General features: G+C 51.8%; 216 protein-coding genes, 16 tRNA genes, 1 rRNA gene, 2 pseudogenes, 4 riboswitches and 1 other annotated feature (1 of these 240 cut by a window edge). Of the genes and pseudogenes, 169 read left to right on the top strand and 66 right to left on the bottom strand.

Going from position 1 to position 230,686, the window contains the following annotated elements; genetic code table 11:
• The 17 genes from PUT07_RS29025 to PUT07_RS29105 form a co-directional block, all read left to right on the top strand.
• A 23S ribosomal RNA gene (locus PUT07_RS29025) occupies nucleotides 1-125 on the top strand; the annotation flags it as partial.
• A gap of 82 nt (nucleotides 126-207) precedes the next feature.
• Nucleotides 208-283: transfer RNA gene (locus tag PUT07_RS29030), tRNA-Asn, on the top strand.
• Nucleotides 284-286: 3 nt separating this feature from the next.
• Nucleotides 287-378, top strand: a tRNA-Ser gene (locus tag PUT07_RS29035).
• A 14-nt stretch (nucleotides 379-392) separates the two neighbouring features.
• Nucleotides 393-467: transfer RNA gene (locus PUT07_RS29040), tRNA-Glu, on the top strand.
• 14 nt (nucleotides 468-481) lie between these two features.
• Nucleotides 482-557, top strand: a tRNA-Val gene (locus PUT07_RS29045).
• A 53-nt stretch (nucleotides 558-610) separates the two neighbouring features.
• Nucleotides 611-687: transfer RNA gene (locus PUT07_RS29050), tRNA-Met, on the top strand.
• 11 nt (nucleotides 688-698) lie between these two features.
• Nucleotides 699-775: transfer RNA gene (locus PUT07_RS29055), tRNA-Asp, on the top strand.
• Nucleotides 776-795: 20 nt separating this feature from the next.
• A tRNA-Phe gene (locus PUT07_RS29060) sits at nucleotides 796-871 on the top strand.
• Between the two features lie 22 nt (nucleotides 872-893).
• A tRNA-Thr gene (locus PUT07_RS29065) sits at nucleotides 894-969 on the top strand.
• Between the two features lie 9 nt (nucleotides 970-978).
• A tRNA-Tyr gene (locus PUT07_RS29070) sits at nucleotides 979-1,060 on the top strand.
• A gap of 12 nt (nucleotides 1,061-1,072) precedes the next feature.
• Nucleotides 1,073-1,146, top strand: a tRNA-Trp gene (locus PUT07_RS29075).
• A 13-nt stretch (nucleotides 1,147-1,159) separates the two neighbouring features.
• Nucleotides 1,160-1,235 (top strand) — tRNA-His (locus PUT07_RS29080).
• A gap of 12 nt (nucleotides 1,236-1,247) precedes the next feature.
• Nucleotides 1,248-1,319, top strand: a tRNA-Gln gene (locus PUT07_RS29085).
• Between the two features lie 14 nt (nucleotides 1,320-1,333).
• Nucleotides 1,334-1,408 (top strand) — tRNA-Gly (locus PUT07_RS29090).
• Nucleotides 1,409-1,418: 10 nt separating this feature from the next.
• Nucleotides 1,419-1,492: transfer RNA gene (locus PUT07_RS29095), tRNA-Cys, on the top strand.
• Nucleotides 1,493-1,502: 10 nt separating this feature from the next.
• Nucleotides 1,503-1,591: transfer RNA gene (locus PUT07_RS29100), tRNA-Leu, on the top strand.
• Nucleotides 1,592-1,611: 20 nt separating this feature from the next.
• A tRNA-Leu gene (locus PUT07_RS29105) sits at nucleotides 1,612-1,690 on the top strand.
• Nucleotides 1,691-1,902: 212 nt separating this feature from the next.
• Here PUT07_RS29105 and PUT07_RS35675 read toward each other — a convergent pair.
• Nucleotides 1,903-2,073 (bottom strand): YjcZ family sporulation protein, encoded by a 171-nt coding sequence (locus PUT07_RS35675; RefSeq protein ID WP_379240892.1) that lies wholly within the window; start codon nucleotides 2,071-2,073, stop codon nucleotides 1,903-1,905.
• 187 nt (nucleotides 2,074-2,260) lie between these two features.
• Between PUT07_RS35675 and PUT07_RS29115 the strand changes: the two genes are divergently transcribed.
• Together PUT07_RS29115 and PUT07_RS29120 are read left to right on the top strand one after the other, a co-directional pair.
• Nucleotides 2,261-2,968, top strand: coding sequence for a class I SAM-dependent methyltransferase (locus PUT07_RS29115; RefSeq protein ID WP_274472289.1), 708 nt, complete (start codon nucleotides 2,261-2,263; stop codon nucleotides 2,966-2,968).
• Nucleotides 2,969-3,033: 65 nt separating this feature from the next.
• Nucleotides 3,034-4,257, top strand: a complete 1,224-nt coding sequence (locus PUT07_RS29120) for an ROK family protein (RefSeq protein ID WP_274472290.1) — start codon at nucleotides 3,034-3,036, stop codon at nucleotides 4,255-4,257.
• Here the strand turns inward: PUT07_RS29120 and PUT07_RS29125 are convergent.
• Nucleotides 4,247-5,041 carry an alpha/beta fold hydrolase gene (locus PUT07_RS29125; protein ID WP_274472291.1) on the bottom strand — a complete coding sequence of 265 codons (795 nt, stop codon included), beginning with the start codon at nucleotides 5,039-5,041 and terminating at the stop codon, nucleotides 4,247-4,249. The genes PUT07_RS29120 and PUT07_RS29125 overlap by 11 nt on opposite strands.
• Before the next feature lie 233 nt (nucleotides 5,042-5,274).
• Between PUT07_RS29125 and PUT07_RS29130 the strand changes: the two genes are divergently transcribed.
• The 12 genes from PUT07_RS29130 (at nucleotide 5,275) to PUT07_RS29190 (ending at nucleotide 17,797) form a co-directional block, all read left to right on the top strand.
• Complete coding sequence (locus tag PUT07_RS29130; protein ID WP_274472292.1) at nucleotides 5,275-5,658, top strand: hypothetical protein; 384 nt, start codon at nucleotides 5,275-5,277, stop codon at nucleotides 5,656-5,658.
• Nucleotides 5,659-5,791: 133 nt separating this feature from the next.
• The gene (locus PUT07_RS29135; RefSeq protein ID WP_274472293.1) at nucleotides 5,792-7,027 is read left to right on the top strand and encodes an MDR family MFS transporter; all 1,236 of its coding nucleotides are present in this window, start codon (nucleotides 5,792-5,794) and stop codon (nucleotides 7,025-7,027) included.
• A gap of 112 nt (nucleotides 7,028-7,139) precedes the next feature.
• Nucleotides 7,140-7,601 carry a DUF2269 family protein gene (locus PUT07_RS29140; RefSeq protein WP_338000784.1) on the top strand — a complete coding sequence of 154 codons (462 nt, stop codon included), beginning with the start codon at nucleotides 7,140-7,142 and terminating at the stop codon, nucleotides 7,599-7,601.
• A gap of 93 nt (nucleotides 7,602-7,694) precedes the next feature.
• Nucleotides 7,695-8,411, top strand: coding sequence for a response regulator transcription factor (locus tag PUT07_RS29145; RefSeq protein WP_274472295.1), 717 nt, complete (start codon nucleotides 7,695-7,697; stop codon nucleotides 8,409-8,411).
• A 14-nt stretch (nucleotides 8,412-8,425) separates the two neighbouring features.
• Nucleotides 8,426-9,454 carry a sensor histidine kinase gene (locus PUT07_RS29150; protein WP_274472296.1) on the top strand — a complete coding sequence of 343 codons (1,029 nt, stop codon included), beginning with the start codon at nucleotides 8,426-8,428 and terminating at the stop codon, nucleotides 9,452-9,454.
• A gap of 150 nt (nucleotides 9,455-9,604) precedes the next feature.
• Nucleotides 9,605-10,090 carry a copper amine oxidase N-terminal domain-containing protein gene (locus PUT07_RS29155; protein ID WP_274472297.1) on the top strand — a complete coding sequence of 162 codons (486 nt, stop codon included), beginning with the start codon at nucleotides 9,605-9,607 and terminating at the stop codon, nucleotides 10,088-10,090.
• Between the two features lie 1,143 nt (nucleotides 10,091-11,233).
• Complete coding sequence (locus tag PUT07_RS29160) at nucleotides 11,234-12,589, top strand: molybdopterin-dependent oxidoreductase (protein ID WP_274472298.1); 1,356 nt, start codon at nucleotides 11,234-11,236, stop codon at nucleotides 12,587-12,589.
• A 74-nt stretch (nucleotides 12,590-12,663) separates the two neighbouring features.
• On the top strand, nucleotides 12,664-13,308 hold the full coding sequence (locus PUT07_RS29165; protein ID WP_274472299.1) for an MOSC domain-containing protein: 645 nt from the start codon (nucleotides 12,664-12,666) through the stop codon (nucleotides 13,306-13,308).
• Nucleotides 13,305-13,919 carry a molybdenum cofactor guanylyltransferase gene (gene mobA / locus PUT07_RS29170; protein ID WP_274472300.1) on the top strand — a complete coding sequence of 205 codons (615 nt, stop codon included), beginning with the start codon at nucleotides 13,305-13,307 and terminating at the stop codon, nucleotides 13,917-13,919. The genes PUT07_RS29165 and mobA overlap by 4 nt, the downstream gene beginning before the upstream one ends.
• A gap of 88 nt (nucleotides 13,920-14,007) precedes the next feature.
• Nucleotides 14,008-15,012, top strand: coding sequence for a GTP 3',8-cyclase MoaA (gene moaA / locus PUT07_RS29175; RefSeq protein ID WP_274472301.1), 1,005 nt, complete (start codon nucleotides 14,008-14,010; stop codon nucleotides 15,010-15,012).
• Nucleotides 15,013-15,033: 21 nt separating this feature from the next.
• Nucleotides 15,034-16,302, top strand: a complete 1,269-nt coding sequence (locus tag PUT07_RS29180) for a molybdopterin molybdotransferase MoeA (RefSeq protein WP_274472302.1) — start codon at nucleotides 15,034-15,036, stop codon at nucleotides 16,300-16,302.
• A gap of 307 nt (nucleotides 16,303-16,609) precedes the next feature.
• The gene (locus PUT07_RS29190) at nucleotides 16,610-17,797 is read left to right on the top strand and encodes a GNAT family N-acetyltransferase (RefSeq protein WP_274472303.1); all 1,188 of its coding nucleotides are present in this window, start codon (nucleotides 16,610-16,612) and stop codon (nucleotides 17,795-17,797) included.
• Between the two features lie 78 nt (nucleotides 17,798-17,875).
• Here PUT07_RS29190 and PUT07_RS29195 read toward each other — a convergent pair whose 3' ends face one another.
• Complete coding sequence (locus PUT07_RS29195; protein WP_274472524.1) at nucleotides 17,876-18,673, bottom strand: stalk domain-containing protein; 798 nt, start codon at nucleotides 18,671-18,673, stop codon at nucleotides 17,876-17,878.
• Between the two features lie 13 nt (nucleotides 18,674-18,686).
• A riboswitch (cyclic di-AMP (ydaO/yuaA leader) is annotated at nucleotides 18,687-18,839 on the bottom strand.
• A 169-nt stretch (nucleotides 18,840-19,008) separates the two neighbouring features.
• On the opposite strand from PUT07_RS29195, the gene PUT07_RS29200 reads away from it, so the two are divergent.
• From PUT07_RS29200 to lepB, 6 genes are all read left to right on the top strand, one after another.
• On the top strand, nucleotides 19,009-19,314 hold the full coding sequence (locus PUT07_RS29200) for a LiaF transmembrane domain-containing protein (protein ID WP_274472304.1): 306 nt from the start codon (nucleotides 19,009-19,011) through the stop codon (nucleotides 19,312-19,314).
• 21 nt (nucleotides 19,315-19,335) lie between these two features.
• Entirely contained in the window at nucleotides 19,336-19,938 is a 603-nt protein-coding gene (locus PUT07_RS29205) for a PspA/IM30 family protein (RefSeq protein WP_274472305.1), read from the top strand.
• Nucleotides 19,939-20,127: 189 nt separating this feature from the next.
• Complete coding sequence (gene liaF / locus PUT07_RS29210) at nucleotides 20,128-20,790, top strand: cell wall-active antibiotics response protein LiaF (protein WP_274472306.1); 663 nt, start codon at nucleotides 20,128-20,130, stop codon at nucleotides 20,788-20,790.
• 30 nt (nucleotides 20,791-20,820) lie between these two features.
• Nucleotides 20,821-21,876, top strand: coding sequence for a sensor histidine kinase (locus tag PUT07_RS29215; RefSeq protein ID WP_274472307.1), 1,056 nt, complete (start codon nucleotides 20,821-20,823; stop codon nucleotides 21,874-21,876).
• 26 nt (nucleotides 21,877-21,902) lie between these two features.
• Complete coding sequence (locus PUT07_RS29220) at nucleotides 21,903-22,550, top strand: response regulator (RefSeq protein WP_274472308.1); 648 nt, start codon at nucleotides 21,903-21,905, stop codon at nucleotides 22,548-22,550.
• Nucleotides 22,551-22,577: 27 nt separating this feature from the next.
• Entirely contained in the window at nucleotides 22,578-23,126 is a 549-nt protein-coding gene (gene lepB, locus PUT07_RS29225; RefSeq protein WP_274472309.1) for a signal peptidase I, read from the top strand.
• An 83-nt stretch (nucleotides 23,127-23,209) separates the two neighbouring features.
• Here the strand turns inward: lepB and PUT07_RS29230 are convergent, their stop codons facing one another.
• Complete coding sequence (locus tag PUT07_RS29230) at nucleotides 23,210-23,902, bottom strand: hypothetical protein (RefSeq protein ID WP_274472310.1); 693 nt, start codon at nucleotides 23,900-23,902, stop codon at nucleotides 23,210-23,212.
• A 164-nt stretch (nucleotides 23,903-24,066) separates the two neighbouring features.
• On the opposite strand from PUT07_RS29230, the gene PUT07_RS29235 reads away from it, so the two are divergent.
• On the top strand, nucleotides 24,067-24,510 hold the full coding sequence (locus PUT07_RS29235) for a GNAT family N-acetyltransferase (protein WP_274472311.1): 444 nt from the start codon (nucleotides 24,067-24,069) through the stop codon (nucleotides 24,508-24,510).
• A gap of 42 nt (nucleotides 24,511-24,552) precedes the next feature.
• Here PUT07_RS29235 and PUT07_RS29240 read toward each other — a convergent pair whose 3' ends face one another.
• Nucleotides 24,553-24,936 (bottom strand): hypothetical protein, encoded by a 384-nt coding sequence (locus tag PUT07_RS29240; RefSeq protein ID WP_274472312.1) that lies wholly within the window; start codon nucleotides 24,934-24,936, stop codon nucleotides 24,553-24,555.
• A 181-nt stretch (nucleotides 24,937-25,117) separates the two neighbouring features.
• Here PUT07_RS29240 and zwf point away from each other — a divergent pair, with 181 nt between their 5' ends.
• The 5 genes from zwf to PUT07_RS29265 all read left to right on the top strand — a co-directional run bounded on the left by zwf (nucleotide 25,118) and on the right by PUT07_RS29265 (nucleotide 31,533).
• Nucleotides 25,118-26,653, top strand: coding sequence for a glucose-6-phosphate dehydrogenase (gene zwf / locus PUT07_RS29245; protein WP_274472313.1), 1,536 nt, complete (start codon nucleotides 25,118-25,120; stop codon nucleotides 26,651-26,653).
• Between the two features lie 104 nt (nucleotides 26,654-26,757).
• Complete coding sequence (locus tag PUT07_RS29250; protein WP_274472314.1) at nucleotides 26,758-27,828, top strand: metallophosphoesterase family protein; 1,071 nt, start codon at nucleotides 26,758-26,760, stop codon at nucleotides 27,826-27,828.
• Nucleotides 27,829-27,876: 48 nt separating this feature from the next.
• Entirely contained in the window at nucleotides 27,877-29,460 is a 1,584-nt protein-coding gene (locus tag PUT07_RS29255) for a peptide chain release factor 3 (RefSeq protein WP_274472315.1), read from the top strand.
• Nucleotides 29,461-29,618: 158 nt separating this feature from the next.
• A complete protein-coding gene (locus PUT07_RS29260) occupies nucleotides 29,619-30,752 on the top strand; it encodes a glycosyltransferase family 4 protein (RefSeq protein ID WP_274472316.1) in 1,134 nt (377 codons plus the stop codon).
• Complete coding sequence (locus PUT07_RS29265) at nucleotides 30,745-31,533, top strand: YheC/YheD family protein (protein ID WP_274472317.1); 789 nt, start codon at nucleotides 30,745-30,747, stop codon at nucleotides 31,531-31,533. The genes PUT07_RS29260 and PUT07_RS29265 overlap by 8 nt, the downstream gene beginning before the upstream one ends.
• Here PUT07_RS29265 and PUT07_RS29270 read toward each other — a convergent pair.
• Both PUT07_RS29270 and PUT07_RS35680 read right to left on the bottom strand, forming a co-directional pair.
• Nucleotides 31,528-32,412, bottom strand: coding sequence for a putative bifunctional diguanylate cyclase/phosphodiesterase (locus PUT07_RS29270; protein ID WP_274472318.1), 885 nt, complete (start codon nucleotides 32,410-32,412; stop codon nucleotides 31,528-31,530). The two genes, PUT07_RS29265 and PUT07_RS29270, sit on opposite strands and share 6 nt — an antisense overlap.
• Nucleotides 32,413-32,895, bottom strand: a pseudogene (locus PUT07_RS35680) (GGDEF domain-containing protein); the annotation flags it as partial. It lies immediately after the preceding gene.
• 264 nt (nucleotides 32,896-33,159) lie between these two features.
• Between PUT07_RS35680 and PUT07_RS29280 the strand changes: the two are divergent.
• The 5 genes from PUT07_RS29280 (at nucleotide 33,160) to PUT07_RS29300 (ending at nucleotide 38,001) form a co-directional block, all read left to right on the top strand.
• A complete protein-coding gene (locus PUT07_RS29280; protein ID WP_274472320.1) occupies nucleotides 33,160-34,191 on the top strand; it encodes a LacI family DNA-binding transcriptional regulator in 1,032 nt (343 codons plus the stop codon).
• A 68-nt stretch (nucleotides 34,192-34,259) separates the two neighbouring features.
• Nucleotides 34,260-35,429: a Gfo/Idh/MocA family protein gene (locus tag PUT07_RS29285; RefSeq protein ID WP_379240907.1), complete on the top strand. Its 1,170-nt coding sequence runs from the start codon at nucleotides 34,260-34,262 to the stop codon at nucleotides 35,427-35,429.
• A gap of 37 nt (nucleotides 35,430-35,466) precedes the next feature.
• Nucleotides 35,467-36,096 carry a ThuA domain-containing protein gene (locus tag PUT07_RS29290; protein ID WP_274472321.1) on the top strand — a complete coding sequence of 210 codons (630 nt, stop codon included), beginning with the start codon at nucleotides 35,467-35,469 and terminating at the stop codon, nucleotides 36,094-36,096.
• 20 nt (nucleotides 36,097-36,116) lie between these two features.
• Nucleotides 36,117-37,211 (top strand): Gfo/Idh/MocA family protein, encoded by a 1,095-nt coding sequence (locus PUT07_RS29295; protein WP_274472322.1) that lies wholly within the window; start codon nucleotides 36,117-36,119, stop codon nucleotides 37,209-37,211.
• Nucleotides 37,212-37,278: 67 nt separating this feature from the next.
• Entirely contained in the window at nucleotides 37,279-38,001 is a 723-nt protein-coding gene (locus PUT07_RS29300) for an MtnX-like HAD-IB family phosphatase (protein WP_274472323.1), read from the top strand.
• Nucleotides 38,002-38,094: 93 nt separating this feature from the next.
• Here PUT07_RS29300 and sspI read toward each other — a convergent pair whose 3' ends face one another.
• On the bottom strand, nucleotides 38,095-38,298 hold the full coding sequence (sspI, locus tag PUT07_RS29305) for a small acid-soluble spore protein SspI (protein WP_274472324.1): 204 nt from the start codon (nucleotides 38,296-38,298) through the stop codon (nucleotides 38,095-38,097).
• A gap of 165 nt (nucleotides 38,299-38,463) precedes the next feature.
• Here sspI and PUT07_RS29310 point away from each other — a divergent pair, with 165 nt between their 5' ends.
• The 14 genes from PUT07_RS29310 (at nucleotide 38,464) to PUT07_RS29375 (ending at nucleotide 63,320) form a co-directional block, all read left to right on the top strand.
• Nucleotides 38,464-39,123 (top strand): potassium channel family protein, encoded by a 660-nt coding sequence (locus PUT07_RS29310; RefSeq protein WP_274472325.1) that lies wholly within the window; start codon nucleotides 38,464-38,466, stop codon nucleotides 39,121-39,123.
• A gap of 21 nt (nucleotides 39,124-39,144) precedes the next feature.
• Entirely contained in the window at nucleotides 39,145-39,936 is a 792-nt protein-coding gene (locus PUT07_RS29315) for a TrmH family RNA methyltransferase (protein ID WP_274472526.1), read from the top strand.
• 262 nt (nucleotides 39,937-40,198) lie between these two features.
• On the top strand, nucleotides 40,199-41,929 hold the full coding sequence (locus tag PUT07_RS29320) for a sensor histidine kinase (protein WP_274472326.1): 1,731 nt from the start codon (nucleotides 40,199-40,201) through the stop codon (nucleotides 41,927-41,929).
• Nucleotides 41,930-41,946: 17 nt separating this feature from the next.
• The gene (locus tag PUT07_RS29325; protein WP_274472327.1) at nucleotides 41,947-43,581 is read left to right on the top strand and encodes a response regulator transcription factor; all 1,635 of its coding nucleotides are present in this window, start codon (nucleotides 41,947-41,949) and stop codon (nucleotides 43,579-43,581) included.
• A gap of 113 nt (nucleotides 43,582-43,694) precedes the next feature.
• Nucleotides 43,695-45,203 (top strand): ABC transporter substrate-binding protein, encoded by a 1,509-nt coding sequence (locus PUT07_RS29330; RefSeq protein WP_274472328.1) that lies wholly within the window; start codon nucleotides 43,695-43,697, stop codon nucleotides 45,201-45,203.
• Between the two features lie 88 nt (nucleotides 45,204-45,291).
• Nucleotides 45,292-47,580, top strand: coding sequence for a glycoside hydrolase family 2 protein (locus PUT07_RS29335; protein WP_274472329.1), 2,289 nt, complete (start codon nucleotides 45,292-45,294; stop codon nucleotides 47,578-47,580).
• Between the two features lie 182 nt (nucleotides 47,581-47,762).
• The gene (locus PUT07_RS29340; protein WP_274472330.1) at nucleotides 47,763-48,695 is read left to right on the top strand and encodes an ABC transporter permease; all 933 of its coding nucleotides are present in this window, start codon (nucleotides 47,763-47,765) and stop codon (nucleotides 48,693-48,695) included.
• Nucleotides 48,696-48,706: 11 nt separating this feature from the next.
• Entirely contained in the window at nucleotides 48,707-49,597 is an 891-nt protein-coding gene (locus PUT07_RS29345) for a carbohydrate ABC transporter permease (RefSeq protein WP_274472331.1), read from the top strand.
• Between the two features lie 34 nt (nucleotides 49,598-49,631).
• On the top strand, nucleotides 49,632-51,902 hold the full coding sequence (locus PUT07_RS29350; RefSeq protein WP_274472332.1) for a beta-glucosidase family protein: 2,271 nt from the start codon (nucleotides 49,632-49,634) through the stop codon (nucleotides 51,900-51,902).
• Nucleotides 51,903-52,030: 128 nt separating this feature from the next.
• Nucleotides 52,031-52,233, top strand: a riboswitch (cobalamin riboswitch).
• 178 nt (nucleotides 52,234-52,411) lie between these two features.
• The gene (locus PUT07_RS29355; RefSeq protein WP_274472333.1) at nucleotides 52,412-57,289 is read left to right on the top strand and encodes a DUF4430 domain-containing protein; all 4,878 of its coding nucleotides are present in this window, start codon (nucleotides 52,412-52,414) and stop codon (nucleotides 57,287-57,289) included.
• 92 nt (nucleotides 57,290-57,381) lie between these two features.
• Complete coding sequence (locus PUT07_RS29360) at nucleotides 57,382-59,025, top strand: S-layer homology domain-containing protein (RefSeq protein WP_274472334.1); 1,644 nt, start codon at nucleotides 57,382-57,384, stop codon at nucleotides 59,023-59,025.
• A gap of 13 nt (nucleotides 59,026-59,038) precedes the next feature.
• Nucleotides 59,039-59,974: a DUF4430 domain-containing protein gene (locus PUT07_RS29365; RefSeq protein ID WP_274472335.1), complete on the top strand. Its 936-nt coding sequence runs from the start codon at nucleotides 59,039-59,041 to the stop codon at nucleotides 59,972-59,974.
• Complete coding sequence (locus PUT07_RS29370; protein WP_274472336.1) at nucleotides 59,971-60,864, top strand: energy-coupling factor transporter transmembrane component T; 894 nt, start codon at nucleotides 59,971-59,973, stop codon at nucleotides 60,862-60,864. The genes PUT07_RS29365 and PUT07_RS29370 overlap by 4 nt, the downstream gene beginning before the upstream one ends.
• Nucleotides 60,834-63,320: an energy-coupling factor transporter ATPase gene (locus PUT07_RS29375; protein ID WP_274472337.1), complete on the top strand. Its 2,487-nt coding sequence runs from the start codon at nucleotides 60,834-60,836 to the stop codon at nucleotides 63,318-63,320. The genes PUT07_RS29370 and PUT07_RS29375 overlap by 31 nt, the downstream gene beginning before the upstream one ends.
• Before the next feature lie 33 nt (nucleotides 63,321-63,353).
• Here PUT07_RS29375 and PUT07_RS29380 read toward each other — a convergent pair whose 3' ends face one another.
• Entirely contained in the window at nucleotides 63,354-64,100 is a 747-nt protein-coding gene (locus PUT07_RS29380) for a YheC/YheD family protein (protein WP_274472338.1), read from the bottom strand.
• A 657-nt stretch (nucleotides 64,101-64,757) separates the two neighbouring features.
• Between PUT07_RS29380 and PUT07_RS29385 the strand changes: the two genes are divergently transcribed.
• The 6 genes from PUT07_RS29385 to PUT07_RS29410 all read left to right on the top strand — a co-directional run bounded on the left by PUT07_RS29385 (nucleotide 64,758) and on the right by PUT07_RS29410 (nucleotide 72,938).
• Nucleotides 64,758-65,681, top strand: a complete 924-nt coding sequence (locus PUT07_RS29385) for an ABC transporter permease (RefSeq protein WP_379240991.1) — start codon at nucleotides 64,758-64,760, stop codon at nucleotides 65,679-65,681.
• A gap of 12 nt (nucleotides 65,682-65,693) precedes the next feature.
• Nucleotides 65,694-66,557 (top strand): carbohydrate ABC transporter permease, encoded by an 864-nt coding sequence (locus tag PUT07_RS29390; RefSeq protein ID WP_274472340.1) that lies wholly within the window; start codon nucleotides 65,694-65,696, stop codon nucleotides 66,555-66,557.
• 127 nt (nucleotides 66,558-66,684) lie between these two features.
• A complete protein-coding gene (locus tag PUT07_RS29395; RefSeq protein ID WP_274472341.1) occupies nucleotides 66,685-68,274 on the top strand; it encodes an extracellular solute-binding protein in 1,590 nt (529 codons plus the stop codon).
• A gap of 141 nt (nucleotides 68,275-68,415) precedes the next feature.
• Nucleotides 68,416-70,140, top strand: coding sequence for a cache domain-containing sensor histidine kinase (locus tag PUT07_RS29400; protein ID WP_274472342.1), 1,725 nt, complete (start codon nucleotides 68,416-68,418; stop codon nucleotides 70,138-70,140).
• Nucleotides 70,137-71,723: a response regulator transcription factor gene (locus tag PUT07_RS29405; RefSeq protein WP_274472343.1), complete on the top strand. Its 1,587-nt coding sequence runs from the start codon at nucleotides 70,137-70,139 to the stop codon at nucleotides 71,721-71,723. The genes PUT07_RS29400 and PUT07_RS29405 overlap by 4 nt, the downstream gene beginning before the upstream one ends.
• Before the next feature lie 198 nt (nucleotides 71,724-71,921).
• Nucleotides 71,922-72,938: a glycoside hydrolase family protein gene (locus PUT07_RS29410; RefSeq protein ID WP_274472344.1), complete on the top strand. Its 1,017-nt coding sequence runs from the start codon at nucleotides 71,922-71,924 to the stop codon at nucleotides 72,936-72,938.
• A gap of 214 nt (nucleotides 72,939-73,152) precedes the next feature.
• On the opposite strand, the gene PUT07_RS29415 is transcribed toward PUT07_RS29410, so the two are convergent.
• Entirely contained in the window at nucleotides 73,153-75,342 is a 2,190-nt protein-coding gene (locus PUT07_RS29415; RefSeq protein ID WP_274472345.1) for an alpha-galactosidase, read from the bottom strand.
• 185 nt (nucleotides 75,343-75,527) lie between these two features.
• On the opposite strand from PUT07_RS29415, the gene PUT07_RS29420 reads away from it, so the two are divergent.
• From PUT07_RS29420 to PUT07_RS29445, 6 genes are all read left to right on the top strand, one after another.
• The gene (locus PUT07_RS29420; RefSeq protein ID WP_274472346.1) at nucleotides 75,528-77,777 is read left to right on the top strand and encodes a helix-turn-helix domain-containing protein; all 2,250 of its coding nucleotides are present in this window, start codon (nucleotides 75,528-75,530) and stop codon (nucleotides 77,775-77,777) included.
• Nucleotides 77,778-78,088: 311 nt separating this feature from the next.
• Nucleotides 78,089-78,946: an ABC transporter permease gene (locus PUT07_RS29425; protein ID WP_379240993.1), complete on the top strand. Its 858-nt coding sequence runs from the start codon at nucleotides 78,089-78,091 to the stop codon at nucleotides 78,944-78,946.
• A gap of 18 nt (nucleotides 78,947-78,964) precedes the next feature.
• On the top strand, nucleotides 78,965-79,843 hold the full coding sequence (locus PUT07_RS29430) for a carbohydrate ABC transporter permease (protein ID WP_274472347.1): 879 nt from the start codon (nucleotides 78,965-78,967) through the stop codon (nucleotides 79,841-79,843).
• Between the two features lie 78 nt (nucleotides 79,844-79,921).
• Complete coding sequence (locus PUT07_RS29435) at nucleotides 79,922-81,454, top strand: extracellular solute-binding protein (RefSeq protein WP_274472348.1); 1,533 nt, start codon at nucleotides 79,922-79,924, stop codon at nucleotides 81,452-81,454.
• Between the two features lie 131 nt (nucleotides 81,455-81,585).
• A complete protein-coding gene (locus PUT07_RS29440; protein WP_274472349.1) occupies nucleotides 81,586-81,897 on the top strand; it encodes a hypothetical protein in 312 nt (103 codons plus the stop codon).
• A gap of 71 nt (nucleotides 81,898-81,968) precedes the next feature.
• Complete coding sequence (locus PUT07_RS29445) at nucleotides 81,969-82,817, top strand: ATP-dependent DNA ligase (protein ID WP_274472350.1); 849 nt, start codon at nucleotides 81,969-81,971, stop codon at nucleotides 82,815-82,817.
• A 64-nt stretch (nucleotides 82,818-82,881) separates the two neighbouring features.
• Here PUT07_RS29445 and PUT07_RS29450 read toward each other — a convergent pair whose 3' ends face one another.
• The gene (locus PUT07_RS29450) at nucleotides 82,882-83,106 is read right to left on the bottom strand and encodes an alpha/beta-type small acid-soluble spore protein (RefSeq protein ID WP_274472351.1); all 225 of its coding nucleotides are present in this window, start codon (nucleotides 83,104-83,106) and stop codon (nucleotides 82,882-82,884) included.
• Between the two features lie 197 nt (nucleotides 83,107-83,303).
• Nucleotides 83,304-83,438: riboswitch (cyclic di-AMP (ydaO/yuaA leader) on the top strand.
• Nucleotides 83,439-83,445: 7 nt separating this feature from the next.
• On the opposite strand from PUT07_RS29450, the gene PUT07_RS29455 reads away from it, so the two are divergent.
• Nucleotides 83,446-84,099 (top strand): CAP domain-containing protein, encoded by a 654-nt coding sequence (locus tag PUT07_RS29455; protein WP_274472352.1) that lies wholly within the window; start codon nucleotides 83,446-83,448, stop codon nucleotides 84,097-84,099.
• A 47-nt stretch (nucleotides 84,100-84,146) separates the two neighbouring features.
• Here PUT07_RS29455 and PUT07_RS29460 read toward each other — a convergent pair whose 3' ends face one another.
• The 4 genes from PUT07_RS29460 to PUT07_RS29475 all read right to left on the bottom strand — a co-directional run bounded on the left by PUT07_RS29460 (nucleotide 84,147) and on the right by PUT07_RS29475 (nucleotide 89,266).
• Nucleotides 84,147-85,232 (bottom strand): GerAB/ArcD/ProY family transporter, encoded by a 1,086-nt coding sequence (locus PUT07_RS29460; RefSeq protein ID WP_274472353.1) that lies wholly within the window; start codon nucleotides 85,230-85,232, stop codon nucleotides 84,147-84,149.
• A gap of 242 nt (nucleotides 85,233-85,474) precedes the next feature.
• Nucleotides 85,475-86,668, bottom strand: a complete 1,194-nt coding sequence (locus tag PUT07_RS29465; RefSeq protein WP_274472354.1) for a Ger(x)C family spore germination protein — start codon at nucleotides 86,666-86,668, stop codon at nucleotides 85,475-85,477.
• Nucleotides 86,665-87,753 carry a GerAB/ArcD/ProY family transporter gene (locus PUT07_RS29470; protein ID WP_274472355.1) on the bottom strand — a complete coding sequence of 363 codons (1,089 nt, stop codon included), beginning with the start codon at nucleotides 87,751-87,753 and terminating at the stop codon, nucleotides 86,665-86,667. The genes PUT07_RS29465 and PUT07_RS29470 overlap by 4 nt, the downstream gene beginning before the upstream one ends.
• On the bottom strand, nucleotides 87,743-89,266 hold the full coding sequence (locus PUT07_RS29475) for a spore germination protein (protein WP_274472356.1): 1,524 nt from the start codon (nucleotides 89,264-89,266) through the stop codon (nucleotides 87,743-87,745). The genes PUT07_RS29470 and PUT07_RS29475 overlap by 11 nt, the downstream gene beginning before the upstream one ends.
• A gap of 228 nt (nucleotides 89,267-89,494) precedes the next feature.
• Here PUT07_RS29475 and PUT07_RS29480 point away from each other — a divergent pair, with 228 nt between their 5' ends.
• The 16 genes from PUT07_RS29480 to PUT07_RS29555 all read left to right on the top strand — a co-directional run bounded on the left by PUT07_RS29480 (nucleotide 89,495) and on the right by PUT07_RS29555 (nucleotide 103,485).
• The gene (locus PUT07_RS29480; protein WP_274472357.1) at nucleotides 89,495-89,941 is read left to right on the top strand and encodes a tellurite resistance TerB family protein; all 447 of its coding nucleotides are present in this window, start codon (nucleotides 89,495-89,497) and stop codon (nucleotides 89,939-89,941) included.
• 108 nt (nucleotides 89,942-90,049) lie between these two features.
• Complete coding sequence (locus PUT07_RS29485) at nucleotides 90,050-90,649, top strand: TerD family protein (protein ID WP_274472358.1); 600 nt, start codon at nucleotides 90,050-90,052, stop codon at nucleotides 90,647-90,649.
• Nucleotides 90,650-90,687: 38 nt separating this feature from the next.
• A complete protein-coding gene (locus tag PUT07_RS29490) occupies nucleotides 90,688-91,269 on the top strand; it encodes a TerD family protein (protein ID WP_274472359.1) in 582 nt (193 codons plus the stop codon).
• Nucleotides 91,270-91,302: 33 nt separating this feature from the next.
• Entirely contained in the window at nucleotides 91,303-91,890 is a 588-nt protein-coding gene (locus tag PUT07_RS29495) for a TerD family protein (RefSeq protein WP_274472360.1), read from the top strand.
• A 78-nt stretch (nucleotides 91,891-91,968) separates the two neighbouring features.
• Complete coding sequence (locus PUT07_RS29500; protein ID WP_274472361.1) at nucleotides 91,969-93,207, top strand: TerD family protein; 1,239 nt, start codon at nucleotides 91,969-91,971, stop codon at nucleotides 93,205-93,207.
• Nucleotides 93,208-93,234: 27 nt separating this feature from the next.
• Nucleotides 93,235-93,978, top strand: coding sequence for a TerC family protein (locus tag PUT07_RS29505; RefSeq protein WP_274472362.1), 744 nt, complete (start codon nucleotides 93,235-93,237; stop codon nucleotides 93,976-93,978).
• Nucleotides 93,979-94,052: 74 nt separating this feature from the next.
• Nucleotides 94,053-95,153 carry an HpcH/HpaI aldolase/citrate lyase family protein gene (locus PUT07_RS29510; protein ID WP_274472363.1) on the top strand — a complete coding sequence of 367 codons (1,101 nt, stop codon included), beginning with the start codon at nucleotides 94,053-94,055 and terminating at the stop codon, nucleotides 95,151-95,153.
• Nucleotides 95,101-96,513, top strand: a complete 1,413-nt coding sequence (locus tag PUT07_RS29515) for a phosphoribosyltransferase family protein (RefSeq protein ID WP_274472364.1) — start codon at nucleotides 95,101-95,103, stop codon at nucleotides 96,511-96,513. The genes PUT07_RS29510 and PUT07_RS29515 overlap by 53 nt, the downstream gene beginning before the upstream one ends.
• The gene (locus tag PUT07_RS29520; RefSeq protein ID WP_274472365.1) at nucleotides 96,486-97,619 is read left to right on the top strand and encodes a cysteine protease StiP family protein; all 1,134 of its coding nucleotides are present in this window, start codon (nucleotides 96,486-96,488) and stop codon (nucleotides 97,617-97,619) included. The genes PUT07_RS29515 and PUT07_RS29520 overlap by 28 nt, the downstream gene beginning before the upstream one ends.
• Nucleotide 97,620: 1 nt before the next feature.
• Nucleotides 97,621-98,457, top strand: a complete 837-nt coding sequence (locus tag PUT07_RS29525; protein ID WP_274472366.1) for an HAD family hydrolase — start codon at nucleotides 97,621-97,623, stop codon at nucleotides 98,455-98,457.
• The gene (locus tag PUT07_RS29530; protein ID WP_274472367.1) at nucleotides 98,454-99,476 is read left to right on the top strand and encodes an ATP-grasp domain-containing protein; all 1,023 of its coding nucleotides are present in this window, start codon (nucleotides 98,454-98,456) and stop codon (nucleotides 99,474-99,476) included. The genes PUT07_RS29525 and PUT07_RS29530 overlap by 4 nt, the downstream gene beginning before the upstream one ends.
• Nucleotides 99,477-99,738: 262 nt before the next feature.
• Complete coding sequence (locus PUT07_RS29535) at nucleotides 99,739-100,320, top strand: hypothetical protein (RefSeq protein WP_274472368.1); 582 nt, start codon at nucleotides 99,739-99,741, stop codon at nucleotides 100,318-100,320.
• A gap of 21 nt (nucleotides 100,321-100,341) precedes the next feature.
• Nucleotides 100,342-100,950 (top strand): sigma-70 family RNA polymerase sigma factor, encoded by a 609-nt coding sequence (locus PUT07_RS29540; RefSeq protein ID WP_274472369.1) that lies wholly within the window; start codon nucleotides 100,342-100,344, stop codon nucleotides 100,948-100,950.
• A gap of 39 nt (nucleotides 100,951-100,989) precedes the next feature.
• Complete coding sequence (locus tag PUT07_RS29545; RefSeq protein ID WP_274472370.1) at nucleotides 100,990-101,634, top strand: pentapeptide repeat-containing protein; 645 nt, start codon at nucleotides 100,990-100,992, stop codon at nucleotides 101,632-101,634.
• 28 nt (nucleotides 101,635-101,662) lie between these two features.
• On the top strand, nucleotides 101,663-102,226 hold the full coding sequence (locus PUT07_RS29550; RefSeq protein WP_274472371.1) for a 5' nucleotidase, NT5C type: 564 nt from the start codon (nucleotides 101,663-101,665) through the stop codon (nucleotides 102,224-102,226).
• 395 nt (nucleotides 102,227-102,621) lie between these two features.
• Nucleotides 102,622-103,485, top strand: a complete 864-nt coding sequence (locus PUT07_RS29555) for a hypothetical protein (protein WP_274472372.1) — start codon at nucleotides 102,622-102,624, stop codon at nucleotides 103,483-103,485.
• On the opposite strand, the gene PUT07_RS29560 is transcribed toward PUT07_RS29555, so the two are convergent.
• Entirely contained in the window at nucleotides 103,466-104,431 is a 966-nt protein-coding gene (locus tag PUT07_RS29560; protein WP_274472373.1) for an IS1595 family transposase, read from the bottom strand. The genes PUT07_RS29555 and PUT07_RS29560 overlap by 20 nt on opposite strands.
• A gap of 520 nt (nucleotides 104,432-104,951) precedes the next feature.
• Here PUT07_RS29560 and yunB point away from each other — a divergent pair.
• Complete coding sequence (gene yunB, locus PUT07_RS29565) at nucleotides 104,952-105,743, top strand: sporulation protein YunB (RefSeq protein WP_274472374.1); 792 nt, start codon at nucleotides 104,952-104,954, stop codon at nucleotides 105,741-105,743.
• 8 nt (nucleotides 105,744-105,751) lie between these two features.
• Here yunB and PUT07_RS29570 read toward each other — a convergent pair whose 3' ends face one another.
• The gene (locus PUT07_RS29570) at nucleotides 105,752-106,801 is read right to left on the bottom strand and encodes a M23 family metallopeptidase (RefSeq protein ID WP_274472375.1); all 1,050 of its coding nucleotides are present in this window, start codon (nucleotides 106,799-106,801) and stop codon (nucleotides 105,752-105,754) included.
• 111 nt (nucleotides 106,802-106,912) lie between these two features.
• Here PUT07_RS29570 and larC (PUT07_RS29575) point away from each other — a divergent pair, with 111 nt between their 5' ends.
• Complete coding sequence (gene larC / locus PUT07_RS29575; protein ID WP_338000785.1) at nucleotides 106,913-107,416, top strand: nickel insertion protein; 504 nt, start codon at nucleotides 106,913-106,915, stop codon at nucleotides 107,414-107,416.
• A 26-nt stretch (nucleotides 107,417-107,442) separates the two neighbouring features.
• Here larC (PUT07_RS29575) and larC (PUT07_RS29580) read toward each other — a convergent pair whose 3' ends face one another.
• The 3 genes from larC (PUT07_RS29580) to larE are packed head-to-tail and all read right to left on the bottom strand — an operon-like array spanning nucleotide 107,443 to nucleotide 110,055.
• Complete coding sequence (gene larC, locus PUT07_RS29580) at nucleotides 107,443-108,423, bottom strand: nickel pincer cofactor biosynthesis protein LarC (protein WP_274472376.1); 981 nt, start codon at nucleotides 108,421-108,423, stop codon at nucleotides 107,443-107,445.
• A gap of 10 nt (nucleotides 108,424-108,433) precedes the next feature.
• Nucleotides 108,434-109,210, bottom strand: a complete 777-nt coding sequence (gene larB, locus PUT07_RS29585; protein WP_274472377.1) for a nickel pincer cofactor biosynthesis protein LarB — start codon at nucleotides 109,208-109,210, stop codon at nucleotides 108,434-108,436.
• A complete protein-coding gene (gene larE, locus PUT07_RS29590; RefSeq protein ID WP_274472378.1) occupies nucleotides 109,207-110,055 on the bottom strand; it encodes an ATP-dependent sacrificial sulfur transferase LarE in 849 nt (282 codons plus the stop codon). Before larE ends, larB begins: the two co-directional genes overlap by 4 nt.
• Nucleotides 110,056-110,210: 155 nt before the next feature.
• On the opposite strand from larE, the gene lipA reads away from it, so the two are divergent.
• On the top strand, nucleotides 110,211-111,086 hold the full coding sequence (lipA, locus tag PUT07_RS29595) for a lipoyl synthase (RefSeq protein ID WP_274472379.1): 876 nt from the start codon (nucleotides 110,211-110,213) through the stop codon (nucleotides 111,084-111,086).
• Nucleotides 111,087-111,122: 36 nt separating this feature from the next.
• Nucleotides 111,123-111,470, top strand: a complete 348-nt coding sequence (locus PUT07_RS29600) for a YutD family protein (RefSeq protein WP_274472380.1) — start codon at nucleotides 111,123-111,125, stop codon at nucleotides 111,468-111,470.
• Between the two features lie 71 nt (nucleotides 111,471-111,541).
• On the opposite strand, the gene PUT07_RS29605 is transcribed toward PUT07_RS29600, so the two are convergent.
• From PUT07_RS29605 to ylbJ, 4 genes are all read right to left on the bottom strand, one after another.
• Nucleotides 111,542-112,354, bottom strand: coding sequence for an NAD kinase (locus PUT07_RS29605; protein ID WP_274472381.1), 813 nt, complete (start codon nucleotides 112,352-112,354; stop codon nucleotides 111,542-111,544).
• Between the two features lie 11 nt (nucleotides 112,355-112,365).
• Entirely contained in the window at nucleotides 112,366-113,037 is a 672-nt protein-coding gene (locus tag PUT07_RS29610; protein WP_274472382.1) for a PilZ domain-containing protein, read from the bottom strand.
• 128 nt (nucleotides 113,038-113,165) lie between these two features.
• Complete coding sequence (gene glgP, locus PUT07_RS29615) at nucleotides 113,166-115,721, bottom strand: alpha-glucan family phosphorylase (RefSeq protein ID WP_274472383.1); 2,556 nt, start codon at nucleotides 115,719-115,721, stop codon at nucleotides 113,166-113,168.
• A 43-nt stretch (nucleotides 115,722-115,764) separates the two neighbouring features.
• Nucleotides 115,765-117,003: a sporulation integral membrane protein YlbJ gene (gene ylbJ, locus PUT07_RS29620; protein WP_274472384.1), complete on the bottom strand. Its 1,239-nt coding sequence runs from the start codon at nucleotides 117,001-117,003 to the stop codon at nucleotides 115,765-115,767.
• 275 nt (nucleotides 117,004-117,278) lie between these two features.
• Between ylbJ and PUT07_RS29625 the strand changes: the two genes are divergently transcribed.
• A complete protein-coding gene (locus PUT07_RS29625) occupies nucleotides 117,279-117,671 on the top strand; it encodes a globin domain-containing protein (protein ID WP_274472385.1) in 393 nt (130 codons plus the stop codon).
• Nucleotides 117,672-117,715: 44 nt separating this feature from the next.
• Complete coding sequence (locus PUT07_RS29630) at nucleotides 117,716-118,417, top strand: DUF2225 domain-containing protein (RefSeq protein WP_274472386.1); 702 nt, start codon at nucleotides 117,716-117,718, stop codon at nucleotides 118,415-118,417.
• Nucleotides 118,418-118,484: 67 nt separating this feature from the next.
• On the opposite strand, the gene PUT07_RS29635 is transcribed toward PUT07_RS29630, so the two are convergent.
• Genes PUT07_RS29635 through PUT07_RS29645 form a run of 3 tightly spaced genes read right to left on the bottom strand, consistent with a single transcriptional unit; the run spans nucleotide 118,485 to nucleotide 120,036 of the window.
• A complete protein-coding gene (locus PUT07_RS29635; protein WP_274472387.1) occupies nucleotides 118,485-119,591 on the bottom strand; it encodes a GGDEF domain-containing protein in 1,107 nt (368 codons plus the stop codon).
• 41 nt (nucleotides 119,592-119,632) lie between these two features.
• Complete coding sequence (locus PUT07_RS29640) at nucleotides 119,633-119,866, bottom strand: hypothetical protein (RefSeq protein WP_274472529.1); 234 nt, start codon at nucleotides 119,864-119,866, stop codon at nucleotides 119,633-119,635.
• A gap of 5 nt (nucleotides 119,867-119,871) precedes the next feature.
• Nucleotides 119,872-120,036: a YycC family protein gene (locus PUT07_RS29645; RefSeq protein WP_274472388.1), complete on the bottom strand. Its 165-nt coding sequence runs from the start codon at nucleotides 120,034-120,036 to the stop codon at nucleotides 119,872-119,874.
• A gap of 153 nt (nucleotides 120,037-120,189) precedes the next feature.
• On the opposite strand from PUT07_RS29645, the gene PUT07_RS29650 reads away from it, so the two are divergent.
• On the top strand, nucleotides 120,190-121,998 hold the full coding sequence (locus tag PUT07_RS29650; protein ID WP_274472389.1) for a M3 family oligoendopeptidase: 1,809 nt from the start codon (nucleotides 120,190-120,192) through the stop codon (nucleotides 121,996-121,998).
• A gap of 69 nt (nucleotides 121,999-122,067) precedes the next feature.
• Here PUT07_RS29650 and PUT07_RS29655 read toward each other — a convergent pair whose 3' ends face one another.
• Complete coding sequence (locus tag PUT07_RS29655; RefSeq protein WP_274472390.1) at nucleotides 122,068-123,327, bottom strand: methyl-accepting chemotaxis protein; 1,260 nt, start codon at nucleotides 123,325-123,327, stop codon at nucleotides 122,068-122,070.
• 277 nt (nucleotides 123,328-123,604) lie between these two features.
• On the opposite strand from PUT07_RS29655, the gene PUT07_RS29660 reads away from it, so the two are divergent.
• The gene (locus PUT07_RS29660) at nucleotides 123,605-123,973 is read left to right on the top strand and encodes an O-methyltransferase (protein ID WP_310189253.1); all 369 of its coding nucleotides are present in this window, start codon (nucleotides 123,605-123,607) and stop codon (nucleotides 123,971-123,973) included.
• A 56-nt stretch (nucleotides 123,974-124,029) separates the two neighbouring features.
• Here the strand turns inward: PUT07_RS29660 and PUT07_RS29665 are convergent, their stop codons facing one another.
• Nucleotides 124,030-125,079 (bottom strand): FecCD family ABC transporter permease, encoded by a 1,050-nt coding sequence (locus PUT07_RS29665; RefSeq protein WP_274472392.1) that lies wholly within the window; start codon nucleotides 125,077-125,079, stop codon nucleotides 124,030-124,032.
• Nucleotides 125,076-126,098, bottom strand: coding sequence for a FecCD family ABC transporter permease (locus PUT07_RS29670; protein WP_274472393.1), 1,023 nt, complete (start codon nucleotides 126,096-126,098; stop codon nucleotides 125,076-125,078). The genes PUT07_RS29665 and PUT07_RS29670 overlap by 4 nt, the downstream gene beginning before the upstream one ends.
• Before the next feature lie 184 nt (nucleotides 126,099-126,282).
• Here PUT07_RS29670 and PUT07_RS29675 point away from each other — a divergent pair, with 184 nt between their 5' ends.
• Nucleotides 126,283-127,275 carry an ABC transporter substrate-binding protein gene (locus tag PUT07_RS29675; RefSeq protein ID WP_274472394.1) on the top strand — a complete coding sequence of 331 codons (993 nt, stop codon included), beginning with the start codon at nucleotides 126,283-126,285 and terminating at the stop codon, nucleotides 127,273-127,275.
• Between the two features lie 108 nt (nucleotides 127,276-127,383).
• On the opposite strand, the gene PUT07_RS29680 is transcribed toward PUT07_RS29675, so the two are convergent.
• A complete protein-coding gene (locus PUT07_RS29680) occupies nucleotides 127,384-127,617 on the bottom strand; it encodes an alpha/beta-type small acid-soluble spore protein (RefSeq protein ID WP_274472395.1) in 234 nt (77 codons plus the stop codon).
• A 156-nt stretch (nucleotides 127,618-127,773) separates the two neighbouring features.
• Between PUT07_RS29680 and PUT07_RS29685 the strand changes: the two genes are divergently transcribed.
• From PUT07_RS29685 to ilvD, 3 genes are all read left to right on the top strand, one after another.
• Nucleotides 127,774-128,259 (top strand): hypothetical protein, encoded by a 486-nt coding sequence (locus PUT07_RS29685; RefSeq protein WP_274472396.1) that lies wholly within the window; start codon nucleotides 127,774-127,776, stop codon nucleotides 128,257-128,259.
• Between the two features lie 13 nt (nucleotides 128,260-128,272).
• Complete coding sequence (gene rnhA / locus PUT07_RS29690; RefSeq protein WP_274472397.1) at nucleotides 128,273-128,917, top strand: ribonuclease H; 645 nt, start codon at nucleotides 128,273-128,275, stop codon at nucleotides 128,915-128,917.
• Nucleotides 128,918-129,036: 119 nt separating this feature from the next.
• On the top strand, nucleotides 129,037-130,722 hold the full coding sequence (gene ilvD / locus PUT07_RS29695) for a dihydroxy-acid dehydratase (protein ID WP_274472398.1): 1,686 nt from the start codon (nucleotides 129,037-129,039) through the stop codon (nucleotides 130,720-130,722).
• A 50-nt stretch (nucleotides 130,723-130,772) separates the two neighbouring features.
• On the opposite strand, the gene PUT07_RS29700 is transcribed toward ilvD, so the two are convergent.
• On the bottom strand, nucleotides 130,773-131,909 hold the full coding sequence (locus PUT07_RS29700) for a permease (protein WP_274472399.1): 1,137 nt from the start codon (nucleotides 131,907-131,909) through the stop codon (nucleotides 130,773-130,775).
• Between the two features lie 112 nt (nucleotides 131,910-132,021).
• Nucleotides 132,022-132,289 (top strand) — a binding site (T-box leader).
• Between the two features lie 66 nt (nucleotides 132,290-132,355).
• Here PUT07_RS29700 and trpS point away from each other — a divergent pair.
• Nucleotides 132,356-133,339: a tryptophan--tRNA ligase gene (gene trpS / locus PUT07_RS29705; protein ID WP_274472400.1), complete on the top strand. Its 984-nt coding sequence runs from the start codon at nucleotides 132,356-132,358 to the stop codon at nucleotides 133,337-133,339.
• Nucleotides 133,340-133,444: 105 nt separating this feature from the next.
• Here trpS and PUT07_RS29710 read toward each other — a convergent pair whose 3' ends face one another.
• A complete protein-coding gene (locus PUT07_RS29710) occupies nucleotides 133,445-133,627 on the bottom strand; it encodes a DUF5325 family protein (RefSeq protein ID WP_274472401.1) in 183 nt (60 codons plus the stop codon).
• A gap of 175 nt (nucleotides 133,628-133,802) precedes the next feature.
• Here PUT07_RS29710 and PUT07_RS29715 point away from each other — a divergent pair, with 175 nt between their 5' ends.
• Nucleotides 133,803-134,030, top strand: a complete 228-nt coding sequence (locus PUT07_RS29715) for a small, acid-soluble spore protein, alpha/beta type (protein WP_379240940.1) — start codon at nucleotides 133,803-133,805, stop codon at nucleotides 134,028-134,030.
• Nucleotides 134,031-134,152: 122 nt separating this feature from the next.
• Here PUT07_RS29715 and PUT07_RS29720 read toward each other — a convergent pair whose 3' ends face one another.
• Nucleotides 134,153-135,136, bottom strand: a complete 984-nt coding sequence (locus tag PUT07_RS29720; RefSeq protein WP_274472402.1) for a metal-dependent hydrolase — start codon at nucleotides 135,134-135,136, stop codon at nucleotides 134,153-134,155.
• A 166-nt stretch (nucleotides 135,137-135,302) separates the two neighbouring features.
• Here PUT07_RS29720 and PUT07_RS29725 point away from each other — a divergent pair, with 166 nt between their 5' ends.
• Nucleotides 135,303-135,593, top strand: a complete 291-nt coding sequence (locus tag PUT07_RS29725; protein ID WP_274472403.1) for a hypothetical protein — start codon at nucleotides 135,303-135,305, stop codon at nucleotides 135,591-135,593.
• Between the two features lie 51 nt (nucleotides 135,594-135,644).
• Here PUT07_RS29725 and gerQ read toward each other — a convergent pair whose 3' ends face one another.
• From gerQ to urtA, 7 genes are all read right to left on the bottom strand, one after another.
• On the bottom strand, nucleotides 135,645-136,085 hold the full coding sequence (gene gerQ, locus PUT07_RS29730) for a spore coat protein GerQ (RefSeq protein ID WP_274472404.1): 441 nt from the start codon (nucleotides 136,083-136,085) through the stop codon (nucleotides 135,645-135,647).
• Nucleotides 136,086-136,227: 142 nt separating this feature from the next.
• Nucleotides 136,228-136,920, bottom strand: a complete 693-nt coding sequence (locus PUT07_RS29735; RefSeq protein ID WP_274472405.1) for a response regulator transcription factor — start codon at nucleotides 136,918-136,920, stop codon at nucleotides 136,228-136,230.
• A 228-nt stretch (nucleotides 136,921-137,148) separates the two neighbouring features.
• Nucleotides 137,149-137,892 carry an urea ABC transporter ATP-binding subunit UrtE gene (urtE, locus tag PUT07_RS29740; RefSeq protein ID WP_274472406.1) on the bottom strand — a complete coding sequence of 248 codons (744 nt, stop codon included), beginning with the start codon at nucleotides 137,890-137,892 and terminating at the stop codon, nucleotides 137,149-137,151.
• Nucleotides 137,837-138,628 (bottom strand): urea ABC transporter ATP-binding protein UrtD, encoded by a 792-nt coding sequence (gene urtD, locus PUT07_RS29745; protein ID WP_274472407.1) that lies wholly within the window; start codon nucleotides 138,626-138,628, stop codon nucleotides 137,837-137,839. Before urtD ends, urtE begins: the two co-directional genes overlap by 56 nt.
• A 38-nt stretch (nucleotides 138,629-138,666) precedes the next feature.
• Entirely contained in the window at nucleotides 138,667-139,743 is a 1,077-nt protein-coding gene (urtC, locus tag PUT07_RS29750) for an urea ABC transporter permease subunit UrtC (protein ID WP_274472408.1), read from the bottom strand.
• Nucleotides 139,744-139,764: 21 nt separating this feature from the next.
• Nucleotides 139,765-140,670: an urea ABC transporter permease subunit UrtB gene (gene urtB / locus PUT07_RS29755; protein WP_274472409.1), complete on the bottom strand. Its 906-nt coding sequence runs from the start codon at nucleotides 140,668-140,670 to the stop codon at nucleotides 139,765-139,767.
• 90 nt (nucleotides 140,671-140,760) lie between these two features.
• Nucleotides 140,761-142,038, bottom strand: coding sequence for an urea ABC transporter substrate-binding protein (urtA, locus tag PUT07_RS29760; RefSeq protein ID WP_274472410.1), 1,278 nt, complete (start codon nucleotides 142,036-142,038; stop codon nucleotides 140,761-140,763).
• 279 nt (nucleotides 142,039-142,317) lie between these two features.
• On the opposite strand from urtA, the gene PUT07_RS29765 reads away from it, so the two are divergent.
• From PUT07_RS29765 to PUT07_RS29800, 8 genes are all read left to right on the top strand, one after another.
• Nucleotides 142,318-142,620 (top strand): urease subunit gamma, encoded by a 303-nt coding sequence (locus PUT07_RS29765; RefSeq protein ID WP_274472411.1) that lies wholly within the window; start codon nucleotides 142,318-142,320, stop codon nucleotides 142,618-142,620.
• Between the two features lie 32 nt (nucleotides 142,621-142,652).
• Entirely contained in the window at nucleotides 142,653-143,021 is a 369-nt protein-coding gene (locus tag PUT07_RS29770) for an urease subunit beta (protein WP_274472412.1), read from the top strand.
• The gene (ureC, locus tag PUT07_RS29775; RefSeq protein ID WP_274472413.1) at nucleotides 143,018-144,733 is read left to right on the top strand and encodes an urease subunit alpha; all 1,716 of its coding nucleotides are present in this window, start codon (nucleotides 143,018-143,020) and stop codon (nucleotides 144,731-144,733) included. Before PUT07_RS29770 ends, ureC begins: the two co-directional genes overlap by 4 nt.
• A gap of 19 nt (nucleotides 144,734-144,752) precedes the next feature.
• Nucleotides 144,753-145,433 carry an urease accessory protein UreF gene (locus PUT07_RS29780; protein WP_274472414.1) on the top strand — a complete coding sequence of 227 codons (681 nt, stop codon included), beginning with the start codon at nucleotides 144,753-144,755 and terminating at the stop codon, nucleotides 145,431-145,433.
• 78 nt (nucleotides 145,434-145,511) lie between these two features.
• Complete coding sequence (gene ureG / locus PUT07_RS29785) at nucleotides 145,512-146,171, top strand: urease accessory protein UreG (protein WP_274472415.1); 660 nt, start codon at nucleotides 145,512-145,514, stop codon at nucleotides 146,169-146,171.
• Nucleotides 146,164-147,018 carry an urease accessory protein UreD gene (locus PUT07_RS29790; protein ID WP_274472416.1) on the top strand — a complete coding sequence of 285 codons (855 nt, stop codon included), beginning with the start codon at nucleotides 146,164-146,166 and terminating at the stop codon, nucleotides 147,016-147,018. The genes ureG and PUT07_RS29790 overlap by 8 nt, the downstream gene beginning before the upstream one ends.
• Nucleotides 147,019-147,215: 197 nt before the next feature.
• Nucleotides 147,216-148,184, top strand: a complete 969-nt coding sequence (gene cyoE, locus PUT07_RS29795) for a heme o synthase (RefSeq protein WP_274472417.1) — start codon at nucleotides 147,216-147,218, stop codon at nucleotides 148,182-148,184.
• A gap of 21 nt (nucleotides 148,185-148,205) precedes the next feature.
• Nucleotides 148,206-148,838, top strand: a complete 633-nt coding sequence (locus PUT07_RS29800; protein WP_274472418.1) for an SCO family protein — start codon at nucleotides 148,206-148,208, stop codon at nucleotides 148,836-148,838.
• A 3-nt stretch (nucleotides 148,839-148,841) separates the two neighbouring features.
• Here PUT07_RS29800 and PUT07_RS29805 read toward each other — a convergent pair whose 3' ends face one another.
• Both PUT07_RS29805 and PUT07_RS29810 read right to left on the bottom strand, forming a co-directional pair.
• A complete protein-coding gene (locus PUT07_RS29805) occupies nucleotides 148,842-149,195 on the bottom strand; it encodes a toprim domain-containing protein (RefSeq protein ID WP_274472419.1) in 354 nt (117 codons plus the stop codon).
• A 168-nt stretch (nucleotides 149,196-149,363) separates the two neighbouring features.
• Entirely contained in the window at nucleotides 149,364-150,530 is a 1,167-nt protein-coding gene (locus PUT07_RS29810; RefSeq protein ID WP_274472420.1) for an MFS transporter, read from the bottom strand.
• 322 nt (nucleotides 150,531-150,852) lie between these two features.
• Between PUT07_RS29810 and PUT07_RS29815 the strand changes: the two genes are divergently transcribed.
• The 5 genes from PUT07_RS29815 (at nucleotide 150,853) to PUT07_RS29835 (ending at nucleotide 157,614) form a co-directional block, all read left to right on the top strand.
• Nucleotides 150,853-151,284 carry a hypothetical protein gene (locus PUT07_RS29815; RefSeq protein ID WP_274472421.1) on the top strand — a complete coding sequence of 144 codons (432 nt, stop codon included), beginning with the start codon at nucleotides 150,853-150,855 and terminating at the stop codon, nucleotides 151,282-151,284.
• Nucleotides 151,285-151,305: 21 nt separating this feature from the next.
• Nucleotides 151,306-152,454, top strand: a complete 1,149-nt coding sequence (locus PUT07_RS29820) for a transglutaminase domain-containing protein (RefSeq protein ID WP_379240950.1) — start codon at nucleotides 151,306-151,308, stop codon at nucleotides 152,452-152,454.
• A gap of 158 nt (nucleotides 152,455-152,612) precedes the next feature.
• Nucleotides 152,613-153,341: an HAD-IA family hydrolase gene (locus tag PUT07_RS29825; protein ID WP_274472422.1), complete on the top strand. Its 729-nt coding sequence runs from the start codon at nucleotides 152,613-152,615 to the stop codon at nucleotides 153,339-153,341.
• A 14-nt stretch (nucleotides 153,342-153,355) separates the two neighbouring features.
• Complete coding sequence (locus tag PUT07_RS29830) at nucleotides 153,356-155,422, top strand: peptidoglycan D,D-transpeptidase FtsI family protein (RefSeq protein ID WP_379240953.1); 2,067 nt, start codon at nucleotides 153,356-153,358, stop codon at nucleotides 155,420-155,422.
• 125 nt (nucleotides 155,423-155,547) lie between these two features.
• Nucleotides 155,548-157,614, top strand: a complete 2,067-nt coding sequence (locus tag PUT07_RS29835) for a peptidoglycan D,D-transpeptidase FtsI family protein (protein ID WP_274472424.1) — start codon at nucleotides 155,548-155,550, stop codon at nucleotides 157,612-157,614.
• A 61-nt stretch (nucleotides 157,615-157,675) separates the two neighbouring features.
• Here the strand turns inward: PUT07_RS29835 and PUT07_RS29840 are convergent, their stop codons facing one another.
• Nucleotides 157,676-159,658, bottom strand: a complete 1,983-nt coding sequence (locus PUT07_RS29840; RefSeq protein WP_274472425.1) for a glycoside hydrolase family 127 protein — start codon at nucleotides 159,656-159,658, stop codon at nucleotides 157,676-157,678.
• Between the two features lie 128 nt (nucleotides 159,659-159,786).
• On the opposite strand from PUT07_RS29840, the gene PUT07_RS29845 reads away from it, so the two are divergent.
• From PUT07_RS29845 to PUT07_RS29865, 5 genes are all read left to right on the top strand, one after another.
• Complete coding sequence (locus tag PUT07_RS29845) at nucleotides 159,787-160,653, top strand: helix-turn-helix transcriptional regulator (RefSeq protein ID WP_274472426.1); 867 nt, start codon at nucleotides 159,787-159,789, stop codon at nucleotides 160,651-160,653.
• 269 nt (nucleotides 160,654-160,922) lie between these two features.
• Nucleotides 160,923-162,797, top strand: a complete 1,875-nt coding sequence (gene asnB, locus PUT07_RS29850) for an asparagine synthase (glutamine-hydrolyzing) (RefSeq protein WP_274472427.1) — start codon at nucleotides 160,923-160,925, stop codon at nucleotides 162,795-162,797.
• Nucleotides 162,798-162,837: 40 nt separating this feature from the next.
• The gene (locus PUT07_RS29855; RefSeq protein ID WP_274472428.1) at nucleotides 162,838-163,578 is read left to right on the top strand and encodes a Cof-type HAD-IIB family hydrolase; all 741 of its coding nucleotides are present in this window, start codon (nucleotides 162,838-162,840) and stop codon (nucleotides 163,576-163,578) included.
• A 44-nt stretch (nucleotides 163,579-163,622) separates the two neighbouring features.
• The gene (locus PUT07_RS29860; protein WP_274472429.1) at nucleotides 163,623-164,105 is read left to right on the top strand and encodes a DUF456 domain-containing protein; all 483 of its coding nucleotides are present in this window, start codon (nucleotides 163,623-163,625) and stop codon (nucleotides 164,103-164,105) included.
• 28 nt (nucleotides 164,106-164,133) lie between these two features.
• Nucleotides 164,134-165,822, top strand: coding sequence for a putative polysaccharide biosynthesis protein (locus PUT07_RS29865; RefSeq protein WP_274472430.1), 1,689 nt, complete (start codon nucleotides 164,134-164,136; stop codon nucleotides 165,820-165,822).
• On the opposite strand, the gene PUT07_RS29870 is transcribed toward PUT07_RS29865, so the two are convergent.
• A complete protein-coding gene (locus tag PUT07_RS29870) occupies nucleotides 165,806-166,978 on the bottom strand; it encodes a DUF2515 family protein (RefSeq protein WP_274472431.1) in 1,173 nt (390 codons plus the stop codon). The genes PUT07_RS29865 and PUT07_RS29870 overlap by 17 nt on opposite strands.
• Nucleotides 166,979-167,106: 128 nt before the next feature.
• Here PUT07_RS29870 and PUT07_RS35685 point away from each other — a divergent pair.
• Nucleotides 167,107-167,187, top strand: a pseudogene (locus tag PUT07_RS35685) (hypothetical protein); the annotation flags it as partial.
• On the top strand, nucleotides 167,159-167,521 hold the full coding sequence (locus PUT07_RS29875) for a DUF4183 domain-containing protein (protein WP_274472532.1): 363 nt from the start codon (nucleotides 167,159-167,161) through the stop codon (nucleotides 167,519-167,521). The pseudogene PUT07_RS35685 and the gene PUT07_RS29875, both read left to right, overlap by 29 nt.
• A gap of 28 nt (nucleotides 167,522-167,549) precedes the next feature.
• On the opposite strand, the gene PUT07_RS29880 is transcribed toward PUT07_RS29875, so the two are convergent.
• Both PUT07_RS29880 and PUT07_RS29885 read right to left on the bottom strand, forming a co-directional pair.
• Nucleotides 167,550-167,744, bottom strand: coding sequence for an Arc family DNA-binding protein (locus PUT07_RS29880; RefSeq protein WP_274472432.1), 195 nt, complete (start codon nucleotides 167,742-167,744; stop codon nucleotides 167,550-167,552).
• A gap of 12 nt (nucleotides 167,745-167,756) precedes the next feature.
• Nucleotides 167,757-168,596 carry an SPFH domain-containing protein gene (locus tag PUT07_RS29885; RefSeq protein WP_274472433.1) on the bottom strand — a complete coding sequence of 280 codons (840 nt, stop codon included), beginning with the start codon at nucleotides 168,594-168,596 and terminating at the stop codon, nucleotides 167,757-167,759.
• A 190-nt stretch (nucleotides 168,597-168,786) separates the two neighbouring features.
• Here PUT07_RS29885 and PUT07_RS29890 point away from each other — a divergent pair, with 190 nt between their 5' ends.
• The 5 genes from PUT07_RS29890 (at nucleotide 168,787) to PUT07_RS29910 (ending at nucleotide 172,803) form a co-directional block, all read left to right on the top strand.
• The gene (locus tag PUT07_RS29890) at nucleotides 168,787-169,131 is read left to right on the top strand and encodes a thioredoxin family protein (RefSeq protein ID WP_274472434.1); all 345 of its coding nucleotides are present in this window, start codon (nucleotides 168,787-168,789) and stop codon (nucleotides 169,129-169,131) included.
• A gap of 203 nt (nucleotides 169,132-169,334) precedes the next feature.
• Nucleotides 169,335-170,234: a COX15/CtaA family protein gene (locus tag PUT07_RS29895; RefSeq protein ID WP_274472435.1), complete on the top strand. Its 900-nt coding sequence runs from the start codon at nucleotides 169,335-169,337 to the stop codon at nucleotides 170,232-170,234.
• A 78-nt stretch (nucleotides 170,235-170,312) separates the two neighbouring features.
• Complete coding sequence (locus PUT07_RS29900) at nucleotides 170,313-171,278, top strand: DMT family transporter (RefSeq protein ID WP_274472436.1); 966 nt, start codon at nucleotides 170,313-170,315, stop codon at nucleotides 171,276-171,278.
• Nucleotides 171,279-171,293: 15 nt separating this feature from the next.
• Nucleotides 171,294-172,004 (top strand): Cthe_2314 family HEPN domain-containing protein, encoded by a 711-nt coding sequence (locus PUT07_RS29905; protein ID WP_274472437.1) that lies wholly within the window; start codon nucleotides 171,294-171,296, stop codon nucleotides 172,002-172,004.
• Nucleotides 172,005-172,011: 7 nt separating this feature from the next.
• Entirely contained in the window at nucleotides 172,012-172,803 is a 792-nt protein-coding gene (locus PUT07_RS29910; RefSeq protein WP_274472438.1) for an SDR family oxidoreductase, read from the top strand.
• 50 nt (nucleotides 172,804-172,853) lie between these two features.
• Here the strand turns inward: PUT07_RS29910 and PUT07_RS29915 are convergent, their stop codons facing one another.
• Nucleotides 172,854-173,099, bottom strand: coding sequence for a NifU family protein (locus PUT07_RS29915; RefSeq protein ID WP_127452920.1), 246 nt, complete (start codon nucleotides 173,097-173,099; stop codon nucleotides 172,854-172,856).
• A gap of 97 nt (nucleotides 173,100-173,196) precedes the next feature.
• Here PUT07_RS29915 and PUT07_RS29920 point away from each other — a divergent pair, with 97 nt between their 5' ends.
• Complete coding sequence (locus PUT07_RS29920; RefSeq protein WP_274472439.1) at nucleotides 173,197-173,451, top strand: YuzB family protein; 255 nt, start codon at nucleotides 173,197-173,199, stop codon at nucleotides 173,449-173,451.
• A 15-nt stretch (nucleotides 173,452-173,466) separates the two neighbouring features.
• On the opposite strand, the gene PUT07_RS29925 is transcribed toward PUT07_RS29920, so the two are convergent.
• Together PUT07_RS29925 and mqnE are read right to left on the bottom strand one after the other, a co-directional pair.
• On the bottom strand, nucleotides 173,467-174,531 hold the full coding sequence (locus PUT07_RS29925) for an NAD(P)/FAD-dependent oxidoreductase (RefSeq protein ID WP_274472440.1): 1,065 nt from the start codon (nucleotides 174,529-174,531) through the stop codon (nucleotides 173,467-173,469).
• A 45-nt stretch (nucleotides 174,532-174,576) separates the two neighbouring features.
• Nucleotides 174,577-175,677 carry an aminofutalosine synthase MqnE gene (gene mqnE, locus PUT07_RS29930; RefSeq protein ID WP_274472441.1) on the bottom strand — a complete coding sequence of 367 codons (1,101 nt, stop codon included), beginning with the start codon at nucleotides 175,675-175,677 and terminating at the stop codon, nucleotides 174,577-174,579.
• A 368-nt stretch (nucleotides 175,678-176,045) separates the two neighbouring features.
• Here mqnE and PUT07_RS29935 point away from each other — a divergent pair, with 368 nt between their 5' ends.
• Both PUT07_RS29935 and PUT07_RS29940 read left to right on the top strand, forming a co-directional pair.
• On the top strand, nucleotides 176,046-176,225 hold the full coding sequence (locus PUT07_RS29935; protein ID WP_274472442.1) for an aspartyl-phosphate phosphatase Spo0E family protein: 180 nt from the start codon (nucleotides 176,046-176,048) through the stop codon (nucleotides 176,223-176,225).
• 147 nt (nucleotides 176,226-176,372) lie between these two features.
• Entirely contained in the window at nucleotides 176,373-176,735 is a 363-nt protein-coding gene (locus PUT07_RS29940) for a HesB/IscA family protein (RefSeq protein WP_274472443.1), read from the top strand.
• Nucleotides 176,736-176,883: 148 nt separating this feature from the next.
• Here the strand turns inward: PUT07_RS29940 and PUT07_RS29945 are convergent, their stop codons facing one another.
• Nucleotides 176,884-177,570, bottom strand: coding sequence for a class I SAM-dependent methyltransferase (locus PUT07_RS29945; RefSeq protein WP_274472444.1), 687 nt, complete (start codon nucleotides 177,568-177,570; stop codon nucleotides 176,884-176,886).
• A gap of 79 nt (nucleotides 177,571-177,649) precedes the next feature.
• Complete coding sequence (locus PUT07_RS29950) at nucleotides 177,650-178,696, bottom strand: methyltransferase domain-containing protein (protein WP_274472445.1); 1,047 nt, start codon at nucleotides 178,694-178,696, stop codon at nucleotides 177,650-177,652.
• A 159-nt stretch (nucleotides 178,697-178,855) separates the two neighbouring features.
• Here PUT07_RS29950 and PUT07_RS29955 point away from each other — a divergent pair, with 159 nt between their 5' ends.
• Nucleotides 178,856-179,536: a glycoside hydrolase family 73 protein gene (locus PUT07_RS29955; RefSeq protein WP_274472446.1), complete on the top strand. Its 681-nt coding sequence runs from the start codon at nucleotides 178,856-178,858 to the stop codon at nucleotides 179,534-179,536.
• Nucleotides 179,537-179,575: 39 nt separating this feature from the next.
• Here the strand turns inward: PUT07_RS29955 and PUT07_RS29960 are convergent, their stop codons facing one another.
• Nucleotides 179,576-179,737 carry a mechanosensitive ion channel protein MscL gene (locus PUT07_RS29960; RefSeq protein ID WP_274472447.1) on the bottom strand — a complete coding sequence of 54 codons (162 nt, stop codon included), beginning with the start codon at nucleotides 179,735-179,737 and terminating at the stop codon, nucleotides 179,576-179,578.
• A 339-nt stretch (nucleotides 179,738-180,076) separates the two neighbouring features.
• Between PUT07_RS29960 and PUT07_RS29965 the strand changes: the two genes are divergently transcribed.
• Nucleotides 180,077-180,232 carry a sporulation histidine kinase inhibitor Sda gene (locus PUT07_RS29965; protein WP_274472448.1) on the top strand — a complete coding sequence of 52 codons (156 nt, stop codon included), beginning with the start codon at nucleotides 180,077-180,079 and terminating at the stop codon, nucleotides 180,230-180,232.
• A gap of 332 nt (nucleotides 180,233-180,564) precedes the next feature.
• Here PUT07_RS29965 and PUT07_RS29970 read toward each other — a convergent pair whose 3' ends face one another.
• Nucleotides 180,565-181,566, bottom strand: a complete 1,002-nt coding sequence (locus PUT07_RS29970) for an NAD(P)/FAD-dependent oxidoreductase (protein ID WP_274472449.1) — start codon at nucleotides 181,564-181,566, stop codon at nucleotides 180,565-180,567.
• 429 nt (nucleotides 181,567-181,995) lie between these two features.
• Between PUT07_RS29970 and PUT07_RS29975 the strand changes: the two genes are divergently transcribed.
• Both PUT07_RS29975 and PUT07_RS29980 read left to right on the top strand, forming a co-directional pair.
• Nucleotides 181,996-183,186, top strand: a complete 1,191-nt coding sequence (locus PUT07_RS29975) for an NAD(P)/FAD-dependent oxidoreductase (RefSeq protein WP_274472450.1) — start codon at nucleotides 181,996-181,998, stop codon at nucleotides 183,184-183,186.
• Between the two features lie 28 nt (nucleotides 183,187-183,214).
• Nucleotides 183,215-183,502, top strand: a complete 288-nt coding sequence (locus tag PUT07_RS29980) for a hypothetical protein (RefSeq protein ID WP_274472451.1) — start codon at nucleotides 183,215-183,217, stop codon at nucleotides 183,500-183,502.
• A 48-nt stretch (nucleotides 183,503-183,550) separates the two neighbouring features.
• Here the strand turns inward: PUT07_RS29980 and hemQ are convergent, their stop codons facing one another.
• Nucleotides 183,551-184,297, bottom strand: a complete 747-nt coding sequence (hemQ, locus tag PUT07_RS29985) for a hydrogen peroxide-dependent heme synthase (protein WP_274472452.1) — start codon at nucleotides 184,295-184,297, stop codon at nucleotides 183,551-183,553.
• Nucleotides 184,298-184,476: 179 nt separating this feature from the next.
• Here hemQ and PUT07_RS29990 point away from each other — a divergent pair, with 179 nt between their 5' ends.
• Nucleotides 184,477-184,761 (top strand): YuiB family protein, encoded by a 285-nt coding sequence (locus PUT07_RS29990; protein ID WP_274472453.1) that lies wholly within the window; start codon nucleotides 184,477-184,479, stop codon nucleotides 184,759-184,761.
• Nucleotides 184,762-184,833: 72 nt separating this feature from the next.
• A complete protein-coding gene (locus PUT07_RS29995; protein ID WP_274472454.1) occupies nucleotides 184,834-185,715 on the top strand; it encodes an alpha/beta fold hydrolase in 882 nt (293 codons plus the stop codon).
• A gap of 88 nt (nucleotides 185,716-185,803) precedes the next feature.
• Here PUT07_RS29995 and PUT07_RS30000 read toward each other — a convergent pair whose 3' ends face one another.
• Nucleotides 185,804-186,841: a zinc-binding alcohol dehydrogenase family protein gene (locus PUT07_RS30000; RefSeq protein WP_274472455.1), complete on the bottom strand. Its 1,038-nt coding sequence runs from the start codon at nucleotides 186,839-186,841 to the stop codon at nucleotides 185,804-185,806.
• Nucleotides 186,842-186,963: 122 nt separating this feature from the next.
• Here PUT07_RS30000 and PUT07_RS30005 point away from each other — a divergent pair, with 122 nt between their 5' ends.
• From PUT07_RS30005 to dnaI, 3 genes are all read left to right on the top strand, one after another.
• Nucleotides 186,964-187,335, top strand: a complete 372-nt coding sequence (locus PUT07_RS30005; protein ID WP_274472456.1) for a winged helix-turn-helix transcriptional regulator — start codon at nucleotides 186,964-186,966, stop codon at nucleotides 187,333-187,335.
• Between the two features lie 174 nt (nucleotides 187,336-187,509).
• Entirely contained in the window at nucleotides 187,510-189,015 is a 1,506-nt protein-coding gene (locus PUT07_RS30010; RefSeq protein ID WP_274472457.1) for a helicase DnaB, read from the top strand.
• Nucleotides 189,016-189,057: 42 nt separating this feature from the next.
• A complete protein-coding gene (dnaI, locus tag PUT07_RS30015; protein WP_274472458.1) occupies nucleotides 189,058-190,011 on the top strand; it encodes a primosomal protein DnaI in 954 nt (317 codons plus the stop codon).
• A 570-nt stretch (nucleotides 190,012-190,581) separates the two neighbouring features.
• On the opposite strand, the gene PUT07_RS30020 is transcribed toward dnaI, so the two are convergent.
• Both PUT07_RS30020 and PUT07_RS30025 read right to left on the bottom strand, forming a co-directional pair.
• A complete protein-coding gene (locus PUT07_RS30020; protein ID WP_274472459.1) occupies nucleotides 190,582-191,586 on the bottom strand; it encodes a globin-coupled sensor protein in 1,005 nt (334 codons plus the stop codon).
• A gap of 84 nt (nucleotides 191,587-191,670) precedes the next feature.
• Nucleotides 191,671-191,814, bottom strand: coding sequence for a YqzM family protein (locus PUT07_RS30025; protein ID WP_274472460.1), 144 nt, complete (start codon nucleotides 191,812-191,814; stop codon nucleotides 191,671-191,673).
• Between the two features lie 209 nt (nucleotides 191,815-192,023).
• Here PUT07_RS30025 and PUT07_RS30030 point away from each other — a divergent pair, with 209 nt between their 5' ends.
• The 3 genes from PUT07_RS30030 to uvrC all read left to right on the top strand — a co-directional run bounded on the left by PUT07_RS30030 (nucleotide 192,024) and on the right by uvrC (nucleotide 194,945).
• Complete coding sequence (locus PUT07_RS30030; RefSeq protein WP_274472533.1) at nucleotides 192,024-192,407, top strand: MerR family transcriptional regulator; 384 nt, start codon at nucleotides 192,024-192,026, stop codon at nucleotides 192,405-192,407.
• 139 nt (nucleotides 192,408-192,546) lie between these two features.
• On the top strand, nucleotides 192,547-192,861 hold the full coding sequence (gene trxA / locus PUT07_RS30035; RefSeq protein WP_274472461.1) for a thioredoxin: 315 nt from the start codon (nucleotides 192,547-192,549) through the stop codon (nucleotides 192,859-192,861).
• Between the two features lie 170 nt (nucleotides 192,862-193,031).
• A complete protein-coding gene (gene uvrC, locus PUT07_RS30040) occupies nucleotides 193,032-194,945 on the top strand; it encodes an excinuclease ABC subunit UvrC (protein ID WP_274472534.1) in 1,914 nt (637 codons plus the stop codon).
• Here uvrC and PUT07_RS30045 read toward each other — a convergent pair.
• On the bottom strand, nucleotides 194,905-196,542 hold the full coding sequence (locus PUT07_RS30045) for a CPBP family intramembrane glutamic endopeptidase (RefSeq protein WP_274472462.1): 1,638 nt from the start codon (nucleotides 196,540-196,542) through the stop codon (nucleotides 194,905-194,907). The genes uvrC and PUT07_RS30045 overlap by 41 nt on opposite strands.
• Before the next feature lie 218 nt (nucleotides 196,543-196,760).
• On the opposite strand from PUT07_RS30045, the gene PUT07_RS30050 reads away from it, so the two are divergent.
• From PUT07_RS30050 to PUT07_RS30065, 4 genes are all read left to right on the top strand, one after another.
• Nucleotides 196,761-198,113: a TrkH family potassium uptake protein gene (locus PUT07_RS30050; RefSeq protein ID WP_274472463.1), complete on the top strand. Its 1,353-nt coding sequence runs from the start codon at nucleotides 196,761-196,763 to the stop codon at nucleotides 198,111-198,113.
• 15 nt (nucleotides 198,114-198,128) lie between these two features.
• Nucleotides 198,129-198,791, top strand: coding sequence for a potassium channel family protein (locus tag PUT07_RS30055; RefSeq protein ID WP_274472464.1), 663 nt, complete (start codon nucleotides 198,129-198,131; stop codon nucleotides 198,789-198,791).
• On the top strand, nucleotides 198,791-200,053 hold the full coding sequence (locus PUT07_RS30060; protein WP_274472465.1) for a cation:proton antiporter: 1,263 nt from the start codon (nucleotides 198,791-198,793) through the stop codon (nucleotides 200,051-200,053). The genes PUT07_RS30055 and PUT07_RS30060 overlap by 1 nt, the downstream gene beginning before the upstream one ends.
• A gap of 79 nt (nucleotides 200,054-200,132) precedes the next feature.
• Nucleotides 200,133-200,867 carry a response regulator transcription factor gene (locus tag PUT07_RS30065; RefSeq protein WP_274472466.1) on the top strand — a complete coding sequence of 245 codons (735 nt, stop codon included), beginning with the start codon at nucleotides 200,133-200,135 and terminating at the stop codon, nucleotides 200,865-200,867.
• A gap of 54 nt (nucleotides 200,868-200,921) precedes the next feature.
• Here PUT07_RS30065 and PUT07_RS30070 read toward each other — a convergent pair whose 3' ends face one another.
• Nucleotides 200,922-201,818: a LysR family transcriptional regulator gene (locus PUT07_RS30070; RefSeq protein ID WP_274472467.1), complete on the bottom strand. Its 897-nt coding sequence runs from the start codon at nucleotides 201,816-201,818 to the stop codon at nucleotides 200,922-200,924.
• Between the two features lie 291 nt (nucleotides 201,819-202,109).
• On the opposite strand from PUT07_RS30070, the gene PUT07_RS30075 reads away from it, so the two are divergent.
• From PUT07_RS30075 to PUT07_RS30105, 7 genes are all read left to right on the top strand, one after another.
• Entirely contained in the window at nucleotides 202,110-202,763 is a 654-nt protein-coding gene (locus PUT07_RS30075) for a succinate dehydrogenase cytochrome b558 subunit (protein WP_274472468.1), read from the top strand.
• A 16-nt stretch (nucleotides 202,764-202,779) separates the two neighbouring features.
• Entirely contained in the window at nucleotides 202,780-204,543 is a 1,764-nt protein-coding gene (sdhA, locus tag PUT07_RS30080; RefSeq protein ID WP_274472469.1) for a succinate dehydrogenase flavoprotein subunit, read from the top strand.
• A gap of 2 nt (nucleotides 204,544-204,545) precedes the next feature.
• The gene (gene sdhB / locus PUT07_RS30085) at nucleotides 204,546-205,310 is read left to right on the top strand and encodes a succinate dehydrogenase iron-sulfur subunit (RefSeq protein WP_274472470.1); all 765 of its coding nucleotides are present in this window, start codon (nucleotides 204,546-204,548) and stop codon (nucleotides 205,308-205,310) included.
• A gap of 593 nt (nucleotides 205,311-205,903) precedes the next feature.
• A riboswitch (guanidine-I (ykkC/yxkD leader) is annotated at nucleotides 205,904-206,014 on the top strand.
• 65 nt (nucleotides 206,015-206,079) lie between these two features.
• Nucleotides 206,080-207,105 (top strand): ABC transporter substrate-binding protein, encoded by a 1,026-nt coding sequence (locus PUT07_RS30090; protein WP_274472471.1) that lies wholly within the window; start codon nucleotides 206,080-206,082, stop codon nucleotides 207,103-207,105.
• Between the two features lie 31 nt (nucleotides 207,106-207,136).
• Complete coding sequence (locus PUT07_RS30095) at nucleotides 207,137-207,943, top strand: ABC transporter permease (RefSeq protein ID WP_274472472.1); 807 nt, start codon at nucleotides 207,137-207,139, stop codon at nucleotides 207,941-207,943.
• Nucleotide 207,944: 1 nt separating this feature from the next.
• The gene (locus PUT07_RS30100; RefSeq protein ID WP_274472473.1) at nucleotides 207,945-208,754 is read left to right on the top strand and encodes an ABC transporter ATP-binding protein; all 810 of its coding nucleotides are present in this window, start codon (nucleotides 207,945-207,947) and stop codon (nucleotides 208,752-208,754) included.
• 101 nt (nucleotides 208,755-208,855) lie between these two features.
• Nucleotides 208,856-209,914: a LacI family DNA-binding transcriptional regulator gene (locus tag PUT07_RS30105; protein WP_274472474.1), complete on the top strand. Its 1,059-nt coding sequence runs from the start codon at nucleotides 208,856-208,858 to the stop codon at nucleotides 209,912-209,914.
• Between the two features lie 46 nt (nucleotides 209,915-209,960).
• Here PUT07_RS30105 and PUT07_RS30110 read toward each other — a convergent pair whose 3' ends face one another.
• Nucleotides 209,961-210,935 (bottom strand): cation diffusion facilitator family transporter, encoded by a 975-nt coding sequence (locus PUT07_RS30110; RefSeq protein WP_274472475.1) that lies wholly within the window; start codon nucleotides 210,933-210,935, stop codon nucleotides 209,961-209,963.
• Nucleotides 210,936-211,434: 499 nt separating this feature from the next.
• Between PUT07_RS30110 and PUT07_RS30115 the strand changes: the two genes are divergently transcribed.
• A complete protein-coding gene (locus PUT07_RS30115) occupies nucleotides 211,435-212,487 on the top strand; it encodes a glycoside hydrolase family 88/105 protein (RefSeq protein ID WP_274472476.1) in 1,053 nt (350 codons plus the stop codon).
• Nucleotides 212,480-214,177 carry a hypothetical protein gene (locus PUT07_RS30120; protein ID WP_274472477.1) on the top strand — a complete coding sequence of 566 codons (1,698 nt, stop codon included), beginning with the start codon at nucleotides 212,480-212,482 and terminating at the stop codon, nucleotides 214,175-214,177. Before PUT07_RS30115 ends, PUT07_RS30120 begins: the two co-directional genes overlap by 8 nt.
• Before the next feature lie 54 nt (nucleotides 214,178-214,231).
• Here the strand turns inward: PUT07_RS30120 and PUT07_RS30125 are convergent, their stop codons facing one another.
• Nucleotides 214,232-215,173, bottom strand: a complete 942-nt coding sequence (locus PUT07_RS30125) for an AraC family transcriptional regulator (protein ID WP_274472478.1) — start codon at nucleotides 215,171-215,173, stop codon at nucleotides 214,232-214,234.
• 183 nt (nucleotides 215,174-215,356) lie between these two features.
• Here PUT07_RS30125 and PUT07_RS30130 point away from each other — a divergent pair, with 183 nt between their 5' ends.
• Nucleotides 215,357-215,605: a hypothetical protein gene (locus tag PUT07_RS30130; protein WP_274472479.1), complete on the top strand. Its 249-nt coding sequence runs from the start codon at nucleotides 215,357-215,359 to the stop codon at nucleotides 215,603-215,605.
• Here PUT07_RS30130 and PUT07_RS30135 read toward each other — a convergent pair.
• A complete protein-coding gene (locus PUT07_RS30135; RefSeq protein ID WP_274472480.1) occupies nucleotides 215,602-215,844 on the bottom strand; it encodes a zinc ribbon domain-containing protein in 243 nt (80 codons plus the stop codon). The genes PUT07_RS30130 and PUT07_RS30135 overlap by 4 nt on opposite strands.
• Before the next feature lie 665 nt (nucleotides 215,845-216,509).
• The gene (locus PUT07_RS30140) at nucleotides 216,510-217,559 is read right to left on the bottom strand and encodes a LacI family DNA-binding transcriptional regulator (protein WP_274472481.1); all 1,050 of its coding nucleotides are present in this window, start codon (nucleotides 217,557-217,559) and stop codon (nucleotides 216,510-216,512) included.
• A 131-nt stretch (nucleotides 217,560-217,690) separates the two neighbouring features.
• Here PUT07_RS30140 and PUT07_RS30145 point away from each other — a divergent pair, with 131 nt between their 5' ends.
• From PUT07_RS30145 to PUT07_RS30180, 8 genes are all read left to right on the top strand, one after another.
• A complete protein-coding gene (locus PUT07_RS30145; protein ID WP_274472482.1) occupies nucleotides 217,691-219,097 on the top strand; it encodes an FAD-dependent oxidoreductase in 1,407 nt (468 codons plus the stop codon).
• Nucleotides 219,098-219,202: 105 nt separating this feature from the next.
• Nucleotides 219,203-220,819, top strand: a complete 1,617-nt coding sequence (locus PUT07_RS30150) for a response regulator transcription factor (RefSeq protein WP_274472483.1) — start codon at nucleotides 219,203-219,205, stop codon at nucleotides 220,817-220,819.
• Nucleotides 220,820-220,837: 18 nt separating this feature from the next.
• Entirely contained in the window at nucleotides 220,838-222,658 is a 1,821-nt protein-coding gene (locus PUT07_RS30155) for a sensor histidine kinase (protein ID WP_274472484.1), read from the top strand.
• A 153-nt stretch (nucleotides 222,659-222,811) separates the two neighbouring features.
• On the top strand, nucleotides 222,812-223,777 hold the full coding sequence (locus PUT07_RS30160) for an ABC transporter permease (protein WP_274472485.1): 966 nt from the start codon (nucleotides 222,812-222,814) through the stop codon (nucleotides 223,775-223,777).
• Between the two features lie 11 nt (nucleotides 223,778-223,788).
• Nucleotides 223,789-224,664, top strand: coding sequence for a carbohydrate ABC transporter permease (locus tag PUT07_RS30165; RefSeq protein ID WP_274472486.1), 876 nt, complete (start codon nucleotides 223,789-223,791; stop codon nucleotides 224,662-224,664).
• Between the two features lie 80 nt (nucleotides 224,665-224,744).
• Nucleotides 224,745-226,295 (top strand): extracellular solute-binding protein, encoded by a 1,551-nt coding sequence (locus tag PUT07_RS30170; protein WP_274472487.1) that lies wholly within the window; start codon nucleotides 224,745-224,747, stop codon nucleotides 226,293-226,295.
• Between the two features lie 83 nt (nucleotides 226,296-226,378).
• A complete protein-coding gene (locus tag PUT07_RS30175) occupies nucleotides 226,379-227,374 on the top strand; it encodes a glycoside hydrolase family 130 protein (RefSeq protein ID WP_274472488.1) in 996 nt (331 codons plus the stop codon).
• A 43-nt stretch (nucleotides 227,375-227,417) separates the two neighbouring features.
• Nucleotides 227,418-228,041 carry an SGNH/GDSL hydrolase family protein gene (locus PUT07_RS30180; RefSeq protein ID WP_274472489.1) on the top strand — a complete coding sequence of 208 codons (624 nt, stop codon included), beginning with the start codon at nucleotides 227,418-227,420 and terminating at the stop codon, nucleotides 228,039-228,041.
• A gap of 568 nt (nucleotides 228,042-228,609) precedes the next feature.
• Here the strand turns inward: PUT07_RS30180 and PUT07_RS30185 are convergent.
• Complete coding sequence (locus tag PUT07_RS30185) at nucleotides 228,610-228,753, bottom strand: hypothetical protein (protein ID WP_274472490.1); 144 nt, start codon at nucleotides 228,751-228,753, stop codon at nucleotides 228,610-228,612.
• A 79-nt stretch (nucleotides 228,754-228,832) separates the two neighbouring features.
• The gene (gene corA / locus PUT07_RS30190; RefSeq protein WP_274472491.1) at nucleotides 228,833-229,783 is read right to left on the bottom strand and encodes a magnesium/cobalt transporter CorA; all 951 of its coding nucleotides are present in this window, start codon (nucleotides 229,781-229,783) and stop codon (nucleotides 228,833-228,835) included.
• 203 nt (nucleotides 229,784-229,986) lie between these two features.
• On the opposite strand from corA, the gene PUT07_RS30195 reads away from it, so the two are divergent.
• On the top strand, nucleotides 229,987-230,686 hold the 5' portion of the coding sequence (locus PUT07_RS30195) for a methyl-accepting chemotaxis protein (RefSeq protein WP_274472492.1). 584 nt of this gene lie beyond the right edge of the window; only the first 700 of its 1,284 coding nucleotides appear in the window; it begins with the start codon at nucleotides 229,987-229,989; its stop codon lies off the right edge, out of view.

Below are 230,686 nucleotides of genomic sequence, written 5' to 3' on the forward strand. Positions count from 1 at the left end.
CCCCCCTCAAGATGAGATTTCCCAACTAGTAAGACCCCTTGTAGACGACGAGGTTGATAGGTTCGAGGTGGAAGTGCAGCAATGCATGCAGCTGACGAATACTAATCGGTCGAGGGCTTATCCTAATGATCCTAAGGTTCGACTTTACGTAAGTTTCGTATCTAGTTTTCAAGGAATAAATCCTTGAAAAGAACATGTTTGTCCTATTCCCTGATAGCTCAGTTGGTAGAGCACTCGACTGTTAATCGAGTTGTCACAGGTTCGAGTCCTGTTCGGGGAGCCATATGGAGAGGTGTCCGAGCTGGCCGAAGGAGCACGATTGGAAATCGTGTAGGCGTCACAAGCGTCTCGAGGGTTCGAATCCCTCTCTCTCCGCCATCATAATTTTGCAAGGCCCGTTGGTCAAGGGGTTAAGACACCTCCCTTTCACGGAGGTAACAGGGGTTCGAATCCCCTACGGGTCACCATTTTTAGTTCCCATGGAGGCTTAGCTCAGCTGGGAGAGCATCTGCCTTACAAGCAGAGGGTCGGCGGTTCGATCCCGTCAGCCTCCACCATGAATTCTTAGGTAAGACTTGATTTAATAAGATTCATAACTTATACTTAATGACGCGGGGTGGAGCAGCCCGGTAGCTCGTCGGGCTCATAACCCGAAGGCCGCAGGTTCAAATCCTGCCCCCGCAACCAATAATGATCGTGGAGCCGTGGTGTAGAGGCCTAACATGCCTGCCTGTCACGCAGGAGACCGCGGGTTCGAATCCCGTCGGCTCCGCCATTATTACCAACATCACGTAAGGCTCGGTAGCTCAGTCGGTAGAGCAGAGGACTGAAAATCCTCGTGTCGGCGGTTCGATTCCGTCCCGAGCCACCATCTTACGAATCAAATTGAATATGCCGTTGTAGCTCAACTGGTAGAGCAACTGACTTGTAATCAGTAGGTTGGGGGTTCAAGTCCTCTCGACGGCACCATTGCTTTATGGAGGCTTAGTGAAGTGGCTAAACACGGCAGACTGTAAATCTGCTCTCTCCGAGTTCGGTGGTTCGAATCCATCAGCCTCCATTTCAATTTCATAGGGGCATAGTTTAAAGGTAGAACAAAGGTCTCCAAAACCTTTGGTGTGGGTTCGATTCCTGCTGCCCCTGCCATTAAATAACTGCGGCGGTCGTGGCGAAGGGGTTAACGCACTGGTCTGTGGCTCCAGCATTCGTGGGTTCAAGTCCCATCGATCGCCCCACTTCAGTTATAGTGGGGATTAGCCAAGCGGTAAGGCAACGGACTTTGACTCCGTCATTCCAAGGTTCGAATCCTTGATCCCCAGTTTTTAATTACCGTGCGGAAGTGGCTCAGCGGTAGAGCATCGCCTTGCCAAGGCGAGGGTCGCGGGTTCGATCCCCGTCTTCCGCTCCATTATTACTAAGGCGCCATAGCCAAGTGGTAAGGCAGAGCTCTGCAAAAGCTTTACCCCCAGTTCGAGTCTGGGTGGCGCCTCCACTATGTTCAAGCCGGAGTGGCGGAATCGGCAGACGCACAGGACTTAAAATCCTGCGGTAGGTGACTACCGTACCAGTTCAAGTCTGGTCTTCGGCACCAACGTAATATTAATTTAATAAGCCGGCATGGCGGAATGGCAGACGCGCTCGACTCAAAATCGAGTCCGAAAGGGTGGAGGTTCGAGTCCTCTTGCCGGTATAACGAACATGAAGCACATGAAATCATTAGATTTCATGTGTTTTTTTGTTTGCTTCGTTCTGCTAACCATATTAGAGATGACCCTATGTAAATGTACTGTGCAAAATAGCTGGACGCTTTCTTATCGGGCTTCGGAGCAATTAAGAAGAGAAGGAACCGGGTGCCATCAGACCACGGCTCCTTCTAAGATTGTAACGGTTATCCAACGTGAATTACCAAGCGTAAGTCATTGTTACGATTACGAGCAAAATGAACAATACGAGAATAGCAGCAGCGGAAGTTCCGTAACCAACACCAACACCAGTACCAGCAGCAACACCCATGGATGTCACCCCCAATCGTAAGTAATGCTCTCGGCAGCCTTCTCTTGAGAGACAATACATCCTATGGTGCGATGCCTTCGTTTGACTGGGGAATCAGCCCAAATAGGGCTGAAAAAGCGCGCTTTAGGCGATAGCCTTTTTTATAAAAAAGAGTCCGTAAGCTGAACAAGAGACAACTGCCCTCCATATGGTAGAAAAGAGATTAAAATGCTTCTGTGGAGGTGTCTGTGCTATCGAATACCTAGATATGTTAGCAAAGCTTGGGGTTGGCAATGCGCACCCCGGAGGTTTCGGTGAAACGATTGAACAGCTTAAGCAATACCCGATAGAGAAAGGCAAACGGGTTTTGGAGGTCGGATGCGGTACAGGGAGAACGGCATGCTACCTTGCCGAGCAGGGACTTGAGGTAACGGCGATTGATATCCGCCCGGAGATGGTTGCGAAAGCAAAGATAAGAGCCGAGAAGCTGGGGGTGCAAGTGGAGTTTAGAGAAGGGGATGTTTGCCAGCTCCCATTTGAAGGTGCATCTTTCGATGTCGTCATGGTGGAATCCGTGACGAATTTCGCGGACGCCGAGAAGGCGGTAGCAGAGTATTATCGTGTGTTGAGGCCCGGAGGAAAGCTGTATGACCGGGAAGTGATCCGCGTCAAACCGATGACAGCAGCCGTTCACAGAGCGTTATGCAGCTTCTACGGTGTAAGCAAAATTTATAGTATGGAAGAGTGGCGGGAGCTGCTGCAGGGAAGCGGATTCGCCGTAGATTTCTCCGGCAGCCATCCTTTCCCGTTAACGATGTTCGAAGATCAGGTGCAGCATCCGGATCCTGTGCATTTGTCCGACCGGCAATCGTTCATGGATCCACGAATTTGGCAGATTACGGCCAGATACGATGAGCTTGTAGGCAAATATCATAGCTATATGGGCTATACGTTAATGATAGGATCGAAGGAATAGACAAATACTAGGCAGGAAATGGGCACCCTCATGGCGAATGTAATGAGAAAGATTATCATTGGGGGATGTTTCTTTTGAATGCTGATGTAATTACGGAACGCATTCCGAACCGGAAAGCGAAGGAAATTTATGAACGCATATGCCGCCAGACGACGATCTCCAAGACAGAGCTCTTAGAGCAAAGCGGGATGACCGTCTCTACGCTGACGCGGCTCTTGGAGGAGCTGACGAGTCAAGGGCTCATCCTTGAATCCGGCTTCGGCGCATCGACAGGCGGACGCAGGCCGATTCTCTACGAGAAGAATTCGGCCTATGCGTATGTGTTCGGTCTGGAAATCTCACGAACGCTGTCCAGGCTGGTGCTGGTCGATTTGGGCATGAACAAATTGGACACAAGAAGCTGGACCATGACGTCCGAGATGACGCCTGATGTGCTGATCCGCCTCATCGTACAAGAGGCGCAGTCTATGCTGAAGCGGCACGGGATCGAGACATCGAGGCTGCTGGGTATCGGCATCGGTGCCGTCGGTCCCGTGGACCGGCTGTCCGGCACCATCTTGGAGCCATCCTATTTCCCGGCCAAAGGATGGACGAATGTTGCGATATGCCGTGAGCTGTCGGAGCGGCTGGGGATACCGGCCATGCTGGATAACGGGGCGAACACGGCCATTCTGGCAGAATCCTGGCATCAGCGGACGCAGAGCTTCAAGCATCTGCTCTATATTCATGCCGGGGTGGGTTTACGATCTTCCATGGTCTCCGAAGGGAAGGTCATTTATGGCGCCGTCGACATGGAAGGCTCCGTCGGGCAAATGATCATTCAGACGGACGGTGTGGCGCCCCGCAACGCCTCCGGCAACTACGGCGCCTTGGAGTCGTATGCTTCCTTGTATGCCATCGAGAAGGCGGCGCGCACGGCTTTGAAGCAGGGGCGCTCCACGATGCTGGCCCATTTCTCTCCAGACCCTGAACAAGTGACCTACGCGCATGTGATGGAAGCCGTCAAAAAAAATGATCCCCTGGCTGTGGAGATCATTTCGGAAGCTGCGACTTATTTTGGCATCGGACTCGCCAATTTGTTAAATATTTTGCACCCGGAGAAGGTTATTCTCGGGGGGCCGCTCATTGTCGGCGGGGAGCTATTCTTCCAAACCGCTACACAGGTAGCGATTCGGAAGACGTATTACTATCCCGCCTACCAAGTTGTCTTCAGCAAGGGACAGCTGGGTGAAGAAGCACTTGCCATTGGAGCAGCCGTGATGGTCATGGACCAGCTCGTCAGGCTGTGACGCCTTTCAGGAAGTCAAGCAGCAAAGCGTTGAACGCCTCGGGCTGCTCCATCGGAGCCAAATGCGAAGCGCCTGGTATGGCATGGAAGCTGGCGCCTGGGATGGCGTCAGCCATTTTGCGCATCACATCCGGAGGCGCAATTGGGTCTTTCTCGCCGGCGATGACCAGTGTCGGTACGGAGATCAGGCTCAGCAGCTCTACGGAGTCAGGGCGGAACGCCATCGCCAAGCTCGCATGAACGAGCCCTTCGGCGGGCATGGAGCCCATAACCTCGCTTAAGCTCTCCACAAGCGCTGGCTGCTCCTTCGCAGTCTGCTCGGTAAGCAGCTTGGGCAGCATGGCGTCTCTGGCCGCAGCCGCTCCTTTGTCATAGAGGGAGACGGCCATATTCATGCGATTTTTACGCGCTTCCGGGCCGTCCGCTTCCGGACGGGTATTCGCGAGCAGGAGAGCAGAGAAACGTTCAGGAGCTTTCCTTAGCAAAGCAAAAGCCACATAGCCACCCATTGAAAAGCCGCCGAGTGCGGCTTTTTGTATGTCCATTTTATCCATCATCAATAGAATGTCATCCGCGTATTGCTCCATCGAAATGTTCGTCGTTGGCACATCGGATTGTCCCATTCCCCGCAAGTCAGGCGTGATGACTCGGTAATTCGCGGCTAAAGCATCGATCTGCGATTGCCACATGCGATGGTCCAACGGGAATCCATGCAGTAAGATAACAGCTTTTCCTTGCCCTTTGTCCTCAATGTACAGCTCTTTCCCAATAATATGACGGCTCACTTCAATCATCCTCCAAAATTTGATTTTTCCACTCTAAAAGTCCTAAAAATGTTCACAATTTTAGTTCAATAGTCGCGGAAATAAGGAAAATATCGACAAAGTTATGACTTCATACTTTCATTATGGTTAACTCATACTTCTCTAACAATTCGTTGTTATTCTCTCAGTATACCCGTTGTTACCCAAATAAAGCGACAAAAGAATCATTCATTCTACAAAGTGAGGTTAGTGCTATGACTAAGAAACCTTGGTCCACTCAAGAACTGGACAAATTAATCCGACTTTCCGCTGAATGCCCACCGGTCGTCATTGCCAGAGAACTATCCCGTCCCGTCACATCCGTACGCAAGAAAATGCGTGAAATCGGCGTCAGCTACGTAACCGGCGAGCAGTGGAAAAAAAGTCAGATTCAATACCTGATCTCAGACGAAGGTTCATCTTACAATAACAAGCATAAATTGACCCAAGCTCCGAAAGAAAATGATTTCGAATCTCCCGTACTCGACGAATTCTGGACAACCCTTGTGAAAATGGCCAGAGTTGCGAAGAAGAGGGGGAAACGCGTAGATGTCCTTTCGTTCATCGATACCTACCGGAAGATTCGAATCGGAGGGTAATCAACCTATCATCCAATCCACAATTAAATCAGGCCTCCCCTAAAAGGTGAAATCCGGTATAACGAGATTTTACCTTTTTCTTTTGCTCTTCTGCCCCTAAACTGAGAAGACCAAGACATCCAGGGAGGGCTATATGCATAGAATTCCACTATTTTCACTGATTAGCAAGTACGATACGGCAATATGGGTGCGAGTCATCGGAACGATTTTAACATCATTGGCCGGATTCATGATGCGACCTTATTTGGTCTATTATTTGTACGATAAGCTTGACGGCTCCGTCTTTCTCTCGATGCTGATCGTAGGCTTACAACCGTTATGCGGCATATTCGTGAACCTGTACGCAGGCAGCCTGAGCGATAAGTACGGGCGCAAGCCAATGATGCTGGCCGCGCTTATCATTCAAGCAGTTGCGATTGGCGGGTACATATTTGCCAGCCATGTTTGGGAATTTGCCCTTATTTCCATTATTAACGGGATTGGACATGCCATGTTCGGCCCCGCGGCCAACGCCCAAATCTCGGATGTTGTTCCACAGGAGAAGCGTGCCGAAGTGTTCGCGCTGCTGCACACAGCCTTGAACATGGGCTCCGCATTCGGCCCGCTGCTTGGCTTGCTGTTGTTTACCATGAACCCGACGATCATTTTCCTGGCTTGTTCGATCGCGCTGTTCGCTTATGCGGCACTTGTCGTATGGAAAGTTCCGGAGACGATGCCGATGAAATCCAACGAAGATCAAGCAGCCGGCTCCAATAAAACCAAAATCAAATGGTCGGAGCATAAACCGCTGCTTTGGATTACCTTGCTAGCGATGCCGGTCTCCCTTCTGTACGCACAGGTGGAGTCGACATTCCCGCTGCATTTGCAGCAGCATTTTGAAAATTATAAGTCCGTATTTGCGACGATCATCACTTTTAACGGGTGTGTAGTCATAGCCCTGCAGCTCTGGATTGCCAAACGCACAGAACGCGCTCCTGCATTTGCAGTCGTTGCCGTATCGTATATGTTGTTCGCTCTAGTATCCGTCGGTTATGGATTTGTTCCTTATCTCGCAATTCTGCTTTTTGTCGAGTTTTTATTTACCATTGGTGAAATGTTGAACGGTCCTCATATTCAGAAAGTGATCTCCGTCATTGCCCCGGAAGAGCATAGAGGCCTGTACTTCTCCGTGTTCGGCATGAACTGGCAGCTGTCTCGGGCTATCGGGCCGATCTTGGGCGGATTGCTGTTCAGCCATTTTGGCGGGAAAGTGATGTTTGCCATTCTCGGCGTCATCCTTGTGATTGCCGGCATTGCCCAGTCGCGATACATCCGCAGCTTGAACCGGAAGGAAGAGGAGCCGGCTCTAGAGGCTGCTTTGCAAGCTTAACTTAAGGGAATGACTTAGGTCACTGCGGGTCATGACCATGCTCACCTTACAGAAAATGGCGGAAAGTCTACAATAAGAACAAAAGAAGATTCATCCAAAGGAGTGATTGGATATGCTTTTGTTCTTGCATGTACTGGGCGCTGTATTATTTCTAGGTAACATTGTGACGGGGGCTTTCTGGAAAGTGAGAGCTCATTACGGGAAGCAGGATCTGACGGCCATTCACCTTACCGTCAAAAATATTATGCTGGCGGATTATGTATTCACGGTGCCGGGTATCCTCTTGCTGTTGATTCCCGGCCATCTCATGGCTGCGCGGTTAGGATACTCGCTCGTAGAATGGAGTTGGGTCACGGCTTCGCTGCTGCTTTTCTCTTTGTCCGGACTGCTCTGGTTGTTCGTACTGCTGCCCTTGCAAAGAAAAATGATTCGCTACAGCGCAGATTCGCTAAAAGCGGGGAAACAAACAGACACTTACAAACAAGTCTCAAGGAAGTGGGACATTTATGGGACCATCGGCACGATTCTTCCGCTGATTTCATTAATACTGATGGTATGGAAGCCTGGCATATAAATATGTCGGGCTTTTATTGTTTTGTAATACTTCCGTAAGATACAGCTTCATTAATTGCGCTATAATTGTACTAGTTTTATGGAGGTGAAAAGCGTGGGGGCAATCGTTCTTGTCGTAGATGACGAACCGAATATTATAGATGTATGTACCGTCTATTTGCAGCGGGAAGGCTTTCAAGTTCTTTCGGCGGATAACGGCGAAGAGGCGATCCGCCTATGGCGGCAGCATCGTCCGCAGCTCATTGTACTGGATCTGATGATGCCAGGCAAAAACGGCTGGCAGGTATGCGAAGAAATCCGCAGCGAAGAGGACGTTCCGATCATTATGTTGACGGCGCTCGGCGATGAAATGGACCGGTTGATGGGACTTACCATGGGGGCGGATGACTATCTGACGAAGCCGTTCTCCCCGCGGGAGCTGGTCCTGCGGATGAAAGGCATATTGCGCAGGCTGCAGCGTTCACAAACGCCGGGAAATAAGGAGGGAGCAGCGTCCGCGCACATCCTGAAATTCCCGGGGTTCGAGATCAACGCGCTGCACCGCAGCGTCCGCGTAGGCAATAGAGATATTGAGCTGACGGTGAAGGAATTTGAACTCCTTCATTTGTTCGCAAGTCATCCGGAGCAAGTCTTCTCGCGAAACCAATTGCTAAGCAAAATATGGGATATCGATTATTATGGCGATACAACGACAGTAACCGTGCATATCCGCCGGTTAAGAGAAAAGATCGAGCCAAACCCTTCCCAGCCCCGCTATATCAAAACCGTATGGGGTATCGGCTATAAATTCGAAGGGAGGAAGCCGACCTGAAGCTTCGTATTTATTTGCTTGTTGCCAGCGGCGTGAGCACGGGGATTATTTTGCTTTCCCTATTCATTTGTTATCACTATATGCTGCTTAGATGGAAGGACGTCATACTGCTCTCAACAGTAACGGTAGGCGCTGCTGTCGTGTCCATGGGCCTTCATTATATAATGACTCGTCCTTTGGAGAAAGCGATTCAAGCGATCACGCAAGAAACGACTCGCATTTCTGAAGGGCAGTTTGAAGGGGTGGTTCCCCAACTAGGACCGTCGGAATTTAGAAAGTTGGCGTTACAATTCAATCGGATGACAGGCAAGCTCAAAGAAAGCTTCGACAAATTACGATCGGCTGAAGCCTCCCGCAAAGAGCTTGTAGCCAATGTCTCGCATGATCTTCGGACGCCAATGGCTTCCATACAAGCCTTCGTCGAGGCGCTCCAAGATGACGTCATTCAGGATAAAGCCACATTCGAGCACTACTTGCGAACGATTCGTTTGGAAACGGGAAGACTGGATGCGCTTATACAGGAACTTTTCAAACTTTCCCAACTGGATGCAGGCGGAGCGGAATTCGCGCCGGAGCCCTATCACGCCGATCAATTGATTGTAGACGGCCTCCAAAGCTTGGCTTTTCAACTGGAAGAGAAGTCGTTGCATGTCCATGTGATCTTGCCTGAACGCTTGTCGCCAGTGTACATCATGCCTCAGGAGATGAAGCGGGTGGTAGCTAACATTTTAGGCAATGCCATTCGACATTCCCCTGTTGGGGGCTGTATCACAATAGAAGGTGAAGAATTTCGGGAACGCTACCTTAAACTCTCCATCCGGGATCAAGGTCCGGGTATTTTGGAGAAGGATGCGGACAAAATATTCGAACGCTTTTATCGGTCAGACCCCTCTAGAACGCGGGTAAGCGGAGGCGCCGGTCTTGGACTCGCGATCGCCAAATCAATCGTCCAATTACACGGAGGCTCGATCAGCGTTCATTGCCATAAAGACCAAGGAGCGGAACAAGGCAGCACGTTCTGGTTTACGATACCTTTTATATAGAACCGATTGCAGCAGCTGCGGGCTTATTGTCCCGGGCTGTTTTTTTGTTAGTATTTCTTTAGATTTTTGTAATGTTTGCGTTAGTCTTTCTTAAGATCTACCCCTTAACTTAGAACTGAGAAAGAAATTAATATGAGGAGGAAGATCACAGTGAAAACATGGCTGAAAGCAGTTGCAGTAGCTATCACCGTAAGTGCAGTTGCGCTCCCGAGCTTGATTAACGCCGAAGAAATGATGATGCCCAAATTCGACTACAGCAGCGTAGCTACCATCCAGCAGGGGGGCAACGAGCTTGCGCCGCTTCGTACAGTAGCAGAATCACTGGGTTTTAAGGTCGAATGGAACGAGGCCAACCGCTCTGTGGCTTTAATGAAAACAATGCCCATGGAAGACAAGAGTACAATGGTGGAAGACAAGAGCATGGTAGAAGATAAGACGATGAAAGACCAGCCCATGATGGACAAAATGATGGATAAAAGCAGCATGATCACAATTTTTATCGACAGCAAAACGATCACCGTGGGTGATGTGAATGAGATGCTAATGGTCGCCCCAACAATTGTGAACGACATGACTTATGTTCCGAAAGAGTTCATTGATACATATCTATTGAAGGAAATGAAAATGATCAAGTAGTACATGAAGAAGCCCTTTCACGAACCCCCATCACTGCACATTGTGCCATGAAGGGGGTTCTTTGTGGGCCGGGCGAGTGAGCGCGGTGCATAGAGCCAAAGCAGTAGCTATGGGCACTATCCCCAAGGCTCAGGTGAGGGGGAGTGAGGGGCGGATGAGAAGGCACAGGGTGAGGATGAGCATGTGGATGGGCGGGTGAGCAACTGTGATGGTGCATCGAGGCGAAGTAGGAGCTATGGGCACTATCCCCGAGGCTCAGGTGGGCATGCGAGCGAGCGAGCACGATGGTGCATAGCACCGAAGCAGCAGCTCTAGCCACTATCCCCAAGGCTCAGGGTGATGGGGAGTGTAGGCTCGGGTGAGGAGGAGTGTGTGGGCTCAGGGTAGGGGAGGGGAGTGTGGGAAGTCCGAGCCCGATGAAAATGAGGGAGGTCTTAGATGCGGATGAGGAGCGAGGTCCTGAGCCAAAGGGATAGTGGCTAGAGTAGAGCCTCTGAATATATAACGTGCCGAGGTGGAGGAGCAGATACTAATAACTCTGGTGTAACTTGGGAGGCCGGATAGGACTGGACTGGTATGAATGGGATAAGGATATGGGTATGGAACTGGATGGATAGGGATCAGGAATATGGATCGGTTCTGTGGGAACATGTTCGTAATGGAACATGTGGGAACCGTGAAAGCTGGCTAAGAGCGGGAACCTGAGCCAACGGGATAGTGGTTAGAGTAGGGTTCCTGAACATATAACGTGCCAAGGTGGAGAGCAGATACTAATAATACTGGTAACTTAAGGAAGCCGGATAGGATTGGACTGGAATGAATGGGATATGGATATTGATATGGACATGGATATGAGTATGGTTATGGTTATGGTTATGGAACTGGATCTGGATAGGGTTCAAGTTATGGATTGGTTCTGTGAGAACATGTTCGAATGAAACATGGTGAGACCTTGGAAGCTGGCAGGAGCGGAGGCCTGAGCCAAAGGGATAGTGGCTGGAAGGTAGCTCCCAAGAACAACGTCAGTCAAAGTGACAGATGTAGGGAGATCAGGAATAAAGAATCTTATAGTTTTGTAAGCCTTTTTTAAGATTTGTGCGTTATGATTAGGGTACTAACTCTTGATTGATAGGATGTGGGCGTGTGGAGTCGAAAAGAGGATGGTTAAAGCAATCTTTTGGCAAACGTCTGAACAGGATACATAGCTGGAATGCATGGGTGCTTCTGGCCCTAACGGTGACGGGGATTATTTTAAGCGTAGGCGCCATACGCGGAGATTTGGGCGGCGTTCGCGTGACGATCAAGCAGCTGCATATTTATTTAGGCGCAGCTTCTATACTGCTGATCGCCCTCTATGCGCCAATGCTTCGCAAACATTGGCATCAGATTCGCAACAAGCGCAACCAGCGGGCGAATCTGGTGTTCGTGCTGGCGCTGCTGATCGGTTGGGCGGCGTCTGGGGTGATTTTGTGGCAGTTCCGCTACCTGCCGCCGCAGCTTAACAATACGGCACTCATCCTCCATGACCTGCTCACGTGGGTCGGCGTGCCGTATGCCCTGTACCACGCCATCTCGCGCAGCAGATGGCTGAAGCGGCAGCAGCGGCTGGAACAGGCGGCGAGCGCTAGCGCGAGCTCGATCCTGACTGCCGCACCGGCTGCCGCCGCTGCCCCGCCTGCCGCGCAGCCGGCGGCCGTGGAAGCTGATCCCGCGGCAACCAGCGCGGGCAGGTCCGCAGCGCAGGCGGTCATCGCCGCGCTGAAAGAGTCGCCGATCACTCGCGCCTCATTCCTGCGGATCGCCGCAGGCTTGTTGCTCGTGATCGCGGTAGGGCCCGCCTTTTATCGCTGGATAAAAGGCGTGTCAAGCGGCGGCGGGTCCGCGACCGCCGATTACATCGCGGCGGACGGCAACCGGATGGTGCCGCCGCCCGAGCCGTTGCCGGACTCCGCCGCCGTCGCGGGCGGAGGGGCGCAGGGGAATTTCCGCATCTACACAGTGACGGAAATTCCGGCTTTCTCCTCGGATACATGGCAGTTTGCCATATCCGGCTTGGTGGATCGTCCCGGCGTATGGAATTGGGAAGAGTTTCTCAAGCTGAAACGGACCGTGCAGGTGAGCGATTTCCATTGTGTGACGGGGTGGTCCGTTTATAGCTGCACCTGGGAGGGGATTCCTCTAAAGGCAATGTTGGCGGCAGCAGGCGTGCAGGCCAAAGCAAAGTATGTGAAGTTCTACTCGGGTGACAAAGTCTACACCGATGCGCTCTCGCTCGAGCAAGCCGGCGGCGACGATATTATGGTTGCTGTACTGCTGGACGGTAAGCCGATCCCGCAGCAGCTAGGCGGTCCGGTGCGGCTGATCGTTCCCCAAATGTATGCCTACAAATCCGTCAAATGGCTTCAAGGGATCGAGTTGATCGAGAAGGAGCATATAGGTTACTGGGAAGTTAGAGGTTACGATAATGACGCATGGGTAAACAGATCGAACCGTGCATAAGATGAACTGACTTTCTAATTGGTTTTTGGTATAGTTATTGCTAAGAACCTGCTTGGAAATGAGGGAATAGAGCAATGGAAATCATATCGGTCAACGTGGGCATGCCACGGACAATCGACTATCAAGGTAAAGAGCTGGTTACGGGCATTTATAAATCCCCGGTCAGCTCATCTTTATTTGTATCGAAAACACAGCTGGAAGGAGACGGGCAAGCGGATCTAACCGTTCATGGCGGTGTGGATAAAGCGCTGTGCGTCTATCCGGAGGAGCATTACGCTTACTGGGAGGAGCTGCTCGGCCGTAAGCTTTCGCCCGGTTCGTTCGGAGAGAATCTAACGGTTCACGGGCTGCTGGAAGGCGATGTTTGCATTGGCGACACCTATGCGATCGATGAAGTGATTGTGCAGGTCTCGCAGCCCCGCCAGCCTTGTTTCAAAGCGGGCAAGCGCTTGGAGTGGGTTCAAGCCCCGGCTAAAATGCAGGAAACCGGCTTTACCGGATTCTACTTCCGGGTACTGAAGGAAGGCTACATTTCCAAGGATTCCAAGTTGAAGCTTGTGGCCAAAGATGAAGCGGGCCTTACGCTTGCTTTTGCCAATACCATTAAATACCATGACAAAGCGAATAAGCAAGCTATTCGGCTTCTGATAGAGGCGGATGCTCTGTCGGCAAGCTGGAGGCAATCGTTCAGCAATCGATTGGCGGAAATGGAAGCATGATCACCGGCGTTATTTTGGCAGGCGGATTAAACCGCCGAATGGGAGGAAAGCCGAAGGCATTGCTGCCCGTACAGGGTCAGCCATTGCTCCACAAGCAGCTCACGGAAATGTCGCAAATTACGAAGCAGGTCGTTATCGTATCCAATGAACCTGAAGTTTTGAAGCCTCACATAACGCTAATTTCCCCGGAAATGGATGTACGATGGGTATCGGATGTCTATGTACAGAAAGGGCCTCTAAGCGGTATACATGCAGCGGCTCAGGCGGCAACGAACGATTGGCTGTGGATCGTCGGTTGTGATATGCCGTTCATTTCGTCGGCAGCCGCACAATTGATGGGCCAATTATGTCAAGAGAAGTATGTCGACGCCGTGATTCCTGTTCTGGACGGCAAGGTTCAGCCGCTGCATGGCGTCTACTCCAGGCTGATCGGTTCGGAAGCCGAAATTTTGTTAAAACAAGAGAAATACAGACTGATGGGTCTGTTGGATCATATTGACTGGCTCCCTGCGGAGCATGGATTATTTGCGCAGCATCAAGTGCCGACGGACTTCGCAGTAAATGTAAATACGCCAGAAAGCTATAAGGATATGTTAGGAAATCTATCATAAAAACTATTATTCTCATCATTTTAGCGCTGAAATCTAGGATTTTGTCATTAAATATGCCATAATGGACAAGGAGAGAAGGTGACCCCTCATGTCGAAGCTACTGATGGATCGTTTTGGACGAATGCACGATTATTTGCGTATTTCCGTAACGGATCGGTGCAATCTCCGCTGTGTTTATTGTATGCCCGAAGAAGGAATGGAGTTTGAACCGGATGAGAAGCTTCTCACGTTCGAGGAAATCACTGAGGTCGTCCGAGTTTTGGCGAGACTAGGTGTGCGCAAGCTTAGATTAACCGGGGGAGAGCCTCTGGTACGCAAAAATTTGGAGCAATTGATTGGCATGCTTTCGCAAATTCCCGGAATTGAAGATATCGCCCTGACTACGAATGGGATTTATTTGGCCTCGAGAGCCGAGAAGCTTCGCGCAGCAGGATTAACCCGCGTCAATATTAGTCTGGATTCCTTGAAAGCCGACCGGTTCTCCCTAATTACAAGAGGCGGAGATATCAACCGCGTATTGGCCAGCATCGAGGAAGCCTATCGTGTTGGCATATCCCCGATCAAGCTGAATGTCGTTCTGATGAAGGGGATCAATGACGATGAGATTGAAGACTTCCTGCAAATGACGATCGATCGGCCCATTCAAGTCCGATTCATTGAATATATGCCAATCGGTCATCAGGATGATACTTGGAAGAACAGGTATTTATCTCTGACAACCGTGTTGGACCGCTGCAGCGAGAAGGGGTGGAACGCCGTCCCTTCAGATGCGGTGTATGGCAACGGTCCCGCCCAAAATTACCGGATCGACGGAGCCTTGGGCTCTTTTGGACTCATTCACCCGATCAGCGACCATTTCTGTGAAACCTGCAACCGGCTGCGCATTACGGCTGACGGCAATGTGAAACCATGTTTATATTGGTCGGATGAGTTCAATGTTCGCAAATATATCGGCGATGACGCAGCGGTGGAAGACTTGTTCTTCCGCGCTTTGGATATCAAGCCGCAGAATCATGAGATGGCGCAGGCGCTGATGAACGAAGCGCAGTCGCATACGCCGACACTTCGCCGGATGTCACAAATCGGCGGTTAGCCCAGGGAGGAACGGACGCAAGTGAATAGCGATACGAAGCTTAAATTTGGCCGAAAGGTCATTTCGGTCGATGAAGCCAGGGGCTTGCTTGCCGAATATGTCAAACTTACGGAAGTCGAGTCTGTCCCGCTATCGGCAGCATACGGAAGACGGCTGGGTGAGGATATAACGGCGAATCATCCTGTCCCTCACTTTCGGCGGTCCGGCGTAGACGGGTATGCGGTTAAAGCTGAGGATATTGAGCCGGCTGCCCCGGACAATCCGATCGTCCTTCGTGTTATTGAGCTTATTCCGAGCGGCACTGTGCCTCAGCATACGGTTCACTCCGGCACGGCTGCACGCATCATGACAGGCGCTCCCGTTCCGGACGGTGCGGACAGTGTCGTTATGCTGGAGATGACGGACGCTCTGCCGCAGCATGATGCAGGGAAGAGTTCCTCTTGCGTAAGCATTAAGAAGCACATGCCCGCAGGAAGCAACATTACGCCTATTGCCGGTGAAATTCGCGAAGAGGAGCTGCTTCTGGCGCGCGGTACACGGATCGGTCCTGGCGAGGCGGCCATTCTGGCAACCTTCGGTTATGCCTATGTCGCCGTCTATCGCAAGCCTAAGGTAGCTATTTACTCTACAGGCTCGGAGCTGTTGAATGTCGATGACGAGCTGGAGCCGGGACGCATTCGCAACAGCAACTCCTACATGCTGGCCGCTCAAGTAGAAGCGGCTGGAGGCACCCCCATCATTATGCAGGCGCTCTCCGATCATGCGGATGAGGTGGAGGCGGCGCTGCAGAAGGGACTGGCCGGGGCCGATCTTGTGCTTACGTCCGGCGGCGTCTCTGTAGGAGACTACGACGTATTGGTTGATGTTTTCAGCCGTTTTGCAGGGAAGCTGCTGTTTAATAAAGTAGCCATGCGTCCAGGCACGCCGACGAGTGCAGCACTGTGGAACGATAAGCTGTTATTGGCGCTCTCCGGCAATCCCGGAGCCTCCTTCGTAGGCTTTGAATTGTTCGCCAAGCCGTTGATTCTGGCGATGGCCGGCTGTCCATCAGCGTATCCGGACGCGGTCACCGCCTATCTGGACGTTGATTACGACAAAGGCTCCGCATATCCGCGTTATGTAAGAGGCATGACGCATGTACAGGATGGCTCTCTGCGAGTGAAGCCTGCTGGCATCGATAAATCCAGCATCATGGTATCCATCAAGGATGCGGATTGTTTGATTTATCTGCCGGCCGGAGGCTCAGGATTCGCAAGGAACGAACGCGTACATATTTATCCTATCCAATAAAATGAGGCCTGCCGTCACTCTGCTTCGCGAAGGAAGCAGGTGACGGCAGGCCCATTTTCACATCATTAGATTGCGAAAGTAGCAAGGATGATGACAAGCAGAACATACAGAACAAGAACAACACCTACGGAACCGTATCCAGTTCCACAACCAGCTGCATATGACATAGTATCCCCTCCGGTTCAAAATTATTTGATTGGGATGTTTCACTATACAACATATGTCTTGTAGACATTTGTTGATTGGACTTATGCCCGCTTTTACTTCTGAAATAAGCCTAAGTATAATAAATAATGAGGTGATCCTAATGAGTGATATTCGTACATTGCAAGCGCAGGAGCTCCCGGAGAGTCTCGCCTTATCCCAGTTTGCTTTTCAATACGAGCTAAGCGCAGAAGAGCAGGCGGAGCGGATAAGCGAGACGGATCCCAAGCAAATATGGGGCTATTATGTGCAGGATAAGCTTGCGGCGAAGCTGCATCTTCTTGATTTCCATACGTGGCTGAACGGTCAGCGTTATGCCATGGGCGGCATTGCTGGCGTAGCTACGTGGCCGGAATACCGGCGCGGCGGGATGGTGAAGCAGCTGCTTATTCAAGCGCTTAAGGTGATGAGAGAAAGAGGGCAGACGATTTCCTTCCTGCACCCGTTCAAGTTTGAATTTTACCGCAAATTTGGCTGGGAAGCGTATGTGGATTACTTGAAGTATGAGATTCCGGCAGATAAGCTGCCAAGGTTCGAAGCCGCAGCAGGCAGCAAGGTCGTGCGGGTGGAGAAAGACGGTGAACTTCTAAACGGGATCTATGCGAAGTATGCCGTGCGGTATAACGGCATGCTGGACCGCGACGGCGTTTGGTGGAACAAATATTTGAAGGCGAAGCAAGGAACGGCAGCGGTCTACGTGAATCCGCAAGGCGAACAAACCGGCTACGTGATTTATCAGGTGAAGGCGTTCACAGCCACCGTTCATGAGATGGTCTTTCTTGATGAGGAGGCAAGGCGCGGATTGTGGAAATTCATCGCGGATCACGATTCAATGATTACGAAGGTGGAGATCAAAGCTCCGATCGATGACGAGCTGGCGTTCCTGGTGCCGGATCCCCGATTCAAACAGGAAAAAGTTACCTACTTCTCAGCACGGATCGTCGATGTCGAAGCCTTCCTGTCACAGTATGCATTCGAAGCGCGGAGTGAAGCGGAACCCGTCTACATAAGGATTTCGGACCCCTATGCCGAGTGGAATGAAGGCGTTTACCGTTTGACGTTTACGGGCAGCGGAAAGGCGGCACAGGTTGCCAAGCTTCCCGCAGGCGAGCTGCCGGCAGAGGATCATGTGCTGAGCTGCAGCATCCAAACGTTATCGGCCTTATTCATCGGTTATAAGAAAGCCGGATTCCTATCGCGGATCGGCCAGCTCCAGGGCTCCGATGAAAGGATCCGACGGTTGGAAGCGGCGATTCCTGAACGGACGACCTATTTGGCGGACTTCTTTTAAATATCGAAAAAATGCGGTTTCCGGCATGCGATTGCCGGGGCCGCTTTTTTGCGTAATAAAAAAATAACCCGTGAATGATCACGGGTTTAGCACGTACACTTTGACTGTTTGGAAACCGAAGCTGCGAAGAGATTGGTTGGAGCCTGGCACATAGATGTCGACTCGTTTGCCTTTAATGGATCCGCCTGTATCCGTGGCATAAGCGTACATGCCACCGGCCGGCAAGCCATTGAAGTTATATCCCTCTATATACAGCTTAGATCCGAGCGGAATCACCGTAGGATCTACAGCGACAGTTCCGATTCGTAGAGGATTGCCCATGTAATCCACTGCGCCATAGCCGCCATTCTCGGACGGGTCAGACGAGTAAGCGGTGGATTCGAAAAGCTCGTAATCCGGTGCATAGTTGTTGCCATCCTTGCTCAAGATGGCTAGTTTACTGCTTGCGTCCCATTTCACGGGAATATCAGAGGCATTGCTTAGGAACCGAAGGGGGACGTAGACGCGTCCGTTTTGAAATTCGGCATGTGTGTCCATCTCGACACGGTTGTTGTCAATTTCCGCTTCTTTCTGGCCTGAAACTAAAGTGATGGAGTGCTTATCATTGTTCAGTGTAACTTTAATTTGGTCGCCTTCCTTCTGCCATTGTACATCATAACCCAGTTTCTCTGTTACGAAACGGATCGGTACTTGTGTCGCATGGTTGTCATCCAAAAAAGGCTGAGCATCCGGAAATTGAACCAGTTTATCGTTGACCTGAACTTTCACGTCCATACTCGCGGCAGCAGCATGCGCATGTGCCGTAAATGGGGAAAGAAAGCCCCCTGCCCAAACTGTGGCGGACACAGCAAGGCAAGTTAACCCTTTAGTTATCATATGCAATTGGTAATCCTCCTTCTAGATGAGCCTCCGAGGTTAGTTGACGGGTTCGGGAAGAAGGTTCTCCCTAGTCTGCTCCGGGTACAGAGCAAATATTCACCCCAAGTAAATCGTCCCCCGTACCGGCACTTTGTCTGTGCGCCGGACTCGGCTTCAGATAGTTTATCACTGACGGACCAGCGGGAACAACCTCCAAAATATGGATAACGGTCGTAGCCGGTACTGGACTTAGGTCTAGGTTGAAAAACAGTCGCGAGTCCGTTTTGGCGAAAATCGATTTCGGCTACGATAGATACATGAAGATTAAGCGAAGGGCGGAGCGAAACATGAGCATGAATCGATCAAAAAGCTGGGCATTGATTTTAATTACGGTGGGCTTGCTAATCTGCATGCACCAACTCGGCATGCACGTTCATCTGATGGGATTGATTGTTCCTGCGGCAATGGTGGGGCTTGGTTATGTAGGGATTAGGAACGATAAAAAGATCGGTTGGGTGATTTTCGGCATTGGGGCTTTGATTCTGATGACGAAGCTTTCCGGACTGCTTGCAGTCGCTTTGGCCGTCGGTCTTATCTATTACGGCTGCCGGATGTGGAAGAAACCTGGTTATTCGTCGAATTATCACGATTATCGATAGGAACATGGGGGGTGTGGCATAATGAGCGTATTCAATCGAATTGGCAGAATGGCCGAATCGGCCTTACAAGAAGCGGCAAGCAAGCTGGATCTGCATGAGCGCGGAGGCAGCGGCTCTGCCGCCGGCGTGTCGCCGCTGGAGATCGAGGCGCTGGAACAGCGCTACGAGGAAGCCTTGCAGCGGACAATCGAGCTTCGCCGGCAGTGCGTGACCGCCGAGGAGATGGCCCAGCTGCGCGGCGAGCAAGCCGAGCTGGCGATGCGCGCAGGCGACGAGGAGCTGGCGCGCATGGCGCTGCAGGAGAAGCTGCGCGAGGAAGCAGCGGCCGAGCAGTACCGCGCGCAGTATGCCGGCAGCCAGGACGTATGCCTGTCGCTGGCGGATGAGTTGGCGGCGCTGCGTACAGGCCGCCGCACGGCGGGACAGCCGCGGAGCGGGCTGTCCAAGGAGGAAGCTCGCGAGACTTGGCGCGAGCTGGAGGCGACCGGCCGCGAGCTTGGCCGGGAAGCGATGGAGGGGCTGCGCATAGCAGGGCGCGTGTCACGCGATACCCTGAAGGAAGCGGGCGACAACCTCCATCAGGAGCTGCGCAAGCTCCAAAAGGAATGGCGCGACAAGAAATAATCCGCGCGGAACCCTGCTGCGCCCTATGCGCCTGCACGGCGCGGCAGGCCCCGGCCATCTGCCGGAGCCCTACCAGAGCCTTGCCAGAGCCTTGCCCCGCAAGGATTTGCATCTTGGAGGCTGTCCATTCTTGTGGTATGCTAGACATCTATATGAACGAAATAATCGGCAGCCAGAGGAGGTGCAGCGATGGGCGAAGAAACCAAAAACAACCGCAACCGGAATACAGCCCTTGTGCTGATTGGCGCCGGTCTTTTTTTGCTTCTGGATCATACGATCGGCTTTTTCCCCATTCTCGCAATTATTCTGGTCTTGCTGGGCATCCACCGGGTCCGTTCCCGCAAGGAGCGCAAAGGCTTCGTGCTGATAGCCGTGGGGGGCGTCATTCTATTCGGGGATCATGTGACGATTGTCATCTCCATCGTATTAATCTCGTTAGGTGTTTTTTTCATACGATCCAAGCAAATGCAGAAGGACGATACCTATATTCAGAAGCAGAAGCTGGTGGACAGTGTGCGTCTGGGGCGCGAGCCATGGATTATGCGCAACAGCTCGACATGGTATATCATCGGTGAAACGTATATCGATTTATCGCTCGCGATTTTGGAACAAAAGGAAACCACGGTCATTCTGCAAGGGGTTGTAGGGGACGTAGACATCAAAGTGCCGGACGACATCGGCGTATCGGTGGCGGCTTCGGTCACGTTCGGGCAGATTCAAGTGGGCGTCGAACGCGAGTCCGGTGTCATGAACAAGCTGCATTGGCAGTCCCCGAACTATGAGCGCTGCGACCACCGCGTCAAGCTGGTGCTATCCTATATCGTCGGAGATATTAAAATAAAAGTCTTGTAAACTGTAGGCCCAGAGGAGGTTCAGCACATATTGGACGGCTATAAAAGAAGATTAACGAATATGATATGGCGCAGTATGGCTGAATCGATTATTTTTAGTTTTCTGGTGTTTGGCGCTATTATCTATTTCATGAACTCGAGAAATCTCATTACGCCTTTCACAAGCTGGCAGGAGGGCGTCAAATTCACCTTCATGGCCATCGTCATCGTCGGCTGCGTCGGCGCCGGATACGGGTACTGGAACAGCTCCAGAATTACGCGGCGGCTGGAGCCCTTGATGGAAACGATGATATTGTTGGAAAAAGGGACGTTCACCCGCGACCGTTTCCAGAACGGCGAAGACGAAATCGGGCGGCTCGGCGAGCAGCTGGGCCGCATTATGAAGCGATGGGAAGAGCAGGTTACTTCTCTTCAGCGGTTATCGAACAATAACGCCGAACTGGCGGAGAAGGCGAAGCTGTCGGCGGTTATTGAAGAAAGGCAGCGGCTGGCCAGAGAGCTGCACGATGCCGTCAGCCAGCAGCTGTTCGCCATCTCGATGACGGCGACGGCAGTCGGCCGGACGTTGGATAAGGACTTCGAGAAGGCCAAGCGGCAGATTCATCTCATCGAGGAGATGGCTTCCGTCGCGCAGTCGGAGATGAGGGCGCTGCTGCTGCATTTGCGGCCGATCCACCTGGAGGGCAAACGATTGTCCGAAGGGCTCGTGGAGCTGCTGAAGGAGCTGGCGGCGAAGGTGCCGATGACGATCACGTGGGACATGGACGAAGACGTTCGATTAAATAAAGGGATTGAAGACCACTTGTTCCGCATCGTGCAGGAGGCGCTGTCCAATGCGCTGCGGCATTCCAAAGCGAACAAGCTGGAGGTGAAGCTGCTGCACCGCCCGGACGGCGTTCGACTGGCGATCCGGGACGACGGCGTCGGCTTCGAGCTCGATGCGAAGAAGCTGACCTCCTACGGCATTGTGTCGATGAAGGAGCGGGTTAACGAAATCGGCGGCTCCGTCGATATCATTACCGCCCCAGACAGGGGAACCCGGATAGAAATCCGCGTGCCTATTCTGGCCGGGGATGCGGTAGAATAGATGTTCTTGATAGAGAGGAGACGAACATGGACGATATATTGATTAAAGTACTGCTGGTCGACGATCATGAAATGGTCAGAATCGGTCTTGCCGCCGTTCTCGGGACCGAGGACGGCATTGAGGTTGTCGGCGAAGCCAGCAATGGCCAAGACGGCATCCGTCTAGCCCAGGAATACCGCCCGGACGTCGTGCTGATGGATCTGGTGATGGAAGGCATGGACGGCATCGAAACGACGCGAAAGCTGCTGCAGCTGTACCCGGAGTGCAAAGTCATCGTGCTCACAAGCTTCCTGGACGATGAGAAAATGTATCCGGTCATTGAAGCCGGCGCATTCAGCTATTTGCTCAAAACGTCCCGTGCCTCCGAGATCGCGCAGGCCATCCGAGCCGCGGCCAAAGGCCAGTCCATTCTGGAGTCGCAAGTCGCCTCGAAGATTATGAACCGCTTCCGGCAGCCGAAAGCAGCGGCGGAGCCGCATGAAGATTTGACTGAACGGGAAATGGAAGTCCTTCGTCTAATTGCTAAGGGCAAGTCAAACCAGGAGTTGGCCGATGAATTGTTTATCGGAGTGAAAACCGTGAAATTTCACGTCACCAATGTACTGGCCAAGCTAGGTGTGGAGGATCGGACCCAAGCGGCGATCTATGCCTTCAAGCACGGCCTGGCCGAATAGCTAACTAGTGGACAAGGAGCGATAAGGATGAATTTTCTCAAGCAGCTGTGGAGTTGGTTCGGCTCCATTGCCATTTCTTTTGTATTGGTTGTCTTCCTCGGTGTATTCGTGTTCCAATCGACCAAGGTGATGGGACATTCGATGGATCCGACGCTGCATGATACCCAGCGTGTGTATGTGTCGAAGCTATCGCATACATTCAACTATGAGCCTAACTACGGGGATATCGTCATCATTGATTCCAGGGTCGATTTGAAGCGCACGTTCAAGAACGATCTGCTCGACAGCCCGCTGCTGAGTTTGTTTACGAAGAACGACGATAAGCATGTGTGGATCAAGCGTGTGATCGGCAAACCCGGAGATCGGCTGGAAATCAAGAACGATAAGCTGTACCGCAACGGCGAGCTGCTCGAAGAGCCTTACTTGAACGAAGCGATGAAGGCGAATGGCAATAAACAGTGGACGGTACCGGAGGATCACGTCTTCGTGATGGGGGATAACCGCAACAACAGTATGGACAGCCGGGTGATCGGTTATATTCCGCTTGATCATGTATTAGGGAAGAAGCTGTTCTAATTCATAAAAAAACGACCCGCAGGGCGAACATGCGAGAAGCATGTCTACGTCTTGCGGGTCGTTCGCGTTTATGGAGGAGCACATCAGATCTGCGTGTCCAGCAGCAAACCGCTCATCGGTACGGGCAAATACGCTTGCAGCTTGGAGCGGTATTGGCCGTAAGGTTGAAGCCGCGAACCGTTCATCTGGAACAGCGCTTCAGACGGCAGCTGCTGCAGTTGTCCCAGCGCATTAGCTAAGGAGGCTGCGAAGCTGGTCAAGCTGCCCATGCTGCGGCGTAATGCGGCTGGCGGGTTGCTGATTTGATCTTGAAGCTCATCCTCGTGGAGCTCCAGACTTCCGTCATCCCGATGCTCGATTCCGATATCTTGCAGGGAGTAAGGCTTCGCGGCTTGCGCCAATCCGGCAAGCACCGAGCGGTTCAAATAGTCCGGCGAATCCTGCAAAGCGGCTTGGAGCTCATTATATGTATCTACGAAGTCCCGGATGGGGGCTAATTCTAGTGTTGTATGACGTCCGCTATCAGCAGGTTGGGCATCTGCAACGGATTGCGCCGAAGCTTTGGCGTCGTGGACTGTTTGAACGAAGCCGGCTACTTGCTTGGCGGCCGATTTGGCGAGCTGCTGGTAGCTGGAGCCTTCGTACGGCAGATTCAGCGTCCCGCGTACCGTGCTTGAGGTTCCGCCGGCAATGGCGCGTACTGCGCTGACGCGATAGTAGTCCTTGTGGGTTTGGTAGGAGTTCACAGCCGTTATCGGAGGATAGGCATAGATCATTACAATCACCCCTTTGTCGATTGATTATAGTATATCATTCGCAGCAATTGGGGTAAATTGGTACGTGCCCTAAGGCGTCATGCATAAATTCGTGCATGTCGCGGAGTCAATTTCAAATAAATTGACATAAGATAGCATTATTGCTTCTTGTGGAGGCGATGCGCGTGATTCGTAAACGGATGGCTGCAGGTGACGACAGGAAGATTTATCGTTTGGTCATCGAACAGTTGGTTCCTTTTTCCAGGCAATATCAGTCCGGCACTTCCATCACCTTCTCAGAAATACGCAAGCGGCTGAACCATAACAAGACATTCGTGGCAGCCCAAGGAAATAAAGAGCCCTACGGCTTCATCTCCATTCTCCGCAAATCGGATGTGCTGTTCGTCGATATGCTGGCCGTCGATCCCCGGGCGCAAGGACGAGGATGGGGGAAAGAGCTGATGAAGGCGGCGGAAGCGTATGGGCGAAGTGAGCGCTGCCGCACGGCGGAGCTTTTCGTCGATGACAGCAACCCGAAGGCGATAGGCTTCTACTTAAGCAAAGGGTACGACCTCCAGGAGTATCTGCCCGAGTTAAGCTGCTACCGGATGAGGAAGCAGATTCGGTAAAACAAGAGGCTGCTGATGTAAGAAACATCGGCAGCCTTTTCTTCATTCGCTGAACATGGCCGCAACCTGGTTGAGCGGAATATCGATCGGGCCTTCTTGCGCCGGAGCGGGGCCGCCGAAGAAAGGCAGTCCGCCGAAGAAGGATAGCCGCACGGGCTCAATACCCATGACGGGAAAGGCCGGCTCTTCTTGGACGGCATTCTCTTGAGTGGATTTGGCTTTCGCGGTTTTCTTACCTTTCTTGGACATCGTTTTGGTGCTAAGCTTTGGGCGCGCCTCGTCATTAAGAACGAGTTTGTTTTTGTCCAATCGGCTTAATACGCCGTATACTTGCGAGCCATCGTTCAATAATAGAAGCACAGACTTTCCGCACAGGCTTTTGCAAGATTTCTCGCTGATGGGATGAATGGGCTGCATGAGGATCATGGCACCTCCGTGTTGTTGTGTACTATAGCCTATTCTGTCTGCTGCACTTCGGTATAGACGAATGTCTAGTAGCGTATAAGAAATTGTTATTAGTAAAAATACTCAGAAAAGTTGAATAGCTTGACAATTTTAGGTATGCTAAGCATATTAACTAATCCTATAGAGAAAGAATGATGAATAGATGAGTGGAGCTGTTTTTTATATTTTCGGGGCAACGGGGGATTTAGCGAAAAGAAAGCTGTTCCCGGCCTTTTACAGCCTGTACCGTGAAGGGAAATTAGGAGATAATTTCGCGGTGGTCGGGTTGGCTCGCAGACCGCGTACGAACGAACAGTTCCGCGATGACGTGAAGCATTCGATTCAAGAATTCGCACGTTACCAAAGTACGGACGACGCCGAATGGGCTCGCTTCTCGGAGCGGTTCGAATATATGTCGCTGGACATCAACAACGTCGCCGGCTTCCATGAATTGAACGCCTTGTCCGCCCGCCTGGACGAGAAATACCAAACCGGCGGCAACCGGTTGTTCTATCTGGCTTTGGCGCCGGAGCTATTCGGCAATGTGTCTTACAACTTAAGCGAAGGCGGATTGCTCCAAACGAAGGGCTGGCACCGTCTCGTCATCGAGAAGCCGTTCGGCTACGATTTGCCGTCGGCAGAGCGCTTGAACAGCCAGCTTCGCCAAGTGTTCGAGGAGAAGGATATTTACCGCATCGACCACTACCTGGGCAAAGAAATGGTGCAAAACATCGAGTTCGTGCGCTTCGCGAACGCCTTCTTCGAGCCGCTATGGAACAACAAGTACATAGCTAACATTCAGATTACGCTTAGCGAAACCGTCGGCGTAGAGGAACGCGGCGGGTACTACGATCATTCCGGCGCGCTGCGCGACATGGGTCAGAACCACATGCTGCAGATGCTGATGATGATGGCCATGGAGCCGCCAAGCCGTCTGCATCCGGAAGATATCCGCGATGAGAAGGTGAAGGTGCTGCGTTCCCTGCGTCTGTTCGAGGACGGCGACGATGTGCGCCGCAACGTCGTGCGCGGCCAATATTCGGCAGGTTCGAACAAAGGCAAAGCGCTGGCCGCTTACCGCGAAGAGGATTCCGTGAATCCGCAATCGACGACGGAAACGTATTTCGCCGCACGCGTGCACGTCGATAACTTCCGCTGGGCGGGCGTCCCCTTCTACATTCGCACAGGCAAAAGACTGCCGGTCAAAACGACGGAAGTCGTAGTCGAGTTCAAAAACATTCCGAACAACGTCTATTTGGCCAAGAAGCACGTGATGGAGCCTAACCTGCTCGTCTTCCGCGTCAATCCGATGGAAGGCATTTACTTGAAGATGAACGCGAAGCAGCCGGGATCCGAAGGCGTCATCGTTCCGGTTGCGATGGATTTCTGCCAAAGCTGCCAAATCGGCATCAATACGCCGGAAGCTTACGAGCGTCTGCTGTATGATGCAGCGCGCGGGGATTCCACGTACTTCACCCGCTGGGATGAAGTGGCGCTGGCTTGGTCCTATGTGGACCGCATTGCAGCGGCATGGAATGAACGGACGGATGATCTGAAGTCGTATCCTGCCGGTTCCTGGGGGCCGGAAGAGGCGACGAAGCTGCTGACGGACGACGGCTTCAAATGGTGGCCAATCAACGGTCAGAACGAAGGGGAAGTCGATTGGGAAGCCGTTCAGAAAACGACGGTTTTAACTTAGGCATACACGTATAACATCCAATAGGCGTCTGACGCCTATTGGTTTTTTTGTGGTATAATAGAACTTACGGGGTAATTCCTTACTATTATACTTGGGGTGCGTACATGTCGCGTAGAGCTTTCATAAGATGGCTGCTTGCCATCGGGGCCGCTTTGGTTGGATTAAGCGCCTTATTCAGTCAGATCGTCAAGAAGAGGTTCATGGCGGACGAAGCGCCTGTCTTAGCATCTGCGAAGCCCGAGGCGCCGCAAGCGACCGCGCAGCCTTCGGAAGAACCTCCACCGGACGGGCCGCTGATGTCCTTCTTCATATTAAGCGATCTTCACATCACAGCCGGGGACCCGTTGACCGTTAAGAAATTGAGGCAGGCGCTTGATGATATTAAGCACTTCGACGGTCCTGTGGATGCGATCATGCTGACCGGCGATTTGACGGACACCGGCACGGAACGCGATTACAAGGAGCTGCGTACCATTGTAAGTGAGTATAAACTTCCGCCTGTTCACGCCAACATGGGGAATCACGATTATTATACGATCTGGATCAATAAAGCGAACAACTGGGATCAAGCGGCTGTGCCCAACGGCAAGAGCGATGAAGTCAGCCGGGAGCAGTTCAAGAAGTTTTTCGGCTACAAGACGCTTTACAACGATTTTACGACCAAAGGGCATTCCATCCTGCTGCTGTCGCAGGAAGCTTATGTGCAGGAGAAACCGGAGGTCGGTGAAGGAGCCTGGTATTCCGACGAGCAGCTGGCTTGGTTCAAGGAACGGCTTAAAGCGCTGTATCAACCGGGAAGGCCGCTGTTCGTCATGACGCATCAGCCGCTGCCGTCCAGCGGCACCGATGGAGGCTCGCACCAATTGATCCGCGCCATCCAATTCCGCGAAACGCTTAAACCTTATAGGAACGTTTTCGTGTTCTGCGGACACCGCCATCAGGATTTCCAGAATGGCACTCCGCACTACATGAAGGAGACGTTCCATTATTTCCACAATTCCTCGGTCGGCAGAACGCTTAATCGAGCTTACCAGCAGGAAGCCAAACATAAAGCGCAAGGTCTTTATGTGCAAGTATTCGCCGATAAGGTAACCGTGCGGGGCCGAGAGTTCAGCAACCGTACGTTCCTGACCGAAGCGGATTGGAGCATTGAGTTGCAGAAAGCCCATGCCTAATGCGAAAAGCAGTACCTATGTTCAAGAAGAAGGGAATTAAACAATCAGATGACAACGCAACTGACTAAACTTCTCGAAACGGAAGTCGCCAAACGGCGGACGTTCGCGATTATTTCTCACCCGGATGCCGGGAAAACGACACTTACCGAGAAACTGCTGCTATTCGGAGGCGCCATCCGCCTCGCCGGAACGGTCAAAGGGCGCAAAGCTTCCAAGCACGCCACGTCCGACTGGATGGAAATTGAGAAGCAGCGGGGAATCTCCGTAACTTCCTCCGTCATGCAGTTCGACTACGAAGGGCACCGCGTCAACATTCTGGACACTCCCGGCCACCAAGACTTCAGTGAGGATACTTACCGTACCTTGACTGCCGCAGACAGCGCCGTGATGTTGATCGACGTGGCCAAAGGGGTCGAGACCCAGACGAAGAAGCTGTTCCAAGTATGCCGGATGCGGGGTATCCCGATTTTCACGTTTATTAACAAGCTGGACCGCGAAGGGCGCGATCCTTTCGAGCTGTTGGAAGAGCTGGAAGAAGTGCTCGGCATTCGTTCGTATCCGATGAACTGGCCGATCGGTTCCGGCAAACAGTTCTGCGGCGTATACGACCGCGGCAAGTCTCAGCTGGAGCTGTACAATGGCGAGGATCACAAAGATATTGAAGTGCGCAAGGTGGAAGGGGCGGAAGATCCCCTCATCCGGCAAATTGCGGGAGAGTTCCTGCACCAGCAGCTCTGCAACGATATCGAATTGCTGGATGTAGCCGGCGATCCTTTCGATATGGAGAAGGTGCTGAAGGGCGAGCTGACGCCGGTTTTCTTCGGCAGTGCCGTGAATAATTTCGGTGTGCAGACGTTCCTGGAGAATTTCCTGCAGCTGGCGCCCAAGCCGGAGCCTCGCAACAGCACGGCCGGTGTGATCGAGCCGACGATGGAGAAATTCTCCGGTTACGTATTCAAAATTCAAGCGAACATGAACCCGGCTCACCGCGACCGAATTGCGTTCCTGCGGATCGTCTCGGGCAAGTTCGAGCGCGGCATGGCCGTGAAGCATGTGCGCGTAGGCAAAGAGATCAAGCTGGCGCAGCCGCAGCAGTTTCTTGCGCAGGACCGGGATATCGTAGAACAAGCGTTCCCAGGCGATATCATCGGTCTGTTCGACCCGGGCATCTTCCGAATCGGGGATTCGCTGAGCGAAGGGTCGGAGATTGTATTCGATGAACTGCCGACGTTCTCGCCGGAGCTGTTCAGCAAGGTGTCGATCAAGAATGCGCTCAAGCAGAAGCAATTCCTCAAAGGCATCGACCAGCTGACGGAAGAGGGAATGATTCAGGTGTTCACAACGATCGGCTTCGAGGACATGATCCTTGGCGTCGTCGGCCAGCTGCAGTTCGAGGTGCTGGAGCACCGGATGAGATCCGAGTATGGCGTGGACATTCTATTGCAGCGCCAGAACTACCAGTTCGCGCGCTGGATTATCGACGATAAAATCGATCCGGGCAAATTCCGCATCAATTCGCAACTGGTTAAGGATAAGAAGGGCAACTATGTCGGCTTGTTCGAGAGCGAATACGCATTAAGATCTTCCATGGAGAAGAATCCGAACGCGCAGTTTCTGACAAGCGCCCCTTAATAGAGAGACCGTACGCAGAGATTAATCTGACGTGCGGTCTTTTTGTTATTTTGGACGGCGAAGACGATGGTTCCTGGTTACCGCCGGACGTTGAACTTCATACAATAATCACGGGCTACAAGTACCCAATATGCGCTTTAAGGAAGTGAAACCGAGACGTGCATCTTCTCATTATTGCACCTGAGCAAATTCCAGTACCGCCGATCCGGGGCGGCTCCGTTGAAATATGCATCTATGCGATTGCCCGGCAGCTTGCGAAGAAGCATCAAGTGACCGTCATATCCAGACAGCATCGTTCTTATAGCCGTATGACGAAGCGGGGACAACTCCAAATAATCAGGGTGCGGGCGGACGGCAAAGCGGGGTATTTGCGAGAAGTGATCCGGGCCATGAAGGGGTTGACATTCGACTGGGTTCAAGTCGACAACCGGCCGAACTACGCGGCTGCCATCAAACGCCATTTTCCTCAGACGCCGGTTTCCCTGTTCCTGCACTCTTTGACGTTCGTGAAGCCTCCTTATACGACTGCCGCCAAATGCGCGGCCCAACTGCGATCCGTCGACTGGATTGTAGCCAACAGCGCTTCTCTGGAGCAGGAGTTGATCAAACGGTTTCCAAAGAGCCGCAATCAGATGCACAAGGTGTATCTCGGGACCGATATCAAGCGTTTCCGGCCAAGATCCCGAACCGAACAGCAACGGCTAAGAGCCAAGTACCGCATTACACGGGGGTTCCATGTGCTCTTCGCCGGGCGGCTCATTAGGCGCAAAGGTATCCGGCAGTTAATCGAGGCCGTCCATACGGCCAGGAGGGAGGTGCCGGACATGAAGCTGCTTATCGCCGGGGGAGAGCAGAGCAAAGGTTATAAGGCGAGCTTGCGCAGCAGGGCTCGAAGGCTTGCCGTGCCGGTGAAATTCCTGGGAAATGTTCCCCACCGCAACATTCACGAGGTGTACGGTCTCGCCGACTGTTTCGTCTGTCCTTCGCAGCGGCATGAGGCTTTCGGGTTGGTGAATGTCGAGGCGATGGCATCCGGACTTCCCGTTATCGCTTCGGCCATCGGAGGCGTGAAAGAAATAGTCAAGGACGGGCATAACGGCGTCTTGATCCGGGCTTACCGCAGCCCTAAGGCGATCGCAAGGGGAATCGTGGCTGTCGCCAAGCGCAGGGAGTGGGCTAGCGGCTTAGCCAAGCAAGCCCGCAGCGATGCCGTAAGCCAATTCAGCTGGCAGGCTACCGCGCAATCGCTAGCCGACTTCTATAGATTGAAGCTGGAGGCCAAATATGAGTAGGATGCTAAAGAAACGGGCAATTAAATACCCGCGCTATGTCACAAGCAAGATCGGCAAAACGAAAGCGGTGGAAGCCATCGCCACCCTCAAACAATATGTGCCGACGACCAAATGGATGACGGCGGAGTCGCTGAAGCAAATGCTGGTACAGCATAAAATGGTCTATATCAAGCCCAACGTAGGTATGTTCGGCAACGGCGTCATCCGCGTGGAATACGCGGAAGGCAGCGGGGCGTTATTGCCGTACTCGTATCAATTGGGCGTTCATTTGAAACGGTTCAAAACGTTCGAGGATATGTATGCATCCATCATCAAGAAAACGGGCAAAGAACGCTACCTGGTGCAGAAGGGGATTCATCTGCTGAAATACAAAGGGAATCGGTTCGATCTGCGGATTATGGTGCAGCAAACGCCGGAGCGCAAATGGGAGACGACCGGGGTGATCGGCAGGGTGGCACACCCGACCAAAATTGTGACCAATTTCCATAATGGGGGAACGCTGAAACCGGTAGATACGCTGCTGGAGGGCTACTTGAAGGAAAGCGAGAAGGAGCAATTTCTTAAGAAGCTGCATGTACTCGGGACGGGAGTAGCAAGAGCGATTCATACCAAATACAACGGTGTAAAAGAGATCGGGGTTGATGTCGCGCTGGACAGCGAGCTGCATCCGTGGATTCTAGAGGTGAATACGAGTCCGGATCCGTTCATTTTCCGGAGGCTGCGGGATAAGCGTATTTTCGCCAAAATAAGAAGATACGCCAGAGCATACGGCCGGTTATGATATCATAACCGGCCTGTTGTCATAGCGGTCGAAGCTTTGTTCAATCTCATAAACGGAAACGGGCGGACTTAAGAGATAACCCTGAATCGTCGTGCAGGTGGTTGCCCGCAATATTTCCAGTTGGCTTACCTCTTCAACGCCTTCGGCGACGACCTGCATGTTAAGGGCATGCCCCAAATGGATGATGGCGCTCGTGATCGCCCAATCGTCTTGGTTGCTATGAATGTTTTGTACGAAAGAACGGTCGATCTTCAAGCAGTGGATCGGGAAATGCTTCAAATAGTTCAAGGAGGAATAGCCGATTCCGAAATCGTCGATGGAGATGGAGATTCCTTTGCTGCACAGCTTATCCAGCACGGCAACCGTCTTCTCCATGTTCTGCATCATGGAGCTCTCGGTAATTTCGAATTCCAAATAGGCGGGATTCATGCCTGTCATCTCAATGATGCGAATCGCTTTGTCGGCGAAGCCCTCATCTTGGAACTGGCAGGGCGAGATATTGACGGCGATCTGATAGTCCAGCATGCCGGCTTCGAGCCATCTGATCTTCTGCAGGCAGGCTTCACGCAGCACCCATTCGCCAAGTGGGATTATCAAGCCTGACTCTTCAGCCAGCGGAATGAACTCGCCGGGCGGAATCATGCCGTGCTTCGGATGATTCCAACGGACAAGGGCTTCCAAACAAATGATTTTGCCTGTGGATAGTTCCAACCGCGGTTGATAGTACAGCAGCAGTTGATTGTCCTGTATCGCTTTGCGCAGCTCCGCTTCCATCGCCAGGGAGCCAGGAGAAGGCGGGCTCTGCAGAGAGCTGAAGCTCACAATCTTGTTTCTGCCGGTCAGCTTGGCATTCTGGAGCGCTTGATCGGCTTGGTTCAATGCTTGTTCGATCGTAGAAGGAGTCAGCTGGGTGGCGCTTAGGCCAATGCTGACGTTCAGATAACATTCACATTCTTGAATGAGGAAAGGTGTATGGAAAAGCTGCTGCACCTGCTGAGCGAAGAGGGCAAGCTGATCTGGGTGTGCAGCATGCAGGACAAGCAGAAACTCATCGTCACCGGAACGAACGGCGAGGCGGCAGCCGGGAACGGTCAGCAGGCGGTTAGCGACCTCCCTCAGCACGAGATCGCCGGCTGCATAACCGAAGGAAAGGTTGACTTGCCGGAAACGGTCAACATCCAGAACAAGGAGCGTTCGCAGCCCGGCAGCAGCGGGAGCGGATCTGCGGTCGCTTCGGACGGCTTGATGGATTAAAGATTGGAGCTTGGCTCGCTGATGAATGCGAGACACTTGTCTGATGCTTCTCCGAGCACCGAAATTTGTCGATGAGGCCAAGTGAAGAAGGCGCCGGGCTACTTTCATTGCTATCACTCATTCCGCATCAAAGTTGTCTACATACGATTAATTATAGAACGAAAAGCGAGCCCTAGACAATACGATAAATTAGGTCATTTTGCAGAAATTAGTCGTTTTTTTGCACGGTTATAGGCAGCGGATGACGAAAGCGAGCGGCGGATACGGCGGAAAATATTTGCCGCCTTCTTCGTATTGACAAAAGCGGGTGATGAATGAGAAAATGTACGCGTGTACATATTGAATTTTCAAGAGGTTGGGAGGCTGCAAGACATGGTGACTAGAAAAGAGGTCGCTGAATTGGCAGGGGTATCCGAGGCGACCGTTTCCCGTGTTTTTAACGGGCTAGGCCCTATGAAGCCTGCAACCAAAGAGCGAGTGCTTGAAGCAGCCAGGCAGCTGGACTACCATCCGAACGCCATCGCCCAAAGCTTCGCGCGCAGACGCAGCGGGAATCTGGGTGTCGTGCTCCCGTATATGCCCAAAGTCCATCTGTTCTCCACGTATTATTTCGCGGAAATATTAAGCGGCATCGGGGAACAGGTAAGGGAGCAGGGGTATGATCTGCTGCTGTCGCTGCTGAAGCCCGACGAGAGCTTGGACTACACAAGGCTCTACCGGTCGCAGAAGGTGGATGCCTGTATCATTCTGGGCGCCAGAGATACGCCGCAGCAGCGGCAATCGCTTCAGCAGCTGCAAGAGCAGGGGCTGCCCTTCTGCTTGGTGAACCAGCATTTCGAGGGTTCGACTTTCTATGAGGTCGATGCCGATCATGCGGAGGGCAGCTATCAGGCGGTGCGCCATCTGCAGGAGGAAGGCTACCGCAAGATTGCCTTCCTGAACGGTTCGCCCGAATATTCGAACTCGGCCGACAGGCTGCAGGGCTATCTGAGAGCCATGGCGGATGCAGGCTTGGAGGTGACTCCCGGGCTGCTCCTGCAAGGCAATTACAGCCGCAAAAGCGGCTACGAAGCAGCCGATCAACTATGGGAGCAGCGCGAGCAGGTCGAAGCGGTATTCGCTGCCAACGACCGGATGGCCATCGGGCTCATGCAAGGGCTTCGCGAGAAAGGCTGGATCGCGGGACGCGATTTTGCCGTAATCGGCTGCGACGACTCCGACAGCGCCAAGCTGAGCGATCCGCCTCTCAGCAGCATCAGCGTGCCCTTCTATGAGATGGGCAAGGAAGCAGCGCGCGGTGTATTAGCCGGCTTCCTGCACGGGGAAAGCGCCAAGCCTGTCAGCGTGAAGCTGCCGACCTCATTAGTAGTCCGCCAATCGTCTAAGGGCAGTCCCCGGAAGTAACAGCCAAGACAGGAGACATGGATCAGGAGATTAGAAACCTACATACATGTTAGAGGAGGCAATTATTCATGAAATCATTGAAATCATTCAATATCGGTATGGTCGGCTATAAATTTATGGGTAAGGCGCACAGCCACGCTTATAAAGATTTACATATGTTCTTCCCGCAGACGGCGGTGCCGAACATGAAGCTCATCTGCGGGCGAGATGAGAACGGTGTCAAAGCCGCAGCCGAGCAATTCGGCTGGGACGGGTACGTCACCGATTGGCGCGAGCTGGTCTCGCATCCCGATATCGACATCGTCGATATCAATGCGCCCAGCGATGCGCACAAGGAAATCGCGCTTGCTGCGGCGAAGGCCGGCAAGCATCTGTTCTGCGAGAAGCCGCTGGCGCTAACCCTTGCGGATGCAAGGGAAATGCTGGAAGCGGCTGAAGCGGCCGGGGTGAAGCACATGGTGGGCTTCAACTACCGGTTCGCTCCTGCGGTGCAGCTCGCGAAGAAGCTGGTCGAGTCCGGCCGGCTCGGCCAGATCTATCACTTCCGCGCCTGGTTCCTGCAGGACTGGATCGTCGATCCGACGTTCCCGCTCGTATGGCGCTTGCAGAAGGAGATCGCCGGCTCGGGATCGCACGGCGATTTGGGCGCGCATCTGATCGATCTCGCGCATTTCCTGATCGGCGATATGACCGAAGTCATCGGGATGAGCGAGACGTTCGTGAAGGAGCGTCCGCTGCCGAGCTCGATGACCGGGCTGAGCGCCAAAGGCAGCAAGGATGCGCCGCACGGGCCGGTGACCGTCGACGATGCGACGTTGTTCATGGCGCGCTTCGCGAACGGTGCGCTGGGCAGCTTCGAGGCGACTCGGTTCGCCGCAGGTCACCGGTGCACGAATTCATTTGAAATTAATGGCAGCAAGGGCAGCGTGAAGTTCGATTTCGAGCGCTTGAACGAGCTACAGGTGTATTTCACGAGCGATGATGAGGATGTTCAAGGCTTCCGCCGCGTACTGGCGACCGATGCGTCCCATGCTTATATGGATGCTTGGTGGCCTGCCGGCCATACGATCGGCTATGAGCACACGTTCGTTCATGAGGTCGTTGAGCTGATGAACGCGCTGGCGGAAGACCGTCAGCCGGTACCGAACTTCGTAGACGGCGTGAAGTGCCAAGAGGTGCTGGAAGCCGTAGATCAGTCTATTGAGCAGCGCCGTTGGGTGAAGATCAGCGAGGTTTAATCTGGGTATATCATAGGATGGAGAGGGGTTCGTTCGAATGAGCAAACAAGCATTGATTGTCTGGGGTGGCTGGGATGGCCATCAGCCGGAAGAAGTTGCCGGCATTTTCGCCGGGCTGCTGCGTGAAGAAGGCTATGGCGTCGAGGTATCCGATACACTGGACAGCTTCAAGGATGCGGAGCGTCTGGCGAGCGTCGATCTGATCGTTCCCGTGTGGACGATGGGGAAGATTGAAGGCGACCAATTGAAGCCGCTGCTTGCGGCGGTGAAAGAAGGCGGAACCGGGATTGCCGGCTGCCACGGCGGGATGGCGGATTCCTTCCGCAACGAAGTCGAGTACCAGTACATGGTCGGCGGCCAGTGGGTGGCGCATCCCGGCAATGACGGGGTAACGTATACGGTGCGGATCAAAGACGGACAGCATCCTCTCACTGCAGGCATTGAAGATTTCGTTGTCGTCTCGGAGAAATATTATATGCATGTGGATCCGGCGATTCAGGTGCATGCCGTGACGGATTTCGGCGATGTCGAGATGCCCGTGGTCTGGACGAAAACGTATGGCGCGGGCAAAGTGTACTATAACTCGCTGGGCCATCAAGCGAACATCGTGCGGATGCCGGAAACATTGGAACTTATGCGTCGCGGCCTGCTCTGGGCTACGCGATAACGAAGAGGGGGAAGCGGGACATGAGTAAGAAGAAAGTCGGTATTATCGGCTGTGGAAATATTAGTGCGGCCTATATGAAGAATATCCCTGGATTTGCGCACCTGGAGCTTGTTGCTTGCGCCGACATCGATCTGGATAGAGCGAAGGCGCGGGCGGAGGAGTTCCAAATTCCTCATGCCTACACGGTTCAAGAGCTTCTGAACGACCCAAGCATCGACATAGTCATAAATTTGACGATCCCCGCCGCACACGCCGAGGTCTGCATTCAGGTGCTCGAAGCGGGCAAGCACGTCTATGTGGAGAAGCCGCTTGCGGTTACGCGTGAGGAGGGGACCCGAATCCTGGAGATTGCCCGCAGCAAAGAGCTGCTCGTCGGCAGCGCACCCGATACGTTCCTCGGCGGCGGCATCCAGACCTGCGTGAAACTGATCCAAGACGGCTGGATCGGTACGCCGATCGCGGCAACGGCCTTCATGATGGGCAAAGGGCACGAGCATTGGCATCCGGATCCGGAGTTCTACTATGCCAAAGGCGGCGGCCCGATGTTCGATATGGGACCTTATTACTTAACGGCATTAGTCGCTCTGCTCGGGCCGATTCGCCGGGTTACAGGTTCAACGGGGGTCAGCTTCCCTGAACGGACGATCAAGAGCGAGAAGAAGCGCGGCCAGAAAATTACGGTCGAAACGCCGACGCATATCGCAGGCGTTCTGGATTTCCACAGCGGTGCGATTGCGACTTTGGTCACTTCCTTCGATATCATGGGCGGCACGCAGCTGCCGAACATTGAAATCTACGGCAGCCACGGCTCGCTGCGCGTTCCCGATCCGAACACCTTCGGCGGCCAAGTGATGATCCGCAAGAACGGATCCGATTGGGAGCCGATCCCGCTGTCCCACGGCTACAAGGATAACAGCCGCGGCTTGGGCGTTGCGGCCATGGCGCAAGCGCTGATCACCGGCGAGCGTGAAGCGCACCGCGCGAACGGCGACCTCGCCTACCACGTGCTTGAAGCGATGCACGGCTTCCATGATGCGTCCGATACCGGACAGCATTATGTGATGAAGAGCTCCTGCGAGAAGCCCCTGCCGCTTGCGCCGGATTCCGTGTTATAATAAATCATAATTTCATCCTCCTCTTGGCTTAAGAGGGGGATTTTTATTTATACGGGAGGGAATGCGAATGCAGAGAATAGCCGTTGTGACTGATTTTGACGGTACGTTGATGGAACAGGATGTCGGAGACGAAATTATGGATCGGCTGGCCATCACATCGCAACCTCAAGTGGTGGAAGCGTCGCGGCTTTTCCGCGAGAAGAAGGCTGGTTCCCTAGCCTGGATCGAGGCGGCTTATCCGCTTCTGGACGGCAGGCAGGAACAGGTGGACCGCATTCTGGAGAGCGTGCATTTGCGCGAGGGGGCGCGGGCTTTTGTAGATTTCTGCATAGCCAAGGGCTCGCCGGTTACCGTGCTTAGTGACGGGATGCAGTACTATATTGAGCAAATTTTGCGCCGCGAACAGCTCAGCGTCAGCACGGTCATCGCCAACCCGATTCGCTATGAATCGGACGGAAGCTTTCAGTTCGGGGTGCAGAATAAGAATGAAGCGTGCTCATGGTGCGGTTGCTGCAAAGCCAGTGTCGTGAAGCAATTGAAGGAAGATGGCTATCTGGTCATCTATATTGGAGACGGCAGCAGCGATTATTACGGTTCGGGCTTTGCCGATTGGATTTTTGCGCGGGGCAGTCTGGCCCGGTACTTGGCAGGGGAAAATACGGCGTATTATCCGTTCGAAACTTTTCACGATATTATGCAAATCATAGCACCGAATTGGGAATCCTATGTAGATGGAACAGCGGCCCGCCGTTTGCAGGGGAGGTTTCCTGCGGCTTGCGTCTTTCCTTGAATCCTGCTGATGTATGGCCAAGGGATGCAATCCTGGATGCAGTCCCTTAGCCGATTGGGTATGAAGGGTTCATTACGGGTCGTACGTTAAGGGTTAAGGGAGATGCTCTTTAAGCGTTTCGACGAGTTCATTCTGAATGCCGGCTTCGCTGTGCTGCCATATAATTTCGAAAAGCACGCCCAATCCGGGCAAAACGCGTTCCTCACCGCCGATGGAATCTTCAATAATTTCTTGAAGCTCGTCATTGGATTTATTCTGGACTCGCTGAACGATAGCCTGTCTTAACGTAATATTCATGCATGGACCTCGCTTCCGTATCGGTATCGATACTAATATGCGCAAGTTGCTCATCCTTCATCCTCTCTTGCGCGCAGGCCTTAATTTGCCACCGTGTAAGCTTATGTGGGGATAGTATGCTATAATTTATGTATAACATTGGGAATATGGAGGAAGCGTCAGCCGATGAGAAAACAATTTGCTATTATTGGAATGGGAAGATTCGGATCCAGCATTGCCAAAACCTTGTCGCAGCTTGGCTTTGAGGTCATGGCGATCGATTTCCGGGAAGAAACGGTGCAAGACATCTCCTCGATCGTTACGCACGCCGTGCAAGCGGACTCAACGGATGAGGAAGCGCTCCGTGCGCTGGGCATCCGCAATTTCGACGTTGTCGTTGTCGCCATCGGCGAGGACATCCAAGCCAGTATTTTGACAACATTAATTTTGAAAGAAATGGGCATACCTACGGTAGTTGTGAAAGCGGTCAACGATCTTCACGGCAAGGTGTTGAAGAAAATCGGCGCCGACAAGGTCGTGTATCCGGAACGGGATATGGGGCAGCGCGTCGCTCACCATCTGATCTCCTCCAATATCGTGGATTACATAGAGCTGTCCTCGGATTACAGTATCGTGGAGATTCAAGCCTCCCGCCAAATGATCGGGAAAAATTTAAAAGAACTCGATATTCGCGCCAAATACGGGTGCAACGTGATTGCAATTAAGCAAAACGATAAGCTGATCATTCCGCCAAGTGCGGATGAAACGCTCCGGGCCCAAGATATTCTGGTCATTGTGGGTAAAAATTCGAATCTTCAACATTTTGAAGTGACTTTTGCAGAGTAGGTTGTTGTGGAAATGAATCCAATAGAAATCATGTCGGTACAGAACGCCCGCGTCAAAGAATGGGCGCAGCTCCTGGAGCGCAAGGGCAGAGACAAGCAAGGGAAATATATTATTGAAGGCTACCATCTCGTTGAGGAGGCGCTGCATGCAGGGGCTTCCGTGGAAACGATTCTATACAGCGTGGACAAAGGGGCACCGGCCGGCCTAAGCGCCTTGGCGCCGGCTGCTGTGGAATGGGTCGGCGTCTCGCAGGCCGTCCTGGAGAAATGCTCGGACACGCAGACGCCGCAGGGCGTGCTGGGGATCGTCGCTCGGTCGCGGCTCGGCATGGATGAGCTGCTCGCGGGCGAGCACGATCTAGTTGTGGTCCTGGACGGCGTTCAGGACCCCGGCAATCTCGGCACCATCATCCGCAGCGCGGATGCGGTCGGTGCCCGTGCGGTTGTGCTCGGCCGGGGCACGGTCGATCTGTACAATCCCAAGACGATCCGGTCGACGATGGGATCGATGTATCATCTGCCGATCGTGGAGGCGGATCTGGCGGTGCTGCTGCCGCGCGCGCGTGAGCGCGGCGTGCGGCTCGTGACCACGAGCCTGCAGGCGCAGCGCTCGTGCTACGACACGGACCTGCGGCAGCCGGCTTGGCTGATTTTCGGCAACGAGGGCCGGGGCGTGTCGCCGGAGGTGGCTGCACAGTCGGATGTGCAGGTGATCATTCCGATGCAGGGCAAGGCCGAATCGCTGAATGTGGCGATGGCGGCGACGGTGCTGCTGTTTGAGGCTTCGCGGCAGCGGCTGGGCGGGCGTGTGTAGGGGTCGATGCTATGCTTGCTAAATTGTTTATATAAACCCAAGGGCCACAACTCAAATGTTGTGGCCCTAATTTATGTTGGATCCACGCACGCCTTCGCGGATGTCGTGAAATGCACAGTTGAATGTCGTCAAAACGGTAGTGTGGAAATGCGAAGTTTGGTATGATTCAGAAACCGCAAAGAAACCGACAATAGGAAGATGGATAAGACTGTCGAGCCCCGCTCGGCAGTCTTTTAACGAAGATCAATGGGAGGGAGTCAGATTGAAGTTCCCGCATATTTCCTGGAATTCGATTCGTTTCAAGCTGGTCGTGGGGCTGCTGCTTGTGACCGTCCCGCTCATTACATTACTTCTGTACAATAACTTTTATAGTATTCGAGTCGTACACAACCAAGTGGCGTTATCCAATAAAAATTTAATTTCTTTATACATGGGGCAAATTGACACGCAGTTAAGAGATGCGGAGCGCAATCTGATTGGGTTAATGACTTCCGATTATGACATTCAATCCATGAACATCCCCAATTCCGAGGACGAATATCAGTTGGCCAAGCATCATGTATCCATTAAACTTTCAAGCGATATTCTTCTTTATAAATCGATTGACGCGTTCTTCGTCTACTCCGACTCTCGAAGCGATTTGCTAGACGTGTTCAAATTGAACATCGAATTTGCCGAACGGGATCAGGTAGAGCAAGAGCTGCATCGAATTCTGGGCAGTCATCCCAGCCTGAAGGAGAACGGAAGCCGGTGGTTCGTTAGGAAAATCGGACAAGACTTTTATGCATTGCGTGTTCTTCGATCGGGGGATCTCTATATCGGAGCTTGGGTGAATGCGAAAACTTTGCTGGTTCCGCTCAACTTGATCGATTTAGGCAAGGAAGGGAGCGCTCTGCTCGTCAGCAAAGCGGGGGAGCTCATGATCAGCACCGATACACTGCCGGACGGGCAGATCGATTTGACGAAAGGATTCGAGCATTTCTATATGTCCGGCAGCAAGAACAGTTTGCTAATCGTCGGAGAGCCTTCACAGGAAGGGAATTTTAGCCTGGCTGCAGTCATACCGGACCGGCAAATTTTGCAGAACCTGCCGAATTTATCGCGCCTAACGCTGTTTATTTCGATCATCTCCATTGCCTTATTACCACTAAGCCTGTTCCTTCTTCGTCATGTCTTACTTGTCCCTTTAAAGCGTTTGATTACAGTGATGAAGAGGATTAATGACGGCAATGTAAATGTGCGGATCGAATCCTACAAGGCTTCGGATGAAATTCAGCTGGTGAATCGGACGTTCAATCATATGATGGCGCAAATTGAGGAACTGAAGATCCATGTCTATGAAGAACAGCTGAGTAAACAGAAAGCGGAACTTCAACATTTGCAGCTTCAGATCAACCCGCATTTTTTCATGAATTCGCTAAACATTCTGTTTAACCTGGCTCAAGTGAGAAACTACGAGTTGATTCAGGAGATGACGTTATGCTTGGTTCGCTACTTCCGTTTTATGTTTCAAAGCAATTTAACGTTCGTCTCCTTGCGGGAGGAGCTTCAGCACGTGCGGAATTACGTTCGCATTCAGGAGCTGCGTTTTCCGGATAGCCTCACTTGTTCGATTGACGTACCGGATTTTCTGGAGAACATACCGATCCCTCCGCTGGTGATTCAGTCGTTTCTGGAAAACTCGATTAAGCACAGTGTAACCCTGGAAGAACCGATTCATATCTCCGTTTCGATCGATCTGAAGGAAACAGGCTTGGAGCCTTACATCGAGATTATCGTTCGCGATACGGGAAAAGGATTCTCTGAACATGTATTAGCCATGATTCGCTCAGGGAACACGGTGATAGATGAACAAGGAGAACATATCGGCATATGGAATGTCCGTAAGCGGCTGGAGCTTTTATACGGGGGAAAAGCTTCGATTTCGTGTTATAACGGTTTTCCTCAAGGTGCAGTCGTGGAAATTAAGCTGCCCTATGAAACGAAACTTTAGGAAAGGGGTTAGAGATCATGCTTCAGCTCCTCATTGTGGATGATGAAATTCATGCCGTAGAAGGAATCCGGTCTGGCGTCAATTGGGAAAAGCTTGGGATATCGTCTGTATTCTCAGCCTTTACGGTGAAACAAGCCAAGGAAGTATTCGAGAGCGAACGGATTGATATTATGCTGTGCGATATCGAGATGCCGCAAGCGAACGGGCTCGAGCTGGCGGAGTGGGTTAGTGAGAAGTACCCGCTGACGTTGACCATTTTCCTAACCTGCCATGCGGATTTTAAATATGCCAAACAAGCTCTCCAGCTCGGGAGTATCGACTATATTCTTAAACCGATTCCATTTATTGAGCTGGAGAAGACGATCCAGAAAGCGATTGGCAAAATTCAAAAGGATTCGGAATTGGCTCAGTTCAGTCAATATGGCCAATTCTGGTTCCAGCACCAGCCGATGCTGATCGAGCGCTTCTGGATGGACCTTATCCATCAAGCGATTCCGCCTGCGGCGGAGGCGGTTCGGAATGCCGCCGCGGAACGGAACATTCCTTATGATGAAGCGATGACTTTTGTCCCCGTGCTCCTCAGTGTTCAAAGATGGCATAAGGGTCTGACTTTGCGTGAAGAGAAAATCATGGAGTATGCCCTTAAGAATGCCGCAGAAGAGTTGATTGTCGGGAACAAACAGAACGGACAAGTGATAGCGCTCGACGGCGGCAGGCTGCTTGCTATTCTACCGGCTGAAGGCAATGCCGATCCAGAATTGCTTCTGAAGCATAAGTGTGAAAGCTATATAGCGGCATGCGGGCAGTACTTTTATTGCGATCTCTCCTGTTATATCGGCTCACCCGTGCACGGACATGACATATACAGCATGGTCAATCGCCTTCGTGATGTTGAGAAAAACAATGTTGCATACAACAATAAGGTTTTCCTGGTCTCCAGTTATCCCTTACAATCCTCCCTGCATGCGCTGCCGGATATGGGATTATGGGCCGTTATGATGAAGGAAGGAGAGTTCGATAAAGTTCTTCAAGATGCCATCGCATACGTGGAACGAATGGTGCAACAAGATCGGTTGGATGCCAAGCTGCTTCAACAATTTTATCAAGATTTTCAGCAAATGATGTATGTTGCTCTGCAAACGAAAGGCATTCAGGCTCATCAATTGTTTGGTGATAACGTTTCATTGAATTTCTCCGAAAATGCGACCCGTTCCGTAACGAATTTAGTCTCATGGATGAATCATGCCGTTGGCAGGGCCATGGAATACGCTGACACCGTCGGGCAATCCGAAAGTGTGGTTAACCGGGTCATCAGTTACATTAAACGTCATATCGCAGAGGATTTGTCGCGTGAAGATATTGCCAATCACGTGTTTCTCAATCCTGATTATTTGACCCGCATATTTAAGAAGGAGACCGGGATGGCTATCTCCGACTATCTCTTTCAAGAGAGGCTTAAGCTTGCTCAAGAGCTGCTTGTGAAGACCGATATGCCCATAAGCGCAGTCGCTTCCCATATCGGGTATGCTAATTTCTCACATTTCTCCCGCATGTTTAAGAAACACACCGATATGAATCCTAACGAGTACCGTCAACTGCATCAACAATCAGAGCTAACAGGTGGTCGGCAAATGCATAATGAAAAGTCGTGAACGGGGCAGAGCCGGGTTCGGGGTAAAGATACAATATAAATATCTTCACTGCTGGATCCGCATGATCGGAACCGGTTTCAACAGATGAAAACATTTGCAAATGGGGGAGTACAATGAAGAAGAGATTAACAGCAACAAGCACGCTCGTAATAGGGGCCATGCTCTTCTTATCCGCTTGCGGCGGTAATAACACCGGCACGGCTTCGCATGAAGGGGATACCGCTGCGAAGGCGCCGGAGAAAACGGTTGAACTGAACGTTGCCTATCCGATTTTCGGTTCGGTGCCGAAGGACTTGCCGGTTGTGCAGGATGCCATTAATAAAATTGCTCAGCAGAAGATCAATGCTACGGTGAAATTGACACCGATCAGCTTCGGGAACTGGGAGCAGCAGGTTAACTTGATGCTTAGCAGTAACGAAAAGCTGGATCTCATGGTTGTGACAAGCAACCTGTATAGCGGCTTAGCGGCGAAGGGACAGATTGTCGCGTTGGATAAGCTGCTGGAATCCCACGGTCAAGGCATTCAAAAGTCCATGGATTCGGCCTATTTGAATGCAGCCCGAATCGGGGGTTCCACCTACGCGGTTCCTACAATTCGGGATTTTGCCGCTAGCCAAGGCTTGACGATGCGGAAGGACCTGGTTGACAAGTACCAAATTGATGTCAGCAAAATACGCTCATTGGATGACGTAGAAGCCATATTGAAATCGATGAAAGAGAAGGAACCGAATCTAACCCCGCTCGTCCCGGGAAATATCGGCCGAACGATGCTTGATTCGTATCGTTGGTTCGATACCCTTGGCGACTCGATTGGCGTTCTGCCGAATTACGACAATAACTTGAAAGTCGTGAATCTATACGAAAGCCAAGAATACGCAGATTTTCTCAAAAAAATGCGCAGCTGGTACTCATCCGGGCTGATTCTGAAAGACGCTGCGACGAATAAAACGTCCCAATTCGATTTGTTGAAGTCGAACCGCGGCTTCGCCTACTTCTCGAATATGAAGCCGGGCTTCGAGCAGCAGGAATCGAAGAGCAGCGGTGTACAGGTCGTGACAGCAAATTTAGTTCAACCGGTTTCTACAACAACGAACGTCACCAATATCATGTGGAGCGTTCCAATTAACTCCAAGACACCGGAGAAAGCTATGGACTTCCTTAATTTGATGTATACCGATAAAGAGATCGTCAATCTGTTCGATTGGGGCGTGGAGGGCAAGCATTACGTTGTTAAATCGGATCATGTGATCGATTATCCGCAAGGCGTAGATGCGAAAACCTCGGGCTACAGCTTGAATATGGGCTACCTGTTCGGTAATCAGTTCCTCTCTAACGTGTTTAACGGCGAGGACCCGAAGATCTGGGAGAAGATGGACCAGTTCAACAAATCGGCGATTAAATCAAAAGCTCTTGGCTTTACATTCGATGCAACAGCCGTGAAGGCCGAGTATGCGGCAGTGTCCAATGTGATTACGCAGTATAAGCTTCCGCTTGAAACAGGCAGCGTTGACCCGGAGAAGACGCTTCCGGAGTTCATCTCCAAGCTGAAATCCGCCGGAATCGATAAAATTATTGCGGAGAAGCAAAAACAGCTGGATGCCTGGGCCAAAAGCAGTAAATAAGGAACTGGCTGCACCGATGCCCGCCAACCCGCAGGTTGAGCGGGCATTGCTACGCGCAAACCTACTCTAAAGAAAAGAGGATATACCGATGCTGCATACGATTCCGTTAAATGATGGCTGGATGTTCACCAAAGCAAACGATCCGTCTTACGCGAGCGAGTACATGAAGGAATGGCAAGGGGTTACGCTGCCGCATACTTGGAACGATAGGGATGGTCAAGGCGGGAACGAGCCGTATGACCGAGGGGCTTACTGGTACCAAAGAAAGCTGGAGATTGCCGCGGAGGATATTGGCAAACGTCACTATTTGGAAATTGGGGCTGCCGGCAATATCGGCCATGTGTATGTCAACGGTCATCTCGCGGCGGAGAGCCGCTGCGGCTATGCGATGTTCCGCGTACCCTTGGATCCTTATTCGAGAGTGGGGGACAACCTGATTTCGATTCAGGTAGACAACAGTTACGACAATGAAGTGTACCCGCTCTTAGCGGATTTTACGTTCTTCGGCGGCCTTTATCGAGAAGTGAAGCTGCTGGTTATGGACGATATTCACTTTGACGTGATGGACAAAGGACGCGACGGCGTCTATCTGACTCAGAGCCCTCAGGGTGACGGGAGCTTTCAATTGGACGTCCAGGGTCGTGTTGTGAATGAATCCTCCAGTACTGCGCAGGGCTATGTGGAGGTCCGGCTTACTGATCAAGAGGGAAGCGCAATATGGGAGGACAACATGGAGCTAGCTCTGACGGGCGAAGCCGGGTTTGCGTTCAAAGGGCGGATCAGCAGTCCGGTACTCTGGGACGGCGTTGAGCAGCCTTATTTATACACAGCCATGATTACCGTAAGTGTGCAAGGACAAATCCTGGATTCGCGTCAAATTCCGATCGGATTTCGAACGGTTGAGCTTTCTTCCGATCGAGGTGTGATTTTGAACGGTAAGCCCATTCCCATCAACGGTGTGTGCCGGCATCAGGATTTCGGAGGCGTAGGCAATGCCATTACGAAGGAACATATGGACCTGGACATGGACATCATCAGGGAGGTAGGCGCCAACAGCATCCGGCTCGCGCACTATCAGCATGACGATTATTTCTACAGCCTCTGCGACCGGTACGGGCTCTTGGTATGGGCCGAAATCCCGTACATTAGCATTCCGTCCACGAAGGATCCGGAAAGCCGCAACGCCTTCGATCAACTCGAGCGCCTGATCAAACAAGCGTATAATCACAGCTCCATCTATTGCTGGGGCGTTCAAAACGAAATCACAATCGCCGTGGAGACGGAGAATACGTACCGAACGATCCAAAGGCTGGTCGATGCTGCAAGGCAGTTGGATCGCAGCCGATTCGTTGCTCAGGCGAATATTAACGGAGTGGCGGATGACAGTGTCATTAACGGCTTTACCGATCTAGTCGGCTATAATCTGTACTATGGCTGGTATTATGGCGAGATCAAAGATCTTGGAACGAGACTCGACGAGTTTCACCAGGCAAGACCGGATGTTCCTGTGCTGGTATCGGAATACGGAGTCGACACGAACACGAACTATCACTCATACACCCCGAAAGTCCAGGATTACACAGAAGAATATCAGTTGATGTTTCATCATAACGCGCTGGAAACGTTCCGGGAACGGCCTTTTGTGCTCGGCGGCTATGTGTGGAACATGTTTGATTTCGGAAGCGCGAACCGCAATGAAGGCGGGGAGAAAGGGAAGAATCTGAAAGGGCTTGTGACCATCGATCGAACCTTGCGAAAGGATTCCTTCTATCTGTGCAAGGCTTATTGGTCCAAGGAGCCTTTCGTACATCTGGCAGGACGCCGCTTCGTCCACAGACACCAGGAACGGAACGACATTGTTATTTTATCAAATATGGACCATATTCGCGTTTATCACAATGATGTGCTGCTTGCGGACATGAGCGGCAGTCAACGCGTGTTCCAAGTGAAAGACGTTGCGTTGGTACAAGGAATTAATCGTATGCGTGTCGAGGCTATGCAAGAAGATGGCATGGTTCATACGGATGAAATGCTTTTAACCTTTGTTGCGGAAGCGGATCAGAGCTATATCCATGTGAAAGAAGAGAAAACAAAGCATGTCGTCAATTGGTTTGAGAACTTCGACCTGTCCGGGGGCGGGCAGATCGAACTGAAGGATGGATACTACTCCATCTATGATACCATCGAAGACCTCTACAGCCATGCGGATGCGAAAGCGGTATTTCTCAAATATTTTGGGCATACGACAAAGAATCCGTTCTTTGAAGTGACCAAAGGGGTCATGTCCATTGAGAAAATGTCCCAGCTCGCTTTTTACGAAATCCCTGCGGAATTATTGCCGGTTATACAAAAGGAATTGAACATCATCCCGAAATAACGATGATATGGCCTCGCCCGGTCCACTTGACCGGCGGGGCTTTTTGACTGTCAATCATCCGATAGTCGGCAAAGTGCAATTCGGAAGTCGTGGGAACGGTAGTGAGGGGATCGGGCGATCGATTACTATGAGATTACGAAAAGAAACCTACATCTAGCCGAAACTGAAAGGGGAATTCAGGAATGAAAAAGAGCACGCAGAGCCTGGCGGCGAAGAGAATATGGAAATACAGCCCGCTCTATCTCATGATGCTGCCCGGCATTGCTTATTTGTTAATCAATAACTATTTGCCAATGTTCGGACTCGTCATTGCCTTCAAAGACATTAACTTCGCGAAGGGCATATGGGGGAGTGACTGGGTCGGATTTCAGAACTTTAAGTTCCTGTTCCAAACGTCGGATGCGTATGTGATTACGCGAAATACGATTTTATACAATGCGGCCTTTATCGTAATCGGTCTTGTCGTTGCCGTAGCTTTCGCGATTCTGCTGAACGAAATTAAAAGCAAGTTCGCATCGCGAATGTATCAAAGCCTTATTATTTTACCGTTTTTGATTTCCATGGTTTTGGTTAGTTATTTGGTATTTTCCATGCTTAGCATAGAGAGCGGATTTATGAACAAGACGGTCTTGCCGCTGTTTGGCATTGACCCGGTATCCTGGTACAACGAACCGAAATATTGGCCGGTCATTCTGACACTTGTCCATACCTGGAAAGGAGCCGGTTACGCCTGTATTATCTATCTCGCGGCAATCATCGGCATTGACCCGGAATATTACGAAGCCGCAACCCTGGACGGGGCATCCAAATGGCATCAGATACGTCTGATCACCATTCCGCTGATCACTCCCGTCATCATCATGCTGACGCTCCTGCAGATCGGCCGTATTTTCTACTCCGATTTCGGTCTCTTCTATCAAGTGCCGATGAACGCAGGCGCCTTATTCGATACGACGAACGTGATTGACACGTACGTATTCCGGGGCCTGCTGCAGCTGGGCAATATCGGGATGTCATCGGCGGCAGGCTTCTACCAGTCACTCGTCGGATTCGTGTTGGTGATTGTGTCCAACTATGTTGTACGAAAAATTAATAAAGAAAACGCTTTGTTCTAAGGGGGATCACCATGAATCAAGAAAATAAAGCTTGGCAGTGGGCAGCCCACACAGTGATGATCTTATTTTCGCTAACGTGCTTGCTTCCGTTTGTACTGCTCGTCATGTCCTCGATCACGGACGAGACAACGATCCTGCAAACCGGCTATTCCTTCTTTCCCAAGCAGTTCAGTTTATCTGCCTATGCATACTTGTGGGAGCAATCGTCGCTTATTTTTAACGCATATGGCATTACCATTCTCATCACGGTTGTCGGAACCGTTGCCAGCTTAGCCATCACGTCGATGCTTGCTTATCCGTTGTCGCGCCGGGATTTGCCGGGGGGGACGTTCTTCGCTTTCGTCTTGTTCTTCACCTTGTTATTTAATGGGGGTCTTGTTCCGACCTACTTGGTCTATACCCAGCTGCTGGATATGAAAAATACGCTCTGGGCGCTCATCGTTCCCGGACTGCTCATGAACGGCTTCAATGTCCTGTTGATGCGGACCTTCTTCATGACCACGATCCCCGTGCCGGTTCTCGAATCGGCTAGTATCGACGGGGCAACGGAATTCAAGATGTATTATAAAATCGTACTGCCCTTGTCGCTGCCGATTCTGGCTACGGTCGGTTTATTTCAAGGGCTGGCATATTGGAACGATTGGAATAACGGATTGATCTATGTAACGGATCCGAAGCTGTTCAGCCTGCAAAATGTGCTCAATCGCATTATGAGCGATATTCAGTTCCTAGCCAGCAATGGCGATCTAAGTGCGAGCGCAGGGGCAAAGGTCGCCCAATTGCCAAGTGAAACGTTCCGTATGGCGATCGCGGTCATTGCCGTAATCCCGATCCTCATGGCTTACCCGTTTTTCCAAAAGTATTTCGTGAAGGGCATGACGATCGGAGCTGTGAAAGGCTAACAAGATGAAGTGGATTACAGAGAGGAGAATGACGATGAAACGCGATTTGAAACGTATCATCTCGGAAATGACATTAGAAGAGAAGGCCGGACTTTGCTCCGGTCTGGACTTCTGGAACACCAAAGGAATGGAGAGACTGGGCATTCCCTCGGTCATGATGACGGATGGGCCGCACGGGCTGCGCAAGCAGCGCGCCTCGGCCGACCATCTGGGTCTCTTCGACAGTGTGCCGGCCACTTGCTTCCCATCTGCAGCGGGGCTGGCGACTTCCTGGGACAGAGAATTATTGCGCAAAGTAGGCGTTGCGCTCGGAGAGGAATGTCAGGCAGAGGAAGTCGCCGTACTGCTCGGTCCCGGCGCCAACATCAAAAGATCGCCGCTATGCGGGCGAAACTTTGAATATTTCTCGGAGGATCCGTACTTGTCCTCCGAGATGGCGGCGGCGCACATCCAAGGCGTTCAAAGCCAAGGCGTGGGGACGTCCTTGAAGCATTTTGCCGCGAATAATCAAGAACACCGCCGAATGTCAACCAACGCGGTTGTCGATGAACGAACGCTCCGGGAGATCTATTTGGCAAGCTTCGAGGGAGCCGTCAAACAAGGACAGCCTTGGACTGTGATGTGCGCCTATAACAAGCTTAACGGGGAGTTCTGCGCGGAGAACGAACGGCTGCTGACCGATATTCTGAAGGAGGAGTGGGGCCACGAGGGCTTCGTCGTATCCGACTGGGGCGCGGTGAACGAGAGGGCTGACGGCCTTGGGGCCGGACTTGAGCTGGAGATGCCCTCCTCCGCGGGTGCGGGCGACCGGAAGATTGTGGAGGCAGTCAGGAGCGGGCGGCTTTCCGAAGATAAGCTGAACGCTGCGGTAGAGCGATTATTAAGCGTGATCTTTAAAGCGGTTGATCATAAGAAACCGGATGCGGCCTATGATGCCGAAGAGCATCACCGTCTGGCCCGGGAGGTGGCCCGGGAGAGTATGGTCTTGCTGAAGAACGAGCACAACGTTCTCCCGCTAAGCCAGGAGGGCCGCATCGCCGTTGTTGGAGCTTTGGCCGGTCAACCGCGATACCAAGGCGGTGGCAGCTCGCACATCAAGCCGACGAGGCTGGATGATATTGTTGAAGAGATATCGAAGTCGGCGGGGAGCCGGGCAACGATCACTTATGCCAAGGGATACGATCTGGACAGTGACGCTTCCGATACGGCGCTATGGGAAGAGGCGATCCGGACGGCTAGGGAGGCTGATGTAACGGTTGTTTTTGCCGGATTACCCGAGCGTTATGAGTCGGAAGGCTTTGACCGCACGCATATGTGTCTTCCCGACAATCAAGTCAAGCTGATTGAAGCGATAGCTGCCGTTCAGAAGCGGGTAGTGGTCGTGCTTAGCAACGGGGCTCCGATCGAGATGCCTTGGCTTGACGGCGTGAGTGGAGTGCTGGAGGCCTACTTGGGCGGTCAGGCGATGGGGGGAGCGATTGCGGACCTGTTGTTTGGCGCTGCCAACCCTTGCGGCAAATTGGCCGAGACATTCCCCGTACAGCTCAGCGATAATCCGTCTTATTTATTTTTCCCGGGAGATGGAGATAGGGTTGCGTATAGCGAAGGGATTTATGTCGGATATCGTTATTACGATACGAAGAAGCTGCGCCCTCTGTTTCCTTTCGGGTATGGCTTAAGCTACACGAGCTTTGAGTATTCCGATTTGACTGTCGATCGAGCACAAATCCAGGACAATGAACAAGTGGTCGTTTCCGCCAAGGTAAGAAACAGCGGACACCGGGCAGGGAAAGAAATTGTTCAATTGTATGTTCGTGACGTTACGAGCAGCATATCCCGTCCGGACAAAGAGTTGAAAGGCTTCGTTAAAGTCAGTCTGGAGCCCGGTGAGCAACAGACCGTGACGTTTACTTTGGATAAAAGAGCGTTCGCGTATTACCACGTTGGCCTGCAGGATTGGTATGTCGAGACAGGTGACTTTGAGCTGCTGATCGGCAAATCTTCAGCGGACATCGGATTGAAGGCCACCGTTCATGTGACGTCTACTTCAGTAATAAAGACTACATTTACGCGGAATTCAACAATTGGGGATGTCATGGAGCATCCGGAATCGGCGCCAGTCGTCATGGAGCTTGTGAAGCATTCTCCGTTCGCTTCTGCTGCAGATGGTGAAGGAGACAGCTTAACCTCCGACATGATGGCGGCGTTCCTCAAGTATTTGCCGCTTCGGGGGCTGGCAGCATTCAGCGGAGGCGCATTAACTGAAGACATGTTGGATGCGGCTATCGTCAAGCTGAATCGATAGCTTACTTGTGGACTTAATCCCGATGTGGCGCAGAACCGCGGTACATCGGGATAATCATATTTAATCTATCGGATTAAGAAAGATGGTAGACAAAAAGGTAGAAAGGAGATACCATTAGTTCATAATTTAATAATGTACTAAATAGAGGTGCAAGTATTCAGGTATGGGTGCTTGCTTAAAAGGGAAGCTCGGTACGAAGCCGACGCGGTCCCAACCACTGTAATTGCTGAGCGACTCTTCATTGATGCCACTGTCTTGCTTGCGAGATTGGGAAGGCGAAGAGAAGCAATGACGCATAAGCCAGGAGACCTGCCTTTATTTATGGCGTTTCTAATTCTTTGGGGGTGAGAAGAGGGAACACGTTGGAATGCACTGATAAGGCTTATTTGGTAATGCCTGTGTCCAGGCAATCTGCTCAATATTAAACACGGTTAGGCCACCCTTTGGGAAGGGTGGCTTTTTTGCGCTTATTTTTGAGTAATTAAGAGTAGAAAAGAGGAAGGTCAACAATGAGGTTTCAACATCGTTTACGTTTCAAGTCATTAACCGCATTCATGATGTCGCTGGTTCTTTTATTTTCTCTGATCGGTTCGCTTCTGGTACCGGGTCAACAAGCGGTAGCGGCGGCAGGTACGGGGCCGAGCTCCATCCGGGAGTGGCTTCCTGCGCCTGGACAGTTCGTCAATGAGGCAGGCTGGGGCGGGGCCGGCGACATCAATTCGAAGTGGACGAACACGCCGGGGGCTGCCGGTGTATCGCTGGGGTCTTTCGGCGGCGGCATCGTCTTCCAATTCAATGAGCCGATTCAGAACAATCCGAAGAATCCGTATGGCGTCGACTTTACGGTTTTCGGCAACGCATTTCCAGGGAATGAAGAACCTGCAGGCGTTGCCGTAGCGCAGGATGATGGCACCGGCAATCCTGGTCCGTGGTATTTCATTGCGGGCTCGGAGCATTACGAGGATAGCACGATTTGGGATTACCGGGTCACGTATACGAACCCCGAGCCGGACTTTACAAGTCCGAATGGGGTTAATGTGCCATGGACGGATAATCATAGCGGCAGTGGAGAGGTGAAAACCAATGGCTCTCACCTGCATGCGTATTATCCGATTCCTGCCAATTATAAGGATGCGCCGGCTGATTTCAACAATCAATCGTATACTTATAGCGGCGTGAAAATTGCTGTCCGGAGTAATGCCTTCGGCTATCCGGATTCGCATGGCAACGGCAGTGCGCCATACAATGAACCTGCCAATCCTTATGTAACGTCGCCGACCAAAGGCGACCCGATCGACATTAGCTGGGCCGTGGATAGCGCAGGTCAGCCTGTAAGTTTAGCGAATGTCAGCTTCGTCAAGGTATACAACGCGGTTCAAATGGATGGCGGTGTCGTTGGCGAGATCGGCTCAGAGGTTACGTCCATTGAGAAAGTTACGCCGAATGACACGGTTGGCGAAACCGCCGATTTATCCAGCATTGTCCTGACAGGGACAGGCGCGGATGCGGCTGTAAGCAAGACGGTCACGGTTACGTCGGGCGTCTATTCGTATGCGAACATCCGAATTAACGCGGATACCGTCAAGCTCACGGCGAACGGCGCGGCGACGACGGTGTTCGTTAATAACACAAGCGGCACAACCGGCGTGCCGGTTGATAAAGAGATCACGCTTAGCGAAACTACGCCCAAAATTGTTCGCGTAATTGCGCAGAACGGCATCAACACGCCGAAGATCTACTATCTCAGCATTCAAAAGGGGACGGACGTTGTTGCCCCGCAACCGGTTCCGGTCTCTGTCGTTATAAGCGGCTATAGCGCCACAGCGGGGAAATCCGTCGTATTGAACGGAGCGACGACGGTCGAAGAGGGGCAAACGGCCGCTCAAGCGATCACGAAGGTCCTGAACCAGAACGACATTGCGTTCGTGAATCCAAGCGGCAATTACATCACCAGCATCGGCGGCCTGGCATCGTTCGACGGCGGCCCGAAGAGCGGCTGGATGTACTTGATCAACGGACAGTTCGCAATGGTTGGCATTGCCGATCTCGTTCTTCACAGCAACGATGTCATCACCTTGGTGTACTCCGATGACTATGAGCAAGATGTCACGCTGCTTGCGAACAAGACGCAGCTGAATGCCGCAATTGCAGAAGCCGAGGCGCTGCAGTCCGGCAGCTACACCGAAGCCAGCTGGCAAGCGCTGCAAGCGAGCTTGACGCTCGCGAAGGCGGTTGCTGCCAGTTCCGGTGCGATTCAGTATCATGCGGATACGGCGCTGGAGAAGCTGACGGCTGCGCGTCAAGGGTTGGTGCCGAAGTCTGGTCAGCTTCAGGATGCAATTGCCGGTGCCATTAGCTATTCCACATCCCCGGTAGGCGGGGTCAGCTCGGTTTGGAGTGCGATCGGCATCGCCCGAGCGGGGGAGAAGCTGCCGGGAACGTATCTTCAGAAGTTAATCAGCAACGTGACCGATGATAACGCGAATTTCGATAGAGTGACTGAGCTGGAAAAAACCATTCTGGGCATTACAGCCGCTGGCGGCGATGCAACGAATGTTGCGGGCTATAACTTGATTGATAAATTGGCAAACAGCGAATTGATGACCAAGCAAGGGATCAATGGTTTGCAATTTGCCCTGCTCGCCCTGGATTCCAAATTGTATCAGGTGTCATCCGATGCGCTTTGGACCAGAGACAAGATCATTCATGAGATCGTTTCGCGTCAGAATGCGGACGGCGGCTTCGTATTAAGCAGCGGTGCGAGCGATCCCGACGTTACGGCAATGACATTAACTGCTTTGGCGCCATATCATAATCATCCGGCGGTCGTAACTGCCGATACGATTGCTAAAGCTGGCAGCTGGTTGTCTACCCATCAGGGAACTGACGGAGGCTATACGGTTGTCTATAGCGGGTCATGGGGGTCATCGGAATCCAACAGCAGCGAGAGCGTATCCCAAGCGATCATTGCTTTAACCGCGAACGGGATGGATCCGACTAGCAGCGCTTATACGAAGAATGGTATTACGCTGCTGGATAAACTGTTCTCATTCCGACAAACCGACGACGGCTTCTCGCATATGCAAGGCTCAGGTTCCGACGGTATGGCGACGGAGCAAGCGCTCCAGGCGCTGGTTGCGTACAAGATTTATAAGAGTGGCAGCGGTGAGAGACTGTATGATTTGACCAAGCTTTCTCATGCTGCTCCTGTCGAGGTGCCTCTGCCAAGCGGCGATACGCCGAAGATCGAGATCCCTCTGGACGAGCAGGATTATCTCATTCCGATTGCGGAAACAGATGCGAATAAAGAAGTTACAATTGAAATCCCGAATAACTCTTCATCCACAATCAGCGTGAGTTTACCGTCCGGCATCGGCCTGCCTCAGATTACGGCGCTCAAAGGCAATGTCTCGATGATCATTCCTAAGGGGACGCAGACGACAAGCGGCGATGCATCGGCGCTGGAACTGATTACATCCCAAGATGCCGCAGATGCGGCGCTGAAGGGTAAGGTGAGCACTCTCGTTCCGGCAGGGCGCAAGCTGGATTCGGTGGATCAGGCCGTTACGTTCGGCGGCGGCAGTTCGCGGGTCCAATTTAATCAATTCGTTACCTTGACTTTCACCGGAATGAAGGGGAAGGAAGCCGCTTATATTGAAAATGGCGTCCCGCATGCCATCCGGAAGTATGATAACGATGCGGCAGGCCTTGCCAGCGGCAATATGGAGTATGCCTATGACAGCGGCAATGCATTGATTATCAAAACGAAACATTTTACGGATTTCATCGCTTATGCTTCCAGTACAACGTCTAGCGGAGGCGGGACGAACCCGGCTCCGAAGCCTACTGTCACCCTATCCGTTGACAAACTTACCCTTAATAAAGGATATGTAATTCCTTCTTTGAGCGTAGAGCTGCAAAGCGGAGATACGGCATGGAGCATTTTGAAGAGAACGTTGGATACCAAAGGAATTAATTACAGGTTCAAATGGTACGACACGTATGGCAGTGCCTACTTGCAATCCATTGACGGGGACGGCGAGTTCGATCATGGCAGCGGCAGCGGCTGGATGTACAGTGTCAACGGATCCTACCCAGGGAATGGAGCAAGCTCGTACGTGCTTAAGAATGGCGATAGCGTGCAATGGCGCTACACGACGAATTTAGGCAAAGATTTGGGTCAACCGACCGTTACGACGCCAGGCGGGATTGGCGGGGGCGGCGCGATCCTGTCGGATAAAAAGTCGGTCTTTGACGTCCCGGCAACTATTACGCAAGACTATAAGTTGAACATTACCAAAGAGCTTAAAGACAAAGAGCAAATCACTGTGAACATCCCGAACGTGAAGCCCAAAGTGATTCTGAATGTAACGGATGTTCAAGACAGCATCCCGTCGATCACCGTGGTGAAGGGTGAGATCTCTCTCTCGATTGACAAGGGAACCGCACTGAAATCGGGAGATCCGAACATTGAAGTGCTCACAACACTTGATACCGGGGATTCGAATCTACAGCGTCTCGTGCTGGGCGGCTTGGCGGATGACATCAAGCAGGCAGCGAAGCTGAAGCACGCTTTTGCTATGGGGAATGGCAATCAATCGGTTATATTCGATAAGCCGCTTACTTTCGTCATTAAGGGAGCAAAAGCACAGCGTGCCGGGTTTATCGAAGGGAACGCGTTCACCCCGATTGAAGTTTATGAAACGGAAGAGAAAGCTGTAGAAGCGACGAAAGGCCAGGATAAGGTTGCTTACGCCTTTGTCAAAGATACGGATTTGATCATCAAAACGAATCATTTTACCGATTTTGTTACATTCACAACAGCAGCGGAAACGGAACAAGCCTTTGATCTGACGAAGCTGTATTCGGATGCTGCGCTGATCTCCACATGGGCGATTGATGCCGTCAGCGAGGCTTCTCAGAAAGCTTTTGTTGAAGGCGGCTACGGCACATTTAACCCGCAAGCTACGGTTACGCGAGCAGAGTTTACGAAAATGCTGGCCAACGTGCTTGGTCTGGATGTGAAGACTAGCAAGCAAACGAGTTTCCAGGATGTCTCTCAAGACGATTGGTTCTATCCGTATGTGAATGCGGCTTATCAGGCCGGATTCATCTCCGGATATGACAACGATCATTTCTATCCGAATGAGAAGCTGACGCGGGAACAGATGGCGGTTATTATGGTCAAAGCGCTAAGTCTTCCAGCAGCAGGTCAAATGACGGAGCTCGAAGATATGAATCAAGTATCCGATTGGGCCAAGTCCGGCGTTCAGTCGGTTGTGGCCAGCGGGCTAATGACAGGTTGGAATAACCGCTTCCAGCCAAGTGAAGAAGTAACAAGAGAAATGGCGATCGTCGTTGCCATGAGAGCTTACCAGAAGAAATAATACCGGATTCCGAAATGAATTCATGGAGAAGGAGCAGAACACATTCTGCTCCTTCTCCGATCTTTTATAGGAAACAGCGGGAGGAAGAACTAATGAGACGTATGAAGAGGTTTACAGCGCTACTGCTTATTCTCTGCCTTTGTTTAAGCGGTTCGGCACAGGTTCTTGCAGCGAGTCAAACCGATGTATCCGCAGCCGTTTCCGACACAGCGGCTTATTTGGTAAAGACCGTTTCAGAACCGCAGGTAGGCTCTATAGGCGGCGAATGGGTAATCCTAGGGCTTGCCCGGTCAGGATATTCCGTACCGTCAAACTATTATGGCAATTATTACAAGGTTGTAGAAGAGTATGTCAAGGAGCATGACGGCGTTCTGGATGATAAGAAATATACGGAATATTCGAGAGTGATTCTAGCTTTAACCGCGATCGGCGAAGATCCGACCGACGTAGCGGGCTATAACCTGATTGAGCCATTAGGGGATTATGAAAGAACCTTGTGGCAGGGCATTAACGGTCCGATTTTTGCCTTACTTGCTTTGGATTCCGGGAATTATGCCATACCTGCGAATAAGAACGCGAAGACGCAGGCGACCAGAGAGATGTATATCAACGAAATTTTGGCCAGACAGCTGGCCGACGGGGGCTTTGCTTTGTCGGGTACGCATGCCGACCCTGATGTGACCGGAATGGCGCTGCAGGCGCTGGCCAAGTATCAGAAGCTTGAGAAGGTCCAAGCAGCAACCGGCAGAGCCATTGAAGCACTGTCCGACATGCAGAATAACGCAGGGGGCTACTCGAGTATGGACGTAGGCAATTCAGAAAGCACGGCACAAGTGCTCATGGCCTTATGCGAGCTTGGCATCGACCCGGAAGACGGCAGATTCGTTAAGCAAGGCCGCAGCCTTGTCGACAACCTGTTAAGTTATTATCGGGAAGGTCGCGGCTTCTTGCATTCGGCTGACGGCAGCGGTGAGAATCTGATGTCGACGGAGCAGGCATTTTACGCCTTGGTCAATGTACAAAGAGGAAGTGCGGGACAGACAACCCTGTACAACATGGCAGATGTAACCCAAGGTTCCCAGACGGATCCGGACCAAGCAAGCGCCAAGCCGGAGGGCGGAGGATTACCCCATAAACATAAAGATGTTACGCCGAGCGTCATCGTCAGTCCCGGCAGGACATTCTCTGATATTCAGGGCCATGCCAATCAGACATCCATCGAGGCGATGGCAGCCAGAAATATCATTAATGGCCTCTCTGACCGGCTATTTGCACCTGATCGGACGATGACAAGGGCTGAATTTGCCGCCATAGTAACGAGAAGCTTAGGCCTTACGCCTAAGGCTGAGCATGTGTTTCAAGATGTCCCTGAAGATAGCTGGTATGCACCGTATGTAGCCACTGCGTATACGTACGGTATTATTCAGGGGATATCGGAGGATACGTTTGCTCCTGAACGAACGATTACCCGGCAGGAAGCGGCGGTTATGGCAGCCAATGCCGCCAAGTTATGCGGAATGGATACGGATTTGCAGGGCGCCGAAATAAGGGATATGCTCGCGCCGTTTACGGACTACACGACGACGGCGGAATGGGCGAGAGCAAGCCTGGCGTTTGCTTACCGCGAACATCTTCTATCGCAAGAGATGATAGAAATAGAACCTGAAGCGGCTGTAACACGCAGCGAAGTGTCAGAGATGCTGTACCGTTTGCTAAAGGCATCCAAACTTTTGTGAAACGGGTGATGGCATGAAAATAACGAAAACAACACTATTTTCGGCAATCGTCATCGTACTCGTGCTTGTGGCCAGCTACCTGTTTATGGGGCCGCCGCAGCCGAATCATTCCGGGAGTTTGCCTGCACATACAACGGAGGCTCCCGTACAGCCGGAGAGCCCGATATCGCCACAGGGAGCGGGAAGCGGCAGCCCGGCAGTCCCGGACCGATCGGGTGTACAGCCGGAAGCTTCTACTGCCGCAGCTTCGGCAGCCCAACCGGCAACGGAACAGCCGATGAGTACGGTTAAGCCGGCGGAGACGGCTCCTGCGCATACGCCGGTACCGGATCAGGGCACAGCGGCTGAAAATACCGGTATCGAATCGCCCAAAGAGACGCCCGCGCCTGCTGCAAGTCAATCTGCCGCCAAGCAAGAGCAAGTCATTGATCCCAAGTCAGGTAAAGATCAATACCTGACAGAGCCCGTTCCTTCTGGCAAGCCGCTGCCTGTCGAACCTCAGAACGTGACAATGACAGACAAGGCTATGACGGCAACCCTATCCGTTACCTGCTTGACGATTCTGAATAACATGAAGCTGCTGGATAAGGAAAAGGTGGAGCTGGTACCGAAGGATGGGATTATCTTCCCAGCCACCAAGGTTACTTTCTACGAAGGCGAATCCGTGTTTAATGTGCTGCAAAGGGAAATGAAGAAGAATAAGATTCATATGGAGTTTGTGAATACGCCCATCTACAATTCCGCTTATATCGAGGGGATTAACAATCTGTATGAATTTGATGCCGGAGAGCTCTCGGGTTGGATGTATAAAGTGAACGGATGGTTTCCCAATTACGGAAGCAGCCGCTATTCGCTGAAAGAGGGGGATGTCATTGAATGGGTCTATACATGTGACTTGGGGCGCGACGTTGGCGACACCAACAATGCTATGGGAGCAACGAAACAATGAAAGATGCCTTCTCCAGCTACCATCCTCTCGTTAACTTTCTTTATTTTGCTATGGTCCTTGCTTGTTCGATGTTTTTTTTGCATCCGGCATGCCTGCTGATTTCTCTCTTTTTATCTTTGGCCTACGCGATCTATTTGAACGGCCGCAGGGCGATTCGGTTTCATTTGCTCGTGATGCTGCCCATGTTAATTGTCACAGCACTCATGAACCCGGCGTTTAATCACGAAGGCGTTACGATTCTGACCTATTTGGATAACGGGAACCCGCTTACGTTGGAATCCATTGCGTATGGGGCGGCTTCGGCTGCAATGCTGATCACGGTTATCAGTTGGTTTTCCTGTTACAATGCCGTGATGACTTCGGATAAGTTCATCTATCTGTTCGGCAAGCTCCTCCCTGCCATGTCATTAATTTTCTCAATGGTGCTGCGCTTCGTTCCCTCATTCAAGGCTCAGTTCCAAAGGGTGTCGGATGCGCAGAAATGCATTGGCAGAGATATGTCGAACGGCGGTGTGATTGCACGAATCCGGCATGGGGTCCGAATCCTGTCGATCATGACCACCTGGATGTTAGAGAATGCGATTGAAACGTCGGATTCGATGAGGAGCCGTGGATACGGACTGAAGGGAAGAACGGCATATTCCAATTATACGTTCGACCGCCGTGACCGACGGGCTCTGTGTGCCTTGGGTGTTTGCGGCGGGTATTGCATCTTAAATGCGATGCGCGGAACCTTGTATTTCCGGTATTTCCCGTCGATGAAAGGTCATGACATGTCCCTTCTCACCGTTAGTACATTATTCTCATATGCGCTGATGTGTGCAATTCCTTTGATTATGAACTTGTGGGAGGATAGGAAATGGAAGCTGCTTATGCAATCGAAAATTTAACCTTTTCTTATCCGAACAGCGGTAAGCTTGTGCTCGATCATATTTCTTTGAAGATTCAACAAGGCGAGTTTATTACGATATGCGGGAAGTCCGGCTGCGGGAAGTCGACCTTGCTGCGCCATTTCAAAACCGTGTTAACCCCTCATGGCCGAAGGAGCGGCACGCTGTTCTTTGAAGGCAGAGAGCTCGAGACCATCGACGCAAGGACGCAGGCATCCCGAATCGGATATGTCCTTCAGTCGCCCGACAATCAAATTGTGACGGATAAAGTTTGGCATGAGCTGGCCTTCGGGCTGGAAAGCCTGGGTTACAGCACCTCTGCGATTAGGCTGAAGGTGGCCGAGATGGCTAACTTCTTCGGGATACAGACCTGGTTTCACCAATCCGTTCTCGAGCTTTCGGGGGGGCAGAAGCAGCTGTTGAATTTGGCATCGGTAATGGCCATGCAGCCTTCCGTTTTAATTTTGGACGAACCGACGAGTCAACTCGATCCAATAGCCGCAGCAGATTTCCTGAATACGCTGGTGAAGATTAACCGGGAATTAGGAACAACCATCATCCTTTCCGAGCATCGCTTGGAAGAAGTATTGCCTGTTTCCGATAAGATTGCCGTTATGGACAGCGGTAAAATCATTGCCTTCGATACGCCAAGGAACGTTGGCAGAGCCTTGAAGGAAAGCATGGATGCGATGTTCTTCGCGATGCCTGCGCCTATGCGTATTTATGCGCATGTCGCTAACGAAATGGAATGCCCGCTTACGGTTCGGGAAGGACGTCAATGGTTGAATGCACTGGCTCCTATGATTCGAAAGCGGGCAGATGTGCCGGATACACCACGGAATCTAATGGGTGAAGCGGCTGTTGAGCTGAAAGAGACTTGGTTCAGATATGAGAAAGAATCCTCCGATATTGTGAAAGGGTTGACTTTCTCGGTTATGCCGGGTGACATATACGCCATTCTAGGGGGGAACGGGGCCGGCAAGACGACGGCGTTAAGCTTGATCTCCGGCCTGAAGAAGCCGTACAGAGGCGAGATCAAGATAGCCGGCCGAAACATTCAAGATCTAACCGACCATGAGAAATACGGCGGCCTGCTCGGAGTTCTGCCGCAGAATCCGCAAACCCTTTTCGTGAGTAAAACAGTTGAAGCGGATCTTAGAGACATGTTCTCGGGCTTAACGATCGACAAAGAGGAGCAGCAACGAAGAATCGCACAAGTCACTGACCTGTGCGAGCTAGGCGATTTATTAGGAAGACATCCCTACGACCTTTCCGGCGGTGAACAGCAGAGAGCCGCACTTGCGAAGATCTTGTTGACGGAGCCTGACATTCTGCTGCTGGATGAGCCTACGAAGGGATTGGACAATGAATATAAACGTAAGCTTGGCGAAATGTTGAAGAGCCTCAAGCACGCAGGAACGACCATCATTATGGTGAGTCACGATGTGGAGTTCTGTGCCTCCTATGCGGATACATGCGCGATGTTTTTTGACGGCAAGGTGGTATCCGAAGGCACGCCAAAGGAATTTTTCACAGGCAACAGCTTCTACACGACGGCGGCAAGCCGAATGGCAAGACACCTGATTCCAAGTGCGGTAACGGTGGAAGATGTGATTAACGCCTTGGGCGGGACCGTTCCGGATCCCCCTAATCGTATGAAGGAAATGAAGAAGAAATCAGGGTCAGGCAAGAGATCTGCGGCTGAGGGGGATAAGGGCATAGATGAACCGTTTCAAACGCCTGTAGGCCAAAGGAAGCTATCCCAGAGAACAGTGGTTGCGTCCTTTCTCATTTTACTGATCATCCCGCTCACCATTTGGTTCGGTATCTATTACTTAAACGACCGGAAGTATTATTTTATCAGCCTGCTTGTTATTCTGGAAACTTTGCTGCCATTTGTCATGATCTTTGAAGCCCGGAAACCCCAGGCGAGAGAACTGATCCTCATAGCCGTCCTGTGCGCCATTGCGGTAGCCGGAAGAGCGGCATTTTTCATGGTTCCGCAGTTCAAACCGGTTGTGGCCATGGTCATTATTGCAGGGGTCTGCTTCGGCGGAGAAGCCGGGTTTCTCGTCGGGGTGGTCACAGGATTCGTTTCTAATTTCTTTTTCGGTCAAGGCCCTTGGACTCCGTGGCAAATGTTTGCCTTCGGGATTATCGGCTTTTTGGCCGGCGTGCTGTTCAAGAAAGGTATTCTGAGCAGAAATAAGGCGGCCCTCTGCACATTCGGCGGGTTAGCGACATTCTTCATCTACGGAGGGCTGATGAATCCGGCAGCTGTTCTGATGTCGTCGGCCCATCCTACGAAGGAAATGCTGCTCCTTGCCTACCTGCAAGGGATTCCATTTGATTTGATCCATGCTGTTTCTACGGTGATTTTCTTATATTTGATCGCTAAACCTATGCTTTCCAAGCTGGATCGAATAAAGGAGAAGTACGGGCTGATGGAGAGATGATGTTCAGGCAGCTGGACCGGTCGCCTCTCACAATCATAACTTGGCATACCGCAAGATTCTGCGATACATCGTTTTATCTTTCAGCGTGTTAAAAATGCTCATATCCGGTCCCGTATTAATTTCCAGTATCCAGGGCTTCATCGTTGAATCAATGGCTATATCAACACCGAAGGCTTTTTTTCCTCGGTAACTTTCCCTTAGGACCATACTTGCTTCTCTGCCCAGAGATTCGATTTTTTTGATAAAGTCTATGCGCTCATCTCCGCTTAGGTGGGATTGGAGTAAAGTTTCAATGGGAAGCGGAGTGCCCCCGCTGTGAAAATTGGTCACAACCTTGCCCGGTTTAGCCAGGCGTCCGATGATGCCGGTCGTAACGAGCTGGCGGCTTCTATTTCTTTGGACCATCACTCTTATATCAAAAGAACGGCCGTTATGTTTGGCTAGGTCGATCCCTTGTTGAACAACATACTTGGTTTTATAGATGAAATTTTGAAGGGAACGATACAAATCATCGAATGAGGCGAAGCTCCTTGAGGCTGTCCCCCCTCTTAGTAGGAAGCCGTGATCCGTTTTCGTTATTTTATAAATGCCATGGCCTCCGGTGCCCTCATCCGGCTTCAAGTAAAGGGAATCATACTTCCGTATCATCCGCAAAATATTGGATTTAGTCGCTGCTGCCGTATCCGGCAGTAATGGAGCGATGTGGCTATATTTTTTCATGAAATTGTGTTTGCCTAATTTCCCCATCTTGTATTTCACCTTTTTTACACTCACACTCATACGATCAACCTCCCGCACATTCGTATCGTGGTAGTATATGCAGCAGGTTGATGGGGGGTACAGGCTTGAGCAGACTGTGGCGGCCCTGATAGTACAAGTAGGCGTAACTGGAATTTCTCCTTTTAAAATATCGAAATCGCCCTCGCGCTGCAGTGACAACTGGAAATTCTCCCGCTAATTTCACAAAAAGTGCCGCATAAGGGCAGCTAGTGCTGATTTTAACTGGAGGGATTCCCGTTATTCCTTCTGTAAGTGAATTAGGTGGCGGAATAACGGGAGTTTTTCCAGTTATCGCCCAGCGGGGGGGAAACGTCCAGCATATTGCCTGGCGGGAGGTTCAGCATAACGCCCGGCGGGGGAGGTAAGTCAGCGAAGGGTGGCATCCAAGCGATTTCAGAGCGCTTGGCACGCATAGCACCCAAACAACCCATAGCCCTGAGACTTATGTCTCGGGGCTTTTTCATCTCCTATGGAACTCGAAACGTAAAATAATGAAACGATTCGCAAAGATATCAAACAAGCGGCATACGGGGGGAGGGATATAATGAGTGCATGATAGGAGCAAAGGAGCACCATACAGCGCCTTATCGGCAGACTCTCGAAAGGAAAGGGAAAAGGACCATGAACAACCAACAAGCGACCAAGCAGCAAGCCTCTATGCAACTGGGTTCGAATAGCCTCCTGTCACTCCAACGCAAGCTGGCAAGATATAAGTATATTTATTTATTACTGCTGCCCGGATTGATATATTTTACGGTTTTCAAGTATGTTCCGATGCTGGGTATTCTGGTTGCATTTAAAGACTATAACTTAGCATTAGGTTTCTGGGACAGTCCCTGGGTTGGCTTGCACCACTTCGAGAAGTTTATACATGGCGTTTATTTCTATGACATTATAGGCAATACCATCCTGATTTCGTTTTACAAGCTGCTTTTTGGGTTTTCCGCCCCGATTATTTTAGCGCTGCTTCTCAATGAGGTAAGCGTATCTTGGTTCAAAAATACCGTTCAAACGCTAACGTATTTACCGCACTTTATATCTTGGGTCATTGTTTATGGCCTCATGGTGGCCTTGTTAGCTCCGGGAGAGGGATTTGTTAACTTAATTATGAAGGAACTGGGAATGGCTCCAATTGCTTTTCTAACAGAGCCTTCATGGATCAGACCGCTGATAGTCACCTCCGATATCTGGAAAGAGATCGGCTGGGGAGCCATTCTTTATTTGGCGGCACTAGCCGGCATTGATCCAAGCTTATACGAAGCAGCCAAAATCGACGGCGCTTCCAAGTGGAGACAGCTATGGCACGTTACTTTGCCGGGAATACGCAACGTCATAATTTTACTGTTAATCATTAGGCTCAGTCATATTCTGGATGCCGGGTTTGACCAGATCTTTATGATGTCTAACATGTTCAATCAGGAAAATGCCGATATCATCGATACGTGGGTATACCGAGAAGGTATTGAACGCATGCAAATAGGGCTTGCTACCGCTGTAGGTTTGTTTAAATCCGTCATTGGATTGATTCTGGTTATTTCCGCAAACCAATTGGCCAAAAAATTCGACGGACAAATCTGGTAAGGGGGACTGACGATGTATACATCCAAATCGCAACTGGGAATAGGCGTTGTATATTTGTTACTGGCGGTTATTGCACTGCTCTGTGTATTCCCCTTTATTTATGTGGTCAGCGTTTCTTTAACGTCGGAAGAAGAAGTGATGCGAAGAGGAATTGTCCTGATTCCCGAGACCTTTACTTGGACGGCGTACAAAACTGTGTTTGATTCTTTTGGTATTGGCCAGGCTTACAAAATTACGTTGTTTCGAACCTTCGTAGGAACAGCTTTCAATCTTTTCTTTACCGTCATCACGGCTTACGCGCTCTCTAAGAAGCTTTTACCCGGAAGAAGCGTGTTCTTACTGTATGTCGTGTTTACCATGTTGTTCGGCGGCGGATTAATACCAAGCTATATTTTGGTGAAATCGCTAGGCTTAATTAATAATATTTGGGTGCTGATTATTCCTGGTTTAATAAGTGCGTTTAATCTGGTTATTGTGAAAGGCTTCTTCGAGCAAATGCCTGTTGAGATCGAAGAGTCAGCCAAGGTGGATGGTGCCGGGGAAATGACTTTGTTATGGAAAATCATTCTGCCTCTTTCTCTTCCCATCTTGGCGACGATTGGCCTGTACTATGCAGTAAGCCACTGGAATAGCTATTTCGATGCGGTCATGTACTTGAATGACAATAAACTGATGCCGCTTCAGGTTGTTTTGCGCAGCATCCTGCTGAACCTTCAGGCTGCACAAAATGATCCTTTGTCTACGGATCTGCCTGTCAGCATGGTAGCCGTTCAGATGGCTGCCGTCGTCGTATCCACGGTGCCGATTCTTTGTGTATATCCGTTTATTCAAAGGCATTTCACAAAGGGAGTGCTGCTCGGCTCAATCAAAGGCTAATCGGACGAGATCGTAAAATCACGGAGAGATGTCATAATAATTTGAACAACCGGATGATATGGAATAAATATGATGGATGTATTCAAAGCGAATGCTTCGATAATTTATCATTTAAGGGGAAGATGCTATGAAACAGACAAAAAATGCCGTTAAACTGTTGTGCGGAATTGTTGCGCTCGGCCTGCTTTTATCGGCTTGCAGTTCCGGCCAAACCCTCACGCCTTCGCCATCTCCCGGTGCAGGGAGCCCGGCGCCGAATGACAATCGTTTCGCCAAACAAATGAAACTTACCGTTTTCAACTCCGGAGCGTTCAACCCCGGCGCAGCCATGCCCCCGCGCGAAGAAGACCCGATTCGCCAAATGCTCGAGAAGGCCGTGAATATCGATTTGCAGTATATGATTGTTCCAGGGGATCAGAGTGCGGCCAAACTGAATACCTTAATTTCATCCGGCGACATCCCTGATTTAATGTTTATGTCCAATCGGCAGGATGCCATTCAGTATTACAATCAAGGCATTGCACTGGATATGGACGAGCCTTTGAAGGCGTATCCTGAATTGCGAAACCGATTTTCTGCTACCCAATGGGATGCTGTGAAAAATAAAGGGAAAACATTTGGGATACCGGCTTATGATGTAGCAAGCGGATTTCAGGCTTGGTGGATTCGCAATGACTGGCTCAAGAAGCTGGGTCTCAAACAGCCGACAAACCCGGATGAATTGCTTGAGGTCATGAAGGCCTTTACTTTCAAAGATCCTGATGGCAATGGCAAGGATGATACGTATGGGTTTATTGGAGGCGTCGGGAAAGACGGCAGCATCGGGAACCAAGGCTGGGATTCCATCATGCTCATGTTCGGCATCACACCAAGCGACACTCAATATTCGGATGGCAAACTTATTATTGGCAGCGAAGATCCAAGACTTAAGGAAGCATTGACATTTATTAATAAAATCATAGAAGCCAAAGTCGTTGATCCGGACTGGGTATCTATGAATGAATCGGCTTCGCGGGATGCCAAAATGTTCAAAGGCAAGGGCGGAATCGTTCTAAACGACCTGCGTCGTATGGAGCCTAGCGGTCAAGCAAAGATGAAGGAAGTAGGCGGCGAAGTGCCGGAGTGGACAGTGATGGCTCCTCCGAAAGGTCCGAGGGGGGATCAAACGGCCGGATATGAAGCCTTCCAAAATAATTCCTGGCTGATTTCCAAAGTGGCTGCGAAAGATCCAGCGAAGTTAACGCGCATTCTGGATTTTCTGAACTACTGGTACACGGATAAAGAACTGTATCCTTATGTCGCCTACGGACTGAAAGGGACCCAATGGGATCTGGTGGATGGCAAAGCAAAGAGGCTTAATGTAAGTCCGGATGTTACCAACAAAACATTATGGATCACCAACTATTTCATGCCTCGTCGGGTGGATGACCCGATATTTTTCAACTTTTTGAATCCGCAAACGGCAGAGTTTCGGCAAAATAATTTGAAGTATATCCAACCAAACAAAATTACACCGTATGTCGTAGCAGACCCGGCAGATCCTTTATACAATGACCGCAAAAAATATGTAAATGAAATGGTATTGAAGTTTATGACCGGTAAAGAACCGTTAAGCAATTGGGATTCTTATGTCAACACATTGAATTCGAAATTTGAGCTTGGCAAGTTCAAGGAGCTTACGACCAAGCAGCTCCAAGAAGCAGGAATTATTAAGTAACATAGCGATGGCAGTTGAAAAAAGACCTGAACACCCGGGTCTTTTTTCAACTGCCATCGCCTACCCATATAGCCACTTAGCTTTTATGATAACCTTAAATTAAGCGTAGGAGGGGGAGGCTTTATCTTTCGGTATAGCAGCATGACGGTCAAGTTGTTCCTCCTTTGTTTTATTTTTGTTCTGGGCAGCGTGTTGCTCATCAGTCAACTCTCTTATCAATTTATTAAGAATCAAATTCGAGATAACGATTATTATTACATTAGTCAAATGCTGTCCAAGGTTGATCAGTACGTATCCCTGACTTCCGCAACGTTGAATACCATTCTGTTCTCCGTAAGCTCTTCCAATCCGAATGAAATGGATATGGAATCGCTCGAATCGCGGGTTAGTCAGCTTTATGAAATCAATAGCAACTATGTGTCCGATGTATACGTGATCAAAGAAGATATGTCGATTGTGGGAGGCAATATCCCTTCCAAAGTGCTCAAGGAGCTGCCACCGGACAGGAACCGCATCTATGAATTGGCGGCGCAGTCCCCCTATAGCATGATTGTAATAGGTCCGTATCACTCCTCGTTCTCAGGTTGGACGATCACGATGGCCAAATATATACCGAATAGCAGACCTTCTATCGTGGCAGCACTGGATATCGATCTGAGTTCATTTGAACAAACCCTATTGAAAATAAATCGCGAAGAGTCCATCAATATCGTTATTCTGGATGAGAAGGGCAAGATCATAGCCGGCAAGCCGGGTCATGGAGGCATCTTGCAGCCTGAAACCAGTTCGTTCCATTTCGGGGGGCTCACCTCGGAGGAAATCGCGCAATCGAATGAAAGCACGATTGTCGTCCGCAATTCATCGGAACATCCGATCACCATGATCAAAAGACTGACCTCGCGATTTAATTGGACCATCGTGTCGATTAACTCTGAACAATTCCTGACTCGATCATTGAAGAAAATTACGGATTATCTGTACGTTCTGATTGCGATTGGGTTTATCCTTAGTTTGATGATTGCTTTAGTCATTACCAGATATATCCGAAAGCCAATGAGTCAGCTGCTGAACAAAATCAATCTAATCAAGCATGGCAATTTGCAGGAAAGAGTTAACATGAACAGGAAGGACGAATTCGGCATTTTGTCTGGCTCCTTCGATCAAATGGTCGATCAAATTTCCGACTTGATTGAGAATTTGAAGGAAAATAAGGAGCTTCAACGATTGCTTGAGATTCAAATGCTGCAATCCCAGATTAATCCGCACTTCCTGTACAATACATTAGGTTCGATTAGCAATGCGGTCAGCTTGGGGCGTTATGAGAAGGTAGACCCTGTTATACGCTCGTTGATCGCCATCTTGGAGTACGGTGTTGCTGACGCGGCGGTTCAGGTTACTTTAAGAGAGGAACTCAACAACATTCGAGATTATATTGAAATTCAGAATGTGCGGAATAACCAATATTTCGAACTTGTCGAGCAGATTGAGGAGCCTCTGATGGATCAGCTTGTTTTCCGTATGCTGCTGCAGCCGATCGTCGAGAACAGCCTCTTTCATGGCTACCAGGGAGGCCGAATCGCCGGTGAAGTCATCATTCAAGCTTACCGAGAGGAGAACGTTGCCGTGATCGAAGTGATCGATCATGGTGTCGGTATGACGGAGGAGCAGACAAGCAGCCTCTTGCATGCAGGCGTTAGCCGAGGCGGCGATAGACGCAAACGGATTGGACTATTAAACATCCACCAGCGAATTCAGCTTCATCACGGATCAGCCTATGGATTAACGATAAGCAGCGCCCCGAACAAAGGAACCTGCGTCAGAGCTGTTTTCCCATACTTGACGAGAGAAAGGGAAGATCATTTATGAGAAAAATCCGATGCATCATTGTGGAAGACGAAGAGTTGATTGTGGAGCGGCTGAAGTTGTTTTTCACCAAACATGACGACCGTTTCGATCTGATCGGACATGCCTATTCGGGGCAAGAAGGCATACAGCTCGCTTTGCAGCTGCAACCGGATATCGTCGTAACGGATATCGTCATGCCAGGCATGGACGGCATCATGATGATTCAATCGTTGAAAGAGAGGCTGCCTTCGACGTTCTATATCATTCTGACGGCATACGCCAAATTCGAATATGCAAGAAGCGCTCTCCATCTTGAAGTGCAAGAGTACGTGAACAAGGTCCCGATGGATGAAGAGGCGATCCTCAAGGCGCTCGAGAAAACGTCATACCGCATCGTGGAGTTTGAAATGAAGCGAAGGCTGCAGCAGACCCATAGGGAGCATATGTACCGTATTAGGAAACAAATTCTTAAGGAGATTATCGGGGGGGAGTTACATCCATCCCGCATGGAGGTTTTGGCGAAGGACCTGCAATTTCATTTCATACCGAGTTTCTACAATGGTTTTGTGATTGAACTGGATTCGATTGAACATGTTTCACATTTGAGCCAAGCGGATAAGAGCCTGATCAGATTCGCGATGATGAACATTGCCGAGGAAACGATTCAGAGTCATACCCAAGGGTTTTGTAGCGAGATTGCGGAAGATCGCCTGTTCGGTATTCTTACATGGCCTCATATGTACAGCGATAGTGAAAATAACCAGCGCTGCTTGACGTTAGGCAATGAGCTTATTGCCAATATGCGCAATTATTTAAAGTTCTCCGTTTCAATCGGCTTTAGCGGCATTGCCAAGGGGTGGGAGCAGCTGCCCAAAGTCTACAAAGAAGCAGCGGACATTTTTGAAGATGTTTATTATAAGGATAAAGGAGCTATCTTAACGCCACTCCACCGGATTCGCTACGAGGCACGAAATGTAGATGAGCTGCACGTTAAAATTCAGGATTTTATGCAGCATCTGCAATCGGGATCTCAACATGAGCTTTTATTGACTAGGCTGCGTGATATGAAAAGCTGGGTTGATCATCACAAAATTCCGAGAACACAGATGATTCCGATCGTTCTCCATCTGCTGGAATCGATTCGGCGAAGACTGCAAGATCAACATAGAACCGCTCCGCTGATTCAGGTTGACACGATAAAATCACAGAGCTTCAACAAACAGTGGGAGTTTCTATTGGGCTATCTGGAGAATGGTTTTGCCGCAGCCGCTAAACATTCGAGAAAGCCTGAAATTGTGAAGGCGAAAGAGTTCATTGCCCTCCATATCACGGAACGTATTTCATTGGGCGAGGTTGCCGAGCATGTGAACTTGACTCCCGCTTACTTCAGCGGACTTTTCAAAAAAGAAGAGTCCGTAAGCTTAGTTGACTATATTAATCAACGCAAGGTTGAACTCGCTGCGGAGATGCTGAAGAAGAGGGATTATTCCAATCAGGAGCTGGGAGATGCCATTGGCATTTATAATGAGCGTTATTTTATAACGTTATTTAAACAGTTCATAGGAGAGTCTCCGCAGAAGTATAGGAAACGATGGTTTACTTAACCTCAAACGGTTGAAATGCAAGGCCCATGAACGTATTCATGGGTCTTCTTTGTTTTCGAAAAATTTTAAATCAATGCCCATAAATCTCGAACAAGCTCATCGGCCTGCGGCTATACAATAAGGCTGGGAATGTCAGACAAGACGATTCAATTTTCTTAAATCAGAAGGAAGCAGGGAAGAAGAAAGGGGCACCTATTCATGGACATTTATTCCAAAGTGAAGCAAGTTCCGCACGCGGCAAAAATGATGGATGATGAGTACTATATCTGGTGTACAAGTGTTGTAGAAGGCCATGACGGGAAGTATCATATGCTTTATTCGCGGTGGCCGAAGAGCTTAGGCCATTATGCTTGGGTTACGGATTCAGAGGTTGCTTATGCCGTAGCCGATCATGCGTTAGGGCCGTATGAGTTCCAAAGTGTGGCCTTACTGCGAAGAGGAGCAAGTTATTGGGACGGCGTCTGCACGCATAACCCTACAATAACGAGAATTGGAGATTTATATTATCTCTATTATACAGGTACGACTGGTAAAGCGAAGGTTCGGCAGCCTGCTTCGATGTCCGATCCGGAATGGTGGGAATATCGCAATAACCAGAGAATCGGTGTCGCCGTGGCTGAGCACCCGGCTGGTCCATGGCAGCGTTTCGATCGTCCTGCGATCGATATTAGTGATGAATCAACTGCGTTTGATTCCTTGGCGGTTACCAATCCCAGCGCGACAACGCGTCCGGATGGGGGCGTGCTTGTAATCTACAAGGGGATAACTCGCTGCGATCGCTTGCAAGGCGGACAAGTGCTTTATGGAGCAGCTATTGCCGATAAACCGGAAGGGCCTTATGTCAAACAAGAAGGACATGTTTTTGAACATGCAGGTACAGGTGATCATTGGATGGTTGCGGAGGATCCGTTTATTTGGCATGATCTTGACCGTTATTACGCCTTAACGCGGGATGTCGTAGGGATCTTCACAGGTGAGAACGGCGGAATTGCATTATTCGAATCTTATGACGGGTTGAATTGGCAAGCGGCAGCTCAACCGAAAGCTTTGGGGAACGAGTTTCAATGGGAGGATGGCACTTTCAGTGGAACCAAGCTGGAGAGGCCCCAGTTATTGATTAAAGACGGCGTCCCGCAAGTGTTGTTCGGGGCCGTAGATGTGAACATGCCGGACCGTCGGTCGCATTCGTTCAGTGTGTTTATTCCGCTCGTTTAGCCATTTGAAGAAGAGAACTGAATGGCCAAAAGAAAAGCAGGCAGCCACTGATGAAAATTACGAGGCTCGAACTCTTCAAGGTGCCGCCAAGAGGGTGGTACGGCAGCGGAATGGTAATCGGCAGGCTATTCGTGTGGCCTGCCCGTAACATGAAAGCCCGAATAAGGCCCTGCGAAGTGAAGCATTTCGCAAGGCTTTATTCGGGCTATAATAGTTAGGCTTCGATGCGGAAGCGGTAGAGCGCGCTTTGGAAGTCGCCGCGCTGACGAGGAAGAGGCAGTCCCGCATACATTAACTCGTCGCCGCCGTATACGTCGTTGCTGCTCAGGTCGCGGTAATTACGCTGCGGATCGAGCCCTTTCAGCTTAAGGCGCTTGAACGGATCGTTAGGCTCAGCCAGTATGTTGAAGTAGCATGCCAACACATCCCGGCCGTCCTCGGATACGAACATCCAAGCGGCATCCAAGCCCTCGAACGGGCTCAAGAGACGGTAGAAGCGGCCGAATTGCACGAATTCCCTCAGCTCTTTGTACTGGGCGACTTGCTGCTTGGCAAGCTCGCGCTCTTCATCCGTAAACGTCGTCAGATCCAGCTCGTAGCCGAAGTTGCCCGACATCGCGACATCTCCGCGCATGGCCAGCGTTGTCATCCGGTGCACCTGGTGATTCGGCACAGCGGAGACGTGGGCGCCCATCGAGGAGATCGGGTAGACGAGGCTTGTGCCGTACTGGATCTTCAAGCGCACGACCGCATCGGTATTGTCGCTGGTCCATGTTTGCGGCATATAGTGCAGAATGCCCGGATCGAACCGGCCGCCGCCGCCGGAGCAGCTCTCGAAGAGCACATTCGGGAAGGCGGATGTGATCCGTTCCATAACCGCATACAAGCCCAGCATGTAACGGTGAGCAGTCTCTCTCTGACGTTCCGGCGGCAATGCGGCGGAGCCGATCTCCGTCATATGCCGGTTCATGTCCCATTTCACATAGGTAATGGGTGCACTAGCCAGCACGCCGGAAACCGTATTGACGATATAGTCGCACACCTCGGGGCGGGTTAAGTCGAGAATGAGCTGGCTCCGTCCTTCCGACCGGGTGCGGTTCGGCACGTGCAGGCACCAGTCGGGGTGGGCCCGGTACAGCTCGCTGTCGCGGGAAATCATCTCGGGCTCGAACCAGAGACCGAACTGCAAGCCCAAGCGGTTGACGCGAACGGCTAGATCCTCCAAGCCATCCGTCAGCTTGGCCTCATTGACGAACCAATCGCCCAGCGAGGTCGTGTCGTCGTTCCGTTTGCCGAACCAGCCGTCATCCAGCACGAACAGCTCGATGCCAAGCTCTTGGCCGGCCTTTGCGATTTGTTCGATTTTCTCAGCGTTAAAGTCGAAATACGTTGCTTCCCAGTTATTAATAAGCACGGGACGCGGCTTGTCGCGAAATGCTCCACGGCAGAGGCGTGTCCGGTACAGCTCGTGGAACGTCTGGGACATGCCGGTAAGGCCCTTGTTCGAGTACACCATGATCGCTTCCGGCGTTTGGAACGACTCGCCAGGCTCCAGCAGCCAGGAGAAATCGAACGGATTGATCCCCATGGCAATGCGCGTCGTATACATTTGGTCAACCTCGACGGATGCCAGGAAATTGCCGCTGTATACGAGGTTGAAGCCGTATACGCTGCCGCTGTCCTCGGTCGCACCGTGCGCAAGCAGGGCCAGGAACGGATTATGCTGATGGCTGCTCGCACCACGGCGGCTCTCGATGGATTGCGTGCCCGGTTTAAGCGCTCTCCGCTCGATGTAGCGTTCTCTTGCCCAAGCTCCGGAGAGGTGCAGCATGTCGAATTTGTCATGCGGGAAATCCACATTGAGGCTGAGCGCTCTCAGCAGCCGGAGCGGCTCTTGGCCTAGATTCACGAACCGGATGCTGCGGGCGATGGCTTCATGCCGGGCAAAGGCGGTGTAGCTCAGAATCGCCTGAAGCCCGATGAGCTTGTCCTCCAGCACAATCTCCAGCGTTTGCGCCTCAGCGTCATCTTCCGTATAGGTGGCAGGCAGTCCAGTCAGCGGGGCTTTGCCCTGGGTAATCGTATGAGAGACATACTTCAAATCGGTCACCGTCGTCCCGTTAGCCAGCTGCACTTGATAGGCCGGCGCACGGAAGTCGGAGTTGCCGTAGCCGGGGTACTCGAGCGGAAGCATGTCCAAGGAGTAGGATCTGTCGGGCGGCTCGGGATTCGGAGAGAATGCGCGGTCCGTCGTGCGGATCAGACGATCCGGCTTCACGTCACGGACGGGATCTCCCCAGTACAGATGGGCCAAATGACCCGATTTATAAATGTGCAGCACATAGCTGGAACGGCCGGCTTGCAAATGAAATAAGCGCTGCTGAGCATCAAACAGGATGGACATAAGAAGAAACACCTCATACTTTCTATCATTCATTCTAGTTAGAATATCCATCCATAATAATCACAATCGCCGTAAATTCCTATGGAGAAAAGGAGGATGAATATGTAGGGATGTAGACTATCCCCAAATTCATGCGGCATATGTTACAATGAGACCACGAATATGGACTGATTTTGGAGGAATTTATGCCTTCGCGTTACTCATTTCTGATCAAACTCATCGTGACGACGTCGCTCATCAGCGCTCTGCCTTTGCTATGCTTAGGTGTATACGCTTTCTTTCAGTCGACCTCCACCGTTCAAGCTAAGGTGAACGAAGCGAATGTATTTATTTTGCAGCAATCGCAGAGCCGGGTCGAGCAGATTCTCAAAGTCGTCGACCAAGTCTCGGGCCGCTATGCGGAGACGCCTTTCGTCGTGAATGCCGTCGGCAGGCGAATGGAAATTGAAGATTTTCAAGATATCGAGCTGTTGGTCAAAGGTCTGCTTGGCGTCCAGACGTATGAACTTGGCGTCAAATCCGTGGAGCTGCACAGCTTGCAGTACCGTTGGTTCATCAAAGACGGGGGCTTCTATTTCGGCACGGATACGACCAAAACGGTTAATGATTTAAATTCCGTCTATACGTCCCGGTGGATGCCAGATCAGGATGCCTCTTTCGCCGGAATTAAACTGGTAAAGACGATCCCGGCACTGGCTGCAGAGCCGAAGGGTTATCTATTCGTCCGGATGTCGAATACGGAATTGGCCAAGCTGCTGACAGGCGGCTTCTCGACAAGGGAAACGATGGTTGTGGATGACAAGATGAACATTATCATCCACAGCGATCCGGCCAGAATCGGGCAAAATGTGCTTGCCGAGCCATGGGCCAAGGAGTTGAAGCAGCCCGGTCATTCGCAGGGATACATCAACAGCACGGTGTCCGGCAAGCCGTACAGCATCATCTACAATCAATCCCGCTACAATAATTGGACTTATGTATCGGTCATTCCGTTGGAAGAGGCGAAGAAGGAATCCGCAGCGATCGGATGGGCTACGCTTACAGCTTGCATCGTGCTGCTGCTGCTTGCTGCGCTGCTCTCCTATTGGGCGTCCAAGCGCATGTATTTTCCGGTGCGCAGCCTCATGGAGTTCACGATGCGCCATAGCAAGCAGCAAGGCGGGGGCTCAGCCGTGAAGGACGAGCTCCAGTGGATCGGCCATCAGGTCGCTTCGCTGCATCAATCCAAGGAACAATTGGAAGGCCAAATGAAAATCCAGGCCGGTCAGCTCGTCGATTACTTCATGCTGAAGCTGTTTCAGGGCGAGCTGCACCGCAGCGAGATGGAGGAGCAAGCGCTGCGGTTCCAGCTGCCGGCGTGGAGGCGCTATGCCGTTATGGTGCTGCAGATCGATACGCTCGATCAGACACGGTACCGCTCGAGTGAGCAGGATCTCCTACTATTCGCCATTAACAATATGGCTGCGGAATTGATCCCAATGCCGAAGCGCATCCATGCCATGCCGATCGGCAATTACCAAGCGATCCTAGTAGGCAGCGATACGGAGGACCGCATGGACCTGCTCGGCGAGTGGAGCGCACTGGCCATGTCGGTGCAAAGCGCAGCGGACGAGTATCTCGGCCTCAAGGTCAGCATTGGCATCTCCCGGCCCTATGACCACTTGTTCGGGACGGCCGGAGCCTTCCTTGAAGCCAAGGAAGCGCTGCAGTACCGCATTCGACTAGGGGAGAAAGCGATTCTTCATCTCGACGATCTGAAGCCGAAGCAGGCGCCCAGTCATTATTATCCGCACCATCTGGTGTCGGAATTGACGCAGGCGATCGCTTTTCTGGATAAAGACAAGGCGGGCGAACTGCTTCAGCAGTTTATTATGGAGGTGCTGCGCGTAGAGACCGATCCGAACGTGTACCGGATGTCCTTCGCCATGCTGCTGACGGACCTCCTCCGGGTCTTGTACGATGCCGGAGAGGTGCTGTCGCACGATCAGCGCAACGCCTATGAACAGATGCTCCGGCTGAAGACTCCGCAGGAGATCGAAGCCTGGTTCAAGGTGCAAATGATCGATCCGATGATGGAGCTGACCCGCAAGCGGCACGAAACGTCGGGCAAAAGCATCTCACGCTCGGTCATGGATCTCATTCACGCCCACTACGACAGCGAGTTGACGCTGGAGCAGTGCGCGCTGCAATTAAATTACAGCACACACTACATCCGCCGGATGTTCCGCAAAGAAACCGGCATGAATTTCAGCGATTACTTATCCGGTTACCGGCATGACATGGCCAAGAGCTGGCTCAGCGGGACCGAGATGAAAATTACCGAAATCGCCGAAAGGCTGCAGTACACGAATGCCCAGAATTTCATCCGTCAATTTCGCAAGCTCGAAGGCATGACGCCCGGCCAGTACAGGGAGCAGATTCGCAAATCGAGTTGACGATTTATTCAAGAGCCACCCATACGGGTGGCTTTTTGGCGTCGTTCAATGATTATTCCGAGGGCCGCTGATGATTATACAGATGATGATGCAGCTTGAAATAGCGGGTTTCACCAGGTATTCAAGCAGATGGAGCGCTGCTGATTATTGCAAGCAATTTGCTGCCTCGATATGCTAACGCTGTCACATCAAACGAGGAGGACGAGGCGAAGGTGGAACTGACTTCCAAACCGTTACAAGCGGATACGGGTGCCAAAAGCAAGGCTCGCCGGAGGCTGGGCCGTTTGCTGAAAAACAAATGGCTGTACGCGATGGCGCTACCCGGCATGCTCTATTTCATTATTTTTCGTTATTTGCCCATGTGGGGGCTGTTGATTTCCTTTCAAGACTACCAGCCGGCTTTAGGGATGCTGCACAGCAAGTGGGTGGGACTGAAACATTTCGAGAGATTCTTTTTTGACGCGTCGTTCGGCATGCTGTTCAAAAATACGATTATCCTCGCCGTGTACAATCTCGTCTTTTTCTTCCCGCTGCCGATTATTCTGGCGCTCCTTCTTAACGAAGTGCGCAGGGAAGTGTTCAAGCGCAGCATCCAGACGATTGTGTACATTCCCCATTTCGTATCTTGGGTGGTCGTCGTCGGGATCTCTTACATTTTCTTTACGACTGAAGGCGGGATTGTCAACGATCTGCTGGTCTCATTGGGTCTGCCGAAAGTGGAGTTTCTGATCTCCAGCGAGTGGTTCCGGACGATGATCGTTTCGCAAGTGGTATGGAAGGAAACGGGCTGGGGGACGATTATTTTCCTTGCGGCGCTGGCCGGCGTGGATCCGCAGCTGTATGAGGCGGCCCGAATCGACGGGGCCAACCGGTTCCGCCAATTATGGCATATTACGCTTCCGGCGATTCGCAGTGTCATTGTCATTCTGTTCATTCTGCGGCTCGGATCGTTCCTGGATACGGGTTTCGAACAAATCTTCCTGATGCTGAACGCCATGAACCGCGAGGTAGGCGAAGTATTCGATACGTACGTTTACAATGTCGGCATTCAGCAAGGCCAATTCAGTTATAGTACGGCCGTCGGATTGTTCAAGTCGATCGTCGGTCTGGTGCTGGTGGTCGGCGCCAACCGGTTGGCCAAAAAATTCGGCGAAAGCGGCCTGTATTAAAGAAGGGATTGGTGATCCATGATCAACAGAAGTTTGGGCAGCCGTATGTTTGACGGCTTCAATTACACATTTCTCAGTTTATTCGCCCTGGTCACACTACTGCCGTTCATTTACATTATTTCGGTTTCTTTTGCAGAGCCGGAGGAAGTGCTGAGGCGCGGATTCATCCTGTTCCCGACGACGTTCTCGCTGGAAGGGTACCGTTATATTTTCTCGACGCAAACCATTGTCAACAGCTTATTCGTCACGATCGGCATTACGGTGGCCGGAACCTTCATTAACTTATTGTTCACGTCGCTGCTCGCCTATCCGCTATCACGGGCGGATTTTGCCGGGCGCAAGCTGTTCATGATGATGATCGTCTTCACGATGCTGTTTCACGGCGGCATTCTGCCGACGTTCCTCGTCGTCAAAGCGTTGGGCATGCTGAACAGCTATTGGTCGCTGCTCATACCGAATGCGATCAGCGCGTTCAATCTCATCGTGGTCGTGAGCTTTTTCCGCGAGCTGCCGGAAGGGCTGGAAGAGGCAGCCAAAATCGACGGCTGCAGCGATGTCGGACTGCTTTTCCGGATCGTGCTGCCGCTCTCGGCGCCGGTGCTGGCCACCTTTGCCCTGTTTTATGCCGTGGGGCATTGGAACACCTTTTTCAACGCGATCATGTATATCAACGATTCGAAAATGTGGCCGATTCAAGTGTGGCTGAGGCAGATCGTCATTTTATCCCAAGGCGGGATCGGAGACTCCACCCAGTTCGACCAGAACTACATCGCTCCGCCGTCAACCATCATCAAGATGGCCGTTATCGTCATCTCGACGGTACCTATTCTGATCGTGTACCCGTTCCTGCAAAAGCATTTCGCGAAAGGCGTTCTGCTCGGATCGGTGAAAGGGTAACAGCCGGTAACAGGCCCGAAAACTATTGTGATCGGGCAGCATTCATATAGAATAAGACTATGGGGAGGCATTGCCACAATGAAGAAACATGCGGGAATGAGAAAAACGGGACTGGCTGCAATGGGAGTTATGGTAGGCGCAGCTGCGCTGCTTGCCGGCTGCGGGAACGAAACGAATCCGGCTGCGGGAGGAAGCGCAGGTTCAAGCAGTGCGCCGGCTGCCAGCCAGGAGCCTTTGAAGCTGAGCGTCATGACGCTCATGTATGCAGAGCCGCCTAAAGCGGACAGCGAAGTTCAGAAGCAGATTGAAGCTTATACGAACACGAAATTGGACATTTCCTGGGTACCGAACTCCTCCTACAAGGAAAAAGTCAATGTCACCATCGCATCAGGCGAGCTTCCTAAGGCGCTGCTCGTGCAGAACAACAAGGATTCCAACATTTTGAGCGCGGTTCGTGCCGGCGTATTCTGGGAAATCGGCCCTTATCTAAAGGATTACCCGAACTTGTCCAAAATGAATCCGGCGGTGTTCGACAACATTAAGGTCGATGGCAAAATATACGGCTTGTTCCGGGCGCGCGATCTGTCCACCTACGGCATCCTGTTCCGCAGCGACTGGCTGAAAAACGTCGGCTTAAGCGCACCGAAGACGCTAGATGATTTGTATAACGTTCTAAAAGCGTTTACGCTTAACGATCCGGACAAGAACGGCAAGGCCGATACAGTAGGCTTGACGGAGGAGAAAACGATGGACGGCTTCGGCGTCGTGGCTTCCATCTTGGGCGCACCGAACTCATGGGAAGTGAAGGACGGCAAGTTGAGTCCGGATTTCCTTACACCTGAATATTTCGAAGCGATGAAATTCTATAAGAAGCTGTATGATGAGAAGCTGATCAAGCAGGATTTCCCTGTTCTGAACAATCAGCAGAAGAAAGATGATATCAACCAAGGCAAAGCTGGCGCCGTTATTTCAAATATGATTGATGGAGCGGGCTACCAAGCCACGCTTGCCAAATCGTTCCCAGGCGCGGATATCGACGTTGTCTCCCGGATCCAAGGGCCCAAAGGCGAAAGGTTGCCTGGCGGGGTAGGTTACAACAGCGTGTTCATGTTTCCCAAATCCAGCGTGAAAACAGAAGCGGAACTGAAGCGAATTCTCGGCTTCTACGATAAGCTGTCCGATCAGAAGATGCTGGATTTACTGGGCTGGGGAATTGAAGGGAAACATTACAAGATGGAGGACGGCAAGCCGGTATTTATCGATCAGAAGCTTCAGGATACCGAGGTCGGCTCCAGCTATTTGCAGCTCCAGATTGCCAAGTATACGGCCAAAACGACAGGCAAAGAAACCCCGCTTATGGAGAAGTACGGTAAAATGATCAAAGAAAACGAAGCAATTGCGGTGAACAATCCGACGAATCCGCTCGTTTCCGAAACGCAAACGACCAAAGGCAGCGAGTTGAAGCCGATTATTGACGACGCCCGGACGAAATACATCCTAGGCAAAATCGATGAGGCAGGCTGGAAGCAGGCGATCGAGCAGTGGAGAAAAGCCGGCGGAGACAAAGTGATTGAGGAGTTCAGCGCGCAGTACGCGAAGAATGGGAAATAAATGCAAGAGGCTGTTGCCGGCTATCAGCCGGGGACAGCTTTTTTTCAAAATAGCCCACGATTTTTCTCATTGACACATCGGCCGCTCGTTCTATTTAATAGAAGCATACATAATAGAATTGAGGCTGATCCGTGAATCGCAAACCAACGCTCTGGACACTAATTGCAACGCAAATTTTCTATCTTTTATTTATCCTGGTATGGATGTTTATTGCCGGTATGTCGGTTATGATGTTCGATAGCCCTGATGCGGCAGGCAAGGCCACAACCTGGCTCATCTTCGCAGCCATCTTATTGTACCCTGCGGGCGTGCTGACAGCGCTCATTGCCGGGTGGCTCATGTTCTCCCGCCGGAGATACAGAGCCGCACTTCTTTGGAACTGTATTCCCCTCATCTGGATTTTGCCGCTGGGCGGTTTTTTTGCCTACGCCAACCTGAGCTAAGCTTGTTTCCTTCAAGTACCTATAGGCAGGAGAACGGCCATGCAGTATCATCTTACATAGGGTGATCTCACATGTTCATTGCTCCTATGCTTCTGCAAGACGCCAAAGATAACAGACCTTATAACAGTAAACATCATATAGCTGAAGTGAAATTAGACGGCCTTAGATGTATTGTTTCTCATATGGATAAACTCTATGTATATACGCAAGACGGTCAATCGGTTACGCACAAATTTCCGGAACTGTTCGACTGTCCGCTGCCGGAAGGAACGATTCTTGACGGAGAATTGATCATGATGGACGATCAAGGCAGGCCTGATTTCGAGGCGATGTCCGCGAGATTTTTGTCTCCGACGGACCGAACGCCCGTTATTTTTGTCGCCTTTGATATTTTGCGGCATAAGGGCATTGACATTACAGGCTTGCCTTTGCTTAAGCGCAAAGAACTGCTCGATCAAGCGTTTGTCGAGAATGGCCATTATCGTAAGATCAAGATTCATGAAGGTAAAGCGGTCGATTATTTCGAAACAATCCGAGAGCGGGGGCTTGAAGGCATCGTTCTGAAGTCCAAGAAGGATCATTTCAAATACGAGAGCAACAAACGCTCCAGACAGTGGCAGAAGGTCATCAATTGGACGTATGCGGATGTCTATATTTCCGGTTACCGCAAGCACAATTTTGCCCTGTTGGCATCGATCGACTCGGCGAATGGCGCCAAGCTTCCGGCCGGCGTCATTGAGACAGGACTTACCCCTCTGCAGCAGAATCTGTTTGACGGAGTCAGGCAGCGTCTGGTTTTGAAAGAAGACCAACATTTTGTCTACATGGAACCGCGGCTCATGGCAAGAATCAAGACACGGAACTGGACCAAGAACGGCAAGCTGCGATCTCCTGTTTTCATGGAATTTGTCAGGGCATAAACAAAAAAGACTGGAACACCAAGGAGGAAGTGGTGGTACAGTCTTTTTGTTTATTAGGCGGAGTTTAGCGTCTGAATGCCGCCCCGCTTAGTTGTTGTTCGGCGATTTGCACAAGTCTTCTTGTAATGTGTCCGCCGATCGCGCCGGTATCGCGCGTTGCCATGAACCCGTAATATCCGTCTTGCGGAATCTGAATACCGAGCTCTTGCGCGACCTCGTATTTCATTTGGTCAAGAGCTGCTCTTGCTTGCTGGACAACTAAGGAATTGCTGTTTCTGTTGCTAGCCATGGGGTTCACTCCTTTATTTGGTGTACGAGTAGTTTGTGGAAGTTTTGGTTATTTATGCATGCGTATTGAAAAAAAAATACTTGTTCAAAAACGTGACAATAGAGTTTGAATGCGTTTGCAATCTACCGGTGGAAAATTTTGTGCCATGTTTTCGCGATATCCGCGTGTTACAATCGGAAAGATCCGTTATGGATCTAAAACCTAGAAGGCCGAAGCTTCTCCGGAAGCACGGGGGACCCAATCTTTGGGGTGAAGCCGCAGAACAGCGGCCGGGTGATTCCTCTTTGACCCGAATCCGACAGCTAACCTCGCAGGCCGTAAGAAGGAGAGAATAGCAGCATGAAACGTTATACCAAATTCATCGTAACAAGCGCATTGACCCTGAGCGTTCTGATGGGAGGAACTGCGGCGATGGCCGCGACGGCTACGCATACGGTGGCGGACAACGATACGATGTGGCTTATTTCCAAGAAATATGGCGTCAGCCTCACATCGCTTATTCAGGCTAATCCGCAAGTGGCGAATCCGAATGTCATCTGGTCCGGCATGAAGCTGAACATTCCCGGAGCTGCCCAAGCAGGAGGCTCTCAAACGCAAACGCCAGCGCAGACGGCGCCCGCACAATCCGCTTTCGCCAGCCAGGTTGTCACACTAGTGAACAAGGAACGGGCCAAAGCAGGTCTTGGAGCTTTGACGAGCGACACCGCGCTGACCGGCATGGCGCTGGACAAAGCAAAGGATATGTACAATAACGGTTACTTCGATCATACTTCACCGACATACGGTTCCCCATTCGATATGATGAGCTCTTATGGCATTCGTTATTCTTATGCAGGCGAGAATATTGCCAAAGGACAGCAAACGCCTGAAGCTGTGATGACCGCATGGATGAACAGCACAGGACATCGCCAAAACATTTTAAGCCCTAATTTCAATAAAATCGGCGTCGCTTATTACAACGGTGTATGGGTGCAGGAATTCATCCAAAACTAATCGAAACGAACAGCCCTTGGACTCTCCCGGCGAGAGAACCAAGGGCTTTATTTATGCCGATTTAGCCGCCAATGGGCTAGTCCCCACATCAGCAATGGCAGGCTGACCGAATAGAACGGGAAAAAGAACGGGATGGCAATTTTCTGCGGGAAGATGACCGAGCTTTCGATGAAGTCCCGCGGGATCACGGCGATAAGGACCGCGGCCGGAGCGACTACCCCCATCAGGCGTCGCCACTTTTGAACGCCGAGGCCTAGGGCGGTGCCGTAGGTGCAGATGAAGAAATACAGGGACACTTTGGTGAACACGCTCATAATCCAGATCGCAACCACGAAGGAGTCCAGGTTTTGAAAGAAATCGTAATAGCTGATATAGTGTACCAGATTGAAATAAGGATACGTCTGGCCGGAGGCGGTACGCTCTCCGAAAACGGATACGATCAGGAACGTTGAAATGCTCGTAACCAGTCCCGTTATCGCTACGCCGAGCAGAGCGGGTCTTACGCCTGACGTCGGTTTGGACACGAAGGCCAGCAGAATTAACAGCATCATGCAGTCGCCCAGGAAGGTCGAGGTCGGCAGCGCCCCTTGAAGAATTACCTTCACACCGGTGTCGGCATAGATGGGGAGGATGTTGTCGAGATGAATATTTTTCATACTCAGCAGGACCGGGATCGCAATGCCTAGCAGCGTAATGGGCCCCAGCATCTCGCAGCATCGGGCAAGCGCCTCTATGCCGGAGTAAGTTACATAAACGGCTACGAGCAGCATGCCGAGGATGGGAACGAGGATAGGCGTTCTGGGCAAAATGGTTGCGACAATGAACTCCGCATATTGCCGTAGGATAACCGCAAGCACACTGTACCAGTAAATAAAATACAGCCAAGCAACCCCCTGCCCAAGATAACGGCCAAATATGCTCTTGGCGTAGGACATAAGCGTCTGCCCAGGGAACACCAGGCTCACGCGGGTGCAGACATAAGCGATTCCGACCCCGATGCCGGTTGCGCAAAGCGTTGAAATCCACGCATCCTGCTTGGCCATTCGTATAGACGGGTTAATGGTCAGCAGGACTGTCATGCCGATTTGCATGGTCATCATCATCCAGAATAGTTGTTTCCCGCTGATTCGCATGTCCATATAAGCTCCTTAATGTTCCAGAAGTTGGCCTAGCGGGTGAAAGAGGTAGTTGACAAGTTGACTCGGGCCGGGCAACCTGGGATTTATCACCAGTGATATAGCGAGAATCCAGCACAAGGCTAGAATCGAGAGGTAGGCCGCCCGTTCTTTCTTAGGTGCGTGTCTCAGCCGGTAAAACCATTGGATTACCGTAATGAGCAAGCTCACGAGCATGAATGCCGGAATATCCTTAGACGTCATTTCGATGTTTCCTCTCCTTCATCTAACTTTCTTACGCTTGATAACCCTGGACGCAGCATGTTGGCGTCGGAATGAACGGTGACTTCGACTTGCGGGAAAATGTCATCCCAACGTTTTTTGTTTTCCCGCCATTCCTTCGGATAAGCACGGTGAAACTCTCCGGAGAAATCCAAAATGTCCGTCTTCATCTCCTGCTGCAATTTCCGCAACGCAAGTCCGACGCGGTTCTCAATATCTCGGTTCATAGCGGCTTCTACGGCTTTGACGGCTGCGGGGTTGGTGACCAAGTCCAGTTTCGTCGTGTTCTGTATGGCGTCGTCTTCCGTATGAATCCAGACGTTCATTTGCCATTTGCCATTCTCGATGAGGGGCTCCAGCTTTGTTTTGCTTTTGAGCAGCCGCAGAGAAACAGTCCCGCTCACGCCTTCCGGTGTCACGGTGATGACCGCGGTTTTCATTTCATTCCGCAGCCATAATAGACCGCGCGTTGTAACGTCATCGATGCTGCCGACCATTTTATCGTCCTTAAACACGGCGGAAGCATTCACGAAGCTTTCCGATCGATCCGGATTGCTAGGCGACTTCGGGGAGAGGATTTCGAGGAGCGGCAACGCTGCTGAACCGGATTGATTCGCCAGCATTTGCGCCAAATCGGCCATCGTGACACTAAGAATAATTTTACTTTTGCCGATCTCCCTCATGACTTCGGACGTATTCCGCTCAAGCCTCGTATTCATTTCAAGAATCTGCCGCGCATTTCCCTTACACACATAGACATAAGCACGCTCTCTCGGCTGCGGGGCTCTCATCAAATAATCGATATCATCACGAATGCCGCCGCGCGCCAGGGCTTCGCCGAAAATAATAATCTCCGTATGTCCCCAGAAAATTTTACGAGGCAGCTTCTCCTGCAGCTTGGACAGGGCGTCGGCAATATTCACGCCGACCGCCGATCGAACGAAGGAGGTTTGGCTGCCGCCTCCTTTGCTGCTGATTTCCATCCCGCCCCCGGCATTTGAGCTGCGCGGGACGAAAATCTGAATCGTGACTTCGATGAGTTTATCGTCGTAATTATCAATAGCCGCTCCGGTGACGAGCGCTAGATCGTTAACCTCTGTACGGTCCCAGCAGCCTGTCGCTACCACCGAGAAGAGGCAGGATAGAACGGCAAGCTTCCCCAAGCGGATCATCCTTGCCGCCCCCTTCTGAAGCTGGCGGCAAGCAGCAGAGCGCACGGGATACCGAGCTGCGTGAGCATGCCCAGGAACGGGATGGTTGTTCCAAGCGTACGCTTGAGCTCTTCGAAATTTGGCGACACCCAGAAGCTGAAAAGGATGATAAGGATACCTACCGGAACGATGAGCGCCTTATAATCGGGCAGCCCCAGCCACTGGGCCGTACCGAGGACGGTGGCATAGTAGATTAACGAAATTTTGACGAACATGCCGATAATCCAGATGGCCATCAACAGCGATTCCGCATGCTCCATGAAGTCGGCGATGGAAATGTACCGAACCGCCACGAGGAACGCGTAGTTAAATTGAACGGTAAGCGGACCGAATAAGAGCAGTATCGTCAGATTAATCACTAGCAGTGTGAACATCACGGATCCTACACTAATGAAGCACCAAGTCAGTATATGTTCCTTACGGTTGATCAAAGGGAAGAGAAAGGTCAAGATATAAAACTGTGTAAACCAAGAGGCTGGGACCAACGAGCCGACCAGCAGCGGAAGCGGGCCGTTTCCCATAATGGGAAACATCTCTTTCGGATGAAGATCGGGAATGAGCAGAACGACCATGAAGAAAATGATGAGCACAGCCGCAGGGACCAGAATCTGCGAGCTTCTGGCCAGCACCTCGATTCCTTCATACAAGACATAGGCGCATACCGCGACCATGCCAAAAATGACGACGGCCATCGGGGTTTCCTGAAGAAAACTGCCGATGACGAATTCCCCGTATTCGCGCAGGACGAGCCCGTTCGTGAACAAGAAGGAGAACAGGAAGAAGGCGGAGAGGGTTTTGCCTGCATATGTGCCTAGAATCGATTCGGTATACTGAATGAACGTAAGCTCGGGAAACTTCAAAAACAAGCGGTACATGACATATACCGTAATGATCCCCGCAATCGCCGCAAGGATAGGCGTCATCCACATATCGATGCCGGCGGTTCTCATCGTGATGGACGGAACCGAAAGCGCCGCCGTAGCGGCGATAGTCGGATGCAGGAGAATGGCGACTTGGAGCGGAGAGATGCGGCCTTTATCGATCATGGGTATCATCCCCTTCGGACGGTACTGGTTGCTGCCCCTTCGGCTGCCGGATCCGGTTTGCTCTTCCTGTGAATTTGGGACGGGTGCGCATCGCCCAGATGGGGGCTCGGGCGAGCACATCTTTCATCTCCGACCTTTTCACCGGTGCGAGCGGCTGCAGGTACGGCACGCCGAGCGAACGCAGCGAGGACAGATGAATGACGATCGCGATGAATCCGAGCATGAGACCGAGCAGGCCCAGCAGGCCCGACAGGAACATGATGGGAAAGCGAAGCATCCGTAAAGCGATCCCCGTCGTGTACTGCGGCATCATAAAGGAGGCAATCCCGGTAATAGCGACGACCATGACCATGGGGGCCGATACGAGGCCGGCGGACGTTGCCGCCTGACCGATGACCAGCGCCCCGACGATGCTAACCGCAGCGCCAACCTGTTTGGGCAGCCGCACCCCGGCTTCGCGCAGCGCTTCGAAAGAAACTTCCATCAGCAGCGCTTCCACCAATGCGGGGAATGGGATGTCCTCCCGGGATTTGGCGACGCTGAGCAGCAGGGACGTAGGCACCATCTCTTGATGGAAGGTCAGAATCGCGACATAGAGCGAAGGGAGCAGCAGCGTGATGAAGAAAAATAAATAACGCAGCCACCGGATGAAGGTTCCGATAATGAACCTTTGGTAATAGTCCTCAGGCGACTGCAGGAGCGAGAATAGTGTTGCCGGAGCGATTAGGGCGAATGGCGTTCCATCCACCAGAATCGACGTTCGGCCCTCCAGCAACGCGGCACATACGACATCGGGACGTTCCGTCACTTGAATTTGCGGAAACGGAGACAGCGGATTATCTTCGATCATGCCCTCGATATAGCCGCTTTCCAGGATGCCGTCGATGTCGATGTCGGCAATCCGCTGTTCCACCTCTTCGATCAGCGACGGGTTGGCGATGCCCTCCATGTAGACGATGACTACCTCCGTGCGCGTATGCCGCCCCACTTGGTAGGCCATCATCTTGAGCGCAGGGCTCTTGATCTTCCGGCGCAGCATCGCGGTGTTCACCATCATCGTCTCGGTGAAGCCCTCGCGCGGTCCGCGAATGATGGACTCGGCGGACGGTTCTTCGATGCTTCTCTTCTCCCAATAGGCGATGCCGAGCGAGTAACCGGCCGCTATGCCATCGATGAGAAGGACGGCACTCCCGCTGGATATATTCGCGACAATATCGGCAAACTTCGCTACTTCCTTGACGTCCGATATGGAAATAATGGATGAGAGCTCTTTCTCCGTTTCATTCCATTCTTCGACCGATTCGTCCAGTAAGCGGGTCAGGACGTTCCTGTCCAATAAATCCAGGTTGACCATTCCCTCGATATACACGACTAACGCCCGGGTCGTACCTCCTATGATGAAATTGTGATAATTGACATCCTTGCATCTATAATAAATAACCTTCAGCGTACGAAGGTTATCGTCCAGTGAAGAAACGACAGTGTCTAATGAATTCGACAAACTAGCATCCATAAGAACACTCCTTAGATGTGATAATAATCTGTTTGTCCAATAAATGAGTTTGCTAAACTAACCATCAGCTTCGTTTGAATCCTAAAATACGCCACAAAATGACACGCTTCGATTCCCAGAATTTGAAAACGACTTTCGTTTCGATTACACTGAAATTGTAGCGCTATTGTGGATAAATTTGTGCCAGATAGCCAAAATCTGTCATCTGACGAATAGGTGGTGCCGAAAATGAGTACATTTAAATCTTGGTTTACCAGTGCCAAAACAGGCTTGACCGACCAGGTCAAAAAATTTCAAAACAAGGATTTTCTTGATGCCGTTGTAGCCGGCTGTGCAGTCGTTGCCGCTGCGGACGGAAGTATCGGCAATCAAGAAAAGGAGAAAATGATCGGATATATTTCCCGCAGCGAAGAGCTCAAAGTATTCGATGTCAGCAATGTGATTGCGCGCTTTAACCATTATGCAAGTAACTTCGAATTCTCCGGATTGGTCGGGAAGCAAGAAGCCATGAAGGCGATAGGCAAATTCAGCAATAAGCCGGAAGTCGGCCGCATTATCATCGCTGTTTGCTGTGCGATCGGGGCTGCCGACGGCGATTTCGACGATAGCGAGAAGCGTGTCGTCCGTGACATTTGTGCCACGCTAAGCCTCAATCCTGCCGAATTCAGTCTGTGAGCGTCGAATTCACAAAAATTTAATCGAAACTTATGAAACGCGATGGGCACTCATCCGTATCAAATAGTGAGCAAACGATAAAACACACTGTTGAGGGAGGTGACCGCGTTGGCTATCAATTTGGTCAAAGGTCAGAAAATCGATTTAACAAAAGGTAATGCTGGTCTCTCTAAGGTAGTTGTAGGTTTGGGCTGGGACCCTGCGGTAATTGAGAAGAAGGGCTTTTTCGGATCGAAAAAAACAGCCGTTGAGATTGACTGCGATGCTTCCGTAATTTTGTTGGACGAGAACGGCAAATTGACAAAAGAGAAGAACGTCGTGTTCTTCGCCAATTTGCAAAGCCCTGACGGCTCTGTCGTTCACTCCGGCGATAACCGGACAGGCGAAGGCGATGGCGATGACGAGCAAATTACTGTGAATTTGAATCAAGTGCCTGCGGACGTCAGCAAAATCATTTTCGTGGTTAATATCTACGATTGTGTCAATAGAAAACAAGACTTCGGTCTGGTTCAATCCGCGTACATTCGTATTCTGAATGCTGCCAACCAACAAGAACTCGTCAAATTCAGTTTGACGGACAGCTATGCCGGCAGAACTTCCCTGATTGTCGGTGAAATCTACCGTCATAGCGGCGAGTGGAAATTCAACGCCATCGGCGAAGGCAGCACGGACACGACAATCGGACAACTTGTCAAACGCTATATGTAAGATCAAATAAACTAATATAAGAAGCGAGGTTATTATCCATGGCAATTTCATTATCTAAAGGTCAAAAAGTCGATTTGACAAAAACAAACCCGGGTTTAACGAAAGTAATCGTAGGTCTTGGCTGGGACACGAACAAATATGACGGAGGCAAGGATTTCGATTTGGACGCTTCCGTTTTCTGCGCGAACGCATCCGGCAAAGTAAGCAACGAATCCGACTTCATCTTCTATAACAACCCGAAAAATGCAAACGGATCCGTTGTGCACAACGGTGACAACCGTACGGGCGCAGGAGACGGCGATGACGAGCAAGTTAGCGTTGATCTTACAGCGATTCCAGCAGAAACAGAGAAGATTGCGTTCTGCATCACGATCCACGAAGCCGACACAAGAGGCCAAAACTTCGGACAAGTATCCAACGCTTATGTTCGTATTTTGAACGAAGGCACAGGCGCAGAATTGATTCGTTATGATCTTGGCGAGGACTTCTCCATTGAGACGGGCGTTGTTATCGGCGAATTGTACCGTCACAGCGGAGAGTGGAAATTCAGCGCGATCGGCAGCGGCTACAAAGACGGTCTGGCCGGTCTGGCACGCGACTACGGTCTGCAAACTTCCTAAGAAGTACACTCAGGTTAAGGAGTTGTTGTCAACATGACGATTAGCTTGTCCAAAGGACAAAGAATCGACCTGACCAAGACGAACCCCGGTTTAACGAAAGCGATCATCGGCTTAGGCTGGGACACGAACAAATACAGCGGCGGTCATTCTTTCGATTTAGACGCTTCGGCCTTCCTGCTTCATGCGGATAACAAAGCCAAAGGCATAGAGGACTTCGTCTTTTATAACAACTTGGTTGGCGCGGGCGGTGCGGTTCAGCATACGGGGGATAACCGGACAGGTGACGGAGACGGCGATGACGAGCAGATCAAAGTCGATTTCTCCAAAATTCCGGCTCACATCCATCGTGTAGGCATCGCTGTAACAATCCATGAAGGCACGAGCCGTAACCAGAATTTCGGACAAGTTTCCAATGCGTTCGTACGGCTCATGGACGAAGTGACAGGGCGAGAAATTCTACGCTATGATTTGGGTGAAGATTTCTCCATCGAAACTGCGGTTGTCATTTGTGAATTGTACAGGGACAGCCAAGGCCAAGAGTGGAAGTTCCAAGCTGTTGGCAGCGGTTTCCAAGGGGGACTTCAAGCGCTTTGCAAAAATTACGGTCTAGATGCGCAATAAGCCGTAGACCAGACGGGGTGGTGCATGCAAGGCATCACCCCTTCAATTATGAATGACGGAAGGGACAGGGACTGCCCCATGCATATTTCAGTTGTCAAAGGTCAGAAAGCGGATGTGACCAAAACAAACCCAGGACTTACGAAGATTGGAATCGGGATCGGATGGAACGCTCCGGCGAGCCATGATCTGGATACTTCCGCGTTTCTGTTAGGTGCAAGCGGAAAAGTAGACAATGACGAACAGCTTGTGTTCTATAACAATCCGACCAAGAACGGTGTTAGTTTCATCGACAACCCGAATCAAGGCGGAGATAGAAAGCAGTTCTCCATTCAATTGACGGGTGTGCCGGCCAATGTAGAGAAGGTTGCTTTCACACTCACCATTCATGACGGTGAGAAGCTTAAGCAGCAATTCAGCCAAGTGACCCAGGCTTATATTCGGATTTTTCATCCAGAAACTGGGCAAGATATGTTGCGATATGAACTGGGAAATCATTTCTCCGTCGAAACAGCTATTGTCGTAGGGGAATTATATAGATACGGCGCAGAGTGGAAGTTCAGTGCGATTGGATCCGGTTTCTCGGGCGGTCTTAAAGCGCTGTGCGGCAATTTCGGCATTGAGGTCAAGGACGAGCCTTCCGCTCCTGTACCGGGGCCGGCGCCTGTCCAGCAGACGCCTCCCCCTAGTCCTCCGCCGGTTACCCCGCCAACTCCGGTTAATCTGACCAAGATTGAACTGAAGAAGAAAGGTGACCGCATCTCACTAGAGAAGAAGCCGCCGGGCCGACTCGGGGAAATTCTCATTAATTTGAACTGGAATCAGAAGAAATCGACAGGCTTTTTCGGTAAAAGCAAAGGCATTGATTTGGATTTGGCCTGTTTATATGAACTGAAAAACGGTGAAAAAGGCGTTATTCAAGCGCTCGGTAATCGTTTCGGATCTCTGACAAGAGAGCCTTACATAGCACTGGACGGCGACGATCGGACAGGCTCAGTGAAAACGGGCGAGAACATCCGAATTAACGGCAACAAGCTTGCGGAATTTGAACGAATTCTAGTCTTTACCTTTATCTACGAAGGTGCAACCACCTGGTCTGAAGCCGACGGTGTCGTCTCCATTAAGCAGGACGGCGGACCCGACATTGAAGTGAAACTGAACGAGCACGACAATCGCCAAGGCATGTGCGCCATTGCACTCATTCGTAATCAGAATAACGAGACTTTCAGCATCGAACGGCTCGTACAATACTTCTCCGGCCACAAACAGTTGGATGAAGCGTTTGGCTGGGGGATGCGATGGGTCGCAGGCAGTAAATAACAAGGGAAAATTCAGGAGGGTCGAGGCATGGCAGATTTTTTTCATAGTTTTATCAATAACTTCCTAAACTTTTTTAGTTGGGAAGTGCTGTCCCAGACATTGACAGATCCCGTGAGTTGGGGGATTATCGGTACGCTAGTTATCTTGGAGGGCTTGCTGTCCGCGGATAATGCGTTGGTACTTGCCGTCATGGTAAGGCATTTGCCGAAGGAACAACAGAAGAAAGCTTTGTTCTACGGACTTGTAGGTGCCTACATTTTTAGATTTGTTGCCATCGGTGTCGGTACGTTCTTAGTCAAAATCACATGGATCAAGGTACTCGGCGGTGCGTATCTCCTATGGATCGCCATCAGCAATCTTTTCTTCAAGAAGCATGAAACCGATGAAAATGGCGAAGTGAAAAGCAAAGGCATGTCCTTCTGGCGTACGGTTCTTGCGGTAGAAGTCATGGACATCGCATTTAGCGTGGACAGTGTGCTTGCTGCTTTTGGTGTCAGTGAAGAAGTATGGGTATTGTTCCTCGGAGGTATCTTGGGCGTACTCATGATGAGGGGTGTTGCTCAAGTCTTCTTGAAGCTCATTGACAAAATTCCAGAACTGGAGAAAACGGCGTTTATTCTCATTATCGTGATCGGTCTGAAGATGATTGCCGGTGCATTTGGGTTCCATATTTCCCACGTGGTCTTCTTCTCCGTCATTATCGCATTGTTCGGCGGTACGATTATCTTCAGTCTGCTGCGCAACAAAGGCAAAGAGAAATCCGCCAGCTAACATACAACGGAACTAACACAATCCCTCCCCTAATGGAGGGATTGTTGTTTCAATCCAAAAGAGGGAGGAATTGTATGAGATACTTTAACTACTTAACGCCGGATGAACAAAAAGCTTTATTTTATTTGCCTCCCACCTCTTTTGACAATCATTCGAGCAAAGAAGTTCTAGCTTCGTCCATTGGAGCCGCGCTATACATGCCGGCAACACGTCCTACCATCGCTGAAAATATCGCCTTCGGCAAAGTGGAAGGTCTCGTCTCGGCCATTCTGGATTTGGAAGATGCGGTCGGCGAGAATGAGGTGCATGCGGCGGAAGAGTCGCTCATTCATCAAATGAGTAAGCTTGCGACCTTCATCGAGCTGGGGATCTTGAATAAGGAGAACATGCCGCTGCTGTTCGTTCGAGTCCGAAGCGCCAATCAGTTGAACTATTTGATCGAAAGATTGGAGGATGACGTTGCGCTTCTAACGGGCTTCGTTTTCCCGAAATTTACAGCGGATAACGGAGAAACGTATTTCCGAATTCTTGAGAATTACAACGACGAGAAGTCTGCGTCATCCCCCGCCCTATACGGCCTTCCTATTCTCGAGTCAAGCGCCATCATTTATAAAGAAAGCCGGTTTCAATCGCTTCAATCGATCAAACATATATTGGATACCTATAAGGATTTGGTGCTTAACGTTAGAATCGGGGCTACCGATTTCTCAAGTCTATTCGGCTTGCGCCGAAGCCCGGAGATGACGATCTATGATATTTCTCCGATTCGGGATTGCGTGGCCGACATTATCAACGTCTTTGGCAGAGTGGATAGCTCTTATGTCATTTCGGGACCGGTCTGGGAATATTTCCCGCATAAAGGGTTAATCCGCGAAGTCATGTTGGACAAAGAAAACGGGCTGACGGGGAAAACGATTATCCATCCGACCCATATTAAGCCGGTTCAATCGCTTTACACGGTGTCTCACGAGGAGTACACGGATGCAGCCAGCATTGTGGCGAACAGCAATGGGGATTTCGGCGTGATCAGAAGTGAGTATGCCAATAAAATGAACGAAATAAAACCTCATTTAAATTGGGCGAGAAAGATTTTGTTACGATCACAAATCTATGGGGTGCTGCATGAACAACAACAATACAGTGGATTATTATCCAGTAACCGAGCGTACGTATAAGATCGCCGGAGATTTAGAGCTGAAAGTGAAGGTAGAGGCGAATCCTTTCCAGATCCCATTGGATAGCCTGTTTGGGATGGCGGCCAGAATTAATAAGAAGCGCTCCTTCTTATTCGTGAGCAAAGTGCTCGGCAAGCATATTCCGGTTCGTCCCTATACTTCGTTATTAAGCGGCGTTTCCTTGGGATTGCTCCTCCAGCAAGCGATGCAAGGCAGTATGCCGGATCATTTGTTGCCGCTGGCCATACAAGGCTTGATAGATCCTGCACGTGCGGACAATGCTTACCAAGAAATTCGGAGTCACCGGTTAGAGCTGCCTCAGCCAGCCGTGTTTATCGGGTTCGCAGAGACGGCAACGGCGATTGGGCACGCCGCTTTCCACACTTTTAGTGCTAATAATACTTATATTCATACCACACGAGAAATCATTGACGACACACAGTCCATCCTCAATTTCAGCGAGGAACACTCCCATGCGGTAGCGCATTATTGCTATGCGGAGGACCCTCACCTCTTTGCGCAAGCGGAGGTCGTTGTCCTGGTTGACGACGAAATGACAACCGGCAAAACCTCTTTAAACATCATTCGCGATATGCAGGCCAAATTCCCGAAAAAAACGTATTACGTCCTTGCTTTGCTCGATTGGCGAACGGCAGCGGATCTGGAACGGTTTCGGGAGCTTGAACAGGAGCTTGGAATCGCCGTTCATGTCCTTACGTTGGTGAAAGGCGAGGTGACCGTGACCGGATCTTCGGAAAGCTTAACGCCAGCTCAACCGGAATTGCCTCTCAGCCAAGGCTCTACTTCCATAGACATTATGTACGTCGATCACTTATTTGCTCATAGCCCATGGGGGAATCAGCGCCCTTATTTGCAATACAGCGGCAGATTCGGGCTTACGCCGGAACATGAAGCCCAATTAGGAGCCGCCCTATCCCTAACCGCTAAGTACCTTCGAGAAACGCGAATCGGTACCAAGACCCTCTGCGTGGGGACGGGCGAGTTCATGTACATCCCGATGCGGATTGCCGCCGAAATGGGCGAAGGGGTATCCTACCAGTCGACGACGCGCAGCCCGATTCATACGATTGACCGGGACGGTTATGCTGTGAAGTCAGGGTATCCGTACGCATCGCCGGAGGATCCGGAGGTTACGCACTTCATGTATAACGTCCCGGTTGGCGAGTATGAGGATCTCTATCTCTTCCTGGAGAGAGAGGCGGACCAAGCAGCCTTGCAGCCGCTGCTGCGAATTCTGGAGACGCGCGGCCTGCAGCGGCTTCATCTCGTTTTCTTCTCACCACAGACCGTGGAGTGGAAGGAGGGAGCGGTATGGAAGATTGGCGGAGCAGACCGGTAAAGGAACCGGTAAGACTGGGCAGCTATCCCCCTTCCGATGTTACATTCTTGCTGAAGGATTTGCGCGGTGTGCAGCTGGAGAAATCGACGGATGACAGGGAACGGGCTATTCAATCCGGTACGCATTACTCCGAAATGCTCCCGGTCGAGAAGCAGCCGTCTCCCGATTATTTGCAGCTGTATCATGAGACGCTGCAGATGTCGGCCCGGAAGGCAGCCCTCGCAATTGGAACGACAGCGGAACTCATTCGCAGCCGTAAGGGGGCGAACACAGTGCTCGTCTCATTGGCGAGAGCAGGCACGCCGGTGGGCATTCTGATCCGGCGCTATTTGTTGGAGATGCATGGCTTAGACATACCGCATTACAGCATCTCCATTATTCGCGGGAAAGGCATTGACGAGAATGCCCTAATCTATATCCTGCAGAAGCATCCGGAGGCCAGGATTCAGTTCGTCGACGGCTGGACAGGCAAGGGGGCGATCCGCAAAGTGCTGGCTGAGGCATGCGCCCAGATGGAGCGTCACTACGGCATCAAGTTGGACGATGATTTGGCCGTGCTGGCCGATCCTGGACATTGTGCGGAATGGTTCGGCACGAGAGAGGACTTCCTCATCCCGAGTGCTTGCTTGAACGCAACGGTGTCAGGTCTGATGAGCCGGACGGTGCTTCGTGACGATTTGATCGGGCCGTACGACTTCCACGGCTCCAAATTTTATGAAGAGTGGCTGGAGCAGGATCTCTCCAATCATTTTATAGCGGCCATCACGCCGTTCTTTGGCGATATCTTTGCGCAGGCAAGGCAGCAGGCAGATCATTGGCTTGCCCATCCGCCTGCGATAACCTGGCAAGGGCTGCACGATATTAAGGCGATTCAACAGGCGTTCGAGATCGCGGATATAAACCTGATTAAACCGGGGGTTGGAGAAACAACCCGCGTCCTGCTTCGCAGGGTACCATGGCGCATTCTCGTTGATCGCTTGGATAATCCGAATATTCGCCATATTCGGCTCCTGGCGGAAGCGAGAGATGTGCCGGTCGAGGTGTATCCGGGCCTAACGTATTCCTGCTGCGGGATGATTAAGTCTGTGAAAGGGGATGCCGAATAAGATGATATTTGCCAGCGACTTGGATCAGACCTTGATCTACTCACAGCCCGAAGACCGAGCGGCCGAACTGGGCAGCCGCATTGTCATTGCCGAGTTGATCGATGGCAAAGTGAGATCGTATATGTCAGCAGACGCCTTCCAACTGCTCAAGGAACTTATGGCGCAGCTGACGTTCATCCCCGTGACGACGAGAACGCTGCATCAATATTTCCGCATACATTTGGTCAGCCAAATCTTGAAGCCGGCCTACGCCGTAACAAGCAATGGCGGGAACATCGTGATCGACGGCCAGCCGGACCTCGAATGGCAATCGCATATTCTGAACCTTGTGAAGCAATCGAGCTCCCACGTCGAGGAGGTCCGGAGACTGATGGAACAGGTGCTTCATCCGGAATGGGTCATTTCCTCCAGCTATTGCGATGAGTTGTTCTTCTCTCACATTGTGCAGCGGGATAAAATTCCGCGTCAAGAAGTGAGCCAGATGATCGATGAGCTTCGGCGTATGGGGTGGAACACCTCCATTCAAGGCAGGAAAATTTATGTTGTCCCTGCAGCTGTCAACAAAAGGGATGCCGTAGCGCATCTGAAGACGATGCTGGGGGATGACAAGATCATAGCGTCCGGCGATTCGCTGCTGGATCAAATCTTGCTGGACTTTGCCGATTATGCGATAGCGCCGAGACATGGAGAGTTATTCAGGCAAGAGCAGCTGCAGCAAACGGGTGAGTACAAGTTCACAGAGGCATCCGGCATTTTTGCAACCGATGAGATTCTGGCTTATGTACAAACGCTTCCTAACGAGAATCATCATTCCTTCCGAATAAAGGAGTCCTCATGAAAAAAGTATGGTTTAACCGCTGGTTTTCGGTCGCTTATCACTACATGAACAGCATTCGCAACAATGAGGACGGCATGGCCTTCAAGATGTATGCGACGCATCCGGATCGTGCGCATATGGCTCTGCAAGCGGCAGATTATGCGGACACGGAGCCGGTGCTCGGCGATGACGATTATATCGAATTTGCGCTGGGCTTCTGCAAGCAGCATGGCATTGACGTCTTCATCCCGCGTCTGCATATGTATGCAATTGCGAAGCATTTGGATGAATTTGAGAAGATCGGCACCCGAGTCACCGTATGCCGTGATCTGGAGCTGCTGGAGAATTTGCTCGAAAAGCAAAAATTTTACGAAGCTATCCGCGATAAAAATATCCTCAGCATCCCGGATTATCATGTGGTGAATACGGCCGATCAGTTCATGGACGCTTACAAATCGCTGAGCCATGCAGGTCATCAAGTCTGCATGAAGCCAACCAATGCCGAAGGCGGTACAGGCTTCCGCATTATTAGCAACGAACGTAACGCCTTGAAGGACTTATTCGGGACGGTTACCCCTTATCTCACTTCGGATCAAGCTTATCGAACATTATCGTCCGTTGAGCGTTTCGATGACCTCATGGTGATGGAGCTGTTGGGCGGATATGAGTACAGCATCGATTGCTTGGCCACCGCCTCCGGCGAATTGTTAGCGGCTGTCCCGCGCCGCAAAGCGGACGGGCGTCTGCGCGTGCTGGAAGAAGTGCCCGAGCTGATTGAGATTGCGAACAAGGTTGCAGCCGCATACCGTATTCCATTCAACTATAATATTCAAGTGAAGTACAATCAGGGCGTGCCCAAATTGCTCGAAATCAACCCGAGAATGTCCGGCGGCCTGCATGTCACGTGCTTGTCGGGTATTAATTTCCCGTACTTGGCAGTGAAATCAATCTTGGGCGGACAGGTTGAGATTCAGAAGCCCCGGTTCGGCATCACGGCCAGTCATATTGAAACTTACATGATTATGAACTTAGGCGAATAAAGGCGAATAAATGAAGCTGCGCATCATATCTTTGAATATAGACGATTAAATCATTCAAAGAAGGTGCACTGCATGATGATTGGCGGGATCATACTCTCTGGAATCATCGTCGTTCTCATTGTCGTCGCAGCCTCGGAAAAAGCGGAATCCGTATCTAAATTTATTGAAAAATAGTCATCTATGAAACCTGCAAAGGTTTCTTTTTTTTCATCGGTTTTGGTAGAATAAAGAATAGAGTGTGTAAGGCTCTGGAGGGGATAATTTGCTGGATTTTACATTCGAAATCATGGATGAATACACAATTAATACAAGAATTTTGTATGCGAATGAGTGGTTTACTTTCAATCTCTATGAGAAAGACCATGTATGGACGCTTCATCCTTTTGACGGCATGCTGATTCGCAATAAAGATATGTGTGAGCTTGTGATGAACGAGCTTCTCAAGAATAAGTATTTTCACGTGATGTGTGCGAAAGAAAATATCATTCTATCGGAAATACGGACGACAGTCGACGTAGGCAGACGATCGGGCAATCCCGAGCCCATCCCCGTCCCCTCCTCATCACGCAGAGAGAGACCGCCTCAGAATGAATTGCCCGATGATATCCAAGCGTTCATGGACTATCATGATTTGGAGGATATCCTCGAGATTGAGAAAGAGTTCGTTCATAAACGTCTGACGTTCTACAAGCAAATGCTGGAGATCATGTTTATGCAGGGCGGAGGTCCGGACGATCGGGAATTTAGAGAAATTCAGTCTTTGTTCACGATGTATAAAGAAATGCTCGAGAGGTTGAACGGTTGGAACGACCGGGACTCCTCGGGTAATAACAGAAGATGGTAGAGATGATAAAGGAGCTGTAATATGCTGCGATTAAGCGATAGTCAACTTGCAACAATGTGGACTCAAGGGGATTCCAAAGCGTTCGGCCGGCTTCTTGAGTTGTATAAAGACAAAATTTACCGATTAGCTTATCGCATGCTGCGCAACAAGTCGGATTCCGAGGATGTCGTGCAGGAGACGTTTCTACGAGCGTACCAGCATTCCCACCGATTTGATGCGAGCAAAAACTTCTCAACTTGGATTTTCAGCATTGGCAAGAACGTGACCATTGATGTGCTGCGTAAAAAGAAGTCGGAGCTGTCCATGGATACGAATCCGCATCCATATAAGGATGCACTGCCTTTCTATGAGAAGTTGACGAGCCAGGACAAAACGCCGGAGGTTCAGTTGATCGAGCAGGAGACAGCCGAACAAGTGGAGAGGATGATCCGCGACCTGCCGGAGAAGTATAAAACGCTGATCGTGTACAAATATTTCCTGGATATGTCGTTGGAGGATATCTCCAAAGAGGTGGGACTGCCTGTGTCCACAATCAAAACAAGATTGTTTCGCGGCCGCAATTTCATTAAGCGCAAGTGGGGTTCGCTCTTCTTCATGCTGCAAAGCCTGACGCCTGTCATCGTACTCTAATCAACATTCCTATTAACCGATAGAGGAGTATCTATTACTATGAGCAATACCAAAATTGATGCACCCAAAATGCCGAAAGAATTACCGTTAATCTCTTTGCCGGAGGAAAAGCTGGAAGCGGAAGATAACTATCATACAGGAATCATTAGCGATTGTACCATCGATAATCAGAAAGCATCCAAAGTTGCATTTGATAAAATCATCTTCCGCAATGTAACCTTTACCCGGATTGCCATGAAAGACCTTGAATTAACGGATGTTATTTTTGAAAAATGCGATCTGTCCAATGTGGATTTCGGAGAAGCGACGATTCATCGGACGGAATTCCGTAATTGCAAAATTATGGGTATGGATTTGACAGGAGCGACCATTCGTAATGTTTTATTCGATTCCTGCTTAGGCGATTATGTCAATTTCCGAATGGCTAACTTTAGACAGATTGCTTTCCAGGATTGCTCGCTATTAAGCGCGGACTTCTACGAGACAACGCTTCAGAAAGTATATTTCGATAACTGCAAGCTGGACCGTGCCCAATTCACAGGGGCTAAGCTAACAGGCATCGATCTCAGCTCCTGTGATTTCACGAATTTAGGTGCAGGCGTAGAGGAATTGCGCGGCTGCATCATTTCAAGAGGACAAGCTTCTGTATTTGCGAGTCTTTTAGGGCTTATACTAAAGGAATAAACGCAATCGATGAAATGAGGAGACTGTCGTGAAATTTGGATTTGATATTGATGATACGCTTATCAACTTAAGGGAACACGCTTTCCGTATTTATAATCGGGAACTGAAACAGAACGTGGGCTTAGATATATTTGATGCGCTAAAAACGATGGAGATTCACGAAGCATTCGGACTGACGAAAGAAGAGGGCGGGAGGCTGTGGAAGAGCCTCCGTGATGATATTTATTATTCGGACTGCGCCCCCTTCCCGCATGCTCGTGAAATTTTGCATGAGCTGGTGAAGCGAGGCCACGAGGTGTACTACATCACAGCTAGAGCCAAGGAACATACGGAACGGACACGCGAGTGGCTGGTTCAAAACGGCTTTCCCGTTGCGGACGGGCATTTCTTCTGCGGGATGAGCGATTCGGAGAAAGTACATATCATCGACGATTTGAAGTTGGACTATTATTTCGACGATAAGCCGACCGTTCTGGAAACCTTATCCCATTTGCCGGTGAAAGCATACGTCAAAGACAGATCCTACAATCAACAGCTAGATCTGCCGAGGATTACCTCTTGGGATCAGCTTCTTGACGAATTACAGTCATAGGTGTCTATATCTGGATCGAGTCACCCGGCTGTAAGGAAATTAAATTTGTGATACCTTCGAAGGACAGCTGCCTAACTAGGGCGGCTGTTTCTTTATACGGGGCATGAACTAAAAGCTTGAAAGGGCTGTTCATGTCTTGGGTCATCTTACGCACATCAGGCATACCCTGATGGAGTTCGTAGCGTAACGCTTGCATTTGGCAGCCGCGTGCGGCATCACTTAAAGGCCAGCAGTCTCTGGGCTTGGGTTCGCTCCTCCTATTATGATAGTACGTCCATGGCGAGTGATTTCATTTACAAAAAAGACATGCCGAAATCACAATCCCATGACAAATCTTCCTTATGCTCTTCTCTGTGAGGAAGAAGACTTACTAAGTAGTCAAAGGAGATGAATGAATGATCAGAAAGTACACATTAAGAATGGCATTGGCTGTACTCTTCGGAGCTGTTTCAGTCGCAGGAATCGGAGGATCTCCACAGTCCGTTGAGGCAGCGAGTAATATGGTTCCGGATTATGAGGTTAAGCTTCTGCTTAATCCCAGCACGGTTCTTGGCACGGATTATAAACTCACAAGCAGTGTGAAAACCGCCTTCGGGATGCCGGATACGGTGACCAAGATGAATGTTCAATTCCTGGATACGAATGCTAAGGATATCTACAACAATGGATGGAGTCCGCGAATTCGCAAAACGGAAGGCGAGGATAACTTCGAGCTTAGTTATAAGAAACGTTATTCCATCACAGGTAACGATATCAATAGTGCCCTGACATTAGCTAACCAAGAAGGTTTTGATTCCGGCGATACGGGCTATGAAGCACAAATCGAGTGGGGATATCAGAAAAAAACGCTCAGTATTACTCGTACCAAAAGCGGCAGTAAATCCGGATACAGCGGTATGGATCTCCCCAATCAATCAGATTCACGCAGTCTTCTAATTAATAATGCTCCTGATAAGTTTAATAATTGGGTTTCTGACGGATGGGGAACGAGCAAACTATCCTCCTCACGCATCTATGGTCCCGTTCTGGCTAAGCGTTCGATCGGTACATGGAGCGGGCAGCAATTGTATATCGAAGTGTGGCCTATTCGAAATGCGGCGGGAACAGGCACGGAATACATAGTGGAAGCTTCTTTCAAAACGAAAAGCGAGTCGGAGGCTTCAACGAAACATGATGAATTAATTGCTTACCTGCAGGCCAAAGGCTGGTTCTTACCCCAGGATTCATTAAAAACACAGCTTATGATGGATCGATATTAAATAAGCCAAGACTCACAGCCGACCACCTTTCTCGAAGGTGGTTTTCCTTATGGCGGTGTCTGTGCCCACTATCCCTAGCGCTCAGAAAACGGAAACAATCGGTACTTGCATGAGTAAAGACAAGCCGGCATAAATGAGGAAATACCGGGATATTACGGGCTGTCAGATTGTATCGATAGCAAAACTCATCAAGATACTTTTGTAAATACTTAGCGCCAAGGCCATGAAAGCTTCGATTTATCCAATTGCCGGCTTGTCTGGCCAGCTGAAGCAATGGACGACAACGTATGGGCGTATAGAAGCCTGTTGTTATTTCTATATTGCGCACGGCAGGGTCAATATGTTGGTTATGAAACGAATGTAGATCGCGGCGAGATATATGCTTGTTGGTTGGGAGCTGAGGGATGATATGTTTGATTTTGAGATAACCGGATTCATTGCTGTGGATTTCTGAAGAGCCAAGCAGGAGAAGGTGCTCTTGTGGATGCTTACGGACGGTGGGATTGTATGGACGTCCATAAATGGCAGAATTAATAATAACAGTGCCGGTCAGAGGCGTTTGTGCGTCCCACAGATGGATCAATGATCTTATTTTATGCAGGATTAACCATGCCGTTTTGTAGGTGACTTGAATGATATGCGAGAGTTTGACAGCGCTGGTACCCTCCTCCGAACAGGAGACAAGAAATAATGCTGCAAACCACTTCCGAAGACTGGTCCGACTCCCTTCGATAACGGTTCCGGAGGTCAGTGAAGCTTGATGACGGCAGCGGCTGCACTCGTATAGCGGAAGTCGGCGCGTATTAATTAAATAGGCGTGCCTAAAGCTGCATTGTGGACAGGAGAAGCCTTGTGGCCATTTGACACGGAAGAGATATTCCGCACAAGCGGCTTCGGTGGAGAAACGTTCCATAAACTGCTCGAAAGACAATTTTGAAAAGTCCAAATCCGCTTCCCTCCATTCAATCTCACAGACAAGAACAAATGTTCCTATTTGTAGTATATCGAACCTTTGATTCAATTTCAATATAATTTTGGAAAAATTTACTCAATATAACCATGTTTTATCTGAGCGAAAGGGATAGTGTTGATATAGCGGGCAAGAACAATGGGGGCGGCTAGAGCTGGCTGCGCTAGAGGCTAGAGGCGGCTAGAGCTGGCTAGAGCTGGCTGCGCTAGAGGCTAGAGGCGGCTAGAGCTGGCTAGAGCTGGCTGCGCTAGAGGCTAGAGGCGGCTAGAGGCAGCTAGAGGTGGCTAGGTGCAGCTGGAGCACGAGCTTGAAGAGACGAGGAGGCCCTGAGCAGATGGGATAGTGGCAATAGCAAGCAAGTGAATTCCGAATAGGTGCCTCCCATAGATCACCGGAGCTTTCCGGAGCCTCCCCTCCGAGCCGGCGCTAAGGCTTCTTTTTCACTTCATGTCCGCATAAGGTAGTACTAATGACAAGCGGGCTAGGGGGGAATGAGATGCTGCAAAGGCGACGGTGGAGAAGCAGACCTACAGGGAAATCCAACCGGAAAAAGGTGCTGTTGATCAGTCTTCTCATCTTTGTCTTATTTTGCGTGCAGTTTTTTATTTATGTTGAACGGAATCTCCGGCCTCCGCTGATGAACTTAGCGAAGGTCCGCATTAAGCAGATCGCCACACAAGCGATTAACAGCGCAATTGCGGATCATGTGGCTGGCAGCACGAATGCGGAGCAGCTTATCGATTGGAAAATGGATAAAAACGGAAAGATCACAGGCTTCATGTTGAATTATAACGAACATATGCGTATAACCTCCGATACGATCAATACCGTACAAGGAGAGCTTGATCATCTGCAGACGATATCCGAGCATATTCCGGTAGGGCAAGCGATGAACAGCGCCATCCTCTCGTCGTTCGGCCCCGATATACCGATCAGGCTGCTGCCTGTAGGGAATGTGAAGGTTGATTTGAATACGCGATCTCAAAACGCAGGCATTAACATGGTGATGTTCGAGGTATACGTTCGCATTATTGCCGAAGTATCGGTCATTATTCCATTTGATTCGGATACGGAAATCGTGGAAACGGAAATCCCTATTTCCTATTCGCTTGTGGTAGGGGATGTACCGACGTATTACTACGATAACAAGGGCAATCCGGTTGGCAGCAGCAAGGACGCAGGCCCGCCAAGCTTATCGCTTCCGCAAATTCCGAACTCGGGAACTACCACGCCGAAGAGCGAAGGGACCTCTACGCCAGAAGGAACGGAAAAAGAGCCGACCCCCTAGGGGCCGGCTTATTTTCTGCGTCTGCTGCGGTCTTCTTTTTCCCATTTGCGCAAGGAGGGGTAAGGATCAAAGCTCCACTCCGTTAATCCATTATCGCGATAGAGGCCGAAGTGGAGATGGGGCGGGAATTTCCCGGAAGTCCCCGGCTTACCGTAGCCGGAGCTGCCAACCCAACCGATCGTTTGGCCGGGCTTCACGACGTCGTTTTCTTTGATTCCTTTTTGGAACCCGGATAGGTGGGCGTAATAATGATAGATGTTGTTCACGTCACGAATCCCGATGCGCCAGCCGCCGTATGGATTCCAGCCTTTCACTTCCACGATCCCATAGCAGGTGCTGCGCACGGGAACGCCGTAACCGGCAAACAAATCGGTTCCTTCGTGGGAACGATGACCGCCCCAGCCGCGGCTGTCTCCCCACGTGCTGCGATAGGAGTAATCGGCCGTAACCGGCAGCGGGAATGCGTGCTCGCCAACGTCCAAGGTGCCGAGCGTCTCATAAATGGTAGCGAACTGTTTGATACGTTCAACACTGCGCGAGTTCTGGTAATAATTCCATAAGTTGATCTGCAGATTATCTTCCTTAATGCCATTCTTGCTCATCAGAAATGCCATTGAAGCCAGCCGATCCAGATCGTTGTCCCGTTCAGCAACGCCGTCTCCGGAACCGTCGCGCCCATAACCGTGGAAGATGGAAATACTATTGGGATTCGTATCCTGCTGGTCCGGATTCAAGATGCCGGCCCAATCCGACTCGGGAAAGTAAATACTAGTAAGCCCTCTGTGCGCTGGCCGTTTCTTGGCAATATTCATCGTTCGTTCGTACTGATCGACAGCGGCCAAATAAGACCATGGGATGCCGGAAATAATACTTGTTTTCTCAAACAGCTCTTTCCGCTCAGAGTTCAGGTTGGGAGTAACCTTAGATGGAGCAGAAGCGAGCGAGAGGTCGGAAGCGACAGCCTGCGCAGCCTCTACATTTGAAAGAATTCCTGATTCGGTTGCTGATAGGAGGAGGCTACAAATTAAAACCCGCGACCAAAAGGGTCTGCTTATCATCACTATCATCCTTCCTGAAATGTTATTTCTTAGGATGTACGCTTCCTATCGTGTTTATCCCAAGATCTTTTGTTGTTCGTTTATTTTTGCTATGATGCCAATATAAGGCGGGTGAAATGGATGAGTTTTAACCATAGAGATGAGCATGTAGATGACAGGATGCTGTTGATTCAAGCTAATTTGGATGATATGAATCCGGAGTGGGTTTCTTATATCATGGACAAGCTCTTCGATACAGGGGCGAACGATGTGTACGTGGTACCGATTATTATGAAAAGGGGCCGGCCCGGCATTATGTTGAATGTACTCGTTGAGGAAGAACGGCTCTCGGCGATTGAAGACGTTATTTTCAGCGAGACTACAACGTTAGGCATTCGGTATATGCACGCATCCTGCCATCGTTTGGCCAGAGAGTTCGAAAAGGTACAAACCCCGTGGGGCTCGTTGTCGGTCAAAGTCGGCTATCACCAAGGGAAATTAGTGCAGTATGCACCTGAGTTTAAAGAATGCGAGCAGGTTGCGCTAGCTCATGGCGTGCCATTGAAGACGGTGTATGAAGAAGTCAGACACCGGTTTGTGCAGCAACAGCAAGAACATAAAAACGCCTCCTCCTAATGGTATAGGAAGAGGCGTTTATGCCGTTACTGAGGGTTGTGCGTATGTGTATGAGAGTGCGAATGGGCGTGGTCGTGATCATGGTCATGGTGATGATGGTGGTCATCGTGCGAGTGTGCATGATCATGATCATGGTCATGATGATGATGATGGTCATCGTGCGAATGCGCATGATCATGATGATGGTGGTGATGGTGATCATCATGCGTATGAGCATGGCCGTGATTATGTTCATGAGACAAGTGCTCGTGGCCGACTTGCCATTTGCCGATGAAAGGGTCTACTTGGCCGATGACAACGCGAAGCACGTTAGGCTGCTTAGGCAAATCCCGCGTGCCTGCGCCGTAACCGATCGTATCCACGACCATTGGCGGAAAGCTTTTGGAAAACTCATCCACGATGCCGGAAATGATACCGGCCCCTGTCGGCGTGGTCATCTCCATACTGTAGTCAGTTGATGCAATCGGTAAGCCGCGCATCATTTCCAAAGTAGCAGGTGCAGGCACCGGATAGGTACCGTGATCGATATGAATCGTACCCGAGCCTAGAGGAACCGGCGATGCGTAGATGCGCTCGATTCGCAGCGAGTCGATGGCCAAAGCCACACCCACGATATCAACGATGGAGTCGATCGCTCCGACTTCGTGGAAATGTACTTTCTCCACAGGAATACCGTGGATTTTCGCCTCAGCGATACCGATTTTCTCGAAGATGGCGAGGCTGAGCGCTGTTACTCGCTCGTTGAATCCCGCCCCCTGAATGACTTTGACGATTTCGGAGTAATGCCGGTGTTGCTTCGGCGGATGGTTCGGGTCCTGGATGACATCCAGCTTCAGAGCCGAGATGCCGCGCTTAATGACACGTTTCCACTCCAGCATATAAGGTTCCAGCTTGATCTTGGTAAGCTCATCTTCAATGTATGCACGGTCTGCTCCTGCATCGACCAATGCCCCGAGGGTCATATCGCCGCTGATACCGGAGAAGCAGTCCAAATATAAAATACGCATGGTACGAATCTCACGCTCGTTTCGACATATTTTTGTTAATGAGCCCTGCATAATAGCCGGCTCCGAAGCCATTGTCGATGTTCACGACGGAAATGCCGGGTGAACAACTGTTTAACATCGACAGAAGCGGCGCCACGCCTGCCAGATGGGCGCCATATCCGATGCTCGTCGGCACGGCGACGATCGGCTTGGACACAAGCCCGCCGACGACGCTGGCGAGCGCGCCTTCCATGCCGGCTACGACCACAATCGCGTTGGCACCGCGAATGAGATCCAGCCGGCGGAAGAGCCGGTGAATGCCGGCTACGCCGACGTCGAACACGCGTTCGACGTGGCTGCCCAGGCATTCAGCCGTAAGAGCGGCCTCCTCCGCCACAGGGAGGTCGGAGGTGCCTGCGCACACGACGGCGATGTAGCCTTCGTGGACTTTCAACATCGGGCGCTTGAACCAAGTGAGCGCCCGGGCCGTTTCGTGGTAGGTGACGCCTTCCACGGCTGCGGTAACATGGGCGGCTTTGTCCGGATCGACACGCGTGGCGAGCACGCGGTCGGTGTGCTCCGTCAGCCGCCGGAAAATCGTCTCGATCTGCTCAGCGGTCTTGCCTTCCCCGAAAATGACTTCGGGGAAGCCCGTACGCTTCTCGCGATCGATGTCCAGCTGGGCAAATCCGAGATCTAGGTTGCCGGGGCCTGCGCCTGCACCATCTTTGACGATTTGCCTTTTGGCTTCTTCAACGTCCAGATCGCCGGTCTGGACGAGCTTTAGAATCTTCTCCAAGTCCATCATAAGGATGCTTCTTTCACCTTTTCTTTGGTTTCCTTAGACAGCACTTCGTTCATGCTGCCGGTGCGGTAGCCCGCAAGATCCAGCGTTACGTAAGTAAAGCCGAGCTTGCTGAACTTTTCGTAAATCGCGTCGCGGTGCTCCACCACTTTGTGGATTTCATTCGGCATGACTTCGATCCGGGCGATTTTGTCATGATGACGCACCCGCACTTGATATAGACCGAGCTGCGACAAGAAGAATTCACCCTCATCCAGCTGGTCGATTTTCCATTTCTCAATTTGCGTTCCATAAGGAATGCGGGAGGACAAGCAGGCGAAGGACGGCTTATCCCAGGTGCGCAGCCCTAATTCCTTGGAAAGCTGTCGGATCTCGTCCTTCGTCAAGCCGGCCTCTTGTAAGGTGCTGCGGACGCCCTGTTCATTCTTGGCTTGCAGGCCCGGCCTGTAATCGCCGAGATCATCCATATTGGAGCCATCTAGAATATATGGGTAACCCAAATCTTTGGCTAATTGCTGCAGATGTGAATAAAGTCCTGTTTTGCAGTGGTAACAGCGATCCGGGTTATTGGCGACGAAATTCGCGTTCTCCAATTCTTTAACCTCTGTTTTGTGCAGCTTGACGCCGATCTGCTCGGCAAGTTCAACAGCTGCATCGAATTCCCTCGTAGGGAACGTTTCGGAAGCCGCAGTCACGGCTAACACTTGATCTCCGAGCTCTTGCTGTGCCCGTTTGAGGACGAATGTACTGTCCACGCCTCCGGAGAAGGCGATTAATACGCGACCCATGCCTCTTAAAATCTCACCGAGCTTGCGGTCTTTCTCGCGCGTTACTTCTTGTATGCTCATGATTCTTCCCTCCCATACAGCTATATGTAAAAAGCTGAGCTGTTTTGGTCCATCTAGATTAGTGTATCACAACTGACTGGTAAAGTGGATTGTTTTGTCAAGCATTCATGATATAATAACTACAGCAAGAAACCAAATAAAAGGCGGGAACTATAATGCCTACAAAACCCCTAGAGAGAAAACCAGACTGGTTAAAAATTAATCTGAAGACCGATGAAAACTTCAAAGAAATAAAGTCGATGATGCGTTCCAAAACGCTGCATACGGTTTGTGAGGAAGCCAAATGTCCGAACATTCATGAGTGCTGGGCGAATCGGACGGCAACCTTTATGATTTTGGGCGACATATGTACGCGCGCCTGCCGCTTCTGCGCCGTCAAAACCGGCCTCCCGACGGAGCTCGATCTGCAAGAGCCGGAACGTGTGGCCGATGCCGCATTGCAAATGGGCTTGCGCCATTGCGTCGTGACTTCCGTCGCGCGCGACGATCTGCAGGATGGCGGAGCGATGATTTTCGCCGAAACGATTAAGGCGATTCGCCGGAAGCTGCCGCTCTGCACGGTCGAAGTGCTGATTCCCGATTTCCTGGGACGCGAAGAGTCGCTGGCAACGGTTCTGGAGGCCAAGCCGGATATCCTGAACCATAATATGGAAACGGTTGAACGCATGTCGGACCGCGTCCGCTCCAAAGCGAAGTATCGCCGCTCGCTGGAGCTGCTGGAGCGCTCCAAGCGAATCGCGCCGAACATTCCAACCAAATCCAGCGTCATGATCGGTGTCGGCGAGGAGTGGGAGGAGCTGCTGCAAACGATGGACGATCTTCGCGCGGTGGATTGCGATATTATGACCATCGGCCAGTATTTGCAGCCGTCCACGACCCATCTGGCTGTCTCCAAATATTATACGCCGGACCAGTTCGCCCTTCTGAAAGAAGAGGGGATGAAGCGCGGGTTCAAGCACGTAGAGTCAGGCCCATTGGTACGCAGCTCGTACCATGCCCATGAGCAGGTCCAAGCGGCATCGAACGTTTAAACTGACGGATCCGAGAAAGGAGAGCTTCCTACCATCATGATTCATATTGCGAACAAAACCTATGAGCTCGTGACCGACCACAAGAACGGTTGGAATTATGAAGTGTTCAAGGAACGCTACAGCGAAGTTCTGGAGCGCTATGATTATATTGTTGGCGACTGGGGATACAGTCAATTAAGGCTGAGAGGCTTTTTTAAAGAAGCTCACCCGAAAGCGACAAAGGATTCGTCGATCGCCGCCCTCCAAGACTATTTGAATGAGTACTGCAATTTCGGCTGTGCTTACTTTCTCATCGAGAAGGTTAACACTAACAAGCAGCAGCAGCAACCACTGCAGCCGCAGCAACCGCAGGTACCTTCCGAACCGACGACAACCTCGTCATAGAGGTTTGACAATAAAAAAACGCCATTTGAACTCCCGGGAGTTCAATGGCGTTTTTTTGTTGACCCATAAAGCTACTTAAGCTCTAAGCCGACGAAAGCCTCGCGCACCCGGTTCCAGAACGGGAAGGGGCGGAATCTGGCGAATTTCACTTTCACGTGGGAGGCGACGCGGCAGCGGATCGAGACGACGTCGCTGTGCTGCATATACTTATGATCGAGGGAAAGCAGCATATTTTGCTGGGCTTTCGGATAAATGTCGCAATGATGATGCTTCGGTAAAATCATGGAAGAGCCGAGTGTCCGGTAGACTCTGTTATTGATGGAAGCGATCTCGGCGATTTGGATCGCCTCCAGTGACGGATGGACCATGGCCCCGCCCAAGCTTTTGTTATAGGCGGTGCTGCCTGCCGGCGAGGAGATGCAGATTCCGTCGCCGCGGAACATTTCGAACACTTCATCGTTGATGTCCAGACGCGCAACCAGGGAAACTTCGATTCCCCGAAGCGTAAACTCGTTCAGCGCAAGATGCGTCTCAACGCCATGCTCGGTAGTGATTTCGATCTCAACGACCGGATATCTCACGACTTGCAGTTCCTCGACGGAAGGGACGCTAAATACCAGTGATGCGAGATGGTCGAGTTCGTTCGGTTTCCAATCCGCAAAAAAGCCGAGATGTCCCGTATGGATGCCTACGAATGCGATATGACCGATTTGATCGACATAATTATGAAAAGCCTGAAGCATGGTGCCGTCTCCGCCAATGGAAAGGACGATGTCGGGGTTATGCTCGTCCCTGGGCATTCCATGCTGTGCGGCGAGCGCATGGAACCGTGCTGTCAGCTCCTTGGAGATATCATCGCCTCGTTCAATGACGTTGTATTTCAATCGAGTTCCTCCTATTGAAGCGTACAGTATTTGTCAATTTCTTGCAGTATAGACTCGGGGGTATGCCTGAACTCGGCTGCGACGCGGTATGAATCGTTGCTGAAATTGGCCACCCTAATAATTTCGCCATATGCGGTGATCGGTCCGGGAAGTCCTGGCAGAATGAAGCTGAGCTCCAGGAACAAGGGGTGAATCAGCCGGTTCGTTGTTAGGAATGAAAGGCCTCCGCTGCTGATATCAAGCAGTTGTCCGGAGAAAGCGGCGCCCTTGCGTGCGGACACACCGCGAATACCGACGATCTGAAGTGTAATGGGTGTTCGAAGGAAGAGCTTGGCCCGTTGATGCTGTCTTCTCTGATGATGCTGAATTTCTTCGGGAATGGACAATGTGAGGTTACAACCGGATTTCTTCAATTCGAGCTGAAGCAAATCCACATACGTATAATATAAAATTCCACGGTCTCTAAAAGAAAATTCAATGAATGATACATGTTCAAGTTTGTCGAATGGAAATAGTCCGCAAAGCTCTAGACAAACGGTGAACGATTGTTCGCCTATTCGGTCAATGATGAAATCATCTTCGAAGCAGAACGGTTGCCCGTCTTTGCACTCACCGACAATCATCAAATGACAAGCCGAATTCGGTGCGATATATGCCAATTCTTGCGCCTTATTCCAATCCATAGCATCACCAAGTGGTTAGATTTGCATTCATGCTTGCATGCCCATACCGTAAGTCCTCTTTTCATAATAATTTATAAAAGAAAATAAGAAAAGCCCCAAACGGGGCTTTAAGCGGGTGAATCCAACAATTACTGCCAAGAGAGTGTACTGGTCACAAGCGAAAGCTCGAAGGAATGGGCGAAATTTGGCGAAACCGGTCGAACGCGAATCGAGAAATGAGGCCCATGAACAAGGTGCCCGGGAATGGTCGCTTTATAGCTCTGGATGCCTTCCGTCAGCTCGCCGGACGGCTCCATCGTGATGATGCGCTGCTCCCAGGTGTCGCCAATGTCCTCATAATATATGACTTCCACCGCCGTATCTTGCGGCCAAATAGGGCCGAAATGAACTTGCGCCGAAACCTCCTTCGTAGACGGTTTCATTTCGCTTAATGGAACTTCCGACGACAATTTGGCTGAGCGGTCATCGATGCCAATGATCTTGACATGATACCAGTTGCTGCGAATGAACTGCTTGTAATCGGCCACTTTGGTTGCCACGTCGTAGTGATTGGCGACGAACAGCCGGGCTCTGTCGGCCGTGGGCACATAGGTCTGCTCCGTGTAATCCTGCACCATCCGGTGGGTGTTGTAGACCGGGCTCAGGGTCTGAATGGAGCGCTTCATCCGGGAGATCCATTGATGCGGAAGCTCGCCTTGATTGTAGTAAAGAGGGATAATTTCGTTCTGCAGAATGTGGTAGATCGATTGGGTATTCTCTTTCTCCTGCACGGCCCAGTCCGCCGTGCCCGTGGAGCCGATCGCCCAACCGTTTGACCCGTTGTAGCCTTCCTCCCACCAGCCGTCCAGGACGCTGAAGTTCAGAACTCCGTTCATGGCTGCTTTCTGCCCGCTCGTGCCGCTCGCTTCCAGCGGCCTGCGCGGGTTGTTCAGCCAGACATCCACACCTTGAACGAGATAACGCGCCATATTCATGTCGTAATTCTCGAGCATGACGACTTTGCCTGCGAATTCCTTTAATTGCGATATGCGATATATTTCGCGAATGAGCTCCTGACCGGGATAATCCGCCGGATGCGCCTTGCCGGCAAATATAAATTGCACGGGGCGGTCGGGATCGTTAATCAGCTTCTTCAGCCGGTACAAATCGTTGAAAATGAGATTAGCCCGCTTATAAGTGGCGAACCTTCTGGCGAATCCGATTGTCAAGGCTTTGGGATTCAAGTATTGTCTGACTTCGTCGATGCGCTCCTGAGACTCGCCGTTGCGTCTGCGCTGCTCCATGATGTTGCGCCTCGCGTAGCGGATCAAGTCTTCCTTCAACTGCTGATGCACGGTCCAGATGGATTCGTCGGGAATGACTTCCACCTGCTGCCACTGATGCTTGTTAACTTGATCTTCCCGCCAAGTGCCGGGGAGGAAGCGGGTGAACAGTTCTTGCCATTGCGGAGCGGTCCATGTGTCCAAGTGAACCCCGTTCGTAATGGAACCGATCGGCACTTCGGACGCATCGATATGGCCGTGGAAATCCTTAAACATCTCGCGCGAGACTTGACCGTGAAGCTTGCTTACGCCATTGCGCAATCCAGCCGTATTCATCGCCAGGTGGGTCATATTGAATTGGCCCGTATGGTGGTCGAGTCCGAGCGCTACGATGCTTTGCTTATGGCGCGACAGCTCGCTCAGCAGCGGTCCGAGATAATGCTCCACCATCCCGATCGAGAACGTGTCATGCCCGGCAGGCACAGGGGTATGGGTGGTGAAGACGGTCGCCGAGCGCACGGTTTCAACGGCTACATGGAACGGCAGCCCAAGGTGGAGCAGCTCCTTCAACCGTTCGAGCGTTAAGAAAGCGGCATGCCCCTCGTTGATATGGTACACATTGGGGTAGATGCCCAAAGCGCGGAGCGCCTTGACACCGCCGATGCCAAGCACGATTTCCTGCGCGATCCGCGTATCCTGATTGCCGCCGTACAGCTGAGCGGTCAGTTCCTTATCCGCCTGGCTGTTCGCTTCATGGTCGGCATCCAGCAAATAGACGGCATTGCGGCCGACCTGTACACGCCAAATTTGCAGCGTAACGGTTCGTCCGGGCATGTCAATGGTAACGGTAAGCGGACGTCCGTCTTGAAGCACAGGAGAGATCGGCAGCTTGCCGAAGTCGTACGTATACAATTCGCTGATTTGACCGCCGGATGCATCGATTTTTTGCGTAAAATAGCCCTTTTTATAAAGAAGTCCCATACCGACCAATGGGATGCCTAAATCGCTTGCCGATTTGGTATGATCGCCGGCCAGGATGCCCAGCCCCCCTGAATAAATCGGTAAGGATTCATGAAAGCCGAACTCGGCGGAGAAGTAAGCGATCTGCACATAACCGCGTTCTCCATGCTTTTGCTGAAACCAAGTAGGTCCGTTCATATAGGCGTCGAACTTGCCGATCACTTGCCGGTAGCGGGACAGAAATTCGGCGTTGCCGCTTAAAGCGTCGATTTGGGCTTCGTCCAAATCGTAAAGGAGGCGAACGGGATTATAGCCGGCTTGAACCCATTTGGCCGGATCCATTTGTGCAAAAAGCTGCAAAGCATCATGGTTCCAACTGAACCACAGATTGATAGCCAGCTCGGACAAGCGCTCAATCGCAGGCGGCAACGGTCTAGCTACTTTGGGGATGGCATTTTGCATACTGGATTCACTCCCTTTATGATTTTGATTCTAATTACCCCTATTATCTTGTTCCACCAACCTTTTCATACACAAGTTTTAGTAAGGAATATGCAGCGAAGAGGCCGGCAATGACTGTAAACGCTGCGAAAATGACCGTTCCGCTAACTGGAAGCAGCAGCTTCAGGTAGCTGAGGACCGGAGCGGCCGGATCGTACTGCGCCTGGAAGACGGCTTGCGAGCCCCGAAACCTTTGCATAGGCTCCCAGATGATCAGCACAATGGCGGCGGACAACAGGGCGTGAACCAGCCGGGCGAAGAGAAAGGGGACGTAACGCAAGTTGGTGTGGCTCAGCAAGGAGACGATTTGCGCATGAACGGACATGCCGCCCCACGATAAAATAAAAGCCCCGATCGCCACCTTGCTGGAGAGGGCAAGCGCCGCCGGAGCGTTGCCCGCAGCCTTGGCCCCTAGCGTTACCTCGAACAGTCCGTTCATGACCGCTTGCGACAGTTCGAGCGGCAGTCCTGCGAAGCGCAGGATAAAGTCAATCAGCAGGTACATAGCGTTCATCACACTTGCCTGGGTCAGAACCTCCAGAACGACGGAAAAGAAGACGACAAGTCCGCCGACGACGAAAATTAAGTTCAGCGACTGCAGGATGGACTGGCTGAGCAGGGAGCCGACGGAGCGGCCGTCGGACATCCGCGCGTTATGCATGTTGTCGAATGCGCGTTTCCACACGGAGCCTTGGCTGACGCTTGTCTGCAAGGTCGGCATGCTTTTGCGCCCATGGAATCTCATCATAAGCCCGATAAAGAGTGAACCTCCATAGTGGGCTACAGCCAGAATGAGCGCCAAGGAGGCGTCGTGGAAAAAGCCAATCGAGACGGCGCCGATCAGGAAGATCGGATCGGAGCTCGTGGTGAACGCCACAAGCCGTTCCCCTTCTTCGCGATTCACGAGCTTCTGCTCCCATAGCTGGGAGGTTAATTTGGCGCCGACCGGATAGCCTGCGGCGAATCCCATGGCCAGGACGAAGCCGCCGATGCCCGGAATGCGGAACACGGGGCGCATCATCGGATCGAGGAGTGTGCCGAAGAAATGCACGATGCCGAAGCCAAGCATGATTTCGGAAATGACGAAGAACGGGAACAGGGCGGGGAAGAGCACGTCCCACCAAATGGAAACGCCGCGTAAGGCGGCGCCAAGACCGGCATGAGGAAACGCAAATAAGCATAGAATAATGGCAATCACGACAAAAGCCGTGAGTAACGCAGCCGTGAAGTTTCGTTGCTGCATGGGCCTACACCTCCTCTTCCTCAACTATATGAAGTGGCTTGGACATCCATGCCAGCCTAAAAAACTTAGACTTTGGTACTGCTAAGCAAGTTGTTTTATGGTAAAATAGAACTATAGGTAGTCTTATATCCTAGGCGTCGGGAGTGATTCAAATGACAGGTATCATTGCCGGGTTGGTCGTTTGTCTGTTCGTGTATGTCATTCGAGAGACGCTCATGCATGCAGGGGATGAGGATGTAGAGCATTACTAAGCCAACAAGAGAGAGGATTTCCTAATGTCAGAGCAGGAACGCAATACGCTGTATGAATGGATGGGGGGAGCGGAGACGATTCGCCGGATTGTGGAGGCCTTCTACCCTAGAGTGCTGAAGCATCCGTTGCTGGCGCCTCTGTTTCCTTCGGATATTGGACCCGTTATGGATAAGCAATCTATGTTTTTGAGCCAGTTTTTCGGAGGACCGACCTTGTACTCGGATGTTCACGGGCACCCGATGATGCGGGCGAGGCATATGGCTTTTCCCATTACGGTCGAGCGTGCGGACGCATGGCTGGGCTGTATGGCCGAAGCGATGGAAGAAGTAGGCCTGCCGGAAGATCTCCGGGACTTTTTACTCCTGAGGTTGAAAGGCTCCGCATATCACTTTGTGAACACACCCGAAGAAGAATAGTTCTTCTTACCTACACTATTATCCGATAAAGGCGGGGTTACAAGATGGTTGAACCTTTGTATGAGATATCCGTAAAGTGCACCTATTGCGACAACTCCTTCAAATCCATGAAGGTTCGCCCCAGCTTCAAAAAAGCGAGCAAAACAGATACCGACTTCTGTGTTCATTATAAAACGATTAATCCCGACTATTACGTCGTAAGAATTTGTCCTTACTGCGGTTATGCGCATACGGAGAACTTCTCGGACAAGTGGAAGCCGGAACAACGGGAAGCCTTCTATGAGAAAGTCGCCAAGTTCTGGTCGATGCGCAGCTATTCCGGCGAGAGAACGTTCGAGGATACGCTGCAAACCTACAAGCTTGCACTGATCAGCGCCCAGATCAAGGAGGAGAAGTCCCGTGTCATCGCCGGACTGCTGCATCATCTGGCGTGGCTGTACAGATCGGTCGGCGACTGGGAGCAGGAGAAGCGGTTCCTGACCTTCGCCCTGGATGCTTATGTGAGCGTATATGAGACCGAGGGAATGGACCTTAACAACGCCCGGCTCATGTATTTGATGGGCGAGCTCAACCGCAGGCTGGGCCGGTTCAATGAAGCGGTCAAATGGTTTTCGCGCATCATTAACGACCGCAAAATTATGGACGCCGGGATGATTCGGGCGAGCCGCGAGCAGTGGGTGGCTACACGTGAGGATATGCTGGCGATCCGTATGGAGCTGCCGGAAGAAATGAAGCAAGCCACTTAAATCATATCGGCTTATAATCCAAAGAACGCTTATCCAAGCGAGGTTGAAGGCAACTTCCCCCGTGTGGCTAAGCGTTCATTTTTTGCGTTTCAATTCCGATTTCACTGTAGTGCGTGAACCGATTCTTCCCCTGATGCTTGGACGCATACAACGCTTGATCCGCTTCATAGATAATTTGCGACAATTCATCCTGCGGCGAACCTGCGGTCGCGATGCCGATGGAGATCGTAATGGGCGCGGGAACCGAGTGGTTCTTATGCCGGAAAGCTTCCGCCACCTGGAAACACAATCGCTGCGCGTACAGGCTCAGGCGAATCGGATCGGCCTCCATGCTGAGCAGAATGAATTCTTCACCGCCATATCTGGCCAGATAATCCTCCTCGTAGAGATGGGACCGCAGAACGCCGCTCAGCTCCCGCAGCAGTTGATCGCCTTCCAGGTGCCCGAACAGGTCGTTGTACATTTTGAAGTTGTCGAGATCAATCATCATGATCGTGATGGGGCGCTTGCTTAAGGCGCTGCTCGCGATCGGCATGAAGCTGCGCAAATTCGGCAGCTTCGTCAAGCTGTCTTGGTTGGCTTGCAGCTCCAACTGCCGCTGCATCCGCCAACTCTTGTTCTCGTCGTTCACCATCACGATCACCGTGATGAAGGCAGCGGCCATGATGGCGAGCATGAAGAGCAGATCCCCGGCATAAGCCCAGGACAGCCCGTCTGAGAGCAGAGCGTGAGTGATAAGCCGAAGAATGAAGACATAGGAGCATATTTGGAGCCCATGGCGAATAGGTATGTCCAAGAAGCCGCCGCGGTATTCTTTATTGTGGAAGAAGGAGCTGATGAGCGCTGGGGCAATCAGATCTTGCGTGATGTTGAACCAGGCATGGCTTTCCTGCGAGAGGAGGCCGAAGCCCGCCGGCAATATCGTCGAGATCAGGGCTACTGGCAAGCCGTAACGCAGCCCCGCCATGAAAATGGGCAAGGACCGCAGATCGACGAGACCTAGCGGCGCCGGCAAAGGCTCCAGCATCATGATGATACATGCGAGGCCGGTAAGCAAAGGGGCAATCAGCTTCTCGTACGAATCAATCAGCATCTTGCTGCGAACTTTGATCGCTACATAATTGAGCGTGATTAAAGTGCACGCACTTGTCAATGGAACGAGATACTCGTGCATAAATACTCTTTCTACTCCTCGCGCTGTGAAAGCAGCAAATGTTACTTGCGGATAGCGGAATCCGCCAATAAGTAATCGCGGTCTGTGTCGACGAGCGTCAGTCTATTGTGACAGCATGGGAACACAAGCAGCTTTTTTTTGCCTTCGTGAATGGACTTCAGTTCGTGGATTTTGAGCGGCAGCAGCACATTGGGGCTATGGCAAAACGGACATTCGGCCACATAAATGTCCTTCATGATGATGTCATAAGGCCATGTGTTTGCAAAAGGGACCAGCATGGTTACTTCTTGTCCCCTTCGCCGGATTCCGATGCGGAGTTTTTGGCAAGCTCGGCAATTTTCTGAAGTAAAATATGTTGTGGCATATGCATGAGATGCTCCAAGGGCACGCCAAGCTGCTCGGCCAGCTTAACAGCTGTTTCTGGAGAAATTTGTAACGGTTTCATTGTTCATCACACCATCCTGTTCCGAATTAGTTTGCAGGAACTTTACTTCATTGAATCATACTTTTTACCTATAAGCAATGAGGAAGATTGCGATGATTGCCCGCCATGCATCCTTTATGATTTAATAAAAGATGGAAAGGAAAGGTGATGATTTTGCTTCATTTACCTCTTAATCAAACATGGAATTTAGAAACCTTTTTCCCTGGCGGAAGCGATTCTCCCGCATTCGCAGCGCATCTGAAGGAGCTTCAGGCTTCGATTGCCGCTTTCCAAGAGCAGGTGCGGAACACGCCTTCCCCGCAAGCGGTTTCCGATTCGGCAGGGCTGGCCAAGCTGGTCGAGCTGCTTCAGCGTAATTTGATGAATATTCATGAAGCGGATTCCTTCGTAGGCTGTCTGCTGGCCGACAATCAGAAGGATAAGAAAGCTCCTGCGCTCAATGGCCAAGTGAAAAGCTTGCAAGCCGAGTATCAATCGTCGCTTACGCACTTCGATCAAGTATTGACCGGCATTCCGGACGGGGTATGGACGGAGCTGCTGCAGCAACAACCGTTCCAAGCCGTTGCATTCCCGCTAGACGAACGCCGGGCGTTGGCCAAAGAGAAGCTGTCGCCGGAGCAAGAAGCTTTAATTAACGATTTGGCCGTAGACGGTTATCACGGGTGGGGCGACTTGTATAATTCGACCGTTGGTCAATTCCGTATGTCCGTTGAGGTGGACGACGAGACCGTGGAGCTTTCAGCCGGTCAAGCTTTCAACAAGCTGCATACGGAGAACCGGGAAGAGCGTCTGGCGCTGTTCGAGAAATGGGAGCAGGCCTGGACGGACCAAGAAGATTACTGTGCGGAGGCGCTGAATCATCTGGCAGGGTTCCGTCTGCAAGTGTATAAGTACAGAGGGTGGAACTCCATACATAAAGAGCCGCTAACCATCAACCGCATGGAGGAGAAAACGCTCCAGGTGATGTGGGAGGTAATCGACCGCAATAAAGACATTTTCGTCGAATATTTGCGTCGCAAAGCGAAATTGATGGGCGTTGATAAATTAGCCTGGGTCGATGTGGATGCTCCGCTAGGCGATTCGTCGAAGAAGATCTCTTACGATGAAGGAGCGAGCTTGATCGTCGAGCAATTCGAGCGGTTCAGTCCGAAGCTGGCCGCGTTCTCCGAGCAGGCCTTCGAGAACCGCTGGATCGAAGCGGAGGATCGCCCGGGCAAGCGTCCCGGCGGCTTCTGCACCTCGTTCCCGGTGGCGGGGGAGACTCGCATCTTCATGACGTACGGCGGCACGCTTAACAACGTATCTACGCTAGCGCACGAGCTCGGCCACGGGTACCATCAGCACGTCATGACGAATATGCCTGCGCTGGCGCAGGAGTATGCGATGAACGTCGCAGAAACGGCGTCTACCTTCGCCGAGATGATCGTCGCGGACGCGGTGGTGAAGAGCGCCGCCACGGATGAAGAGCGGATTGTGCTGCTCGAGGACAAAATCCAGCGGGCGATCGCGTTCTTCATGAATATTCATGCGCGGTTCATCTTCGAAACGAACTTCTACGCGGAGCGGAGCCAAGGGCTCGTCAGCGTGGAACGCTTGAACGAGCTGATGGTGGACGCTCAGAAGGTTGCGTTCAAAGATGCGTTAAGCAGCTATCATCCGCATTTCTGGGCGGCCAAGCTGCACTTCTACGCTACGGACGTGCCGTTCTATAACTTCCCGTATACGTTCGGCTATTTGTTCAGCAGCGGCATCTATGCACGCGCTGTGCAGGAAGGTCCCGCGTTCGAAGACAAGTACGTCGCCTTGCTGCGAGACACAGGCAGCATGAACGTAGAGGAGCTTGCGCAGAAGCATCTGGGCGTTGATCTGACGAAGCCGGATTTCTGGCAAAGCGCTGTGGATATGGCCATCCAAGATGTCAGAGAGTTCATGAAGCTGACGGAAGACAAGGTTCGCGCATAACGAACGATTGATGTAAAAACAAGCTGGCCCGTTGCATACGGCGCCAGCTTGTTGTGCGTTACCTGAGGTTTATAATTTGAATACCTGAATCGTCTGCTGCAGTTGTGTGACGACACGAGTCATTTCTTCCGCTTGGGATACGATCCCTTGTACGGTGGCGATTTGCTCGTTCATGGATGCCGAGACTTCTTGCGTGCCGGCGGCGGACTCCTCCGTGATGGCGGAGATGTTCTCCATGGCAGCGGCGATCTGCCCCGAGCTGATTAGCATCTGCTCGCTTTCTTCGGCGAAACGGGTGATTTCTTCAGAGATGAAGCCGACGCTGTCCACAATTTGCGCGAATACCGTCTCGGTTTGATCGATGAGCACCGTTTGCTTCTTCACGACATCCTCGTTGACTTGGATGCTGCGAATCGCATCCTGAATGCCTTGCTCGATGCTTTTGACGAAGCCGAACACCTCGCGTGTCAAGGAAGTCGATTCCTCAGCAAGCTTGCGCACCTCGGAGGCGACGACGGCGAAGCCCCGCCCGTGCTCGCCGGCTCTGGCCGCTTCGATTGAAGCGTTAAGGGACAGCAGGTTCGTCTGCTCGGCAATCTCCGAAATGGCGCGGGTAACGTTCGAAATGCCGGCCGCTTGACGGGCGAGCATATCAATGGTCTCGGAGACTTGCCCCGTGACCTCCACATTCCGTTTCATGCCGATGCCTTGGCTTTCTACGGAAATGCGGCCTTTCTCAACAAGAGACATCATGTGATCGGAGCGGTCCTTCATCTCCTTGGTCGAACCGGCATAGGTGACGAGCTTCACTTCGATATCTTTGGAAGTAATGGAAACGCCCGAAACTTCTTCGGAAATTTGTCCGGCGCCGGCTGCCAACTCATGGGCGGATATGCTCACTTGCTCCAGAACACCGCGGAAATTTTCGTTCTTGGAATAAATATCGCGGCTGGTTTGGAAAACCTGTTTGGAAATAGAGCCCGTATCGCGAAGAATATCGCGGAGCTTATCGATCATTTTATTGAAGGATTGCCCCAGTTGGCCAAGCGTATCGTCGGAAGTTACGTTAACTTTCTGAGAGAAGTCCCCTTTGGCGATGTTGAGCGCGATGCGGGACAGATCCGCCACAGGTTCCGTCAATTGATTCTCAAACCATTTGATGAACGGATAGCTGAGGGCCAGAAGAACGACAAGGAAAATAATTCCTAGTAAGCGGTTCCATTCTGAAGCAAACGAAAGAATTAACAAAAATACACAGTTCAATCCAATTAATGCATAGCAACCCAGCTGTAATTTTTTACGAAACGACAGGTTTGACATTTTGTCCATCTGACCGACTCCTCGCGAAATTTGTTATTTATGCAGGATGAATGGCTTATGTTTGAAAATTATAACATTGAATCTGGAAACATTCTACATCATTTCGACAAAAATCGTTCGCAATCGTAGTTCTTTTGGAGCAATGATTAAGAAATGATAAAAAATAGCAGAATTGCGTGAATATTTAGAATAAACTGTTGAAAATTGTCAAATAGAGTTTTATAATAGGTCTACAATCTTGGAATATACATAATAAGTAAAAAATAATAGCATAAGGAGGAATATGATGAGGTTGGATCAAGGCGCACTTGCCAGACAAATTGATCTGGTATTTCGAAAATTGAAGGAGGAATTGTCGCATACGAGCTCTGGCACGGTTTTTGTTCATATTCGCAATGATGAGATCGGCAAGTTCGGAGTGAAGCATCTTCCCTTCGAGGGCAAGGACGGCGTGCTGCCGGCTTGGTCGAACAAGGGATTAACGGAGCAGCAGTACCGGTCGTTTCGCCAGATGGCGATTGATTCTCTTGCTAGGAAAAAAGGCTGGACTCACGGTGAAATCATGTTTGATTATACCGTGCGGCATGACATGCTGTCGGCCAGTATCAGTTTTGAAAGCAATTATAATATGGCGAGTCTCGCCCAAACGATGTAGCACTCATTCATACCAAATATCCCCCGATCCTGAATAGGAAAGGGGGATTTGCTGCGTTAACCGCGATCTCTGCTGCGGTAGAGGACATAGATGAACAGCGGGGCGCCGATTGCCGCTGTGAAGACGCCGGCCGGAATATCCAGCGGCTTGAACAGGAAGCGTCCGGCGAGATCCGCCAGCAGGAGCAGCAAGGAGCCGGTCAGCGCGGAGACGGGGATCAGCGAGCCGAAGCTGGGACCTACGAGCTTGCGCGCGATGTGAGGCGCCATAAGTCCGATGAAGTTGATGGCGCCGCCGAAGGCTACCGCCGCTCCGGAAAGCGCGACGCTTAGAAGAATAAGGAAGAAGCGTTGGCGCTGTACGCTGCTCCCCACATTCCGGGCGATGTCTTCGCCTAAGGACTGTATGGTAATATGCCGTGCATACAGGAAGATGGCCGGAATCAATATGCCCACCCAAGGAAGCAGCGGATAGACAGCCTTCTGCCAGGATACGCCGTAGATGCTGCCGGTCATGAAGGTCAACGATTGATTCGCCAAAATGATGGGACCGGATATCATCATCAGGTACGAGAGCGCGCTCATCGCCGCTGTGAAGCCGGTGCCGATCAGAACGAGGCGCAGCGGAGTAATCCCGTTCTTCCAGGATAGAGCGTACACCAGCAAGGTGGCGGTGAAGGCACCGAGAATCGCGGCGACAGGCAGCCAGTGGATGCTGATTTTATCCGAGAAGAAGAAGAAAAACGATACGGCGCCCAGTGTTGCGCCGCCGGTGGAGCCGATCGTATCCGGTGACGTGAGCGGGTTGCGCACGATCCCTTGCAGGATCGCCCCGGCAACGCCGAGCGAAGCCCCGATCAGGACGGCGACGATCACCCGAGGCAGACGCAGAGATCTGACGATCATGGTGCTGGGGTCCGACCCATAGCCGAAGACGGCTCGCACGACATCGGCCGGCTTGATATAGATGCTGCCGATTCCCGTACTAAGAATCATGACGACGATGACCGCAATGAGCAGGGATAGCGATACAAGGACTGATTTCTTGCTAATCCGATATGAAAAGATTTTACTGCGAACGGTGACATGGCGGCCTGATTTCCTCATTTCAGAAGCCCCCCTTTGCGTGCGATGTAGATGAAGAAGGGAACTCCCAGAATAGCTGTCGCTACGCCGACGTGAACTTCCTTCGGCATGACGATGAACCGCGCGATGATGTCTGCGCCGACAAGCAATATCCCGCCGAAAATCGCGCAATAGGGAATAACCCAGCGATAGTCGATGCCGACGAGGAAGCGGACGATATGCGGGATGATAATCCCGACGAACACAATCGGCCCTGCGACGGCGACGGAGCCTCCGGCCAGGATGACGATGACGACGGCGGTGACGAACTTAATATAGACGGTGCGCTGCCCGAGCCCCTTCGCAACATCGTCTCCCATGGAGAGAATGTTGATGTGCGGCGAGAGAATGAATGCGCCGACCCAGGCGAGCAGGACATAAGGATAGACGGATTGGAGCATGGCCATGGTACGTCCTTCAACCGATCCGACAAGCCAGTAGAGGACTTGATCGAACGCTTTGCCGTTCCCAAGCAGAATGCCTTGGGTCAAGGAGGCGAAGAAGGCCGTCATGGCTGAGCCGGCCAGCGTGATCTTCATCGGCGTGAGCCCGTCGCGGCCTAAGGAGCCGAGGCCATAGACAAGCGTTGAGCTGACGGCGGCGCCGAGGAACGCAATCCATGTGAACTGCGAGAGGCTGGTGACGTTGAAGAATCCGACCGAGAGCACGATGGCGAAGGCGGCCCCGGAGTTGATGCCGAAGATGCTGGGCGAAGCAAGCGGGTTCCGCGTCATGGCCTGCATGAGCGCACCTGCGATGGCCAAGCTTCCGCCTACGAGTGCGGCGATTAACGCTCGCGGAATGCGCACCGTTTGGATGATGATCGCTTCGTTGGACGGCTTGGCGGTGCTGTCGAACGACTGCGTAACCTGAGTCCACGTATAGGCATGCAGGCCGAATCTGACGCTGCAGATCATCAGCACGGCCAGAACGGCGATAGCGGCGAGAAGTCCTAGACTTTTATAAATACGATATGTACGTTCATTGCTTGAATTATTCATCTATAAATGCCTGCTTCCCTATATTTCTTGCTTTGTTTATTTTAATAACTAAGGTTAATTAAGTCAACGATTTTGAGAATCATTATCATTTTCGATTGACAGATGGCACGGAAAGAAGTACGATATGTGCAAGATAATGATAATCGTTATCAACACATAGAGAGCGTGGAGGGAATAAGGTCAGATGTTTGCCAAAAATCAACGAAAGAGAGCATGGTCTCTTGTTGCGATTCTGTTTGTTATTTCTATTGTTTTAACAGCATGCGGAGAGAAGCCTGCGGCACAGCCGTCAGCATCCGCAGCACCGCAAGAGTCCGCTAAATCGGATGCTCCTCGTACCATTAAGCATGCTATGGGTGAAACCGCGGTTCCGGCTCAGCCGAAACGCGTTGTTATTTTGACGAATGAAGGAACGGAAGCTCTTCTTGCACTTGGCGTGAAACCGGTCGGGGCCGTAGAATCCTTCACGGGTAAGCCATGGTTCGATCATATCAAAGCTGATATGGAAGGTGTAACGACAGTGGGCGGCGAATCTCAGCCGAACCTGGAAGTGATTGCCTCTCTGAAGCCGGACTTGATTATCGGGAACAAAATGCGCCAGGAGAAAGTATATGAACAGCTGAAAGCGATCGCGCCAACGGTATTCGCAGAGACGCTGCGCGGCGAGTGGAAAAGCAACTTCGCCCTGTATGCGGAGGCATTGAATAAGAAAGCGGAAGGCGACAAAGTGATCGCAGCTTTCGATAAACGTATTGATGATTTCAAAAGCAAAGCCGGCGACAAGCTGAAAGAGAAGGTCGCTGTTGTACGTTTCATGGGAGGCAAAACTCGTTTCTACTATGGAAATATGTTTACAGGCGTTATTTTTAAACAAATCGGCTTTGCCCGTTCGGATGCGAAGAGCGATGAGAAATCGTTCGAAGATATTACGAAGGAGCGTCTGACAGAGCTTGATGCAGCGGACCGCGTCTTCTACTTCACATACGAAACCGGCGACGGCAAAGGCACGAAGCAAGAGGAAGAGTGGATGAACGATCCGCTTTGGAAAAACCTCAAAGTTGTGAAAGAGAACAAGCTGGTGAAAGTTAACGATGCCACTTGGAACACAGCAGGCGGTGTGAAAGCGGCTAATATCATGCTGGACGATCTGTACAAAATCTACAATATCCAGCCTTAATCAAGGAAGGACTGCTGACGGGGCAGTCCTTTTTCTTTACACAACAAAAAGGAGGGCTTCCTTTCTTAAAAAGGATAGCCCTCACTTGTTTAAGTATAGGAGAGACGATTATCTGCTGAATCTGTTCACGCTGCCGCCTGCAAGTTGTTGTTCAGCGATTTGAACAAGGCGACGAGTGATGTTTCCACCAATGGAACCTGTGTCACGGGAAGTCATGTAGCCGTAGTAGCCGTCTTGAGGAATTTGGATGCCCAGTTCTTGAGCAACTTCAAATTTCATTTGATCCAAAGCGGCATTCGCTTGTGGAACAACCAAGGTGTTGCTGTTGCGATTTTGTGCCATCTGATATCACCTCCAGTAGTAGGTAGTATAATCTGTTTTGTCAAATATACTCGTCAAAAAAACTGGAAATTTCCACCACGAAATAGACGGGTTAGAAGCGGGATTGGACAGTCTTTGATATAATAAGAAAAATGAGGAGAAACGGAGGGGAAATCAATGTTCGAACTATCCGTGGAGGGCTGGTCGCTCGACAAAGATTTGCAAATCATACAAGCGGATGTCCGCATGGCGGTCGACGGGAGCATCCTGATCGAGGAGCCTCTCTGCATTGATGTAGGACTTCCTGCTTTATTGTACAGTGCTCTGCATGACACGGAGCCCGATCGGTTCGCACCGCCGGACGAATGGGTGAAGATGCCGTTCTTCGTGTGCGGCTGCGGGGACCCGGAGTGCAGAGGCTTCTCTTTCGTCGTGCATCACAAGGATCGGAATGAGCTGGAGCTCATTTCCGTTGAAGAACGCGGGGATGGGACGCACCGCAAGTTTGAGAACCATTTGATTGCCGTGTCCGACTACAGAAAGCAGGTTCTGCGAATCGGGGAAACGTATCTAGCCTTCATTCAAGGCTTGGATTACAGGCCTTATTATGCCGACACCGTGAAGGTTGTAGAAGAACTCGTGGAGCAATTACATCAACAATAACGGAGTGAATGGGATGGCAGCAGCGAAATATTATGTCGTTTGGGTCGGGCATAAACCCGGCATTTACCGGTCATGGGCGGAATGTCAGGCACAGACGAACGGGTACCCGCAAGCGCGGTTCAAATCGTACGAATCGGAAGCGGAAGCCAGACAGGCGTTCGAGAAAGGTTGGCAGAAATCGCTGAATTTCTCGGGAGCAGGGTCGTCTGCGTCGAAGTCCGGCAAGCCGGCAACTCCGGAGACCGCTCCGGAGGTCGACTACGACAGCTTGTCCGTGGACGTAGGCTGCTCGGGGAATCCGGGCATTGTGGAATATAAAGGCGTCGATACGCGAACAGGCGAGATCCTATTCTATCAGGGGCCGATTGCCAAAGGAACGAACAATTTGGGTGAATTTCTGGCCATCGTGCATGGTCTGGCTTACTTGCAGAAGCTTGGAAGCAATAAGACGATCTATACGGATTCCGTCACGGCTTTGAGTTGGATCCGGAAGAAAGAAGTATCCACCAACCTTGTCCGCGACGCTTCTACGGAAGAAATCTGGACGTTGGTGGACCGCGCTTTGAAGTGGCTGCGCAGCCATACCTACACGAACAAAATCGTGAAATGGGATACGAAGAAGTGGGGAGAAATCAAAGCAGATTTTGGAAGAAAATAATCTCCTATTTTTTACGTTGACGCGTCAGTACACGAAAGGGAGAAATTTGACGAAAAGTGTGTTATGATAGATTCATTATTTTTTAAAAATTAACTAATGGAATTTAGGAGGAATACAGTATGGCTCATCCAAAACAGCGCAGCGACATGATTAAAAAAGGATTCGACCGCGCTCCTCACCGCAGTTTGCTGCGTGCAGCCGGCGTTAAAGAGGAAGATTTCGGCAAGCCGTTTATCGCGGTTTGTAACTCTTATATAGACATTATTCCTGGACATGTGCATTTGCAAGAATTCGGTAAGCTCGTGAAGGAAGCCATTCGCGAAGCGGGCGGCGTTCCGTTCGAATTCAACACGATCGGTGTTGACGACGGTATCGCGATGGGCCACATCGGTATGCGTTATTCCTTGCCAAGCCGTGAAATTATCGCTGATTCCCTGGAAACGGTCGTTAACGCTCACTGGTTCGATGGCATGATCTGTATTCCTAACTGTGACAAAATTACACCGGGCATGATCATGGGCGCGCTTCGCGTTAACATCCCGACGATGTTAGTCAGCGGCGGTCCGATGAAAGCCGGTAAAGATAAGAACGGCAGATCGATCTCCTTGTCTTCCGTTTTCGAAGGCGTGGGCGCGTATCAAGCCGGTAAAATCGACGAGAAAGGTCTGGAAGAGCTTGAGCAATACGGCTGTCCGACCTGCGGTTCCTGCTCCGGTATGTTCACGGCGAACTCCATGAACTGCTTGGCTGAAGGTCTGGGCCTTGCTATGCCGGGCAACGGCACGATTCTGGCTGTTGCCGAAGAGCGTAAGCAATTCGTCAAAGATTGCGCGAAACAGCTGATGACACTGATCGAGAGAGATATCAAGCCTCGCGACATCGTGACGATCGAAGCGATCGACAACGCGTTCGCGCTGGATATGGCGATGGGCGGTTCCACGAACACCGTGCTTCATACGCTGGCTATCGCTGCGGAAGCAGGTATCGATTATCCGATCGCGCGCATCAACGAAGTGGCGGAGCGCGTTCCTCATCTGGCGAAGATCGCACCGGCTTCGGACTATCACATTGAAGATGTGCATTTGGCGGGCGGCGTGAGCGCAATTATCAATGAGCTGCTGAAGAAGCCGGGCGCTTTCGACGGCGATCGTCTATCGGTTACCGGAAATACGATCCGCGAGAACGTAGCCGGCTGCGAGATCCAGAACACGGACGTCATCCATCCATTAAGCAACCCGCACAGCGAAAGAGGCGGACTTGCTGTATTGTTCGGTAACCTGGCGCCGGAAGGCAGTATCGTTAAGGTAGGCGCGGTTGACAAATCCGTTGGCGGACGCCACATCGGTCCTGCGATCTGCTTCAACTCCCAAGACGAAGCGCTTCATGGCATTGCTAACGGCCAAGTGAAAGAAGGCCACGTCGTCGTAATCCGCTACGAAGGACCAAAAGGCGGACCTGGTATGCCGGAAATGCTGGCGCCAACTTCACAGATCGTCGGTATGGGTCTAGGCGCGAAAGTGGCCCTGATCACGGACGGACGCTTCTCGGGCGCATCCCGTGGTATTTCCATCGGGCATATGTCTCCGGAAGCGGCAGAGGGCGGACCTCTCGCTTTCGTACAAGACGGCGACATTATCGATGTGGATATGGACGGCCGCAAAATCGAGCTGCAAATCAGCGACGAAGAATTTGCGAAGCGCCGCGAGAACTGGGCAGGCTTCGAACCGAAAATCCGTTCCGGTTACTTGGCGCGTTACACCAAAATGGTAACGAATGCGAGTGCAGGCGCGATTTTGAAAATCTAATTAAAAAACTGCCGGGGCTTTGCGAGCTCCGGCAGTTTTTTTTGACCCATTCACAGAAAGAAATGCAAGAACAGCAGCGAACCAGCGAAAACCGTAACGGCAACGACGATGGAGAGCGTCAAGACGAAGCGCGCTTTGAAGATCGAGAGCATCATGAGCGTGCTCTTGACGTCGATCATCGGGCCGAACACGAGGAAGGCCAGCAGGGAGCCCGGCGAGAACGTTCTGGCGAAGGAGGCCGCTACGAAAGCATCCGTTGTGGAGCACAGGGAAAGCAGGTAGGCGAAGCCCATCATGAAGACGTGTGAGACAAGGGTTCCTTGACCGATGGCGGACAAGCTGTCTTGGGCGACGAAGGTTTGGATCAGTGCCGTCAGGAAGGCGCCGAGCATCAGGTACTTGCTCATCTCGATCAGCTCGGAAGTGCCGTGGCTGAGCATGGTCGCCAATCGGCTGTCGCCGTGGGCGTGGTGATGACCGTGGTGGTCATGATGATGGTCGTGACTGTGGTTATGACTGTGGTTATGGCTGTGGTTATGAATGTGGTTGTGGGAGTGTTCATGAGGATGGCTAAGGGTATGGTTATGAGCATGATCGTGATCGTGATCGTCGTGATTGTGATTGTGATCATGAACGTGCACGGCATGGCGCAAAGGGTTGCTCTTCAGGAACCGTGTGAGGAGAAGTCCCACGACAAGTGCCACGCCGAAGGTAAGTCCCATGCGCGAATACGCCATCTCCGGCTCGCCGCGGAATGCCATGAAGGTCGAAGCGAACACGATCGGATTCAGAATCGGTCCGACGAGAATGAAGATGACGGCGATGTAGACCGGCATGCCTTTGCGCATCAGGCGGCGAACGAAAGGAATCATGCCGCATTCACAGAGCGGGAACATGATGCCGAGCACGCAGGCGAACAGAATGCCGCCGAGCGGGTGTTTGGGCGTCAATCTCCGAATGTATCCCTCGGGAATGAAGTTCTCCACGACGGTGGACAGGATGACGCCCATGAGCATGAAGGGCAGGGCATCCAGGAAGATGTCCATGAAGGAGGCAAAAACAAGCTTCGTATCATACAGAAGCACCCCCGCTTGCGGAAGCTCTCTCGTCGTCACGATGAGGTAGAGGAGAAGTACACAAATCAAAGTGGAGATGGGAAGGCTCCACCGGTATAGTGTTGATGACAATTCGTCGACACCCCTTTTTCCGGATAATATCTATACCTATGTCCATGCCGGGCTATATAGGACAAAGACCTCGGTTGACAATCCAAAGTCAAGGTGTATAATAATAGAAAATCAATTAGCGATGACAGGAACAAGTACATTTGTCTCCCGTTTCTCAGAGAGCCGGTGGTTGGTGCGAACCGGTGAAACGAACAAATCGAATGGATCCTTGAGCTTGAGGCTGAACACAGCATAGGAATCGCCGGAACCTAGGCCGGAATGAAGTCCTGCGCTGACAAGTATGCCGAACGGCTGCTCTCCGTTACAAGAGCCTGAAGGTCTTGGCGGCTGAAGTGCCCCAATGACAAATTAGGGTGGTACCACGGTCTCTCGTCCCTTGCGGGGAGAGGCCTTTTTGTTGTTTTTTTAGATTGATCAAGTTGATGTAGACGATGGAGGGACTCTCGATGAAACGAGTATTATCAGGTATGCAATCCAGCGGACAGCTGACAATCGGCAACTATATCGGGGCGCTGCGCAATTATGTGAAGCTTCAGCACTTGCACCGCTGCTATTTCATGGTCGTGGATATGCACGCCATTACCGTACCGCAGGACCCTGCGGCGCTGAAGGAACAGACGGAATCTATCGCTGCGCTGTACATTGCGGCGGGGTTAGACCCGAATAAAGCATCCATCTTCCTGCAATCCCACGTTCCGGCGCACGCGGAGCTCGGCTGGATTATGACGACGTTGACGCATATGGGAGAGCTGGAGCGGATGACCCAGTTCAAAGACAAGTCGGAGGGCAAAGATTCCGTAGGAGCAGGTCTCTTCACGTATCCTTCCTTGATGGCGGCGGACATCCTGCTGTACAATGCCGATCTTATCCCGGTTGGTGACGATCAGAAGCAGCATTTGGAGCTGACGCGCGATTTGGCGAACCGGTTCAACAACCGTTTCGGGGAAATGTTCGTGATGCCACAGCCGTATATGCCTGAAATTGGCGCCAGAATCATGTCCTTGGATGATGCTTCGAAGAAAATGAGCAAGAGCTCTCCGAACGCAGGCAGCTACATTGCGATGCTGGACGATCCGTCTGTGATCCGCAAGAAGCTGAGCCGTGCCGTTACCGATTCGGGCCGCGAAGTGAAATATGATCCGCAGAACAAGCCGGAAGTGAGCAATCTGATTTCGATCTACTCGCACTTTGCCGAGATGAGCGTCGCTGAGATCGAAGCCAAGTACGACGGGCAGGGCTATGGTCCCTTCAAGAAGGATCTGGCGGAACAGGTTGTTGCTGTCCTGGAGCCGATTCAACAGCGTTACCAAGAAATTCGCCGTTCGGGAGAAGTCTTCGATATTTTGAGAAAAGGCGCGCGGGAAGCCGCTGAGGTGGCTAACGAAACGCTGCTTGAAGTGAAGAAACGGATGGGCTTTGTAGTCTTGTAGTCTAAGATCAAAGGCCGGTTGACATTGGCTAAGCAGCACAAAAAAGGAATGGGCGTTGATGCCCATTCCTTTTTGCGTATGCATTGTTGGTGATATCCGGTGACGTTACGGCCGGGAATTTTTTTTGCGGATCTTCGCTTTGACGGCGAAGCCGTAGCCGATGAATATTAGCGAAATGATCGCGCAAACGAGAACCATCCAAGGCTGCCGAAGGGCGATAAATAGTGAAATGGAAGCCAGCAGCAGCGTGCCGATGACAGCGAATAGAAGTGCGAGCGGTTTACTCATGAACGTGACCTACTTTCTAGAAGTTGCGTCCGTGAAGACGGCGTATTCGATGATCCTTGTTTTATTTTAAACTTTTTTACCCGTTGTGCATATAAATTGATTTCCTCCACATACTATCATTGCAAGCTTGCAAATACATCAAAGATCATAGCTGACTGAAAGGAGTCTGATCCTTATGGCACAAAATCGTAGCAGCAACACACTAGTGGTTCCTCAAGCGAACCAAGCGTTAGACCAACTGAAATACGAGGTAGCTCAAGAACTGGGCATCCAAATTCCTCAAGACGGCTACTATGGATACATGGCAACACGCGATACCGGCGCAATCGGTGGTCACATCACTCGTCGTCTGGTGCAAATCGCAGAGCAAACGCTGGCTGGACAATCCGGCTTCCGCGGTTAGTCTCACATTGAACTTTGTCCCGATCCAGGACATATAAAGCTCGGAGGTCTAAAAAGCCTCCGGGCTTTTGTCATTGTTACGCCCACTAAAAAGACGCGCCGGCAATGGCGCGTCCCTTCTTTTTAGTACAGATCAACACGCAGCTTCTTCTCGAGCCTGGAATCGTTGACCCAGCCGACATAGGAATCCAACGTTTCGTAATTGTGATCCATGAGGATGACTCCGACGAACGGATACTGCTTGCGATGGCGGTAGCGGACATCGGCCCATCTTACTTCGTAGCCCCAACGGTGCTCTTTGACCTCTGCGCAGGTGAAGGATGAGAAATAAAGCAGCGCTTTAATATCTTCATGCTTCTTGGAGGCTTCGATAGCCGGATGCTCCTCGCATTTAATTGTATCCAACCACCGGAGCTTTGAATTTTTCAATTCGCCCAGCTGATACGTGCCGTCCGCTCTTCGTTTGACGACGTTCCATACATAGAGGTTGAATGTTACAATCAGTGTGTAATGGTCCCCTGGCTGATAGGTCGGATCTTTGCGATAAAGCCCTTTCTCTACGATGTAATGGTCGAGTGTACGCCAGATGTAGTATAAGGCGATGATGCCATACAAGGTCGGGAAGACAAGCTTGGGACTGGCAATGTGGAAAGACCACATGAAGATGGCCGCGATATGGCTTGAGAAAATAAAGGGATCGAAGATGTGAATAATGTTCCACGACACCCATTTCTCAGAGAACGGCCGAATCGCTTGTGTACCATATGTGTTGAAGCAATCGCTGAATACGTGAAAACAAACCGCAATCCCGACCCACATCGCCAGGTGCAGCAGTGGGATTCCGTGGAAGAAGAGCGCGAGCGCGCCGGTGATGAGCAGCGTCCAAATGAGTAATGCCGGCAAAGAGTGAGAGCGACCTCGATGATTGCGAATGTACGTAGCGTTGCCTTTGAAGCGCAGCAGCCCGTCCACATCCGGAATCTGTGACCCGACAACGGTGCCGATGAAGACAGCAGTGGTCGTCGCCGAATCCGCGGAAACGCTGGGATCGATCTGCGACAGTCCTGCTAACCCTAAGCCAATAACAAGATGCGTACCTGTGTCCAAGTGGGTTTCTCCTCCTAAGCGTTTTCCATAGGAAAACCGATTTCGTTAACGTGCGCCCAGCAAGTTATCAAAGTGGCAATATTGGAACATAAGCATGGGCGCTGTTTCCTACTTCTTATTAGTTTACCATTTTGGAGCAAAAAATAAATCAGAGGGAGATCTAAAAATGTCCATTGTTTTTGTAGAGTATGCCATAAAAGCCGAATTCCGGGAGCCTTTCCTCATCTATATGCAGGAGTGGCAAGGGCGGGAAGGGCGTTTGGAGGTGCTGGAAGGAACGGACCAGCCGGGACTTTTTGTAGAAATTTGGAAAGGCATTCATCATGAGGAGTATATCGTTATGAAGGAAGAGAGGCTCAGGGGACCGGGGGATGAGCAAGCGCCATGGGATGCATGGATCGAAGGGGGACTTCGCAAGCTGCATATGTGGCATTTCTCGCCGGTTGCCCGGACATGAAGAAAACCGCCGGCTCCGTTGGAGCTAGCGGTTTATTCGGGATATGGCTGATTATCTTCTTTGGGCGTATGGATAGTAGTAATTCAGCTCTTCGTCGAACGTGATGTAGTCCAGATTCACCATGAGCAGCAGGAAGCGCATACCGGTTGCCGGATCACTGATGATGATATGGTCGCGTCCTGCGGCCTCCAATTTCCCTTTGAAAATTTTGGCGTTCCATTCGGAGTTGTTCTCGTATGTCATGTACAAAGTAGCCATTTTCCCAAGGTTCAAACGGAGAATGTTCTCGATGTAGGATTCTTCCATTTGAAGACCAGGGATGTTCACACCCGTCTGTAAACCTGTTCCCGGTGGGGGAACCATGGACCCGGCCGGCTGCTGGGGAACCACTTTGTTCGGAATTGCTGTCGGAACCGGGTAAGCAGGGTAAGGCGTGCCCCCGAATGATGGCATTTGCGCTTGATTGCCAATTTTGTAAGGGTTATTCAACATAACTGTAAAATCCTCCTTGAAGCTTTCCTTGTGGAAGCTTTCTTCTTAGTGAAGCATACACCTCATCATATTGTGCTTTCGCCTATTTGGTGACTGCATTTACCGGCTTTCGGCAAAATAAAAAAAGCTCCCGTAAGGAGCATTAATTCAGTACGAATTTATATCCGACTCCCCAAACGGTTTTGATATACTTCGGTTCTTTGGGGTCGGTTTCTATTTTTTTGCGAAGGTTTGCGATATGTACGTCGATGGCGCGCTCCGTTACATAGGTATCGAACCCGCGAACCCGGTTCAGCAGTTCTTCGCGGCTGTAAACGCGTCCTTGATTTTGCCATAGCAGCTTCATAATCTCGAATTCGGAGAAGGTCGTCTCAATCATTTTGTTATGTACAAACAGGCATCGCTTCTCAAGATCCAGGTGGACGACTGGATTCACCGCCGTATCCGCCTTGGCTGCGGCCACCGGGGCGAAGGCGGCGGAGCGGCGAAGCAGGGCTTGTACCCTTGCAGCCAACTCTCTCATGGAAAAAGGCTTGCATAAGTAGTCGTCGGCACCGGTCTGCAGTCCCTTGATCCGGTCGGACACTTCGCTTTTGGCGGAAACCATCAGAATCGGTATCGTAGAAGACGCTCGGAAGTAGGTACACAGCTGGATCCCGTCCACATCCGGCAGCATGATATCAAGAACGATACAATCGGGATTGAAATCACGGAACAGAGTCTCGCCCTGACGGCCGTTCTCGGCGCGCATGACTTGGTATCCTTCTTCGTACAAATAAATGGACATCATTTCACCAATGCTATAATCGTCTTCAATAATTAAAACTTTAGACATAAACGTTCCCCTCCTTTTCCTTTCAAAAGGTTCGGTGCTCGATATGCCGGACGCAACATTCGATCCTATAGGTAACATGTTAACATCATCCATTTTGTGCCGTCCAGTTTTTAAAGTGAATTAGTGCCGATTACAGAGAAAAAGGAAGCTGGATGGCAGTTGACTTCTAACGGAGGTTAGGTCAATTGATCCAGCTTCCTGTATTAGGTTGAGCATTCGCTTGTAAAATCATACGGTTAAATGCTTTCTGACTTGATCTTCGCTGAGCTGCTCGGCATGGCCTTCGGCGGCGACGGTGCCCCGGTCGATGACATAGTAATAATCTGCGATGCCGGTTGCGAATTCAAGGCTTTGCTCGACGAGAAGCACGGCGATTTCCCTGCTTCGTTTAATGCTTTCGATAATCGCTTCAATCTCCATCACAATCGAAGGCTGTATGCCTTCCATCGGCTCATCGAGCAGCAAGAGCTTGGGGCCGGAGGCCATCGCCCGAGCAATCGCAAGCTGCTGCTGCTGACCGCCGCTGAGATCGCCGCCTTTGCGGTGAAGCATTTGCCGGAGAACCGGGAACGTGTCGAAGAGCGAATCGGGCAGCTTCTTTCTCCGGTCTGCGGCGGCTTCGAGGCCGAGCAGCAGGTTCTCTTCGACCGTAAGCTGCGGGAAGATTTCGCGGCCTTGCGGGACGTAGCCGATGCCGGCTCTGGCGCGCTGATCCGGCGAGTAAGCCGTGATATCGCGCTCATTGTAATGAATACGGCCTGCCTTAGGCTTAATGAGGCCCATGATGCTCTTCATCAGCGTTGACTTGCCTACGCCGTTACGACCCATGAGACAGACGATCTGTCCGGGCTTTACGAGCAAATCGACATGCCGGATGACCATGCTCTCGCCATAGCCGGCTTCTATATGCTGCAGGTTAAGCACCTCGTTCCACTCTCCTTCCCAGATAAACCTCGGCGACTTTCTCGTCATGTTGAATATCCGCCATCGTGCCTTCGCGCAGGACGGTGCCTTCATGAAGCACCGTTACCGTTCTCGCGAACCGGCGCACGAAATCCATATCGTGCTCGACGACGATAATCGTTTGGCTCGCCGCGATTTCATGGAGCAGCTCTCCGGTCTTCTCGGTTTCGCTGTCGGTCATGCCGGCGGCCGGCTCGTCGAGCAGCAGAAGATCCGGCTCCTGCATGAGCAGCATGCCGATTTCGAGCCACTGCTTCTCGCCGTGGGAGAGCGCGCCTGCGCGCTCCTTGGCCTTGTTCTGCAGGCCGATCATACCCAGCCGCTCATGCAGGCGATCCCGTTGCTCGCTGGTCGTTTTGGCCCACAGGGCGCTGAGAAGACCGCGCTTCTGCTTCATGGAGAGGGCCAAATTCTCAAATACGGTCAGCGTCGAGAAGACGGAGGGAGCTTGGAACTTGCGTCCGATGCCTAATTGAGCGATTTGGTGCTCCTGGTATTTGCTTAAGTCGATCGAATCTTTGAAGTGTACATGACCTTGCGAAGGCTTGACTTTCCCGCATATGACATCCAGGAGCGTCGTTTTCCCTGCGCCATTGGGTCCGATGAGAAAACGGAGTTCCCCGTATGCCAAGGAAAAGTCCAGATTGCGCAAGGCTTTAAAACCGTCGAAGCTCACTTCAAGTCCTTGTACGCTCAGGATGCTGTCGCCGGGTACAGGTTGAGGCACTGCTAATTGTCCAAGCATGGGAGGTTCCTCCTTCTTCATTTCAAACCATGATTTCGTTAGCCGGCTTCTTGCGAGGAAGAGATCGGCTGAGGAAGCACGGGCTTCTTCCAGTGGGATGTATAATGCGCAATCGTGCCGACAATGCCTTTGGGAAGCAGCAGCACGACGATGATGAACATGGCTCCGAGCATGATCGGCCACCAAGCCGGATAGGCTTCGCTGAACGTTGTTTTGGCGCTGTTCGTGACCAGCGCGCCGAGAACGGCGCCTCCGATCGTGGACCGCCCGCCGATGGCCACCCAGAGAACCATCTCGATCGATGGCACAATGCCCATCTGTGCAGGGGAGATAATGCCTTCCTGAAGCACGAAGAGCACGCCAGCCAGCCCGGCTAACCCGGCGGAGACACAGTAAATGGACACCTTGTACGTGACCGGGTTGTAGCCGATGAAGCGAACGCGGTTCTCGCCGTCGCGGATGGCGGTGAGAATATTTCCCAAGCGGCTCGTGACCAGGAAACTGCATAAGACGAGAACGACGGCGACAGCCGCCAGCGTGACATAGAAGAGGATTAGCTTCGTCGATGGCGATTGCAGGTTGAGGCCAAGGAACGAATCGAAGTTCGTCAGTCCGTTCGTTCCGCCTGTGTAACCTTGCTGGCCGACGAACAGCGTTACCGTAATGATGACCAGCGCTTGCGAGAGGATGGAGAAGAAGGCGCCTTTGATCCGGTTGCGGAATGTCAAATAGCCCAAAACGAAAGCGAGCAGCATAGGAACGAGGAGAGCAAGCAGGAAAGCTGCGGCAGCGGAGTGAAACGGCTGCCAGAACCAGGGCAGGCTCTCGACGCCGCTCCATGACATGAAGTCGGGCAGCTGGTCGCCGCTCGCGGCGAGCTTCAGGTGCATCGCCATGCAGTAGCCGCCGAGTCCGAAGTATACGCCGTGGCCAAGGCTAAGGATGCCGGTGTAGCCCCAGATCAGATCAATGCCGATGGCGATGATGGCATAGGCGAGAAACTTGCCGAGCAGCGACAGGCGGAATTCGGACAAAAACAATGGAGCTAGCGCCAGCGCCGCTAGAAAAACGGTATAAACCGTCAGTTTGATCTTGGAGTGTCCGGCTAAGAGCATGGAAGACGCCACTTCCTTTCTTCAGTCTAGAGATCTTGAGCGGATCGTCACAAGGCCCATCGGCTTCCATTGCAGGAAGGCGATGATGAGGGTGAAAACAAGCACTTTGCCAAGCGTTGCGCTAGTGGAATATTCCAGCGCCGTGTTGAACACGCCGATGCCGAGAGCGCCGGCCACCGTCCCGATCAGTTTCCCGATGCCGCCGAGAACGACGACCATGAAGGCATCCACGATGTAGTAGGTGCCTATCGTAGGGCCGATCGGTCCGAGGAGTGTCAGCGCGCAGCCGGCGATACCGGCCATGGCGGAGCCGAAGGCGAAGGACTGCGCATCGACCCGGCGCGTGGAGATGCCGAGGCAAGCAGCCATTTCGCGATTTTGCATAACGGCTCTCATTCGTCTGCCGCCTGAGGAATGATACAAGTACATGTAGATGACGAGAATGCATAGAGCAACCAGCGCGATAATGAAGAGGCGCTTATAAGGAAGAATCAGATCGGCCGTCAGGTGAAGGCCGCCTTCGAGCCATTCCGGCGCTTTAACGGCAACGTTGGGCGCGCCGAAGATAGAGCGGGCCACCTGCTGCAGCGCCAGGCTTACGCCCCACGTCGCCAGCAAGCTGTCCAGCGGCCGGCCGTACATGAAGCGGATGAGGCAAACCTCGAGCAGCCAGCCGACTGCGAAGGCTACCGCGAAGGCGACGCCCAGCGAGACGATGAAATACCAGCCGAAGGCGGAAGCCGGCAGTAGCTTCTGGAACCACTGTTGGACCAGATAGGCCATGTAGGCTCCAATCATGATGAACTCGCCGTGGGCCATGTTCATCACGTTCATCAGGCCGAACGTAATGGCCAGCCCTATGGCGATGAGCAGCAGGATGGAGCTGAGGCTTAGGCCGTTGAACAATTGAAGCAGCAGCAGACTCATGGCTTGACTTCCCTCCCCAGTTATTCCCGAGTAAATGATGAAACCCAGGACTGCCTTGGGGGCAGCCTGGTTTCCGTGGCGGGATGCAGGTTATTTTTTGGTCACTTCGGCGCCCCAAGGATAGGTCTTGAGGAACGGATCGGGCGTAAGGGCCTGACCGGAGTTCCAGATTTCCTTGATCAACCCGTCGCCGCCGATCTGGCCGATGCGCGCAACTTTGGAAATGTGCTGATTCTCGCCGTTGATCGTCACCTTCCCTTCCGGAGCGTTCCACTCGATGCCCTTGGCGGCGGCTTTCACTTTCTCCACGTCGAAGGAGCCGGCTTTCTTCACAGCTTCCGCCCATAGATATACGGCGGTGTACCCGGCTTCGATCGGATCGTCGGTGACGCGGTCTTTGCCGTATTTAGCCTTATAAGCTTCCACGAATTTCTTGTTCTCCGGCGTATCCGTAGTTTGATAATAGTTCCAAGCGGTATAGTGGCCTTCCAGCACGGACGCGCCGATGCCGCGAACCTCTTCCTCCGCGATACTGACCGACATGGTCGTCAGATCCTTGGCGGTGATGCCTGCGTCCTTCAACTGCTTGAAGAAGGCTACGTTGCTGTCGCCGTTCAATGTGTTGAAGACGACGTCCGGCTTCTCTTTTTTGATTTTGCTGATGATCGTGTTGTAATCGGTATGCCCGAGAGGCGTGTATTCTTCGGCTACGAGCGTTCCGCCTTCCGCCTTCAACTGCTCTTTGATGATTTTGTTGGCCGTTCTGGGGAACACGTAATCGGAGCCCAAGAGGTAGAACTTCTTGCCTTTGTTTTGGAGAAGCCATGTAACGGCGGGGATGATTTGCTGATTCGTGGTGGCGCCTACATAGAAGATGTTAGGAGAGGATTCTACGCCTTCATACTGCACCGGGTACCATAGCAACCCTTTGTTTTGCTCGACGACCGGTAGCACGGCTTTGCGGCTTGCGGATGTCCAGCATCCGAAGATCGTCACGACGCTGTCCTTTTGCAATAATTTTTTGGTTTTCTCTGCAAAAGTGGGCCAGTCGGATGCACCGTCTTCAATGACAGGCTTAAGCTTTTTGCCTAAAAGCCCCCCCGCTGCATTAATTTCATCGATGGCCATCAGCTCGGCATCCCGCACCGAAACTTCGCTTATGGACATGGTGCCTGTCAGAGAGTGAAGAATGCCAACGGGTACGGTCTCTTCCTTCGTATCCGCTTTGGCTTCTGCCGCCTTCGCAGCGACGGGTGCCGTTGACGCGGTGGATGCCGCAGGCTCGGACTTGGCACAGCCGGCTGCGACCATCATCAAGGCCATGCTTAACGCGACTGTGAGCTTCCCTTTGTTTCTTATCTCTCTCATTGTCCCCACTCCCTTGTTTACAAGATTTGGATTACATGGCTTATGATAAAGTGGGTAAAAGCTGAATGTCAATATACATGACATTAATTGGATCTATTTTTGGTTTTGGCACAAAAAACGAATCGCCATTTGTAAAAAGAATCTAAAACGCATAAAAAAGGAGAGATTTTCAGCTCGTTTATGTCATATTATATAACATATAAGATTTACATCCAGGTCATACCCGAATATAATAAGTGTAAAGGATTCCCATTATTCGGTTTTTGAAGAGGTGATGATGTGCATTTAACAGAGCGAGAGAAAGAGAAGCTGCTGATCACGGTAGCGGCAGACCTGGCGCGGCGCAGATTGGCCAGAGGCGTCAAGCTGAATTATCCCGAGAGCATCGCGCTGATCACATCCGAAATTATGGAAGGCGCAAGAGACGGGTTGACGGTTGCCGAGCTCATGGCGTTCGGTACGACGATTTTGAAAGCGGAGCAGGTCATGGAAGGCGTGCCGCAAATGATTCACGAGGTTCAAGTGGAGGCGACATTTCCGGATGGCACCAAGCTGGTGACCGTGCACGAGCCTATCGCTTAGTGAAATGAAGCATAATCGGGAGGGGCGAGAAGATGATTCCAGGCGAGTATCGGACGAAGCAGGGTGTTATTGAACTGAACGCAGGCCGGCAGAAGGCGGACATCATAGTCACGAACACGGGAGACCGCCCTGTACAGGTGGGATCGCATTATCATTTCTTCGAAGTCAACCGGGCACTGGCGTTTCCGAGGGAGCTTGCCTTCGGCATGCGCCTCGACATTCCCGCAGGGACGGCCGTCCGGTTCGAGCCCGGGGAACAGAAGCCGGTTCGGCTCGTCGAACTGGGCGGGGCCAAGTTGTCGTACGGCCTCAATCATTTGAGCCGTGGACTAGCGGTGAAAGATCAGCTGCCGGAGGAGACGAAGGCCAGATGGCGGGCATGGGAGGGAGAGCGGGAATGAGTCAAATCGACCGTAAGAGCTACGCGCTGATGTTCGGGCCTACGACCGGCGATGCCATCCGGCTCGCCGACACGGAGCTTTGGGCGCAGATTGAACATGATTACACGGTTTATGGCGATGAATGCAAGTTCGGCGGAGGGAAGGTCATCCGCGACGGGATGGGGCAATCCAGCGGAGCGACCCGTGATCAAGGCGTGTTGGATACGCTGATCACGAATGCCGTCATTATCGATCATTGGGGCATCGTGAAAGGGGATATCGGCATCCGTGACGGTCATATCGTCGGGATCGGCAAAGCGGGCAACCCCGATATCATGGACGGCGTGCATCCCGACCTGGTCGTTGGAGTGAGCACGGAAGTCATCGCCGGTGAAGGCAAGATTGTTACGGCCGGCGGCATCGATGCCCATATTCATTATATATGCCCGCAGCAAATTGAAACGGCCCTTTCCTCCGGCGTGACGACGATGATTGGTGGAGGTACGGGTCCGGCGACAGGCACGAATGCGACAACATGCACACCCGGCGCCTGGCATATGCAGCGGATGCTGGAAGCGGCGGAAGCGTTCCCGATGAATTTGGGCTTTACCGGCAAAGGGAACGCCTCCTTCCTAGCTCCGTTAATCGAGCAGATCGAAGCCGGCGCTATCGGGCTTAAGCTGCACGAAGACTGGGGGACGACGCCGGCGGCGATCGATACCTGTCTCGAAGCGGCTGACCAATATGACGTTCAGGTTGCGATTCATACGGACACATTGAATGAAGCCGGATTTCTGGAGGATACGCTGGCGGCGATCAAAGGGCGAACGATTCATACGTATCATACGGAAGGGGCGGGAGGCGGGCATGCGCCGGACATCATTCGCGCAGCCGCCGAACCTAATGTGCTGCCATCCTCAACCAACCCGACCCGGCCGTATACGATCAATACGATCGAAGAGCATTTGGATATGTTGATGGTATGTCACCATCTGGACAGCCGAATACCTGAGGATGTAGCGTTTGCGGATTCGCGGATTCGGCCGGAGACGATTGCCGCCGAGGATATTTTGCACGATATGGGCGTATTCTCCATGATCAGCTCGGATTCCCAAGCCATGGGACGGGTAGGCGAGGTGATCATCCGCACGTGGCAAACGGCGGATAAGATGAAGAAACAGCGCGGCCCGCTGGCGCCCGATACGGAAGAAGGCGACAATTACCGCATCAAGCGGTACATTGCCAAGTACACGATCAACCCGGCGATTACGCATGGCGTCTCGCATGTGGTCGGTTCGATCGAGCCCGGCAAATTCGCCGATCTGGTCGTTTGGAGCCCGATGTTCTTCGGGGTCAAGCCGGATCTGGTGCTGAAAGGCGGCAGTATCGCTTACGCGCAGATGGGCGATCCGAACGCCTCGATCCCGACGCCGCAGCCCGTCTTCGGCCGGCCTATGTTTGCGGCTTACGGGAAAGCCTTGACGCAGAGCTCGATAACGTTCGTATCCCGGAGCGCATACGACAACGGGATTGCGCAGAAGCTCGGCCTACAGAAGCGGATTGAGCCGGTTCATGGCTGCCGGGCCGTAACGAAGAAAGACATGATTCATAATAACGGCACGCCGGCTATTGAAGTGAATCCGGAAACCTATGAAGTGAAGGTAGCTGGAGAAGCGATTACGTGCGAGCCGGCAGCGAAGCTGCCGATGGCGCAATTATATTTTCTATTCTAGACAGTGCGGGTGATGGCAGATGAACTGGCTTGCTTACCAGCAGCTGTTGGATTCGGCTCTGCCGATCGGGGGATTCTCCCATTCCTTCGGATTGGAAACGCTCGTCCAGCAGGGGCGGTTAACGACCGTCGATGAGCTTGAAGCTTATATCGGAACGATGCTGAGGAACAGCTGGGCGTCATCCGACGCCATGGTCATTAAAGCGGCCTATGTGCACATCCCGGCAGGAGAGTGGGAGCAGCTGTGGGCCATCGACCATATGCTGCACGTGCAGCGGGCCTCCAGCGAGGCCAGAAGCGGCGTGCAGAAGATGGGACGCAGGCTGCTGCAGCTGGCGCGTTCGATGTATCCCGGATTGGACTGGACGCCACTGGAAGAAGCGGTGAAAGCCGGCCGCTGCAGCGCGAGCCATCCGGCCGTTCACGGATGGGTCGGCTATCACCTCGGCGTGCCGCTGGATCAAGCCGCCGAAGGATATTTGTACGGCTGCGTCATGACGTGCATCAACAGCGCCCTCCGGCTCATGTCGATGGGGCAGACCCAGGGGCAGATGCTGCTCGCGAAAGTGATTCCGCTGATCGGCAGCGAATGGCAAAGGGTGGCGCAGCTGGACCCATGGGAGGCTTATACGAACGTACCCTCGGCCGATATGGCCATGATGCAGCATGAGACGTTATATTCGCGATTATTCATGTCTTAATTCATCGAGGGGCTTATGTCTTAATTCATCGAGGGGCTTAAAGGTTAATGCCCCAAACTATTCATAGGAGGAATGGCTATGTGTCAAGGACAAGGTCATCATCACCATCACTGGGAGAAACCGTCCGTGGATCGGAGCCGTCCGATGCGTATCGGCATCGGAGGACCCGTCGGATCCGGGAAAACGGCTTTAGTGGAACGTCTGGCTCGCAAGCTGAACAGCCGGTACAGCATCGCGGTAATCACGAACGATATTTATACGAAGGAAGACGCCCGCATTCTCATCAGCTCGGAGGCGCTGGCGGAAGACCGCATCATCGGCGTGGAAACCGGCGGCTGCCCGCATACCGCCATTCGCGAGGACGCTTCGATGAATTTCGAGGCGATTGAGGAGCTGGAGCAGCGGTTCGAGCATCTCGACCTGATCTTCATCGAGAGCGGCGGGGATAACTTGGCGGCGGCGTTTTCTCCGGAGCTGGTGGATCGCTTCATCTATATTATCGACGTTGCCCAAGGGGAGAAAATCCCGCGCAAAGGCGGCCCCGGCATTATGCGCTCGGATATGCTGATCATTAACAAAATCGATCTGGCCCCGTTCGTCGGCGCCAGCTTGGAAGTGATGGATGCCGATACGAAGAAGATGCGCGGGGATCGTCCCTATATTTTCTCTAATCTGATGGGCGGTACAGGTCTGAACGAGATCGTGTCATGGGTGGAACACGAGATTAATCATGCCTAAGCGGACCGGGGAGATTGCTGCGGCATTCGCCGTGCGCGGCGGCCTCACGCAGCCCGTTCACAGGTATCACGCCTCCCCGCTCAAAATCGCCAAGACGTTCCGTTACGAGAACGGTACGTTCGATAGCCTGCAGCCCATGGATCAGTTGGGCGTCTACATGATGGACTGCTCTCCGGGACTCATGGCAGGAGATCATTATGACATTCACGTGCGCCTTGAAGAGGGGGCACGCGTCTTCCTAACGAACCAATCGTTCACGAAGGTTCATCCCTCGCTGCCGGAGCAAGGCAGCTCGCAGCGCCAATCGCTGCAGGTTGAAGCAGGCGCGCTGCTGGAATACATCCCGGAGCCCCTGATGCTGTACAAGGATGCCCGTCTGGCTGCGGAAACCGAGATTCATCTGCAGCCGGGCGCGGTCGTCATCTATTCGGACGTTCTCTGTCCGGGTCGAACGCAGCGCGGCGAAATCTTCCAATACGAGAGCTATGCCAATCGCATGAAGGTGTGGCACGGCTCGGAGCTGATTTATTATCAGCATCAAAGAATCGAGCCCCGAGGCATGGAGCTGTCCGCTCCGGGCTGCTGGGAGCGGGATACGCACCTCGGCAATCTGTACGTCTTCTCCGATCGATTGGAGCAGCGCCATCTCGACGGCTTGCTGGCCAGTCTGGCGAAGATCGAGGGGCTCGAAGAGGTGCGTGCAGGGGCAAGCTTGACCTACAAACACGGGTTGATCGTCACTGTTATGGGAAGGCATGCCTGGAAGCTCCAGCTTGTGCTGGCGCAGGCCTGGCAGGCATTGCGCCGCAGCTTGCTTTCATTAACCCCGTTAATGGTGAATAAGTAGACGCGAGAGAGGAGCCGATAGGCTCCTTTTTGCATTGGGAGAGAATGGCAGGCCAATTTTCCACGCATACTGGCAGGAGAATCGACAAAATCATGACATTTGACCCCTACTTGATTGTCAAACGGTGTACGGGTTGGTATGATGAATGTGTTCATCCTACAAAAAGCCCGGAATTTCGATATAGAGGAGGTCAATGAGTGGACAATCAAGCTAGTCTGTCAAATAGTTCGCCACAAGGCACTGTCGGGAACGAATCCGTGGATACAAGCCATAAACCGGCAGCGGCAGAGCCTGTGACGTTGAAAGATTTTTACCGCTTGGTGAAGCCAGGCATTATTTATTCCAATTTAATGACCGCATTTGCCGGTTATTGGATGGCGGCACGCTGGGACGTTACATGGACCCACTTGCTGTTCACGATGCTCGGTACAGCGCTGGTCATGGCCGGCGGAACTGTGCTGAACAATTACTTGGACCGCGAGATGGACGCCAAGATGGAACGGACGCAGAACAGAGCGCTGCCTAGCGGAAGACTCGGGCCGAACGTGGTCTTGTGGTACGGCATTATTTTGGGGACGATCGGACTTGCCGTTCTGTATTTCGGTGCCGATTCACCGCTCGCTACGCTCGTCGGTTTGATCGGGCTGTTCCTGTACGTTTGGCTCTACACGGCCTGGTTCAAAAGAACGTCGGTATGGAGCACATTCGTCGGCGCATTCTCCGGCGCAACGCCGCCGGTGATCGGCTACTGCGCGGTTAGCGGTACGATCGATCTGGGAGCGATTCTCGTATTCTTGTTCTTGTTCCTGTGGCAGCCGCCGCACTTCTGGGCGCTCGGTATTCGCCGCATGGAGGAATATCGCGCAGCGGGCTTCCCGCTGTTGCCGGTCGTCAAAGGGTCGTATGTGACCAAAATCTCCATGGTGCGTTACGTCGTCTTGCTGGTACCGGTTACAGTGATGCTCACGGCATACGGTTATGAAGGTTATCTCTTCTTGTTCGGATCTACGATTCTCGGATTGATTTGGGTGTTCATGAGCGTGAAAGGCTTCAAAGCAACCGGCGAGGCTGAAGTGCAATGGGCGAAGCGCATGTTTCTTTACTCCATTATGTATCTAACGCTGCTGTCGTTACTTATGGTGATCGATACAGTGAAGATTAGCTAGAATTGAGGACTGATAATAACGATGAGCACTTTCTTTGAGAAAAACTGGTTCAAACTGGCGCTTGGCGCTATTTTGATTGCAATGATCGTTTCCTTCGCCTATAAGCTTTGGGTGAACGGCAGCGAGCCGGACCAGCGCTTGACCGCGATGAAGCAATCACCTGCTTTCTCGCTGCAGGACTTGGACGGCAACACCGTGAATTCCGCAGATACCGACGGCAAAGTGAGACTTGTCTACTTTTTCTATTCGTTCTGCCCGGACGTATGTATGCCTACGACGTTTCTGCTGACACAGGTGCAGGACGAATTGAAGAAAAAAGAGCTGTTCGGCACGAAGGCCGAAATGATCTCCATTACCGTCGACCCGAATCGCGATACGCCGGCGGTGCTCAAAGAGTTCGGAAGCAAGTTCGAATCGAAGCCTGATCCGAGCGGCTGGATGTTCCTTCGCGGTGAAGAGGCGAAGACGCATAAGCTGGCAGAGGATTTCGGCATCATGGTCATCAAAGAGAAAGACGGCAACTTCTCGCACTCCAATGCGATTCTGCTGGTCGACAAAAAAGGGAAATTGCGCAACTACTACGATGCAAGCAATCCGGAGCTGGATGCGGATCACATCGTTAAAGACGTGGTTACGCTCTCCAAAGAGAAATAATAGCTATTCAAAAGCAGGATCTGTTGAGGGGTATATAAGATACTCTTCCAGACCTGCTTTTTCTAATTGTTGAATCAAGTACTCCTCAGGCGTTCCTTCGACACCGGCGTATCCTTTGCGGGTATAGATTTGTTCGGCGTCCGGGAAGGTGTCGCGGAGCAGGTAGCGAATTTTTTTGCCGGATGAATCGTTGTCGGTGAACAAAAAGACCGGTTTATCGCCAACTTTTTTCCGCAGATCCTCCAGCGTCTGAGAGCTTGGCGTCCCGAAGGTGCACAAGATTTGGACACTGTCATCCACAACGCGTTTTAAACGGGATTTGTCGTTTTTACCTTCTACGATGATAGCGATCGACATAGGGTTCCTCCATCACGTTTTTTTTGTAGTATAACCCGTTTTGCCGCGCGATCCAAGGCAACCGTTCGACGCATGGACGAAATAGCCGCCGACATTTCCCGGGAAATGACAGAGATTGACAGCGCAAATAACGGCTTGAGGAGCTCAAGCCGCCATCGTGAAGACGTGCTATGTCGTAACGGGAGATTTGAAGGTGCGTAAAGGCAAGAGGGAAAGAGCCAGCATGAGAATGAAGAAGGCGATGAAGTAGGAGGATATGTGGTCGCGCAGCTGTCCGGCCACCATCGGGCCGATAAAAGCACCGACGGAGTAAGAGATGGACAGCAGGGAGAAGACGCGCCCGTACCGGTTGCTGCTGGTGATGCCGGCAAGCAGGGCGGCCAAGGCCGGATAGATGACTCCTTTGGCCATCCCGATCAGGAAGAGGGAAACCGGCAGCGGAACCGGCCACTCAATGGCAAGTCCGAAAAATACAACGGCGAGCGCTAAGCTGCCGCAGACGGTGCGGATGAACGGCGCTACTTTATTCAAGAACCAGAACGAAATGCTCAGGAGAGCGCCAAGACTGATTAATGTGAAAAAGACGCCGGACGTCAGAATCGACTCCCGGGCGGATTGCATCAGCGGCAGTTCGAAGAAGAGAATGCCCTGCGAGCAGGATAGCGCCATGGGAATCAGGAAAAACAGCCATGGAACCGACAAGCCAGCAGGCAGCTCGGCTTCGCTCTGCAGCATGCCGTGCCCGTGGTGATCCATAGCCGGAAGTTGGCCGGAGGATGGACCTGCCAGCCGCTTCTCTCTCACGCCGAAGATGGCCAGCACGCCGGTAACGATCAAGATCCAGCCCAAGACGGAGAAAGCTGTCGTAAAACCGATTTTGGCGACCAGAATGGCGCCCGCAGCCGGAGATACGACGGAAGCCAGCGTATGGACGAGGCCGTTGCCCGCCATCAGTTTGCTCTGCTGAATATGGTCTTTGGCCATTCGGGCCAAAAGCGACAAGCAGGCCGGAGACAGGAAGGCAAGTACGAATCCGCTGATCGAGCGGATGTAAAGCAAGTGCCACGGATCCTCGACGGTGGATTGAAAAAGCAAGATGATCCCTGCTACAATCAGGCTAAAGACAATGAAAAATTTACTCCCGTATTTGTCCACGCCGTAACCGGCAAGGAGATTGCCGGGTAAGTGCGTAATCGAGTAGACGCCCATAATTAGCCCTATAAAGGAAGGAGCCGCTCCCAAGGATAAGGCGAACGGAGAAAGAATCGGGTACTGTGCGTGCAAATCGAAAAACGCTACAAACATAAAAAGATACAACCATAGGGCTGTTCGCATGTTCTCACCGCCTCGATGTTTTAGTCTTGTCTCTTGTTAAGATGTACGCCGCTCGTCCGATGGATATGACCGTTCCATGCAATTGACACAATTTCGGTTTGGAGGATGTTATGGACGCCTATGTAATCCTTTTGCTTGCTTGTGCAGCTGTATTCCTCGTATTCCGGTTGAGGCAGTCCTTTCGCAAAACGCGGGAGAGAATTGACAAAACGGAGGAAATTCAGCGCAAGCTGGCTGCTTTAAGGAAAAAAAGAGATGAAGACTAGCGATTGCCTGTAGTATGATAGGGGAGATCTTTTTGGATAAATAGGAGGGGTAAGCGTTGGATCAGTGGATTTCATTTGCACAGGATCGTTGGTATTTGCTAGTTGCAGCTGTCATTGTGTTATTCATCGTCATCGGGATCGTCAAAACCGTGGTGAAATGGGTTGTCGTTATCGCAGTTGTAGGCGCTCTGCTCGTTTATGGCGCAAGTTATAAGGATAAAATAAAGGATATTGGGGCAAGCGTTGTCACTCAGGTTGGGGACGAAGTGAAAGACAAAGCGGTCTCCACGTTGACAGCGGAAGCGAAAGAGGCGCAGTTCAAAGCCAATCCGGACGGTTCCTTCATCATCACGACGAAAAGCTTGAAAGTGGAGGGCAAGGCCGGCACGGACGAAGTGCAGGTCACGTTCCTCGGTAAAACATTTAAAATGAATGCGAATGCAGCGCTTAACGCATTCATCGAACAAGCGAAGAAAAACGCCGGCTAAGCGGCAGGAGGGTGAGTGCGTATGGCGGATATGTCGTGGTTTCAAATGAATTCCATCAATTTAATATCCATTGTGATCGTGCTCACTTTCGCCGGCTCCGTCGTTCAAGGATTCTTCCGCGGCGGCTCAGGCTCTGCCAAGCATCTGCTCTCCATGCTCGTGGAGGCGGTTGTCGTCATTGCCTCTGTGCTTATCGCCTGGAAAATGGTGGGGCTTGTCTCGCCCGTCATCCAAACATGGCTGAAAGAGCAGAATCTGCAGGTGCCTTCCGTAGAAATCAGCAGCCTCCAGCAAGCTTATTATACGGCGATGACAAGCGTTCGCGACTTCCCGCTGCTGCGGTTCGGCGTGCTGTTCCTGATCGGCTATATGATGGTGAAATTGGCGCTGAATTTGCTGGTTGATCCGCTGATGGGCGGATGGCTGGCCCGTCGCGACCCTTACCGGGAACGCGGCAATTCGGTCCTCTCCTCCCTGTCCGGAGGGGTGATCGGTTCCGTTGCCGGCATCGCGCGGGCGCTAATTCTGATCGCCGTTTTATTCATCTATGTGACCTTATTCCCGCACTCCTTGGTCACGCCATATATTGAATCTTCCCAGATGTATCAGAAAGGGGCGAAGGAAGTCATCTCCCCCTTCACCGGAGATTTCATCGCGGACAAGGTGCCCGTGTTCACCCGGGCGGTAGAGCAGGAATTTACGAATATTTTACAGCGTAAATATGAAGTGCTGGACGCGAAAGTTCCCGGCAATATCGTCGATGCGGCCAAAGAAGTGACTGCTATCGGAAAGACGGATGAAGAGAAAGCCAAGCTGTTGTACCAATGGGTCGGCAGCCGGGTTAAGTATGATTGGGATAAAGTGAAGCTGTATGAAGAACAGCGGATCTGGAAGGAGCAGACGCCGGAGGATACGTTCAATACCCGCGAAGGCGTATGTATCGATTATTCGAGGCTGTATGCCCAGATGGCCAGAGCGGTAGGCCTGGATGTGAAAGTCGTCACGGGCCTCGGCTATGACGGGCAAGGCAGTTACGGTCCGCACGCGTGGAATGAGGTTTACTTGAAAGAATCTAACCAATGGGTTCCTCTTGACTCGACATGGGTGTCCAGCGGCGGCAATTGGTTCAATCCGCCGAACTTTGACCAAACGCATATTAGAGACGCATAGAAGCTGCAAGCCTTTCCTTCGATGACGAAGGGAGGGCTTTTTCTTTAGGGGCAACCGCCGCTGCAGGAAAAACATGGAGGTTTGCAGAGGTTTTTCTCATCCAATAGTAAATGTGGTAAACTAAAAGGGTGTGATTTTGTTAAGGAGATAAAGGAGTCATGATGAGGAAATCATTGAATGAGTACGAGATGATTTACTTGGATGCCGGGGATACGCTGTTGACGATTCCCGCCGCCCAAACCATATTGAAGCAATATTTGCAGCTGCGTTCCGTGGAGCGGGACGAGGCGCATATCAGTGAACTATTCACGGAAGCTTTCCGTCTATTTTATTATGTTAATAAACAGGACAACTTCGTGGCATGCACGCCGGAGTCGGATCGCGAGTTCTGGGTCCATCTATATCAATACGTGCTGCATAAGCTGGGCATTCACGAGGAATGGACAGAGGAACAGATCTTCCAGTGCTGCCACGAGCTGTACGAAATTTATACGGCGCCCGAATACTATGAGCTGTTTGCCGATGTGAAGCCATTCCTGAAGGCGCTGCAGGACCGGGGCTTCCGAATCGGCATCGTCAGCAATTTCGCGCCTACACTGCAAGCGATCCTGGAGGACAAGGATATCCTGCATTATTTCGATCCGGTCATCGTCTCGACGGAGGTCGGTTTGGAGAAGCCGGACCCGGCGATTTTCAAGCTTGCCCTGGAGCGGGCGGGGGTGGCGGCACGAGATGTCCTGTATGTCGGGGATCACGAAACGAACGATATTTGGGCGCCGGGTCAAGTCGGCATCGATGCGGTTCGCATTCTTCGTTACGATTACCATTCCGGGGAAGGCATCCGTTCCCTGTTGGAGCTTTTGGATGAACAACAAGCTATTGTGTAAGAAAGGATCTGAGTGTGATGAAGCCATCCATTATGGATGACCCCAAGAAAAAAGAAATCACCAAGAAGCGGCATTTCTCGTTTCGGATCAATATATTTTTCTTCATAACGTTCTTATTATTTTCCGTCCTCATCGTGCGCCTGGCTATCTTACAATTCGTTCAAGCCAAGGATTTGAAAGCGGCAGAGAATACGAATACGAATCAAACGAACAAAATCGCCCCGATTCGCGGCAACATTTATGATTCGACCAAATCGCCTCTCGCGTATACCATCCCCGTGCAGTCGCTGTTTTTCCGGATCGAACCTTCCCAACAGGATAAAGACGAAGTCATTCGGATGGCGAATAAGCTGAAAACGGAAGTGTTCGACAAATACGGCAAAAAGGATGCCAAACCGATGGAGCCTGCCGATATCGTGCTCGCGATGGATCTGGGCTATGACATTAACAAGAATAAAGTGAAGGACCCGAGCTATTATTGGGTTCCGCGCAAAATCAAAAGCGATCTGTCGAAAGAAGAAATCGCCTATTTGCTGGAGCACCGGGATGAGTTCAAGTGGCTGGAGGTTACGGAAGAGAGCATCCGCACCTACGAGCTGGACGATGACGGCACCACGACGATCGCTCCGCAATTAATCGGCTATCTCAAATCGTATTCCACCGAGAAAGCGAAGGAAATGTACGAGAATAATGAGAACAGCAAGGAGTATCTCGATACCGAAAATGTAGGCTTCGACGGGATCGAGCGCATGTACCAGGATGAGCTTCGCGGCAAGAACGGCTACAAAATATATCCCGTGAACGCAGCGATGAAAATTATCGGACGCGCGACGGTCACGAAGCCGACTAAAGGCAACAATCTGTATCTGTCTATCAACAAGGATATTCAGAAGACCGCGGAGAAAGCGATTGCCGATCAAATCGCCTTCCTGCATACCCCACAGGCCAGAAACGACGCCTATTTGAAATACGGGGCGAATGCCCAGGCAGGCTATGCGGTAGCGATGGAAGTCGATACGGGACGCGTCGTCACGATGGCGAATTATCCCGACTACAATTCCAACGAATGGACAGGCGGGATTTCGCAGGCTACGCTGGATGAGATCGGATCGTATATCTATAACGGTTCGATTACGACCGCTTATCCCAAATATTCGGATAAAGAGCGGCCGAAGCATCCTTCCTCCATTGTATTCATGGGTTCCACGATCAAACCGTTGTCCGTGCTGATCGGATTGACGGAGAAGCTCTTTACGGCGGGCGAGACTTATTACGATTCCGGCTCCTTCACATTCGGTAAAACGGCTTCCGCGAGTACGATCCGAAATTCGGATGGACATGCTTATGGACCTTTGAATGCTTCGACGGCTATCGAACATTCGTCCAATACGTATATGTCGGCCAAAATCGGTATCCCCTTCTATCAGAAATACGGTGGCGAGAATGTCGCCGTCACGGACAAATGGGCGGACTACCTGGCGAAGTTCGGCATCGGCGTCAAGACCGGCAGCGGACTGCCCGGTGAAACTGCCGGTTCGAACGATTTTGCCAAAAACGCCAAAAAAGACAGCTATCAGTCCGCCATGGTGTATGCATCATGGGGACAGAACGAGAAAACGACGACGCTGCAGCTCGCGCAGTACGCGGCGACATTGGCCAGCCGCGGCAAACGAATGAAGCCGCTGTTCGTGGATGAAATCCGCAGCTTCGAGGGCGATCTCGTCAAGAAGGTCGAGCCCGAGGTCTTGGAGGATTCCAGCGCCATGTTCTCGAAGAATGATTGGAACACCATTATTCACGGTATGAAGAGCGGCGCCGAAGGGATCGAGGAGCTGCCGTACAACGTTGCGCGCAAAACGGGAACCTCGACGCAAGCGGTCTCCGGCGGAACGATAGATAACGCCGTGTTCATCGCCTTCGCACCCGTGGAGAATCCGAAGCTGGCCGTCGCCGTCGTCGTGCCGGAGGGCGGATTCGGGCGTTACGGGGCATCGCCGATCGCGGCGAAGATTTTCCAAGCGTATGACGCGGCCAATGAGGGCATCCTGACGAAGCTCGGCGGCGGGAAGCGCCCTTGGTAAACAGGTATACAAAACCTTCAACCCTCATATATGAGGAGTTGGAGGTTTTTTTGCGCTGTCCGGCTGAACTTTACCGGGGTTCATCCGTCTATTTAGGAGATGAGAAAGAAAGGATCTGTTCAAGGATGAAATCGCCGATTCTGGATGATCCGAGGAAACAGGAAGTAGCGAAGAAGAAGCATCTGTCCGTGCGGATCAATATTTTTTTCTTTGTCGTATTTATCTTATTTTCTATGCTGATCGTCCGTCTGGCGATGCTGCAGTTCGTTCAGGCCAAGGAGCATAAGGCGGCGGAAAACAGGAACGGTACGCAAACCGTGCAGATTGCCCCCATTCGCGGCAACATTTATGATGCTACGAAATCGCCGATTGCTTATACGATCCCAATGCAGTCGCTCTTTTTCCGGATTGATCCCGCCGCACAAAAGTTGGACGATCTGATCGCCATGGCCGAGCGGCTCAAAACCGACGTATTCGACAAATATGCCAAGCCCGGCTCCAAAAGCCCGACGCCGGAAGAGATCGTTCTTGCCATGGATATCGGGTATGATATTCACAAGAATGAAGTCAGAAAGCCGAGCTATTACTGGGTGCCGAGGCGCATTAAGGCGGACTTGTCCAATGAAGAAATCGCTTATCTGCTGGAGCATCGGGATGAGTTTCAATGGTTCGACGTAACGGAAGAGAGTATCCGTACTTATGAAATGGACGATGACGGCTTGACGACGATCGCTACGCATTTGGTAGGCTATACGAATTCCTTTACTTCGCCGACCGCCAAGGAAATGTATAAGGACAGCCCCATGATTAAGGAATACTTGAATACGGAAACGGTCGGGTTCGACGGCATTGAGCGGATGTATCAAGATGAGCTTCGCGGCATGAATGGCAGTAAAGTATATCCGGTTGACGCCACGAATAAAATTATTGGACGCGCGGAAGTGACGCCGCCCGTCAAAGGCAACAATTTGTATCTAACGATCCACAAGGATGTCCAGAAAGCAACGGAAAGAATGCTGGAGGACCATCTCCGCTATTTGCGCAGCCCTTCCCATGCAGGCGACCCTTATTTGAGGACCGGTATGCAGGCGGCTTCCGCATTCGCCGTTGCGATGGAAGTCGACACGGGGCGCGTCGTCACGATGGCGAACTATCCGGATTACGATGCGAACGCATGGACCGGCGGCATGCCGTCGAGCATTTATAAGGAGATCGAAACCTTCATCCCTAACGGCAGCATACGGACCGCCAAAGCCAAATATCCGGATGCCAAAGAGAACGCGAAGCACCCGTCGTCCATCGTTTTCATGGGTTCGACGATCAAGCCGTTATCGGTGTTGATCGGACTGAAGGAGAAATTTTTCAACCGGTATGAGAAGTCGTATTACGATTCCGGTTCATTCACCTTCGGTCGCGGCGGCGGCAGCACCATCACGAATTCGGGCAAAACGGCTTACGGCTATCTGGATGCTGCAGGGGCGATTGAGCACTCCTCCAATACGTTCATGTCCGAGCGAGTGGGCATCCCGTTCTGGAACAAATATGGCAGGGAGAATCCGGCTGTGACGGCCAAATGGGCCGAGTATCTGGCCAAGTTCGGGATGGGAATCAAGACGGGCAGCGGTTTGCCTGGGGAATTCGCAGGTGCCAACGATTTTATTAGAAATGCGGAGAATGACAGTTACCAGTCGGCGATGGTGTATGCGTCCTGGGGCCAGAACGAAAAGACGACAACGCTGCAGCTTGCCCAATATACCGCTACTTTAGCGAGCCGCGGGAAACGGATGAAGCCGATATTCGTTGATGAGATCCGCAACTACCAGGGGGACCTGGTACGTAAAGTCGAACCTGAAGTGCTGGACGATTGGGGAGGAGAATTTGCTGACGAGGATTGGAGCACGATTATTCACGGGATGAAGAGCGGTGCGGAGGGCATCGAGGAGCTGCCGTTCAACGTAGCGCGCAAAACAGGAACCTCGACGCAGGCTGTAGCGGGCGGCTCCGTAGAGAACGCCGTATTCATCGCCTTCGCGCCAGTAGAGAATCCGAAGCTGGCCGTTGCGGTCGTCGTGCCGGAGGGCGGATTCGGACGCTATGGGGCCTCCCCGATTGCGGCGACCATTTTCCAGGCTTACGACGCAGCCTACGATAATATTCTGACGAAGCTGGGCGGCGGGAAGAAGCCTTGGTAAGGAACAGTACAAAGAGGATGTCCGGGAGACATCCTCTTTGCTTTGTTCGGCAGAGCCTGAATTATTTAACCCGTATCCATACCGCCATCTCGCCAACCCCGCGATTCCCCCATTGGAAATAAGGGATGGCCCGCAAGGTAACAGGCTCCGGCGACGGCCCCCAGCGGCGGTACGGAAGCTCATCCTGCGGCCACGAATCCGCAGCAGCTTCCTTGTAGCCGTGTGCCGTAATGAACATCGTGCCGCCAAGCGTATCCGTGTCCGCCTCCGTCTCAAGCCGCGTGCCGCTCTGCAGGCTGAGGCCGGCGAGCGGTGCGCCGTTATCCGCCTGCTCGAGGCAGTAGACGAGCGGCCCTCGCTGGATGGCGGCTTTCCCTGCGTTGCTGCGGATGAGCGGACTGGCTTCGATCAGTTGAGCCTCCATCCCCAGCTGCCAGGTCACGACGTCGCCGTCCGCCCACACCCGGTCGACGACCGCATAGCCGCTGTCCATCTGCAGCGCCTGCTCCTTCACTCCGTTGATGAGCAGCTGCGGCTCGCCTTCGCACCAGGAAGGGACGCGCAAGGCCAAGGCGAAGGCGTGCGGCTGCGCCAAGCTGAGGCGCAGCGTCGACTCTCCGTGCCAAGGCAGCGAGCTCATCTGCTTCAAGCCGACGGAGACGCTCCCGTCCAGCGTAATCGTTGTTTCGCTGCCGATAAACAGATGGCAGTTGATCCTTCCTTCCTCCGTCGTATACATATAGCTCCCCAGCGAAGAAAGGATCCGCGCCAAATTCGGCGGGCAGCAAGCGCAGCCGAACCACTTCTGGCGCTCCGCTTTTACGTGGTGCTTGCCGGGATTGCCTGCCGAAGCTTCCGGCCATACCTCCAGCGGATTCACATAGAAGAAGCGCGTCCCGTCCTGGCTCATGCTGCCGATGATGATGTTGTACAGCGCACGCTCGATCACATCCGCATATTCGCTTCGCGTCTCGAGCCGCAGCATCCGCTGGGCGAAGAACACCAGACCGATCGAAGCGCACGTCTCGGCATAGACCGTGTCATTAGGCAGATCGTAGTCGAAGGAGAAGGCTTCCCCGTGATGCGTCGAACCGATTCCGCCGGTTATGTACATTTGCTTCCGCGTCGTATTCGCCCACAGCTTCCGGCAAGCCGCAAGAAGCCGCTCGTCGCCTGTTTCCCGGGCCAGATCAGCCATGGCGGTGTACATGTAGACAGCTCTAACCGAATGGCCGACGGCCGTATCCTGTTCGCGCACGGGCAGGTGGTTCTGTTGATACTTCGCATTCAACGCCGGATTTGCCGATTGGCCTGCGCGGTAATGAGACGTTCGGCCGCGGCGCTCCCATTCCATCTCGAAGAAATCAGGGCGCTGTCCCCGTTCGTCGATGAAATAGCAGGCAAGCTTCAAGTATTGATCATTCTGCGTCACCGTATACAGCTTGACCAGCGCAAGCTCGATTTCTTGATGCCCGTCATACCCGCGCAGTTTCCCTTCCTCACGGCCGAACGTATCGCCGATATGATCGACGAAGCGGCACATCGCATCCAAAAACTTCCTTTTGCCGGTGGCTTCGTAATAGGCCACGGCAGCTTCAATCATATGCCCTGCACAGTATAACTCATGGCATTCATGCAAGTTCGTCCACCGTTTGCCCGGCTCTTTGATGGTGTAATAGGTGTTCACGTAGCCGTCGCTATGCTGTGCCTTGCAAATAAGCTCGATCGTCTCATCGGCGATGCGTTCCAATTGCTCGTCGGGATGAGCCTGAAGCGAGTAGGCGACAGCCTCCAGCCATTTGGCAAGATCCGAGTCTTGGAACACCCAGCCGTGATAGTCCCCGGTTTCCAACCCTGCGGCTATCCGGAAATTGCGAATGGCGTAGCTGGGCTCGGCGCCGGGTACGCGGTCGTTGAGCGCTTCCCATTGATAGGGGATCACCGTGTCCCGGACAAGGGAGACATAACGGTTCCAGAAATCATCGTTAATCGTAATCTGGTTTAAAGGCAGCTGATGCTTGGCCCGAAGCAGCGTGCTTGACATGGTGCAACCTCCTCGATTTTAGCGGAAATAGGCTTTGCTTTCCCCCATTATATGAGGGATACTGGTAGAGAAACAGGCGGAAATACAACCATTTATTTATAAAATTTCACACTTGAGGATGGTTCGAAATGAGAGAAATTTCCCTTACCGCACCGCCTTTGCCCTATTATCTGGAGAGCGGCTACAGTGTGTACCAAGCGGGAGACACGCATCCGGACCGTACAGGATTAGGCATGTATGATCTCGTCTTCATAACGAAGGGAACGTTGTATTTGGGGGAAGAGGAGCGGGCGTGGACCTTGACCGAAGGGCATTATGCGCTGCTGCTGCCGGATAAATATCATTACGCCGTGCGGCCTTGCGAAGCGGAGTGCCGGTTCTATTGGCTTCATTTCCAAACCGTGACCCCATACAGGTTCAAAGAAGACAAGCTCCCTTCGCGCAACGAATTCGCGCTCCCGCAAACAGGCGAAATCACGCTGCCCCAGCAGGGCGAGGTGCCCGATCCCGCCGGACTGGAGCAGCTGTGGAGCCGGCTCCAGGAGCTTGCCGTTACGGCAAAATCGGTGTCGTTCTGGGAGGAGCAGGTTGTGTTTGCCGACATATTGCGGATGTTGGAATCGGGGAACCGGCCCGAAGTGCGGACCAAGGTCCACCTGCTGGCGGAACAGATCGAAGCCTTCCTGAAGCGGCATTATTCGGAGGATATCTCCAATGAGTCCTTGTCCCGCGTGTTCCATTTTCACCCGAACTATTTGGGCAGGTGCATGAAGCAGGTATACGGCTGCACGCCGCTGGCCTACTTGCACGCTTACCGGATCGAGCAATCGAAACTGCTCCTGCTGAAGACGCAGGGGTCGATGGAACGCATTGCCGAGCAGGTCGGCTTTCATCATGCCGCCTATTTCTCCAACTGCTTTCGCGCCGCAATGGGGCTGTCACCGCTGGCGTACCGCAAGCAGTTTACGAGAGGAGGAACCGTTCCGCCGTCCTGAGCATATGCTGTTGCCAAGGAGGGAAACCTTCTTGTATGCCAAAAGTTGCACGAAGTCAACTTTTGTGCGCAAAGGAAAGGTGGGGCAGGCATGAAAAAGACTCGATTGACGGCTTCGCTGAAAAGACTTCTGATTACCTTCATTTTCCTATGACAAACAGCGGATTGCGTACTTTCATCCTATTTCCAGAATGACGGACGGATATGGTATACTAGTGTATCGGTAGTCGAGAGATAGTTTGATGATGGTACGGAGGAGTGAGTTTCACCATGTGCGGTATTGCGGGTGTTATGTATTTTGAAGATAGAGAACCAACTGTAGCCATGCTGCAGCAAATGACGGATGTCATCGTCCATCGGGGTCCGAACGATTCCGGCTTCTGGACGGATAATCGGATCGGTTTAGGCTTTCGCCGGTTGTCCATTATCGATATCCAAGAGGGACACCAGCCATTGACGAACGAGGATGATTCGGTCTGGATCATTTTTAACGGAGAAATTTATAACTACAAGGAACTTCGCGGGATGCTGCAGGAGCGCGGCCATCAATTCCGTACGCACAGCGATACGGAGGTCATCGTTCATCTGTACGAGGAGTTCGGCGAGGAGTGCGTCAAGCACTTGCGCGGCATGTTCGGATTCGTGATCTGGGACAAAAGGAAGAAGCAGCTGTTCGGAGCGAGAGACCATTTCGGCATCAAGCCGTTTTATTATCATGTCAACGACCGCCAGTTTTTGTTCGGCTCCGAGATCAAGAGCCTGCTGGCTGCGGACGGCATGAACCGGTTGATTCACACGGACAGCTTGCTGAATTATTTGACGTTCCAGTACGTGCCTGAACCGAATACGATGTTCCACGGCATTCATAAGCTGCCGCCGGCCCATTATGTGAAGATAACGTTCGACGGCAACATGTCGATACATAAGTATTGGGATCCGATGTTCGAGCCGGAGGAGCGCCCGTTCGATGAGTATGTGGAGCAGATCCGCGAGACGCTGAAGGATTCCGTCAAGCATCACCTCGTCAGCGATGTGGAGCGCGGCTGTTTCCTGTCCAGCGGCATTGACTCGACGGCGATCGCCACTCATATGCGGAATATCGAACCGATTCGCACGTTCTCGGTTGGCTTCGAAGGCGCCAACAACGAAACGGTGATCGCCGCCCAGACGGCCGCGACATTGGGTACGGAGCATTATGACAAAGTCATCACGAAGGATGACTATTTCAGTTCGCTGCCGAAGGCTATCTGGCATCAGGACGAGCCAGTCGCCGACCCTTCGGCGATTGCTCTCTATCACGTCGCGCAGCTGGCTCGCGAGCACGTGACGGTCGTTCTGTCCGGGGAAGGCGCGGACGAATTGTTCGGCGGCTACCGCATTTACCGGGAGCCGCAGTCGCTCCGACCGATCGATCAGCTGCCGCATCCGATCAAGCGCATGCTGAACCGCTTCGCCCGGATGCTTCCGAGCGGCGTGAAAGGGCGCAACTATGTGCTGCGCGGCACGACGCCGCTCGAGGAGCGCTTCCTCGGCAACGCGAAGATTTTCTCCGAGGATATGAAAGCGGAGATCCTGCGTCTGGACCACGAGATGCTGCGAGCGTACAAGAATCCCGTGCAAATAGCCGGGGACTATTACAATAAGACGAAACATCTTGATCCGGTTAGCCGTATGCAGTATATCGACATGAATCTATGGATGCCCGGCGATATTCTGATGAAGGCTGACAAGATGACGATGGCGCACTCGCTTGAGCTGCGCGTCCCTTTCCTGGATAAAGAGCTGTTCGAGGTGGCGCGCCGTATTCCGGCGAGATACCGGATCGCGAACGGAACGACGAAGTATATTTTCCGCAAAGCGATGGAGGGGATCATTCCGGATCCGATTCTGAACCGTCCGAAGCTTGGCTTCCCGGTGCCGCTCCGCGATTGGGTGAACGGATCGATGGGCGATGTGCTGCTGGAGCAAATCAAATCGAGCGGGATCGAGGATTACATCAATATGGACACCGTGGAACGCATGCTGCAGAAGCACCGCAGCGGTCAGGGCGATTATGCGCGCCGCCTGTGGACGATCTATATTTTTGCTCTCTGGCATCTGACGTTTATGGAAGAACTGCCTAAGAAAGTGCTCGCGGCTTACTAGGTTTAAGGAAGATACTTAAGGGAACAGGGGATGGAACAACATGGGACCGTTTAAGTTAATCGCCCTCGATATGGATGGCACGCTGCTGGATGAGGAGAAGAAAATATCGCCTGACAATGCGGAAGCGATCCGGCAAGCTGCGGCTGCAGGCAAAATTGTCATGATGTCGACCGGACGCGGCGCCGTCAGCGCGATGCCGTATATTCAGGAGCTGGGGCTGACGTCGCCTATGGTTGTCGTGAATGGCGGCGAGGTATGGGAAGCGCCGGGCAAGCTGCTGCGGCGGACGCTGCTTCCGGTGGAGACCGTGAGCAAGCTGCATGAATTGGCATTGGAGCATGATTGCTGGTGGTGGGCGTACTCCGTAGACGGCATCTTCAACCGCGAGCGCGAGGGGCTCGACATCGCCAACAGTGAATGGCTGAAGTTCGGGTACTTCTCCGAGAATGCCGAGAAATTGGAGCGCATCCGAAGTGCGGTCAGCAGTTGGGGAACGCTCGAGATCACCAATTCCCATCCTTCGAACATCGAGATTAATCCGCTGGGCATCAGTAAAGCGAGCGGTTTGGAGGCGGTTTGCCAGCTGCTTGGCATTCAGATGTCGGAGGTCATCGCGATGGGGGACAGCGAGAACGATATCGCGATGATTCGTGAAGCGGGGCTTGGCGTCGCCATGGGCAATGCGCAGGATGAGGTCAAGCGAATTGCCGATATTACGACGGTAACGAATGAAGAGAGCGCAGTCGCCAAGATCATACATACGTATTTGCTGAAGTCATAGCCATTCGCCTTTTTATCCAGTAAACAACGGACGGAGATGGGCACATGATTGCATTAGCCTGGAGTTTGGTCATTCTTTTATTTGTTGTGGGAATGCTTGGCGCCGTATATCCGGTGCTGCCCGGAGTTCTGGCCATTTATGCCGCGTTCTTCATCTACGGCTGGCTGGTCAGCTTCGAACCGTTCGGTTGGGTGTTCTGGACGACACAGACGTTGATTGTCATTATCATCCTTGTCGCCGATTATGCGGTCAGCGCCATGGGCGTGAAGAAGTTCGGGGGTTCGAGAGCGGCTGTGATCGGGAGCACCATCGGGTTAATTATCGGGCCCTTCGTTATACCCGCTTTCGGTTTGATTATCGGACCTTTCGTCGGCGCCGTCATCGGAGAGCTGATTATCGGCACCTCCTGGCAGAAGGCGGTTACCGCCGGGATCGGTTCCGTGCTTGGCTTCTTCGCCAGCAGCGCAGTGAAAATCGTCCTGCAGCTGGCGATGATTATTCTTTTCTTGTTCTGGGTGTTTTTTTAAATTACGGTTGTAGAGAGTAGGAACGGAATTGACGAAGGAAACCAAAGACTCGCTTGTCAAAGGGACGCTTATTCTCGCCGTAGCCGCGCTTGTTGCGCGGTTTCTCGGCGTTTTCCAGCGAATCCCGCTTGTGCATCTGCTGCACGAGGGGGGGATGGGCAGTTATTCGATCGCTTTTAATTTATACTCGATCCTGCTCGTCGTGGCTACGGCGGGCGTTCCCAGCGCGTTAAGCAAGATGGTGTCCGAGAAGTATGCCATCGGCAGACCCGCCGAAGCGGAGCGCATCTACCGTGCGGCGATTTGGTTCGCCGTCGTGGCGGGGGCGTTCATGACGGTGCTGTTGTATGTTCTGGCTCCGGTCTATGCTGAGCACATCTCGCATGGCGGGCCGGATGCGACGCTGGCCACGCGCGCCATCGCGCCGGCGATGCTGTTCTTCCCGCTTATCGCGATTATGCGCGGGTATTTCCAAGGACGGCAAAATATGATGCCCAACGGGGTGTCGCAAGTCGTTGAGCAGATTTTCCGATTGGTCACGTCGGTGGGACTCGCCTATCTGCTCCTGCAGGTCAGCTTGGGCTGGGGAGTTGCCGGGGCTTCGTTCGGCGGAGTCATGGGCGGCATCGCGGCGCTTGCCGTCATGCTCTATTTCGCTCTCAAGCTCAAACGCCGGGATGCTGCTGGGCTGAAAGAAGGCGTCTCCCGCGCAGCGGTGAATGAAACCGCAGCCGGAGGCGGATCCGCCGCATTGCCTGTACAGGCGCGATACCGGGACATTTATCGCAGCATGCTCAAGCTGTCGATTCCGATCGTCATTTTCTCGGTCACGGTAACTCTCGTCTACGCGATCGACACCTCCATCATTATTCCGCTGCTGGAAGGGATAATCGGCAGCGGCGAAGCACTCGGGCTGGTCGGTATCATGGGAGGACGCGCGCAATCGTTGGCGGGTATTCCGATCATTTTGGCTATCGCGCTGAGCCAGTCGGTCGTTCCGATCATTTCGGCGGCCTATTCCCGCAAAGATATGAAGCAGGTTAGCCACCAGACTACAAGGGTGCTCCAGCTGTCCATACTTTCGGGATTGCCAGCGGTGCTCGTGATCGCCATTGCTGCGCGTCCGCTGGACTACTTCATGTTCGGCCATGAAGACACGGCATTCGGTATGAGCCATGGACCTTACATGATCGCTTTGCTGACGTTAGGGGCCATGTTCCAAATTGTGATGCAAACCTCCGGCGCCGTGCTGATGGGGATGGGCCGCATGAGGCCGCTGATGGTGCATGTCGCCGTCGGGATTACGGTCAAGCTGGCTGGGAGCTTCCTGCTCGCGCAGTGGTTCGGCATTTATGGCATTATCGGATCGACCGGACTTTGCTTCATCGCGATGTCCTGGCTCAACCTACGTACGCTGCGCCAAGAAGTGACGTTCACGATCCTCGGAAGCCGGTTCGTCGGACTGGCCGTCTCCATCATCGTGATTGCCGGACTTGGCATCGCCGTAGAGTGGCTCACGCATACGTATGTGCATCCGACAAGCCTGTACCGGATCAATGAGGGGATTAATGCCATACTGGTGTGCGGATTTACCGCCGCCCTATATCCGCTCATGTTGATGCTTACGCGAGTCGTCACGAAGGACGACGTGAAGAACTTCCCGGCGCCCGTGCAGAAGCTGATTAACAAGGGAAGCCGTCTTATCGGACGTTCATAGCCTGCGCAGCCCGGATGGCCAGCTCGATCGTGCGGATTCCCGTGCACATGGCTTCCGTCAGGTCGTAGGTCTCCGGCACGGTGATCGGCTGGAGATGGGCCAAAGGCTCGCGGGCTTCGTGATACCAATCCCCCGGCTCCGCGGGGAGTACTTGCCGGTCAGGCCATGCCGCGGCAAGCGCAGGACTATACAAGGGACTGCTTCCTTCCTTGAGGAAGCAGCCGTCAAGCCTCTCCTGATATTTCTTATCGGGAGAGGCTTTTTGTATGGGACTGTATAAGTGCGGCCAGTAGTCAGCCCTTGAACCGGTATGCGGCGTTGCCTTCGCGAAGCGCAGAGCGCCCTGAAGCACGTCAGGCACTCCGAATAGCAGGGCATAGAGGCTTTTGCCGAATTCGATACGCTCGGACAAATCGGCGAAATTTTCGAGGATCAGGCCGGCCAGACGGAGCAGGGGAGCGTCGCCTTCCCGGTCAAGCGGCAGGAAAGGGAAACCGACCTGGTTCAGCTGCAGGAATGCCTGGCCTTTAAATAAAGGCTTATCCAGTACGCTGAGCTGATAACGTTTATTTTGAACGACACGTCCTTCGATATAATTCTGCTCGTTGACAATAAGCCCGATCGTAAGTAAGGCGGAATCATGGCTGGCCCAAAACTGGTCCCATACGGGCCTCATCCACATCGAGATATGGAGGTGCGGGAGCAAGTGGAACAGGTTCTTGCGCTTACGAACAGAGGCATCGTACAGCAGCAGCTGCGGATAAGCATCCTGAAAAATGAGCGCATTGGCACGCTCCAGGAAGGCAAAGAGATGTTCCACCAGCTCCTCGTCGATAAGGCGGGGCAGCAATTCCCCGCGGAGATCGGTCATGTTCCATCCCCCGTTGCGGGAGACCAGGTGGGCGAGCAGCGCCCAGTGAAGCTCGGGGTGAGCTTGGTACATGGCCCAGTAGGCCATTGTGCGCGTTACGTTATTACGGTTCTCCACGGCGGTTCGCGTGCGAATATGCTCGAGGAGCTGTCGTTCCTCCGGTGCAAGGGAGAAGGGCTCAACGCCGCCGCGAAGCAGCTCCGTCTGCGTGCGCAAGCTGGTATCCAATTGTTCGGCCCAAGCTTCCGCCAATGGGATGGTGTCTAAATGCAAGGGACTCATCATGACCTCCTCAACTCAACCTATCCGTTATCATCTTTATATTGTTGGCTCAAAGCTGCGGCGGTATGTGACAACCGGACTCAAATGCGAGAAATGGGGGAAGCGTCTGATTTGAATATTTCTACTATGCGATTTCCGATAGCGAGAAAAGGGTATACACCGAAGAAGACCAAACCCCGGGATATGGGGAACAGTCCATTCCAAGCGCGAAGGCGATCTCCTACCGGCAAGTTTTCGTCAACGGCGTGCTGCAGCCCCGAACCTTGTACCGCCGACTTCTTTGATGACAATGGGGATCCGGTTGCGGCACTTCCGGCCCCGCCGACAGACGGGTACTACAACGCCTATGTCAACGGTGTGCTGCAAGAAGACGGGTTGTCCACGCTTACTACGGCTTCTCTCGTTCTGGCCACAACAGCATTTTGCAGCCATTTCGCTTCTATGAAGCGGGATGGTTTTTTCTTCGCCAGACTGCTTTTACGGCGTACGTGCTGGACACTCTCCCTTTGGCTCAGGTGGTTTTGTGAAAATAATACAACCCCCTGACCAGATAAAGGTCAGGGGGTTCATGTCGCTACTCCTCCGTACTCACCGTACCGTCTGGCGGTGGCGGTTGAATCCGGTTCAAACGGCCCGCCCGCTGCAAGGACTCCCGAAGCAAATATTCAATATGACCGTTGACGCTCCGGAACTCATCCTCCGCCCATCGTTCCAAAGCTTCGTAGAGCTTGGGATCGAGCCGAAGCGCAAAATTTTTCTTTGGAGCCATAGCGGGGGCCCGTTAATACAGCGAACCGGTGTTAATGACCGGATTCGCTGAGCGGTCCGATACAATGGCGACGAGCAAATTGTTGATCATGGCCGCTTTCCTCTCTTCATCGAGCTGCAGACCTTCGGCTTCGAGGCGGGAGATAGCCATCTGGACCATACCGACAGCTCCATCGACGATGATTTGGCGGGCGGATAAAATGGCGGAAGCTTGCTGGCGCTGCAGCATCGCACTTGCAATTTCCGTCGAGTAGGCAAGGTGAGTGAGGCGGGATTCGATGACTTCGACGCCGGCCACGGAGAGACGCTCTTGCAGTTCTTGACTGAGCTCTGCGGCGACTTCGTCCGCATTGCCCCTGAGCGAGTACCCCTCGCTGTCGAAGCGGTCGTAAGGGTATTTGCTGGCGACATGGCGCAGCGCGGTCTCACTCTGAATCTCGACGAACTTCTCGTAGCTGTCTACATCGAAAATCGCTTTGTACGTATCGACGACCCTGAACACGACGACGGCGGCGATTTCAATGGGATTGCCTTCGATATCGTTCACTTTCAGCTTGACGCTGTTAAAGTTACGAACCCGCAAAGAAATTTTCCTGCGGCTGGAAAAAGGAACGATGAGCCATAGGCCGCTCTTGCGGATTGTGCCCGAATACGTACCGAAAAAAGTGATGACCGATGCTTCGTTCGGCTGAACCGCCGTGATCGTCGAAACGAAGATCAATCCCAAAATGATGAGAATAGCTCCCGATACAAAATGTTCCTGTGTCAAGAGTAGAACACCGAAACCTCCGCCAATAATAAACAATAAAATACCTAGAAAACCATTAATGGACCAAGCTTGGGATTCTTTCATGGAAGCAGCACCCTTTCTAATTGTTGCCTGTATATGTGATGCGGATATTGTATTGATATTTAAATGATATCACTTTTTACTTTAAATGTAAATGTCCGGCATGCGGAATATGTTGGGAAGCGTTCATCTTGACACCTTTTTTGGGGCATGCTATAAGTTAATAAATTCCTAACGCAGCGAGGTGCTTCTCATGTTGAAAATATCCAACGAACAAGCTTTTCAAGAACAAATCTCCAAGCCTGGATTGACTGTCGCCGTGTTCAAAGCGACCTGGTGCAAGGACTGCCATTTCATCGATCCCTTCATGCCCTCTGTCGAGGAAGCGTATGCCGGCCGAATCGCGTTCATCGAACTCGACCGCGACGAAGTTCCGGATCTGTGCGAGCAGCTGAACATCCTCGGGATCCCAAGCTTCATCGCGTTCCAGGGAGGCAAGGAGCTCGTTCGCTTCGTCAGCAAATTGCGCAAAACCCGCGATGAAATCGAGCAATTCCTGGATCGGGCGATCGAGGTATCCGGCGCGCTTGCGAAATAACCGGCAATGGGAAACGGCTCCGTGCGAGTCGTTTTTTTGCTGCCGCATCCGCAAAAATCACAACTTTGACACGAGTTCGCCCCTTCCTAGGCGGTTTCGGAGCTTTGTAACAATTGCGAATGGATTTGCCAACTTTTTAAAGCTATAATTGAAAACGAACCAACCACATTCGACATGATTTTCAAGAAAAAGTAGGTGCAATCATGCAAAAATGGATACCCAAGCTCGCGAATCTGTCCGCCATCGGCATGTTTCTCATACTTGCCATGGGCGCTCTTGTTACCAAGGCTGACGCAGGAAGAGGCTGCGGGGACGAGTGGCCCCTATGTCACGGGAAATTCGTCCCGGCTCATACGATATCATCCTTCATTGAATACAGCCACAGGCTGGTTGTCGGCATAGTCACCCTTATTCTGATCGCTACCTTCATCCTTGTGTTTCGTTATGTGAAACGGAAAGATGCGAAATATTTCATTACCGGCACCGTCGTCATGACGCTCATTCAAGCCGTGATGGGAGCATTGGCTGTCGTATGGCCGCAGTCCTCGCTCGTGCTCGCGCTTCATTTCGGATTATCGCTGCTCGCGTTCGCGTTTTCTCTGCTGCTTGCGCTTGTGTTTACACCATGGGGACAATTTCAGAGAGATACCGCCATTCGCAGCGGTTTCAAAGTGATTGTATGGATCACCGCGGTTTACAGCTATGTTGTCGTTTATTTGGGCGCATTCGTCCGTCATACCGTCTCCTCAGGCGGGTGCACGGGATGGCCGCTATGCAACGGGGAAGTGATTCCCGAGCTCAGCGGAGCGACCGGCATTGTGTTCACGCACCGGATTGCGGCATTGCTGCTCTTCGTATGCATTCTCTTCCTTTATTTGCAAGCGAAGCGCTATTATCCAAGCTCCGACAAATTGCATTTCGGCAGCAAATGGTCGCTTATCCTGGTCTCCCTGCAGGTGTTCAGCGGTGCTGTCGTCACATGGTCCATGGGCAATGAGCTTGCCTATTTGTTCACCGGTATGATCCACGCCGTCATTGTGGCCGGTATGTTCGGATTCCTATGTTACCTGTGCGTGCTCACCCTATACGACCGTCAAGCCTAATACCTATGCCTTCTGATACAGAAGGCTATTTCCTTTTCTAAGCCATTTTTCTATTACAGTCACAAAGGTGGAGCCATCATGAGCCGCAGTTCAAGTTCAATTCGCACTTTCTACCCTCATGCAGGGTTTGTGTTCGTCTATATTCTATGGGGCATTAATCTGGCTTCGCTGAAGATCGGAGGACGTGAATGGGATTCCCTCGTGTTCAACGGACTGCGGTTCGCGAGTATGATTCCGATCCTCTGGGTCTATACTTACTTCTATTATCGTTCCCGGTCGTTGAAGTTCCACATTACGGCCAGCGATCTCCTGCGTATATGTGCGCTGGGGATTCTCAACGCGATCGGCATGGAGGCGATGCTGCAATATGCGCTGCAATTCTCCAACTCGGCGAACGGTGCGGTATTAGGCCGCGGCTTCATGCCCGTGATCACCGTCCTCATTGCTTTGCTGGCCGGACAAGTCAGGCTCTCCTGGCGCATCCTGCTGGGGATTCCGCTAGCGCTCGGGAGCGTCATCATTATCGTATCCGGGGGAGCCAGCGGCTTTCATCTGGGGGGAGAAACGCTCAGAGGCGACGTTCTGCTGCTGATGCGCAGCGTCATGGGGGCGATCTATCTCATCGGCATGAACCGGCTCGTTCAGCGCTATCCGCTGCCGATGCTCATCTCCTTCGAGATGACGGCAGGCGCAATCTCCTTGCTGCCATTCGTGCTGCTGCGCGCGGATGCCGCTTATTTGTCGGCCATTTCGGCCACAGGCTGGCTCAGCTTAATTTACACTTCGCTGCTTGCGACGGCGCTCGGGTTCTCCCTGCATAATTGGAGCCTAGCGAAGCTGGGGCCGTTCAAATCATCGGCGTACGGTTATTTGCTCCCGGTAACCGCTGCGCTGGCCGGATATTTCATTTTGCACGAATCGATATCGTTCTATCAGGTCATGGGCGGTGCAGGCGTGCTGACAGCCATGTACCTGGTACAGGCGGACAAGTCTCAAGCCGCGAAGCAAGCGGCCATTAACAATCAAACGACGGCGAGCGTTTAAGAAGGGGGTATACCGATGCTGCGACAATTGTTCAATGAACCGAAGCGGGTGGACAGCGGACTGCTGCTGGAAGCCGGCAATGCGGTGAAAGCTTTCATTGAGCATCTGGAATCCAAATCGATTCGCCGCCATGCTTCGGACTATCCGAAATATCACCGGCAGGCGATCTGGAGCAAAGGGTTTATCGATGCGCTTGACGAGCTCGAGCAGAGCAAGTATTGCTGCGAGCGGTACGCTGAGCATATCAGCAAAGCTTTCCTGGAAGATATGAACCCGCAGGAGATGGAAGCGTATCATCTGTTCGTCTACTTTTACAAAAATGCGTTCATTCGGCTTTTTTCCATTTTGGATAAATTGGGAACGTTCATGAATGATTTATTCGAGCTCAAAACGGAGACACTCAAGACGCGGTATTCCTACTTTACCGTTTTGCGCAGAATGCATGAGAAGAAGATTCACAGCCCGCTCGAACTGCAGCTGTATAACCTCAAAATGGACTATAAATCTCCGCTCGACCGGCTGCGGAATCAACGGAATATGGAGATTCATTATATTAACGCCGAAATGCTGGATGATCTCATGCAGAAGCAGCCTTACCCCGGAGATCGCATCCATGTCGAGAATGTGAAATCAAATGTTGCCGATCTCCAGCAGGGATTTGATATGGTTTGCCGAACCTTAATTATAGCTTTCTCTTATATTACGGCTAGTATTGCAAAGGGGTAAGAGGACCATGGAATTAAAAGGCCGAACGGTTCTTATTACAGGCAGTGCAAAGGGACTCGGCAAAATGACCGCCATCACGCTGGCGAAGCAAGGATGTCAGGTCGCGGTTAACTATGTACATAGTGCCAAGGAAGCGAACGAGCTGGTCGCGCAGCTGCACGATTACGGCGTTCGCAGCATCGCCGTTCAAGGCGATGTCGCCAGACGCGAGGATATCCTCCGCATGGTGGAGCGAACGGCAGATGAGCTCGGTCCCATTGATATTCTCGTGAATAACGCGGGACCTTTCATGCGGGAGCGGCGCTTCTTCGCCGATTATGAGGTCGATGAAATCGAGTATTTCATGCGGGGCAATTTGCTCGGCGTGATGGAGCTGGACCGCTTGGTCCTGCCGATGATGCGGCAGCGGCGGTGGGGGCGCATCATTCACTTCGGCTTCGGCAAAGCTGCTGAAGCCAGAGGATGGACGCACAGGGCCGTATACGCGGCTGCGAAGGTCGGCTTGGTATCATTCACGAAAACGTTGGCCGAAGAAGAAGCGAGCCATGGCATTACCGTGAATATGATTTGCCCGGGCGATATCCGGGGGAAGCATAAGGAGCAGACGATGGCGGAAGCGCGTCAGGAGGTTGACGGAGAGACGCCGGTCGGAAGGCCGGGGACGGGCGAGGATGTGGCCCGGGTCATCGAATTTCTCTGCTTGCCGGCTTCGGATTTCATTACAGGCAATATTATGGATATTTCCGGCGCGTTGGACCCGATCCAGCCATTGCCGGTGCTTAATCAGCGGAAATCATAACAAAAAGAGCTTACCCTCGTGGTAAGCTCTTTCTTATGATATAGTCGTTATTAGAACACTTGCACGACTTCTGTTATACCTTCAACTTCTTCGACCAGCGCGCGCTCGATACCAGCTTTCAACGTGATCGTTGAGCTTGGGCAGCTTCCGCAAGCACCCATCAGTTTCAATTTAACAACGCCATCTTCTACGTCAACGAGATCTACGTCACCGCCATCGCGTTGTAGAAAAGGACGAAGTTTATCTAAAACTTCAAGGACTTCATCATAAATAGCTTCTTTCGTTTTTTCAGACATTTGATTCATCTCCTTTCTTTTATTATTATATTACAATACTGATTAAATGAAAATGGTTTTCAACTTCGAATATCATCATAAGGTGGAAATTTTTATTATGAGACCAATCATTGAGTTTTGCGCCAGCAATATGCACCATGGAACCGACAAAGTCATGAAAGCTCTGGAACAGAATCCGGACTACGACGTTATTGAATACGGTTGTCTAGGCAACTGCGGACAATGTTATATGGAGCCTTACGCCTTGCTGAACGGTGAAATTATCGCCGCAGAAAGCGCTGAGCTTCTCCACGAACGTATTCTTGAGAAGATCAAAGAAATCGAAGCCATGTACGATCTCCTAAGCGAATAGGCAGCTGAGAAGATTTTAACCGAAGTGACGCTTCGATTTCCATAATACGCCGCTTTTGAGCATACGGGCGATTTTGCCTGTCATTAGCGTACGTTTGCCCATGATGCCGAAGCCGGTCTTTTTGCCAAGCGAACCGAGCGTGCCTCTTAGCTTGATCTTGCCAAGCCGCGGCGTTTCGCCTTTCCATATCGCCTGCATCGCTTCGGCAATCTGCTTGCCTTGAGCTTGCGCGGCTTGGGCGCTTGGTGAGAAGGGCAGGGACGCGCAATCGCCGACGACGAACACGTCGTGGTAATCCGGAATCTGGTGGAATTCGTTCAGCAGGATGCGGCCTTGACGGTCTTTCGGAACGTTCAAAGCCTCTACGATCGGATTCGGCTGAATGCCGGCCGTCCACACTGTCGCATCGGTACGGATGATTTCGTCTCCGTTATACAAATCTCCCCCGTCCAAACGGACTAACGAGACATTCGGCCGAAGCTCGATGTGATGGTCGATCATCCACTCGCGCACATACTGCTGCAGGTTGCTAGGGAAGGCCGACAATAAGCTCGGGCCGCGGTCGATCAGCCGGATGTTCAAGTCAGGGCGGCTTTCTCTGAGCTCGGACGCCATCTCAACGCCGCTAAGGCCGCCGCCGATAATGGATACTTGTCCGTATGGGGCGATGTTGTTAATGCGTTGGTACGTAGCGCGGGTTTGCGCCAGCGTCTGGATGCTGGAAGAGAATTCCTTGGCACCGGTGATGCCATGGTAACTGTCTACACAGCCTAGCCCGATTACAAGCCAATCATACGTCAGAGGCTCTCTGTCTTCGAAACGAATTTCCTTCTTATCCAGATCCACTGATGCTACTTCGCCGTAAGTCAACAGCAAGCGTGGATCGTCGGGATAGGCAACGCGAATATGTGTTTCTGCGATCGTGCCTGAAGCAAGGGCGTAGTATTCGGTTTTGAGTCCTTGAAACGGGCTGCGGTCAACAAGCTCCAGTATGGTATCGTCCGGTAAATCTTTCTCCAGCATATTCAAGGCTATGGTCAAACCGCCATAACCTCCTCCGAGAATCACAAACTTTTTCATAACACCCAATATCCCTTCTGAACTGTTCTCTCTTCTCTATTATGACTAATAAACTTTGATTTCATTATAAAAGGTGTCGCGTTCTACAGCCGTACGTCCCGCACCTTGAATCAGCCAAACGAGCTCGTCCCGTGTCAGGCCTTCCGGCGATAATGCGCCTGCGGCGTGCGAGATTTTCTCCTTGACGATCGTTCCGTGCGCGTCCGAAGCGCCGAAGGCGAAGGAGAGCTGCGTTAATTTGACTCCGATATTAATGAAATAAGCTTTGATATGAGGGAAGTTATCCAGCATCAAGCGGGAAATGGCGATGGTTTTCAGCTCGTCCCAGGCCGGTACGCGCTTCTTAAGCCCCGCATTCTTGCTTGCAGGCTGAATGGAATTCGGGATAAAGACCATGAAGCCGTTCGTTTCGTCTTGCAGCTCGCGGAGCAGCATCATATGGCGAATGCGCTCTTCCTTCGTTTCAATCGAGCCGTACAGCATGGTTGCATGGGTTTTCATGCCCAGCTGATGCGCCGTGCGGTGCACGTCGAGCCATTCTTCGGAGGACGCCTTCTCGACTCTCATTTTGGACCGGTAACGCTCCGTTAGAATTTCGGCTCCGCCGCCAGGAAGCGTGGACAGACCGGCATCCATCAATGCTTGGAGCACTTCGCGATAGCTTAAACCGCTAATCCGCGAGAAGAATTCAATTTCGGCCGCGGTATGCGCTTTGATCGTCACGTCCGGATAGGCTTTCTTCAATTGGCGGATGCAATCGACATAATACTCGAAAGGCACATGAGGGTTATGCCCTTGACTAATGTGGAACTCCCGGATCTCAGGGTTATAGTTGGCAGCTACATACTCGAGCATTTGGCTCGGTGTCAAGGTGTAGGCACCTTCTTCACCTTCGTCGCGGCGGAAATGGCAAAAAGCACAATGCTCTTCACACACATTCGTGAAATATAAGCTCATATTTTGCACAAAATAAACCTTATTCCCGTTCAATCGCGTATTCACTTTGTTAGCCAGTTGACCAATGCTCGGCAGATCATCCGATTCATACAGAAATAATCCGTCTTCCAGAGACAAACGCTCACCGTGCTCAACTTTCTCGGCAATTTCCGCCATCCGTTTGATCGGATCCGTCGTGGTAACACTCATCCTACTTCCTCCTTAAAATACAAAATAAAGCCATACAGAATCGACGCATGAATCCATTTCAGATCACATGCGCCTTTAAGTGTGAGTAGCTCGCCTACCTGTCAGCCAATTCGGTTCAGGAATTCACACTTCCTACAGCGACCATCCCTTTGCGTGAACGTCTCTCTGCTTGATACGTACAAACTATCCTAACCATTATAAACCTCTTTCGCAGGGAGGGGCAATATGAGGAAGATGGACATAAATTGACAATCTGCCAAATCTACAAAATTTGCTAGCATTTTCTTGAAAAGGTTATTCCCAATATTAACAAATTCCTGTATACTATTGCAATGTGATTACGTAGGGTTAAAAAGGTGATTATAAACGTGCCAACATATTTCGTAACCGAACTGCAGGAACGATTGGACATAGCGATCGAAACGCTTCGAGAGCAAATGGTGACATTAGGCACTGAATATGGGTTTCTGCATCCTGAGGTTCAGCAGTGCAGCCGGGAGCTTGACCAGCTGCTGCTGCAGTACTATGCGCTCCGACGGAAGCAGTAATCATCTGGCTGGTATGACGGGGAATGTATATGCAGCTGCCCTTGAGCAATGCATCGAATAGGAGTATACTTGATAGTAAGCATTACGAAACTTAAGGATAATGCCAGTTCTTTCGAAGCGAAGGAACATCAAGGAGGGATTTCCGTTATGATTACTATTAGTGAATCAGCGACTGATAAAATTAAGGAGCTTCTGGCTTCCGAAGAATCACCCAACTTATTCTTGCGTCTAGGCGTCAAAGCAGGGGGTTGCAGCGGCTTCTCCTATGGGATGGGCTTCGACAACGAGCAGAAAGACGATGATAAAGAATTCACGATCCACGGCCTGAAGGTTGTAGTGGATGCAGATAGCTCCAAATATTTGTACGGCGTACAAATCGACTTTGAAGACAAGGGCATGGGCGGCGGCTTCACCATCAACAATCCGAACGCCGTAGCATCCTGCGGATGCGGGCAGTCGTTCCGCACCAAGGAAGAGGACGCGGTTCTGGCGCAGCCCTGCGAGGACTAAGCTTCACATCGACATCTTCTCCGGACGGAGTATTCCACGCGAATACATCGTCCGGAGTTTTTTTGTTTGGACGTTAGAGCCGTCAAATTGGACCGTATTAAACTCAAGTGCCACGCATGTTATCATGCGGGATGCTTGAGTTTTTCTTTTACACCCGCAGCCACCAAACCCCGGCGCACTCAGGAACCCGCGTCCAGCCTTCCCGTACGACCCGGTCCGCGATGGCATCCCCGAAGAAAAATCGCGTCAGCCGCTCCGCTTCCTGCAAACTATCGAACCCATAATCGGTTCTTACCCAAGTACAGGAGAAGCCATATTCCTTCTCCAGCTGCGCGAAGTAGTCTAATAGAAAGGCGGGAGGGTCCGGCGTCTCGGAGGCCGTTCCGTAGTTTTCTATAATAATCGCGCATCCGCCAGGGCGCAGCACGCGCTTGATCTCGGCCATCACCTGACGGATATCGGCCTGCCAGTTCGGCAGCGTGCTGCTTCCCAGATAGCAGATGCTCCACCCGGAGACGACCAGATCGACGCTGCGATCCTCAACCGGCAGCGCGCGATGGTCGGCAACCCGGGTGCTCCAGTTGCGCAACCCGGCTGCTCGCAGCTTATGAGCCGTGAGGTCCAGCATCGCTTGGGATTCATCGAGCGCCAGGATGGATTTGGCCTGTGGCGCCAAGGCGCAGGTAAGTCTTCCGGAGCCTGCGCCCAGATCCAGAATATCCAAGCCGGCAGCGGGCTTAATAGCATCTATAACAGAATAGAGGCTAGGTTGTTTGGAGATAAGCAGATCATAGGTTTCAGCTTGGGAGTGATAAATATGTTCATGGTCAGGCATTCTTCTTCCTCCTTAAGATGCGGATCATCGTTAACTTCTTCATCGTAAGGAGTGACGTTAGGAGAAGGTCAAGTTTTTTCTAATGAATCGGCACCGCATAAATAATTGTAAGCCAATCATTAAGCTGCCTGTGCTTGGTAATATAGCCGTTACATTCAAACGAATCTAATAAGGTGGAACGGATCGCATAATACTCATTTTGAATCAGGGGCAGCTGCTCGGCATCACCTTGCTGTGTCAGATCGTTCAAGATGTGCTCCTTCATCGCCTCGCTTGGAAACATCAGGTCCGTGATGCAGATGCGTCCGTGCGGCTGTAAGACGCGGCGCATTTCTTCCAGCGCCAATATTTTCTGCTCATCCGAGATATGATGCAGCGCGAAGCTGGTCACAACGAAATCAAACTGCCCGTCCAAGTAGGGAAGTGCCAGCAAATTGCCCAGCTTCAGCTCCATGTGGGGATGCTTGCGCGCGCATTGCTTCAGCATTTCTATGGATTGGTCGGTGCCGGCCATCCGAATGCCCTTGTCCAGGAACTTGGCGGCCAAATTCCCCGTTCCGGTCCCGATATCCAATCCGCGTTCACCGGATCTGGGGGCGACCCAATCGACCGTCGTTTGCAGCGCTTGGTCATAATCCTTATATTCGTTATCATTCTTAGAGACGTAGTCGTCATGCGTTAGAGCCTGATGGTCGAAATTCCACTTGTCGCTCCAGTTTTTTCTCGTTTCCCGCAGTCTTTTGGAGCCTTCGGCCAGCAGGAAGATATCGTCCAGAGGAAGCGTTGGCTGGTGCTTCAGAAGTTCGATCATCGAGTCCGTCGTCTGAATAATTTGCTTGAGCTCCAGCCATTGGGATACGAGGATGGACCGCTGCATCTCCAAATAATATTGAAGCTGCTCGGTGTTCGCTTCGTCCGCGTCCGGCAGCGCTTTCTGAATATCTTCAATGGTCATGCCGGCTTCTCTGAGCGAAATGATCGTCTGCAAACGCCATACTTCTTTCTCGGAGAAGGTCCGGTAGGCGTTGTGTTCTTGTTTGTGCGGAGAAATCAGCCCCTTGGCTTCATAGAAGCGAATGGTTCGCGGAGAAATATTCAGCTTTGACGCCAGTTCTTTGATTTTCATTCGATGCTTCACCTTCCTTATCTACAATAAACCTTAACGTAAGGAGAATGTAAAGCGGAAGGAGCCGCATATTCTCTGCAAACTGTAACCTTTCCTATCTAATAAGAATAAAATAGTTTATAAGAATGCTAGTCCGTTCTGAAAGGAGGGGGAGCGTGCATGGTAACAAGACAAGAATTCATCGAACTCGTTGCTCCGATTGCGGTGAAGCTTCGTCTGGACAATTCGCCGATATTCCCGTCCGTGCGCATCGCGCAGGCGATTTTGGAAACAGGCGGCAAGGTGAATGCGTGGAACAATCTTGTTGGATATAAGGTCGGAAGCGGCGTGACGACGCCGTATTGGCAAGGGGACAGAGTCTCGGCTACGACTTGGGAAGTCGTGAATGGAACCCGCTATGATCATGTGCCAAGCGATTTCCGGGCGTATCCCACGATCGAGGCAGGCTTTCGCGATCAGGATCTCCTGTTTCAGTCCCCCCGTTATGTCAGTGTCAGGAATGCCCAAAGCCCGGGCGAACAGACGCAAGCGCTGCAAAATAGCGGATATGCAACGGATCCAGCTTATGCCAGCAAGCTTAACAATTTAATACAAGCGAATGGATTAACGCGATACGATGAGGAGGTTATTCGAATGCTCGAGCAGCTGCAAGCGCAAATAGCGGCTTTACAGACGAGAGTTGACGCATTGGAAGGGCAAGCGGCTCTTAAGGAAGTACCTGTGTGGGCCAAAGCTGCGGTGGATGCGGCGGTCAAAGCCGGCCTAATCGATACGCCGAACGGCGGAAGCTATGATTTCTACCGGTTGTTAACGGTTCTGCACCGCAAGGGAATTGTGTAAGGGAGGAAAAAAAGAGCCGCGGGTGACAGGTAACCAATCCTAGTACACGACGCGGCTTTTAATTTTGACGTTGTCTCCGTATTTCGCTTTCATCAATTTGGTTTGCTCCAGCATAAAAGCATAGATTTCTTTCAAGCGGTTCTTCTTAGGCTTAATAGTCTCTTTAATCTCACCATTCAATACAATGTCGTAGACGATCATAGATACAACTCCTTTGTTTTGACTTTCTACTAACATTGTATGCGACGAATATTAAGCGACGATTAAAAATTCTTTTCAAATTTGTGAACTATGTTAAAGGAATATGAAGTGATGCCTAATAATTATAAAAATACTGATAAATCTTTTTTATCACAAAAGGATAGGTCGAGCGTGTGTATAACTTTATACACAATATCCCCCAAGGTTTGATACCGATTAGGGGACATATTAACAAATTACCCACAGGATATACACATAATTCTGTGGATAACGGAACGCTTGTTCTATTTTTACCCCCATGATAATATAATTACAAATTATAGAATATAGGTGATTTCAGTGAGACAAATTAGTGACGAAACATTGATCGATTCTTATTATAAGGCGCTGGATTTGAGATTGGAATCAGATTTTGTTGATCTGCTGCTCGCCGAAATTCAGAGACGTAATTTGAAGCTGCAAGTGTACGTGAAGGACGAAACGCCTCTGAACTAGATAGGTGTCTCATAGAGTTAACGACTCTCATAGATACGGAACGAGAATAGTTATACTTCGCTGACAATCGGGGCAACTGACCACATGCAGGCATTGATCGCCGGAACCCGATATGGCGCCGTCCGACATCGAATATCCATCGATTTCCCTGTAAGGGGAGTAGGGACCGAGGTAGTCGCTAAGTCTGCCGCCATCGCGCATCGCGTGCGAGCATTCAGGGCATTCTGTGCTTAATTCCTGCAGGCCATTGCATACCGGACATATAGATGACAAAGGGGTATTCCTCCTAATCCGCAGATTAGGTATAGAATACCCCTTTTTGCATCGATTGATTATAATTTCAAGCTTGAACTATGTCCCGGTGAAAGTTTGGCTGTCGGATCGATATAGACTTTGGCATTGTTAATCGCCGTCGGTGCCTCGCCGAAGCCAACCGCGATCAACTTCAATTTACCGGGATACGTCGTGATATCCCCGGCCGCAAAGATGCCTGGAATGTTCGTCTCCATCCTGGAGTCAACCACAAGTGAGCCGTTCTCAATCGTAAGGCCCCATTCGGCGATCGGTCCGAGGGAAGAGACGAAGCCGAAGTTGACGATCACCGCATCCACATCGAGCAAGGTGACTGCGCCGGATTTGATATTCTTGAGCGTCACCTGCTCGATGCGGCTGCTGCCGTGCAGCTTCGTGATTTCCGTTGGGGTGACGACGTTGACGCCAGACTTCAACAAACGTTCAACGCTATGCTCATGAGCGCGGAATTTATCACGGCGGTGGATCAGCGTTACCCGCTCAGCGACCGGCTCGAGCATGAGCGCCCAGTCTACCGCGGAATCGCCGCCGCCGCTGATAACGACCCTCTGACCGGCGAAAGCATTCAAATCACCGACAAAATAATGAAGGTTCTTCTTTTCGAATTGCGCTGCTTCGGGAAGCTCCAACCGGCGCGGCTCGAAAGCCCCGACGCCGCCGGCGATAATGACTGCGCGGCTCAAGTGTGTATCTTTGTCCGTCGTGATTTCGAAGAGCCGCTCCTCTTTCTTCACAACCCGGTGTACTTTCTCTTCCAAGCATATATCTACCGGGAAGTGTTTCATTTGAACCAATAAGCTGCCGACTAATTCTTGCGCCGTCACTTTTGGGAATCCGGCTACGTCATAGATGTACTTCTCCGGGTATAGCGCTGCAAGCTGTCCGCCAAGCTGCGGCATGCTCTCAATAATTCTCACGGATGCCTGGCGCATGCCTGCGTAGAAGGATGCGAACATCCCGGCAGGGCCACCGCCGATCACGATAATGTCGATAATGTCTCGAGTCGTTTCTCTCTCGTTCATCGTTTTCCACTCCTCCGTTTCATTATCCTTGCGATGTGCATGGTGTAAGGAAAGCAGCAAACGGCCACAATCATTACTTCATTATAATCGCTTCATGGAAAATTAATGAAACAGAAAAGTGTGAATTCTTTATGTAAATCGCTTTATCAATATGATAAGTAATGCTTATAATGGTTGGACAGGCCAGACAAGGCTGGAAGCCTGATTTTAAGCCAAAATAGCACTTGATATTTACTTGTTTAAATTATATTATATCATGAGAATCGGTTTAGCATGTTGTGACGAAATTCATCCTGTTTCATCATAATTCACAGCATGTGAGAACAAACTAGTAGCAGTATACTACATTTGAAACTGTTTGTGTAATTTTTCACAAGATAGAGAAACCAACCATTGGACTACAAAATCGGATATGGAAGTGAGAGAGACATGAGTAGAATACCAAGAATCGTGATTCTAGGAGCCGGGTATGGCGGGATTCTTTCAGCTATTCGTCTGCAGAAAGAATTGAACTATAATGAAGCTGACGTAACACTTGTCAATAAACACGACTATCATTACATTACCACACATCTCCACATGCCGGCAGCAGGTACAGATAATCCTGAAAATGCACGCGTGAACATTTTGAAATTGATTGACGAGTTCAAAGTGGATTTCGTGAAATCCACCGTTACGCAAATCCGTCCTCATGAGAAGAAGGTCATTCTCGAAGACGGTACGCTCTCCTACGACTACCTGGTTATCGGTCTTGGTGGTGAAGCTGAAACTTTCGGTATTCCGGGACTGAAGGAATACGCACTGAATATCCGCAGCATCAACAGCGTCCGCTTCATTCGCGAGCACATCGAGTACCAATTCGCGAAGTACAAGCGCGAGCCGGATCGCAAAGATTACTTGACTTTCGTCATCGGCGGAGCGGGCTTTACCGGTATTGAATTCATTGGCGAGCTTGCTGATCGCATTCCGCAGCTTTGCAAAGAGTTCGACGTCGATCCGTCCCTGGTGAAAATATATAATATTGAAGCGGCGCCAACAGCACTGCCGGGCTTCGATCCTGAGCTCGTTGAATACGCGATGAAAGTCTTGACAGACAAAGGCATCACGTTCAAGATCGGCACGGCGATCAAAGAGTGCACGCCTGAGGGCGTTCTGATTGCCGGCGATGAGTTCATCAAAGCGGCGACAGTGGTATGGACCGGCGGTATCCGCGGCAACCACATGCTCGATGAGGCCGGCTTCGAAACGATGCGCGGCAGAATCAAAGTCGACGAGTTCTTGCGTGCGCCGCAATTCGACAACATCTATGTAGTCGGCGATTGCTCCATCGTGATGAACGACGAAGGCAGACCTTTCCCTCCGACAGCGCAAATCGCGATGCAGCAAGGGGAAGCGGTAGCGCATAATCTGATCGCGGCGATCCGCGGTTCACAAATGAAACCTTTCAAATTCTCGAACAAAGGTACGGTAGCTTCCTTAGGTAAAGGCCAAGCGATCGGTATCGTCGGTTCCCGCAAGCTGAAAGGCAACGTAGCGGCCATGATGAAAAAAGTGGTTGATATGAGATACCTCTACATTATCGGCGGTATTCCGCTCGTTATTCGTAAAGGGCGCTTCTAGTTTATCATGAGGTAACGGGGGGATCGCTATGCGGCACTGCAGTGTCCAAGTAAGAGGACTTCTTACCCGGGATGAGCTGGAGCGGTACAACGCGCTGATTGAAGTCGGTCATTATCTGGAGACGGAGAAGAGATACGATCATGTGGCCGTTGTGCAGAAGGAAATTGATATTCTCATTCTGCCTGCGATCGAAAGATTGAAGGAGAAGAGCCGGCAGCGCGACCGGGATACGGAAGCGTATCTCGCGCGCAAAGCGCAGATGGAAGCCGAGCTTGCGGCTGCACTGCGTGATGACGACGAGGATGATGAGGATTAACACATAGAAAGAAGCCTGCTCTTGCGAGAGAGCAGGCTTCTTTGTGTTTTAAACGGTGATAAGCTTGGTGAATTTGTCGGGGGTCAGCAGGTTGCCTACGTAGAAATCGCCGAATTCGCCGAAACGCGCGCTCACTTCGTCGAAACGCATTTCGTAAACTAGCTTCTTGAAATGCAGCGGATCATCGGAGAACAGCGTTACGCCCCATTCCCAATCGTCAAGTCCGACGGAGCCTGTAATGATTTGTTTCACTTTGCCCGCATAGGTACGGCCGATCATGCCATGGCTGCGCATCATCGTTTTGCGATCGTCGGCAGGGAGCATGTACCAGTTATCATTGCCTTCACGGCGTTTATTCATCGGATAGAAGCAGATGTGCTTCGCCTTAGGCAGAATAGGCTTCAAGCGGGCCTGAATGTCCGGGTCATCCGCAGGATCAACGCCCGGCTTGGCCAAATAGCTGCTTAACTCAACGATAGATACATAAGAATATACCGGGATTGTAAAAGCGGCAAAGCTGGATTTGTTGAATGCATTCTCAAGATCATTCAGTTCTTCTAGGGTTTCGCGTAATTGCATAAATACGAAATCCGCTTTCTGACCAACGATGCTGTAGACGGCCGTGCTGCCCAGCTTATCGTTCTCAACTTGCTGCCAATCGGACAGAAATGTATTCAATTCTTCTATTGCATGCTTACGCTCTTGCGGGGTTGCAGCATGCCATGCGTTCCAGTCGATCAAACGGAAATCATGCAGCGCATACCAGCCTTCCAGCGTTTGTACGGCTTCACTCATGAGGTGTTCCTCCATTCAAGGCTAAATTATCCCCTACATTGTATCCAATTCATGGAGAAAGGGCAAATGAACAAAGGGTGAAGTGGCAAATGTTCAATTAGTGTACACTTTACCTGCGTGGTTCTCTGGATTACAATGAAAAGAAAATGAACGAGTTTCACATTTAGGGGGTACAGACTTTGCTGCAAATGATTATCGCCACTGTCTTGATGATGGTGTTGTTTTTTGGAATCGGTTTTATTTTGAACATGCTTATGAAAACAACGTGGTTCCCGCTGTATGCATTCATCGTGCTGATCATCGGTGTCGTCATTTACGGGTCAACGAGCTCCTCATCCTTCTTATCCAGCGGCGAGAGCTTTACGATTGTCGACATCATTCCGGCGATCGGCGGCCTGGTTGGCGCTGTCCTAAGCGGATCGGCCATCAAAGCACTGCGGATCAAAGGGTTCAAAATGTTCTAATGTCATAAAAAAAGGCAGAGCGGGCTACGCTAAGGGGAAGAGATTGCACTTGACCTTACGGAGGAGACGACTTTGCCTTTTGCTTTTGTTAACGGGACGCAGCTGCATTATGAGATCTCGGGTACCGGGGACCCGATCGTTTGGATTCATCCTCCTCTGTTGACGGAGGACGGTTTCGCTTACCAGAAAGAGCAGCTAGCCGCCCATTTCCGAATCATCACATTCAATATCCGAGGGCACGGGCTCAGCCGTGCGTCGGAATGTCCGCTAACCATTGAGCTTATAGCGGAGGACATCGTGAAGTTGTTGAATGAACTGGGGATTGAACAAGCCTATGTCTGCGGTTATTCAACCGGTTCCATGGTGCTTCTCGAAGCCTTGCTTACGCACCCGGAACGCTTCCTCGGGGGAATTATCGTCAGCGGCACGCCGGAATTGACAGATCTATATAATGTAAGCAGAGCGTGGGTGGCGTGCCGGATGGCAGGTTCGGATATGCTCATGAAGCTGCTCCGGACCTCTATCGCTTACGGTAATGCGGACAAGCTGGAAACATTCCATCAATTAAAAGAGCGTGCGCTTACCGATGCCAGGGATGATGTATGCAGCTATTTCAAGGAATCCCTGTCTTATTCATGCACCCTGAGGCTAAGGAATATCCGGCATCCAATCCTATTAATCTACGGTCAGAAGGACCGCGCCTTTAACCGGTATGCCAAGCTGCTGCATGATCAGCTGCCGAACAGTTCTCTCTATTATCTAAAAGACGCGAAGCATCAAATCCCGACCAAATACGCATCGAAGATGAACGATTTGGTTCGGTTGTGGATCGACAGCTTGCAGGACGAGAAGACGGAGCGGCCGTTGTTGGATTTGGCAATTGCCAAAAAGCTCAATCCTGCGATGTATGGGGAGAGTGAAGAAGAGCGCTTGTCTGAGGATGAGCTTCGTTGATGATGATATGCAGCCTCTGTGCCGAAGAGAACATGCAAAAGGGACTGCTGCAAGGTCGTATCCGACTTTGCAGCAGTCCCTTTTGGCGTTATTCGAAATGCTCCAAAACAATTTTGCCCAGCGTACGGCCGGCCTCGATGCGGGCATGCGCTTCGCGCAGGTTCGCCGCATGAATCGGCGACAGCCGATCCGTCAGCGTTGTGCGCAGCGTGCCGCCGTCGATCAGTCCGGCTACTTCATTCAACAGATGATGCTGCTCGATCATATCGGCGGTTTCGAACATCGCGCGCGTGAACATGAATTCCCATACGAACGCGGCGCTTTTATTTTTGAGCGCATTCATATTCAGCGGCTGAGCCGTTTCTACGATGGAGCAAATGATGCCTTGCGGTACGATGGCCTCCGCCATGTTCTGCCAATGCTGATCGGTGCTGTTCAGGCAAAAGATATAGTCAACGCCGGACATGCCGAGAGCTTTCAACTGAGAGACGAAAGCTTCCTGATGGTTGATGATGTGATCGGCCCCCATAGAGGTCGCCCACTGTGCCGATTCCGGCCGCGAAGCGGTGCCGATAACGGTCAATCCGGCATGTTTGGCCAATTGAATGGCAATGGAGCCCACGCCGCCGGCAGCGCCGATGATCAAGATCGTGCGGCCCGCATTGTCCGCTGCGCTGCGGGAGACGCCAAGCCGATCAAACAGCCCCTCCCAAGCGGTAATGGCTGTCAAGGGGAGTGCCGCCGCTTCGGCGAAATCCAGCGATGCCGGCTTCCTGCCCACGATTCGCTCATCGACGAGATGGAACTCGCTATTGCCGCCCGGGCGTGTAATGCTGCCTGCGTAGTAAACCTCATCGCCCGGCTTGAACAACGTGCAATCCGGTCCGGTTGCCGTCACGATGCCGGCGACGTCCCACCCCAGAATGCGCGGAGCTTCCTCTTTCCTGTCTTTGGGAGCGCGGACTTTCGTATCTACCGGATTCACGGAAATGGCTTTCACGCTGACGAGCAGATCTCTGCCCATGGGTACCGGTTTCTCTATGTGGACGTCGATCAGGCTTTCCGGATGCTCGATGCTCAAATATTGATAAAGTCCTACTGCTTTCATCGTTTCTTTGGTTGTCATAAGGTCATCTCCTTACAAATAGTAGTTATCTGTTGTCAGTTTAGCTCATTCGTTCTAAAATAGGAAGTACGCACATTCATGTGATGTAGTATCAATTTATATACTGTGAGGTGGTTAGTCACATGCGTGATCGGAAAAGCGGCTATGGCAGCGAGGGAAATATGGAAGGTTGCCCCGTTGAATTTACACTGGATATTATCGGAGGCAAATGGAAGGGCGTGCTGCTGTATCATTTGATTGACGGCACCAAAAGATTCAATGAATTCAAACGAATCTGTCCGTCCATTTCCCAGAGAATGCTGACCTTGCAGCTGCGGGAGCTGGAGGAGGACGGCATCGTGCACCGTGAGGTGTATCATCAAGTACCGCCGAAAGTTGAATATTCGCTGACGGAGTTTGGCCGGACGTTAACGCCGATTCTGCTGCTCATGAAAGAATGGGGAAGCCAATATAAGAAAAATTCAGAATGTTCCCTCTCCCTGGAGCGAACTTGAACTCGCCAGCCTGCGCCAATCGAAAGGTTGGTTTTTCATTTCAGGTAATATTATCTTTTCTCTAGCAGATACCAGTCGTGTCGATTTTTGTGGTAGACTAGTAGAGAGAAACCGAGGTGCAATCTTTCCTGTATTGCGATCGGTTGAGCTTAGGCAGGATGGTGCTGTAATCGAATGAGAATGACGAATATGCTGCATTTCACGGAAAACCACAGGTTTTGTGTAAACCGTGAGTTTTCTTTGAGCAGTTTGGATTATAAAATGCTGGCGATGATGTACCAGCCGATGATCGGCGGTTTGTCGATCTCTCTCTATCAAGCTCTCTATCAGCAAATGAGCGCGGAAAAAGTCGGATTTTCGCCGCTGGAGCAGCAGCGGAAATTGTTTTTGCTGCTGGATCTGGAGCAGGGTGAGCGGGGCCGCAAGTATTTGATCGAGCAGTCTTCCAAGCTGGAGGCGATCGGCCTTCTGCAGACAACCCGCAAATTTTTGCCGGAGGAAGAGGATTATATCTTCGTTTATACCTTGTTTCCGCCGCTCGGACCTAATGAGTTTTTCCGGAATCAGCATTTGACCCTGCTGCTGCGGGACAAGGTCGGCAAGTTCATGCTGCTCTCTCTGCGGGAAGACTTGCTGGCGCCGGAGCCTGTGGAATGCCGCGATGCCAGTGAAGAGAATTTATCCGTTCCCTTCTATGAGCTGTTCCGTCTGAATACGCAGGTCGTCGACTACGAATTGGAACAAGCGCTGTACGAGGCTTCGGCCAGCAAGCAGGGGGAAGCGCGTCTGGACGTAACGACCAAAGGGTTCCAATATGCCGACATTATTATGCGGTTTCCGCGCGGATCGGGCAATCGGGTATTCGTCGAAGCGCTCAAGCATAAGCCGGACCAGATGGCGGCCATTAATATCGTAGCGAAGAAGTACAACTTGTCCCTCCAAGAAACGTGCCGGTTGCTGGATGAAGACGGAGCGTTCTCGGAAGACGGGGAGCTGCAGATGGATTTGATGCAGTATAATGCGAACCTGTTCTACCGCCAGAGCAAGAAGCGCGACGAGGAGCGAGAGCGAACGTTATCCAGAGCGGAGGAGGCCGGATCCGACGCTTCGCAAGAGATGCCGGAAGAGAAGTCCGTGGAGATGGCCTATTACTTGGAAGTGCCGCAGCAGCTGCGCGGCGAATGCACGGATCATCAATACAATTACATTATGCGTAACGAGCCGTATACGGCAGTCCTGAAGATGTTCTTTACCCAGGGCTCCATACCGGACGGCGTACTTAACATATTCGAGAAGATCGACCTGAATTACAAATTGAAGGAAGAAGTGATCAACGTGTTGATTCACTTCCTGCACATCGACCGCCGTTCATGGGCGAAATCTTCGATCGAGGCCGTTGCTTCGGATATGCTGGGCAAACAAATACTTACTTACGAACAAGCCGTAGAGTATGTGCGCGAGAAGATCAGCTACAAACAGAAAGCGGCATCCAAAGTAGAGGCCGCCAAGTCGGGCGGTTCTGCGACAAGAGGCCGTCAAGGCAAGACGCAGAAGCCGCATATCCCCATAGCCGTACCGGATGCCGAGACGGTAGCTTCCTCCCGTTTGTCCGAGGAAGAGATGGAGGCCGCCAGAAGGATGGCAAGAAAGCTGGATGAGCGCTTTAACCGTAAGAGCTGACGAATCCACAGCAAGATCATTTGGAGGAGGTGCCGCTAACCAATGGAATCCCTGTCACACATTCTTAAATCCATGCCTGATTCGGAATGGAAACGGAAGGCGGAAGTCAAGATCAAGGCGGTTCTGGATGATCCGCTGATTCATAAGTTTCGCCAGAAGTATGCCTTCGTCGATGATTACGCCGTCAAGATCAATATGAACAAGCTGTACCAATATGTGACCGAGTTCAAGACCTGCTCGAATTGTCCCGGTCTGGACAACTGCCCGAACGATATGACGGGGCATTATACGATGCTGAGCGCGAGTACGGATCAGGACAAAGTTTTTATTCATGAAGAGAAAGTGGCGTGCAAGAAATTCATCGCCAAGCAGCTGCAGGATGCCATCTCTTCCCGCATCCGCACCTTTCACGTGGATCCCAGGATGATTACGAGAAGCTACTCGTTCGAGGAGATTCTCGAGACCGATTGGGACCGGGCGAAGGCCGTCATGAAGATCAATGATTACGTGAATGAAACGATGGAGAACGGTCTGCAGACGCGCGGTCTTTACTTATCCGGCATGTTCGGCACGGGCAAGACGTTCCTTATGGGCTATATGCTGCACCAGCTGGCCAAAGTCGGCATGACCGGGGCGATCGTGTATATGCCGGATTTCGCCGAGGATTTGAAGGGCATGTTCCAGGAGCCTTCCAAGTTGAAGGAAACGATCGATCTGCTCAAAGAGACGGATCTGCTCGTGTTCGACGATATCGGCGCGGAGAATCTGAATCCGTGGCTTCGCGACCATGTCATCGGCGCGATTGTCAACCACCGCATGAACCGGAAGCCGACGTTCTTCACGTCCAATTACGCGCTGAACGACCTCGAGAAGCATTTCAGCTTCACGAATAAGGATGGCGACGAAGAGTTCAAAGGCCAGCGGATTATGGACCGAATCCGGCCGTTCGTCGATGTCATCGAAGTGCTTGGCACGAATAAGCGGGGCAAGGCGTAGTATTTGGCTCCTAGCCGAAGAAAACCCTTCAAATTCAGAGATATGTAAGAGAAAGCCGCCTAGCTTGAATAGGCGGCTTTCTTATTTGGACTGGTTTTGCTTGGAAGCCGGCATTCTTTCCTGCCGGCTGGTAACTGGAAAAACTCCAGTTATTTCAATCTGGATTAGGCTTTTTTGAGGGAATAGCAGGAATTTCGCCCGCTAAAAAAAGCGATTCAGGGTCGATTGCAGGTAATTCCGCGGAAATAGCAGGAGATTTTCCAGTTAACTGGCGGCGAAAGCTGCTTGATGATGGAATAACTGGAGAAATTCCAGTTACACTGTGTCTGGGCCCGACGTTCAAGGATTCATGGGCCGAGATATTGGATTCCCGGACGTTGTGAGGCCAAAGTTTGACTATCTAGCATCCATCGGCGTACCCGTTGGGGGCGCTATTGGTCTTTGTGCATCAATATGTGCTGCTGTTTATCTTGCGTGCAACTGTATGCCCTTGAGCCACTGGGTAACCACGTACCGCTATGTGATACTGTGCTCATTTTAGGCACCCAAGTGGTTCGAAGGGTCTTCTGTTTATTGCTTTTTGAGCTTCTCCAGCTGCGTCGTTACGTTCTCGATCATCTGTACGAAGGAGGTGAGCTCTTGGGCGCTGGCCGCCTGAGTACGGGCGTAGTGCGTCGTCTCCTCCGAGCCTTTCTGAACGAGCTCGAGCTTCTTCGTGATCAGCTTCAGCTTCTCCTGAATTGTGTTCAGCGCTTCCCGAGAATTCGTAGCCAGCTTGCGCACTTCGTTGGCGACGACTTCAAAGCCGCGCCCATGCTCGCCGGAACGGGCTGCTTCAATGGCTGCGTTGAGTCCGAGCAGATGCGTCTGATCGGAGATTTCTTTCATGACGGAGCCCATCTTGGAGATATCCTTGATTTCATGCTGCAACTCGTCAATACGTATATTGGATTGATCCTGCGACTCCGCCGTCTTGATCGCCGTATCGGCTACGGTCTGGGAGCTGCCGCCAAGTTCGACCATCATGGAAGCCAGGTCTTGCACGGCCCCGGAGATGGTCGTCAGCATTGTATCCTGCTCGTCCACAAGCCTTTGAATCTTCAGCTTCTCATCATACTCGTAGGCTTCCAGCACAAGCTGGCTGTCCAGGTTGAACATCTTGCTAAGCGAATGGATAACGTGAACCCACTCTTCGGGCATAAGGGTTTTAAAATGTTTCGAAGCAATGTCGGTATATTTCAAATAAGTGCCCAAGTACCAGGAGGTTGTTAGGCCGATACGGGAATGGACTTTGCCGATAAAGAGCCGTCTCTCGATATACTCATCATCCATCACGCCGGAAGCCATGGAGAGGAAGTACCAGCGCTGCGTTTCTTTGAGCCGGTCAATCGTACTGTGCTGCTGAATAATGGCAAGAAGCTCAGGAACCTCGATAATATCCGCATACAACTCATCGACAAGCTGGTTGACGACCGTTTGGAATGCTTCTTCCTTGCTGTGCAGTAGTTCTAGATCCGCATTCGTTAATCCGATGTAAGTAATGAGTTTCTGACGTGCTGCTTGAACTTTGATCATTTGAATCGATAGTCTCCTTAGTGGTCTAATGAAAAAACCGCCTTACACAGCTGTGCAAAGCGGTTTTGTAAGGCTAGTATGAGCCTATTTCATAACTTGAATGGCTGTTGCAACGATTGCAATGATGAACAAAATGCCAAAGAACACGCCGAATCCGATACCTACATCCATGAAATCGTTGCGCGGCTCTTCATACACGTGAAGCTCAGGGTGTTTAGGATCGCTCATGTGGTTACCCCCTAACGTCCGACATTCGAAGTTTAAGCTTAGTATACCCAAATTCGTCGAAACTTGTAAAGGTGATGGAAGTGACAATTGTGCAAACAATAACAGACAGCAGCGGAAAATGCAAAATAAATCTTGACTCTGACATTAGTGTTATGGTTTACAATAAAATCATCCTTACTTGATCAAGGAAAAGGAAAAAGGTGAAAGCCATGCGGATTAGTGAGTTATCCAAGCTGACCGGCGCCAGTATTCGTTCTTTACGGTACTACGAAGCCAAAGGGCTGATCGCTACGCAGCGGGAGGAGAACGGGTACCGGGTCTTCAACCAAATGGCCGTTGAGCGCGTCAAAACCATTCAATTCTATTTGAGCCTCGGCTTTACGACCGAACAGATCGAAAGCTTCCTGAACTGTGTCATGAAGAATCAGGAGTCGCTCTGCGACGATCTGCTGCCACTCTACACGGAGAAGCTGCAGGACATCGAGAGACAGATGGAAATGCTCCAAATGCTCCAAGCGAACTTGAAGGACCGCATCTCGTATATCGAGCAGCAGAGACTTCAAGGTTTGCCCGTAGAACTGCCTGCCAAGTAATTGGCGCGGCATCCGGTTTGCTAACTTATGGCTTGGTTGAAAAGGGCTATAGGTGTGGTATACTTTACATGTTGACGTTCATCGGTAGACTATCACTACTTGATGTTATACAACCATTCATTAGAAGGAGGAAACTATCATGGCAATTGTGAATGTTTCTGATAACAGCTTTAAAGCTGAAGTTGAAAGCGAAGGTACAGTACTTGTAGACTTCTGGGCACCTTGGTGCGGACCTTGCAAAATGATCGCTCCTGTTCTGGAAGAGCTGGATAAAGAAGTGGAATCTTTGAAAATCGCGAAAGTGAACGTGGATGACAATCCGGAATCCGCAGCTCGCTTCGGTGTAATGAGCATCCCGACGCTGATCGTGTTCAAAGACGGACAGCCGGTTGATAAAGTGGTTGGTTTCCAATCCAAAGACTCTTTGAAAAATGTAGTATCCCGTCATCAATAATTGATTCAAATTAGAAACAATTGTTCGTGTGAAAAAGCTCTTTTTCTGCTATGCTGAAAAGGAGCTTTTTTTTTGTGCGCGAAAGGAGATTTGGAAACATGACGGAGCATGATCACGAGCTTCACGAACACCAGCATGAGGATGCGGCCAGCCGCGAGCGGAGTTTGGAAATGATCAAACATAAGCTGTCGCTGTTACCGGATAAGCCGGGCTGCTATATCATGAAAAATCGGGAAGGCACGATTATTTATGTAGGCAAGGCCAAAGTATTGAAAAATCGCGTGCGCTCCTATTTCACAGGCAGCCATGGCGCGAAAACACAAAAGTTGGTCAGCGAAATTCGCGACTTTGAATATATCATCACCTCCTCGAATATGGAGGCGCTCATTCTCGAGTGTAATCTGATTAAGCAGCATCATCCGCGGTACAACGTCCTGCTCAAGGATGACAAGACGTTCCCGTATATCAAGATTACACATGAAGCGCAGCCGCGTCTGGAAGTGACGCGGCGCGTGTATAAGGATAAGGGGAAGTATTTCGGCCCTTATCCGAACGCCTTCGCAGCCCAGCAAACGAAGAAGCTGCTGGACCGGCTGTATCCGCTGCGCAAGTGCAAGACGATGCCCGATAAAGTATGTCTCTACTATCATATCGGGCAGTGTCTGGCGCCTTGCGAATACGAGGTCACCGCGGAGACGAACGAGCGGATGGTGCAGGAGATCACCCGTTTCCTGAACGGAGGACACGATGTCATTAAGGAAGAGCTGACGGCCAAAATGCTGGCCGCAGCAGAGGAATTGAACTTCGAGCGCGCGAAGGAGCTGCGCGATCATATCATGAGCATCGACGCCGTCATGGAGAAGCAGAAAATCAATGCCGTCGATGCGCAGGACCGCGATGTGTTCGGTTACGCGGTCGATAAGGGCTGGATGGCGGTGCATATCCAGTACATGCGGCAGGGCAAGCTGATCGAGCGGCACGTCTCGCTGTTTCCTTATTACGGGGACGAGTACAACGATTTCATTACCTATGTGACACAGGTCTATATCGATAATCCGGCGCTGCCGAAGGAGATTTTCCTGCCGGGCATGCCGGAGCAGGCGGCTGGTTCAGCCGTTGACCAGGCTGTTCAAGCGGGAGAGCCTGATGCAGGCCAAGCCGAGCCGGCTGAGGCTGCGCAGGCGGAGCCTGTCGTTTCGGCGCAGGCCGAGGCTGAGATGAAGGATGTCCGTGAAGCGCTGGAATCGTGGCTGAAAGTGAGGGTCCATATCCCGCAGCGCGGACTCAAGAAGCAGATGGTTGATATGGCGAAGGATAATGCCCGCAACGCGCTGGAAGAGAAGTTCCGTCTGGTGGCGAGGGACGAGAGCCGCACGACCAAGGCCGTGGAGAATCTCGGCGAATGGCTCGGCATGGGCAAGATCAGCCGGATCGAAGCGTTCGATAACTCCAACATCCAAGGGACGAACCCGGTCTCGGCGATGGTTGTGTTTGTGGACGGTAAGCCCGACCGCAAGGAGTACCGCAAGTACAAAGTCAAAACCGTCGTCGGTCCGGATGACTACGATACGATGCGCGAGGTCATCCGCCGCAGATATGAGCGGGTGCTCAAGGAGAATCTGACGATGCCCGATCTCATCGTCGTGGACGGGGGCAAAGGGCAAATCTCCGCAGCGATCGATGTTCTGGAGAATGAGCTGGGGCTGTACATCCCTGTGTGCGGACTCGTCAAGGACGCGAAGCATAAGACGGCGCAGCTCATGATGGGAGATCCGGCCGAAGTCATTCCTTTGCCGCGCGACAGCCAGGAATTTTACTTGCTTCAGCGGATTCAGGATGAAGTCCACCGGTTCGCGATTACGTTCCATCGGGAAACGAGAGCGAAGTCGATGGTCGTCTCCCAGCTCGATGCGATCCCGGGCATCGGCGAGAAGCGCAGGAAGGCGCTGCTGAAGCATTTCGGCTCCGTGCGCAAAATTAAAGAGGCTGAAGTCGAAGACTTCAAGCCTCTAGGTATCGGTGAGAAATTGGCAAGCGAGATTCTCAAAGCGCTTCAAGGCGAGGCGGCGGCCCCCCAGGAATAAGGGGGCCCCGCCTTTTTCCATGCAGCCAGGCCAGGAAGCAGCCGACGAGCGCAGGGAGCAGCAGATAGAAGATGCCGCTGATGATATCGCTGATATGTCCTAACGAGAAGAGTGACATGCCCATGAGGATGCTGTCCATGCAAGCATGTGCGAATACGGCTGTGATGAAGCCGTATTTCAGGAATACATAACCAAGAATAAGGCCGATGATGGTAACTTCGACGAGCCGCGTGTAGACCGGATAGATCGGATACTGGGTGTGGCTGGCGGCCCAGATCACACTCGGAATGAGAATCGCAATGAAGTTATTGCGGAACAGCTTTTTGAACAGCATGATACCAAGCAGCCTGTAGGTGGCCTCCTCGGATATTGCCGCGACCCACGCCATGAGCGGGAAGAAGCGGGGTTCCGCCATGTTGAGCACGGAGTCGGTCGGGTCATTGACGGCCCAGACGTCGAATTTGACGTCGCCGGTGTAGAACAGCACTTGCTGAACGCCCAGGATGAAGAGGGCTAACAAATACCCGCGGCCCATACCGTGAAACGCTTCTGTGCCGAATTTGCCTTCCCTCCAGGACGGCCACTTGGGCTGTCCGATCCGGTTCCACAATCCGTTGCCTGCCACAAGCGACAGGTAGAGCGAGATGCCGAGGCCGAGAGCCAGCACATTCATGAATATAATCGCAGCCATCGTGGCGAATTCCCCATTGACGGCGCCTATGCTCATCGAGCGGAAGGCCGGATACATATTGAAATTATTGGTGATATATATGGCCAGGAATATGGCTGTAAGCAGCAGCCCGTTGGTGAATCTCATCTGTTTGCGATAGAGGATGGCGAACACGATGGCCGCAACGGTCATGATCAGAGAAAAGCCCATCGAAATCCACGTCATGACAGAAGCCGAATGATCCTGCTGGTTGAGCCAAGCCAGATGTGAGGCGGGTAAGCTGAATAGTACCGTGTAGCCGACCAGATTGGCGTCGTCGAATTGGGTGCGCACCTGCAGCTTCGCTTCGCCCATTGGCTGAGATTGCTTCTCGTAGTACAGAACGAGTCCTGAAGAGGAATCCGTGCCATCGTCTTCTTTGGCGATCGGCTTCATCTCGTCGGGATTAAGCCCTTGCGCCCGCATTTCCTGCTTGGCCAGAATGTCGGCCTTCGTTTGACTGATGAGTGCAGAGGCATCGTCGCGGTACGTCTCCCGCCAACTGATTACGGAACCGTCCGTGTAGTTGATTTCCACTTCGAATAAACGGCTTTGCCTGGCGTCCCCCACTTGAACCTGGTAATAGTCCAGCGGATAATGCTTCCCATAGGTGTCCTCGTAGCTTTGGGACAAATGCTCCTTCTGCAAATAACCGCTGCGCTCTTTCTTGGACTGGTAGACGACATACGTCTCGGGAGCCTTAATGGCATAACGCCCGCTGATGAATGTCGAGGCGGCCTCTGCCGCTTGCTGTTTGGTTAGCGCCGGGTTGTCCGCCTGCGGCTCATCCTCTTGCTGCATGCCATAAAGTGCGGAAACGCCAAAGTAAAGAGCAACGCCTATACAGGCAAGTAGGAGGAGAAATCGGTTTAATCGGAACCTTGGCATCGTCACAATCCCTTCTGAATTGAGTAAGTATCAAACCCTATTTCCACGTTATCACGAGTTTATGAAGAATGCGAATTTTAGGTGGAAAAGCAATTCAAACAGTTATATAATACCTATATTTGCATGAATAGCCGAATGTCTTCACGATAATGGGGAACTCTACGTGTAAAAGGTTACGCACATGCACGTGATTGCACAAATGGATGAGGAGAAACTCTATGTTCAAAAAATTGAGTATTTGGCAGATGACCCCGCCGCAAGTATTGGTGCTTGGCTTTGCCGCGATCATCCTGGTCGGAGCCGGTCTTCTCACGCTTCCGGTCGCTTCCGCGACAGGTCGCCCGATCCCTTTCATCGATGCGCTCTTTACGGCGACCTCAGCAACCTGCGTGACAGGGCTTGTCGTTGTGGATACGGGCAGCGTCTATACGATATTCGGTCAGATCGTGATCATCAGCCTGATTCAGATCGGCGGCTTGGGCTTCATGACGATGGCTACCTTGCTAGCATTCGTGTTTCGCAAGAAAATTACCCTCAAAGAAAGATTGATTCTGCAAGAAGCTCTGAACCAAGGCAGTATGGAAGGCATCGTGCGTTTGATCCGGAGAGTCCTCATATACTCGTTATCGATCGAGGCGATTGCGGCCGTGATTTTCGCCATACGCTGGACCTTTGATCTGGGGTTTTCCAAGGCGCTGTATTTCGGGATCTGGCATGCGATTTCGATGTTTAACAATGCCGGCTTCGATCTATTCGGGACCGTCGACGCTCCTTTCGTCTCTTTGACGGGATATGCGGACGATTTCGTGGTGAACTTTGTGGCGATGGCGCTTATCGTTCTTGGCGGTATCGGTTTTGTCGTGATGGCGGATGTAATGGATTATAACAAGACGAAGAAGCTCTCCCTTCATTCTAAGGTTGTACTAAGTATGACCGGCTTACTGATCGTTGCAGGAGCTCTTATCATTTTTATATTCGAATATACGAATAACAGAACCCTGGGCTCGTTGGATTTGGGCGGTAAAATACTGGCCTCCTTCTTCCAGTCGGTGGCGCCAAGGACGGCGGGCCCCAATACGGTGGATATCGGCGCGCTGCGGCAGGCGACACAGTTCTTCATTGTGATCCTGATGTTTATCGGTGCATCGCCGGGCTCGACGGGCGGCGGTATCAAAACGACGACGTTCACGATTCTCATCTCCGCTATCGTTACGATGATTCGAGGTAAGGAAGATATCGTCATTTTCCGTTATCGACTGGCGAAAGACCGCATTCTTAAGGCTATTACCCTAACCATGATGGCCTTGTTTCTGGTTATTATCGTTACCATGCTGCTGTCCACCACAGAGGATTCGCAGCTGCTCAAGATTTTGTTCGAGGTAACCTCCGCTTTCGGCACGGTCGGATTAACGATGGGGCTGACGCCGGAGTTAACGACGTTCGGTAAAATTCTCATTTCCTTGACGATGTTCGCCGGACGCCTCGGACCGATTACCTTGGCTTATGCGCTGCAGCCGAAACAAGAGAAAGAATTATATAGATACCCTGAGGGTAAAATCACGATTGGATAGGGGAAACGAAACATAATGAAAAAGACGCAATATGTGGTTGTTGGACTGGGGCGCTTCGGAGCCAGCATTTCTAAGGAGCTGATGAAGCTTGGCAATGAGGTGCTTGGGATTGACAAGGATGAGGAAGCGGTAGACGAGATGAGCCATGTGCTTACACATACCGTCGTTGCCGACGCCACCGACGAGGATGTGCTGAAGTCGCTGGGCGTGCGCAATTTCGACTGCGCCGTCGTTGCGATCGGAGACGACATTCAGTCCAGTATTTTGACAGCCATTGTGCTCAAAGATCTAGGAATTAAGAAAGTGGTGGCCAAAGCGTTGTCCGAGCTTCACGGCAAAGTGCTGAATAAGCTGGGGGTCGACCGGGTGATTTATCCGGAGCGGGATATGGGCATTCGCGTCGCTCACCAGCTCAATTCGCCTAACCTGCTCGATTATATCGAGATTTCCAAGGATTATACGGTAGCCGAGCTGTCAGTGCCCAAGCGGTTGTGCGGCTTATCGATCAAACAGTTGGACCCGCGGGCGAAGTTCGGCTGCAGCGTCGTGGCGATCAACAAACAGACCGGCGTCATTATCGCACCTACGGCAACGGATGTCGTGAACGAGAACGATATTATGGTGATCATCGGCACGAACGACCAAATTGAAGAGTTCGAAAGCGAAGTCATCCGATAATGGACAATGCGACCTCCCATCTCATCGAGCATGTTATTGTGCTGCTTGTGCTCATCTTCGGCCTTGGGATGCTGTTCGGGAAGGCGGCGTCTTGGCTGAAACTGCCGGATGTAGCCATGTTTCTTATCGCCGGGATGATTGCCGGTCAAGCCTTTCATTGGATTTATGAGCCCAGCACTTCATTCACCAATCAGTTTATTCTGACCATAGGCTCTGCATTAATTCTTTTCGACGGCGGGCGCAACATCAAGCTCGGGGGTCTGAAACGGGTATGGTTGACGATCGGCATGCTGAGCGTGCCCGGGGTGATCATCACATGCGGGGCGGTTGCAGCGGCGGCCCATGTGCTGCTGAACCTGCCTTGGCTGTATGCGCTGCTGCTGGGCGCCATTATTGCGTCGACGGATCCGGCAACGCTCATTCCGGTATTCAAACAAGTCAAGATCCGCACCAAGGTCAGAGAGACGGTTGAAAGCGAGTCGGCCTTCAATGATGCGACGGCGTCCATTCTCACTTTCTCGCTGCTTGCCGTCATTCTGGGAACGGGGGAAGTTTCGCTCGCCTCCGGCATCCTGGATTTCATTACCACGGCGGTGGGAGGGCTGCTGCTTGGGGGGGCAATCGGATTCGTCATGACGTATTTGACTGCGCATCTGAAGCTGGGCATGCTCCGCGATTATGCGACGATCGCCATGATCGTGACCTCGCTTTTCGCCTATATTGCCGGGGAACTGTTAGGGGTCAGCGGGTTCATGGCGACTTTCACAGCGGGATTGATTTGGGGGAATGCGGGGACATTTAAGCTGGCGATGGAAGATAAACGGCACGAAATGGAGCATTTCTCTGAAAATATTACTGTGATTATGCGGATGCTTATTTTCATTCTTCTTGGCAGCCAAGTGAATTTCCCGGTTATTCTCGAGCATTTCTGGACGAGTCTGGGGGTCATAGTCGTTTTCATCTTCATCGCTCGGCCGCTAACGGTTCTCCTCTGCACGTGGCCGGACCGCAAAGCGAAGTGGAAGCGCAACGAAATCCTGTTCATGTTCTGGGTGCGCGAGACGGGAGTCATTCCAGCGGCATTGTGCGGGATGGTGGCTGGCATGGGAGTTGCGCACAGCGACCTTATAGCGAGCGTAACCTTCATGGCCGTGCTGATCACCATTCTATTTCAAGCGAGCACGACGGCATATGTGGCCAGGAAGCTGGGGCTTGAAGTGAAGCCGGGCGAGGCAGAACCGCTTGAGCACGGAGCGTCTTGATGTCAGTTCTATTTTCTGCCTGCAAGGACAGTTAGCGTAGGTCTCAGCGAGAGAAATTCGAGGCGAAGGTGGACTATGAATGTATAAAGTTTTGGTCATTGAAGATGATGCCATGATCGGCGATATGATCACGATGTATTTGGGAGAAGAAGGCTTTGAGGTGATGAGGACGGAAACCGGGGGGAAGGGGATCGAAGCGGTTCAGTCATTCGCCCCTGATGTGATCTTGCTGGATCTCATGCTTCCGGACATGGATGGTCTGGAGCTGTGCAGCCAGGTTCGCAGGTCCTCCAGCGTGCCCATTATGATCGTATCGATGAAAAATAAAGTCGTGGAACGCGTCTCCGCTCTCGGGGCGGGCGCGGACGACTACTTGTCGAAGCCGTTCAGCATGCACGAAATGAGTGCGCGGGTTCATGCCTTGATTCGCCGCGCGCAGGTGTACCGGAGGAATGAAACGAAGAATGCCGGAGGGACGGCCGTTCCGGTGAGCAAGCCGGTAGCAGCGGATGCGCTGCTTCTCGACAAAAACACCATTTCGCTGGATCTCCAAACCCGATCGATGTGCGTAGGCGGGCAGGTCGTCGAGACAACGTACTCCGAGTTCGAAATTATGAAATGCTTCATTAATCACCCGGGCCGCGTATATAGCCGCGAGGATTTGCTGCAAACGGTACGCGGCTTTGATTCCTATGTAACGGACCGGGCGATTGACGTGCATATTGCCAACCTCCGCAAAAAAATCGAGAAAAATCCCAAAGAACCCCAAAGGATTCGTACGGTCTGGGGCGTAGGATATAAATTTGTTTTCTAACTTAAAAGCACGATCCGGCCAACCTCTGAATGCTGCCTCTGGCAGATTGGAGGTTTACTTGTGTTCGGCGAAGTAATTCACCGCCTGCCGGATGAACTTGGCGGACTCCGGATTATCCGTAGCCTGATCCGAATAAATGAGCGAAGTCGTCCGCTTCGTCTGCTCCAGCTCGACCAAATAGCGGAGGATGAGCTCATTATTCTCCAGCAAATCCTCCCGCAAGTACGATTTGGGCAGCAAGGTCGCCGTCTTGCAGGTGGAGACGAGCCGGATGATGGCTTCGAAGGAATCGATTTCCATCTGAACGTTAGGGAATATGGTATAGCGGTGGAACAGTTCATCCATCAAGATGCGGTACCAGGTGCCTTTGGAGAACAGGATCATCGGCAAGTCGTTCAGATCGTTCATCGTAATCTCCGCCCGGTCGATGAAAGGGTGCCCGAACGGCAGCACGAGACAGAGATGATCGTCGAAGAGCGGCTCGCAGTGCAGGCTGGTCGCATTGATCCGGGAGGCGACGATCCCGATGTCGACCTTGTTTTCTTTGACCATCGTAACGATCTCATGGGTTTTGCCCGTTAGCAGCTTAATCTCCGTCAAGGGGTACACTTGCAGGTAATTCGTGACGAGGTCGGGGAGCGTTGCCTGCAATGTGGTCAAGCTGGCGCCAATCGTGATGGAGGTGTGGGTGCCGGCCGCTTTGTACATTTGAATATTCTGCTTGAATTTGCGCTCCAGATGGCGCAGTTCCAAGGCGTGGTCGTAGCAGATCTGCCCCGCCTTCGTCAGTTCGAGCCGTTTGCCTTTGCGGGTGAACAGCTCCACGCCAAGCTCCTCTTCGAGCTTCATGATTTTGCGGGAGAGGGCGGGCTGTGAAATATTGAGCAGCTGCGAAGCTTTGTTCAGGCTTACTTGTTCGACAACAACGGCGAATACATCGAGAAGTTCCATCGGTTTATTTCATCTCCAACGACAAGGTTTATATGCAAGTTAGTTATAAGTGTATATAAAAAAACGGCACTTCCATTATAAGCGTGAAAGAGGTACGATGTACATGTCACTTTTTATTCACAATTATTGGACGACTGTGTATATTCGCCGCCCGGTTTGGCGAAAAATAGGCGTGGATGAATATGGGTTGACGCTCGTTTGCGGCGAGAGTACAATGATATGTGGCTTGTCTTTTGTCAGAACATGTCGGAATGTTTTATGAAATTTGTTGAGGGGGGAATTGGTTACATTATGGGTAATTCGTATTACTTTCGAAAGATCCACTCATTGCTAGGTGTCATTCCGGTGGGCTTCTTCCTTATTGAGCATTTGCTCACTAACTATGAAGCAACCAAGGGTCCCGAAGCGTTCGTGGATCAAATCAACTGGCTGAACGGTCTGCCGCTGGTCTTGCTCATGGAAATCGTGGGGATCTGGTTACCGCTTCTTTATCATGCCGTTTATGGACTTTATGTAGCCTATCAAGCACGCAATAACGTGTCCAACTACGGATATTTCCGCAACGTTATGTTCATGCTTCAACGGGTTACGGGCGTCATCACGTTCCTGTTCGTTGCTTGGCATTTCTTCGAGACTCGTCTGCAAGTTGCTTTCGGCAATGTGGCGCACGAGAATCTCGGTGTGACGATGCATGGTATCGCAACGAATCCTGTGATGTTCACGATCTATGTGATCGGTATCGTTTCTGCGACCTTCCATTTCTGCAACGGTTTGTGGTCGTTCTTCGTTTCCTGGGGTATCACGGTTGGACCGCGCGCACAGCGTTATTCCTCCATCATTTGGATGGTGCTGTTCGTCGTTATGTCCATCATGTTTATTATGTCGTTGGCAGCATTTACAGATACGCAATTTCAGGTTCCGGTAGAAGCACAAGCGGGGCACTAAGGGAGGGTGAACAGAAGTGGCTAATTCGAAAATCATCGTCGTCGGCGGAGGCCTTGCGGGACTCATGGCGACAATTAAAGCAGCGGAAGCCGGAGTTCACGTTCAATTGTTCTCCTTGGTTCCTGTGAAACGTTCCCACTCCGTATGCGCGCAAGGCGGCATTAACGGTGCGGTGAATACCAAAGGTGAAGGTGACTCCACTTGGGAGCACTTTGACGATACTGTTTACGGCGGAGACTTCCTTGCGAATCAACCGCCAGTCAAAGCATTATGCGATGCCGCTCCAGGCATCATTCACTTGATGGACCGGATGGGCGTTATGTTCAACCGTACGCCAGAGGGTCTGCTGGACTTCCGCCGTTTCGGCGGTACTAAATATCACCGTACAGCCTTCGCAGGCGCAACGACAGGGCAGCAGCTCTTGTACGCACTTGACGAGCAAGTACGCCGCTGGGAAACAGCGGGTCTCGTGACGAAGTTCGAGCATTGGGAATTCCTGGGCTCTGTTATCGATGAAGCCGGCGTATGCCGCGGTATCGCCGCGCAAGATCTGCGCAGCATGGAAATTCAAACGTTCCCGGCTGATGCGGTTATTTTGGCGACAGGCGGTCCTGGCATTATCTTCGGTAAAACGACGAACTCGGTCATCAACACGGGTACGGCGGCAAGTGCCGTTTACCAACAAGGCGTTAAATATGCGAACGGCGAGATGATTCAAATTCACCCGACGGCGATCCCGGGCGACGACAAGCTTCGCTTGATGTCCGAATCCGCGCGCGGTGAAGGCGGTCGGATCTGGACATATAAAGACGGGAAGCCTTGGTACTTCCTCGAAGAGAAATATCCGGCGTACGGAAACCTCGTGCCTCGTGATATCGCAACGCGCGAAATTTTCTCCGTATGTATCGATCAGAAGCTGGGCATCAACGGCGAGAACATGGTTTACCTCGATCTTTCCCATAAAGATCCGAAGGAGCTTGATATCAAGCTCGGCGGTATCATGGAAATTTACGAGAAATTCATGGGCGACGACCCGCGCAAAATTCCGATGAAGATTTTCCCAGCCGTTCATTACTCCATGGGCGGTATGTGGGTTGACTACAACATGATGACGAACGTCCCGGGCTTGTTCGCTGCCGGCGAGTGTGAGTACCAGCATCACGGTGCAAACCGTCTGGGTGCGAACTCGCTCGTATCTGCGATCTATGACGGTATGGTGTCCGGTCCCAAAGCGGTTGAGTACATTCGCGGCCTGGAGAAGCACGCGGACGATACGTCCTCGATCATCTTCGATCGCGAGAAGAAACGCCATCAAGACCGTTACGAAAGCTTGCTTAAAATGAACAGCGGTACGGAGAACGCCTATGCGCTGCACAAAGAGCTTGGCGATATGATGAACGCGAACATGACCGTTGTTCGTTACAACGATCGTCTGCAAGAAACAATCAACAAGATTAAAGACATGAAAGAAAGATACAACAACATCAACATTACGGATACGGCTCGTTGGAACAACCAAGGTGTGGCGTTCACTCGCCAGCTGTGGAACATGTTCGAGCTTGCCGAAGCGATGACTGTCGGCGCCTTGATGCGTAACGAAAGCCGCGGCGCGCACTACAAGCCGGAATTCCCGGATCGTGACGACGACAATTTCATGAAAACGACGATTGCCGATTGGACGCCGGACGGTCCGAAAATCAGCTATGAAGATATTGATGTATCTTTGATTAAACCGCGGAAACGCGACTACTCCACGGATAAGAAAAAAGGAGGACATTAATCATGGCTGAGACACAAAGCGCACAAAAAACCGTGAAGTTTATCGTGACTCGTCAAGAGAGTCCGGATTCCAAACCTTATACCGAGGAATTTGAAATTCCATACCGCCCGAACATGAACGTGATCAGCGGTTTGATGGAAGTTCAACGGAATCCTAAGAATGCCCGCGGCGAAAAAACGACGCCGGTCTGCTGGGAATCCAACTGTCTGGAGGAAGTGTGCGGCGCCTGCTCCATGGTCATTAACGGCAAACCGCGCCAAGCTTGCTCGGCGTTGATCGATAAGCTAGAGCAGCCGGTTCGCGTAGCTCCGATGAGTACGTTCCCGGTTATGCGTGACCTTGTCATCGACCGCGGACGTATGTTCAACGCATTGAAGAAAGTGAAAGCGTGGGTTCCGATCGACGGTACGTACGATCTCGGTCCTGGACCGCGGATGGCGGAGTCCAAGCGTCAATGGGCTTACGAGCTTTCCAAATGTATGACATGCGGCGTTTGTCTGGAGTCTTGCCCGAACGTCAATGACAAGAACTCCTTCATCGGACCTGCTGCCATCTCCCAAGTTCGTTTGTTCAATGCTCATCCGACGGGTGAAATGAACAAAGACGAGCGTTTGGATGCGCTGATGACGGACGGCGGTATCGAAGGCTGCGGTAACTCGCAGAACTGCGTACGCTCCTGTCCGAAAGGCATTCCGCTCACGACGTCCATTGCGGCGATGAATGCAGATTCGACGAAACATCTGTTCAAGAAATGGTTAGGCGTGTAAGCCGAACTATGAATATAGCCCGATACCCTGTGCGCAGGGTGTCGGGCTTTTTTGCGGGTTCCGACGGCTGGTTTTCTCCCTTGGACAGACGCAAACGTGCGTGCGGTGCAGTGCAGCGCAGTGCAGATCAGTGCAGGTTACTTTCGTGAGGTCCACCTGACCCGGCTAACGGACTCAGACGTCCTTATTTGATGTTTAATGGTCTGGATGCGAACGTAACGGACACCCGTGCGCTTATTTGCCTGTTCGGGAGCAGGTTTGGTCCGGAAAGCGGCAAATAAGGTCACGGGTGTCCGTTAGCAACGAAACGAGGCGTTTTTCGTGAGGTTAGCGGCTGCTGTGTCCGTTAGATTTATTAAGATGTCGGGAGGCGGCTAACTCCAGATAATTTTTATATGGATAGCTGACATGATGGAAGTGGAAGTGGATGAATGTATTATTGAGACTCATTTTTTGCAGCGTTTTATGTTATGTTACATTACATATTTTAGTTGAAAAATGCTTATATAAAATATTGATGTAATATATATTGACATATAACTTGGATGTCAGTATGATAAAGACAAAAGTAAGAGGCGCTAACAACCACATAGCAAATTGTTTTCTAGGGTTCCGCGGTAGATGAAGGCTGCCGGTCCGGTCCAAGAGAAGACACACGGCGGAGAAGGTCGCCGTGCACACGGAGGGACAAAAGCCCGGGAGGATATCAGAACATGATATCGTTCCGGGTTTTTCTTTTTATCAATGTAAAGGGAGAGGGAGAATCCGAATGAGACAAAAAATGATAGTTCTGATGATGGCGTTGTTATTGGCGTTAACGGTAGTGAGCGGCTGCACGAGCAAAGAGGCGGCCAGCGGGGCGGCGGGCGGCGGCGGTAACCAACCGATTAAATTGGCGCTCAGTCCATGGCCTGGCTGGTTTGTCTGGTACTTGGTCAAAGAGAAAGGCTTCTTCGAGAAGAACGGTGTGAATGTAGATTTGGTATGGTTCCCTGTGTATAGCGATTCCTTATCCGCGCTTGCTTCCGGGAAAGTCGATGCGAACAGCCAAACGTTAAGCGATACGCTGGCTCCGGCGAGCAAGGGCATTCCGCTCAAAGCCGTATTGGTGAACGATAACTCCAACGGCGGGGACGGCATCGTCGTGAAGCCCGGCATTAACTCTCTGAAGGAACTCAAAGGGAAGAAAGTGGCGACAGAGCTGGGGACCGTCGATCATCTCCTGATGCTGACCGCCCTTGAGAAAGAAGGTCTTGCGGAGAAGGACGTCGCTTACACGAACATGACAGTAAACGATGCAGGTCCGGCATTTATTTCAGGCAACTTGGACGGAGCTGTGCTATGGGAGCCGTTCTTGAGCAAAGCGATTGCGGAAGGCAAGGGCAAGCTGCTCTTCTCCTCCAAGGATACGCCGGGTCTTATTCCCGATCTGCTCGTCTTCAAAGAAGAGATTACGAAGAACCGCCCGGACGATGTGAAGAAAATTTTGCACGCCTGGTTCGATGCTCTGGACTACTGGCAAGCGAATCCGGAAGAGTCTTTGCAGATTATGGCCAAAGCGGCGGAGACGCCGTTGGATGAATATAAGGCCGGTGTAAACAGCGTGAAGATTTTCCAACTGGAAGATAATATCAAGGCTTTCCAGAAAGGTGAGACTTACAGCTCCCTTCATTACACTTCGCAGAAAACAGCCGAGTTCTTGAAAGGCTTGGAGATGCTGTCGACCATTCCGAAGGCGGAGAGCTTCCTGGACGGACATTTCGTTGAGGAAGTGCAGAAGGAGCGCAAGAAATAAAAGGCGAGTGAGGTGCTCTATGGAGACGACTATGAAAAAAAGACGCAAACCCGCGTTATTCGCCATACGGGGTGACATTAAGCGCAGCACCTACGTATCGGGCATCGTATTGACGGTTGCCTTGGCGATCGTGTTCTGGAGCGTGCTCAGTTATGGCAGCTTCGTTAACCGCGCATTTCTGCCGACACCCGATGCCGTCCTTCGCCAGTTAGCCATTCAGCTGCAGAGCTCGGTGTTCTGGCATCATGTCGGCATCAGCATCTTCCGGGTGGGAGCCGGCTTCCTGCTCGCTTGCTTGCTCGGTATTCCGCTCGGGATTCTTGCGGGGACGTTCCGGTACGCCGAAGCGCTGCTTGTTCCGCCGACGGAGTTCATCCGGTACATGCCGGCTACCGCTTTTATTCCGCTGATCATGGTATGGGCGGGGATCGGGGAATGGGCGAAAGTGATCGTCATCTTCATCGGGTGCTTTTTCCAGCTCATGCTGATGGTGGCGGATAATACGCGTTCGGTATCCAATGATTTGCTGCAAACATCGTACACGTTAGGAGCGAACCGCTGGCAAGCCATTGAGAAGGTGCTGATCCCTGCACTGCTGCCGGATCTAATGAATACGCTGCGGTTAATTATCGGCTGGGCTTGGACTTATCTGGTTGTGGCGGAGCTGGTAGCGGCCAGCAGCGGGTTGGGCTTCTCCATTATGAAGGCGCAGCGGTTTCTCAATACGGATCAAATTTTTGTCGGCATTCTTGTCATCGGCCTGCTTGGTCTGCTGACGGATCGCTCATTCGCATATTGCCACCGCAGATTTTTCCCATGGTTGGAAGGAGGCCGTTAACATGATGCATGCATTACGAGTGGAAGCTTCTATGGACCAAGTTACGGCGGAGACCAAGATTAAAGCTGTCGACGTCTCCAAAGTCTACAGCACGAAGAAATCGCAGTTCGTTGCGCTCGACAGCGTATCCTTTCATATAAACGCTCATGAGTTTGTCAGCTTCGTCGGCCCTTCCGGCTGCGGCAAATCCTCCCTCCTGCGCATACTTGCAGGCTTGGAAACGATGACGAGCGGAACGCTCACCGTCTCAGGCCACGATATTGACGGACCCGGCGCCGACCGCGGGATGGTATTTCAGTCGTATACGCTGTTCCCATGGCTGTCAGTAAGGGAGAACATTGAGTTCGGCTTGACGTTGAAAGGTGTGCCCCTATTCGAGAAGAGGGCGATCGCCGATCACTTCATGGAGATGGTCGGTCTGCAGAAGTTCGCCCGCTCGCTGCCTAAGGAGCTCTCCGGAGGCATGAAGCAGCGGGTGGCCATTGCGCGTGCGCTGGCGAATAACCCGGAGGTGCTCCTGATGGATGAGCCTTTCGGGGCACTCGATCCGCAGACCAAGAACGCGATGCAGGAGCTGCTGCTGCGCATCTGGGAGAAGGAGAAGACGACCGTCGTCTTCATCACGCACGATATCGAGGAGGCGATCTTCCTCTCTCAGCGCGTCTATGTGATGCAGGCGCATCCCGGTACGATTCGCAAGGAGATCGTCATTCCCCGCGGGCTGCGGGACGTGGAGGACGTGAAAGATTCCGATGCCTTCCTCAAATTGAAGAAGCAGATCATTTCCTTGATCGGGCATCACGAGGAATGAAAACGGACTTGATCTGTGGGATAGAAAGTGAACCTTCATTGACGAGCGCTTGACTTCTCCGATAAAATGAGTGAAAGCGTCAGAAGGATGAGGGAAGTCTAGTGAACAAAAATAAACAGCCCACGATCATCGATGTGGCTTCGGAGGCCGGCGTCTCGATTGCCACGGTTTCGAATGTAATTAACCGCCGGAAAGTGCCGATGGCACCCGAGACGATCCGCAAAGTAGAAGAAGCGGTAGCTCGTCTGGGTTACCGGCGCAATGTGATGGCAACCAATTTGAGCCGTCGCAGATCCTATGAGCTGGGGTTGATCATTCCGCATTTCGGCGGCTATTATGGCCGGTTTGCGGAGCAGCTGGAGCAGAAGGTGCATCAGTACGGCTATCACTTATCGGTCTTCTCAGCCGCGGGCATGGACCCGGAGATCGAGCAGCGGCATCTGGAGCACTTGCTGCAGCGAAGAGTCGACGGCTTGGTCAGCCATGGTTTGGCGATGAGCATGCATTCGACGCAGCAGTTGGTCGGCGAGGGCACGCCGCTCGTCATCTTCAACGGCTGGGGGTGGCCGAGCGATATCGTCAAGCTGGCGGTCAATTTGGATTTTGCGAAAGCTTCCTCCGAAGCGGTGCGGCACTTCCTCGATAAAGGCTGCCGCTCTGTCATTTATGCCGGTAGACGCATGGGGATGGGCGCTAACGAGCAGCGTATCCAGGGATTCCTGGGCGGCCTCGGCGAGCGGGAGGATGAGGTGGTGCATGCCCTTTTGGATGCAGGTGAGCTTGGCGTTGCCGGTATTCTGGATGAAGCGCTGCGCTTGAGCGGTGATAGACGGCCTATCGGTATTTATACGTTTAATGATGCGATGGCGTTAGAAATATTGGCGGTATGCCACGAACGGGGAATCCGCGTGCCGGAGGACGTACAGCTGATCGGCATGGACAATGAGCTGTATTCCAAGGCCAGCTTCCCGTCTATAACGAGCTTCGAGATGCCGGTTGATTTGCAAACGAGCTTGGTCGCAGCCTTTCTTATGCGAGATATTGGGGAAGAGTTGGACGAGACGAACTCACAGCTGCTGGATGCTTACTTGCCCCATGTTGCTGGACATGAGCTTCTTATAGATTTGGAAATGATCGTGCGGAAGTCGACCGGACAATGATATAGAAAGACCATGGACCGCTCGGCGGAGGGATCCATGGTCTTTTTTAGAGGCTGGGCAGCGTGCCGGAGCTTGCTGACCGGTGATGCTGCAGAAACTTTTTGCCGTATTCCCCGTGGGGGTTAATTTCGGCGTGTTCGATTTGAATCGTTGCGTGCTCGATGCCGTATTTGCTTTTGAGCGTCTCGTTGATGGCGAGGATGACGCAGAAGGGCTGAATGTTCGGCGAGATGAACACGTGAGCGGTTAAGGAGTAGTGGTCCGTTGATACGGCCCACAGATGCATTTCGTGCACATCTTCTACGCCCTCGACTTGGGCGATTTGCTGGCGAATGTCATCGAGGTTGAAGCGTTCGGGCACCGATTCCATGAGAATCAGGTAGGATTCGCGAATGATTTTACTGCCGCCTGTAAAAATGATGCCGCCGATGACCATCGAGATCAGTGGGTCGAACCAGAGCAACCCGGAGTAATAAATAATGATGGAAGACACGATGACGCCGACCGAGCTGAGCAAATCGCCGAAGAAATGCCAGAGTGCGCTTTTGACATTGAGATTATCTTCTTCTTTGACGCTGTTGTGAAGCACGAGTGTGAGCACGAGGTTCACAATAAGACCGATCGAGGCGATGCCTAGCATGAGTCCGAGTTGGATCGGCTGAGGATGAATGATGCGCTGAATGCCCTCGATGAAGATGCCGATTGCGATGACGCAGAGCGCCAAGCCGTTCAGGAATGAGGCGATAATCTCGAAACGCAGGAATCCGAACGTGAACCGCGCATTCGGCTCGCGGGTTGCCAGGTGCAGGGCGATCATGCTTAAGCCTAATGCGATGACGTCCGAGATCATATGGGCGGAATCCGATAGCAGGGCCAGTGAGTTCGACAGCACCCCGCCGACGATTTCGACGATGGTGAAGAAGGCGGTCAGCAGAAGGGTCACCCATAATGTTTTTCTTGTTTTGGTTTGTTGTTTGACATGATGAAGATGATGATAGTCGTATTGGAAATCGGTGCTCATAAGGCGCCTCCTTGTCTTGATATTAATTATAATAATTCTAATTTAGTTATTACTATTATATGCTAGCGGTAGGGGCTGGTGCAACCCCTGTTGCATTATTTTTCTGTGAAGACTACAAAAGTGGATGTCGATAAAGCGTTTTCTATTTTGTAACATAAATGAAATATTCCTGTTATGGTTCCATAATGTTTGGGAGGTAATATAATAACCAAGACCCCCTTTTTAATATAAACTTTTTGAACCCGGCCCCGTTGGCTGGGTTCCTTTTTTTTGTCTGTAAGAAAAGAGTGCGGCGCGAGAAACTGTGAGCAATGTGCTGCGTCCGGATCTGCTGAGGAAGGAATTGTGAAAACGGACGGATGACCATTCAGATTGTGGTATCCTCACTGCCGCTGGACGATTCCCCATGTTTTGAAGACGGTTCCCCAAGCTTATGTATTGTCGAAATGCTACTTTAATAGAAGAGCGACTGATACTACATGAAAGGCTGTGGGCTGGAATGCTGCAATCCTATGCAGACAAAGTATGGCAAGAGATGATCAAAGACCACACCGGCGAGTGGGGCATGGATATTCATCAGTGGGATTGGGTGCCTGGCGTCGGCGTTATCGCCATATTGGACTACTATCAGTCAACAGGCGATGCGAAGGCATTGGCTTATTTGCAGGAGTGGGTCAAACGAAATGAAGAGAAGGCCAAGGGGACCAAGGTGATCAACTCGATCGCGCCTTACGCGATATTCCCGGCTCTGCACAGAATCACGGGAGATGCGTGGTACAAGGATGAAGCGGTGCGCATCGCGGAATGGCTGATTCATGAAACGCCGCGTACCCGAGAGGGCGCCTTCGAGCATACGGTGACGGAAAACGTGGAGTTCTCCGAGCAGGTATGGGCGGACACGATCTATATGGCCGTGTTGTTCCTGGCCCGCACGGCCAAGCTGGCCGGCAATAAGACGTATGCGGAAGAAGCGCTGGACCAAGTGCTGATTCATCTGCGCCTCTTGCAGGACCCGCAGACGCAGGTGCTGTTCCATGGGTGGAACTGCGCTAGCGGGAATCATATGTCCGGCGCACGCTGGACACGGGCGAATGCTTGGGTGGCGGCCGGTGTGCCGATGATTGTGGAGGAGATAGCAGAGCTTGCAGCGATTCCGGAAGAGCTTAAGGAACGATACGGCCGCCTCATGGCAGGGCTGCTTGCCTATCAGCAAAGCGACGGGTTGTGGAGTACGGTGATGGATCAGCCGCATTTCTATCGCGAGGTTTCGGGGAGCGCGGGCATCGCATTCGGACTGTTAAAAGGCGCCGAGGCCGGGCTTATTACCCAATCCGATGAAACTGCGGCAGCCGTGCAGCGCGCTGTAGGCGCTATACTGCCTCAGATTACGGAGGATGGCGTTGTTCTGAGCGTATCCGGCGGAACGCCGGTGATGCCGACGGTGCAGGCTTATCAAGACAATATTCCAACATATCCGACACTTTACGGCCAAGGACTTGTGCTGATGCTGCTGGCCAAAGTCATGCAGAAGGAGCGGGTGAACCATGCCTAACGCAGAACTGCTTGCGGCCATTCAAGCGGCCGAGGAGAAGTATGACTCGCAGGTAAAGCTCGTTCGAACGCCGCTCACGGCTACCTACCATACGGCGCTGAAGCCGGATAAGCATCCATTCGTTTATGCGCTGTTTCCGTCTACCTGCTATGCCTATGATTTATTGCAGTATGGCGGAGAGGCAAATGTCGATAGGGCAATCGATATACTTGAAGTCGTGACGGCGCAGCAGGATCGGGATTCGGCGCGGGCCTCCTACGGCATTTGGCCGTATTTCTATGAAGAATCGCTGGATGAGATGGATCGTCCCGATTGGAATATGGCGGATTTTCACGGGAAGCGTCTGGTGCTGATTCTAAAAAATTACCAAGAGCTCCTTCCGCAGCGGCTTATTGATCGAATTCGTGAAGCCGTGTATCACGCTTGCCATGCGATCATGCTTCGGAATGTCGGGCCGCACTATACGAATATTGCGATTATGGGGGCTATGGTCACGCTGGTCGGCGGCGAAGTGCTGGGCGATGAGGAAATCCGGAGCTATGGCGAGCAGCGGCTAAAAAGGTTTCACACATTCACAACGGGCATCGGCACATTTACGGAATATAACAGCCCCTGCTACACGCCGATTGCGATTGAGGAGCTGCACAGCATTTATCAAGAGTCCAAGACCGCAGAGGCTGTCTCGCTTGCCGAGCAATTGCTGGACATCGCATGGCACATGATCGCCCAACATTATCACCCGGCTACGGAGCAGTGGGGCGGACCTTATAGCAGAACGTATAGCACTTTGCTCACGGAACGGGAAACCCGTTTTATACGTAACGGACTTAGCCGAGAGGGCGATCACATTCGTTGTCCTGAGAAGTACCATGCTTTGTTTCAGGCCAATGAGGAACGTTATTATATAGTGCCTACTTTGATGGCTGCGGAAACAGGCTATCAGAATTATGCCACAACGTATCAAAATGAAAGGTTAACCCTCGGCAGCTACAGCAAAGGGATCATGTGGAACCAGCGCCGGAATCTGTTAGGCTTCGTGGATGCCGGAGGCAAGAAAGTGTTCGTACAGCTGCAGTTTCTGAAGGACGGCCGAGATTTCTGCTCCGCCATCTACACGGGGGTTCAGTCCCGCCAGCATGTGCTGTTCAGCTTTAATTTGGCTACGGATAACGGTGCCTGGCACCAGGAGCTGGATATCATCAACGGCAGGTTCAAAGCGAAGGATTTGCGTATACGGGTGCTGCTTGGCGGCGATGTGGCGCAGTTAGCTCTGCCCGCCGTGCTCGAAAATGGCCGCTGTGAAGCACAGATCGGTGATGTGAAGCTTCATGTGGAAGCTGTGCTGGGCGGCACCGATTACGGAGAGCTCACCTTAGCAGCGGAGCGCACGGAGAAGGAGCTGCACTTGGATTATGTGATCGCGACGGGCGGGGAGGAGCGGGATTATGATTTCCACGCGCTGCAGCAGGCGTTATGGATTTTTGCTTTGTCGCTCGGAAGCGATGAGCCGCTCGATGTGGAGCTGACCCGGGACGGCCAGCAGGTGACGGCATCGGCCCGGACCGAGGAAGGCACGATGGCGATTCAAGTATCGCAATTGCCAGGCAAGACGAGCGACTTCTACCTCGGGAACAACGTACACTTTGCTTCCGGGTTGCTAGAGGCGAATCGTACAGCGGCAGTTGAGTAAAAGGCAGGGCAGAACAACCCTTTTTGCATGTGTCCGCATGTGAAGAGGGTTGTTTTAGTTTGACAGCCCTCTCCGCCGGTAAGCCTCAATCCGGTACTGCTTGGGGGTGATGCCGGTTGCTTTTTTGAAGAGATGAAAGAAATGCGAGATATCGCCAAAGCCTGTGGCCGATGCGATGTCCGTCACCGTACGGTCCGTTTCCATCAACAGCCGCTTGGCTTGGTTGAGACGATACTCCGTCAGGAACTGGCCGATCGTCGTTCCGGTCGTTTCCTTGAATGCCGTGAAGAGCTGCGAACGAGAGACGGGGAAGCGCAGCACGAGATCCTCGATCAGGATGCTCTCTTGATAATGTGCGATGAGATAGGCGAGCACGTCGCCGATCAGCTGCGGATCATCGCGCTTCGTATCCTGCGTGGCGGCTTCCGCCTGCAGACGGAACAGCTCTAGGAAAAATTCGCTGATGATTTTGAGCACTTCCAGCTCGTAAAGCGGGGTGCGCTCTTGCAAGTGAAGCTCCAGCTGCGCAAAAATGCCCTGCATCGTGACAAGCTGCTGCGGCGTCAGGAAGTAATGGCTTGCATCGGGATGCCCCGCAGCCAGCATGCGCGCAATGGACAGATCGGATGCTTGGCACATGCCGTGCAGCTTCTCCAGGTACGATTCGTCCAGCGACAGCACGTAACGGTGGAATTCGGGGCTGTGCCCATGATAAGGGCGATGCAGCACATTCGGATGAATGACGGTCAAACTACCTGCATGAAGCGGGAGTAACCGGTCGCCGACGACATAGGAGCCGGAGCCCTGCAGGACGAAATAAATTTCGTAGCCGTTATGAGCATGCAGCTGAGGCTGAATGAGCGGTGTAATCCGGTATTCGCAGTGCACAGGATATTCTTTTAAGAAATGATTCGTATAATCGTCAATAGCGTAGTAAACCGCAGACGTATCGGCAGTTTCCGCAGTATCCGCAGTATCCGGCTTGGCGCGCAGCACGCATGTCTCCTCCTTAGGCTGATGTACAGCCTTTGTCCTGAATTAACTATAAGGGATGGGAGGAGCGCTTCACAAGCGGTGCTGCGGGCAGGCAAGCGACCCTATCCAGCTGCAAGTCGGAGATAATACAGTTACGGTTATCGTGACTGCATTAACGGAACTACGAAGACGTATACAATCCATGTGAACCGGGCCGCTCAAGCGGTTGAAGATGATCATCATGAGGATGGCGGCGGCGGATCGTCCGGCTCCGAGCCAAGCCAACCGAAAGATGGCGTTCTCACACTGCCGGCAGGTCAAGCGGGTGAAGTTAGCTTGGGAGATGCCGTTCAGATTTTCATTCCAGCGAATGCAACCGAACAGGAAATCAAGCTAACGATCCAACAGCTGCAAGACACGCAAAACCTGCTCCAAAACGGCGGGATCTTTTAACCGAACAGGATGTCCAGGATCGTCCCTAGCTGCCCGCGCGATTTGCCTTCGAGAATGCGGGGGTTGTACACTTCGACAAAACCGCAATTGTCACAGGAAACGAATAAGAAATGATTGTGCTGGATATCGAACATTTTGCTGAGACCGGTGCCTGTCATGGCGACTTCTTTGATCCGGCAGCCCGTTCCGGTGCATTTGGCGCATTTGAACTTTTCCTGGATGGCATCCTCAATACGCATTTGACATCCCTCCCATTAAATGTAAATGTTTCGTCATTTTTAATAGGTTATGTCGGGACTCTAGAATCTAATCCTTGATCCTCACATTGCGCTGGTGACCGTTAGCCGGCTGCGGGCCTGCATAAATAAGGCACAACTGTTGGGTCGCGTGGGGGGCCAGCCGGCGGGTGGAACGTTCGCCGGCTTCTAACGGACACCGCGGCCGCTATTGGAATGCAGCCCGGCGTGTTTCTGCGCTAACGGACACAGGAGCGCCTATATGCCGATTTCACGGTGAAATCGGCCCGAAAACACGCGAATAACGGCACTGGTGTCCGTTAGATCCTCAGAACGGCGAAAATTCGCCGAATAGGCGCATCTGTGTCCGTTAGCCGGCTGAGGGCCTGCACGAACAAAGGCACAACTGGTTGGGTCGCGCGGGTAGTTCAGCCGGGCGGATGGAAGGTTCGCCGGCTTCTAACGGACACCGCGGCCGCTATTGGAATGCAGCCCGGCGTGTTCCTGCTCCAACGGACACAGGAGCGCCTATTTGCCGATTTCACCGTGAAATCGGCTCGGAAACACGCGAATAACGGCACTGGTGTCCGTTAGATCCTCAGAACGGCGAAAATTCGGCGAATAGGCGCATCTGTGTCCGTTAGCCGGCTGCGGGCCGCCAATTGCCGCTAAAGGCTCGGCGCATTCGGGGGCGCCGTCGTGCCGCCAATCCACAGCTCGCCCTGGATGCGAATGTGCTCGCACGGCAGCGTCGGATTGGCGATGCGCCAGAGCATCCGGTCGGCGGCGCGGTAGCCCGTCTCGCGAACGGCGAGCAGCGGCCGGGTGAACGCCGGCAGGGATGCCGGCTGGTCGTTGAGCATGCCGATGAGCGAGATGTCCTCCGGCACCCGCAGGCCGAGCTCGGCGCACAGCCGGTACACGGCCGGGACTTCGCCGTCGACGCCGCAGATAATGGCCGTGGGCGTATAAGCCAGCAGCTTGGCGCGCAGATCGTTCAGCCAGTGCGGATTCGCCGTGCGCTCATCGATCGAGTGCCTGGCGGGATCGATGGCTGCATCGAATTCGTTCATCGCATGCTGGAACGCCTGCCAGCGGAGAATAAACCCCCGTTGGTGATACGTATCCCCCACGTACATGATATGGACATGGCCGATCGATCGCAGGTAGGCGACCGCCTGGTACGTGGCTTCGTAGATGTCCCAGATGACGCTGTCGACCTTCGTGCCGAGAGGCGGGTAGCTCAGCAAAATTTTGGGAACCGGCAGCTTCAGAAGCTCGTCCTCCCAGGACTTGGGCGTAAGGCTCGGTGCGATGAAGATGCCATCCGTGTAAGCAAGGCCGTGCTCTTCCAGCCAGCCGGACATCGCCCCCTCCCGAATGGAAGTAGGCAGCAGGCACGTCTCGATATGGTGGCCGAAGGAAGCGAAGCGGTCGCGCAGCCCGAGGGTCAAGCGCTCGTTATAGCTGACGGAGGCTTCCGTTTGAACGAGCAGAAAGCGCATTTTCTCTATGGGATAAGGGGCGATGTGTTCGGCCCGTAAGCTGCGTATTTGATCCTTGGTAAAATAACCGCGGAGCTCCATCGTCTCCAAAATCAGCTGTCGTGTCGTTTCCGACATGCCGGGCTTGCCCTTGAGCGCTTTGGAAACGGTTTGTACGGTTAGGCCCAGCTCTTTGGCGATCGTTTTTTGCGTGACGTCTTTGCGTATAGGCATGCTGGCTCACCTCTATTTGATTATATTCCGTATCGTACCATGAACGGTTTATAGATTAAACTAAAGTTAAACTAGTTTCATGCGAGCGCCGGACTATAATGAAGGTATTCGATCATATGGAGGTTGTGCAAATGGTTAACCAAGCAGGTAAGCAAACGATCACAATTACATCCGAGCTTCCGATTTCATATACCCCAGACGTCGTCGTTGTCGGGGGAGGCGCCTCCGGCGTTGCCGCAGCGATGGCGGCAGCCCGCAACGGGGCGGACACACTGCTCATCGAGCAGCGGGGATATTTGGGCGGCATGGGGACAGCCGCATTGGTGCCGGCATTTTGCCCATACTCGGACGGTGAGAAGCCGATCATTCGCGGAATCGGCCTCGATCTGCTGAATGAGATGAAACGGGAAGCCGGGGAGGCATTCCATCGGCGCTTCCAAGAGCAGCTGGACTGGGTGCCCATCGATGTAGAGACGCTCAAGCGGGTTTACGATCAGCAGGTGCTGGACAGCGGGGCCAAAATTTTGTTCCACACGGTTGCCGATCAAGTGCTGCTTGACGGGGATCGCATCAGCGGACTTGTCATCAGTAACAAATCCGGGCGCTCGGTCGTGCAAGCGAAGCTGTATATCGACGCCTCGGGAGATGCGGACTTGGCGGCGCTGGCCGGCGTACCGTTCCAAACGGGCGGGGACAACGGCGAGCTGCAGCCAGGGACGATGTGCTATCTCGTGACGGGTGCCGACAAGGCGCGCTTCGATCAATTTTGCCAAGATACCGGGCAGTCCAAACAGCTGGACAAAACGATTGTGGAAGCACAGCAGAACGGGGACCTGCCCGAAGGGCGCAAACGGGTATCCGGGATCGCGTGGATAACCGATTCGATCGCCGGGTTCAACTTCGGTCACATATTCGGCATTGACGGCACGAAAGCGGAGGATCTGACATATGCCGCTATCGAGGGGCGCAAGCTGATCGACACCCAGATCCGGTTCCTGCGCAAGTATGTGCCGGGTTTCGAGAACATTCACCTCGTGCACTCCGGGGACCAGATCGGTATCAGAGAAACGCGCCGCATTGCCGGAGATTACACGCTGGTCGTGGACGATTTCATCTCCATGCGAACGTTCGAGGACGATATCGCGCGCAATGCTTATTTCATCGACATTCATCTGGCGAATGCGAGCAGCACGATGGTCATCAAGCATTTGCCCAAAGGCAAATCGCACGGCGTTCCATACCGCTGCATGCTGCCGCAGGGCAAGTCCAATCTCATCGTCGCCGGACGCTCGGTTTCATCGGACCGTCCGGTCCAAGGCTCGCTGCGCGTTATGCCGAACTGCTTCGCCATGGGCCAGGCGGCCGGTACGGCTGCGGCGATGGCAAGCGTCACAGGCGGAGGCTTCCGCGAAGTGAACATTCCCGAGCTGCAGCGCAAGCTGGTTGAGCAGGGAGCATGGCTTGGCGAGCATCCGGGGAAAGCGGAGGCTGTCGCCATCGCTTCCGGTCAAATCCAATACGACGAGGAAAGCAAATAATCGACTCAAGAAGATCGTCCTGGCCTGCTGCTTGCGGGGAGACGGTCTTCTTTTTTCACAATCGGGTGTTATACTAGACGTATAAGCATAAGGGGGCTTCGCAGCATGTTTCGACTCGTTATTGTAGACGATGAACCGACTGTCCGTCATGGGTTGATGACTTATTTTGATTGGGATAAATATGGCATTGAAGTTGTGGGAGAAGCGGATGACGGCGACGTAGGGCTGGAATTGATCGAACGTCTCAAGCCGGATATCGTGCTGACGGACGTGCGGATGCCGCAAGTGGACGGTATTCGGCTGTCTCACGAAGTGAAGGCGCGCTTTCCGGCGATGAAGATCGTGTTTGTGAGCGGTCATGATGATGCGGATTATTTGAAATCGGCGCTGAAGGTCAATGCCGTGGATTATATTTTCAAACCCGTCGACCGTCTGGAACTGGCTGCCGTTGTGGAACGTGTCGTGAACGAGCTGAAGGAAGCGGAGCAGGAGCGAACGTATATCGTCGATATGCAGGTGAAACTGACCCAGAGCATGCCGCTTCTGCGGGAGAAATTTCTGATGTCATTAATTCGCGACGGCATTATGCATCCGGGCAGAATTCAGGACCGGCTCGACTTCCTTGGACTCGATCTGCCGCTCGAAGCGGTGTATTGGACGATTGTCGTGAAAATCGACGACAGCGCGCAAGTCGTGGCGACCCGGAGCGAACGAGACCAGCAGCTGCTGTCGTACTCTATTTTGAACATTGTTCAGGAAATCATCGGCAAGCATATGCAGGGATATGTCTTTGAGAACCGGGGCGGCGAGTATGTCGGCATTCTGCGGATGGATGAGGAAGATACCCAAGAAGAGATGCTGCTGGCGGTTGCCGAGGACATCCGGGACAGTCTGCTGAAATGGCTGAAAATCAGTGTAACGATCGGTGTCGGCGAGCGTATAGCCGAATTGGCCTCTCTGCCGCAATCGTACAATCAGGCTCAAGAGGCTGCCGATCAGCGGTGGTATTTGGGCAAGAATCATGTCATCTCCATTGACCATTTGCAGCACGATAACGATAATGTCTATCGGTTCGAAACCGCTCAGGCCGAGCGTATTTATTCCCTGATCAAGTCGGCGGATAAAGAGGCGCTGCATGCCGAACTGGACGGCGTGTTCATCCCGCTTTCCCAGAATCGCAAGATGGGGTTCGCGTATGGGCGCAACGTAAGTCTGCTGCTCATCGTGCAGACGAACAGGCTGATGCAGGAGCTGAACATGCTGGGACCGGAAATGGATCATAAGGAAAGGGACTTATGGGAGCGCATTTTCAACCAGGAGCGGATTGCGGACTTGAGAGCGATTGTCGAAGAGCATCTAATGCAGGTGTGCGAAAGCATTGAAGAGAAACGGAGAGGGAAGCCTAAGAACGTTATCGAACGGATCCGCACCCTCATCGAGCAGCGCTATGCGGAGAATTTGCAAATCAACGACATTGCCAAAGAGGTCTTTCTATCCTCGACCTACATGTGCCTCCTGTTCAAGCAGGAAACCGGTGAAACGATCAATGAATTTATGACGAAGGTAAGAATCGAGAAAGCGAAGGCCTTGCTCAGCGATCCCCGCAACAAGTTCTATGAAGTATGCTTCCAGGTCGGATACTCCGACCCGAGCTATTTCAGCAAGCTGTTCAAGAAATATGTCGGACTTACGCCAAGCGCATACCGCGATCAGATGATATAGAAGAAGGGGCCACCATCGATGAAACGGCTGCTTACTAATTGTTGGAATTACGTGTTGTTACTTGCAAACGGGATGATGGCTGCCAAGTATTGGCTGCTGGGATACGTGTTGTTCATTCTTATTCCTGCAGCTGTACTGCTGATTGCGCACACACAGAGATCTTCGCACATTCTGGAGGAGGAAGTAACGAATACGATGCTGCAAACGCTTAAGCAGGCGAGCATCAATTTGGATTTTCAATTCGATTCGGTTCGCGACACGTCCAATACGCTGTTCATGAATCCGAAGCTGGGAGAATATTTGAACCGTCAGGTGACGCTCGAGCAGCAGCTGGAATCTCTGAAGGAGCTGCGGTATCTAGTGGATAGTTCGGAAGCGAATACGAACGTATTCCGGGTTCGCTTGTTCGTGAATGGAGATCGCATGTTTACGGGCGAGAAGGTTAACTTCTTCACGCAGGAAAGCTTGGAGAGTTGGCCGTGGTATGAGAAAGTGATGAACTCGGGAGGCGCCATCGTATGGTCGGGCGCTTATTTGGAATCGTATATCGACCGGGGGCCGGTTTATATTTTCTCGGCAGCGAGAATGCTAAGGGATTTGCACGATTACGATCAAATCTCGGGTGTGCTGCTCATCGATGTGGCCGAGAAGACGATTACCGATATTTTGAATAAAATTAAGTTAACCAAAGAAGGCACGATTTATTTGCTTGGGAGCGATGGTTCGATCATTTCGCACGGGGACAAGTCGCTGCTCGGCAAAAAAATCATGACCGAAGAGCAGCTGGAGACGATCGCTTACAGCGATGAAGGCGTCATGAGGCTGGAGGGCGAGAAGGATCAGCGCTTTGCGATTTATACGAAGGTGGCTTCGACAGGCTGGAAGCTTGTGGCCGAAGTGCCGCAATTGGAGATCAGCTCCCGGGCCGTAGCGCTAAACCAGTTCTCCGGCATTGCGACGATCTCGACCGTGACGATTCTGTTCCTGCTGCTCGTGTTTATTCTGCTCGCGATGATCGTGCGCAATATGAACCGGCGCATTCAGACCGTCATCCGCACGATTAAGCGGGGAGGCGTTGAAAGTCTGGACGATCGTACGTTTAACGCCGGCGGCGACTTCAAGCTGCTGGAGAATAGCGTCGACCATCTGATTCACCGGGTTCACGATTTGATGGAAGAAACCTATCAATCCAAAGTACAGGAACGCGAGGCGCAGCTTCGGGCTTTGCAAGCGCAAATCAATCCGCATTTCTTGTACAATACGCTGGATACGATCAATTGGATAGCTATCGGACATAATGCGCCCGAAATTTCCAATATGATTAACGGCTTGGCCAAATATTTCAGGCTTAGTCTGAACAAAGGCAGAGATTTGGTCAGCGTAACCGACGAGTTGAATCTGGCCAAAGTATACTTGGAAATTCAGCTGAACCGGTTTCCCAAAACATTTGAAGTCGTCTTCGACATCGAGGAAGGGCTGGAAGAAGTGGAAATGCCGAAGCTGACGCTTCAGCCGATCGTCGAGAATGCGCTGCTGCACGGCATCCGCAAGTCCAAAGGCAAGACCGGTACGATCTTCATCCGAGCCCGCAAAGAAGAGAACGTACTGATCCTCTCCGTGACGGACGACGGAATCGGCATGGACGAGGAGCTTGTCCAGAGCCTCCTGACAGAGCCACGCCCAACAATGAAATCCGATGGCTCGGGAAGCTCCTACGGCCTGTACAATGTCAATGAACGCATCAAGCTGTTCGCCGGAGATCTCTACGGCTTGCAGATTCAATCCACGCTGGGCGAAGGAACGACGGTCACGGTCCGGATCGGATACCACGCCTCTTAAATGCAACACCGCCTTTTGCAGAAAATCTGCAGACGAGGCGGTGTTTTTTTATGAACACCATAAGATTGCACCAGAAACAGAAATATTACCATCTACATTTCATTTTGGCCCCTCGATATAATTGTCCTATAAGAACACGGAGGTGAGCCATTCATGAGTACAACACGAGCAGAGCTAGAGCTGCAAACAGCTCACGCCAAACCGGTGGCTAAAGGCGGGGGCCGATGGAAGCTGATCCTTAGCAATTATGATTTGTACTTGCTGCTAGTGCCCGGATTAATCTTTCTGCTGTTATTCAAATATGCGCCGATGTACGGCATTATCATCGCTTTCCAGGATTTCAACATCTTCGACGGGTTCATGGGAAGCAAATGGGTCGGTCTCGATCAATTCGAGAAGCTCATCCATTCGGAAGAATTTTATCAAGTATTCATCAATACGCTGCTAATCAGTTTGTACAAGATCGTGCTGCTGTTTCCGATTCCGATCATCATCGCGTTATTCTTGAACGAAGTGCGCAAGATGTTCTTCAAGAAAACGATTCAGACGATCATTTTCCTCCCGCATTTCTTGTCCTGGGTCATTATCTCGGGGCTGTTCATCAACATCCTGTCTCCTGCGGGCGGGCTGGTCAACAATGTGATTCAATGGTTTGGCGGGGAGCCGATTTCCTTCTTCCTGGACAACCAATTTTTCCGCAGTGTCGTCGTGTTTACGGCAGGCTGGAAGGAATCAGGCTGGAATGCGATTATCTTCATCGCCGCCATTGCGGGGATCGAGCAGGAGCAATATGAAGCCGCTTCGATCGACGGTGCGGGGCGCATCCGGCAAATGCTGTACATTACGCTGCCGGGGATCGTCCCGACGATCATTCTGATCTTGATTCTTCGCTTAGGGTATTTGCTGGAAGCGGGTACGGAGCAGATTTTGACGATGTATAACTCGGTTGTTTATGAAACGGGGGACGTCATCGGCACCTTCGTCTACCGCCAAGGTCTCGGCCAGCAAGACTACAGCTTCAGTACGGCTGTCGGACTATTCAACTCCGTTGTCGGGTTTATCCTGATCGTAGCCGGCAATGAATTGAGTAAAAAGCTGATCAAGCGCAGCATCTGGTAGGAGGCGAAACTATGCACAAGAAAACAATTGGCGATTGGTCCTTAGATTTCATGATTTATCTTTTTCTCATCGTTTGCGGCTTGGCTACTTTGCTGCCGCTCGCCAATATTTTATCCAAAGCGATATCCGATGAATCAGCCGTCATCTCGGGGAAAGTAGGCATCATTCCCGTAGGCTTTCAATTGGACACGATGAAATATGTCGTTTCCTCCAGCCAGTTTCTTCACTCCATCGGCATTTCACTGCTGATTACCGTTGTCGGAACGTTTCTGGCGATTCTTATTACGGCGCTTACGGCGTATCCGTTATCCAAAAGGCATCTGCCCGGCATTTCGTTCATCATGCTGCTGTTCATTTTCACGATGATGTTCAATGGCGGTATTATTCCGAACTACCTGCTCATGAAACAGCTGCATCTCATTAATAACCTATGGTCCCTCATGCTGCCGGCGTTAATTAGCGTTTTTAATATGCTCGTTATCAAAAGCTATTATGAATCTCTGCCGGAGGCGCTGGAGGAATCCGCCAAAATGGATGGCGCCCGCAACTTTACGATTCTGTTCAAAATCATTATTCCGCTAAGCGTGCCGGTTATCGCAACAATCGCTTTGTTCTATGCGGTGTACTTCTGGAACGACTATTTCCATCCGATGCTGTACATCAATGATGCCGGACTTAAGCCGTTGCAGCTGTACCTGCGTGATATTGTGATGGATGCGGACAGCTCCAATGCCGTGAACAAAAGCGTGGACGACATGATGAATGTATCGCCGGAAGGTATTCGCGCAGCGACCGTCATTGCTTCGATCATTCCGATGCTGCTGGTGTATCCATATTTGCAGAAGCATTTTGTCAAAGGCGTATTGATCGGTTCCGTCAAAGGGTGATTGTGCATTAACGCCCTTGGATAGATAGCTATCCAAGGGTTTAATGATATATTATATACAATTAATAGGGAGGTTTGCACATGTTAAAAAGACACAATAAAGTAATGCTTTTAACGCTCGCAGCAAGCTTATCGGTAACATCTCTCGTCGCTTGTTCTGCCAAAAGCGAAACGCCGGCAGGCAGCGCAGCTCCGTCCAGTGCAGCACCGGCAGCAACGGCGAACGGACCGAAGCCCGAACTGAAATCCTTGCAAATTTGGCAGAAGGACGACTATAACACATATCCGGTTGCGAAATATCTGGAGCAAAAGACAGGCTATAAAGTGCAGTACGACATGCTGCCTCAAGATAAAGCGGCTGATAAGCTGAACATTCTCATCGCTTCCGGCGAGCCGTACGATGCGGTGACGACGGGGGGAGGAACCGATTTCAAAGCGCTGTATGCGGATTATGCCAAAAAAGGCGCCTTGACGGACTTAGGACCACTGATCGATAAATACGGCCCGAACATTAAAGCAGCCGTAGATCCTGCTGTCCTGGAAGCAGCCAAAGTGGACGGCAAACTGTATGCGATCCCGACCAAAACGATTTCTTTCGCCAGCGAAAGCTTGTATGTCCGACAAGATTGGCTCGATAAAGTGGGCATGAAAGCTCCTACAACGTTGGATGAGCTGGTCGCTGTATTGAAAGCGTTTAAAGAGAAAGATCCGGGCGGCAACGGTGACAAAAACATTCCGCTTACCATCAAGGGCGATGCCATGTTCATCAACAACATCGTCGGCGCGTTCGGCATGCCAACCTTCTGGAACGATGTGAACGGCAAGCTCACGCCACGCGTGCTGGATCCTGCTTACAAAGATTATGTCACCTTCGCCAATGATCTCTTCAAGCAAGGCTTGCTGGATAAAGAGTTTGCAGCTAACAAAGATGCTACGGCGAAAGAGAAGTTCTCCAGCGGCAAAGCCGGTATGATGATGCTGCACTGGGCCGACGTCCCTGCTGTGAACGATGCGCTGGTGAAAAACAATCCGAATGCCAAAGCCGCCTTCATCCCGGCCCTGAAAGGAAAAGACGGTAAAGTAGGCCTGAACGCCGCAACAGGTTTCGACCGGATTACGTTCATTCCCAAAGCTTCCAAGCATCCGGAAGATGCGATCAAATGGATGAACGCCAAGCTGGAAAGCGAAACATTCAGAACGATGGCAATCGGTGAAGAAAATAAACATTACACATTGAAAGACGGCGCTTACTTGCCGATTCAACCGATCTTCACGGACGAGCGCAACCAAGCCAACAACTTCTTGATGGGTACTGATGATAAAAATTACCCGACGTACTGGCAGGCTCGCGTTCGTAAAGATCCGCGTTTGTTCGATGCCTGGAACTTCATGAACACGATTGAACCGGCTAACACAAGAATCAAAGATCCATTAGGCTTTGCACCATATTTGCCGGAGTTCTCCAAGAACTTCCAACAATTGAACACCATGGTGGGCGACTATACCACGAAGCTGATTTTCGGCGCAGAACCGATTAGCGGAATTGAAGCTTTCCAAGCGAAATTCAAGGCGGCCGGCGGAGACGCCAGCTATAAAGAAGTTAATGATTGGTACGCAACAGCGAAAAAATAAGCGTGGCTCGAAGAGAACGTGCCTGTGAGCAGCGCATGTTCTCTTCTTTTTTTAACTCATACGACTAACGGAGGGAATCTAACATGAGTATTAGCCAAGTTCTCAAATCAAGTTCTGTCATTACGCGTCATCCGAACAACCCGATTCTAACAGCCTCGGATGTCCCTTATGAGCCGGCTCTCGTCTTCAATGCCGGTATTACCAAGTTCCAAGGCAAATATGTGATGATGTTCCGCAACGACTATGGGGACGTTCAAAAGGAAACTTTGCTGCCGTCCAATACGACGAATTTGGGCTTGGCCTACAGCGATGACGGCATCCATTGGAACGTTCAGGACCGGCCATGCTTCGGTATCGAGAACGAGGAAATCATACGTACGTACGATCCGCGCCTGACGGTGATCGACGGGCGTTGTTATTTATGCTTCGCTGTAGATACGAAGCATGGCGTTCGTGGCGGCGTAGCGGTGACGGATGACTTCGTCAACTTCGAAGTGTTGAGCATGTCGGCGCCGGACAACCGCAACATGGTATTGTTCCCGGAACGCATCGGAGGCAAATATATCAGGCTGGAGCGTCCGTTCCCTGTCTATGGCAAGGGAGGGAGGGACAGCTTCGATATTTGGATTTCCGATTCCCCGGATTTGAAATATTGGGGCAATACCGAGCTGCTCATGGGCCTTGAACATGTGCCGTTCGCCAATGATAAAATTGGTCCCGGCGCGCCTCCGGTCAAAACGTCCAAAGGCTGGCTTACCACATTCCATGCGGTGGACATCGATCCGTCCCGTGGGAAGAACGGCTGGGAGCCGTATTGGAGGAAGCGGTATTCTGCGGGCATCATGCTGCTGGACTTGGATAACCCGTACCGCATTATCGGGATGAGCCAAGAGCCCCTGATCGCCCCGGAGGCCAGCTATGAAACGGATGGCGGCTTCCGTAACGATGTCATTTTCCCGGGCGGCATGGTCCTGGAGGATGATGGGGAAGTGAAGATTTATTATGGTGCGGCCGATACCGTAGAATGTTTGGCGACTGCGCATGTGGATGATTTAATTCGTTTGTGTTTACCGAAATAATTTCATCTTAATGGAAAAATTGTATTTATAAGGATGGTGAATCATGGAGATGACGGGTCAGCGCAAATGGCAGGGGAAAAGCTGGTGCACGCTCGGTGACAGCATATCTGCGGCAGGCGGTTATCAGCCGATGGTAAGCGCGGCGCTTGGCTTCGCCACCGTGCTGAACGAAGGCCGGAGCGGGTGTCCGCTTACGGCCGGCGGGGACCGCGACTACGGAGCGACCGTGCACATCGGGCGGCAGATGGAGCCTGTGTATGATTGTGTCACCGTCTTCGCGGGGACGAACGATTTCTGGTTGGATAAGCCGATCGGCCGGAAAGGAGTGCGGGATATCCATACGTTCTACGGGGCGTACGCGTCGCTGGTGGAGGACATACTCACCAAAAATCCGGCCTGCCGCCTCAACCTGTGGACACCGCTTCAGCGGGATAAAGACGGCTTCGACATCGATTCCGTGAATGCGGAAGGCCACCGGCTGGCGGATTATGTGGAAGCGATTGCCGCCATCGGCGCCGAGTACGCGCTCCCGGTGCTGAATCTGTATGCGGAAAGCGGATTTAACCGTTTCACGCTCGGCTTTCTGAGCAGCGACCGGCTGCATCCGAACGAGGAAGGCTTTAAACGGATTGCGGCTATGGCGATTCCTTTCCTGGATCGTATCTAGTCGTGACGGGAGGGACCGGTGGCCGGATAGGGAAGAGATAGACGGGCTGTGTAGACGGACTGTGTAGGCGGAACGATAGATGGGCTGGATAGACGGGTTGGATAGGCGGGCTGGAAAGACGGGCTGGGTCAACAGACTGGATATACGGAATGGATAAGCGAGCTGGGTAGACGGGACTGGATAGACGATTGGACCGGCATGAGCGAGGGCTTGTGGCGGTTTTTTCGTAGGAGTGACGCTGTAAGTCGGCAAGGTAGAGTGGCGAGCTGCTAGCTTCGGCCCATTAATCGGCCGGGCAAGTGCGAAAGGCGTTGCCGGGCACGGGCTTTCGCCTCGCTAACGGACACAGGAGCCCTTATTCGGGGAAATAGGCTCCTGTAAAATTGTAACGGACACCAGAGCCCTTATTTGCACATTTGGGGGCTGATTTGGCCGCAAAAAGTGCAAATAGGGTCCGCTGTGTCCGTTAGAATTGAAACAGGGCTCTTTTGGGGAAAATAACGGCCCCTGTGTCCGTTAGAATTGCCGAGCAAGCCCTGGCAGTCTGGATTGAGCTCGGACTGGGGACTTAGCACGCAGCTTGGAACCCGCTGCTGAACAAGAATGTCGCCGTGCCCGCGGCAGCCACCGCCACCACAGCAACCGTAACCGTAACCGTAACCGTAACCGTAACTCTAACCCGAATACTGCTGCCACACGCGCATCCGAACAAGCTAAAATATCACCTGTAAAATGTACAGGTGATCAGATGAAAGGTGTTATTTATCTCAGCCTAACAGCGCATAGATCAGCTACTTAAACCAGCCTTTCTTCCAGAACCAGGCGAACATACCAAGCCCGATGCCGAACATGATGATGAGGATGGCAAAATAGCCCCAATGCCACTCCAACTCAGGCATATAGGCAAAATTCATGCCGTACAGACCGGCAATGAAGGTGAGCGGCATGAAAATGGTGGTGATGACCGTCAACGTTTTCATGATCGTATTCATCCGGTTAGCATTCAAAGAAATGTAGCTGTCCCGCATATCCGCCGTCATATCGCGGTTGGATTCGATCATCTCGGAGAGCTTAAGCAGATGGTCGTGGATGTCCGTAAAAAACACAAGATGCTCGCGAATATGCTCAATCCGGTCGGTATTAATGACCCGGTACAGCAGATCGCGCATCGGCACGATGGTTCGGCGTATTTTCAACAACTTGGAGCGTATTTCGAAAATATCGTTCATAAGCACTTCTATCGATTCGGAATGCACGTTATTCTCGATTTCATCGAGCTGATCCTCCAGCTGATAGACGCTTGGGAAATATTGATCGACCAGGTTGTCCAGCACCAAATAGGCGGCATAAATATGGCCTTTGCCACGCAATTGGACCTGCTCGGTCAACCGGGCCCAGGCATCTTCTATTTCGCGTGAGTCATGTAAATGGAAAGTGACGATGAAATTGCTGCCGAGAAACATATCGACTTCTTCCGCATCCAGCGTTTTGGCATTCATGGCATGCATGACGAAGAAATGGATATTCTCGTAGTGGTCCATCTTCGGTCGTTGAAGCAAATAGAAGCAATCCTCGATAGCCAGCGGATGGAAGCAGAAATGGTCTTTTAATTGTAAGGCTTCTTCCTCGCTAGGGTTATGGAAATCCACCCAATACCACCGAATGGAGGGATCATCCAGCTGTTCAAGCGGGATATTGTCTAGCAACGAGAAGTCATTGGTGATGGCAAGGGTACGAATCATAGTGCTTACTCCCGGATAAATGCAATTTAGATTTCCATTCTAGCATACATTGGAAAAAATACAGAATTTCTAAAGACTCTAGGAATTATGACCTAGAATCCCAAAGACGAGAAGGTCTTTTTTTATGGGTCTAAAAAGGATTTAAGGGGGTTTTTGTCGAATCTTAAAAAGGGAATATATGACTAATGGAGGAGCTGCAGCGTATGCAAGACAACCATGTAAAAGTTATTTCCGCAACGAGTTATTTGCTAAGAACGATCATTCCGGCTGCGATTGGGTCGGCTGTTCTGACGGTATTGACTTTGAAGATGAACGGAGTCGATACAGGCAGCCAGGCTTTTATCAATAGCGTCTTGCTGATCGCGGCGGCCGGCGCGCTTCTGGGCGCGGTGATCGGGTTTCTCAACTATCGGCGGTTCGTCGCTCCGATGAAGCTGATCATTTCGCAGATGAGCTCCGTGGCTCAAGGCAATTTGGCAGTGGAGCTGGCTTCGCAGAAAGTAGGGCTGCTGGGACCTGTTACGCAATCGATCGGACAATTGATTAAATCTTGGCGCGGAATTGTAAAAGATGTCAATGACAGTACGACGGAAGTGCTCGAAGCTTCCACCCAGCTGTCTGCCAACACGCAGAAATCCGTTGGGTCGGCGGACCAAATCTCGGTATCCGTGCAGCAGGTGGCCAAGGATATGGAGCAGCAGTCGCAAACGGCTACGGATGTCATCGCCGCGCTGCAAGAGGTGAAGGTGCTTCTGAGAGAAGTGTGTGTCTCCTCGACGGAGGTTGCCCGGAAAGCGGACCAAACCGCGGACGAGTTGAATCGGGGGAAGGAAGCGATCGCGCAAACCGCCTCACAGATGCAATCAATCCGAGATAACGCCCACACGACAGAAAAATCGGTGA

Origin of the sequence: Paenibacillus sp. MAHUQ-63 (assembly GCF_028765165.1) — a bacterium.
Taxonomy (GTDB): domain Bacteria; phylum Bacillota; class Bacilli; order Paenibacillales; family NBRC-103111; genus Paenibacillus_E.

Bases quoted from the DNA above. Each gene is read 5' to 3' on its own strand.
- PUT07_RS29255 (WP_274472315.1), top strand. From the start codon at position 27,877: ATGACAACGCAACTGACTAAACTTCTCGAAACGGAAGTCGCCAAACGG.
- ureG (WP_274472415.1), top strand. From the start codon at position 145,512: ATGTGTCAAGGACAAGGTCATCATCACCATCACTGGGAGAAACCGTCC.
- PUT07_RS29895 (WP_274472435.1), top strand. From the start codon at position 169,335: ATGCAAAAATGGATACCCAAGCTCGCGAATCTGTCCGCCATCGGCATG.
- PUT07_RS29905 (WP_274472437.1), top strand. From the start codon at position 171,294: ATGCTGCGACAATTGTTCAATGAACCGAAGCGGGTGGACAGCGGACTG.
- PUT07_RS30110 (WP_274472475.1), bottom strand. From the start codon at position 210,935: ATGAGCACCGATTTCCAATACGACTATCATCATCTTCATCATGTCAAA.
- glgP (WP_274472383.1), bottom strand. From the start codon at position 115,721: ATGCAAAATGCCATCCCCAAAGTAGCTAGACCGTTGCCGCCTGCGATT.
- PUT07_RS29960 (WP_274472447.1), bottom strand. From the start codon at position 179,737: ATGATCGTCTACGACATTGTATTGAATGGTGAGATTAAAGAGACTATT.
- PUT07_RS29530 (WP_274472367.1), top strand. From the start codon at position 98,454: ATGAAAAAAGTATGGTTTAACCGCTGGTTTTCGGTCGCTTATCACTAC.
- PUT07_RS30075 (WP_274472468.1), top strand. From the start codon at position 202,110: ATGGGTAATTCGTATTACTTTCGAAAGATCCACTCATTGCTAGGTGTC.
- PUT07_RS29835 (WP_274472424.1), top strand. From the start codon at position 155,548: ATGAAATCGCCGATTCTGGATGATCCGAGGAAACAGGAAGTAGCGAAG.
- PUT07_RS29555 (WP_274472372.1), top strand. From the start codon at position 102,622: ATGATCAGAAAGTACACATTAAGAATGGCATTGGCTGTACTCTTCGGA.
- PUT07_RS29840 (WP_274472425.1), bottom strand. From the start codon at position 159,658: ATGTCAAGCACGCTGCTTCGGGCCAAGCATCAGCTGCCTTTAAACCAG.
- sspI (WP_274472324.1), bottom strand. From the start codon at position 38,298: ATGAATATTACGTTAAGACAGGCTATCGTTCAGCGAGTCCAGAATAAA.
- PUT07_RS29855 (WP_274472428.1), top strand. From the start codon at position 162,838: ATGGGACCGTTTAAGTTAATCGCCCTCGATATGGATGGCACGCTGCTG.
- urtD (WP_274472407.1), bottom strand. From the start codon at position 138,628: ATGCTTGGACAATTAGCAGTGCCTCAACCTGTACCCGGCGACAGCATC.
- PUT07_RS29470 (WP_274472355.1), bottom strand. From the start codon at position 87,753: ATGATCGATAAAGGCCGCATCTCTCCGCTCCAAGTCGCCATTCTCCTG.
- PUT07_RS30045 (WP_274472462.1), bottom strand. From the start codon at position 196,542: ATGCCAAGGTTCCGATTAAACCGATTTCTCCTCCTACTTGCCTGTATA.
- PUT07_RS29410 (WP_274472344.1), top strand. From the start codon at position 71,922: ATGGACATTTATTCCAAAGTGAAGCAAGTTCCGCACGCGGCAAAAATG.
- PUT07_RS30010 (WP_274472457.1), top strand. From the start codon at position 187,510: ATGAGAATGACGAATATGCTGCATTTCACGGAAAACCACAGGTTTTGT.
- PUT07_RS29285 (WP_379240907.1), top strand. From the start codon at position 34,260: ATGAAATCATTGAAATCATTCAATATCGGTATGGTCGGCTATAAATTT.
- PUT07_RS29900 (WP_274472436.1), top strand. From the start codon at position 170,313: ATGAGCCGCAGTTCAAGTTCAATTCGCACTTTCTACCCTCATGCAGGG.
- PUT07_RS29920 (WP_274472439.1), top strand. From the start codon at position 173,197: ATGAGACCAATCATTGAGTTTTGCGCCAGCAATATGCACCATGGAACC.
- PUT07_RS30135 (WP_274472480.1), bottom strand. From the start codon at position 215,844: ATGCGTATTGAGGATGCCATCCAGGAAAAGTTCAAATGCGCCAAATGC.
- PUT07_RS29670 (WP_274472393.1), bottom strand. From the start codon at position 126,098: ATGAATAATTCAAGCAATGAACGTACATATCGTATTTATAAAAGTCTA.
- PUT07_RS29880 (WP_274472432.1), bottom strand. From the start codon at position 167,744: ATGGCTCCAAAGAAAAATTTTGCGCTTCGGCTCGATCCCAAGCTCTAC.
- PUT07_RS29290 (WP_274472321.1), top strand. From the start codon at position 35,467: ATGAGCAAACAAGCATTGATTGTCTGGGGTGGCTGGGATGGCCATCAG.
- PUT07_RS29515 (WP_274472364.1), top strand. From the start codon at position 95,101: ATGAACAACAACAATACAGTGGATTATTATCCAGTAACCGAGCGTACG.
- PUT07_RS29340 (WP_274472330.1), top strand. From the start codon at position 47,763: ATGAAAAAGAGCACGCAGAGCCTGGCGGCGAAGAGAATATGGAAATAC.
- PUT07_RS29805 (WP_274472419.1), bottom strand. From the start codon at position 149,195: ATGTCGATCGCTATCATCGTAGAAGGTAAAAACGACAAATCCCGTTTA.
- PUT07_RS29710 (WP_274472401.1), bottom strand. From the start codon at position 133,627: ATGAGTAAACCGCTCGCACTTCTATTCGCTGTCATCGGCACGCTGCTG.
- trpS (WP_274472400.1), top strand. From the start codon at position 132,356: ATGAAACGAGTATTATCAGGTATGCAATCCAGCGGACAGCTGACAATC.
- PUT07_RS29910 (WP_274472438.1), top strand. From the start codon at position 172,012: ATGGAATTAAAAGGCCGAACGGTTCTTATTACAGGCAGTGCAAAGGGA.
- PUT07_RS29140 (WP_338000784.1), top strand. From the start codon at position 7,140: ATGCTTTTGTTCTTGCATGTACTGGGCGCTGTATTATTTCTAGGTAAC.
- uvrC (WP_274472534.1), top strand. From the start codon at position 193,032: ATGATCAAACATAAGCTGTCGCTGTTACCGGATAAGCCGGGCTGCTAT.
- PUT07_RS29120 (WP_274472290.1), top strand. From the start codon at position 3,034: ATGTTTCTTTTGAATGCTGATGTAATTACGGAACGCATTCCGAACCGG.
- PUT07_RS30160 (WP_274472485.1), top strand. From the start codon at position 222,812: ATGAGTACAACACGAGCAGAGCTAGAGCTGCAAACAGCTCACGCCAAA.
- PUT07_RS29330 (WP_274472328.1), top strand. From the start codon at position 43,695: ATGAAGAAGAGATTAACAGCAACAAGCACGCTCGTAATAGGGGCCATG.
- PUT07_RS29725 (WP_274472403.1), top strand. From the start codon at position 135,303: ATGTCCATTGTTTTTGTAGAGTATGCCATAAAAGCCGAATTCCGGGAG.
- PUT07_RS29345 (WP_274472331.1), top strand. From the start codon at position 48,707: ATGAATCAAGAAAATAAAGCTTGGCAGTGGGCAGCCCACACAGTGATG.
- gerQ (WP_274472404.1), bottom strand. From the start codon at position 136,085: ATGTTGAATAACCCTTACAAAATTGGCAATCAAGCGCAAATGCCATCA.
- PUT07_RS29480 (WP_274472357.1), top strand. From the start codon at position 89,495: ATGAGTACATTTAAATCTTGGTTTACCAGTGCCAAAACAGGCTTGACC.
- PUT07_RS29390 (WP_274472340.1), top strand. From the start codon at position 65,694: ATGTATACATCCAAATCGCAACTGGGAATAGGCGTTGTATATTTGTTA.
- PUT07_RS29975 (WP_274472450.1), top strand. From the start codon at position 181,996: ATGAGTAGAATACCAAGAATCGTGATTCTAGGAGCCGGGTATGGCGGG.
- PUT07_RS29980 (WP_274472451.1), top strand. From the start codon at position 183,215: ATGCGGCACTGCAGTGTCCAAGTAAGAGGACTTCTTACCCGGGATGAG.
- PUT07_RS29820 (WP_379240950.1), top strand. From the start codon at position 151,306: ATGGCGGATATGTCGTGGTTTCAAATGAATTCCATCAATTTAATATCC.
- PUT07_RS30070 (WP_274472467.1), bottom strand. From the start codon at position 201,818: ATGGAACTTCTCGATGTATTCGCCGTTGTTGTCGAACAAGTAAGCCTG.
- PUT07_RS29455 (WP_274472352.1), top strand. From the start codon at position 83,446: ATGAAACGTTATACCAAATTCATCGTAACAAGCGCATTGACCCTGAGC.
- PUT07_RS29630 (WP_274472386.1), top strand. From the start codon at position 117,716: ATGGTTGAACCTTTGTATGAGATATCCGTAAAGTGCACCTATTGCGAC.
- PUT07_RS29675 (WP_274472394.1), top strand. From the start codon at position 126,283: ATGTTTGCCAAAAATCAACGAAAGAGAGCATGGTCTCTTGTTGCGATT.
- PUT07_RS29395 (WP_274472341.1), top strand. From the start codon at position 66,685: ATGAAACAGACAAAAAATGCCGTTAAACTGTTGTGCGGAATTGTTGCG.
- PUT07_RS29350 (WP_274472332.1), top strand. From the start codon at position 49,632: ATGAAACGCGATTTGAAACGTATCATCTCGGAAATGACATTAGAAGAG.
- PUT07_RS29770 (WP_274472412.1), top strand. From the start codon at position 142,653: ATGATTCCAGGCGAGTATCGGACGAAGCAGGGTGTTATTGAACTGAAC.
- PUT07_RS29600 (WP_274472380.1), top strand. From the start codon at position 111,123: ATGATTCATATTGCGAACAAAACCTATGAGCTCGTGACCGACCACAAG.
- liaF (WP_274472306.1), top strand. From the start codon at position 20,128: ATGGGCGAAGAAACCAAAAACAACCGCAACCGGAATACAGCCCTTGTG.
- PUT07_RS30000 (WP_274472455.1), bottom strand. From the start codon at position 186,841: ATGACAACCAAAGAAACGATGAAAGCAGTAGGACTTTATCAATATTTG.
- PUT07_RS29135 (WP_274472293.1), top strand. From the start codon at position 5,792: ATGCATAGAATTCCACTATTTTCACTGATTAGCAAGTACGATACGGCA.
- PUT07_RS30055 (WP_274472464.1), top strand. From the start codon at position 198,129: ATGAAAAAGACGCAATATGTGGTTGTTGGACTGGGGCGCTTCGGAGCC.
- PUT07_RS29545 (WP_274472370.1), top strand. From the start codon at position 100,990: ATGAGCAATACCAAAATTGATGCACCCAAAATGCCGAAAGAATTACCG.
- PUT07_RS30170 (WP_274472487.1), top strand. From the start codon at position 224,745: ATGTTAAAAAGACACAATAAAGTAATGCTTTTAACGCTCGCAGCAAGC.
- PUT07_RS30175 (WP_274472488.1), top strand. From the start codon at position 226,379: ATGAGTATTAGCCAAGTTCTCAAATCAAGTTCTGTCATTACGCGTCAT.
- PUT07_RS29660 (WP_310189253.1), top strand. From the start codon at position 123,605: ATGAGGTTGGATCAAGGCGCACTTGCCAGACAAATTGATCTGGTATTT.
- PUT07_RS29570 (WP_274472375.1), bottom strand. From the start codon at position 106,801: ATGATAAGCAGACCCTTTTGGTCGCGGGTTTTAATTTGTAGCCTCCTC.
- PUT07_RS30120 (WP_274472477.1), top strand. From the start codon at position 212,480: ATGCCTAACGCAGAACTGCTTGCGGCCATTCAAGCGGCCGAGGAGAAG.
- PUT07_RS29495 (WP_274472360.1), top strand. From the start codon at position 91,303: ATGACGATTAGCTTGTCCAAAGGACAAAGAATCGACCTGACCAAGACG.
- larC (WP_274472376.1), bottom strand. From the start codon at position 108,423: ATGCGTATTTTATATTTGGACTGCTTCTCCGGTATCAGCGGCGATATG.
- PUT07_RS29875 (WP_274472532.1), top strand. From the start codon at position 167,159: ATGGGGAACAGTCCATTCCAAGCGCGAAGGCGATCTCCTACCGGCAAG.
- PUT07_RS29520 (WP_274472365.1), top strand. From the start codon at position 96,486: ATGGAAGATTGGCGGAGCAGACCGGTAAAGGAACCGGTAAGACTGGGC.
- PUT07_RS29955 (WP_274472446.1), top strand. From the start codon at position 178,856: ATGGTAACAAGACAAGAATTCATCGAACTCGTTGCTCCGATTGCGGTG.
- larE (WP_274472378.1), bottom strand. From the start codon at position 110,055: ATGAGCATACAAGAAGTAACGCGCGAGAAAGACCGCAAGCTCGGTGAG.
- PUT07_RS30050 (WP_274472463.1), top strand. From the start codon at position 196,761: ATGTTCAAAAAATTGAGTATTTGGCAGATGACCCCGCCGCAAGTATTG.
- yunB (WP_274472374.1), top strand. From the start codon at position 104,952: ATGCTGCAAAGGCGACGGTGGAGAAGCAGACCTACAGGGAAATCCAAC.
- PUT07_RS29940 (WP_274472443.1), top strand. From the start codon at position 176,373: ATGATTACTATTAGTGAATCAGCGACTGATAAAATTAAGGAGCTTCTG.
- PUT07_RS29230 (WP_274472310.1), bottom strand. From the start codon at position 23,902: ATGATCTATGCCTATCCTCCGATAACGGCTGTGAACTCCTACCAAACC.
- PUT07_RS30060 (WP_274472465.1), top strand. From the start codon at position 198,791: ATGGACAATGCGACCTCCCATCTCATCGAGCATGTTATTGTGCTGCTT.
- PUT07_RS29735 (WP_274472405.1), bottom strand. From the start codon at position 136,920: ATGTCTAAAGTTTTAATTATTGAAGACGATTATAGCATTGGTGAAATG.
- PUT07_RS29500 (WP_274472361.1), top strand. From the start codon at position 91,969: ATGCATATTTCAGTTGTCAAAGGTCAGAAAGCGGATGTGACCAAAACA.
- PUT07_RS29685 (WP_274472396.1), top strand. From the start codon at position 127,774: ATGTTCGAACTATCCGTGGAGGGCTGGTCGCTCGACAAAGATTTGCAA.
- PUT07_RS29300 (WP_274472323.1), top strand. From the start codon at position 37,279: ATGCAGAGAATAGCCGTTGTGACTGATTTTGACGGTACGTTGATGGAA.
- PUT07_RS29195 (WP_274472524.1), bottom strand. From the start codon at position 18,673: ATGATAACTAAAGGGTTAACTTGCCTTGCTGTGTCCGCCACAGTTTGG.
- PUT07_RS29970 (WP_274472449.1), bottom strand. From the start codon at position 181,566: ATGAACGAGAGAGAAACGACTCGAGACATTATCGACATTATCGTGATC.
- PUT07_RS29610 (WP_274472382.1), bottom strand. From the start codon at position 113,037: ATGGATTGGAATAAGGCGCAAGAATTGGCATATATCGCACCGAATTCG.
- asnB (WP_274472427.1), top strand. From the start codon at position 160,923: ATGTGCGGTATTGCGGGTGTTATGTATTTTGAAGATAGAGAACCAACT.
- PUT07_RS30100 (WP_274472473.1), top strand. From the start codon at position 207,945: ATGATGCATGCATTACGAGTGGAAGCTTCTATGGACCAAGTTACGGCG.
- PUT07_RS29625 (WP_274472385.1), top strand. From the start codon at position 117,279: ATGTCAGAGCAGGAACGCAATACGCTGTATGAATGGATGGGGGGAGCG.
- PUT07_RS29715 (WP_379240940.1), top strand. From the start codon at position 133,803: ATGGCACAAAATCGTAGCAGCAACACACTAGTGGTTCCTCAAGCGAAC.
- PUT07_RS29450 (WP_274472351.1), bottom strand. From the start codon at position 83,106: ATGGCTAGCAACAGAAACAGCAATTCCTTAGTTGTCCAGCAAGCAAGA.
- PUT07_RS29205 (WP_274472305.1), top strand. From the start codon at position 19,336: ATGAGCGTATTCAATCGAATTGGCAGAATGGCCGAATCGGCCTTACAA.
- PUT07_RS29220 (WP_274472308.1), top strand. From the start codon at position 21,903: ATGGACGATATATTGATTAAAGTACTGCTGGTCGACGATCATGAAATG.
- PUT07_RS29325 (WP_274472327.1), top strand. From the start codon at position 41,947: ATGCTTCAGCTCCTCATTGTGGATGATGAAATTCATGCCGTAGAAGGA.
- PUT07_RS29645 (WP_274472388.1), bottom strand. From the start codon at position 120,036: ATGAAACCGTTACAAATTTCTCCAGAAACAGCTGTTAAGCTGGCCGAG.
- PUT07_RS29540 (WP_274472369.1), top strand. From the start codon at position 100,342: ATGCTGCGATTAAGCGATAGTCAACTTGCAACAATGTGGACTCAAGGG.
- PUT07_RS29250 (WP_274472314.1), top strand. From the start codon at position 26,758: ATGTCGCGTAGAGCTTTCATAAGATGGCTGCTTGCCATCGGGGCCGCT.
- PUT07_RS29925 (WP_274472440.1), bottom strand. From the start codon at position 174,531: ATGAAAAAGTTTGTGATTCTCGGAGGAGGTTATGGCGGTTTGACCATA.
- PUT07_RS29445 (WP_274472350.1), top strand. From the start codon at position 81,969: ATGTTCATTGCTCCTATGCTTCTGCAAGACGCCAAAGATAACAGACCT.
- PUT07_RS30155 (WP_274472484.1), top strand. From the start codon at position 220,838: ATGAAACGGCTGCTTACTAATTGTTGGAATTACGTGTTGTTACTTGCA.
- PUT07_RS29295 (WP_274472322.1), top strand. From the start codon at position 36,117: ATGAGTAAGAAGAAAGTCGGTATTATCGGCTGTGGAAATATTAGTGCG.
- zwf (WP_274472313.1), top strand. From the start codon at position 25,118: ATGAGTGGAGCTGTTTTTTATATTTTCGGGGCAACGGGGGATTTAGCG.
- mobA (WP_274472300.1), top strand. From the start codon at position 13,305: ATGATCACCGGCGTTATTTTGGCAGGCGGATTAAACCGCCGAATGGGA.
- urtB (WP_274472409.1), bottom strand. From the start codon at position 140,670: ATGAGTCTGCTGCTGCTTCAATTGTTCAACGGCCTAAGCCTCAGCTCC.
- PUT07_RS29435 (WP_274472348.1), top strand. From the start codon at position 79,922: ATGAAGAAACATGCGGGAATGAGAAAAACGGGACTGGCTGCAATGGGA.
- PUT07_RS29680 (WP_274472395.1), bottom strand. From the start codon at position 127,617: ATGGCACAAAATCGCAACAGCAACACCTTGGTTGTTCCACAAGCGAAT.
- PUT07_RS29945 (WP_274472444.1), bottom strand. From the start codon at position 177,570: ATGCCTGACCATGAACATATTTATCACTCCCAAGCTGAAACCTATGAT.
- ylbJ (WP_274472384.1), bottom strand. From the start codon at position 117,003: ATGCAGCAACGAAACTTCACGGCTGCGTTACTCACGGCTTTTGTCGTG.
- PUT07_RS30140 (WP_274472481.1), bottom strand. From the start codon at position 217,559: ATGCCTATACGCAAAGACGTCACGCAAAAAACGATCGCCAAAGAGCTG.
- PUT07_RS29420 (WP_274472346.1), top strand. From the start codon at position 75,528: ATGCCTTCGCGTTACTCATTTCTGATCAAACTCATCGTGACGACGTCG.
- PUT07_RS29885 (WP_274472433.1), bottom strand. From the start codon at position 168,596: ATGAAAGAATCCCAAGCTTGGTCCATTAATGGTTTTCTAGGTATTTTA.
- lipA (WP_274472379.1), top strand. From the start codon at position 110,211: ATGCCTACAAAACCCCTAGAGAGAAAACCAGACTGGTTAAAAATTAAT.
- PUT07_RS29800 (WP_274472418.1), top strand. From the start codon at position 148,206: ATGAGCACTTTCTTTGAGAAAAACTGGTTCAAACTGGCGCTTGGCGCT.
- PUT07_RS29845 (WP_274472426.1), top strand. From the start codon at position 159,787: ATGAGAGAAATTTCCCTTACCGCACCGCCTTTGCCCTATTATCTGGAG.
- PUT07_RS29475 (WP_274472356.1), bottom strand. From the start codon at position 89,266: ATGGATGCTAGTTTGTCGAATTCATTAGACACTGTCGTTTCTTCACTG.
- rnhA (WP_274472397.1), top strand. From the start codon at position 128,273: ATGGCAGCAGCGAAATATTATGTCGTTTGGGTCGGGCATAAACCCGGC.
- PUT07_RS29465 (WP_274472354.1), bottom strand. From the start codon at position 86,668: ATGATCCGCTTGGGGAAGCTTGCCGTTCTATCCTGCCTCTTCTCGGTG.
- ureC (WP_274472413.1), top strand. From the start codon at position 143,018: ATGAGTCAAATCGACCGTAAGAGCTACGCGCTGATGTTCGGGCCTACG.
- PUT07_RS29240 (WP_274472312.1), bottom strand. From the start codon at position 24,936: ATGATCCTCATGCAGCCCATTCATCCCATCAGCGAGAAATCTTGCAAA.
- PUT07_RS29115 (WP_274472289.1), top strand. From the start codon at position 2,261: ATGTTAGCAAAGCTTGGGGTTGGCAATGCGCACCCCGGAGGTTTCGGT.
- PUT07_RS29510 (WP_274472363.1), top strand. From the start codon at position 94,053: ATGAGATACTTTAACTACTTAACGCCGGATGAACAAAAAGCTTTATTT.
- PUT07_RS30180 (WP_274472489.1), top strand. From the start codon at position 227,418: ATGGAGATGACGGGTCAGCGCAAATGGCAGGGGAAAAGCTGGTGCACG.
- corA (WP_274472491.1), bottom strand. From the start codon at position 229,783: ATGATTCGTACCCTTGCCATCACCAATGACTTCTCGTTGCTAGACAAT.
- PUT07_RS30095 (WP_274472472.1), top strand. From the start codon at position 207,137: ATGAAAAAAAGACGCAAACCCGCGTTATTCGCCATACGGGGTGACATT.
- PUT07_RS29365 (WP_274472335.1), top strand. From the start codon at position 59,039: ATGAAAATAACGAAAACAACACTATTTTCGGCAATCGTCATCGTACTC.
- PUT07_RS30145 (WP_274472482.1), top strand. From the start codon at position 217,691: ATGGTTAACCAAGCAGGTAAGCAAACGATCACAATTACATCCGAGCTT.
- PUT07_RS29370 (WP_274472336.1), top strand. From the start codon at position 59,971: ATGAAAGATGCCTTCTCCAGCTACCATCCTCTCGTTAACTTTCTTTAT.
- PUT07_RS29190 (WP_274472303.1), top strand. From the start codon at position 16,610: ATGAGTGATATTCGTACATTGCAAGCGCAGGAGCTCCCGGAGAGTCTC.
- PUT07_RS29460 (WP_274472353.1), bottom strand. From the start codon at position 85,232: ATGCGAATCAGCGGGAAACAACTATTCTGGATGATGATGACCATGCAA.
- PUT07_RS30020 (WP_274472459.1), bottom strand. From the start codon at position 191,586: ATGATCAAAGTTCAAGCAGCACGTCAGAAACTCATTACTTACATCGGA.
- PUT07_RS29525 (WP_274472366.1), top strand. From the start codon at position 97,621: ATGATATTTGCCAGCGACTTGGATCAGACCTTGATCTACTCACAGCCC.
- ilvD (WP_274472398.1), top strand. From the start codon at position 129,037: ATGGCTCATCCAAAACAGCGCAGCGACATGATTAAAAAAGGATTCGAC.
- mqnE (WP_274472441.1), bottom strand. From the start codon at position 175,677: ATGAGTGTTACCACGACGGATCCGATCAAACGGATGGCGGAAATTGCC.
- trxA (WP_274472461.1), top strand. From the start codon at position 192,547: ATGGCAATTGTGAATGTTTCTGATAACAGCTTTAAAGCTGAAGTTGAA.
- PUT07_RS29790 (WP_274472416.1), top strand. From the start codon at position 146,164: ATGCCTAAGCGGACCGGGGAGATTGCTGCGGCATTCGCCGTGCGCGGC.
- lepB (WP_274472309.1), top strand. From the start codon at position 22,578: ATGAATTTTCTCAAGCAGCTGTGGAGTTGGTTCGGCTCCATTGCCATT.
- PUT07_RS29375 (WP_274472337.1), top strand. From the start codon at position 60,834: ATGGAAGCTGCTTATGCAATCGAAAATTTAACCTTTTCTTATCCGAAC.
- PUT07_RS29165 (WP_274472299.1), top strand. From the start codon at position 12,664: ATGGAAATCATATCGGTCAACGTGGGCATGCCACGGACAATCGACTAT.
- PUT07_RS30065 (WP_274472466.1), top strand. From the start codon at position 200,133: ATGTATAAAGTTTTGGTCATTGAAGATGATGCCATGATCGGCGATATG.
- PUT07_RS29915 (WP_127452920.1), bottom strand. From the start codon at position 173,099: ATGTCTGAAAAAACGAAAGAAGCTATTTATGATGAAGTCCTTGAAGTT.
- PUT07_RS29655 (WP_274472390.1), bottom strand. From the start codon at position 123,327: ATGGACAAAATGTCAAACCTGTCGTTTCGTAAAAAATTACAGCTGGGT.
- PUT07_RS30115 (WP_274472476.1), top strand. From the start codon at position 211,435: ATGCTGCAATCCTATGCAGACAAAGTATGGCAAGAGATGATCAAAGAC.
- larB (WP_274472377.1), bottom strand. From the start codon at position 109,210: ATGATGGACTTGGAGAAGATTCTAAAGCTCGTCCAGACCGGCGATCTG.
- PUT07_RS29400 (WP_274472342.1), top strand. From the start codon at position 68,416: ATGACGGTCAAGTTGTTCCTCCTTTGTTTTATTTTTGTTCTGGGCAGC.
- PUT07_RS29380 (WP_274472338.1), bottom strand. From the start codon at position 64,100: ATGAGTGTGAGTGTAAAAAAGGTGAAATACAAGATGGGGAAATTAGGC.
- PUT07_RS35675 (WP_379240892.1), bottom strand. From the start codon at position 2,073: ATGTATTGTCTCTCAAGAGAAGGCTGCCGAGAGCATTACTTACGATTG.
- PUT07_RS29810 (WP_274472420.1), bottom strand. From the start codon at position 150,530: ATGCGAACAGCCCTATGGTTGTATCTTTTTATGTTTGTAGCGTTTTTC.
- hemQ (WP_274472452.1), bottom strand. From the start codon at position 184,297: ATGAGTGAAGCCGTACAAACGCTGGAAGGCTGGTATGCGCTGCATGAT.
- dnaI (WP_274472458.1), top strand. From the start codon at position 189,058: ATGGAATCCCTGTCACACATTCTTAAATCCATGCCTGATTCGGAATGG.
- PUT07_RS29890 (WP_274472434.1), top strand. From the start codon at position 168,787: ATGTTGAAAATATCCAACGAACAAGCTTTTCAAGAACAAATCTCCAAG.
- PUT07_RS29665 (WP_274472392.1), bottom strand. From the start codon at position 125,079: ATGAGGAAATCAGGCCGCCATGTCACCGTTCGCAGTAAAATCTTTTCA.
- PUT07_RS29490 (WP_274472359.1), top strand. From the start codon at position 90,688: ATGGCAATTTCATTATCTAAAGGTCAAAAAGTCGATTTGACAAAAACA.
- PUT07_RS29870 (WP_274472431.1), bottom strand. From the start codon at position 166,978: ATGATGAGTCCCTTGCATTTAGACACCATCCCATTGGCGGAAGCTTGG.
- PUT07_RS29860 (WP_274472429.1), top strand. From the start codon at position 163,623: ATGATTGCATTAGCCTGGAGTTTGGTCATTCTTTTATTTGTTGTGGGA.
- PUT07_RS29635 (WP_274472387.1), bottom strand. From the start codon at position 119,591: ATGCACGAGTATCTCGTTCCATTGACAAGTGCGTGCACTTTAATCACG.
- PUT07_RS29425 (WP_379240993.1), top strand. From the start codon at position 78,089: ATGGCGCTACCCGGCATGCTCTATTTCATTATTTTTCGTTATTTGCCC.
- PUT07_RS29950 (WP_274472445.1), bottom strand. From the start codon at position 178,696: ATGAAAATCAAAGAACTGGCGTCAAAGCTGAATATTTCTCCGCGAACC.
- PUT07_RS29335 (WP_274472329.1), top strand. From the start codon at position 45,292: ATGCTGCATACGATTCCGTTAAATGATGGCTGGATGTTCACCAAAGCA.
- PUT07_RS30090 (WP_274472471.1), top strand. From the start codon at position 206,080: ATGAGACAAAAAATGATAGTTCTGATGATGGCGTTGTTATTGGCGTTA.
- PUT07_RS29360 (WP_274472334.1), top strand. From the start codon at position 57,382: ATGAGACGTATGAAGAGGTTTACAGCGCTACTGCTTATTCTCTGCCTT.
- PUT07_RS29130 (WP_274472292.1), top strand. From the start codon at position 5,275: ATGACTAAGAAACCTTGGTCCACTCAAGAACTGGACAAATTAATCCGA.
- urtE (WP_274472406.1), bottom strand. From the start codon at position 137,892: ATGACGAGAAAGTCGCCGAGGTTTATCTGGGAAGGAGAGTGGAACGAG.
- PUT07_RS29265 (WP_274472317.1), top strand. From the start codon at position 30,745: ATGAGTAGGATGCTAAAGAAACGGGCAATTAAATACCCGCGCTATGTC.
- PUT07_RS29385 (WP_379240991.1), top strand. From the start codon at position 64,758: ATGCAACTGGGTTCGAATAGCCTCCTGTCACTCCAACGCAAGCTGGCA.
- urtA (WP_274472410.1), bottom strand. From the start codon at position 142,038: ATGAGAGAGATAAGAAACAAAGGGAAGCTCACAGTCGCGTTAAGCATG.
- PUT07_RS29310 (WP_274472325.1), top strand. From the start codon at position 38,464: ATGAGAAAACAATTTGCTATTATTGGAATGGGAAGATTCGGATCCAGC.
- PUT07_RS29825 (WP_274472422.1), top strand. From the start codon at position 152,613: ATGATGAGGAAATCATTGAATGAGTACGAGATGATTTACTTGGATGCC.
- PUT07_RS30005 (WP_274472456.1), top strand. From the start codon at position 186,964: ATGCGTGATCGGAAAAGCGGCTATGGCAGCGAGGGAAATATGGAAGGT.
- urtC (WP_274472408.1), bottom strand. From the start codon at position 139,743: ATGCTCTTAGCCGGACACTCCAAGATCAAACTGACGGTTTATACCGTT.
- PUT07_RS29505 (WP_274472362.1), top strand. From the start codon at position 93,235: ATGGCAGATTTTTTTCATAGTTTTATCAATAACTTCCTAAACTTTTTT.
- PUT07_RS29430 (WP_274472347.1), top strand. From the start codon at position 78,965: ATGATCAACAGAAGTTTGGGCAGCCGTATGTTTGACGGCTTCAATTAC.
- PUT07_RS30030 (WP_274472533.1), top strand. From the start codon at position 192,024: ATGCGGATTAGTGAGTTATCCAAGCTGACCGGCGCCAGTATTCGTTCT.
- PUT07_RS30150 (WP_274472483.1), top strand. From the start codon at position 219,203: ATGTTTCGACTCGTTATTGTAGACGATGAACCGACTGTCCGTCATGGG.
- PUT07_RS29200 (WP_274472304.1), top strand. From the start codon at position 19,009: ATGAATCGATCAAAAAGCTGGGCATTGATTTTAATTACGGTGGGCTTG.
- PUT07_RS29780 (WP_274472414.1), top strand. From the start codon at position 144,753: ATGAACTGGCTTGCTTACCAGCAGCTGTTGGATTCGGCTCTGCCGATC.
- sdhB (WP_274472470.1), top strand. From the start codon at position 204,546: ATGGCTGAGACACAAAGCGCACAAAAAACCGTGAAGTTTATCGTGACT.
- PUT07_RS30165 (WP_274472486.1), top strand. From the start codon at position 223,789: ATGCACAAGAAAACAATTGGCGATTGGTCCTTAGATTTCATGATTTAT.
- PUT07_RS30025 (WP_274472460.1), bottom strand. From the start codon at position 191,814: ATGAGCGATCCTAAACACCCTGAGCTTCACGTGTATGAAGAGCCGCGC.
- PUT07_RS29405 (WP_274472343.1), top strand. From the start codon at position 70,137: ATGAGAAAAATCCGATGCATCATTGTGGAAGACGAAGAGTTGATTGTG.
- PUT07_RS29355 (WP_274472333.1), top strand. From the start codon at position 52,412: ATGAGGTTTCAACATCGTTTACGTTTCAAGTCATTAACCGCATTCATG.
- moaA (WP_274472301.1), top strand. From the start codon at position 14,008: ATGTCGAAGCTACTGATGGATCGTTTTGGACGAATGCACGATTATTTG.
- PUT07_RS29415 (WP_274472345.1), bottom strand. From the start codon at position 75,342: ATGTCCATCCTGTTTGATGCTCAGCAGCGCTTATTTCATTTGCAAGCC.
- PUT07_RS29280 (WP_274472320.1), top strand. From the start codon at position 33,160: ATGGTGACTAGAAAAGAGGTCGCTGAATTGGCAGGGGTATCCGAGGCG.